189 protein-coding genes, 1 tRNA gene and 6 pseudogenes (1 of these 196 running past the window's edge) are annotated in these 230,686 nt (G+C 61.6%); 115 read left to right on the top strand and 81 right to left on the bottom strand.

The window, feature by feature from the left end:
• Positions 1-13: 13 nt before the first annotated feature.
• Positions 14-760 (bottom strand): 2,3-diphosphoglycerate-dependent phosphoglycerate mutase, encoded by a 747-nt coding sequence (gpmA, locus tag P0D84_RS18480; protein WP_408338682.1) that lies wholly within the window; start codon positions 758-760, stop codon positions 14-16.
• 137 nt (positions 761-897) lie between these two features.
• On the opposite strand from gpmA, the gene P0D84_RS18475 reads away from it, so the two are divergent.
• From P0D84_RS18475 to P0D84_RS18455, 5 genes are all read left to right on the top strand, one after another.
• Positions 898-1,323 carry a rhodanese-like domain-containing protein gene (locus tag P0D84_RS18475; protein WP_011486658.1) on the top strand — a complete coding sequence of 142 codons (426 nt, stop codon included), beginning with the start codon at positions 898-900 and terminating at the stop codon, positions 1,321-1,323.
• Positions 1,320-1,583 carry a glutaredoxin 3 gene (grxC, locus tag P0D84_RS18470; RefSeq protein ID WP_007179466.1) on the top strand — a complete coding sequence of 88 codons (264 nt, stop codon included), beginning with the start codon at positions 1,320-1,322 and terminating at the stop codon, positions 1,581-1,583. The genes P0D84_RS18475 and grxC overlap by 4 nt, the downstream gene beginning before the upstream one ends.
• Positions 1,584-1,734: 151 nt before the next feature.
• Complete coding sequence (gene secB / locus P0D84_RS18465; protein ID WP_054035743.1) at positions 1,735-2,205, top strand: protein-export chaperone SecB; 471 nt, start codon at positions 1,735-1,737, stop codon at positions 2,203-2,205.
• Positions 2,206-2,226: 21 nt separating this feature from the next.
• The gene (locus P0D84_RS18460; protein WP_408338679.1) at positions 2,227-3,225 is read left to right on the top strand and encodes an NAD(P)H-dependent glycerol-3-phosphate dehydrogenase; all 999 of its coding nucleotides are present in this window, start codon (positions 2,227-2,229) and stop codon (positions 3,223-3,225) included.
• Between the two features lie 97 nt (positions 3,226-3,322).
• Positions 3,323-3,871: an O-acetyl-ADP-ribose deacetylase gene (locus P0D84_RS18455; RefSeq protein ID WP_408338677.1), complete on the top strand. Its 549-nt coding sequence runs from the start codon at positions 3,323-3,325 to the stop codon at positions 3,869-3,871.
• Here the strand turns inward: P0D84_RS18455 and trmL are convergent.
• Positions 3,844-4,314, bottom strand: coding sequence for a tRNA (uridine(34)/cytosine(34)/5-carboxymethylaminomethyluridine(34)-2'-O)-methyltransferase TrmL (gene trmL / locus P0D84_RS18450; protein ID WP_154564601.1), 471 nt, complete (start codon positions 4,312-4,314; stop codon positions 3,844-3,846). The genes P0D84_RS18455 and trmL overlap by 28 nt on opposite strands.
• Before the next feature lie 18 nt (positions 4,315-4,332).
• Positions 4,333-5,142, bottom strand: coding sequence for a ComF family protein (locus P0D84_RS18445; RefSeq protein WP_408338675.1), 810 nt, complete (start codon positions 5,140-5,142; stop codon positions 4,333-4,335).
• 84 nt (positions 5,143-5,226) lie between these two features.
• Between P0D84_RS18445 and P0D84_RS18440 the strand changes: the two genes are divergently transcribed.
• The 8 genes from P0D84_RS18440 to P0D84_RS18405 all read left to right on the top strand — a co-directional run bounded on the left by P0D84_RS18440 (position 5,227) and on the right by P0D84_RS18405 (position 12,484).
• Positions 5,227-6,192 carry a methyltransferase domain-containing protein gene (locus P0D84_RS18440; RefSeq protein ID WP_408338673.1) on the top strand — a complete coding sequence of 322 codons (966 nt, stop codon included), beginning with the start codon at positions 5,227-5,229 and terminating at the stop codon, positions 6,190-6,192.
• Between the two features lie 301 nt (positions 6,193-6,493).
• The gene (locus P0D84_RS18435; RefSeq protein ID WP_408338671.1) at positions 6,494-6,967 is read left to right on the top strand and encodes a DUF2244 domain-containing protein; all 474 of its coding nucleotides are present in this window, start codon (positions 6,494-6,496) and stop codon (positions 6,965-6,967) included.
• Positions 6,968-7,044: 77 nt separating this feature from the next.
• Entirely contained in the window at positions 7,045-8,682 is a 1,638-nt protein-coding gene (coxB, locus tag P0D84_RS18430; RefSeq protein ID WP_408338669.1) for a cytochrome c oxidase subunit II, read from the top strand.
• Between the two features lie 44 nt (positions 8,683-8,726).
• Entirely contained in the window at positions 8,727-10,340 is a 1,614-nt protein-coding gene (ctaD, locus tag P0D84_RS18425; protein ID WP_408338667.1) for a cytochrome c oxidase subunit I, read from the top strand.
• A 117-nt stretch (positions 10,341-10,457) separates the two neighbouring features.
• Entirely contained in the window at positions 10,458-10,592 is a 135-nt protein-coding gene (locus P0D84_RS18420) for a cytochrome oxidase small assembly protein (protein WP_211607278.1), read from the top strand.
• Between the two features lie 42 nt (positions 10,593-10,634).
• A complete protein-coding gene (locus tag P0D84_RS18415) occupies positions 10,635-11,249 on the top strand; it encodes a cytochrome c oxidase assembly protein (RefSeq protein WP_408338665.1) in 615 nt (204 codons plus the stop codon).
• A gap of 34 nt (positions 11,250-11,283) precedes the next feature.
• Entirely contained in the window at positions 11,284-11,493 is a 210-nt protein-coding gene (locus P0D84_RS18410; RefSeq protein WP_408338663.1) for a DUF2970 domain-containing protein, read from the top strand.
• 133 nt (positions 11,494-11,626) lie between these two features.
• A complete protein-coding gene (locus P0D84_RS18405; protein ID WP_408338661.1) occupies positions 11,627-12,484 on the top strand; it encodes a cytochrome c oxidase subunit 3 in 858 nt (285 codons plus the stop codon).
• Positions 12,485-12,662: 178 nt separating this feature from the next.
• Here P0D84_RS18405 and P0D84_RS18400 read toward each other — a convergent pair whose 3' ends face one another.
• A complete protein-coding gene (locus P0D84_RS18400) occupies positions 12,663-12,872 on the bottom strand; it encodes a twin transmembrane helix small protein (RefSeq protein ID WP_007179452.1) in 210 nt (69 codons plus the stop codon).
• Between the two features lie 114 nt (positions 12,873-12,986).
• Between P0D84_RS18400 and P0D84_RS18395 the strand changes: the two genes are divergently transcribed.
• The 6 genes from P0D84_RS18395 (at position 12,987) to P0D84_RS18370 (ending at position 18,210) form a co-directional block, all read left to right on the top strand.
• Complete coding sequence (locus tag P0D84_RS18395) at positions 12,987-13,703, top strand: SURF1 family protein (protein WP_408338659.1); 717 nt, start codon at positions 12,987-12,989, stop codon at positions 13,701-13,703.
• A 72-nt stretch (positions 13,704-13,775) separates the two neighbouring features.
• Positions 13,776-14,438 (top strand): SCO family protein, encoded by a 663-nt coding sequence (locus tag P0D84_RS18390; protein ID WP_408338657.1) that lies wholly within the window; start codon positions 13,776-13,778, stop codon positions 14,436-14,438.
• Positions 14,439-14,460: 22 nt separating this feature from the next.
• Positions 14,461-15,570, top strand: a complete 1,110-nt coding sequence (locus P0D84_RS18385; protein ID WP_408338655.1) for a COX15/CtaA family protein — start codon at positions 14,461-14,463, stop codon at positions 15,568-15,570.
• A gap of 6 nt (positions 15,571-15,576) precedes the next feature.
• Positions 15,577-16,482 (top strand): heme o synthase, encoded by a 906-nt coding sequence (gene cyoE / locus P0D84_RS18380; protein WP_408338653.1) that lies wholly within the window; start codon positions 15,577-15,579, stop codon positions 16,480-16,482.
• 5 nt (positions 16,483-16,487) lie between these two features.
• Complete coding sequence (locus tag P0D84_RS18375) at positions 16,488-17,117, top strand: SCO family protein (protein WP_408338651.1); 630 nt, start codon at positions 16,488-16,490, stop codon at positions 17,115-17,117.
• Between the two features lie 280 nt (positions 17,118-17,397).
• Positions 17,398-18,210 (top strand): MetQ/NlpA family ABC transporter substrate-binding protein, encoded by an 813-nt coding sequence (locus P0D84_RS18370; protein WP_408338649.1) that lies wholly within the window; start codon positions 17,398-17,400, stop codon positions 18,208-18,210.
• Between the two features lie 87 nt (positions 18,211-18,297).
• Here the strand turns inward: P0D84_RS18370 and P0D84_RS18365 are convergent, their stop codons facing one another.
• A complete protein-coding gene (locus tag P0D84_RS18365; protein ID WP_408338647.1) occupies positions 18,298-19,227 on the bottom strand; it encodes a GNAT family N-acetyltransferase in 930 nt (309 codons plus the stop codon).
• A 371-nt stretch (positions 19,228-19,598) separates the two neighbouring features.
• Between P0D84_RS18365 and P0D84_RS18360 the strand changes: the two genes are divergently transcribed.
• From P0D84_RS18360 to P0D84_RS18335, 6 genes are all read left to right on the top strand, one after another.
• Positions 19,599-20,333 carry a GntR family transcriptional regulator gene (locus P0D84_RS18360; protein WP_408338645.1) on the top strand — a complete coding sequence of 245 codons (735 nt, stop codon included), beginning with the start codon at positions 19,599-19,601 and terminating at the stop codon, positions 20,331-20,333.
• Positions 20,334-20,440: 107 nt separating this feature from the next.
• Entirely contained in the window at positions 20,441-21,544 is a 1,104-nt protein-coding gene (nagA, locus tag P0D84_RS18355) for an N-acetylglucosamine-6-phosphate deacetylase (RefSeq protein WP_408338643.1), read from the top strand.
• Positions 21,537-22,544: an SIS domain-containing protein gene (locus P0D84_RS18350; RefSeq protein ID WP_408339890.1), complete on the top strand. Its 1,008-nt coding sequence runs from the start codon at positions 21,537-21,539 to the stop codon at positions 22,542-22,544. Before nagA ends, P0D84_RS18350 begins: the two co-directional genes overlap by 8 nt.
• Before the next feature lie 38 nt (positions 22,545-22,582).
• On the top strand, positions 22,583-25,147 hold the full coding sequence (gene ptsP, locus P0D84_RS18345; protein ID WP_408338641.1) for a phosphoenolpyruvate--protein phosphotransferase: 2,565 nt from the start codon (positions 22,583-22,585) through the stop codon (positions 25,145-25,147).
• Positions 25,148-25,244: 97 nt separating this feature from the next.
• Complete coding sequence (gene nagE / locus P0D84_RS18340; RefSeq protein ID WP_408338639.1) at positions 25,245-27,020, top strand: N-acetylglucosamine-specific PTS transporter subunit IIBC; 1,776 nt, start codon at positions 25,245-25,247, stop codon at positions 27,018-27,020.
• 255 nt (positions 27,021-27,275) lie between these two features.
• Positions 27,276-28,598 carry a DUF1996 domain-containing protein gene (locus tag P0D84_RS18335; protein ID WP_408338637.1) on the top strand — a complete coding sequence of 441 codons (1,323 nt, stop codon included), beginning with the start codon at positions 27,276-27,278 and terminating at the stop codon, positions 28,596-28,598.
• 136 nt (positions 28,599-28,734) lie between these two features.
• Here P0D84_RS18335 and cydX read toward each other — a convergent pair whose 3' ends face one another.
• The 5 genes from cydX to rpoH form a co-directional block, all read right to left on the bottom strand.
• Positions 28,735-28,851: a cytochrome bd-I oxidase subunit CydX gene (gene cydX / locus P0D84_RS18330; protein WP_408338635.1), complete on the bottom strand. Its 117-nt coding sequence runs from the start codon at positions 28,849-28,851 to the stop codon at positions 28,735-28,737.
• A 28-nt stretch (positions 28,852-28,879) separates the two neighbouring features.
• Positions 28,880-30,016 carry a cytochrome d ubiquinol oxidase subunit II gene (cydB, locus tag P0D84_RS18325; RefSeq protein WP_408338633.1) on the bottom strand — a complete coding sequence of 379 codons (1,137 nt, stop codon included), beginning with the start codon at positions 30,014-30,016 and terminating at the stop codon, positions 28,880-28,882.
• Positions 30,017-30,050: 34 nt separating this feature from the next.
• A complete protein-coding gene (locus P0D84_RS18320) occupies positions 30,051-31,640 on the bottom strand; it encodes a cytochrome ubiquinol oxidase subunit I (protein WP_408338631.1) in 1,590 nt (529 codons plus the stop codon).
• The gene (gene cydP, locus P0D84_RS18315) at positions 31,630-31,890 is read right to left on the bottom strand and encodes a cytochrome oxidase putative small subunit CydP (RefSeq protein WP_408338629.1); all 261 of its coding nucleotides are present in this window, start codon (positions 31,888-31,890) and stop codon (positions 31,630-31,632) included. Before cydP ends, P0D84_RS18320 begins: the two co-directional genes overlap by 11 nt.
• Before the next feature lie 352 nt (positions 31,891-32,242).
• Positions 32,243-33,178: an RNA polymerase sigma factor RpoH gene (gene rpoH / locus P0D84_RS18310; protein ID WP_007179432.1), complete on the bottom strand. Its 936-nt coding sequence runs from the start codon at positions 33,176-33,178 to the stop codon at positions 32,243-32,245.
• Positions 33,179-33,541: 363 nt separating this feature from the next.
• On the opposite strand from rpoH, the gene P0D84_RS18305 reads away from it, so the two are divergent.
• A complete protein-coding gene (locus P0D84_RS18305) occupies positions 33,542-34,105 on the top strand; it encodes an acyloxyacyl hydrolase (RefSeq protein WP_408338627.1) in 564 nt (187 codons plus the stop codon).
• A 43-nt stretch (positions 34,106-34,148) separates the two neighbouring features.
• Entirely contained in the window at positions 34,149-34,532 is a 384-nt protein-coding gene (locus tag P0D84_RS18300; RefSeq protein WP_074285529.1) for a nuclear transport factor 2 family protein, read from the top strand.
• A 375-nt stretch (positions 34,533-34,907) separates the two neighbouring features.
• Here the strand turns inward: P0D84_RS18300 and P0D84_RS18295 are convergent.
• Together P0D84_RS18295 and ybiB are read right to left on the bottom strand one after the other, a co-directional pair.
• Positions 34,908-35,891 (bottom strand): annotated as a pseudogene (locus tag P0D84_RS18295) (2-isopropylmalate synthase); the annotation flags it as partial.
• Positions 35,892-36,416: 525 nt separating this feature from the next.
• On the bottom strand, positions 36,417-37,388 hold the full coding sequence (gene ybiB / locus P0D84_RS18290) for a DNA-binding protein YbiB (protein ID WP_408338625.1): 972 nt from the start codon (positions 37,386-37,388) through the stop codon (positions 36,417-36,419).
• 383 nt (positions 37,389-37,771) lie between these two features.
• On the opposite strand from ybiB, the gene P0D84_RS18285 reads away from it, so the two are divergent.
• The gene (locus P0D84_RS18285; protein WP_408338623.1) at positions 37,772-38,470 is read left to right on the top strand and encodes a fumarylacetoacetate hydrolase family protein; all 699 of its coding nucleotides are present in this window, start codon (positions 37,772-37,774) and stop codon (positions 38,468-38,470) included.
• Positions 38,471-38,495: 25 nt separating this feature from the next.
• Positions 38,496-39,140, top strand: coding sequence for a maleylacetoacetate isomerase (gene maiA / locus P0D84_RS18280; protein ID WP_408338621.1), 645 nt, complete (start codon positions 38,496-38,498; stop codon positions 39,138-39,140).
• A 131-nt stretch (positions 39,141-39,271) separates the two neighbouring features.
• Here the strand turns inward: maiA and ftsY are convergent, their stop codons facing one another.
• A complete protein-coding gene (gene ftsY, locus P0D84_RS18275; RefSeq protein WP_408338619.1) occupies positions 39,272-40,438 on the bottom strand; it encodes a signal recognition particle-docking protein FtsY in 1,167 nt (388 codons plus the stop codon).
• 240 nt (positions 40,439-40,678) lie between these two features.
• On the opposite strand from ftsY, the gene rsmD reads away from it, so the two are divergent.
• From rsmD to P0D84_RS18260, 3 genes are all read left to right on the top strand, one after another.
• A complete protein-coding gene (rsmD, locus tag P0D84_RS18270; RefSeq protein ID WP_408338617.1) occupies positions 40,679-41,293 on the top strand; it encodes a 16S rRNA (guanine(966)-N(2))-methyltransferase RsmD in 615 nt (204 codons plus the stop codon).
• 111 nt (positions 41,294-41,404) lie between these two features.
• The gene (gene coaD / locus P0D84_RS18265) at positions 41,405-41,920 is read left to right on the top strand and encodes a pantetheine-phosphate adenylyltransferase (protein WP_408338615.1); all 516 of its coding nucleotides are present in this window, start codon (positions 41,405-41,407) and stop codon (positions 41,918-41,920) included.
• Between the two features lie 63 nt (positions 41,921-41,983).
• Complete coding sequence (locus tag P0D84_RS18260; RefSeq protein WP_408338613.1) at positions 41,984-42,241, top strand: YfhL family 4Fe-4S dicluster ferredoxin; 258 nt, start codon at positions 41,984-41,986, stop codon at positions 42,239-42,241.
• 128 nt (positions 42,242-42,369) lie between these two features.
• Here the strand turns inward: P0D84_RS18260 and hisC are convergent, their stop codons facing one another.
• From hisC to P0D84_RS18220, 8 genes are all read right to left on the bottom strand, one after another.
• Entirely contained in the window at positions 42,370-43,449 is a 1,080-nt protein-coding gene (hisC, locus tag P0D84_RS18255; protein WP_408338611.1) for a histidinol-phosphate transaminase, read from the bottom strand.
• A 177-nt stretch (positions 43,450-43,626) separates the two neighbouring features.
• Positions 43,627-44,229 (bottom strand): aminoacyl-tRNA hydrolase, encoded by a 603-nt coding sequence (pth, locus tag P0D84_RS18250; protein WP_408338609.1) that lies wholly within the window; start codon positions 44,227-44,229, stop codon positions 43,627-43,629.
• Between the two features lie 141 nt (positions 44,230-44,370).
• Positions 44,371-44,991, bottom strand: coding sequence for a 50S ribosomal protein L25/general stress protein Ctc (locus tag P0D84_RS18245; RefSeq protein WP_408338607.1), 621 nt, complete (start codon positions 44,989-44,991; stop codon positions 44,371-44,373).
• 164 nt (positions 44,992-45,155) lie between these two features.
• Complete coding sequence (locus P0D84_RS18240) at positions 45,156-46,112, bottom strand: ribose-phosphate pyrophosphokinase (RefSeq protein ID WP_323046202.1); 957 nt, start codon at positions 46,110-46,112, stop codon at positions 45,156-45,158.
• A 47-nt stretch (positions 46,113-46,159) separates the two neighbouring features.
• A tRNA-Gln gene (locus P0D84_RS18235) sits at positions 46,160-46,236 on the bottom strand.
• Positions 46,237-46,286: 50 nt separating this feature from the next.
• Positions 46,287-47,168: a 4-(cytidine 5'-diphospho)-2-C-methyl-D-erythritol kinase gene (gene ispE / locus P0D84_RS18230; RefSeq protein ID WP_408338604.1), complete on the bottom strand. Its 882-nt coding sequence runs from the start codon at positions 47,166-47,168 to the stop codon at positions 46,287-46,289.
• Between the two features lie 92 nt (positions 47,169-47,260).
• A complete protein-coding gene (gene lolB / locus P0D84_RS18225; protein ID WP_408338602.1) occupies positions 47,261-47,893 on the bottom strand; it encodes a lipoprotein insertase outer membrane protein LolB in 633 nt (210 codons plus the stop codon).
• On the bottom strand, positions 47,893-49,734 hold the full coding sequence (locus P0D84_RS18220; RefSeq protein WP_408338600.1) for a tetratricopeptide repeat protein: 1,842 nt from the start codon (positions 49,732-49,734) through the stop codon (positions 47,893-47,895). Before P0D84_RS18220 ends, lolB begins: the two co-directional genes overlap by 1 nt.
• A gap of 87 nt (positions 49,735-49,821) precedes the next feature.
• On the opposite strand from P0D84_RS18220, the gene mutM reads away from it, so the two are divergent.
• Both mutM and mutY read left to right on the top strand, forming a co-directional pair.
• On the top strand, positions 49,822-50,652 hold the full coding sequence (gene mutM / locus P0D84_RS18215; protein ID WP_408338598.1) for a bifunctional DNA-formamidopyrimidine glycosylase/DNA-(apurinic or apyrimidinic site) lyase: 831 nt from the start codon (positions 49,822-49,824) through the stop codon (positions 50,650-50,652).
• A 7-nt stretch (positions 50,653-50,659) separates the two neighbouring features.
• The gene (gene mutY / locus P0D84_RS18210) at positions 50,660-51,775 is read left to right on the top strand and encodes an A/G-specific adenine glycosylase (protein WP_408338596.1); all 1,116 of its coding nucleotides are present in this window, start codon (positions 50,660-50,662) and stop codon (positions 51,773-51,775) included.
• A gap of 27 nt (positions 51,776-51,802) precedes the next feature.
• Here mutY and P0D84_RS18205 read toward each other — a convergent pair whose 3' ends face one another.
• The 11 genes from P0D84_RS18205 to kdsD all read right to left on the bottom strand — a co-directional run bounded on the left by P0D84_RS18205 (position 51,803) and on the right by kdsD (position 61,392).
• Positions 51,803-52,435 (bottom strand): LON peptidase substrate-binding domain-containing protein, encoded by a 633-nt coding sequence (locus tag P0D84_RS18205; RefSeq protein WP_097391236.1) that lies wholly within the window; start codon positions 52,433-52,435, stop codon positions 51,803-51,805.
• Between the two features lie 39 nt (positions 52,436-52,474).
• Positions 52,475-53,368: an RNase adapter RapZ gene (rapZ, locus tag P0D84_RS18200; RefSeq protein ID WP_408338594.1), complete on the bottom strand. Its 894-nt coding sequence runs from the start codon at positions 53,366-53,368 to the stop codon at positions 52,475-52,477.
• Positions 53,369-53,504: 136 nt separating this feature from the next.
• Complete coding sequence (gene hprK, locus P0D84_RS18195) at positions 53,505-54,473, bottom strand: HPr(Ser) kinase/phosphatase (protein WP_007179412.1); 969 nt, start codon at positions 54,471-54,473, stop codon at positions 53,505-53,507.
• Between the two features lie 176 nt (positions 54,474-54,649).
• On the bottom strand, positions 54,650-55,165 hold the full coding sequence (locus P0D84_RS18190) for a PTS sugar transporter subunit IIA (protein WP_012431657.1): 516 nt from the start codon (positions 55,163-55,165) through the stop codon (positions 54,650-54,652).
• Between the two features lie 295 nt (positions 55,166-55,460).
• Positions 55,461-55,817 (bottom strand): ribosome hibernation-promoting factor, HPF/YfiA family, encoded by a 357-nt coding sequence (gene hpf, locus P0D84_RS18185; protein ID WP_179735939.1) that lies wholly within the window; start codon positions 55,815-55,817, stop codon positions 55,461-55,463.
• 249 nt (positions 55,818-56,066) lie between these two features.
• Entirely contained in the window at positions 56,067-57,584 is a 1,518-nt protein-coding gene (locus P0D84_RS18180; protein ID WP_408338592.1) for an RNA polymerase factor sigma-54, read from the bottom strand.
• Between the two features lie 185 nt (positions 57,585-57,769).
• On the bottom strand, positions 57,770-58,555 hold the full coding sequence (gene lptB, locus P0D84_RS18175) for an LPS export ABC transporter ATP-binding protein (RefSeq protein WP_074285507.1): 786 nt from the start codon (positions 58,553-58,555) through the stop codon (positions 57,770-57,772).
• Positions 58,552-59,223, bottom strand: coding sequence for a lipopolysaccharide transport periplasmic protein LptA (gene lptA, locus P0D84_RS18170; protein ID WP_408338589.1), 672 nt, complete (start codon positions 59,221-59,223; stop codon positions 58,552-58,554). Before lptA ends, lptB begins: the two co-directional genes overlap by 4 nt.
• Positions 59,224-59,243: 20 nt before the next feature.
• Complete coding sequence (gene lptC, locus P0D84_RS18165) at positions 59,244-59,852, bottom strand: LPS export ABC transporter periplasmic protein LptC (protein WP_408338587.1); 609 nt, start codon at positions 59,850-59,852, stop codon at positions 59,244-59,246.
• On the bottom strand, positions 59,849-60,409 hold the full coding sequence (locus P0D84_RS18160) for a KdsC family phosphatase (RefSeq protein WP_408338585.1): 561 nt from the start codon (positions 60,407-60,409) through the stop codon (positions 59,849-59,851). The genes lptC and P0D84_RS18160 overlap by 4 nt, the downstream gene beginning before the upstream one ends.
• Positions 60,409-61,392 carry an arabinose 5-phosphate isomerase KdsD gene (kdsD, locus tag P0D84_RS18155; protein WP_408338583.1) on the bottom strand — a complete coding sequence of 328 codons (984 nt, stop codon included), beginning with the start codon at positions 61,390-61,392 and terminating at the stop codon, positions 60,409-60,411. The genes P0D84_RS18160 and kdsD overlap by 1 nt, the downstream gene beginning before the upstream one ends.
• 160 nt (positions 61,393-61,552) lie before the next feature.
• On the opposite strand from kdsD, the gene P0D84_RS18150 reads away from it, so the two are divergent.
• The 5 genes from P0D84_RS18150 (at position 61,553) to purU (ending at position 66,924) form a co-directional block, all read left to right on the top strand.
• Positions 61,553-63,556 (top strand): monovalent cation:proton antiporter family protein, encoded by a 2,004-nt coding sequence (locus P0D84_RS18150; RefSeq protein WP_408339888.1) that lies wholly within the window; start codon positions 61,553-61,555, stop codon positions 63,554-63,556.
• A gap of 141 nt (positions 63,557-63,697) precedes the next feature.
• Entirely contained in the window at positions 63,698-64,264 is a 567-nt protein-coding gene (locus tag P0D84_RS18145) for an adenine phosphoribosyltransferase (protein WP_408338581.1), read from the top strand.
• Between the two features lie 44 nt (positions 64,265-64,308).
• Positions 64,309-64,923: a LysE family translocator gene (locus P0D84_RS18140; RefSeq protein WP_408338579.1), complete on the top strand. Its 615-nt coding sequence runs from the start codon at positions 64,309-64,311 to the stop codon at positions 64,921-64,923.
• Positions 64,924-64,981: 58 nt separating this feature from the next.
• A complete protein-coding gene (locus P0D84_RS18135) occupies positions 64,982-65,860 on the top strand; it encodes an NUDIX hydrolase (protein WP_408338577.1) in 879 nt (292 codons plus the stop codon).
• 194 nt (positions 65,861-66,054) lie between these two features.
• The gene (gene purU, locus P0D84_RS18130; RefSeq protein WP_408338575.1) at positions 66,055-66,924 is read left to right on the top strand and encodes a formyltetrahydrofolate deformylase; all 870 of its coding nucleotides are present in this window, start codon (positions 66,055-66,057) and stop codon (positions 66,922-66,924) included.
• A 219-nt stretch (positions 66,925-67,143) separates the two neighbouring features.
• On the opposite strand, the gene P0D84_RS18125 is transcribed toward purU, so the two are convergent.
• The gene (locus P0D84_RS18125; protein WP_408338573.1) at positions 67,144-68,379 is read right to left on the bottom strand and encodes a PepSY-associated TM helix domain-containing protein; all 1,236 of its coding nucleotides are present in this window, start codon (positions 68,377-68,379) and stop codon (positions 67,144-67,146) included.
• 118 nt (positions 68,380-68,497) lie between these two features.
• Between P0D84_RS18125 and P0D84_RS18120 the strand changes: the two are divergent.
• Positions 68,498-68,878: pseudogene (locus P0D84_RS18120) on the top strand (TonB-dependent siderophore receptor); the annotation flags it as partial.
• Between the two features lie 58 nt (positions 68,879-68,936).
• On the opposite strand, the gene P0D84_RS18115 reads toward P0D84_RS18120, so the two are convergent.
• A complete protein-coding gene (locus tag P0D84_RS18115; RefSeq protein ID WP_408338571.1) occupies positions 68,937-70,022 on the bottom strand; it encodes an AI-2E family transporter in 1,086 nt (361 codons plus the stop codon).
• 34 nt (positions 70,023-70,056) lie between these two features.
• Positions 70,057-72,930, bottom strand: coding sequence for an excinuclease ABC subunit UvrA (gene uvrA, locus P0D84_RS18110; RefSeq protein WP_408338569.1), 2,874 nt, complete (start codon positions 72,928-72,930; stop codon positions 70,057-70,059).
• Positions 72,931-73,299: 369 nt separating this feature from the next.
• Here uvrA and P0D84_RS18105 point away from each other — a divergent pair, with 369 nt between their 5' ends.
• From P0D84_RS18105 to P0D84_RS18045, 13 genes and pseudogenes are all read left to right on the top strand, one after another.
• Positions 73,300-74,493 (top strand): MFS transporter, encoded by a 1,194-nt coding sequence (locus P0D84_RS18105; RefSeq protein WP_408338567.1) that lies wholly within the window; start codon positions 73,300-73,302, stop codon positions 74,491-74,493.
• A gap of 246 nt (positions 74,494-74,739) precedes the next feature.
• Complete coding sequence (locus P0D84_RS18100; protein ID WP_408338565.1) at positions 74,740-75,276, top strand: single-stranded DNA-binding protein; 537 nt, start codon at positions 74,740-74,742, stop codon at positions 75,274-75,276.
• A 133-nt stretch (positions 75,277-75,409) separates the two neighbouring features.
• Entirely contained in the window at positions 75,410-76,666 is a 1,257-nt protein-coding gene (locus P0D84_RS18095; protein ID WP_408338563.1) for a tyrosine-type recombinase/integrase, read from the top strand.
• Positions 76,650-78,191: a tyrosine-type recombinase/integrase gene (locus P0D84_RS18090; protein WP_408338561.1), complete on the top strand. Its 1,542-nt coding sequence runs from the start codon at positions 76,650-76,652 to the stop codon at positions 78,189-78,191. Before P0D84_RS18095 ends, P0D84_RS18090 begins: the two co-directional genes overlap by 17 nt.
• Before the next feature lie 2 nt (positions 78,192-78,193).
• Complete coding sequence (locus P0D84_RS18085; protein WP_408339886.1) at positions 78,194-80,203, top strand: integrase; 2,010 nt, start codon at positions 78,194-78,196, stop codon at positions 80,201-80,203.
• A complete protein-coding gene (locus P0D84_RS18080; RefSeq protein ID WP_408338559.1) occupies positions 80,200-80,634 on the top strand; it encodes a hypothetical protein in 435 nt (144 codons plus the stop codon). Before P0D84_RS18085 ends, P0D84_RS18080 begins: the two co-directional genes overlap by 4 nt.
• A complete protein-coding gene (locus tag P0D84_RS18075) occupies positions 80,634-81,074 on the top strand; it encodes a VPA1267 family protein (RefSeq protein ID WP_408338557.1) in 441 nt (146 codons plus the stop codon). Before P0D84_RS18080 ends, P0D84_RS18075 begins: the two co-directional genes overlap by 1 nt.
• 224 nt (positions 81,075-81,298) lie before the next feature.
• Complete coding sequence (locus P0D84_RS18070) at positions 81,299-83,314, top strand: ATP-dependent DNA helicase (protein ID WP_408338555.1); 2,016 nt, start codon at positions 81,299-81,301, stop codon at positions 83,312-83,314.
• Positions 83,315-84,205: 891 nt separating this feature from the next.
• Positions 84,206-84,913, top strand: a complete 708-nt coding sequence (locus P0D84_RS18065) for an HD domain-containing protein (protein WP_408338553.1) — start codon at positions 84,206-84,208, stop codon at positions 84,911-84,913.
• 40 nt (positions 84,914-84,953) lie between these two features.
• Positions 84,954-86,405 (top strand): catalase, encoded by a 1,452-nt coding sequence (locus tag P0D84_RS18060; RefSeq protein WP_408338551.1) that lies wholly within the window; start codon positions 84,954-84,956, stop codon positions 86,403-86,405.
• A gap of 478 nt (positions 86,406-86,883) precedes the next feature.
• A pseudogene (locus P0D84_RS18055) lies at positions 86,884-87,183 on the top strand (CoA transferase); the annotation flags it as partial.
• A gap of 6 nt (positions 87,184-87,189) precedes the next feature.
• Positions 87,190-87,552 carry a UTRA domain-containing protein gene (locus P0D84_RS18050; RefSeq protein ID WP_408339884.1) on the top strand — a complete coding sequence of 121 codons (363 nt, stop codon included), beginning with the start codon at positions 87,190-87,192 and terminating at the stop codon, positions 87,550-87,552.
• Between the two features lie 36 nt (positions 87,553-87,588).
• A complete protein-coding gene (locus P0D84_RS18045) occupies positions 87,589-88,416 on the top strand; it encodes an HpcH/HpaI aldolase/citrate lyase family protein (RefSeq protein ID WP_408338549.1) in 828 nt (275 codons plus the stop codon).
• Here P0D84_RS18045 and P0D84_RS18040 read toward each other — a convergent pair.
• Entirely contained in the window at positions 88,406-89,206 is an 801-nt protein-coding gene (locus tag P0D84_RS18040) for a bestrophin-like domain (RefSeq protein WP_408338547.1), read from the bottom strand. The genes P0D84_RS18045 and P0D84_RS18040 overlap by 11 nt on opposite strands.
• 308 nt (positions 89,207-89,514) lie before the next feature.
• On the opposite strand from P0D84_RS18040, the gene P0D84_RS18035 reads away from it, so the two are divergent.
• Positions 89,515-91,152, top strand: a complete 1,638-nt coding sequence (locus tag P0D84_RS18035; protein WP_408338545.1) for a methyl-accepting chemotaxis protein — start codon at positions 89,515-89,517, stop codon at positions 91,150-91,152.
• 538 nt (positions 91,153-91,690) lie between these two features.
• Here P0D84_RS18035 and P0D84_RS18030 read toward each other — a convergent pair.
• A protein-coding gene (locus tag P0D84_RS18030) for an IS3 family transposase (protein WP_408338543.1) occupies positions 91,691-92,859 on the bottom strand; the annotation gives its coding sequence in 2 pieces (ribosomal slippage) (positions 91,691-92,595 and positions 92,595-92,859; 1,170 coding nt in all).
• A 557-nt stretch (positions 92,860-93,416) separates the two neighbouring features.
• On the opposite strand from P0D84_RS18030, the gene P0D84_RS18025 reads away from it, so the two are divergent.
• A complete protein-coding gene (locus P0D84_RS18025) occupies positions 93,417-93,878 on the top strand; it encodes a hypothetical protein (RefSeq protein WP_408338541.1) in 462 nt (153 codons plus the stop codon).
• A gap of 98 nt (positions 93,879-93,976) precedes the next feature.
• Here the strand turns inward: P0D84_RS18025 and P0D84_RS18020 are convergent, their stop codons facing one another.
• The 9 genes and pseudogenes from P0D84_RS18020 to P0D84_RS17980 all read right to left on the bottom strand — a co-directional run bounded on the left by P0D84_RS18020 (position 93,977) and on the right by P0D84_RS17980 (position 103,802).
• On the bottom strand, positions 93,977-94,342 hold the full coding sequence (locus tag P0D84_RS18020; protein WP_408338539.1) for a hypothetical protein: 366 nt from the start codon (positions 94,340-94,342) through the stop codon (positions 93,977-93,979).
• 7 nt (positions 94,343-94,349) lie between these two features.
• On the bottom strand, positions 94,350-96,734 hold the full coding sequence (locus P0D84_RS18015; protein ID WP_408338537.1) for a colicin E5-related ribonuclease: 2,385 nt from the start codon (positions 96,732-96,734) through the stop codon (positions 94,350-94,352).
• 369 nt (positions 96,735-97,103) lie between these two features.
• Positions 97,104-97,916: a c-type cytochrome gene (locus P0D84_RS18010; protein ID WP_408338535.1), complete on the bottom strand. Its 813-nt coding sequence runs from the start codon at positions 97,914-97,916 to the stop codon at positions 97,104-97,106.
• Complete coding sequence (locus tag P0D84_RS18005) at positions 97,913-99,538, bottom strand: b(o/a)3-type cytochrome-c oxidase subunit 1 (RefSeq protein ID WP_408338533.1); 1,626 nt, start codon at positions 99,536-99,538, stop codon at positions 97,913-97,915. Before P0D84_RS18005 ends, P0D84_RS18010 begins: the two co-directional genes overlap by 4 nt.
• Complete coding sequence (locus P0D84_RS18000) at positions 99,525-100,097, bottom strand: cupredoxin domain-containing protein (protein WP_408338531.1); 573 nt, start codon at positions 100,095-100,097, stop codon at positions 99,525-99,527. The genes P0D84_RS18005 and P0D84_RS18000 overlap by 14 nt, the downstream gene beginning before the upstream one ends.
• Before the next feature lie 2 nt (positions 100,098-100,099).
• Positions 100,100-100,276, bottom strand: coding sequence for a hypothetical protein (locus tag P0D84_RS17995; RefSeq protein WP_408338529.1), 177 nt, complete (start codon positions 100,274-100,276; stop codon positions 100,100-100,102).
• A 30-nt stretch (positions 100,277-100,306) separates the two neighbouring features.
• Entirely contained in the window at positions 100,307-101,707 is a 1,401-nt protein-coding gene (locus P0D84_RS17990) for a c-type cytochrome (protein WP_408338527.1), read from the bottom strand.
• Entirely contained in the window at positions 101,704-102,420 is a 717-nt protein-coding gene (locus P0D84_RS17985; RefSeq protein WP_408338525.1) for a c-type cytochrome, read from the bottom strand. The genes P0D84_RS17990 and P0D84_RS17985 overlap by 4 nt, the downstream gene beginning before the upstream one ends.
• 493 nt (positions 102,421-102,913) lie before the next feature.
• A pseudogene (locus P0D84_RS17980) lies at positions 102,914-103,802 on the bottom strand (LysR family transcriptional regulator).
• 98 nt (positions 103,803-103,900) lie between these two features.
• Here P0D84_RS17980 and P0D84_RS17975 point away from each other — a divergent pair.
• From P0D84_RS17975 to P0D84_RS17950, 6 genes and pseudogenes are all read left to right on the top strand, one after another.
• The gene (locus P0D84_RS17975; RefSeq protein ID WP_408338523.1) at positions 103,901-105,223 is read left to right on the top strand and encodes an MFS transporter; all 1,323 of its coding nucleotides are present in this window, start codon (positions 103,901-103,903) and stop codon (positions 105,221-105,223) included.
• Positions 105,224-105,587: 364 nt separating this feature from the next.
• Positions 105,588-106,241 (top strand): response regulator, encoded by a 654-nt coding sequence (locus P0D84_RS17970; protein ID WP_408339882.1) that lies wholly within the window; start codon positions 105,588-105,590, stop codon positions 106,239-106,241.
• Positions 106,242-106,391: 150 nt separating this feature from the next.
• A pseudogene (locus P0D84_RS17965) lies at positions 106,392-107,084 on the top strand (response regulator).
• Positions 107,085-107,195: 111 nt separating this feature from the next.
• The gene (locus P0D84_RS17960; RefSeq protein ID WP_408338521.1) at positions 107,196-107,840 is read left to right on the top strand and encodes a response regulator; all 645 of its coding nucleotides are present in this window, start codon (positions 107,196-107,198) and stop codon (positions 107,838-107,840) included.
• Positions 107,841-108,084: 244 nt separating this feature from the next.
• On the top strand, positions 108,085-108,831 hold the full coding sequence (aqpZ, locus tag P0D84_RS17955; RefSeq protein ID WP_408338519.1) for an aquaporin Z: 747 nt from the start codon (positions 108,085-108,087) through the stop codon (positions 108,829-108,831).
• Positions 108,832-108,899: 68 nt separating this feature from the next.
• Positions 108,900-113,346: pseudogene (locus tag P0D84_RS17950) on the top strand (ATP-binding protein).
• Positions 113,347-113,609: 263 nt separating this feature from the next.
• Here P0D84_RS17950 and P0D84_RS17945 read toward each other — a convergent pair.
• On the bottom strand, positions 113,610-114,545 hold the full coding sequence (locus P0D84_RS17945; protein ID WP_408338517.1) for a LysR family transcriptional regulator: 936 nt from the start codon (positions 114,543-114,545) through the stop codon (positions 113,610-113,612).
• Positions 114,546-115,049: 504 nt separating this feature from the next.
• Here P0D84_RS17945 and P0D84_RS17940 point away from each other — a divergent pair.
• The 3 genes from P0D84_RS17940 (at position 115,050) to P0D84_RS17930 (ending at position 117,891) form a co-directional block, all read left to right on the top strand.
• Positions 115,050-116,177, top strand: a complete 1,128-nt coding sequence (locus P0D84_RS17940; RefSeq protein WP_408338515.1) for a porin — start codon at positions 115,050-115,052, stop codon at positions 116,175-116,177.
• Between the two features lie 196 nt (positions 116,178-116,373).
• Positions 116,374-116,808 carry a CHRD domain-containing protein gene (locus P0D84_RS17935; protein WP_408338513.1) on the top strand — a complete coding sequence of 145 codons (435 nt, stop codon included), beginning with the start codon at positions 116,374-116,376 and terminating at the stop codon, positions 116,806-116,808.
• Positions 116,809-116,925: 117 nt separating this feature from the next.
• The gene (locus P0D84_RS17930) at positions 116,926-117,891 is read left to right on the top strand and encodes an alpha/beta hydrolase (RefSeq protein ID WP_408338511.1); all 966 of its coding nucleotides are present in this window, start codon (positions 116,926-116,928) and stop codon (positions 117,889-117,891) included.
• Here the strand turns inward: P0D84_RS17930 and P0D84_RS17925 are convergent.
• Positions 117,861-118,703 (bottom strand): EcsC family protein, encoded by an 843-nt coding sequence (locus P0D84_RS17925; RefSeq protein WP_408338509.1) that lies wholly within the window; start codon positions 118,701-118,703, stop codon positions 117,861-117,863. The genes P0D84_RS17930 and P0D84_RS17925 overlap by 31 nt on opposite strands.
• Before the next feature lie 146 nt (positions 118,704-118,849).
• Here P0D84_RS17925 and P0D84_RS17920 point away from each other — a divergent pair, with 146 nt between their 5' ends.
• Both P0D84_RS17920 and P0D84_RS17915 read left to right on the top strand, forming a co-directional pair.
• Positions 118,850-120,445, top strand: a complete 1,596-nt coding sequence (locus P0D84_RS17920; RefSeq protein WP_408338507.1) for an MDR family MFS transporter — start codon at positions 118,850-118,852, stop codon at positions 120,443-120,445.
• Positions 120,446-120,475: 30 nt separating this feature from the next.
• Positions 120,476-120,976, top strand: a complete 501-nt coding sequence (locus P0D84_RS17915; RefSeq protein WP_408338505.1) for a MarR family winged helix-turn-helix transcriptional regulator — start codon at positions 120,476-120,478, stop codon at positions 120,974-120,976.
• Between the two features lie 192 nt (positions 120,977-121,168).
• On the opposite strand, the gene P0D84_RS17910 is transcribed toward P0D84_RS17915, so the two are convergent.
• Positions 121,169-122,446 (bottom strand): amino acid deaminase, encoded by a 1,278-nt coding sequence (locus P0D84_RS17910; protein WP_408338503.1) that lies wholly within the window; start codon positions 122,444-122,446, stop codon positions 121,169-121,171.
• 146 nt (positions 122,447-122,592) lie between these two features.
• On the opposite strand from P0D84_RS17910, the gene P0D84_RS17905 reads away from it, so the two are divergent.
• From P0D84_RS17905 to P0D84_RS17890, 4 genes are all read left to right on the top strand, one after another.
• On the top strand, positions 122,593-123,483 hold the full coding sequence (locus P0D84_RS17905; protein WP_408338501.1) for a MurR/RpiR family transcriptional regulator: 891 nt from the start codon (positions 122,593-122,595) through the stop codon (positions 123,481-123,483).
• 3 nt (positions 123,484-123,486) lie between these two features.
• Entirely contained in the window at positions 123,487-124,968 is a 1,482-nt protein-coding gene (locus P0D84_RS17900) for an N-acyl-D-amino-acid deacylase family protein (RefSeq protein ID WP_408338499.1), read from the top strand.
• Between the two features lie 79 nt (positions 124,969-125,047).
• Positions 125,048-125,434 carry a RidA family protein gene (locus tag P0D84_RS17895; RefSeq protein ID WP_028200605.1) on the top strand — a complete coding sequence of 129 codons (387 nt, stop codon included), beginning with the start codon at positions 125,048-125,050 and terminating at the stop codon, positions 125,432-125,434.
• 802 nt (positions 125,435-126,236) lie between these two features.
• A protein-coding gene (locus P0D84_RS17890) for an IS3 family transposase (RefSeq protein ID WP_408333544.1) occupies positions 126,237-127,372 on the top strand; the annotation gives its coding sequence in 2 pieces (ribosomal slippage) (positions 126,237-126,495 and positions 126,495-127,372; 1,137 coding nt in all).
• Between the two features lie 250 nt (positions 127,373-127,622).
• On the opposite strand, the gene queF is transcribed toward P0D84_RS17890, so the two are convergent.
• From queF to ilvA, 3 genes are read right to left on the bottom strand one after another with little or no spacing between them, the layout of a single operon-like run.
• Positions 127,623-128,447 carry an NADPH-dependent 7-cyano-7-deazaguanine reductase QueF gene (queF, locus tag P0D84_RS17885; RefSeq protein ID WP_408338497.1) on the bottom strand — a complete coding sequence of 275 codons (825 nt, stop codon included), beginning with the start codon at positions 128,445-128,447 and terminating at the stop codon, positions 127,623-127,625.
• A complete protein-coding gene (locus P0D84_RS17880; protein WP_408338495.1) occupies positions 128,444-129,346 on the bottom strand; it encodes a 5'-nucleotidase in 903 nt (300 codons plus the stop codon). Before P0D84_RS17880 ends, queF begins: the two co-directional genes overlap by 4 nt.
• 24 nt (positions 129,347-129,370) lie before the next feature.
• On the bottom strand, positions 129,371-131,053 hold the full coding sequence (gene ilvA, locus P0D84_RS17875; RefSeq protein ID WP_408338493.1) for a threonine ammonia-lyase, biosynthetic: 1,683 nt from the start codon (positions 131,051-131,053) through the stop codon (positions 129,371-129,373).
• A gap of 365 nt (positions 131,054-131,418) precedes the next feature.
• Between ilvA and P0D84_RS17870 the strand changes: the two genes are divergently transcribed.
• The 18 genes from P0D84_RS17870 to P0D84_RS17785 all read left to right on the top strand — a co-directional run bounded on the left by P0D84_RS17870 (position 131,419) and on the right by P0D84_RS17785 (position 153,999).
• A complete protein-coding gene (locus P0D84_RS17870; RefSeq protein ID WP_408338491.1) occupies positions 131,419-135,528 on the top strand; it encodes a DUF3683 domain-containing protein in 4,110 nt (1,369 codons plus the stop codon).
• Positions 135,529-135,562: 34 nt separating this feature from the next.
• Complete coding sequence (locus P0D84_RS17865) at positions 135,563-135,991, top strand: HIT family protein (RefSeq protein WP_408338489.1); 429 nt, start codon at positions 135,563-135,565, stop codon at positions 135,989-135,991.
• An 87-nt stretch (positions 135,992-136,078) separates the two neighbouring features.
• Complete coding sequence (locus P0D84_RS17860) at positions 136,079-136,492, top strand: gamma-butyrobetaine hydroxylase family protein (RefSeq protein ID WP_408338487.1); 414 nt, start codon at positions 136,079-136,081, stop codon at positions 136,490-136,492.
• 67 nt (positions 136,493-136,559) lie between these two features.
• Positions 136,560-137,291, top strand: coding sequence for a bifunctional demethylmenaquinone methyltransferase/2-methoxy-6-polyprenyl-1,4-benzoquinol methylase UbiE (ubiE, locus tag P0D84_RS17855; RefSeq protein WP_408338485.1), 732 nt, complete (start codon positions 136,560-136,562; stop codon positions 137,289-137,291).
• 38 nt (positions 137,292-137,329) lie between these two features.
• Complete coding sequence (locus tag P0D84_RS17850; protein WP_408338483.1) at positions 137,330-138,322, top strand: Tim44 domain-containing protein; 993 nt, start codon at positions 137,330-137,332, stop codon at positions 138,320-138,322.
• Between the two features lie 153 nt (positions 138,323-138,475).
• Positions 138,476-139,120, top strand: a complete 645-nt coding sequence (locus P0D84_RS17845) for a ubiquinone biosynthesis accessory factor UbiJ (protein ID WP_408338481.1) — start codon at positions 138,476-138,478, stop codon at positions 139,118-139,120.
• A gap of 15 nt (positions 139,121-139,135) precedes the next feature.
• On the top strand, positions 139,136-140,713 hold the full coding sequence (gene ubiB, locus P0D84_RS17840) for a ubiquinone biosynthesis regulatory protein kinase UbiB (protein ID WP_408338479.1): 1,578 nt from the start codon (positions 139,136-139,138) through the stop codon (positions 140,711-140,713).
• 29 nt (positions 140,714-140,742) lie between these two features.
• Complete coding sequence (locus tag P0D84_RS17835; protein ID WP_408338477.1) at positions 140,743-141,366, top strand: methyltransferase domain-containing protein; 624 nt, start codon at positions 140,743-140,745, stop codon at positions 141,364-141,366.
• Positions 141,367-141,628: 262 nt separating this feature from the next.
• Positions 141,629-142,033 (top strand): FmdB family zinc ribbon protein, encoded by a 405-nt coding sequence (locus P0D84_RS17830; RefSeq protein WP_408338475.1) that lies wholly within the window; start codon positions 141,629-141,631, stop codon positions 142,031-142,033.
• A gap of 75 nt (positions 142,034-142,108) precedes the next feature.
• On the top strand, positions 142,109-142,762 hold the full coding sequence (locus tag P0D84_RS17825; protein WP_408338473.1) for a DUF502 domain-containing protein: 654 nt from the start codon (positions 142,109-142,111) through the stop codon (positions 142,760-142,762).
• A gap of 76 nt (positions 142,763-142,838) precedes the next feature.
• Entirely contained in the window at positions 142,839-144,638 is a 1,800-nt protein-coding gene (gene aspS, locus P0D84_RS17820; protein WP_408338471.1) for an aspartate--tRNA ligase, read from the top strand.
• A 202-nt stretch (positions 144,639-144,840) separates the two neighbouring features.
• Positions 144,841-145,344 carry a dihydroneopterin triphosphate diphosphatase gene (nudB, locus tag P0D84_RS17815; RefSeq protein WP_408338469.1) on the top strand — a complete coding sequence of 168 codons (504 nt, stop codon included), beginning with the start codon at positions 144,841-144,843 and terminating at the stop codon, positions 145,342-145,344.
• Positions 145,341-146,600, top strand: a complete 1,260-nt coding sequence (clsB, locus tag P0D84_RS17810) for a cardiolipin synthase ClsB (protein WP_408338467.1) — start codon at positions 145,341-145,343, stop codon at positions 146,598-146,600. The genes nudB and clsB overlap by 4 nt, the downstream gene beginning before the upstream one ends.
• A 227-nt stretch (positions 146,601-146,827) precedes the next feature.
• Positions 146,828-147,427, top strand: a complete 600-nt coding sequence (locus P0D84_RS17805) for a TetR/AcrR family transcriptional regulator (protein ID WP_179736094.1) — start codon at positions 146,828-146,830, stop codon at positions 147,425-147,427.
• Positions 147,428-147,526: 99 nt separating this feature from the next.
• The gene (locus P0D84_RS17800) at positions 147,527-149,314 is read left to right on the top strand and encodes an acyl-CoA dehydrogenase C-terminal domain-containing protein (RefSeq protein WP_408338465.1); all 1,788 of its coding nucleotides are present in this window, start codon (positions 147,527-147,529) and stop codon (positions 149,312-149,314) included.
• A gap of 115 nt (positions 149,315-149,429) precedes the next feature.
• Entirely contained in the window at positions 149,430-151,865 is a 2,436-nt protein-coding gene (locus P0D84_RS17795; RefSeq protein ID WP_408338463.1) for a 3-hydroxyacyl-CoA dehydrogenase/enoyl-CoA hydratase family protein, read from the top strand.
• Positions 151,866-151,879: 14 nt separating this feature from the next.
• Positions 151,880-153,079, top strand: coding sequence for an acetyl-CoA C-acyltransferase (locus P0D84_RS17790; RefSeq protein ID WP_408338461.1), 1,200 nt, complete (start codon positions 151,880-151,882; stop codon positions 153,077-153,079).
• A 149-nt stretch (positions 153,080-153,228) separates the two neighbouring features.
• Positions 153,229-153,999: an enoyl-CoA hydratase gene (locus P0D84_RS17785; protein ID WP_408338459.1), complete on the top strand. Its 771-nt coding sequence runs from the start codon at positions 153,229-153,231 to the stop codon at positions 153,997-153,999.
• Positions 154,000-154,127: 128 nt separating this feature from the next.
• Here the strand turns inward: P0D84_RS17785 and fdhD are convergent, their stop codons facing one another.
• On the bottom strand, positions 154,128-154,967 hold the full coding sequence (gene fdhD / locus P0D84_RS17780) for a formate dehydrogenase accessory sulfurtransferase FdhD (protein WP_408338457.1): 840 nt from the start codon (positions 154,965-154,967) through the stop codon (positions 154,128-154,130).
• 156 nt (positions 154,968-155,123) lie between these two features.
• On the opposite strand from fdhD, the gene P0D84_RS17775 reads away from it, so the two are divergent.
• The 3 genes from P0D84_RS17775 to P0D84_RS17765 all read left to right on the top strand — a co-directional run bounded on the left by P0D84_RS17775 (position 155,124) and on the right by P0D84_RS17765 (position 159,694).
• On the top strand, positions 155,124-155,600 hold the full coding sequence (locus P0D84_RS17775; protein ID WP_408338455.1) for a nitrate reductase associated protein: 477 nt from the start codon (positions 155,124-155,126) through the stop codon (positions 155,598-155,600).
• Between the two features lie 330 nt (positions 155,601-155,930).
• Complete coding sequence (locus P0D84_RS17770) at positions 155,931-159,041, top strand: sensor domain-containing protein (RefSeq protein WP_408338453.1); 3,111 nt, start codon at positions 155,931-155,933, stop codon at positions 159,039-159,041.
• 314 nt (positions 159,042-159,355) lie between these two features.
• Positions 159,356-159,694 carry a DUF4148 domain-containing protein gene (locus tag P0D84_RS17765; RefSeq protein ID WP_408338451.1) on the top strand — a complete coding sequence of 113 codons (339 nt, stop codon included), beginning with the start codon at positions 159,356-159,358 and terminating at the stop codon, positions 159,692-159,694.
• A gap of 208 nt (positions 159,695-159,902) precedes the next feature.
• Here the strand turns inward: P0D84_RS17765 and P0D84_RS17760 are convergent, their stop codons facing one another.
• Positions 159,903-160,298: an acyl-CoA thioesterase gene (locus P0D84_RS17760; RefSeq protein WP_408338449.1), complete on the bottom strand. Its 396-nt coding sequence runs from the start codon at positions 160,296-160,298 to the stop codon at positions 159,903-159,905.
• Positions 160,299-160,863: 565 nt separating this feature from the next.
• Here P0D84_RS17760 and P0D84_RS17755 point away from each other — a divergent pair.
• Both P0D84_RS17755 and P0D84_RS17750 read left to right on the top strand, forming a co-directional pair.
• Positions 160,864-162,621: a cytotoxic necrotizing factor Rho-activating domain-containing protein gene (locus tag P0D84_RS17755; RefSeq protein WP_408338447.1), complete on the top strand. Its 1,758-nt coding sequence runs from the start codon at positions 160,864-160,866 to the stop codon at positions 162,619-162,621.
• A gap of 263 nt (positions 162,622-162,884) precedes the next feature.
• The gene (locus P0D84_RS17750; protein ID WP_408338445.1) at positions 162,885-164,765 is read left to right on the top strand and encodes an ABCB family ABC transporter ATP-binding protein/permease; all 1,881 of its coding nucleotides are present in this window, start codon (positions 162,885-162,887) and stop codon (positions 164,763-164,765) included.
• A 128-nt stretch (positions 164,766-164,893) separates the two neighbouring features.
• On the opposite strand, the gene murU is transcribed toward P0D84_RS17750, so the two are convergent.
• Together murU and P0D84_RS17740 are read right to left on the bottom strand one after the other, a co-directional pair.
• Positions 164,894-165,607, bottom strand: coding sequence for an N-acetylmuramate alpha-1-phosphate uridylyltransferase MurU (gene murU, locus P0D84_RS17745; protein WP_408338443.1), 714 nt, complete (start codon positions 165,605-165,607; stop codon positions 164,894-164,896).
• Between the two features lie 3 nt (positions 165,608-165,610).
• Entirely contained in the window at positions 165,611-166,702 is a 1,092-nt protein-coding gene (locus tag P0D84_RS17740) for an aminoglycoside phosphotransferase family protein (protein WP_408338441.1), read from the bottom strand.
• 222 nt (positions 166,703-166,924) lie between these two features.
• Between P0D84_RS17740 and P0D84_RS17735 the strand changes: the two genes are divergently transcribed.
• The 4 genes from P0D84_RS17735 to rsmA all read left to right on the top strand — a co-directional run bounded on the left by P0D84_RS17735 (position 166,925) and on the right by rsmA (position 172,865).
• Complete coding sequence (locus tag P0D84_RS17735) at positions 166,925-169,291, top strand: LPS-assembly protein LptD (RefSeq protein ID WP_408338439.1); 2,367 nt, start codon at positions 166,925-166,927, stop codon at positions 169,289-169,291.
• 67 nt (positions 169,292-169,358) lie between these two features.
• Positions 169,359-170,723 carry a peptidylprolyl isomerase gene (locus P0D84_RS17730; protein ID WP_408338437.1) on the top strand — a complete coding sequence of 455 codons (1,365 nt, stop codon included), beginning with the start codon at positions 169,359-169,361 and terminating at the stop codon, positions 170,721-170,723.
• Between the two features lie 5 nt (positions 170,724-170,728).
• Positions 170,729-171,739 (top strand): 4-hydroxythreonine-4-phosphate dehydrogenase PdxA, encoded by a 1,011-nt coding sequence (gene pdxA, locus P0D84_RS17725; RefSeq protein WP_408338435.1) that lies wholly within the window; start codon positions 170,729-170,731, stop codon positions 171,737-171,739.
• Between the two features lie 259 nt (positions 171,740-171,998).
• Positions 171,999-172,865 (top strand): 16S rRNA (adenine(1518)-N(6)/adenine(1519)-N(6))-dimethyltransferase RsmA, encoded by an 867-nt coding sequence (gene rsmA / locus P0D84_RS17720; RefSeq protein ID WP_408338433.1) that lies wholly within the window; start codon positions 171,999-172,001, stop codon positions 172,863-172,865.
• A gap of 71 nt (positions 172,866-172,936) precedes the next feature.
• On the opposite strand, the gene P0D84_RS17715 is transcribed toward rsmA, so the two are convergent.
• Positions 172,937-173,872, bottom strand: coding sequence for a DMT family transporter (locus P0D84_RS17715; protein WP_408338431.1), 936 nt, complete (start codon positions 173,870-173,872; stop codon positions 172,937-172,939).
• Between the two features lie 352 nt (positions 173,873-174,224).
• Here P0D84_RS17715 and P0D84_RS17710 point away from each other — a divergent pair, with 352 nt between their 5' ends.
• A complete protein-coding gene (locus tag P0D84_RS17710; protein ID WP_408338429.1) occupies positions 174,225-175,334 on the top strand; it encodes a porin in 1,110 nt (369 codons plus the stop codon).
• A 4-nt stretch (positions 175,335-175,338) separates the two neighbouring features.
• Here the strand turns inward: P0D84_RS17710 and P0D84_RS17705 are convergent, their stop codons facing one another.
• Positions 175,339-178,389 carry an autotransporter family protein gene (locus P0D84_RS17705; RefSeq protein ID WP_408338427.1) on the bottom strand — a complete coding sequence of 1,017 codons (3,051 nt, stop codon included), beginning with the start codon at positions 178,387-178,389 and terminating at the stop codon, positions 175,339-175,341.
• Positions 178,390-178,976: 587 nt separating this feature from the next.
• Positions 178,977-180,335, bottom strand: a complete 1,359-nt coding sequence (locus P0D84_RS17700) for an MFS transporter (RefSeq protein ID WP_408338425.1) — start codon at positions 180,333-180,335, stop codon at positions 178,977-178,979.
• 103 nt (positions 180,336-180,438) lie between these two features.
• Here P0D84_RS17700 and P0D84_RS17695 point away from each other — a divergent pair, with 103 nt between their 5' ends.
• From P0D84_RS17695 to P0D84_RS17670, 6 genes are all read left to right on the top strand, one after another.
• Positions 180,439-181,395: a LysR family transcriptional regulator gene (locus P0D84_RS17695; protein WP_408338423.1), complete on the top strand. Its 957-nt coding sequence runs from the start codon at positions 180,439-180,441 to the stop codon at positions 181,393-181,395.
• A gap of 163 nt (positions 181,396-181,558) precedes the next feature.
• Positions 181,559-182,251: a TetR/AcrR family transcriptional regulator gene (locus P0D84_RS17690; protein ID WP_408338421.1), complete on the top strand. Its 693-nt coding sequence runs from the start codon at positions 181,559-181,561 to the stop codon at positions 182,249-182,251.
• Between the two features lie 111 nt (positions 182,252-182,362).
• Positions 182,363-184,183 (top strand): alkyl sulfatase dimerization domain-containing protein, encoded by a 1,821-nt coding sequence (locus P0D84_RS17685; protein ID WP_408338419.1) that lies wholly within the window; start codon positions 182,363-182,365, stop codon positions 184,181-184,183.
• Positions 184,184-184,339: 156 nt separating this feature from the next.
• Positions 184,340-185,992 (top strand): long-chain-fatty-acid--CoA ligase, encoded by a 1,653-nt coding sequence (locus tag P0D84_RS17680; protein ID WP_408338417.1) that lies wholly within the window; start codon positions 184,340-184,342, stop codon positions 185,990-185,992.
• A gap of 101 nt (positions 185,993-186,093) precedes the next feature.
• Positions 186,094-186,480, top strand: coding sequence for a lactoylglutathione lyase (gloA, locus tag P0D84_RS17675; protein ID WP_408338415.1), 387 nt, complete (start codon positions 186,094-186,096; stop codon positions 186,478-186,480).
• 26 nt (positions 186,481-186,506) lie between these two features.
• Entirely contained in the window at positions 186,507-186,905 is a 399-nt protein-coding gene (locus P0D84_RS17670; protein WP_408338413.1) for a hypothetical protein, read from the top strand.
• Positions 186,906-187,054: 149 nt separating this feature from the next.
• On the opposite strand, the gene P0D84_RS17665 is transcribed toward P0D84_RS17670, so the two are convergent.
• Genes P0D84_RS17665 through glyQ form a run of 5 tightly spaced genes read right to left on the bottom strand, consistent with a single transcriptional unit; the run spans position 187,055 to position 192,524 of the window.
• Complete coding sequence (locus P0D84_RS17665) at positions 187,055-187,942, bottom strand: M48 family metallopeptidase (RefSeq protein ID WP_408338411.1); 888 nt, start codon at positions 187,940-187,942, stop codon at positions 187,055-187,057.
• 44 nt (positions 187,943-187,986) lie between these two features.
• Positions 187,987-188,745, bottom strand: coding sequence for a lysophospholipid acyltransferase family protein (locus P0D84_RS17660; protein ID WP_408338409.1), 759 nt, complete (start codon positions 188,743-188,745; stop codon positions 187,987-187,989).
• Between the two features lie 40 nt (positions 188,746-188,785).
• Entirely contained in the window at positions 188,786-189,340 is a 555-nt protein-coding gene (gene gmhB / locus P0D84_RS17655) for a D-glycero-beta-D-manno-heptose 1,7-bisphosphate 7-phosphatase (protein ID WP_408338407.1), read from the bottom strand.
• Between the two features lie 10 nt (positions 189,341-189,350).
• Complete coding sequence (gene glyS, locus P0D84_RS17650; protein ID WP_408338405.1) at positions 189,351-191,501, bottom strand: glycine--tRNA ligase subunit beta; 2,151 nt, start codon at positions 191,499-191,501, stop codon at positions 189,351-189,353.
• Between the two features lie 15 nt (positions 191,502-191,516).
• On the bottom strand, positions 191,517-192,524 hold the full coding sequence (gene glyQ / locus P0D84_RS17645) for a glycine--tRNA ligase subunit alpha (protein WP_408339880.1): 1,008 nt from the start codon (positions 192,522-192,524) through the stop codon (positions 191,517-191,519).
• 355 nt (positions 192,525-192,879) lie between these two features.
• Between glyQ and P0D84_RS17640 the strand changes: the two genes are divergently transcribed.
• The gene (locus P0D84_RS17640; protein WP_408338403.1) at positions 192,880-193,440 is read left to right on the top strand and encodes a glycosyltransferase family 9 protein; all 561 of its coding nucleotides are present in this window, start codon (positions 192,880-192,882) and stop codon (positions 193,438-193,440) included.
• 289 nt (positions 193,441-193,729) lie between these two features.
• Here P0D84_RS17640 and P0D84_RS17635 read toward each other — a convergent pair whose 3' ends face one another.
• The 5 genes from P0D84_RS17635 to P0D84_RS17615 form a co-directional block, all read right to left on the bottom strand.
• Positions 193,730-194,581, bottom strand: a complete 852-nt coding sequence (locus tag P0D84_RS17635; RefSeq protein ID WP_408338401.1) for an FkbM family methyltransferase — start codon at positions 194,579-194,581, stop codon at positions 193,730-193,732.
• Between the two features lie 139 nt (positions 194,582-194,720).
• On the bottom strand, positions 194,721-195,062 hold the full coding sequence (locus tag P0D84_RS17630; RefSeq protein WP_408338399.1) for a nuclear transport factor 2 family protein: 342 nt from the start codon (positions 195,060-195,062) through the stop codon (positions 194,721-194,723).
• Between the two features lie 45 nt (positions 195,063-195,107).
• Positions 195,108-196,322: a hypothetical protein gene (locus P0D84_RS17625; RefSeq protein WP_408338397.1), complete on the bottom strand. Its 1,215-nt coding sequence runs from the start codon at positions 196,320-196,322 to the stop codon at positions 195,108-195,110.
• Between the two features lie 11 nt (positions 196,323-196,333).
• Positions 196,334-204,295 carry a non-ribosomal peptide synthetase gene (locus P0D84_RS17620; RefSeq protein ID WP_408338395.1) on the bottom strand — a complete coding sequence of 2,654 codons (7,962 nt, stop codon included), beginning with the start codon at positions 204,293-204,295 and terminating at the stop codon, positions 196,334-196,336.
• A 60-nt stretch (positions 204,296-204,355) separates the two neighbouring features.
• Entirely contained in the window at positions 204,356-205,705 is a 1,350-nt protein-coding gene (locus tag P0D84_RS17615; protein WP_459252212.1) for an IS4 family transposase, read from the bottom strand.
• 190 nt (positions 205,706-205,895) lie between these two features.
• Between P0D84_RS17615 and P0D84_RS17610 the strand changes: the two genes are divergently transcribed.
• Positions 205,896-207,041, top strand: coding sequence for an ISAs1 family transposase (locus P0D84_RS17610; RefSeq protein ID WP_408331415.1), 1,146 nt, complete (start codon positions 205,896-205,898; stop codon positions 207,039-207,041).
• A gap of 835 nt (positions 207,042-207,876) precedes the next feature.
• Here the strand turns inward: P0D84_RS17610 and P0D84_RS17605 are convergent.
• From P0D84_RS17605 to P0D84_RS17595, 3 genes are all read right to left on the bottom strand, one after another.
• On the bottom strand, positions 207,877-209,487 hold the full coding sequence (locus P0D84_RS17605; RefSeq protein ID WP_408338393.1) for an FMN-binding glutamate synthase family protein: 1,611 nt from the start codon (positions 209,485-209,487) through the stop codon (positions 207,877-207,879).
• A 265-nt stretch (positions 209,488-209,752) separates the two neighbouring features.
• Positions 209,753-210,934, bottom strand: a complete 1,182-nt coding sequence (mnmA, locus tag P0D84_RS17600; RefSeq protein ID WP_408338391.1) for a tRNA 2-thiouridine(34) synthase MnmA — start codon at positions 210,932-210,934, stop codon at positions 209,753-209,755.
• Positions 210,935-211,083: 149 nt separating this feature from the next.
• Positions 211,084-211,566, bottom strand: coding sequence for an NUDIX hydrolase (locus tag P0D84_RS17595; RefSeq protein WP_408338389.1), 483 nt, complete (start codon positions 211,564-211,566; stop codon positions 211,084-211,086).
• 190 nt (positions 211,567-211,756) lie between these two features.
• Between P0D84_RS17595 and P0D84_RS17590 the strand changes: the two genes are divergently transcribed.
• The 3 genes from P0D84_RS17590 to P0D84_RS17580 are packed head-to-tail and all read left to right on the top strand — an operon-like array spanning position 211,757 to position 214,701.
• On the top strand, positions 211,757-212,899 hold the full coding sequence (locus P0D84_RS17590) for a Re/Si-specific NAD(P)(+) transhydrogenase subunit alpha (RefSeq protein WP_408338387.1): 1,143 nt from the start codon (positions 211,757-211,759) through the stop codon (positions 212,897-212,899).
• A gap of 15 nt (positions 212,900-212,914) precedes the next feature.
• Positions 212,915-213,247, top strand: coding sequence for an NAD(P) transhydrogenase subunit alpha part 2 (locus tag P0D84_RS17585; RefSeq protein ID WP_074763055.1), 333 nt, complete (start codon positions 212,915-212,917; stop codon positions 213,245-213,247).
• Positions 213,247-214,701, top strand: coding sequence for an NAD(P)(+) transhydrogenase (Re/Si-specific) subunit beta (locus P0D84_RS17580; protein ID WP_179736177.1), 1,455 nt, complete (start codon positions 213,247-213,249; stop codon positions 214,699-214,701). Before P0D84_RS17585 ends, P0D84_RS17580 begins: the two co-directional genes overlap by 1 nt.
• Positions 214,702-214,861: 160 nt before the next feature.
• Here the strand turns inward: P0D84_RS17580 and P0D84_RS17575 are convergent, their stop codons facing one another.
• Positions 214,862-215,602 (bottom strand): helix-turn-helix transcriptional regulator, encoded by a 741-nt coding sequence (locus tag P0D84_RS17575; protein ID WP_408338384.1) that lies wholly within the window; start codon positions 215,600-215,602, stop codon positions 214,862-214,864.
• 91 nt (positions 215,603-215,693) lie between these two features.
• Positions 215,694-216,077 carry a VOC family protein gene (locus tag P0D84_RS17570; RefSeq protein ID WP_408338382.1) on the bottom strand — a complete coding sequence of 128 codons (384 nt, stop codon included), beginning with the start codon at positions 216,075-216,077 and terminating at the stop codon, positions 215,694-215,696.
• A 169-nt stretch (positions 216,078-216,246) separates the two neighbouring features.
• On the opposite strand from P0D84_RS17570, the gene P0D84_RS17565 reads away from it, so the two are divergent.
• Positions 216,247-216,648, top strand: a complete 402-nt coding sequence (locus P0D84_RS17565; protein WP_408338380.1) for a hypothetical protein — start codon at positions 216,247-216,249, stop codon at positions 216,646-216,648.
• A gap of 213 nt (positions 216,649-216,861) precedes the next feature.
• Here the strand turns inward: P0D84_RS17565 and P0D84_RS17560 are convergent, their stop codons facing one another.
• The gene (locus tag P0D84_RS17560; protein ID WP_408338378.1) at positions 216,862-218,157 is read right to left on the bottom strand and encodes a THUMP domain-containing class I SAM-dependent RNA methyltransferase; all 1,296 of its coding nucleotides are present in this window, start codon (positions 218,155-218,157) and stop codon (positions 216,862-216,864) included.
• Positions 218,158-218,470: 313 nt separating this feature from the next.
• Here P0D84_RS17560 and P0D84_RS17555 point away from each other — a divergent pair.
• Positions 218,471-219,606, top strand: a protein-coding gene (locus P0D84_RS17555) for an IS3 family transposase (protein ID WP_408333544.1) whose coding sequence is annotated in 2 segments (ribosomal slippage) — positions 218,471-218,729 and positions 218,729-219,606 — 1,137 coding nt in all. Because the reading frame shifts where the segments join, the coding sequence is not laid out codon by codon here.
• Between the two features lie 900 nt (positions 219,607-220,506).
• Here the strand turns inward: P0D84_RS17555 and P0D84_RS17550 are convergent.
• From P0D84_RS17550 to P0D84_RS17535, 4 genes are read right to left on the bottom strand one after another with little or no spacing between them, the layout of a single operon-like run.
• On the bottom strand, positions 220,507-221,250 hold the full coding sequence (locus P0D84_RS17550; protein WP_408338376.1) for a PqiC family protein: 744 nt from the start codon (positions 221,248-221,250) through the stop codon (positions 220,507-220,509).
• Positions 221,247-222,905, bottom strand: coding sequence for a PqiB family protein (locus tag P0D84_RS17545; RefSeq protein ID WP_408338374.1), 1,659 nt, complete (start codon positions 222,903-222,905; stop codon positions 221,247-221,249). Before P0D84_RS17545 ends, P0D84_RS17550 begins: the two co-directional genes overlap by 4 nt.
• Complete coding sequence (locus P0D84_RS17540; protein WP_408338372.1) at positions 222,898-223,548, bottom strand: paraquat-inducible protein A; 651 nt, start codon at positions 223,546-223,548, stop codon at positions 222,898-222,900. The genes P0D84_RS17545 and P0D84_RS17540 overlap by 8 nt, the downstream gene beginning before the upstream one ends.
• A 7-nt stretch (positions 223,549-223,555) precedes the next feature.
• A complete protein-coding gene (locus P0D84_RS17535; protein ID WP_408338370.1) occupies positions 223,556-224,299 on the bottom strand; it encodes a paraquat-inducible protein A in 744 nt (247 codons plus the stop codon).
• 409 nt (positions 224,300-224,708) lie between these two features.
• Here P0D84_RS17535 and P0D84_RS17530 point away from each other — a divergent pair, with 409 nt between their 5' ends.
• From P0D84_RS17530 to P0D84_RS17515, 4 genes are all read left to right on the top strand, one after another.
• Positions 224,709-225,269, top strand: coding sequence for a cytochrome b (locus P0D84_RS17530; RefSeq protein ID WP_408338368.1), 561 nt, complete (start codon positions 224,709-224,711; stop codon positions 225,267-225,269).
• An 8-nt stretch (positions 225,270-225,277) separates the two neighbouring features.
• Entirely contained in the window at positions 225,278-225,841 is a 564-nt protein-coding gene (locus P0D84_RS17525; protein ID WP_408338366.1) for a YceI family protein, read from the top strand.
• Between the two features lie 77 nt (positions 225,842-225,918).
• Positions 225,919-226,488, top strand: a complete 570-nt coding sequence (locus tag P0D84_RS17520; protein WP_408339878.1) for a YceI family protein — start codon at positions 225,919-225,921, stop codon at positions 226,486-226,488.
• Between the two features lie 293 nt (positions 226,489-226,781).
• The gene (locus P0D84_RS17515) at positions 226,782-228,059 is read left to right on the top strand and encodes an MFS transporter (RefSeq protein ID WP_408338364.1); all 1,278 of its coding nucleotides are present in this window, start codon (positions 226,782-226,784) and stop codon (positions 228,057-228,059) included.
• 91 nt (positions 228,060-228,150) lie between these two features.
• Here the strand turns inward: P0D84_RS17515 and secF are convergent, their stop codons facing one another.
• Positions 228,151-229,101 carry a protein translocase subunit SecF gene (gene secF, locus P0D84_RS17510; RefSeq protein ID WP_408338362.1) on the bottom strand — a complete coding sequence of 317 codons (951 nt, stop codon included), beginning with the start codon at positions 229,099-229,101 and terminating at the stop codon, positions 228,151-228,153.
• Positions 229,102-229,119: 18 nt separating this feature from the next.
• Positions 229,120-230,686 carry the 3' portion of a protein translocase subunit SecD gene (secD, locus tag P0D84_RS17505; RefSeq protein WP_408338360.1) on the bottom strand. 482 nt of this gene lie beyond the right edge of the window, so only the last 1,567 of its 2,049 coding nucleotides appear in the window; its start codon lies off the right edge, out of view; the stop codon is at positions 229,120-229,122.

Raw genomic sequence — 230,686 nt, 5'->3', positions numbered from 1 at the left:
GCAAGATGGCAGATCAGCCCGCCTTGCCTTGCCTGGCAACAGCGGCTTGCGCTTTCGCGATCGCTTCCTGGTCGCCGAGATAGTAGTGCTTGATCGGCTTAAGGTTTTCGTCCAGTTCATAGACGAGCGGGACGCCGTTCGGAATATTCAGGCCGACGATGTCGTCGTCCGAAATATTGTCGAGGTACTTCACCATGGCGCGGATCGAGTTGCCGTGCGCGGCGATCACGATCTTGCGGCCCGACTTGATGGCGGGTGCAATCGACTCGTTCCACAAAGGCAGAACGCGCGCGACCGTGTCTTTCAGGCACTCGGTGAGCGGCAGCTGTTGACGCGGCACCTTGGCATAGCGCGGATCGTTGTAGGGCGCGCGTTCGTCCGACGGATCGAGCGCCGGCGGCGGCGTGTCGTAGCTGCGGCGCCAGACCAGCACCTGTTCGTCACCGAACTTGGCGGCGGTTTCCGCCTTGTTCAGGCCCGACAGCGCGCCATAGTGGCGTTCGTTGAGGCGCCACGAGTGCACCACCGGGATATACATCTGGTCCATCTGGTCCTGAACGTGCCACAAGGTGCGGATCGCGCGCTTGAGCACCGAGGTGTAGGCGATATCGAACGTGTAGCCCGATTCCTTCAGCAGCACGCCCGCCTGTTGCGCTTCACGATTGCCTTGCTCGGTCAGGTCGACGTCGACCCAGCCCGTGAAGCGGTTTTCCTTGTTCCACGTCGATTCGCCGTGGCGGATGAGAACGAGTTTGTACATGAGATTGCCGGTCGGTAGTAAGGAAGCGGTAAAGCGCTGCGGGGGTCCTTTAGAGGAGCGCCGCCATCGCGTCAGACGGTTATTTTATAATGGGCGGATTGCCCTTTTCGATTTCTCTCTTTTTCGGCGGATTTTCCGTGAAGTTTTTCACTGATTACACAAACCTTGTACTGATCGCTATCGTCCTCATCTCCGGTGGGTTGCTGCTGTGGCCGACGATCAGCCGGCGCGGCCGCGGCGGCCTGTCGGCCGCTGAAGCCACGCAATTGATCAACCGGCGCAATGCGGCGGTCATCGATCTGCGTCCGTCCGCCGACTTTGCCAAGGGTCATCTGCCCGCGGCACGGCACCTTGAATTTGCAGAGTTGCAGGCGAAAGTCGCGCAACTCGTGAAGAACAAGACCAACCCGGTGCTGCTGGTATGCCAGACCGGCCAGCAGTCGAACAAGGCTGCGCGTATCGTGCAAGATGCAGGGTATGCCGAAGTCCACGTTCTCGAAGGCGGTGTCGACGCCTGGCAGAAAGCCGGTATGCCGGTTGTGAAACAAGGAGTTGCCAAGTGAACAAAGTGATCATGTACAGCACCCAGGTGTGCCCGTATTGCCAGATGGCCGAACGTCTTTTAAAGTCGCGCGGCGTCGAGCATGTTGAAAAGGTACTGATCGACAAAGACCCGGCCCGTCGTGAAGAAATGATGACACGGACCGGCCGCCGCACGGTGCCGCAGGTGTTCATCGGCGAGACGCATGTCGGCGGGTACGATGACCTGTCCGCGCTCGACCGCGCGGGCGGTTTGATGCCTCTGCTCGAAGCAACTGCCTGAATGCGCGCGCCAGACGGCGCGTGAACGAGGCGGACGACATACAAGCCGGCGCGCACTCGCCTTGTCAGGGCGGGCGGTGTGTCGCAACGATCTGGCGGCCCGTGAAGCCATGGGCCGCCGCCATGCATACCTATCAGGGAATCACTCAATCATGTCCGACGAGAATAACCAGCCGTTCTTCAACATCCAGCGCATCTACCTGAAGGACATGTCGCTCGAGCAGCCGAATTCGCCGGGCATCTTCCTCGAGCAGGAAATGCCCTCGGTCGAAGTCGAAGTCGACGTGAAGGCCGAGCGCCTTGCCGACACCGTGTTCGAAATCCTCGTCACGGGCACCGTGACGGCCAAGGTGTCGGACAAGGTTGCGTTCCTGATCGAAGCCAAGCAAGCCGGCATTTTCGATATCCGCAACATTCCGGCTGAGCAGATCGATCCGCTGGTCGGCATTGCCTGCCCGACGATCCTGTTCCCGTACCTGCGCTCGAACATCGCCGACGCGATCACCCGCGCAGGCTTCCCGCCGATCCACCTCGCCGAGATCAACTTCCAGGCGCTGTACGAGCAACGTCTCGCGCAAATGGGCGGCCAGGAAGGCGCGGCGCAAAACGGCGTCACGCATTAACGCGTCCGTTCGGTGCCGGCTATGAAGGTTGCCGTCCTCGGCGCCGGTGCATGGGGCACAGCCCTCGCCGGCCATCTGGCCGCGCGGCACGACACGGTGCTGTGGGCGCGCGAACCCGCGCTCATCGCCGATCTCTGCGCTTCGCGCGAAAACGCCCGCTATCTGGCGGGCGTCGTTTTGCCTGAGGCGCTTCGCTACGAAACCGATCTGAATGCCGCGCTCGAGCACGGGCTCGCCGACGACGCGCTATGCGTCGTGGCGACGCCCGTCGCCGGTCTGCGGGGTTTGTTCCGGGCAATGCGCGACGCGGGCAAAGTACCGGCGCATGTGGTGTGGTTGTGCAAGGGTTTCGAAGCCGACTCGCAGTTGTTGCCGCATCAGGTGGTCGCGGCTGAATTGCCAGGGCATGGCAGCAATGGTGTGCTATCGGGCCCAAGCTTCGCGCGCGAAGTCGGGCAGGGCTTGCCGGTCGCGCTGACGATCGCGAGTACGTCATCAACGTGCCGTGAGCGCACGGTTGCCGCGTTCCATCATGGCGCCATGCGCATTTATACCGGCGACGACATCGTCGGCGTGGAAGTGGGCGGCGCGGTGAAGAACGTGCTGGCGATTGCCACAGGTATCGCCGACGGTCTCGGCCTTGGTCTCAACGCGCGCGCGGCGCTGATCACGCGCGGTCTGGCCGAAATGTCGCGCCTCGGCGTGACGCTCGGCGGACGGGCGGAGACGTTCACCGGTTTGACCGGCCTCGGCGATCTGATCCTGACCGCCACGGGCGATCTGTCACGCAATCGCACGGTCGGCGTGCAGCTCGCGGCGGGCCGTACGCTCGACGATATTCTCGGCGGTCTCGGTCACGTGGCCGAAGGCGTGCGTTGTGCACAAGCCGTACTGGCGATTGCTCGCGCCCATGCGATCGAAATGCCGATCACGCAGGCGGTCTGTGCCGTGCTGTTCGACGGCGTGGCGCCGCGCGACGCCGTCAGCGCCTTGCTGCGGCGCGATTCGAAAGCTGAATGAGTCTTGTCTTTCAGCCGTTTAGCGCGAAAAAGCGCTGAACGGCTGCCTACGATCGCTGTCCACGTTTTATCGAGGCGTCGGATCATCGAGGTTTCCCATGCTCAGTTTCAACAACTGCACGCTAGAAGCGCGCGTGGTCGACATCACGACGCTCGCCGTGGATGCGATCGTCAATGCCGCGAATACTTCGTTGCTAGGCGGAGGCGGTGTGGATGGCGCGATTCACCGCGCGGCCGGCAAGGAGTTGGTGCGTGAGTGCGAGACGCTCGGCGGCTGCGCGACAGGCGATGCGAAAATCACCCGCGGCTACCAATTGCCGGCCAAACACGTGATCCATGCGGTCGGCCCGGTTTGGCAAGGTGGTGCGCGCGGCGAGGCGGACCTGCTTGCCTCGTGCTATCAGCGCTCGCTCGAGGTCGCGCATCAAGCGCATTGCACAAGCGTTGCGTTTCCCGCGATTAGTTGCGGCGTCTACCATTTTCCTGCCAATGAAGCTGTGCAGATCGCCGTGGGCACGGTGCTCGAAACTTTGCCGCGCACCCCGAAGATCGAGCGCGTAGTGTTCGCCTGTTTCGACGACGCCATGCTCGCGCGCTACGAAGCCGAGCTGAAACACCGTCAGGCGCCGCCATCGAAGCCGGTCTGACGCCACGCTTCGAACACCACCACGGCGACCGTATTGGAGAGATTCAGGCTGCGGTTGCCCGGCCGCATCGGCAGACGCACGCGTTGTTCATTGGCGAATTGATCGAGCACCGTGTCAGGCAGGCCGCGGGTTTCCGCGCCGAACACGAACCAGTCGCCGGATTGAAACGCATGCTCGTGAAACCGGCCCGAACCGCGGGTGGTGAAGGCGAACATGCGCGCTGGATCGGGCGCTTCCTTGGCGACGAATGCTGCCCAATCGGCATGCACGTTCATTTGCGCATACTCGTGATAGTCGAGACCGGCGCGGCGCAGCTTGGCGTCGTCGAGCGGAAAGCCGAGCGGCTCGATCAGATGCAGCCGCGCGCCAGTGTTGGCGCACAGGCGGATGACGTTGCCGGTGTTCGGCGGGATTTCCGGTTCGACGAGAACGACATTGAACATGATGGCTTCAGGTGGAGACTAGTTTTTCGGTGTGCGCAGCGCGATAAAGTTGGTGACGCGCCGGGCACCGGCAGCTTTGAGTGTGCGCGCCAGCGCTTCGAGCGTCGCACCGGTCGTCATCACATCGTCGACGATGCCGACGTGCAGACCTTGCACCGGTTTCACGACCCGGAAGGCGCGGCCCACGTTCAAGCGGCGCGCGTCCAGGTCGAGCCGCGATTGCGGCGCGGTGTGGATCACACGATGCAGCAAGGTGGCGTCGCTGCGCACATTCAACGCGCGTGCCAACGGCCTGGCAATCTGCCAGGCCTGGTTGTAGCCGCGCTCGGTAAGGCGTTTATTGGCCAGCGGCACTGGCGCGAGCACGTCGGGTTTGTCGCATGCATCCACCCAGGAGTCCTTCGCGAGACGCGCAAGGCGTCGTGCAAACTCGCGCGCCAGCATCAGCCGGGCGCGGAATTTCAGGCCGAGCGCCAAGGCGTCGAGCGGCTGGCGGTAGTCGGCAAGGGCAAAGGTCGCCTCGAACGGCGGCGGCTCGCCGATGCAATCCGCGCAGCGATATTGCACCTGACTCGCCCAGCGGGTTCTGGACAGAGGAACCGCGCATACCGTGCAACGCAACCGGCCTTCGTTCCAGTACGCCTCATCACAACCGGTGCACAGCGTCTTATGCGACAAATTGCCGCATAGTGCGCACAGGTTCGGCAGCGCGGCATGCAGTACATGCGGCCAAGCTGAATGAAAGCCGCGTGCGAAGCGCGCAAGACCGAAATGCACTAGTCGTGCCGTCGGGCGGCCGGGAGGCGAAGAATTTTTTCGGAATGGCATGATCGGACTGCCCGCGAAGACCTTTCACGCTGAAGGGAAGGAAGCGAGCGAGTATACTTCGTGCTCCACGCCAGCACGACACCCATGCCCTCAACTTCGTCTCAACCTGGCCGTCCGGCCTATGATTCCCGGCGCCTCAGGCAGATTTTCGACCGCCGCGCGGCGACCTTCGACACCGTCGCATTCCTGCCGCGCGAAATCGCGCAGCGCATGCGCGAGCGCCTCGACTACATCAAGGTCACACCGGCAAGCGTGCTCGACGCCGGTTGCGGCGCGGGCGAAGACATCCCTGCATTGCGTGAACGCTTTCCCGAGGCGCCGGTGTTCGGCACGGACCTGTCGCATGGCATGCTCAGCCGCGCGCTGCGTCACGATTCCGGCGACACCAGCTGGCGGCGCTTTCTGCCTGCCACGCTCGGCAAGGCGCTCGGCGCCCGCGGTCCGCGTTTCGCCCAGGCCGATTTCTCGGCACTTCCGTTCGCGGCCGGCGCCTTCGAATTCATCTGGTCCAATCTCGCCCTGCACTGGCACTCACGGCCCGATCTCGTGTTTCCTGAGTGGCAACGCGTGCTGAAAGTGAGCGGCCTGCTGATGTTCAGCACGCTCGGTCCCGATTCGCTGAAGGAATTGCGCGGCGCCTACGCCGAAGTCGAGGCCGCGCACGGCGTTCCTTCGCGCAAGCATGTGATCGACTTTGTCGACATGCATGACTTGGGGGATATGCTGGTCGAGAGCGGCTTCGAGATTCCCGTGATGGACCAGGAAACCCTCACTATTACCTATAAGTCGCCCGAGTCGCTGCTCGCCGACGTGCGCCGCTGGGGCGCTTATCCGTTCGAGCGCGAGGCCGCCTCGAATGCCGTCGTGCGCAGACTGCACAAGGCTTTGCTGGCCGCGCTCGAAGCCCGCCGGCGCGCCGACGGCACGATTGCGCTGACCTTCGAAGTGATCTACGGCCACGCGTGGAAAGCCGTGCCGCGCACCACGGCCGAAGGGCATGGAATCGTGCGGCTCGAGGATATCGGACGAGGTTCGTCGAGGAATCGATGAAGCGGTAAAGAGGACATCTGTTATGTCTGAAATTACCGCTTCAAAAGGCGCGCAAAAGCTGCCTCAAAACGGCGCGAAGGCTTGTCGCGCCTGGCTTGTGAGCCGATTGAGGCTTGCTTGTGGATGCTATGGATCGCGCCTATAATGCGTCAGTTTGTCGCCCAGAGTTCCCACTTTTGGGGCGGCAGGCCCGAGGCACAGGCTACAACATGAAGTGACGCGGCGGCGCTTGAGTGGCCGTTTCAGCGGTCGCGAACAATGGCCGCGGGCGGCGATCGGTGACGGTCGGCAGGAGACAGCGATGGAGGCATCAGATCTGCTCGCGGATTCAGAACCAGTTCTCAAAGACTGGACGATGAAACGCAACTGTTCGATTTCGCCGCGGCAGTTTGTCTGTTTCTACGTATCGCTTGCGATGTTCTCGTTGGCAATTGCTTTCATGCTGGTTCTGGTCGGCGCCTGGCTGGTGTTACCGTTCACGGGTATCGAATTGCTGGCGGTGGGCATCGCGTTTGCCATATATGCGCGTCATGCTGTCGATTACGAGCGCGTCCGGCTGTTTCAGAACCGCCTCGTGATCGAGCAGGTCAGCGCTGAGCGGCTCACGCAGTTCGAATTCAATCCGCGCTGGGTGCGGATCGAGCCGGGCGCAACGCCGCGTGACCAGATCAAACTGGTCTCGCGCGGTCAGACGATCATGATAGGGCAGCATCTCGCGCAGTATCGGCGCGCGCAGTTCGCAGGCGAACTGCGTTTGTGGCTCACACGTTGCTAGCGGGCGCAGCTGACGTGTGAAGACGCGCGGCGTTCACGGGGGCACGAGACAGCCTGCCAGCGGGGTCGAGGGTTTGAATGGAAAATTTGGGTAAGGAAGCTATGAAAACAATCAAGCGAGCCCTCATGGGCGTGCTGGCGACGAGCGGACTGCTTTTCGCCGGTGCGGCCCTGGCAGTGGGCGATGTTCCGGGCGGCCCTGCCGTCAACGAGATCAATCTCCAGCCGCCTGCGACAAAAATCGCTGAGGAGCTCTTCAGCCTCCACATGTTCATGCTGGTTCTTTGCCTGGTGATCTTCGTCGGCGTGTTCGGCGTGATGTTCTATTCGATCTTTGCGCACCGCAAATCGAAAGGTCACAAGGCTTCGAATTTCCACGAAAGCACCACCGTCGAAATCATCTGGACGATCGTGCCGTTCGTCATCGTCGTGCTGATGGCGCTCCCGGCCACCAAGACCGTCGTCGCGATGAAGGACACCACGAACGCCGACCTCACCATCAAGGTCACGGGCTACCAGTGGAAGTGGGGCTACGACTACGTGAAAGGTCCGGGCGAAGGCATCAACTTCCTGTCCACGCTGGCTACGCCGCGTGCGGAAACCGATGGCCGTCAGCCGATTTCCACCACGTATCTGCAGGAAGTCGACAATCCGCTGGTCGTCCCGGTCGACAAGAAAATCCGCATCATCACCACGGCGAACGACGTGGTTCACTCCTGGTACGTGCCGGCTTTCGGCGTGAAGCAGGATGCGATTCCGGGTTTCGTGCGCGACACGTGGTTCAAGGCTGACAAGATCGGCACGTTCCGCGGCTTCTGTACCGAACTGTGCGGCAAGGAACACGCGTTCATGCCGGTGGTGGTCGAAGTGCTGTCGGCAGACGACTATGCGAAGTGGGTCGATACGCAGAAAAAGAAAATGGCTGCAGGCCAGGACGATCCGAACAAGACCTACACGATGGCCGAGTTGATGGAGCGCGGCGGCAAGGTGTACGCGTCGAACTGCGCGGTCTGCCACCAGCCGACCGGCAAGGGCGCGGGCGCATTCCCGGCGCTCGACGGCAGCAAGATCGCCAACGGTCCGATCGCGGAGCACGTGAGTCTGGTGCTGAAGGGCAAGAACGCAATGCCTTCGTGGGCGCCGACGCTGAACGACGTCGAAATCGCTTCGGTCATCACGTACGAGCGTAACTCGTGGGGCAATCACACCGGCGACATTCTCCAGCCGACGCAAGTGCTGGCGGCGCGTAACGGCAAGCTGCCGGAAGGCGGCAACCATCTGGCCGACGCGGGCGCGGCGGCCAGCGGCGCGCAAGCGGCTTCGGGCGCAGCGGCGGCTTCGGGCGCCTCGGGCGCGGAAGCGGCCGCGGGTGGTTCGGACAGCGCGGCAGCATCGCAGGCAGCACTGCCGGCAAGCATCTACTTCGACACTGGCAAGAGCACGCTGCCGGCCGACGCAAAAGCGGCGATCGACGCGGCCGCGGCCTACGCGAAAGCGCATCCGGACGCCAGGTTCACGCTGTCGGGCTTCACCGACGCCACCGGTTCTGCCGAAGTCAACGCGAAGCTCGCGAAGACGCGCGCCGAAGCCGTGCGCGACGCGCTGAAAGCAGCCGGCATCGCCGAAGACCATATTATTTTAAAGAAGCCGGAAACGATCACGGGCGGCAGCGACGCGAAAGAAGCACGGCGTGTTCAGATCAGCCCGGCCGCCTGACGTGTTCATGGTCAGCAGCGCAGTATTCGCATTAGGAGATTGTCATGTCTAGCATCGGACACGATGTAACCGCAGGCCACGAGCACGTGCACGGCGACCATGCCCACGAAACGCCGCATGGCTGGCGTCGTTGGCTGTTCGCAACCAATCACAAGGACATCGGTACGCTGTACCTGATCTTCTCGTTCACCATGTTCCTCTCCGGGGGCGTGATGGCGCTGATGATCCGTGCCGAACTGTTCGAGCCGGGTCTGCAGATCATGCGCCCCGAGTTCTTCAACCAGTTGACCACCATGCACGGCCTGATCATGGTGTTCGGCGCGATCATGCCGGCCTTCGTCGGCTTCGCGAACTGGATGGTGCCGCTGCAGATCGGCGCATCGGACATGGCTTTCGCGCGGATGAACAACTTCAGCTTCTGGCTGCTGCCGGTGGCCGCGGTGTTGCTGGTCGGTTCGTTCTTCGCACCGGGCGGCGCGACCGCCGCGGGCTGGACGCTGTACGCACCGTTGTCGACGCAGATGGGCCCGGGCATGGACTTCGCGATTTTCGCGATCCACCTGATGGGTGCTTCGTCGATCATGGGCGGGATCAACATCGTTGTGACGATCCTGAACATGCGCGCACCTGGCCTCACGCTGATGAAGATGCCGATGTTCGTCTGGACGTGGCTGATCACCGCGTACCTGCTGATCGCCGTGATGCCGGTTCTAGCCGGCGCGATCACCATGGTGCTGTTCGATCGCCACTTCGGCACGTCGTTCTTCAACGCGGCCGGCGGCGGCGACCCGGTGATGTACCAGCACATTTTCTGGTTCTTCGGGCACCCCGAGGTGTACATCATGATCTTGCCGGCGTTCGGGATCGTGTCGCAGGTGATCCCGGCGTTTTCGCGCAAGCCGCTGTTCGGCTATAGCTCGATGGTGTACGCAACGTCGTCGATCGCGATTCTGTCGTTCATGGTCTGGGCGCACCACATGTTCGCGACCGGCATGCCGGTGACAGGCCAGCTGTTCTTCATGTACGCGACGATGCTGATCGCCGTGCCGACGGGCGTGAAGGTGTTCAACTGGGTCGCCACGATGTGGCGCGGTTCGCTGACCTTCGAAACGCCGATGCTGTTCGCGGTCGGCTTCCTGCTGGTGTTCACGTTCGGCGGTCTGTCGGGCCTGATGCTCGCCATGGCGCCGCTCGACATCCAGTATCACGGTACTTATTTCGTGGTGGCTCACTTCCACTACGTGCTGGTGGCGGGTTCGCTCTTCGCGCTGTTCTCCGGGTGGTACTACTGGGCGCCGAAGTGGACCGGCTGGATGTACAACGAAACGCGCGGCAAGATCCACTTCTGGGCGTCGATGTTCTTCTTCAACCTCGCGTTCCTGCCGATGCACTTCGTTGGCCTCGCAGGTATGCCGCGTCGTTATGCCGACTACCCGGCACAGTTCACCGACTGGAACCAGGTCATCTCGATCGGTGCCTTCGGCTTCGGCCTGGCACAGGTCTACTTCCTGTTCGCGGTTGCATTGCCGGCTTACCGCGGCGGCGGCGAACTCGAAAAGGCTGGCGACAAGCCGTGGGACGGCGCAACGGGCCTCGAATGGACCGTGCCGAGCCCGGCTCCGTTCCACACGTTCGAAAACCCGCCGACCGTCGAGTAATCGGCATTCGGTGAGCTTGCCGACTCCGGTAGTGGCGCAGCAACTGGCTGCCGGAGCGGGCAGGAACGAAAGTCGTGGCAGCACCCGTAGTCACGAAAAGTATTCAGAAAGTCGAGCATGACGCGCAATCCTCAAGAAAGACGTACGCCCGAGCAGGTTCGCGCGGGCAACCGGCGGATCGGTATTGTGATGTTTGTCATCGCCGCGGCCTTTTTTGCGAGCGTCATCATTCATCAGAAGTGGTTCACCTGACGCGGTAGTTCGAGTCTGTGTGCAGGAATGTTGAGGATTGAGATGTCGACGCAACCGCCGGCTCAGGCCGACCGCTCCTTTAACCGTTCGATGCTGATCAAGCTGTTCATCGTCGCGTTGATGATGTTCGGGTTTGGTTTTGCACTGATACCGATGTACCGCGCGATCTGCGAAGTCACCGGCATCAACAACCTCGTGCAGCGTGATGCCACGGTGCGCGAAGCGAAGAATACGCAGGTCGACATGAGTCGCACGATTTCGATCGAATTCGATGCGAACGCGCGCGGCCCGCTGGGTTTCAAGCCGGAGCAACGCAGTCTCGACGTGCATCCGGGCGAAGTGACGACGGTGATGTACGAGGTCAGCAACGAACAGGCGCGCACGATTCAGGCGCAAGCCATTCCAAGCTACGCGCCGAAGCAGGCAACCGAGTACTTCAAGAAGATCGAATGTTTTTGCTTTACGCAGCAGACTTTGACGGCGAACCAGACGAAGCGGCTGCCGGTGGTGTTCGTGGTTGACCCGAAGTTGCCGAAGGATGTGAAAACGATCACCTTGTCGTACACGTTCTTTGAGTTGAATACGCCGGCAGCGGCGACGGCCGGGAGCGCCGCACCCACGGTCAATACGGCGGCAAGCAGCGCCAATCCCGCCTGACGGCGTTTGCCGCAGGCGAAGGACGACGAAAAAGATGAGCAATAACGGCGGCAGTCCGCGCAAGAGCAGTTTCGGCCAGTCGATGAAAGCCGTGTTCTGGTCGTTCTTCGGGGTGCGTAAGCGTCGTGATCTGGAAGCGGACGCTGTGCAGTTGAACCCGCTGCATGTGATTGCAGCGGCGTTGATCAGCGCGGCAATTTTCATCGGCGTGCTGATCCTGATCGTGCGCGCGGTGGTGGGCTGAGACGCCTCAGGCATGCGCGGCGTACAGGGCGAAGCAGAGCCCACGAATTAGAGTGAAGCGGTGCGGTATCGACGCGCCGCCGAAGATACAGCCGGAGATTCCGGAACAACTGGACTGAAGTGGAGAATCAAGAATGAGCGGTCAAAACGAGAGCCCGTACTATTTCGTACCGCATCCGTCGCGGCATCCGATCAGCGCCGCTACCGGGTTGCTGGTCATGCTCGGATCGCTTGCGGCCTGGATCAACGACCATGAACTGGCGCCGATCGGCGTCGTCGCCGGTTTGCTGTGGCTGCTCTACACGTTGTGGCACTGGTTCGGCGACGCGATTGCAGAATCCGAAGGCGGCATGTACGGCAAGAACGTCGACAAGTCGTACCGCTGGAGCATGAGCTGGTTCATCTTCTCCGAAGTGATGTTCTTCGGTGCCTTCTTCGGCGCGCTGTTCTATGCACGCGAAATCGCGCTGCATCAACTCGGCAGTCTCGACTACAAACTGATCTGGCCGGATTTCTCGGCGGTATGGCCGAACAACGGTCCGGCAGCGCTGGTCTCGACCTTCAAGTCGATGCAGCCGTGGCCGGTGCCGACTATCAACACGGCGTTGCTGCTGTCCTCGGGCGCTACGTTGACGGTTTCGCACCACGCGCTGCGTGAGGATCATCGCAGGAAGGCGATCATCTGGCTGGCGGCGACGCTGGTGCTCGGCGTCTGCTTCCTGTTCCTGCAAGGCTTCGAGTATTTCCACGCGTATAACGAACTGAACCTGACGCTGTCCTCGGGTGTGTACGGTTCAACGTTCTTCCTGCTAACGGGTTTCCACGGTTTCCACGTGTTCCTCGGCGGCACGATGCTGGCTGTGGTACTGGTGCGGATGATCCGCGGCCACTTCACGGCGGAGCATCACTTTGCATTCGAAGGCGCTGCCTGGTACTGGCACTTCGTGGACGTCGTGTGGCTTGGGCTGTACGTCGTCGTGTACTGGCTGTAACGCAGTCTGGCCTGCGCCCACCGCCGGTTTCCGGAATGTGTGCAGGCCGTTGGCGCATCGCCCGTCATGGGCGCGGCGCACGAGCAGTACGCAAGTTATGCAGCGCCGCCCTCGACCCTGTCAGGGCGGCGTTTTGTTTGGCGAAGTGATCGCCGAGGTGAAGTTTTTTCCGCCGAGCTCAACGCCCGTAAGGAATACCGGTCGACTGAATCCAACCCATCCAGTGAGCGAACAGGATGAACAGGAACAGCGAGATCGACAAGCCCACCCGCGTGGCGAGCGACCAGACCATCCGCTTGGTTTTGCCCTTGTCATGCATCATGAAGTACAGCGCCGACACCATGCTGGCGATGATCAGGACGAAGGCGATGGGAACGAGAATGTGCATGGAATCAACTGAAACCAGAAAGCGCAGAGGCAAGACATTTATTATCGCACCGCGCGCTGGCGCATGCCGTGGGTTCCAGGCGCCGTCGCAAGCGGTGCGGGCGGAGCGTGTTCGATGAAGTTCCGCCTTATTCCCGCGCTGCTGATTTTGCTGGTGATTGCGGTGACCGTGCGGCTCGGTTTCTGGCAGCGCGACCGCGCCCATCAGAAGGAAGCGCTCGAAGCGCAAATTACACAGTTCGAAGACGCGCCCGCGCAGCCTGTGAGCGCCACGCCGGTCGAACTGAAAGACATCGAATTCCATCGCGTGAAGGCGCGCGGCAGTTTCGTCGCGGACAAGGTTGTCTATCTGGATAATCGCCCGTATAACGACCAGCCGGGCTTTTACGTCGTGATGCCTTTTAAACTGGCCGACGGTGGTTATGTGCTGGTCAATCGCGGCTGGTTGCCGCGCAACATGAACAATCGCGAGACGATTGCGCCATACGCGACGCCTCAAGGCGAGATCGAAATCGAGGGCATCGCGCGTGCCGATGCCTCGCGTGCTTTTGAGTTGGGGCAGGGCGGATCGGCCGCGCATCAGAGGATTCGCCAGAATCTGGACACGGCGGCTTACGCCGCGGAAACCGGGCTGCCGTTGCAATCGTTCGTGATCCAGCAATTGAGCGATGACGGCGACAAGCTGGTGCGTGACTGGCCGGCACCGACGAGCGGCGTCGAACGCAACTATGGCTACATGTTCCAGTGGTGGGGCATGGCGGCCGCGGCCCTCGCCTTCGGTTTGTACGCCGCGCGCCGCGCCGCGAAGAAAGAGCACGCCCCAGGCGTGTAACGCATCGCCTGCGGTTTCTCGTACCCCGAACAAGGGCCTCGAAGCCGCGCAATTCTTGAAAGAGGTCCTGTAGTGTCGACGCAATCTCCCCGTTCGCCGCAAGCCGGCAAACCCGCAACGCCGAAAGTGATGCCAGGGCAACCCAATGGCCAGGGATCGTGGCAGCGCGGCCGTTGGATGCTGCTGTTGCTGGCGGTGATCTGCGCTGCGCCGATCGTCGTGTCGTATTTCGTCTATTACGTGGTCAAGCCGACCGGCGGCAGCACGAGCTACGGCACGCTGGTCCAACCACAGCGGCCGATTCCCGATTCGCTCGTCGTCACGGGTGAAGATGGCAAGCCGCTCAAGCTCGCGTCGCTGCGCGGCCGCTGGCTGATGATCTCCGTCGACAACAGCGCGTGCGACAAAGCCTGCGTCACCAAGCTGTACTTCATGCGGCAAATCCGCGCAGCTCAGGGCCCGGAACGCGAACGCGTCGTAGAAGTATGGCTGCGCACCGATGCAGGCAACGTGTCCGACGTGATACAAAAGGCCTACCCCGACACCAACATGCTGATCGCCGACCCGGCGCAGGTGTCCGCATGGCTGCCGACCGACACCGGCACTCAACTTATCGACCACATCTACATGGTCGATCCGAACGGCAATCTGATGATGCGTTTCCCGAAAAACCCAAACCCGAGCAAGATCAAGGGCGACGTGACCAAGCTGCTCAAATGGTCGAGCATCGGCTGATGTCGCAACAAGGGTAAGAAAGATGTTCGTACTGGAACTAGCCCTGATCGGCTTGTGTTTCGCGTTGTTGCCGTTGTCCTATGTGTGGGTCAAGGCTGACGACAACAAATTCCGCAAGCTGGTGTGGCTCACCACCTTCCTGACGCTGGACCTGGTGATGTTCGGCGGCTTTACGCGTCTCACCGATTCCGGTCTCGGCTGCCCGGACTGGCCCGGTTGCTATGGCACGTCGTCGCCGTTCATCGCGCACGCCGCGATTACCGCCGCGCATCAATTGATGCCCACCGGCCCGGTCAGCATGACCAAAGCCTGGATCGAGATGATCCACCGTTACTTCGCGATGGCGATCGGCGTGCTGATCATTGCGCAGACCTTGATTGCGTGGACGGCTCGTATCAAGCGTCGTCCGCTGCATGTGTCGCCGTGGTGGCCGACTTCGCTGCTGCTGCTGATTCTCGTGCAGGGCGCGTTCGGCGCCTGGACCGTGACGATGAAGCTGCAGCCGATCATCGTCACGACGCATTTGCTGCTCGGCCTCACGTTGCTCGGCACGCTCGGCTGGCTGGCTGCGCGTCAAACGCCGTTGCCGGCTTATGAGCCCGAAGCCGCGCGCTGGCGGGCGGCGGCAATCGCCGGGTTGGTGCTGCTGGTCGCGCAGATCGCCTTGGGTGGTTGGGTCAGCACCAATTACGCGGTGCTCGCCTGCACGGACTTCCCGACCTGCAACGGCCAATGGGTCCCGCCGATGGACTTCGCCCACGGCTTCCACCTGTGGCGCGCCCTGGGCATGACCGGTGACGGCGAGATGATCACACAAGATGCGCTGGTCGCGATCCACTGGACACATCGCACGTTCGCGATCGTGGTGGTCGCCTATCTGGTATGGTTCGCGCTGAAACTGCGCCGATTTGAGTCGCTGCGGCGTCCGGCCAACGGCGTGTTGCTGGTGGTGCTGATCCAGTTCATCACCGGCCTGTCGAACATCGTCCTGCAATGGCCGTTGCCCATTGCCGTCGCGCATAACGGGGGGGCCGCGATCCTGCTGCTTCTGCTCGTTATGTTAAACTTTCGGATCGCTTATAGCCGTCCCGGCCGCGCCGTGTTGCCTGCGCGCGATGCCGCGCCAGCGTGACCCCACATGGACAGCACAACTCTCTCCCAAACACCCGGTAGCCGGGTCTCCCAGTACATCGCTCTGACGAAGCCGCGCGTCACGCAGCTCGCTGTGTTCTGCGCAGTCATCGGCATGTTTCTGTCGACGCCCGGCATGGTGCCGTGGACCGTCCTGATCGGCGGCACGGTCGGCATCTGGCTGCTGGCCGGTGCGGCGTTCGCCATCAATTGCCTGATGGAACAGAAAATCGACGCGAAGATGCGTCGCACCTCGTGGCGGCCCTCCGCGCGCGGCGAAATCACTACCCCGCAAATCCTGCTGTTTTCGGCCGTGCTCGGCGGCCTTGGCATGTGGACGCTCTACACGTTCGCCAATCCGCTGACCATGTGGCTCACGCTCGCCACCTTCGTCGGCTATGCGGTCATCTACACGTTGCTGCTCAAACCGGCCACGCCGCAGAACATCGTGATCGGCGGGGCGTCGGGCGCGATGCCGCCGGCGCTCGGTTGGGCCGCCGTCACCGGTCACGTGCCGGGCGACGCGTGGATTCTCGTGCTGATTATTTTCGTGTGGACGCCGCCGCATTTCTGGGCGCTCGCACTGTATCGCCGCAAAGACTACGAAAACGCCGGTCTGCCAATGCTGCCGAATACGCACGGCGAAAAGTACACGCGCCTGCATATTCTGCTGTACACCGTGATCCTGTTCGTGGTCACCATGATGCCGTTCATCTCCGGTATGAGCGGTGTGGTGTACCTCGCGGCGGCTGTGTTGCTCGGTGCGGTGTTCCTCGCGTATGCGTGGAAGATCTATCGCGAATATTCCGACGACCTGGCGCGTAAGACCTTCCGTTACTCGATCGTTTATCTGTCGCTGCTGTTCGCCGCGCTGTTGATCGACCACTATGCGCGCGTCGTGATCGGCGCGTAACACCCATGCTTACACAACGCTTTGTGCGCACGGCGCGTGCCGCCGCGCGTGTCGCCGTGATTGCCTGTGCACTTGGTGGCGCGTTACTGGTGGCGGGCTGCGGCAAGCAGCCGCCGGCGTTCACGAATCTCGACATCACCGGCAACACGCAATTCGGCAGCGACTTTTCGCTGCCCGACACGTCGGGCAAGATTCGCACGTTGGCGGATTACAAGGGCAAGGTGGTGGTCCTGTTCTTCGGCTACACGCACTGCCCGGACGTGTGCCCGACCACGATGGCCGAGCTTTCGCAAGCGCTCCAGCAACTCGGCCCGGAAGACGCGAAGCGTGTGCAGGTGCTGTTCGTCACCGTCGATCCCGACCGCGACACGCCGGCTTTGCTCGCGCAATACGCGCCGGCGTTCAACCCGACATTCGTCGGCTTGCGTCCGGCCGATCAGGCGCAACTCACGAAAATCACGAAAGACTTCCGCGTCTATTACGCGAAAGTGCCAGGCAAGACGCCCGATAGCTACACGATGGACCACACGGCGGCGAGCTATGTGTTCGACACAGACGGCAAGCTGCGTTTGTTCGCGCGCGACGGCCAGGGCGCCACGCCGTGGGTGCACGATTTCAAGCTGCTGCTCGATTGATGTATTGATGTTGATGCATTGATGCATTGACACAGGCGGGCGCGCACATCTGCTGCGTGCCCGTATTCAATTTCCCTCGCTGTATTCCCCAAGCCAGCATCGGCAAATTCATTCCCGGCGCTAGCCGCGTCGCCTTGGGGCATATCCATATGCGATCGTGATATTTCCCATCTCGCCGGGCATATGAGACCATTTGCGGTCCAGTTGGCGGCACATTCACAAGATGCACGCCGCCGGCTTCCACCCGAATCTGACACCGATCAGAGAAAGCGAGAATTACATGCAGCGCAGAAACATCCTCAAAGCCCTCTCGGCAGTGGTCGCCAGCGCGGCGATCGTCACCAGCTTCGGCGCCCACGCCGACAACAAGGTCATCAAGGTCGGCACCATCGGCGGTCCGGACGCGCAAATCTGGGAAGTCGTCACGAAAGTGGCGAAGCGTGAGGGCTTGAATGTGAAGGTGGTCGAATTCAACGACTACGTGCAGCCGAATGCCGCGCTCGACGCCGGCGATCTGGACGCCAACAGCTTCCAGCACCAGCCGTACCTCGACAGCCAGGTCAAGCAACGTGGCTACAAGATCGTCAATGCAGGCCTGACGTACATCTCGCCGCTCGGCATCTATTCGAAGAAACTGAAGTCGCTGAAGGATCTGGCGCAAGGCGCGAAGATCGCGGTGCCGAACGATCCGTCGAACGAGAACCGCGCGCTGCTGCTGTTGCAGGCGCAAGGCGTGATCAAGCTGAAGGCCGGCGCGGGCACGAACGGCAACAACGCCACGCCGCTCGACGTCGCCGGGAATCCGAAGAAGATCAAACTGGTCGAGCTCGACGCAGCGCAACTGCCGCGCTCGCTGTCGGATGTCGACGCTGCCGCGATCAACACGAACTTCGCGCTGGCCGCTGGTCTGCAGCCGACCAGAGACGCGATCGCGCTCGAGGACATCCACAGCCCGTACGCGAACCTGATCGCCGTGCGCACGCAGGACAAGGACAAGCCGTGGGTCAAGAAGCTGGTTGCGGCGTATCAGTCGGAAGACGTGCGCCAGTTCATCAAGACGCAGTTCAAGGGTTCGGTGGTGCCGTCGTTCTAAGCGGCCACGTCTGGGCCGGCCGCAAAATAAAAAACGCCACGGCGACAAACCGTGGCGTTTTTTTCAAGCAGCGCGGCTTCGCTATCGCTAAACCAACGCCAACTCCCATCGCTCGATCGTCAGATCCTTGCCGAAGCGCCGCGCTGCCGTCGCGGAGGCGAGCCTGAAGCCAGTTCGTTCGCACAGCCGTCGCGGCTCTTCAAGCGTGCTGGCCGTGGTGAGTGTGAGCGTGGTGTATCCCGCGCGTCTGGCGAAGCGCACGCATTCGCTCATCAATTGCGTGCCGATACCAAGACGCTGCACGTCCGGCTCGACCCACAACAGCCGTACGCCCGCCACCGTCGTCGATACCCCGACGATGCACACCGAGCCGACCACCATGCCTTCCTGATCGGCGACCCAGCACATCTCGCGCACCGGATCGCTGCGTTGCGAGTAATCGGCGACGATGCGCGCGAGCAAGCCCTCGAACGATTGATCCCAGCCGTATTGCGCGGCGAACCACTGCGCCTGTCGATGTACGAGCCAGCCGCATTCACCGGCCCGCGGTTGCCGAAGGATCACGAGTTCGTGCTGCGGCTTGCCGTCGAGCAGCCGCTCGATCACCTTCATTGCCGTGATCAACTGGTCCTGGGAGAGCACCGTGAGGCCCTTCAGCAGCGCCGATACTTCTTCGATCGCGGCCGTATCGAGCGGTGCGTAGGCCGCGTGACCCTCGTCGGTGAAGGCGATCAGCGACTGGCGCGCGTCCGAGTCGGACGGGTGTCGCGTAATCAGGTTGCGTCGTTCGAAGCTGGTCAGAAGGCGGCTGAGATAGCCACTGTCGAGGCCGAGGTTGCGCCCGAGCCCCGAGGCGGTCTGCGCGCGTCCGAGGGACAGCTCGTGCAGTACGCGCACTTCCGTCAGCGAAAAGGCGCTCTTTGTCAAATGCTCGTGCAGTGCGCCGATGTGCTGGGTATAGAAGCGGTTGAAATGGCGGACGGCCTGAGCGCGCCGTAGCGCCTCGGATTCTGTCAAATGCTGCTCCCCGGGGGAATTTTTTTGGTTTGCTGCCCAACACTATATTGGAAGGCATCTTATTAAAAAAGCCACGCAACCGCAGGGCGGGTCAAACTGGTATCAAAAAGGTATCGTTCCCACGTGCCGATCCTCCAAATGAGGGCCAATGTGCACCGGGCAAACGGCAGCCAGTATGCCGCATAGGGGTAAATCCCGATCGCCGAAACCCACCGTCCGGCACCCCTAAATCACGCTGTGAAGCCTGTCCAGCAAGGCTTTCGGCGGACCCATACCAGCATGAGACCAGTCGATTGACTGGTATTATGTTGGTTATATAATGGGCTCTCATTTTCGTAGGCCGCACTTCTCAAGACGACCGCCGGAGCCCCATGGAAACTCGCTGGTCCGCACTGATGCCTGACGCGCGCAACGTCACGCCGCTCTATCTGCAGCTCGCGCGCAATCTGGCGACGGCGATCCACTGTGGCGTGTGGTCGGCGGGTGAAGCGCTGCCGTCGGAGCGCACGCTCTCGGATGCGATCGGCGTGTCCCGCATCACCGCGCGCAAGGCGATCGCGCTGCTGGTCGAGCAAGGCCTGATCCGGCGGGCGCGGGGCGCGGGCAGCTTCATTACGCCGCGTGTCGAAGACCCTTTGTCGCGGCTCACCGGTTTCACGAAGAAGATGCAGCAACGCGGGTTCCGGCCGGATTCGGTGTGGCTCGAGCGCGATATCCGCGCCGCCAACCGTGATGAGCTGGTGCACCTCGGCCTGTCGCCCGGCGCGGCGGTGGCGAGTCTGCGGCGCCTGCGGCGCGCGGACGGCATTGTGATGGCGGTCGAGCATTCGGCGCTGCCGGCGGCGATCGTCCCTGATCCACAGGCCATCGGCGTATCGCTTTACAGCTATCTCGAACAACGCGGCGCCGCCGTCGTGCGCGCCTTGCAGCACTTTCGCGCGGTCAACGCTTCGAGCGAGATTGCCTCGCTGATGGATATCGAACCGCGCTCGGCGTTGCTGGTCATTACCCGTATCGGTTATAGCGCGGACCAGCGAGCGATCGAACTGACCGACACCTATTGCCGCGACGATTACTACGACTTTGTCGCTGAATTGCGTACCTGACTGGCGCACCTGATTTGCGCACTGAGCGGGCCGCGTGGCCCGCCCGCATGCGGCGTCATCGAACGCGATTCAGTCACACCCTGCATTACGCCTCACCAGAGAGAATCATGCTGACCGGAAACATACTCACCACCGATGGGTGGATTCACGGCACGCTCCAATACGAAAACGGCCGCATCACGGCGCTGACCGGCGAGCGCGCCGATCCGGCGAAGAATGACGCGCCGTACATTCTGCCCGGCTTCATCGATCTGCACGTGCATGGCGGTGGCGGCTCCGACGTGATGGAAGGCAGCGACGCGATCGAAACCATCACCCGTACGCATGCGCGTTACGGTACGACCAGCCTGCTCGCCACCACGATGACCGCGCCGCGTGACGAGCTGATGAGCGTTGTCGCGGGTCTGGGCAACAACGCGCGGGTTCGCACGCCAGGCGGTGCGCGCGTGCTCGGCGTCCATCTGGAAGGTCCGTACATCAATCCCGGCAAGCTTGGCGCGCAGCCGGACGCCGCCGTCTCGGCGGTGATGGACGAAGTGCTGAAGTATCTGTCGATCGCGCCGATTCGTGTAGTTACGCTGGCGCCGGAAATTGCCGGCCACATGGAGATCATCTCCGAGATGGCGGCGCGCGGCGTGCGCGTGCAGCTCGGCCATTCGCTCGGCACCTACGACGACGCCGTTGCCGCGCTCAAGCACGGCGCTTGCGGCTTCACACATCTGTTCAACGCGATGTCGCCATTGCATCACCGCAATCCTGGTCTCGTGGGCGCCGCGCTCGCGCACGCCGAATTCGCCGAAATCATCCCCGACTTGCTGCACGTTCATCCGGGTGCGATCCGCGCCGCGTTGCGCGCGATTCCGCGTCTCTACGTGGTCACGGACAGCACTTCGGCCACCGGCATGCCCGACGGCGAGTACCGCCTCGGCAGCCAACACGTGACGAAGTGCCTCGGCGGCGTGCGTCTCGCTGACGGCACGCTCGCCGGCAGCACCCTGACGATGGATCAGGCGCTGCGCAATCTCGTCTCGATCGGCTTGCCGATCGCCGATGTTTCAAACCGTTTGTCGCGCTACGCCGCCGACTACCTCGGCATCGAAGACCGCGGCCGCATCGCGCGCGGCGCGTGGGCCGATGTCGTCGTGTTCGATCGTGAACTGGCGTTGACCGCGACTTACGTCGAAGGAGAATCAATTGTCGAATATGCTTAAAGAGGCGCTAGCGTCCGCTGAAACGGTCGCCGCGCAACTCACGGATACGTCGCGCGTCGAGGCCCTCGCGGCGAAGCTCGCCGAGCAGCCGCGCCATGTCGCGCTGACCGTCGCGCGCGGCAGCTCGGACCATGCAGCGAGTTACTTCGCAAGCCTGACGATGAGCCGCCTCGGTGTGCCGGTCGCCTCGCTGCCGATGTCGGTCGCGACGTTGCAACAGGCGCCGTTGCAGGTGCGCGGTCAGCTCGCGCTGGCGTTCTCGCAATCGGGTAAGAGCCCGGATCTGGTCGGCACGATGGAAGCGTTGCGCAAGGCCGGCGCATTGACAGTGGCCGCAGTAAATGCGCCCAACTCGCCGCTGGCCGACGCTTGCGAATTTCATCTGCCGCTCATGGCCGGTCCGGAACTGAGCGTCGCGGCCACCAAGAGCTACATCGCGATGTTGTCGATTTCCGCGCAACTGGTCGCACATTGGCAGAAAGACGATGCGCTGCTCGGCGCGTTGAACACGCTGCCCGGCGCGCTGCAAGCCGCAGGCAAGCTCGACTGGTCGAAAGCGGTGGATGAACTGCGTGGCATCGAGCGCATGATCGTGATCGGCCGCGGTCTGGGTCTTGCGATCGCGCAGGAAGCCGCGCTGAAATTGAAGGAAACCTCCGGCATCCAGGCCGAAGCGTTTTCGAGCGCGGAAGTGCGGCACGGTCCGATGGAGCTGATCGACCGCGACTATCCGCTGCTGGTCTTCGCACCGCGCGGCCCGGAGCAGGCCGGCTTGCTGCAACTCGCGCGCGACATGCAGGCGCGCGGCGCCCGCGTGCTGCTCGCCGCACCCGCTGATGTGCCGGAAGCGACGCTGCCGCTCGCCACCACCGCTCATGCGGCGCTCGATCCGATCGCCGCGATCCTGTCCTTTTACGTGATGGCCGCCGGCCTTGCCGCCGCGCGCGGGCGCAATCCTGACGCGCCACGCCATCTCAACAAAGTCACCGAAACTCACTGACGAGAAATCAGATGCGACGTGTCGAGGAGTCCCGCTTGATGAGCCATTCTGAAGGCCATATTGTTTTGCTCGCGCCCATGACCGGACCGGTCGTGCCGCTGGCGAACGTGCCCGACCCTGTGTTTTCGGGCGGCATGTTCGGCGACGGCATCGGCATCGATCCACTCGAGGGGCGCCTCGTCGCGCCGTGCGACGGCACCATCACCCATCTCGCGCGCACCGGTCACGCGGTCACGCTCGCGACGGCCGAAGGTGTGGAGATTCTGCTGCACATCGGCATCGATACCGTCGAGCTGAACGGCAAGGGCTTTGCGCCGATGGTCGCGCAAGGCGCCCATGTGCGTGCCGGCGACGTGCTGATCGAGTTCGATCAGGACCAGGTCGCGCTGAACGCGCCGAGTCTCGTTTCGGTGATCGCGATTGCCAATTCGGATGCGTTCGAGATTGTCGAGCGTGTGCAGGACGGCATGCTGAAGGCAGGCGAAACGCCGTTGCTGGTGCTGCGCGCTCGCGGCGGCGAGGCGGCGCACGCGTCGCGCCAGGCCAGTGCCACCAACGTGACCGAAGAAGCCCGGCAGCAAGTCACGCTGGTCCACGCAGGCGGTTTGCATGCGCGGCCGGCGGCGCGCGCTCGCGAAGCGGCGCGTGGTTTCGATGCGCGAGTCGAGGTGCGTTACGAAGGTCGCAAGGCAGCGATCGAGAGCGTGGTTGGTTTGCTCGGTCTCGGCGCGGGTGTTGGCGCGACTGTCGAGCTGCTTGGCGTCGGTCCGCAAGCCAGGGCCGCGATCGAAGCGATCGCTCATGAATTGACGCGCGAAGCGCACGGCGAAGTCGAAGAAAAGCCGGCGCGCCAAAGCTCGCCGGCGCCGCAAGTGGTTGCGCGGCCGGCAGGTGAAACGCTCGCGCCGAATACGCTGGCGGGTGTCTGCGCGTCGCCGGGCGTCGCGGTCGGCAAGCTGGTGCGCTGGGACGATGCGGACATCGATCCGCCGGAAAAGGCGAATGGCACGTCGGCAGCGGAAAGCCGTCTGCTCGACAAGGCGATTGCCACTGTCGACGCGGACCTCGGCACGACCGTACGCGATGCGTCGCAACGCGGCGCAGTGGGCGAGGCGGGCATCTTCGCTGTGCATCGCGTATTGCTCGAAGACCCGACGCTGGTCGACGCCGCGCGCGATCTGATCAGCCTCGGCAAGAGCGCCGGGTTTGCGTGGCGCGAAGCGATTCGCGCACAGATCGCCATCCTGACGAATATCGAAGACGCGTTGCTCGCCGAACGTGCCGCCGATCTGCGCGACATCGAAAAGCGCGTATTGCGTGCGCTCGGCTATACGAATGCCGCGGCGCGCACGCTGCCGGAAGAAGCCGTGTTGGCGGCGGAGGAGTTCACGCCGTCGGACTTGTCGTCACTGGATCGCTCGCGCGTCACTGCACTCGTGATGGCGCGTGGCGGTGCGACTTCGCATGCGGCGATTCTCGCGCGCCAGGCCGGTATTCCGGCGCTGGTGGCAGTCGGTGATGCCTTGCACGCGATCCCCGAAGGCACGCAAGTGGTGGTGAACGCCACCACCGGCCGCCTCGAATTCGCGCCCACCGAGCTCGATGTCGAACGTGCGCGCGTGGAGCGCAGCCGCCTGGCCGGCGTGCGTGAAGCGAACCGCCGCACGTCGCAACAGGCGGCAGTGACGTCCGATGGCCGCGCGATCGAAGTCGCCGCGAACATCGCCACGCTCGACGACGCCAAAACCGCGGTCGACAACGGCGCCGATTCCGTCGGCCTGTTGCGCACCGAACTGCTGTTTATCCACCGAGCCGCGGCGCCGACCATCGACGAGCATCGGCAGAGCTATCAGGCCATCGTCGATGCATTGAGCGGCCGCACCGCGATCATTCGCACGCTGGACGTCGGCGCGGACAAGGAAGTCGATTACCTGACGCTGCCGCCCGAACCGAATCCGGCGCTCGGCCTGCGCGGCATCCGCCTCGCACAAGTGCGCCCGGATCTGCTCGACGATCAGTTGCGCGGCCTGCTGGCGGTACAGCCGCTCGGCGCCGTACGCATCCTGCTGCCGATGGTCACGGACGTCGGCGAATTGATCCGCATCCGCAAACGCATCGACGAATTCGCCCGCCAATCGGGTCGTACCGAGCCGATCGAAGTCGGTGTGATGATCGAAGTGCCGTCGGCCGCGTTGCTCGCCGATCAGCTGTCACAACACGCGGATTTCCTCTCGATCGGCACGAACGATCTGACGCAATACACGCTCGCCATGGACCGTTGCCAGGCCGACCTCGCGGCGCAAGCGGACGGCTTGCATCCCGCAGTGCTGCGCCTGATCGCAGCGACGGTGCAAGGCGCGGACAAGCATGGCAAATGGGTCGGCGTATGCGGTGCACTGGCGGGTGATCCGCTGGCCGTGCCGCTGCTCGTCGGCCTTGGCGTGACCGAGCTCTCGGTGGATCCGGTGTCGGTGCCGGGCATCAAGGCGCGAGTGCGCAACCTCGATTATCAGCTGTGCCGTCAACGCGCTCAGGACGCCCTGGCGCTCGAATCGGCACAGGCGGTAAGAGCAGCAAGCCGCGAAACCTGGCCTTTGGACTGAACCCCACACGGTCCGCAACCAGCTTCGCTCAATTACTACGTATAGCGATAAAACTCAACGACGACAGTCGACCACGAGACAAGAATTGGAGGTGTCAATGGATGGGAATCCGTTTCTGAAGATTCAGCGCCTGGGACGCGCGCTGATGCTGCCGATTGCAGTGCTGCCGGTTGCCGGCCTGCTGCTCCGCCTGGGCCAGCCCGATGTGTTCAACATCAAGATGATCGCCGACGCCGGCGGCGCGATCTTCGACAACCTGCCGTTGCTGTTCGCCATCGGCGTGGCGGTCGGCTTCGCGAAAGACAACAACGGCGTGGCGGGTCTCGCGGGTGCGATCGGTTATCTGGTCGAAATCGCGGTGATGAAGGACATCAACGACAAGCTCAACATGGGCGTGTTGTCCGGGATCGTGGCGGGTATCGTCGCGGGCTTGCTGTACAACAGGTACAAAGACATCAAGCTGCCCGACTACCTCGCATTCTTCGGAGGGAAACGCTTCGTGCCGATTGCCACCGGGGTGGTCTGTCTGGTGATAGGCATCGTGTTCGGCTACGTATGGCAGCCGGTGCAAGCTGTCATCGATACGGCCGGCCATTGGCTCACCACCGCGGGCGCGCTCGGCGCATTCGTGTTCGGCGTGCTGAACCGCTTGCTGCTCGTCACGGGGCTGCATCACATCCTGAATTCGCTGACGTGGTTCGTGTTCGGCTCCTTCACGCCGCCGGGCGGCGCCGCGGTGACGGGCGACCTGCACCGCTTCTTCGCGGGCGATCCGACCGCGGGCACGTTCATGACGGGCTTCTTCCCGGTCATGATGTTCGGCCTGCCGGCCGCGTGTCTCGCGATGTATCACGAGGCTCCGAAGGAGCGCCGCGCGATGGTGTTCGGCCTGTTGGCGTCGATGGCGCTCACCTCGTTTCTGACGGGCGTGACCGAGCCAATCGAATTCAGCTTCATGTTCCTCGCGCCGGTGCTCTATGCAATCCACGCGGTGCTGACGGGCTTGTCGCTGGCGATCTGCTCGGCGCTTGGGATTCATCTCGGCTTCACCTTCTCGGCTGGCTTCATCGACTACGTGCTGAACTACGGCCTGTCGACCAAAGGCTGGTGGGCGATTCCGATTGGTCTCGTGTACATGGTCGTGTACTACGGTCTGTTCCGCTTCTTCATTCGCAAGTTCAATATGGCGACGCCGGGCCGCGAACCCGCCGCCGAAGAAGAACAGGTCGAGTCGTTCACGGCTGGCGGTTTTGTGTCGCCGGTTGCGGGCGCCGCCGTGCCGCGCGCGCAGCGTTATATCGCGGCGCTGGGTGGCGCGTCGAACCTGTCGGTGGTGGATGCCTGCACGACGCGTCTGCGTCTGTCGGTGGTCGATTCCAGCAAGGTCTCGGAAAGCGAACTGAAGACGATCGGCGCGCGTGGTGTGCTCAAGCGCGGCTCGACCAACGTGCAGGTGATCATCGGACCGGAAGCGGACATCATCGCCGATGAAATCCGTACCGTGATCGCACAAGGTGGTGGAGAGGCCGTGAAGCTGGCTGCCGCCGCACCCGCTGTCGCTGCTGCGCCCGTCACGGTGGCGAGCGGTGCTCAAGCCGGTCCGCTCGACCCGGATCCGTTGCGTTGGCTGGCCGTGTTCGGCGGCACGGGCAACGTCGTGTCGCTGGATGCCGTGGCGGCAACGCGCCTGCGTATCGTGGTTCGCGATCCGTCGGCGGTGGATCGTCAACGTCTCGCCACGCTGGATACGGCGTGGGTCTCGGCGGATACGTTCCACATCGTAGTGGGCGACGCCGCTCAGCGCTACGCCGCACAACTGGCGACGCGTCTGTCGCCGGGTACGGGCGCAGGTACGGTGCCACAGCCTGCGTAATCTCATCGAGACTTCGAGATGCGGGTGACTTCGGTCTTCCGCTCAGTTCGTGAGCCACGCTATTCGAAAGGCCTCCGGGATTCCGGGGGCTTTTTTCATGCACGGTAGATGCATAGCGGTGTGACGCAGCGGCGCGGCGGCGAATGTTATGCGTAACGGTGGTCTGTATTGAAAACGATTGGGTAAGCTAATTAATCAGATACGAGCGCCTTGTCATACCGGCAAGGCGTTTTCGTTCGCGCCCAGGAGTTGCTCATGTCAATGCGATCAGCAATCTGCCTCATGCTCTTGTTGTCGGCTGGCGCCGCCTACGCGGGTGGTCAGTTCAATGTTCAATGTGCGTATTCGCATACGCTGCCGGACGATGCGATCATCTATCCAGGGCAGCCAGGCCGGGCCATGGTGCACGACTTTTTCGGCAACACAGGCGCTGATGCATACAGCACGTACTACTCCCTGAATAACGACAAACTGACGACCTGCAATGTCGCGGCGGATCTTTCATCGTACTGGGTGCCGCAGTTAAAGCGTGCCTCGGGGATCGTCGTGCCGAGCTATCAGAAGACGTACTACAAGAACGATCAGCCGGTTGTTCCGCTGCACACGATTCCCGCAGGGCTGGAAATGCTGGCGGGCGATCACCATTCGTCGGTGCCTAAGCCGCAGATCAACTATCTGTGCCGTGGCGGCACCTACACGCAAATCGCGCCGACCAACTGCCCTGTCGTGACAGACGACAACGGCACGTACGCGCAGCTCAATATCTCGGTCCATTTTCCGGATTGTTGGGATGGCCGGACTCTGGTGCCGAACATGGCAAACCACATCATGAATATGGCCTACCGGCAGTCCGACGGGAAATGTCCGGCCGCTTATCCCGTCAAGATTCCGGAACTGCAACTCAACGTTGCGTACGACCTGGGGCAGGATCCCGATCTCTCCACCGCGCAATTGTCGATGGACCCCCTTCTCGTGAACGGCACGTGGGTACCGCAATGGGGAAGTCTGTACACGGCCCACGGCGATTTCATCAACGCCTGGAAGACAGATTCGCTCCAGTACGCCGTCGACAACTGTTCCAATCAGAATATCGCGTGCAACAACAGCATTCCCACGTATTACTCGAAGGCGAGCGCTGATGGGTGGATGGACGGCGGCGGCGTCGTGCATGCGAGCGATGCGACGCTAACCTCAGATGCGAGCAGCGTCGTCCTGATCAAATTTCCGATGCCCACCGACCTGAAGGCGTATCCGTACACCAACTCGTACTTGCAGACGTTGGCCCAGAACGTTACGGATACCGATGCAGTGATGCTGGATCTCTACGCTGCCACCACCAACTGGGACGATGTCGCGACCCTGCCAACCGCTGCAGCCTGCGACACGAGCAAGCGAATTGGCGGCATCTACCTGGACAACGCGTTGCAACCGCGGATCAACGACATCACGGGATATGTCGCATCGCAAGTGGCCGCGGGCGCGCCGCAAATCGGCGTTTGCATTCGCAACGCGACGGGCCGGACCATTCAGATTTCTTCGCGCGACGGCGCACGAACACCGGCGCTATTTATGAAGTAACGAGCGGCGCTGAGGAGCGGGAAAGCGCCGCATCCGGTCGAGTCTCTCATCAACAAAAAAGCGGCACCTTGATTCAAGGTGCCGCCTTGGCGTTTACCGGCCTCGGCCCAACGCCGGGCGGCCGGCAACGGATGCATCAACGTGCTTTCTGTTTACCTGCTTCAACAGGCCGGCGCGATTCCAGCCACATCACGTTGATAATGCCGAACGCCAACGCCACGCCAATGCCGAGAAGCCAACTGAAATACCACATCACAAACTCCTGTTAATCGTATTGCCGATCAATACATCGAATGATGATTTTCTTTGAGTGCCGCGGCGGTCACCTTGCCTCGCATCACGCGATACACCCAGCTCGTGTAGATCAGAACGATCGGCAGGAAGATGATCACGGCGATCAGCATGATCTGCAGCGTCATGCGGCTCGAGGTCGAATCCCACACGGTCAGGCTGCTGCGGCCATCGAGTGAGGAGGGCATGATGAACGGGAACATCGAGAAGCCCGCCGTCAGAATCACGCCGATGATCATCAGCGAGGTCGACAGGAAGGCGCTCTTTTCAAAACGCGAGCGCGCGAGCAACAACGCGAGTACGCCACCGATCACACCCGCCGCCGGCGCAGCCACCATCCACGGATAGTTTGCGTAGTTGGTGAGCCACAGGCCAGGTGCGCCAATTACGTTCTTGAGCAGCGGGTTGGCAACCGTATCGAGCGGCGGGGCGTCGATGATCTGATAGCCGCCGATCATCGTGGCGATCAGCGCGCCGGCAAGCAGAAACAGCACCACGGCCGCGAGCGAAGCGATCCGCAGCGCCAGCGAGGCACGCTCGGCGACGATGTCGTCCGCTTTCATCTTCACGAAGGCGGCTCCATGCGCGGCCAGCATCGACACGCTCACGAGCCCGCACACCACGGCAAACGGGTTGAGCAGCGCGAAGAAACTACCGTGGTACGTGACGCGCAGATCGGTGTCGAATGAGAACGGCACGCCTTGCAGCAGGTTGCCGAACGCCACGCCGAACACCAGCGCCGGTACGAAGCCGCCGACAAACAGCGCCCAGTCCCATGCGCTGCGCCAGCGCGGGTCTTCACGCTTGCCGCGGTAGTCGAAGCCGACCGGCCGGAAGAATAGCGAGAACAGCACCAGCAGCATCGCAAAGTAGAAGCCGGAGAACGACGCGGCATAGACCAGCGGCCACGCGGCGAACATCGCGCCGCCGGCCGTGATCAGCCACACCTGATTGCCTTCCCACGTCGCGCCGACCGTGTTTACGACGATGCGCCGCTCCCCGTCGGTTTTGGCGATGAACGGCAGCAGGATCGCCGCGCCCATGTCGAAGCCGTCGGTAAGCGCGAAGCCGATCAGCAGTACGCCGATCAACGCCCACCAGATCAGTTTGAGGGTTGCGTAATCCATGATGATCTTTCCCTTGGAACAGAGTGGCGGCGAATCAAGCGGCCGTGTTGGTCGGCAGCGGCTGATTCAGCGGCTGTTCGTGGTGATAGCGCCCGGTGTGCAGCGACGAAGGCCCGAGTCGCGCGTACTTGAACATCAGCATGATTTCGATGATGAACAGCACCGTGTAGAACACGACGAAGCCGGCAATGCTCAGGTACAGATCGCTTGGCTTAAGGCTCGAGGCTGACAATGCGGTCGGCAGAATGCCGGCGATGGTCCACGGTTGACGGCCCACTTCAGCAACGATCCAACCGAATTCAGCCGCGAGCCACGGCAACGGAATCGCCCACACGGCCCAACGCAGGAACCAGCGGCGCTTCTCCAGCAGCAGGGAGCGCTGCGCACAGAACCAGAACGCCAGCACGAAGGTTGCAAGGAACAGGATGCCGAGGCCGACCATCAGGCGGAACGAGAAGAATACGGGTGCCACTGGCGGAATCGTCTTCTTGGCGGCCTGCACGATCTGATCCGGCGTCGCATCCGTGACGTTCGGGGTGAACTGCTTGAGCATCAGGCCGTAGCCGAGGTCCGCCTTGTGGGCGTCGAAGGCGGCTTTGGCTTCGTCCGTGGCGTCGCCTAGCTTCAACTGTTGCAGCGCGGCGTAGGCGAGCATGCCGTTCTTGATGCGCACTTCGTTCTGTGCCATCAGGTCTTTCAAGCCGATCACCGGTTCGTCGATCGAACGCGTGGCAATGAGACCGAGCGCATACGGGATGCGGATCGCATAGTCGGTGCGTTCTTCCTTCTGGTTCGGAATGCCGATGATCGTGAACGGTGCGGGTGCGGGCGCGGTTTCCCATTCGGATTCGATTGCGGCCAGCTTGACCTGCTGAACTTCGCCGGTGCGGTAGCCGGATTCGTCGCCGAGCACAATCACACACAACGTTGATGCGAGACCGAAGCCTGCGGCGATCGCGAACGAGCGCAGGGCGAATTCGGTGTCGCGACGCTTCAGCAGATACCACGACGACACGCCCAGCACGAACATCGAGGCGGTCACATAACCGGCCGATACGGTGTGCACAAACTTCACCTGCGCGACCGGATTGAACAGCACCGAGAAGATGCTGTCGAGTTCCATGCGCATGGTCTGATAGTTGAAAGTGGCGCCAACCGGATTGTTCATCCAGCCGTTGGCCACCAGAATCCACAGCGCCGACAGGTTCGAGCCGAGTGCGACGAGGAACGTGACGATCACGTGCTGCACTCTCGAGAGCCGGTTCCATCCGAAGAAGAACAGGCCGACGAACGTCGACTCGAGGAAGAACGCCATCAGACCTTCCACGGCCAGTGGCACGCCGAAAATGTCGCCGACATAGTGCGAGTAGTACGACCAGTTGGTGCCGAACTGGAATTCCAGCGTGAGACCGGTGGTGACGCCCATCGCAAAGTTGATGCCGAACAGCTTGCCCCAGAACTGGGTCATGTCCTTGTAGATCTGTTTGCCGGTCATCACATAGACGGACTCCATGATGACCAGCAGCCAGGACAAACCGAGCGTGAGCGGCACGAACAGAAAGTGATAAAGCGCCGTGATGGCGAACTGGAGGCGCGACAGTTCTACGACTTCGCTAACGGGCATGTTGATCACCTTGGGACGGATGCGAGGCAGGCGTGGACAGCAACGCCTGCGCGACTTGCTCAGGCGGCAGCGACATATGCTCCGCCTGCGGATGATTGAAGAAGGTGTACTTGAGCGCCATCAGCAGTGCGAATTTGATGGCAAGGACGATGGCGATATCCCGCGCCAGCGTCGGACCGCGCACCCAGACGGCGAGCCGTTTGCGCAGGCTCGGGCGAGGGTTGCTATGGCGATTCAGGGCGATGGTCATGATCGGTCGAAGGCGACTTCACACCGGCGAATCCGGCGGGATCCAGGCCGCCTGAGCGGTCTGGCGAGTGCATCCCGATTCTAGGAGCAGTGACCTTGCGGGCGTGAGCTCGGCGCTGCGGCATTGGGTCGCGAGCCTCGCCCCGTTTGGACAGTATTGCTACGGGGTTTGTGATACGTCAAGAAACGCGTGTTTGGCGAGAATGTTCTTGAGCGGCTGCCGCGTGGGTCTGCGATTGGGCGCATGTGTCGTTCAGTGGACACAAAAAAGCCCTGCCCTCTTGCGAGGGCAGGGCTCTGCGACTAAGCAGCGCGCGCCGGGCGAACGCCGGCGCGACCAAAGCTTTTAAGTGTTACGCATACTCGGTCAATGCGCCGCGCATTTTCTTCATTGCGCTCGCTTCGATCTGGCGAATACGTTCGGCCGACACGCCGAACTCGTCGGCCAGTTCGTGCAGCGTGGAACCGCCCGAACCGTCGTCTTCCACCTTCAGCCAGCGTGCCTCGATGATGCGGCGGCTGCGGGCGTCCAGTGCATCCAGCGCACTCGCGATACCGTCGCTCTGCAGCTTGTCGCGCTGACGCGAAGCCAGCACGGCAGTCGGCTCGCTATGCGAGTCGGCAAGGTAGGCGATTGGTGCGTACGACTCTTCGCCGTCTTCGACCTGACCTTCCAGCGCAATATCGCCGCCGGACAAGCGCGTTTCCATCTCGGAAACTTCCTCGCGCTTCACATTCAGCTCTTTGGCGAGACCTTCGATCTCGTCCGGCGTGAACGCGCCCAAGCCTTGCTTGTGACTGCGCAGGTTGAAAAACAGCTTGCGCTGCGCTTTGGTAGTGGCAACCTTCACCATCCGCCAGTTACGCAGAATGTATTCGTGGATCTCAGCCTTGATCCAGTGCATGGCGTACGACACGAGGCGCACGTTCTGCTCCGGGTCGAAGCGCTTCACGGCCTTCATCAGGCCGATATTGCCTTCCTGGATCAGGTCGGCATGCGGCAGTCCATAACCCAGATAATTGCGCGCGATCGATACGACCAGCCGCAGGTGCGACAGGACGAGACGGCGCGCGGACTCGAGGTTGTCCTGCTCGCGAAATTCGGTGGCGAACTGGCGTTCTTCCGCCGGCGTCAGCATCGGAATCCGATTTACGGCCTGGATGTAGGCGTCGATATTGCCCAGTTGACCGGGCAGCAGCGAGGAATGCGAGAGCGCCAGTGCACCTGCCGAAGCGGCCTTAGCCGACGACGGGCTCAGAGTACTCGGAAGGGTCATTGCATGGCTCACGTAGGAAACTCCTTTGGAATCAGACAAAAGCGTATTCAGGTAAACGACTCCAGCGTTGGATGTTAGCACTCTGATTTGCCGAGTGCTAATACTTAGAGGCCGTAGGGGCATCCAAGTTCCGTAAATTCCTATTGAAAATTAGGTTCTGATAGCCAGCCGATGCCGGTTGTATCTAACGCGCGCGCATCGTAGAAGTTACCTAACAATTTGCTTTCAATCATATAAGTGACCGATTTTTTCAAAAATCGGCGTGACTAATTGCGGAAATTAAGATTTCTTCAGATGATCCACGAATTTCCGAATGTCATTAGAATAGGCGCAACAGTGAGAAGGTAATCAACGTTCGGCTAGCTCGGGTGTTCGATGAACAACAAAAAAAACGCTTTGCGTGGTCTGGCTCTAAAAGGGACCTGCGCGGCTGTGCTGGTTAGCGCTTCCGGGTTGGCCGCGGCCGACCAGTTCGGCGTCCAGTTTGGGGTCGGTACCGGTGACCATCACTTTAAAAAATACGATCTCGGCTTCGTCTGGGATCCGAATCTGACGTGGGGGCAGATCGGCGACTGGCACTTTGCGCTGATCGGCGAGGCGCATGCGGCCTGGTGGCACACCGACGAGGCGAACGTCCACCAAAACATCGGGGAATTCGGCGTGACGCCGATTATCCGCTTCATCAAGGGTACGGGCGCGGTCCGTCCATTTATCGAAGCGGGGGCGGGTGTGCGCCTGTTGACGAGTCCCACGGTCTCGACCGACTACACCTACTCCACGGCGTTCCAGTTCACGCCCATGGCGGGTGTGGGCGTGCAACTCGGCAGCCACCTGCAGTATCAGGCGGGCTATCGCTTCCAGCATATTTCCAACGGCGGTATCAAAGAGCCCAATCCTGGTATAAATTTCCACCAGCTATATTTGCAATATAACTTCTGACGACCGTGGTCACGTTCGGCTCGTCGGTGCGAGGGGCTGAGCAATGGCGGCAAAGATAATCGAAGCGATTCGCGGGCTCGAGCGAGAGCGCTTCCGTGCGATGGTCGACGGCGACGGGCAGTCGCTCGATACGCTGCTCGCGGACAACGTGAGCTATGTCCACACGAACGGCAAGCGTGAAACGAAGCGGCAGTTCATCGACGGTATTACTGCTGGGCGCCGTCGCTATCGGCAGATCGAGGTGCAGTCGCAGGAGGTGCTGCCGGTGGGGCGTGAGACTTGCGTCGTCACCGGGCGCGCGCTGATCGAAATGGAGGCGAACAATGGGGCGCTGCTGTTTCCGATCGCGTACACGGCGATTCATACGCAGGAAGACGGGCAATGGCGTCTGATCGCCTGGCAGGCGACGCGTTGCGCGATCGAGTGAGCCTTTTGAGCTCACTCCGGTTCGCCAGTTGCGCTGGGTAAGCGCCTTATCAGTCCCTTGTGAGCGCTTGGACGGCGCAAGCAGGCGATTGCAGGGCTAATGCTGAAGTTGCCGTCGGCCAGGTTTGGGCCGGGTTTGGCCTGGCGGGCGTCGATGCAGTCGCGCTGGCACGACGAGCGCGGCTCAAACTGCGCGGGGTTGCACCGGCGCCGCCACTTCAAGTCCTCCGCGCAGCTGTGCTGCCAAACTTCTCAAGCAGCCACGCGCAGCTGATCCTCTCCACGCAGCCACGCGCGGCAGAACTTCGCGCTGCAGAACTTCTCAAGCAGCTACGCGCTGCAGATCCTCATCGCTCCACGCGGGTTGCTTTGCCGCCTCGCCCGCATACGGATGCCGCGGATGCACCGGAATCTGGTTGCAGCGCTCGACGACGCGCCGCGCCGCATCGATATTGGAGAAATCGAGGCCCGGATCGACCCCCTGCGTGTGAAGATTCATCGCAACCGTGACGAGGTCCGCATTGCCGGTGCGCTCGCCGTTGCCGAACAGACATCCTTCGACGCGATCCGCGCCCGCCAGCAGCGCCAGTTCCGCTGCGGCCACCGCCGTGCCGCGATCATTATGCGGATGCACCGACAGCACGATGCTGTCGCGATAGCTGAGATTGCGGTCCATCCATTCGATCTGGTCGGCGAACACGTTGGGTGTGGCGGCCTCGACGCTCGCGGGCAAGTTGACGATCATCTTGTGATCGCGCGTGGGCCGCCACGTCTGCGCCACCGCGTCGCATACTTCGCGCGCATACGGAAGCTCGGTCGTGTTGAAGGTTTCGGGCGAGTACTGGAACGTCCAGTGGGTATCGGGCCGTGCCTGAGCGTGCTCCTTGATGATGCGTGTGCCTTCCACGGCCAGCGCCTTGATTTCGTCCTTCGACTGGTTGAAGACGATCTTGCGAAACGACGGGCAGATCGCGTTGTACAAGTGCACGATGGCGCGCGGCGCGCCCTCCAGCGATTCGAACGTCCGCGCAATCAATTCCGCGCGTGAGGGCACGAACACTGCGATCGTCACGTCGTCGGGAATGCGCTTTTCTTCGATCAGTTTGCGGACGAAATCGAAATCGGTTTGCGAGGCCGACGGGAAGCCCACTTCGATTTCCTTGAAGCCGATCGCGACCAGCACCTCGAAGAATTCGAGCTTTTGCACGGCATTCATCGATTCGATGAGTGCCTGATTCCCATCACGCAGATCGGTACTCATCCAGATCGGCGCCTGGCTGATCGTGCGGCTCGGCCATTTGCGGCCGGTCAGACGCACAGCGGGAAAAGGGCGGTATTTTTCAGCGGGATTGCGCAACATGATGAGCCTCGTTCGTTGTGTCGTATGCGAAAGGATGTGGCCTCGAGCGGCTGGCGGGCTGCCACGGATGCACGGCGCGCCAGCCGGTGGCTAGCGGCAACAACGAACGGGCGCGAACGAACAACGTCGTGGTGACGGCGAGAACGAACGTGGATGAAGCCCGTGCAACGTGCATATGATCCCTCGCGCTTCGTCCGAACGGTAAACGGACGAATGCAAACGACTACAGGTTGTGAAGAACTACGGTTGGGGGTGAAACGGGAACTGCGGAACTGCTTTGAGGACCACGCGTTGGGCAACTAATCAGGCTGCCACGCGCAGCGCCACGTCTGACTTACGCCAGGCGTAGCGATAGTGGCCGCGCAAGGCGGCCGGAGGTAATTCGGAGAATGTTCGGAAGGGAACGCATGGGTCGAATGTATGACGGCTGACTGTGGCGTGTCAACCCGCAACCGTCATATTCGGCGCGGGCGTGCATGGCCGCGGGCGCGGTCTTGCACTTACGCCGGGCCGGCCATACGGGCGTCATAGGGGCGTTTTGGCGATGTCGACGATCAACTGTACTTGTCGCTCGATCGCGCTCGGCACGGGCGCTTCGCCGCGTAGCACAGCGCTGATCCACGCGGCCGTGGTGGGGGCGTCGCGTGCTTCGGGCAAGTCGACCTCGGGCGCGTCGGACGACGAGCGCTCGTGCGGCACGCGCGTTTCGCAGATGCCGTCGTGCAGCCAGTCGACTTGCACCTGGCGCCGCGTGTCGGCTACCGCTTCGCCTTCGGTGCCGCGCGCGAGCAGGGCGCCACCTGCTGCGGCGTCCGGGTGCGTGTTGAACAGTTGTGTGAGGCTGTCACGATACGGCGGATGTGTGTAATTCACGAGCCGCAGCCCCGCAGGCGCGAACGGTTGCAGGATTTTCACGAGCGTATGCGTTGAATTGCGCACGCCCATTCGCCGGCGCAGCGAAAGGAGGCGCGCGAGCTTCGGTGCGAGGACCTCGATCGGCGCGAACGCAAGACGCCGCTCGGCGAGACCGTCTTCGATATCGGCGTGCGATTGCGCGTGCGGGATCTGCAAATGGGTGAAGATTTCGGCGCTCGTCACGCGGCCCGGATCTTCAGTGACGCCATGGACCAGCACCGGCACCCCCTCGCGTGCCAGCAGTAGCGCGAGCAGTGGCACCAGGTTCGGCTGTTTGCGCGCGCCGTTGTACGTGGGTATCGACACGGGCCGAAACGCCGCGTGCGGCAAGTGAATCGGTTCGAACGACGCATGCGCGCCGGCCAGCATCGCGGCGAGTTCATTGGCTGTTTCGCCCTTCACGCGATACGCGAGCAGTATCGCGCCGAGTTCGAGATCGGACACGCGGCCCTCGAGCATCGCGGTGTAGAGCGCGCGCGTATCTTCGGCGGTCAGCGCGCGGGCGCCGTTCGGGCCGCGGCCGATTTCCTTGATATAACGGGCGCAGGGGAAAGGATTGGCGGTGTCGGCGGAGTCAGTCATCGGGCGCAGTGGGGACGGGGGTGGCGCGCCGCTTCTGGGGCAGTCGGCCACGGTATTCAAAGGGCTATTCGGTGTGAGTATCGCATCTATGGCGGTCCCCCGGTCCGGCGATCCAGCGGTCCAGCGGTCCGACCCTCCAGCGATCTGGCGATTCGACGCTACAACGTTCCAACGCTCCGAGACGCCGGTGATCCGCTGGTCCAGTGGTCCAGTGGTCCAGCGATCCAGCGATCCAGCGATCCAGCGGTCCAGCGAGACGATGCGCCAGGGCCGCCGGTTCACGCGCTCCTGTACCGATCGGCTGCACCGCGCTTTTCTGCGCGTTACACTCGACGCTTTATCGCCGCGCGAGCGCGGCACAATTGAGAAAAACGGAGAACCGGATGAGTTACGTATTTGCACCCACACCAGTCGTCGCGGTGCCGGTGGTGGGGTCCAGCGAGCAATTCGCGGTGCGTCGCATCTATTGCGTGGGCCGCAACTACGAGGCGCACGCGCGCGAGATGGGGCACGATCCCGACCGTGAACCGCCGTTCTTCTTCACCAAGCCAGCCGACGCCGTGCTGTACGTCGCGCCTGGCGCGACTGGAGAATTTCCTTATCCGTCGCAATCGAAGAACGTCCACTTCGAGATGGAACTGGTAGCGGCGATCGGCAAAGGCGGCAAGAACATTCCGGCGGAAAGCGCGCTTGACCACGTCTACGGCTATGCGCTCGGGCTCGACATGACGCGCCGCGATCTGCAGGCCGAAGCGAAGAAGCTGGGCCGTCCCTGGGACACCGCGAAGGGCTTCGATCACTCGGCGCCGCTCGGCCCGATTCATCCGGTTACGACGATCGGCCACGTCGGCAAGGGCGCGATCTGGTTGTCGGTGAACGGTGAGGAAAAACAGAGCTCGGACGTGTCACAACTGATCTGGTCTGTGGCCGAGACAGTCGCCTATCTGTCGACGCTATTTGAACTGCAACCGGGCGATCTGATTTTCACCGGGACACCGGAGGGCGTTGGCGCTGTGGTGCAGGGCGACCTCATGAAGGGCGGCGTGGACGGGCTTGGTGAGTTCAGCGTACGCGTCGTCTGAAGCGCGCACGGAGGAGACACACAACATGAAGCTTTACAGCTATTTTCGCAGCTCGGCATCCTATCGTGTGCGCATCGCGCTGAACCTGAAGAATCTGCCTTACGACTACGTGCCGGTGCACCTCGTGCGCGACGGCGGCGAGCAACTGAAGCCGGAGTATCGCAAGGTGAACGCGGACGGCATCGTGCCCACGTTGGTCGATGGCAGTGAAGTGATGCCGCAGTCGCTCGCGATCATCGAGTATCTGGAGGAAATGCATCCCGAGCCGCCGCTCTTGCCCGGCTCGCCGGCCGAGCGCGCTTATGTACGCTCGGTAGCGTTGCAGGTGGCGTGCGAGATTCATCCGCTGAACAATCTGCGCGTGCTGAAGTACCTGAAGCACACGCTGCGCGTCGACGACGACGCGAAAGACGCGTGGTACAAGCATTGGGTCGAGATGGGCTTTGCGACGCTCGAGGCGCATCTGGCAGGCGATCACCGTACCGGCAAGCTGTGCTTTGGCGACACGCCGACATTGGCCGACGCCTGTCTGATTCCGCAGGTGTTCAACGCGCAGCGCTTCAAGGTCGACACGGCGAAGTTTCCGACGATTCAGCGCATCTACGATCACGCGATGCAACTCGACGCGTTCGCGCGTGCGGCGCCTGGCGTGCAGCCGGACGCCGAATGACGCGCGTAGCTTAATGAAGCAAGGGCGCTCCGTGAACCGCCCCCCAAAGGTTGGATCGATATCCGACTTTGCAGGGGCAGTTCACCGCGGAGCGCCCTTGTTGCCTGTCTGGCCTGGATACGTTGCTGGGTTCAACCGCCCAGCAACGCGTCCGAAAACTCTTCCGCGCTGAACGGCTGCAAGTCCTCCACTTTTTCGCCGACGCCGATGAAGTACACCGGAATCGGCCGCTGCCGCGCGATCGCCGCGAGAATGCCACCCTTCGCCGTGCCGTCGAGCTTGGTGACGATCAGGCCGGTGAGGCCGAGCGCGTCGTCGAAGGCTTTCACTTGCGCGAGGGCGTTCTGGCCGGTGTTGGCGTCGATCACGAGCAGCACTTCATGCGGTGCGCCGTCCTGCGCCTTGCCGATCACGCGCTTCACCTTGCGCAGCTCTTCCATCAGATGCAGTTGGGTCGGCAGACGGCCGGCGGTATCTGCCATCATCACGTCGATCTTGCGGGCACGCGCGGCGCCCACCGCGTCGAAAATCACGGCTGCCGGGTCGCCGCTTTCCTGCGACACGACCGTCACGTTGTTGCGCTGGCCCCAGATTGCGAGTTGCTCGCGCGCGGCGGCGCGGAACGTATCACCCGCAGCCAGCAACACCGACTGCTCAAAGCTTTGCAGATGCTTGGCGAGCTTACCGATGCTGGTGGTCTTGCCCGCACCGTTGACACCCGCGATCATCATGACCAGCGGTTGCGCGCGGCCAAGCATCAGCGATTTTTCCAGCGGCTTGAGCAGGTCGATCAGCAGCGTGCGCAGCGCCGTCTTCACCTGCTGAGGATCGGTGAGACGCTCGGCGCGCACTTTCTCGCGCAGCGATTCGAGCAGGAATTCGGTGGCTTCGACGCCCGCATCCGACATCAGCAGCGCGGTTTCGAGTTCTTCGTACAGATCCTCGTCGATTTTCGCGCCGACGAAAATTCCGGTCAGGCTCGAACTCGTTTTCGACAGGCCGGTCTTCAGGCGAGTGAGCCAGGAGCGCTTCGCGCTCGCGTCCTGCATAGGCGGTGGGACGATTTCGACGGCTTCGAGCGCGGGTTCTTCGGCTTCGGGTTGGCTTGCGGGCAGCGTGGCTGCCGGCGGCGGCTCGGCGTTCACTGGCGCAACCGGCCGCGGCGCCGACGGCGCGACGGGCGTTACTGGCGCCTCAACGGCCGGTTCTGGCGCCAAGGCTTCTGGCGCGGTCTGCGATTCTTCTGGCGCGTTATCGGACTCTTTCGAACCCTTGAATCGTTTGAAAAAGCTGAACATGATCTGGCATGGTGAGAGCGCGCGCCGATGCGCGCAGCCGGGACAAGCCCGTGGGAGCGGCAGGCAGCGTTGCGATGCGGGATGCAAGGCGCTGGAAGCCGCACATTTTATCAGGCGCGCCGCCGCCCGTCGTATTGGCCGAACGGCCAGGCTGGACGCCGTGCGCCCCTGTGGTAACGTTGGCGCTCCGGCCCGCACGCATTGGCGTCGCGGGCGCACTTATAACGTAATCGAAACCGCATGCCCCGTTCTGCTCCTTCCCGCGCTCACGGCGCTTCGTCCAAAGGCGGCAAGCCGCACGCCATTCGTATCATCGGCGGTGACTGGAAGCGCACGCCGCTGCCTGTACTCGACCTCGACGGCCTGCGCCCCACGCCCGACCGCGTGCGCGAAACGCTGTTCAACTGGCTTGGCCAACGGCTGGACGGGCAGCGCTGCCTCGATCTGTTCGCCGGCAGCGGCGCGCTTGGCTTCGAGGCCGCCTCACGCGGCGCGGCGCGGGTGTTGATGGTCGAGCGCAATGCGCGGGCCGCCGGCCAATTGCGCGCGAACCAGGAACGCCTGTCGGCGCGTACGATCGAAATCGTGGAAGCCGACGGCCTGCGCCTCGCGGCAAGTCTCCCACCAGGATCGTTCGACGTGGTTTTCCTCGATCCGCCGTTTGGCGACGATCTGCTCGACAGGGCGCTCGCGCTGGCCGTGCCGCTGCTGAGCCCGGCAGGTTATTTGTATGTGGAAGCGGGCGCTGCGCTCGCACTGGATGGGAGCGAGACCCTCGCCGGCTGGGAAATCGTGCGGCAAGGCAAGGCGGGTGCTGTCCACTTTCATTTGCTGCAACGCGAAAATAAGGAATAATGCGCGTTCAAAACAAGCAGCGGGCGGGTTGCCGTCACGCGTGCGGTCGGTGCCAAATGCGTCGCGTGGACGCTTTGACGTGCCCCTTTGTCTGAAGAGAGGAGAAGTCTCATGGTAGTCGCCGTGTACCCGGGCACGTTCGACCCGCTGACGCGCGGTCACGAAGACCTCGTTCGACGCGCGTCGAGCATTTTCGACACGCTGGTGGTGGGCGTTGCCGACAGCCGCAACAAGAAGCCGTTCTTCACGCTGGAGGAGCGTCTCGACATCGCTCATGAAGTACTCGGGCACTACCCGAACGTTCAGGTGATGAGCTTTAAAGGGCTATTGAAAGACTTCGTCCGCACCAATAACGCACGAGTGATCGTGCGGGGCCTGCGCGCTGTCTCGGACTTCGAATATGAGTTCCAGATGGCCGGCATGAATCGCTATTTGTTGCCGGACGTCGAAACCATGTTCATGACGCCGTCCGACCAATACCAGTTCATCTCCGGCACCATCGTGCGTGAAATCGCGCAACTGGGTGGCGACGTCAGCAAGTTCGTGTTCCCGTCGGTCGAAAAACGGCTGAAAGAGAAGGTTGCTGCAATGGATTCGAATGACGGTGTTTCGGCGGGGCAACCGTAACCGGCGTAAACTGTCGGTTCGACGGATCAAAGTCGGCCTCGGCCGGCGCGAAGTGAGAGAAGTATGGCCTTGATGATTACCGACGAGTGCATCAATTGCGATGTGTGCGAGCCCGAGTGCCCAAACGACGCGATTTCGATGGGCCCGGAAATCTACGTGATCGATCCAAAGAAATGCACCGAGTGTGTCGGCCATTTCGATGAGCCCCAGTGTATTCAGGTGTGCCCCGTTGAGTGCATTCCGCGTGACCCCGAGTATCTGGAAACGGCGGATGGTTTGATGGCGAAGTACCACGCGCTGCAGGCAGCGAAGAGCGTTTGATCTGGAAGTGCCAGCGCTTCAGACTGCAAAGAGCACGTGGGATTTAACGACGGTGAACGGCGAGACGCGTGCCTCGCCGTTTTCTTTTGGTGCAGCGCTTTTGTGTTGCGCGTGCGATTTTCCGCTCGTTATCCGGCGTAAGCGCTGAAAATGTCGCGCAGCGCATCCAGCAGAAGGTCGCATTCGGCGTCGGTACCGACCGAGATTCGCAGATGCTGGTCGATTCGCGCCGCCTTGAAATGGCGCACGAAGATTTCCTTCTCCCTTAGCCGCGCCACAAGCATCGCTGCATCGTAGCCTTCATGGCGTGCGAACAGCAGATTCGCCGCCGACGGCACCACCTCGAAGCCCATTGCCGTCAAGCCTGCCGCCAGCCGTTCACGGCTCGCCATCACCTTGGCGCAACTGTCGCGGAACCACGCATCGTCCTCGTATGCCGCGACGGCCGCGACTTGCGCCAGACGGTCGAGCGGATATGAGTTGAAGCTGTCCTTGACGCGGGTCAGTGCGTCGATCAATTCCGGATTGCCGAACGCGAAGCCGACGCGCATGCCGGCCAGCGAACGCGACTTTGATACCGTTTGGATCACCAGCAGGTTGGGGTAGCGGTCGATCAGCGCGATCGCCGATTCGGCGCCGAAGTCGACATAGGCCTCATCGATTACCACGACCGATTCGGTGTTTCTAGCCAGCAGACGCTCGATTTCGCCGAGCGGCAGTGGCCGTCCAGTTGGCGCATTCGGGTTGGGGAACAGTACGCCGCCGTTGGGCGCCGTGTAGTCGTCGACATTGATCGCGAAGCTGTCGTCGAGTGCGATGGTCCTATAGTCGACTTCAAAGAGCCGCGCGTAGGTCGGATAGAAGCTGTACGTGATATCCGGGAATAGCAACGGTTTGTCGTGCTTGAGCAATGCCTGGAAGGTGAGCGCGAGCACTTCGTCCGAGCCGTTGCCGGCAAACACCTGCTCCGGGCGAATGCCGTGGTACGCAGCGACCGTTTCGCGCAACTTGCGCGCCGTCGGATCCGGATAGCGTCGCAGCGACTCGCCCGTGGCGCCCAATTCCTGCCTAATCGCTTCGAGCACGCGCGGTGACGGCGGATAGGGATTCTCGTTGGTGTTCAGCTTCACCGGATGCGCGGCCACGGGCTGCTCGCCCGGTACATAAGGCGTCAGACGGTGAATGATGTCACTCCAGTAGCGGCTCAAGCGATTCTCCTGTCGATGGCGAAACGGCGAAACGGCGAAACGGCGAAACGGCGAAACGGCGAAACGGCGAAACGGCGAAACGGCGAAACGGCGAAACGGCGAAACGGCGAAACGGCGAAATGGCGAAATGGCGAAATGGCGAAATGGCGAAATGGCGAAACGGGCGCGTAGGGCCGCTCAGGGATTGCGATGCAGTTGCATCATCGCCCGTTCAAGCTCGCCTTTGATGATCTGCGGCATCACGGCCAAAGCACGTTCGACCGACGCGTCGATCACATCCTGTTCTTCCCGCCGCGGCGGTTTCAGCACGTAATTGGCGACGTCCGGCTTGGCGCCGGCGCGCACGCTTTCGGGAATCAGATCCCGCGGATGGCCGATGCCGATCCGCAGCCGCCAATACTGTTGCGACGACAGATGCGCGGTGATGTCCTTCAGCCCGTTATGGCCGCCGCTGCCGCCACCGAGCTTCAACTTGACGCTGCCGGGCGGCATATCGAGTTCGTCGTGCGCGACCAGAATTTCGTCCGGAAGAATCTTGAAGAACTGCGCGACCGCCACGACCGACTGCCCCGAGCGGTTCATATACGTCTGCGGTTCCAGCAGATGCACTTCTTCGCCGTGAAGCCGGGCCTTCGCGTAGAAGCCGTGAAAGCGCCGCTCATCGCGCAGCGTCGTGGCCGCTTCGCGCGCCAGTTGATCGACTAGCCAGAAGCCGGCATTGTGACGTGTCGCGGTGTATTCGGCGCCCGGATTGCCGAGCCCGACGATCAGCTTGATCATGATTGCGTAGGTCCATCTGGCCCGGGCGCCAAACGCGGCCGAGCCGAAAAAACCGAAAAAAAACCCGCCGGGGCGAACCTCGGCGGGTCACATCGACCGTTTCATTGGAACGGATCGAGAGGATTGCTCGCTCAGTGCAGCTTAGGCAGCCGGCGTTTCGCCTTCGCCTGCAGCAGCAGCGTCGCCTTCAGCGATTGCGCCAGCCGGGATCGTTGCAGCTGCGATGACCGGGTTTTCTGCTTCAACGTGAGCAACCAGTGCAACGCCTGCCGGCAGGACGATGTCCTTAGCGTGCAGCGAGTGACCGGCTTCGATCTTCGCGAGGTCGACTTCGAGGAATTCCGGCAGTGCCGACGGCAGGCACTCGATTTCGATTTCGTTGAGGACGTGCGAGATCACCGCGCTCGACAGCTTCACTGCCGGGTTGGTTTCCTGGTTCATGAAGTGCAGCGGCACCTTGGTGTGCAGCTTCTTCTTCGCGTCGACACGTTGGAAGTCCACGTGCAGGACGAGCTGACGGAACGGATGGTATTGCACGTCGCGCAGCAGAACCTGTTGCGACTTGCCTGCCACTTCCAGTTCGAGGATCGACGAGTGGAAAACTTCTTTCTTCAGCGCGTGCCAAAGTGCGTTGTGGTCCAGTTCGACCAATTGCGTTTCAGCACCAGCGCCATATACGATGCCCGGGGTCTTGCCCGAGATACGCAGGCGGCGGCTCGCACCCGTACCTTGCAAAGAACGCTCGAAAGCGACTACTTTCATGTTGAATCTCCAATGCACTGCCCGCGACCAGGCAGTAAAAACGGGGCCTCCAAGCCGTTACGGCTGAGGCCCCAGAGCGATGGCACGAACCTTCGTTCGTTCATGCCAATTGTGCGAAAGCGCAGCGTGCGGTACTGCAACGCACGCCGCGCTTTCGCAAATACTTAACTATCAGCGAACAGCGACATCACCGAATCGCCGCGGCGAATCCGCGAGAACGTTTCGGCAAGCAGGCCCGCGCTGGTCAACGAACGGATCTTGGCGCACGAGCGGGCTTCTTCGCCGAGCGGGATCGTATCGGTGACAACGAGTTCGTCGAGTGCCGAAGCTGCAATACGTTCGCCCGCACCGCCCGACAGAACCGGGTGGGTAGCATAAGCGAACACCTGCTTCGCACCGCGTTCCTTCAAAACCTGAGCTGCCTTGCAAAGCGTGCCTGCGGTGTCGACCATGTCGTCCATGATCACGCAGGTGCGGCCTTCGACTTCACCAATGATGTTCATCACTTCGGCAACGTTCGCCTTCGGGCGGCGTTTGTCGATGATCGCGAGATCGCAATTCAGTTGCTTGGCCAATGCACGGGCACGCACCACGCCGCCGACGTCCGGCGAAACGACCAGCAGATTCTCGTAGTTTTGCTTGCGCAGATCGCCGAGCAGCACGGGCGTTGCGTAGATATTGTCGACCGGGATGTCGAAGAAGCCTTGAATCTGATCGGCGTGCAGATCCATCGTAATGATCCGCTCGACACCGGCGATTTCCAGCATGTTCGCCACGACCTTCGCCGAGATAGCAACGCGCGCCGAACGCGGGCGCCGATCTTGACGGGCATAGCCGAAGTAGGGAATGGCTGCGGTGATCCGGCCAGCGGATGCGCGCTTGAGCGCATCAACCATGATCATCAATTCCATCAGGGCGTCATTCGCCGGCGCGCAAGTGGACTGCAGGACGAACACATCCTTGCCACGCACGTTTTCCTGAATCTCGACCTGGATTTCACCGTCCGAGAAACGGCTAACCATTGCTTTGCCGAGGGGAATACCGAGAATTTTGACGACTTCCTGTGCAAGCGCGGGATTTGCGTTGCCAGTAAAAACCATCAGGCCGTCATGGCTGCTCATCGTGCACCTACTTCAAGCTGGGGGGGCGAGGGAAATGCGAGAATTTTTGGCAGGGGAGGAAGGAGTCGAACCTTCGAATGCCGGAATCAAAATCCGGTGCCTTAACCAACTTGGCGACTCCCCTACACTAACTTTGAGCTTCACCGAACGAGGGAACGTTCGACGACGCAAAACTTATGACGCGAAAGCAAAGAGTGGATGCTGATCGAGACTTGCAGTCACTGCGCTGTTCCATTCGCCGGGCAGTTTGGCTTGCGCCGCTTCTGCTTCAGCTTTACTACGAAACGCTGCAAATACGCTTGCACCTGATCCAGACATCCGCGCTGGCGCGATGTCTTCAAACCATCGCAGCACTTGCGCTACTTCCGCGTATTTTCCCACGACAACCTGCTGCATGTCATTGCGACCAAAACTTTCTGGCCATCCAGTGTTGCAGCTAAGTTCTGCAGGAAAGTCCGTAATTATGAGGGGTTTCGAATCTCTTGTCAACGTTTTTTCGGAGAAAATCGCTGCAGTCGGAACATGAACCCTCGGCGTCACTACTAGGAAATGGCGCGGCGGCAATTGTACAACGTCTAAAGCTTCCCCAACACCCTGTGCGAACGCATTTTTCCCAAAAATAAAAAACGGCACATCCGCACCGAGCTTCAGTGCCAGCGCCTGCAATTCCAGTCGCGGCAGATCGAGCTTCCATAGACGGTTCAGCGCGAGCAGCGTGGTGGCCGCATCGGAGCTGCCGCCGCCGAGGCCCGCGCCCATCGGCAGGCGCTTCTCGATTTCGATATCGACGCCTTCGGGCGAGCCTGTATGCGCCTTCAGGAGTGTCGCTGCACGCACGGTGAGGTCGTGCTCCGGCGGCACGTCGGCGATCTCGGTGCTGCGCGTGATGAGGCCGTCGTCGCGCCGCTTGAAGTGCAGGGTGTCGCCCCAGTCGAGCAACTGGAAGACGGTTTGCAGCGTGTGATAGCCATCTGGCCGACGGCCGGTGATATGCAGGAAGAGGTTGAGTTTTGCTGGCGCGAGGCAATCGCGCAGCGAATCGGTGGTTTCAATCATGAGTCGGGGCTACATGCGCCATGGTGGCGCCGAAGAAGCGGCAAGGGTTGCGCGAACGGACGCGACTACGGGTCCAGCTACTGAACCAACGACTACTGATCGAGCACGAGCTTGATGTCGAGCGGCGGTTCGGAGCGGCTCAGGTTGACGCGTTTTACGCCGGTGGCCGGCGCGTCGGCATAGGCCAGGTAATCGATCGTCCAGCCGTCCTGCGTGATCTGTTTCAGACGGGAGGGCTGTTCCGGATCCTTCTCGGTTTTGGCGCGCGAAGTGGGCGCCGGCGACGGCTGCAGCCAGTAACGCAACCCCTCGACCGGCAGCGCGAAGCCAAGCGCGTTCTGCATCAGCGTGGAGACATTGTCGGCGGTGAGCGGCTGACGGTTCGGCAATTCGAGCGTGGCCGAAGCCGATGACGAAGTCACGATCGCCAGTGTCTGACCGAGCGGATTGCGCAATTGCAGAGTGACGGTATCACCCGTTTCCTGCCACGTGAAGTTGCCATAGGCATTGCGCTGCTGCCCGTTCTGATCGTTGTACTGGATCGCGAAACGACCTTGATAAGCGCGCGTGGTTTGTGCAGTGACGGCTGTCGCCGCATTCGATGTGGACGGTCCCTGCGGCTTCACCGATGCACAACCGGCCAACGCGACAACCGCTGCCGCTACGAATCCGAGCGCCGCGCCACGCGGCGCCCGGGGATAGGAGATCAAGCGGGAAAGACGCATCAAAGATCGTTCACCTGAAGACGTTGGAGCGTTTTAACAAGCGTGTCGTTGTCGGGTTCGAGCTTGCGCGCGTCGCGGAAAGCGGCGCGCGCCTGATCCTGGGCACCGGTCTTCCACAACACTTCGCCGAGATGCGCGCCGATTTCGGCGTTCGGCTGAATGTCGTACGCTTTGCGCAGCAGCTTGATTGCATCCGTGGTGTCGCCCATCCGGTACTTGACCCAGCCGACGCTGTCCATGATGAACGCGTCGTTCGGCGCCAGCGACGAGGCTTTCTCGACCAGCTTGTCCGCTTCCGGCAGGCGCTGATTGCGATCGGCCAGCGAATAGCCGAGCGCGTTATAAGCCTGCGGGTTGTCCGGCTGCGTCTGGATCAACTTGCGCAGTTGCGCTTCCATGACATCGTAATGGCCGGTCTTCTCGGCCGCCATGGCGTAGTCGTAGGTGAGATCGGGATCGTCGGGGAAAGCCGCCGTTGCTTGTTGCAGGCGTGTTTCCGCCTCGGCGTAGCGCTTTGCGTCGAACAGAATGGCCGCGTCGGTGCGCACGATCAGCGCCTGGTCGCGCGGATCGGGCGCTTGCAAGTTTGCCAGCAGCTTGCGCGCGTCGTCGGTCTTGCCCTGCTTGGCGAGCAATTGGGCGCGCGTAATCTGCGCCGGCAGGAATTGCTGGCTCGAAGGCGTTACCTTGTTCAGCCAGTCGTTAGCCGCCGCTTCGTTCTTCTGTTCGAGTGATAGTTGCGCAAGATAGATATACGCCTGGCCCGGATCGGCGCCCGGCGTTTTCTCGGCTTGCTGCGCGTACTGGGTGAGGTAGGTTTGCGCGTCGTTGAAATTCTTCTGCTGGATCTTGATCAGCGCGAGCGCCATCAGCGGCGTGAGGTCCGCCGCGTTGTTCTTGTGCATGATCTCGAATTGCTTCTGCGCGTCGTCCAGGCGGTCGCTCGCGAGGTACATCTGCGCGAGCGCGAGACGTGCGTCATGCGATTTCGGATTCTGCTGCACGTACTTTTCGAGCGACGCGATGCCTTCCTTGCGCTCCTCCGGGCCCATCTGCGAGAGCATCAGCGCGGCCGGCAGATAGTCAGGCTTGAGCGTAAGCGCCTGTTCGAGCGATTTGCGCGCGCCCGGCGCGTCGTCCGAAACGAGCTGCTGGCGCGCGATGGCCAGTTGCGCTTCCGGGCGGTTCAGGTCGTTCTTCAGCAGGTCTTGCAATACATGCAAGCCGCCGATCCGGTTCGGGCCGCGCGAGAGCAGCAACTGCAGCGCCAGCATCGCGCTGCCGCGATTGTCGGCAGGGACTGTTGCGAGTTCGCGGGCGAGGATCGGCGCGGCGTCGTCGGGCTTGCCGGACAGCACGAGCAGCGAGGCGTCGAGTTGCGCGGCGCGTTCCGAATTCGGCGCATACTGCTGCCACAATTGCGCGGCGGCTAAAGCGTCCGACGGGCTTTGCGCAGCCAGCGCGATTTCCGTGGCGCGTTGCGCCATACGCGGATCGTGCGTGTCGCGCGCGAGCGCAAGGTAGGTCTGGTAGGCAGGCGCCGGCTGGTCGCGTTGCAGGGCGACTTCAGCGGCGAGCACCTGAAATACGATCTGGCTGGACAGCGGCACGCCCGGCAGAGACTTCTGGTCTTCTGCCGACGCTGGGCCGAGCGGGTCCGGCAGGGTGACGGACGTGTCATCCGAGTCCGGCGATGGGTCCTGCGCGTGCGCGGGCATGGCAGCCAGCGCCCAGACGGCGAGTGCGGCGGCACCGAGCAGGCGACGAGCGGACACGGCGCGTGGCACGCGGGATGCGCTAGCCGGGCGCTTCGAAAACAGCTTCACGAAGGACAAGTTCATGGAAATCCGTTCAATGTTTCGGACGATTGTAACGCGCTCGCTACAATAAGCGCACAACCACTCACGCAAGTTGCAGACCAGTTAGACATGCCAGAGTTGCCAGAAGTTGAGGTTACCCGAAGAGGGATCGAACCGTATGTGTCCGGCCGCAAGGTTGAACGCGTCGATGTGCGTACGCCCGCGTTACGTTGGCCAATTCCAGCGGACCTTGCGAAAACCTTGCGCGGCAGCGTGGTACGTAAGGTTGAGCGGCGGGGCAAGTACCTGCTGTTCGAAATCGACGCCGGCTGGTTCATCGTGCATCTCGGCATGACCGGCACGCTGCGTGTGCTGCGCCACGTGCCGCATCCGCCGGCCGCGGCGAAACACGATCACGTCGACTGGATCTTCGACGAATTCATTTTGCGCTATCGCGATCCGCGGCGCTTTGGCGCGGTGCTGTGGCACCCCCGTGAAGCCGGCGACGTGCTCGAGCATCCGCTGCTCGCGGGCCTCGGTGTCGAGCCGTTTTCGCCGGCATTTTCCGGTGCATTGATGCACCGGCTCACGCGCGGTCGCAAGGTGTCGGTGAAACAGGCCCTCCTGGCGGGGGAAATCGTGGTCGGCGTGGGCAATATCTACGCCTCCGAAAGCCTGTTTCGCGCCGGGATCCGTCCTGCCACCGCGGCGGGCCGGGTCTCGCTCGTGCGTTACGATTTGCTGGCGGACGCGGTGCGCGTCACGCTCGCCGCAGCGATCGAGAAGGGCGGCAGCACGCTGCGCGATTTCGTCGGCAGTGATGGCGAAAGCGGTTATTTCCAGCTCGACTATTTCGTCTATGATCGCGCGGGGCTGCCATGCCGCGTGTGTGGAACGCCGATCAAACAGATCGTGCAGGGGCAGCGTTCTACTTATTTCTGTCCCACCTGTCAGCGCTAAATCTTCAATGCCTTCTCGTTTAAGCCCGTCGGCCCCGTCCGTTACGCCTGCTTTCCCAGTCATGTCTGATTTTTCCGCGCGGCTGATTGCGTGGCAGCGCCAGCATGGCCGTCATGACCTGCCGTGGCAGAACACGCGCGATCCCTATCGCATCTGGCTGTCGGAAATCATGCTGCAGCAGACCCAGGTGTCGACGGTGATTCCGTACTACGCAAAGTTTCTTGCGCGTTGTCCGGATGTTGCGTCGCTCGCCGCCGCGCCCGCGGACGATGTGATGGCGTTGTGGGCCGGCCTCGGCTATTACTCGCGCGCCCGCAATCTGCACCGCTGCGCGCAGGTGGTGGTCGAGCAGCATGGCGGCGCGTTTCCCGCGTCGGCCGAAGCGCTCGCGGAATTGCCGGGCATTGGCCGCTCGACGGCGGCGGCGATCGCCTCTTTCGCGTTCGGCGCGCGCGCGACGATTCTTGACGGCAACGTGAAGCGCGTATTGGCGCGGGTATTCGGCGTCGAAGGTTTTCCAGGCGAAAAGAAAGTCGAGAATGCGATGTGGACGCTGGCGGAATCGCTGCTGCCGTCCAACGCATCGGACGACGATGTCAGCGCCTACACGCAAGGCCTGATGGACCTTGGCGCAACGTTATGCGTGCGCGGCAAGCCGGACTGTCTGCGCTGCCCGTTCGCCGCCGACTGCGTGGCCAACGTCACCGGACGTCAGCGCGAACTGCCCACGGCACGGCCAAAGAAAGCGGTGCCGACGCGCCGCACGTGGATGCTGGTGCTGCGCGACGGTAACGCCGTGATGCTGGAAAAGCGTCCGCCGTCGGGCATCTGGGGCGGCTTGTGGAGCCTGCCCGAAGCCGCCGACGAAGCCGCGCTCGCCGAGCGTGCGCGCGCCTTCGGCGGCGACGGAGCGGTCTCGCCGCTCGCGCCGCTTACGCACGTGTTCACGCATTTCAAGCTGGATATCGAACCGCGGCTCGCTGAACTGGATCGCGGGGTGGGCGCATTGGCCGCATTGGGCGACGCGGACACCGCATGGGTCGCGCTAAGCGATCTTGACTCGTTCGGCGTGCCCGCGCCGGTGCGCAAACTGCTGGATGGTCTGCACGGCTCGCTGCTCTAGCAAACCTCGAGCAAAAAGCACATCAAATCAAAGCAATTGATGCTGCTGCATATAGTGATGAACCACGTCGATCCGCGCGCCGGCGTCCTGCAATTCCATCAGCTTTTGCCTTGCACGAAGGGCGATTGGCAGCACTTCCGCAAGACGGTTCGACACCCATGACGGATCTTCCAGCCTGAACGGCTCGGCGAACGGCAAACTGTCCGGATCGCGCTCGCGAATCGTTGCGATAATCCGCTCCAGCACTTCCGCACACGCGCCGAATTTGGCCAATTGCTCGTTGCCCTCGAGGGGGATGTCTTCTCCGAGCGGCTCCGCCATGCCGACCAGCAAACCGCTGCTCTCCACGCGATGCGACAGCAGGCGAAACCGCCGCGTGCCGCGCGCCCGGATTAGCAGCATGCCGAAGGCTTCAACATCACACTCTTCGATTTCGGCGAGGCATCCAATTGCCTCCGGCACCGAAGGCTCCTCTTCGCGCGCTACTTCCGCACCGCTTTTCAGCAGACACACACCGAACGGCGTTTTTTCACGCAGACAGTCGCGCGCCATGTCGAGGTAGCGCGCTTCGAAGATTTTCAGCGGCAGCAGCCCATCGGGAAACAGCACCGTATGTAGCGGAAACAGCGGTACATCGGCAAGCACAGTAGAAGAAGACATGGCGCAACGCTTCGAGTTGAGGCCGCGCAATGCAGCCGGTTAAGCCACTAACTTCGATGATTCGCCGGCATGAACCGGCGCATCGCGGTGCCGCACAATGACATTTGCCGAAGTTGCGAGACGCGCGGCGAGCGTCTCCGCAATGAACACCGAGCGGTGCTGGCCGCCCGTGCAGCCGATCGCGACCGTCAGATAACTACGGTTGTCGTCGCGGAAATGCGGCAGCCATTTGACGAGAAACTTTTCGATGTCGTCGATCATTTCATGCACGACCGGCTGCGCATCGAGAAAATCCATCACCGGTTTGTCGAGGCCCGTGAGCGGCCGCAATTCATGATCGTAGTACGGGTTCGGCAGCGTGCGTACGTCGAAAACAAAATCGGCGTCGAGCGGCACGCCGCGTTTGAAGCCGAAGGACTCGAACATCAGCACGAGACCCGAATCTTCCTGCTCGATGAAGCGTTTGACCCATGCACGCAGCACGTTTGCGCGGAGATTGCTGGTGTCGATCTGATGGCCGAATTCAGCGAGACCCGCCACGAGTTCGCGTTCGCGCTCGATCGCCTCGGCAAGCGACGTCAACAGGCCGACGTCCGCGTCATGCGCGGTCGAACCGGATAGCGGATGGCGACGGCGCGTTTCGGAGAAGCGTTGAATCAGCGACTGCGTGCTTGCATTCAGGAAAAGGACGCGCACGTCGTGGGCGCGCGAGAGGTCACGGATCATCGCGGGCATTTCGTCGAGCGAGGCGCTCGAGCGCGCGTCGATCGCGACCGCGAGGCGTTCCTGGCCGTCGTCGGCGAGATAGTTGGCGAGTTGCGGCAGAAAACGCGGCGGCAGATTGTCGACGCAGTAATAGCCTGCGTCTTCAAGCGAGTTCAGGGCAACTGACTTGCCGGAGCCGGAAATACCGGTGATCAGGATTATGCGCATGGAGTCGTGAAATCCGTACAGTTCATCATAGCATCTGGTCCACGTACGCGTGGCGCCGCAGCCTGCCGTTGGCTGCGGACCTCATGTGCCGTGGAGTACTGCGGAGTGCCGCGGCGTGTTGCCGAATGCCGCGGATTCAGATCAATTTGCCGGGAAACTGGCTGTCCGGGTCCTGCATGGCCAGGCGCTGGCGATCCATGAAGTCGCGCAGCGTATCGATACCGCGCAGTTGCAGGATCGTGTTGCGCACGGCCGCTTCGACCAGCACCGCGAGGTTGCGGCCGGCCGCAACCTGAATCGTGACCTTGCTGATCGGCAGGCCGAGCACGTCGACGGTTTGGCTTTCCAGCGGCAACCGCTGGAATTCGCCGTCGGGACGGCGCACCAGTTGCACGATCAGTTTCAGCTTCATTTTGCGGCGCACCGCGGTTTCGCCGAAGATCGTCTTGATGTCGAGCAGGCCGAGACCGCGCACTTCGAGCAGATTTTGCAGCAGCGGCGGGCAGCGTCCTTCGACGAAATCCGGACCGAGGCGCACGAAATCCACTGCGTCGTCAGCGACGAGGCCGTGGCCGCGGCTGATCAGCTCCAGCCCGAGTTCGCTCTTGCCGAGGCCGGAATCGCCGGTGAGCAGCACGCCCATGCCGAGAATGTCGAGAAACACGCCGTGCAGCGTGGCGCGCGGCGCCAGAATGCGCGACATGTAGAGGCGCAAGCTGTCGATCACCGCGGCGGCGGACATTGGCGTGGTGAAGAGCGGGGTGGACGAGCGCGTGCAGCGCAGCACCAGTTCCGGCGGCGCGGCAACACCGCCCGCCACCACCAGAAACGGCGGTTCCAACGCGATCAGCTCGGCCATGTGGCGTGAGCGGTCCTCGTCGGTTTGGCGCTTGTAGTAGTCGATTTCGGCATCGCCGAGCACCTGGATCCGGTTCGGGTGGATCAGGTTCAAGTGGCCGACAAGGTCGGCGCTCGACGTGGCATTGGCGACCGATTCCGATGAAAAGCCGCGCTCCCAGCCTTCATGCCCCGTCAGCCAGCTTAGCTTCAGCGTGGCGGCGTTGTCGTCGAAAATGCTCTGGGCGTTGATGCTGGACGTATCCATGAGTCAGTGACTCCAGTGTGGGCCGCTTGCTCGGCAAAGGGTGCGGCCGCGCTAACGCGGGCCGCGAACCATGCCGGGCTGTACTCGCGCGTACGTGGATAACCGGACAAATGAGCGGGCGGTTAACCAGGCGAACGAGCGGGCAAACGATCGGCGTGCGGATAACCGCCGATGCATCAAGGTTGCCACTGAGTGAGCAGCCGATGCAACGATTCGCGGTCTTCTTCCGTGTGCAGGCGCTCGCGGGCCTCGCGATCGGACAGCAACTGGGCGATTTCCGAAAGGATTTCGAGGTGCTGCTGGGTGGCCTGCTCAGGCACGAGCAGGAAGATCAGCAGCGAGACCGGCTGGCCGTCGGGCGATTCGAAGGGAATGGGTTCGGCGAGGCGGACGAATGCGGCGAGCGGCTGCTTCAAGCCTTTGATCCGGCCATGCGGAATCGCGACGCCTTCGCCGAGCCCAGTCGATCCGAGGCGCTCACGCGCAAACAGATTGTCAGTGACCGTGCTACGGGCGATGCCGTTCTGGTTCTCGAAGATCAGGCCCGCTTGCTCGAATACGCGCTTCTTGCTGGTGACCGATAGTCCGACGACGACGTTCTCGAGGGGAAGAAATTTGGCTAAACGATTCATGTTGACAGGCGAAAACGTGGCCTGGGTTCTCCTCGCTGGGGCGTTTGAGTGGCGTTCCATTCGTTTGATGCTCACGGCGCCGTGCATTGGAGTCCGAAAGCGCAGGACTCTGGCCAACCGACTTCCGAGTGAGCTAGCTTGACCCCGATGGTAACCGGAACATTATAGAACAGGGTAGACACGGATGGTGCGGCGCGCCATCAATGCATTATGGGTTTATTTGAAGAGTCGGTCTGTGCGGCGTTGAGCGCAAGAAGGGGCCGGGAAGTAGGACCAGAAACGAAAAACCGCCCGGTTGGGCGGTTTGGCTGGGGTAAGGAAATCAAGGAAAACCAGGAAACCCTTCTAATTTTCCTTATTGCGGCGGCACGTCGAGTTGCGGCGCCGGTTGATACTTGATCGCATCGTGCTGATGGCCTTGCAGCCGATCCTTGTGACGTATGACTTGTCGGTCAAGCTTGTCGATCATCAGATCGATCGCAGCGTAAAGGTCGCTGTCACAGCTCTCGACAAAGATGTCCTTGCCTTTCAGATGGAGGTTGATTTCCACCTTTTGCCGCTTTTCCTTTTCCTTATGGTTGTCGACCGAGAGGACCACACTGCCGTCGATGACCTGATCAAAATGTCTTAGCACCCTATCCAGTTTGGTGATCACGTATTCGCGCAACGCAGGCGTTACTTCGAGGTGGTGTCCACTGATCTGCAGATTCATAGTGCTTCTCCAAGCTAGAGGCCGCTTGTTCCGCACGATGAGGAAGGTCCGGTCGATCTGTCGGCTTGCCTGAGTCGTCCCCCGGTGACTGACTTCTGGCAGGTCGCATCGGCCGGCCTGTCCGCCAACTTGCGGAGCGGCCGGTAAATGCCCGCCGCGGGAGACGACGGGCTCAATAAAACGCCGGGCCGCCCCAAGTTTTCTTCCCCCTTCGGGGGACCTGGCGCGAAGCGACAGGTTGGGGGCGCGCTATAGAGACTTGCGCAGGTTGACCGCCGGAATCTTGAGCGCTTCGCGATACTTCGCCACGGTGCGCCGCGCGACCACGAAGCCCTGTTCCGCCAGCAGTTCGGCTATGCGGCTGTCTGAAAGAGGAGATTTCGGGTTTTCCGCTCCTATCAGTTGCTTGATGAGTGCGCGAATGGCCGTGGAAGAGGCCGCGCCACCTGTATCAGTCGAAACGTGTGATCCGAAGAAGTACTTAAATTCAAGCGTCCCGAATGGGGTCAGCATGTATTTACCGGTTGTCACACGCGAGACAGTCGACTCGTGTAGGCCCAGCGTATCAGCAATTTCCCGCAAAACCAAGGGGCGCATGGCAATTTCGCCATGCACAAAAAAGCTCTTCTGACGCTCCACAATAGCCTGCGCAACCCGGAGGATGGTCTCGAAACGTTGCTGGATATTCTTGATCAGCCAGCGTGCTTCCTGCAGTTGCTGGCGCAACGATCCGCTGCCCGGATCGCCCCGGTTATTGCGCAGAATATTCGCGTACAGATGGTTGATGCGCAGCTTCGGCACCACTTCCGGGTTCAGTTCGGCCTGCCAGCCCTGTGCCGTTTTGCGCACCATGATGTCCGGCACGACATAGTCCGCTTCCGCCTTGCCGTAAGCGGCGCCGGGAAACGGCTCGAGCGAGCGGATCAGCACATGCGCATCGCGTAAATCGTCGTCGTTCGCCTTCAGATGCTTGCGCAGACGCGTGAAATCGCGTGCGGCGAGCAATTCCAGATGATGGGCGACGATGTCGAGCGCAAGCGTGCGCGTAGGTGATGGTTCGAGCCGCAGCAATTGCAGCTTGAGGCATTCGGACGCGGAGCGCGCGCCGACTCCCGCCGGGTCGAAGCTATGCAGCAGCGCAAGCGCGGCATTCATTTCGTCGAGATCGACTTCGAGCTCTTCTGGCAGGTCGGTCAGTACCTCGTCGAGCGTGGCCGCAAGATAGCCGTCGTCGTCGAGCGATTCGATCAGGAAGGTGATCAGCGCGCGGTCGCGCTGGCTCGCCTGGGTGACGCGAAGTTGCGCCATCAGGTGATCGCGCAGCGAGGTGCTCGATTCGTGGATTTGCAGTGGCGGCAGATCGTCGTCGTCCGAGGCATTGCCGGAGCGGCCGTAGTCGCCGAGATCCCATTGCGACGCGTCGCCGTTGCCGTCGCTTGCGAGCCCGTTGTATTCGTCGACACCCTGCGGCTCGCCGTTCTCGGCGCGCTCGCTGCTGCTGGTGGACGAAGAGGACGTATTGCCGCCCATCTGGTCGGGCGGTGCGGAAGAATTGGGCGCCTGCGCGATCAACGAACCGTCGGCCGCCACGCGCAGAGGACTCGCGATCCAGTCGTCCTCATTCTCGAGGAGCGGATTCTGCGAGATCGCCATTGCGACTTCCTGCTGCAGTTCGAGCGTGGACAGCTGAAGCAGCCGGATGGACTGCTGCAGTTGCGGGGTCAGCGCAAGATGCTGCGAGAGGCGGAGTTGGAGGCTGGCTTTCATGGCAGGTTCAGATTCATTGTAGAGAGTTTGCCACGACCGCGATACATTGCGACATTCACAATTACGCGTGCGCCCGTTTTCGGCGGCGCTGGGCGCGGGACGGCCCAGGTCAAAAATGCTGATGTGCGGATGCCGCAAAGGGGCTGGCGGGTGCGCGCTCGCACCGCCGGCAATCCCTTGTGCACTTACATGCGGAAGTGCTCGCCCAGATAGACGCGTCGCACGCTTTCGTTTTCGATGATGTCGCTCGGCGCACCGGCGGCCAGCACGCTGCCGTCGCTGATGATGTAGGCGTGGTCACAGATGCCGAGGGTCTCGCGCACGTTGTGGTCGGTGATCAGTACGCCGATATTGCGCTGCTTCAGAAATTTAACGATCTTCTGGATTTCCAGCACGGCGATCGGATCGACGCCCGCGAACGGTTCGTCGAGCAGAATGAAGCTCGGATTGGTGGCGAGCGCGCGGGCAATTTCAACCCGCCGACGCTCGCCGCCCGACAGCGACAGCGCCGGATTCTCGCGCAAGTGAGCGATCTGCAGTTCGTCGAGCAAGGCTTCGGTGCGGCTCGTGATGGTGTCCTTGCTGAGCCGCTTGCCGTTGTCTTCGTGCTGCAATTCCAGCACTGCGCGAATGTTTTCCTCGACGCTGAGCTTGCGGAACACCGAAGCTTCCTGCGGCAGATACGACAGGCCCAGCGACGCACGCTTGTGAATCGGCAGCAAGCTGATCGACTTGCCGTCCAGATCGATTTCACCTGCATCGAGCGGCACGAGGCCGACGATCATATAGAACGAGGTGGTCTTGCCGGCGCCGTTGGGGCCGAGCAGGCCGACCACTTCGCCGCTTTTGACGTCGAGCGAGACGTCTTTGACGACCGTGCGCGAGCCGTAACGCTTCTTCAGATTGCGGACCACCAGCGAACTGCTGGTGCCGGCCGGTTTGCGATTGGGGAGGGACGCGGATGAACTCACTGGTTCGGGGCTCCCTGGATCGTGGTGGACGGCGCGAGCGTGGCCGACCCGCCGTTCAGCGGCGCAGCGCCGCCATTGCGCGGCGCCAGCATCGCGCGCACGCGGCCGGTCGGGTTGCCCGGGCCGGCAACGTCCTTACCCGCTTTCGCAGTGTAGAAGTCGTTCTGCCCGTCATACGTGATAACGCTGCCGCGCACCTGGTCCATTACCGTCGAGAGGCCTTGCAGGCGCTTCACGGTGGCGTTGGTGGTGAGCGTGGTCAGATCCTGCTTGCCGTCGTAGTCGATACGAATGGCCGTACCTTCGATGTATTCATCGAGGCCTTCGCGCTTCTGGCGGAAATACGACAGATTGCCGCCACTCGAGGTGCCGGTGGCGTACTGATAGCCCTGCGGGTCTTGCGTCACTTCGACCCGATCGGCCTTGATCACGATCGTGCCTTTGGTGGCGACCACGTGGCCGGTGAAGATGTTGACCTGTTTGAGGTCGTCGTAAGTCATGTTGTCCGCTTCGATGTTCAGCGGCTTGTCCTTGTCGGCGCGGTCGGCGTGCGCGAGCGGCGCGAAGCCGGCGAGCGGCAACGCGACAATCAGCGCAGCGAGTCCGGCGCGGCACGCGGACAGGGTGCGCGTGCGGCCGGTATCAAAACGGGGGAACGATTCGTTCATGCAGTCACGCCTGGAATGGATTACCCGGGTTGCTTGGGCGAGCTGCCGCCGGCCTCGGACGCGGCGATCGCGCCCTTCACATTGCCGAACAGCTGCATCACCCGGGTGACGTTGTTGTAGTTCATGCCGCTGGCAGTCATCACAGACATGCCGCGCTGAAGTTTAACCGGCTTTTCAGTCTCGATGACATCGTCGTTGACCAGCACCCTAAAATGCTGCGAATCCGCTTGCATCTGCGGATCGCCGTTACCGGCGGCCCGCAGGATGCGCGCGTTGTCGTACAGATCGACGATCGAGGCGTCGCCGTTCACCTTGCCGGTGTCGCCGGTCGCGGTGACGATCGGCTTGCCGGGCTGAAAGGCGCGGATGGCCGGCTTGACCAGGTCGCTCAGCTCGTCGTCCTCGTAATGGATTAGAGACTGGGCGGTCAGGCGATATTGTGTCGAGCCCGATTGATCGAGTTCGGAAACCGAGAAGTTGTCCGCGAAGTAGTCGGGCGTGTGCTCCTTGGGGCGCACCACGCTTTCGTTCTGCCGCGGCAGCGTGGCTTGCAGCAGCCACCAGGTGATGCCCGCGAGCGCCGCCATCGCGACGAGCGGAATCAGTGACGTCCAGCGAAACTGATTCATCCGACGAGGCCCCGCTGTTCGCCGCTACAGGCCGCCGCGAGCAGTGCTTCATATTTGTGCTGCGCGCGCAGCAGGGTGTCGCAGACTTCACGCGCCGCGCCGTGGCCGCCGCGTGCCTCACTGACCCAGTGGGCGCGTGCGATCACTTCAGGATGCGAATTGGCCGGCGCGGCCGCGAAGCCGACCTTCAGCATCACGCCGAGATCGACCCAGTCGTCGCCCATATAGCCGCATTCTTCCGCCGTCATGCCGGTTTGTTTCAGCAGGTCCGCGAACGCCTGGGGTTTGTCTTGCACGCCCTGATAGACGTGCGCGATGTTCATTTCCTTGACCCGCGCCGCGACGATGCCCGACTTGCGCCCGGTGATGATCGCGGTTTCGATGCCGGCCTGGCGCAGCAGCTTCATGCCGTGGCCGTCCATCGAATTGAACGCCTTCATCGTGTCGCCTTCCGCCGTGAACAGCAGACCGCCGTCGGTCAGCACGCCGTCGACATCGAAAATCATCAGCTTGACGCGGCTTGCGCGTTCAGTGGCGGTAAGCGGGGAGACAGCCATCAGATCACCTTCTTCGAGAACAGATCGTGCATGTTGAGTGCGCCGATCAGCTTGCCTGCTTCGTCGACGACCAGCATCTGATTGATGCGGTGGCGCTCCATCAGTTCCACGGCTTCGACAGCCAGGTGGTCCGGACCGATGCTGCGCGGGCCGGGGGTCATGACCGAGGCGATCGGCAAATTGCGGAAGTCGCCGTCGCGTTCGAGCACACGGCGCAAGTCGCCGTCGGTGAAAATGCCGGTCACGTGATCGTTGTGGTCGACGATCGCGGTCATGCCCATGCGCTTGGCGGTCAACTGGAACAAGGCGTCGCGTACGGTGGCGTCAGGCGTCACCTTCGGCACCTGGTCGCCGGTACGCATCACGTCGCGCACATAAGTCAGCAGGCGCCGGCCGAGCGCGCCGCCCGGATGCGAGCGGGCGAAATCGTCCCGGCCGAAGCCGCGCGCGTCCAGCACCGCGACCGCGAGCGCATCGCCGAGCGCGAGCGCGGCGGTGGTGCTGGCGGTCGGCGCCAGATTCATCGGACAGGCTTCTTTCGACACGGCAGAATTCAGATGCACGTCGGCCAGTTGTGCGAGACTCGACGATGGACGTCCCGTCATCGCAATCAGCTTCGCGCCGAGCCGCTTGATGAGCGGCAGGATCGCCACGAGTTCTTCGGTTTCACCGGAATTGGAGAGTGCGAGGAACACGTCGTCTGCCGTGACCATGCCGAGGTCGCCATGACTGGCTTCCGCCGGGTGAACGAAGAACGCCGGTGTGCCGGTGCTGGCGAGCGTGGCCGCGAGCTTGCGGGCCACGTGGCCGGATTTGCCGATGCCGGAAACGACCACGCGTCCACGGCAACCCAGGATGAAGTCGACCGCCCCGACGAAACCATCGTCGAGTTGATCGCGAAGCGCGCGTACAGCGTCCGCTTCGATGTCGAGCACGTCACGAGCGAGCGCGAGTGCCCGGTCGCCATTGATTTTCGCTATCATTCGCGGAGTATAACAAAGGCGCTTGTTCGCCGCGCCGGGCCTGCTGTGCCAAGCCACTGCCTTTATTGCTGTTTTTAACGGCCCCACAACCTTGCCGCACGGTGTTAGCGTGCGCGGTTCCGCTGACGAACGAGGACGCTTTACCGATGCGTTTTTGCCGATGATTTCCCCGCTCGAAATGACGCTATTCTTGCTGCTGGCTTCAGTAGCGGGTGTGGTGGTTTTTCGCTTTCTGAATCTGCCGCCGATGCTCGGCTATCTGACGGTCGGCATCGTCGTCGGGCCGCACGCATTCGGTTTGATTCCCGACTCGGCGGGCGCGCAGAACCTTGCGGAATTCGGCGTCGTGTTCCTGATGTTTTCCATCGGGCTGGAGTTTTCGCTTTCCAAACTGCGCTCGATGCGCCGGCTCGTATTCGGCCTCGGCTTATTGCAGGTGATCGGCACGATCGCCGTGGCGGTCACGCTCGGCTTCGTGCTGGAACGCTGGGTGCATATCACGTGGCAGGCGAGCGTGGCACTGGGCGGTGCGCTGGCGATGTCGTCCACGGCGATCGTCAGCAAGATGTTGGCGGAACGGCTCGAGATCGAAACCGAGCACGGCCGCAATATCTTCGGCGTGCTGCTGTTCCAGGATCTGGCGGTGGTGCCGCTCCTGATCGTGATCGCCGCGTTGGGCGGCGACTCGAAAGATCTCGTCAGTTCGCTCGGCGTGGCGGCCATCAAGATCGTCGTGGCGTTGGCGCTATTGTTAATAGTGGGGCAGCGCTTCATGACGCGCTGGTTCAACGTCGTGGCGCGGCGCCGCTCGCAGGAACTGTTCATTCTCAATCTGCTGCTGGTGACGCTCGGTGCAGCGTTCATCACCGACAAATTCGGGCTGTCGCTTGCGCTCGGCGCGTTCATCGCCGGCATGTTGATCGCCGAGACGCCGTACCGGCATCAGGTGGAAGAGGACATCAAGCCGTTTCGCGACGTGCTGCTGGGCCTCTTCTTCGTCACGACCGGCATGCTGTTGAATCCGCGGGTGATCTGGGAACATCCGTTCATCGTGCTCGGCTTCCTGGTCGGCCCGATTCTGCTGAAGGCGGTCATGGTCACGGGGCTCTCGCGCCTGTTCGGTGCGTCGCCGGGGGTCGCGATGCGCACCGGTATCGGCCTCGCGCAAGCCGGCGAGTTCGGCTTCGTGCTGCTGAACCTGATTCTCGACAAGCATCTCGTCGACGCCACCCTGTTGCAGGCGATTCTCGCGGCGATGCTGCTGTCGATGCTGGCCGCGCCGTTCATGATCCAGAACGCGGATCGAATCGTGCTGCGGTTGTCGTCGACTGAATGGATGATGCAGTCCTTGCAGATGACGCGTATTGCCACGCAGAGCCTGAAGCAAAGCGGCCACGTGATCATTTGCGGGTACGGCCGGGCCGGGCAGAATCTGGCGCGCATGCTGGAGCACGAAGGTTTGTCGTACGTCGCGTTGGACCTCGACCCCGATCGTGTGCAGGCCGCGGCGACCGCGGGTGAGTCGGTGGTGTTCGGCGATGCGGGGCGGCGCGAATCGTTGCTTGCCGCCGGTATCCACCGCGCGGCGGCGATCGCGATTACCTACGCGAACACGCCGTCAGCATTGCGCGTGCTGCACAACATTCACGAGCTGGAACCCACGCTGCCGGTGATCGTTCGTACCGTCGACGACGCCGATCTGGAAAAGCTGCTGGCCGCCGGCGCGACCGAGGTGATTCCTGAAATCGTCGAAGGCAGTCTGATGCTGGCTTCGCATACGCTGGTGCTGATGGGTGTGCCGATGCGCCGGGTGGTGCGGCGGGTCGAGGAAATGCGCGACGAGCGCTATGCGCTGTTGCGCGGCTATTTCCACGGCGCGGACGACATGGAAGATGACGACGGCCACGAACAGGTGCGGCTACAATCGGTGCCGGTCGACGAAAACTCGGACGCGGTAGGCCGAACGCTGGCGGAACTGGGCCTGTTCGATCTGGGCGTTGAAGTGACGGCCATTCGACGCCACGGCATTCGCGGCGTCGAGCCGGACCCGTCCACCAAGCTGCGCGCGAGCGATATCGTGGTGTTGCGCGGTCTGCCCGAACAGTTGGCCGAAGCTGAAGAGCGGCTTTCGAAGCATCGTCGCGCGGGCGCCGCCGCAGCCTGACGTGAATGGCCGGCGTGGTGTGATTTTTCGCGGGCCGGCGTTGCCGCATATGCCTGAGCCGGCGGAGTGGCCGGCCACACCTGGCCGTCCGCCCCTGATTTAGCATTTCATCGGACCTGTCGAGGTCCATCCGGAGACACCATGTCCAACGCGCTCGCGAGCGCGCCGCTCGATGCGGCCGACTACATCAAAAGCCACATCCGCACGGTGCCCGACTGGCCGCAGTCGGGCGTGCAGTTCCGCGACATCACGCCGCTCCTGCAGGAGCCGAAGTCGCTGCGCGTGCTGATCGATCTGTTCGTGCAACGCTACATCGACGCGAAGCTCGACTACGTCGCGGGGCTGGACGCGCGCGGCTTCATCATCGGCCCGATTCTGGCTTACGAACTGAACCTCGGCTTCATTCCGATCCGCAAGCAGGGCAAGCTGCCGTACAAGCGGGTCGCGCAATCCTATGAGCTGGAATACGGCACCGCCACTGTCGAGATTCACGAGGACGCCTGCAAGCCGGGCGATCGCGTCGTGATCATCGACGACCTGATCGCCACCGGCGGCACGATGATGGCCGGCAAGATTCTGCTCGAGCGGCTCGGCGCGGTAGTGGTTGAAGGTGCGGCGATTATCGATCTGCCTGAACTCGGCGGCTCGAAGCTGCTACGCGACGGCGGCCTGCCGCTCTATACGGTGACTGAATTCGGCGGCCATTGATCGCTGGATACGAACTTCTTCCTGCGCCTAAGAAGGTAAGAAAGATGCCCAACTTCCTGTTGTTCCTCGCGACCTCGATCGCCATCACGATGGCGCCCGGCCCGGACAATCTGCAGGTTCTTGCGCGCGGTATTTCGCAAGGCCGTGCGGCGGGTCTCGTCGCCGCGCTCGGATTTGCCGCCGGCATCACCTTTCACACCACGTTGGCTGCGCTTGGCGTGGCCGCCTTGCTGCGTTCGTCGCCAGTTGCGTTCGAAGTGATCAAGCTGGCCGGTGCCGCGTATCTGATCTGGATCGGCATCAAGGCGCTGCGCAGCCAGGGGCTCGCCACGGCGCACGCGCGCGCGCCGCAACCGTTGATGGCGGTGTTTCGTCAGAGTGTGCTCGGCAATCTGCTGAATCCGAAGGTGACGCTGTTCTTCGTCGTGTTCCTGCCGCAATTCGTGCAGCCGCATGGCACGCAGAGCGTCACGGTGCAGATGCTCGAACTCGGCGTGTTGTTCATGTTGCAAACCGTGGTGGTGTTCTCGCTCTTCGGCGTGTGCGCGGGGATGATCGGCGGCTGGCTGAAGCGCCGGCCGCGCGTGGGCGTGTGGCTCGACCGGCTGGCCGGCGCGACGTTCATCGCGATTGGGATTCGGGTTGCCTTGCGTGATTGAGGCGGCCGACACGGCCGACAACGATTCAGCGCGACCGAAGAACAGTTTGGAGTTTTAAATGACTTTGCCTTGCATTACCGCCGCACGTCGTTTCGACGTCCGCGCGCATCTGCCGTTATGGATCGAAGCCGAACAGGTCGGCTGGATTCGCTCGACCGATGTGCCGTTGCTGACGCGCTGGCCCGATGTATTCGAAATCGACGGCACGCGCGTGACGCTCGCGCCCGCGTTCAACACGGTCGATCTGCGCAGCACGGCGCTCGGTTCTGTGATCGGTGCGCTTGCCGCCGAAGGCCGCATTCCCGGCTGGCGCAACGAGACCTACGCGATCCGCAATGCCTTCGATGCGCCGCCGCTCGCCTTCATTGAACGCGCGGCGTCGCGCTTCTTCGGCACGCTGACCTACGCGGTGCATCTGAACGGCGTCGTAGAATACGCGGATAGCGCCCCGCGGGAGGCCGCCCCGCGGATGGCCGCCCCGCAACTATGGATCGCGCGCCGCAGCGACACCAAGGCGACCGACCCGGGTATGCTCGACAACGTCGTGGCAGGCGGGATTGGCTGGGGCTTCGGCATCGAGGCAACGATGGTCAAGGAGTGCTGGGAAGAAGCCGGCATTCCCGAGGAGATCGCCGCGCGCGCTGTGGCTGGCCGCACTGCGCATGTGCTGCAATCGTTGCCGGAAGGCACGCAGGCCGAGCAGATTTTTATTTACGATCTCGCGCTGCCGACCGATTTCGCGCCGCGCAATCAGGATGGCGAAGTGGGCGAACACCGGCTCGCGCGCATCGACGACGTGGCGCGCTGGATTGAGGAAGGCGCGATGACCGTGGATGCGAGTCTAGCTACGCTGGATTGCCTGCTGCGCCGTCGCTGGATCGATGAGGACGCGTGTGCGGGCATCGAGACGCTGTTCGCGCCGCCGGTGTTTGCGTAGGCGCACAAGCGCTAATGACGCGCTAGTAGGCGCATAAGCGTAGTGAGGCGCTAGTAGTCGCAGAAACGCATAAGCGCAATGAGCCGCTAATAGCGCGCTGCGCGACGAAAAGCTTGAGTTACGCATGCAGCACGCTGCATCGAACAAGACACACCGAACAAACCACGCATTGAAGAAAGGGAGTCACCCAGGTCATGTCGACCGATCACAGCTTTATCCTCAAACTGTCGTGCGCCGACCGGCCCGGCATCGTCCACGCGGTTTCGGGCTTTCTGTTCGAGCGTGGCAGCAATATTCTCGACTCAGCGCAGTTCGGCGATAGCCGCACCGGCGAGTTCTTCATGCGCGTGCATTTCCAGCAGGTGGGTGGCGATCCGGGCCTGGAGGCGTTGCGTACGTCGTTCACGACGCTCGCCGAGCAGTTCGGCATGCGCTGGGAATTGCATGATGCGTCGGTGAAGCCGCGCGTGGTCATCATGGTGTCGAAGATCGGCCATTGCCTGAACGACCTGCTGTTCCGCTATCGCACCGGTCAATTGGGTATCGAGATTCCGGCGATCATCTCGAACCACAAGGAGTTCTATCAGCTCGCGGCCAGCTACGACATTCCGTTCCATCACTTCCCGCTAATGGGCGGCACGCCCGACGCGAAGGCCGCGCAGGAAGCACGCGTGCTCGAAGTGATCGACGAACATCAAGCGGATCTGGTGGTGCTCGCGCGCTACATGCAGATTCTGTCGCCGCAGTTGTGCGAATCGCTCGCCGGCCGCGCGATCAATATTCACCATTCGTTCCTGCCGAGCTTCAAGGGCGCGAAGCCGTATTACCAGGCGTTCGATCGCGGCGTCAAGCTGATTGGTGCCACCGCGCACTACGTGACGACGGATCTTGATGAAGGCCCGATCATCGAGCAGGAAGTGGAGCGCGTCGACCACAGCATGACGCCGGAGCAACTGACGGCGATTGGCCGTGACGTCGAATGCGTGACGCTCGCACGCGCGGTGAAGTGGCACGTCGAGCATCGCGTCGTGTTGAACGGCAGCAAGACGGTGGTGTTTCGTTAAGAGAAGTTGACGCGCTGGCGGTGGGGGCGGTGGCCAAACCATGGCCGCATGACCTCGCTGCAAGCGTGCGCCGAATCAGTTCGGCAGCGCAGTCTCTCTCCATGGCCGCGCAAGCTGCTGTAAGCGCGTTTCGAGTGAATGCGGCGCGCTCGTCTTGGATCAGGGCCGCGCAAGCTGTTGCAAGCGCGTTTCGAATGAATGCGGCGCGCTCGTCTCAGATCAGGACCGCATCGCGGTTCTGCCCACATCCCGCGTGTTCTGTGCGAGCCGTGCGTTTTGCGCCGAACGGCGGCGTGCATTCAGTTTCTTCAGCCAGATCAGCAATCCCGTTGCGCTCAGCACGGCGACCGCAATCCCCACCGCGCTAATCAGAATCCGCCCGCCGAGACCGAGGATGCGTCCCGAATGCAGCGGAAATTGCACCTGCATGAAGATATCGCCCGCCGTGCCCTTGCCGGGGATCTGCGCGCCGAGCTGCTTGCCGGTGGCGGCGTCCCAATACATCCAGGGGTTGCCGAGCCCCACATCGCCGTGATCGTTACCGGTTGCGTAGAAGCCGACGCCGTAGGCGTGCAGGAATTCCGCGTAGTAGAGGCCGCCCGGTGCCACCTTGAGGTTTTGCGCTTTGCCGGCTTGCTCGGCCAGTTGCACGATGCGCTCGCGGCTCAATACCTGATCGCCTGGCTCAGGCTTACGCAGAATCTCGGGATTGTTGATCGGATCAGGCGTGAGCGTCGAGAACATCGACACGATTGGCCGAACGACCGGCGCCGAAAGATTCATCGACACCGACGTCAGCGCGACGATCACCAGCAAGCCCCAGATCCACACGCCGCCCGAGCGATGCAGATCGAAGGTGAGTGCATAGCCGCCGCGCGTGAGGCGAAACGCGAACGACTTGCGCCATGCCTTGAAGCTCGGAAACGACAGCCATAGCGCGATGACGCTATCGAACAGCCACACGATCCCGACAATACCCATCAGCCACGTGCCGATATCGACACCGCCGGTAAACGGTAATTGCAGCGTGTAGTGCAGCTTGTAGATGAACGGAATCAGATTGAGCCGCGCGAGCGAAACGGCGCCCCATTCGCGCCGCCCCTGAACCTCGCCAGTGGCAGGGTCGACGGCAATCTGGTTGAAGTCGAGTGAGTAGGGCTGTTTCGTGGCGGGGTTGGTGCGCGGCAGCACCATCATCTGCAGTGTGTGGCCGGGTTCGGCGTCGAGCGGCAAATACGTCACCTGCAGGCGCGGATCAGCCGCTTCGACGCGACGTGCCAACTCGAGTCCCGACAGCGCCGGGCCGGCAGTGCGCGCTTTGAAGAACGACGGGTTCAGCGCCGCATCGAGTTCATGATCCCACGCGATGATCGCGCCGGTCAGGCCGGCGACGAACAGAAACAGCGCGATGGCGACACCGAACCAGCGGTGCAGCCGGACGAGTTGCTGCCTCATGAGCGAGCCGGCGAAATGCGGCGGGAATGCTGATGGCGTGTCACGACCAAGACATAAGTGCAAATGGGAATTGTTCGCATCTTACGGAATCATGCCAGCGGCTGCAAGTTTCTTGTAAGTCGGCGGCGACCTCATGTGGATCAACACGAAGTACGAGAAGGGCGCGGCCAACAACGGCAATTGCGTGGCTGGCGCGCCGCAATTCGTCGTGGCGGGTCATGACGTACGCGATGCCGTATATGCCGGGGCGGCGCATCGGCGCCGACGCGAAGTTCACCGGCAATACCAACGTGCGCCCAACGCGAATCTAAATGCGCCGGGCTCCATGCTGGTCAACCTCGGTGCGAGCTACGCCACGCGCATAGGCGGCTACGACGTGACGTTCCGCGCGGCGATCGACAACCTGCTCAATCGCCGTTACTGGGAGTATCAGTATGCGGACTACGTGACACCAGGCGATCCGCGTACGCTGTCGTTGAACGCGCGCGTCGACTTCTGAGCATGAAAAAAGCGGCAGTTAAATGCCGCTTCAGACTGCCGATCAACCCGGCCCTCGCTCACACCAGTCGCAGATAGATCAATTCCCGCTTGATGTACGCATAGAAGATCGGCGCCGCGACCACGCCGGGGATGCCGAACGCGGCTTCCATCACGAGCATCGCGACTAGCAGTTCCCACGCGCGTGCCTCGATCTGACCACCGACGATGCGTGCGTTCAGGAAGTACTCCAGCTTGTGAATCAGGATCAGGAAGACGAGCGACATGATCGCCGCCGGAAAGGTCACCGAAAGCGCCACCGCGACAATGATCGTGTTCGAGATCAGATTGCCGATCACAGGCAGCAAGCCGACGATGAACGTCACCAGCACGAGCGTTTTGGAGAGTGGCAGCGTGTCGTGAAAGATCGGCAGGATCACCAGCAGGAAGATGCCGGTGAAGACCGCGTTGATCGCGGAAATCTTGACCTGAGCGAATACGATGCGGCGAAAGGCGTCGGCAAAACGGGTCACACGCGTGACGAACGCAGTGGACAAAGGCAGCCGCTGCATATGCTTCTGGGCCCCGACGGCGATGATCGCGCCGATGATCATGCCGATCAGGATGTGCGTGAAAGCGCGCGCAACAGACTTGCCGCTTTGCTGCAGCATGTTCGCGTGCGTCTGCATCAGCTCGGCCGCCTTCGTCTTCATCTGCTCGGTATCGACCGGCAGATAGTTGGCGACGAATTGCGGAATCCGGCCGCGCGCCTGGTCGATCAACTGCATTGCCTGGTCGAGCAGCTTCTGGACGCTCGGCACGTCGTTTTCGAAATGTTCGATGATGCCGAGCGTCAGCCCCGTCAGCGCCCCGACAATCACCGCCGAGAGGATCACCACCGCGAGCCAGCGCGCGCGCTGACTCGACATATGCCGTTCGATGCGCGGCGCAATGGTGTGCACGAGTTGAAACACGAGCAGCCCGGCCAGCAAGGCGCCGAGCAACCTCAGTTCGATGACCGCCCACATGCCGAACAGCATCAGCACGTAGCTGCCGATTTCGACCGCCGACAGCTTCGGCAGGCTCATGTCGCTAGTCAGCCTGACCGGGCGTGGGCGTAGGTCCTGCACTTGCCCGTCGTCGCGCGCCTGATTCCGCTTGGCCATGGCTTATCCCGTTTCCAACTCGTGTTGTGCAGCGTTACTTTCTGCTGGCGGTGCGTTTCAGCAGCGGCGCCAGATATTTTCCGGTAAAACTTGCCTTTGACTTGGCGACCTGCTCAGGCGTGCCTTGCGCGATGATCTGACCGCCGCCGGCACCGCCTTCCGGACCAAGATCGATCACCCAGTCGGCGGTCTTTATTACATCGAGATTATGCTCGATGATCACGACGGTATTACCCTGGTCTCGCAAACGATGAATGACTTCCAGCAGCAAGGCGATGTCGTGAAAGTGCAGACCGGTGGTTGGCTCGTCGAGGATGTATAGAGTGCGACCGGTGTCGCGCTTGCTCAGTTCCAAAGATAGTTTGACGCGCTGCGCCTCGCCACCGGAGAGGGTGGTGGCCGACTGGCCCAGCCGGATATAGCCCAGACCCACGTCCAGCAAGGTTTTCAGCTTGCGCGCGACGACCGGCACAGGCTTGAAAAACTCGTAGGCGTTCTCCACCGTCATATCGAGCACTTCGCTGATGTTCTTGCCTTTGTACTGCACGTCGAGCGTTTCGCGGTTGTAGCGCTTGCCGTGGCAGACATCGCAGGGAACGTAGACGTCCGGCAAAAAGTGCATCTCCACCTTCAGCACGCCGTCGCCCTGGCAGGATTCGCAGCGGCCGCCCTTCACGTTGAACGAGAAGCGGCCCGCTTCGTAGCCGCGCTCCTTCGCCGCGGGCACGCCCGCGAACAATTCGCGGATCGGCGTGAACAGCCCGGTGTAAGTGGCCGGATTCGAGCGCGGCGTGCGGCCGATCGGTGATTGGTCTACGTTGATGACCTTGTCGAAGTGCTCCAGACCTTCGATCGACTCGTACGGCGCCGGCTCGGTGGATGATCCATACAGGTGATGCGCGACCGCGTGATACAGCGTGTCGTTGATCAGCGTGGACTTGCCCGAACCGGACACGCCGGTCACGCAGGTCAGCAGGCCGACCGGCAGATCGAGCGAGACGTGCTGCAGATTGTTGCCGAACGCCTCGACGATCCGCAGACGCCGTTCGTCCGGCTCCTTGCGCTCGTCGGGGAATTCGATGTTGCGGGCGCCGGACATATACTGCCCGGTCATCGACGCCGGATTCGCCTGCACCTGTTTGGGCGTGCCCTCGGCGATCACCATGCCGCCGTGCTCGCCCGCGCCAGGTCCCATGTCGACCACGTAGTCGGCCATGCGGATCATGTCCTCGTCGTGTTCGACGACGATCACCGAGTTGCCCAGGTCGCGCAGATGCTTGAGCGTGGCGATCAGCCGGTCGTTGTCGCGCTGATGCAGACCGATCGACGGCTCGTCCAGCACGTACATCACGCCGGTCAAACCGGAACCGATCTGCGAGGCGAGGCGAATCCGCTGCGCTTCACCACCCGAGAGCGTTTCCGCGCTGCGTTCGAGCGACAGATAGTCGAGTCCGACGTTATTCAGGAACATCAGCCGCGCGACGATTTCCTTGACCACCTTGTCGGCGATCTCGCGCTTCGAGCCTTCGAGCCGAAGCGTCTGGAAATAGCCAAGCGCATCGCGCAACGGCCAGCCGCTGATTTCGAAGATGCCGCGCGCGTCGCCGTCCGAGCCGATCCGCACGAAACGGGCTTCCCGACGCAGCCGCGTGCCGGCGCAAGCGGGGCAGGGCTGGTTGTTCTGATACTTGGCGAGTTCTTCGCGCACCGCGACCGAATCGGTCTCGCGGTAACGCCGCTCCAGGTTCGGGATGATTCCTTCGAACACATGCTCGCGCACGGAAGTGCGGCCGCGCTCGTTCATGTACGAAAACGGAATTTCCTGCTTGCCCGAACCGAACAGAAGAATCTTGCGGACTTTCTCCGGCAAGTCTTCGACGGCCGTGTCGATGTCGAACTCGTAGAATGCCGCGAGACTTTGCAGCATCTGGAAGTAGAACTGGTTGCGCCGGTCCCAGCCCTTCACCGCGCCTGCCGCCAGGGACAGCGACGGATGCGCCACCACCCGCTTCGGATCGAAGAAGGTGATTTGCCCCAGGCCGTCGCATTCCGGGCACGCGCCCATCGGGTTGTTGAACGAGAACAGGCGCGGCTCCAACTCCTGCAGCGAATACGAGCAGATCGGGCAGGCGAACTTCGAGCTGAACAGATGCTCCTTGTCCGTATCCATTTCCAGCGCAATGGCGCGGCCGTCGGCGAGACGCAGTGCCGTTTCGAACGATTCGGCCAGACGCTGCTTCATATCGCCGCGGACCTTCAGACGATCCACGACCACGTCGATCGTGTGTTTGTCGTTCTTTTTCAGCTTTGGCAGTGAATCGACTTCATAGATCTTCGCGACGCCTTCATTGGCGGTGCCGCCGCCCGAGCGCACGCGGAAGCGGATGAAGCCCTGCGCCTGCATCTCCTCGAACAGCTCGACGTGCTCGCCCTTGCGGTTCGCCACCACCGGCGCGAGGATCATCAGTTTCGTTTCTTCCGGCAACGCGAGCGCCGCGTCGACCATCTGCGAGACGCTTTGGGCTTCCAGCGGAATTTCGTGGTCCGGGCAGTACGGCGTGCCGACACGCGCGAACAGCAGCCGCAGATAGTCGTGAATTTCGGTGACGGTGCCGACCGTGGAACGCGGATTGTGCGAAGTCGCTTTCTGTTCGATCGAGATCGCCGGCGACAAGCCTTCGATCAGATCGACGTCCGGCTTTTCCATTAATTGCAGGAATTGCCGGGCATAAGCGGAAAGACTTTCGACGTAGCGACGCTGTCCTTCCGCATAGAGCGTGTCGAACGCCAGCGACGATTTACCCGAGCCGGACAGGCCCGTAATCACCACGAGCTTGTGACGTGGGAGGTCGAGATTGACGTTCTTCAGGTTGTGGGTGCGAGCCCCACGGATACGGATTTGTTCCACGCGTTATTCCATCACCTGGCCATTAGCTGGCGGAAAGAGGAAGAGGCTAAACCTGCTACTATAACGACTTTTCAAGACCGCCGTTACGGCTTCCTGACAGCCGAAAGAAGGCACAAGGCAAGCTGAAAGGCAGCGGTCCAGCGCCGTGGGGAAGAGGCCTAACTGGGGCCGTTTCCCGCGAGTGCAAGGCGCCGCGGAGTTCCAGGCGAGTGCGCAGCAAGACCGCCGGGCCGCACGCCGCGCCATGTGTTTCACGCTATCCAGCCGTCCCGTGGTAAACCGCCTGGTTTTGGCCGTCCTGTGGGGAAGGTCCGCCCGTGGTGTGCCGCCCAGCGGTAGGCCGCCCCGCTCATTCAAAGAACGCTCCTGATGTCCAATCCGTCCGCTACCTCCTCACGCATGAGCGCGCCTGAAATGCGCGCGACCGTGTCGCTTGCCGCCATCTTCGCGCTGCGCATGCTCGGCCTCTTCATGATCATGCCGGTGTTCTCGATCTACGCGAAGACCATTCCCGGCGGCGACAACGTGCTGCTGGTGGGTATCGCGCTCGGTGCGTACGGTGTGACGCAGTCCATGCTGTACATCTTCTACGGCTGGGTCTCCGACAAGGTCGGCCGTAAGCCGGTCATTGCGACCGGCCTCCTGATCTTCGCGCTCGGCAGCTTCGTTGCGGCGGGCGCGCACGACATGACGTGGATCATCGTCGGCCGGGTGATTCAGGGCATGGGCGCGGTGTCGTCCGCGGTGATCGCGTTTATCGCCGACCTGACGTCCGAAGAGCATCGCACCAAGGCGATGGCGATGGTCGGCGGCAGCATCGGCATTTCGTTCGCGGTGGCGATCGTCGGTGCGCCAATCGTGTTCCAGTGGGTCGGCATGAGCGGCTTGTTCACGCTGGTCGGCATCTTCTCGATTCTGGCGGTCGGCCTGGTGCTGTGGGTCGTGCCTGATGCGCCCAAGCCCGTGCACGTGCGCGCGCCGTTCGCCGAGGTGCTGCATAACGTCGAACTGCTGCGTCTGAACTTCGGCGTGCTCGTGCTGCATGCCACGCAAACGGCGTTGTTCCTCGTGGTGCCGCGCATTCTCGAAGCCGGCGGCCTGCCGGTCGCGTCGCACTGGAAGGTGTATTTGCCGGTCATGGGCCTCTCGTTCGTGATGATGGTCCCGGCGATCATCGCTGCTGAGAAACGCGGAAAAATGAAAATCGTGCTGCTGTCGGCGATCGGTCTTATCCTGATCGGACAGTTGTTGTTGGGCGTCGCACCGCATACGATTCTGAGTGTGGCGGCGATTCTTTTTGTCTACTTTCTCGGCTTCAATATTCTTGAGGCATCGCAGCCTTCACTGGTGTCGAAACTGGCGCCCGGCACTCGCAAGGGTGCGGCGGCCGGCGTGTACAACACCACGCAGTCGATCGGTCTTGCGCTGGGTGGCGTGGTCGGCGGCTGGTTGCTGAAAGTGGATGGTCAGAGCGCGGTCTTCTTCACTTGCTCGGGGCTGGTGTTTTGCTGGCTTATAATCGCGGCAAATATGAAACAGCCGCCGCCGCGCAAGAAGGCGTAACAGCCGCTCCCAACCCTGGCGCTTCGCGCCAAGCCCCGCGAGGGGGCAGTCCCCCAATCCCGAAGGTGACTTCCTTCGGGGCGGGGGACTTTCCTTCGGGGCGGAAAGTTTGGGACGGCCCGGCGTGCTTTTGATAGAACTCACCCGGCGGCGGGCTGAGGCGCTGTTCCGGTCTCCGGCCCGCCGGCTTGAGACGTGAATTGTGCATTGTCGTGCCGCCCGCAACGGAATCAACAGGAGAAACTCATGGCATCCGTGAACAAGGTCATTCTCGTCGGCAATCTCGGAGCCGATCCGGAAGTCCGTTATCTTCCGAGCGGCGACGCAGTGGCGAACATCCGCCTTGCGACGACGGATCGGTACAAGGACAAAGCGTCCGGCGAAATGAAGGAAGCAACCGAATGGCACCGCGTGTCGTTCTTCGGCCGGCTTGCTGAAATCGTGTCGGAATATCTGAAGAAAGGCTCGTCGGTGTACCTGGAAGGGCGCATCCGTACCCGCAAGTGGCAGGCTCAGGACGGCACCGACCGTTACTCGACCGAAATCGTCGCCGAGCAGATGCAAATGCTGGGTGGCCGTGGCGGCTCGATGGGCGGCGGTGGCGATGAAGGCGGTTACAGCCGCGGTGAACCGTCAGAGCGTAGCGGCGGCGGTGGTGGCGGCCGTGCGGTTTCGGGCGGCGGCGCTTCGCGTGGCGGCAGCGGCGGCGGTGGTGGTTCGAGCCGCCCGAGCGCACCGGCCGGCGGTGGCTTTGATGAGATGGATGACGATATTCCGTTCTAGAAGCTACTTTGTTGTTTTTTGTTGGTAAAGAGCCTGTCTGCCCTGCGTAGACGGGCTTTTTCTTTACCCACACATCTATTTGTGCTTTACTGCGATTTCGACGCAACTACTACTTAGTGAAAACGGTGGGTAGATGACAGAATTCGTTGCTAGGCGCATCAGGTTTCGGAACGGGGAACACTACTCCGTATTGGCGAGGCCCGGCGGTTTGCCGGTCCACGAAGTCACTCTTTTCCTGTCGAAATATCGTACAAAGGGCCGTGCCGCGAACACGATTCACTCCGTTTGTGTGGCGCAGGCGCTGCTCTATCGTGAGTTAGCCAAAGCTAGAATCGAGCTGCTTGAACGATTGCGAAAGGGTGAATTTTTAACCGTACCTGAACTCCACCGGCTAGTTTATGCCTCTCAGTATTGGGCAGATGACCTGTCTGAAGATGAGCCGGGCACCGGGAACGGCACAAACGTCATTGACATCAAAAGAATTCAGTTGCGTCGCAAAGCGCAAGTCAAGAACGTCAAGGCAGTCAGTGCCAAAACCCAAGGTGACCGCATCAGATACATGGCGGACTTCCTGAAGTTCTTGGCGACGTATGTCGGCGCGACGTTGCCGGCGTCTCTGAAGCACAAGTTAGCGGTCGAAAGCGATGATGCTCTCGAGGCGTTTCGCGGTCATATTCCACCGGTCCCTAAGCGAGCCAAGCTCGGTGCCAGAGAAGGTCTATCAGAGGAGGACCAGGCAAGGCTCGTTGCACTTGTCAACCCGGACTCACCGGACAATCCCTGGAAGCATGGCTTCGTCCGCTACCGTAACTGGCTGATTGTCGTGTTATTGCTCGCGACCGGTATGCGTCGCGGCGAGTTGCTCGGTATCCAGATTGCAGACCTGCATCAACGTCTGCCGAAGCTGAGAATCATCCGTCGGGCGGACGCTAGCGAGGACCCTCGTCCAATTCAACCCAATACGAAGACCAACGACCGAGAGGTGGAGTTGCGGCCAGCCATTATGCGGGCCGTTTGGACCTACATCGAGAAACACAGAAGGCAAATCAAGGCCGCTCGCAAACACCCTCAGCTCATCGTCGCCGATGACGGCAAGCCATTGTCTTTGAAGAGCATCGACAAGATGTTCAGAGAGCTACGCGTGGCTTGCCCAGGTTTGCCCGTGACATTGACGAGCCACGTAATGCGCCACACCTGGAACGAACGCTTCTCAGAGCAAGCCGACTTGATGGGGCTGTCAGATGCAAAGGAGGAGAAGGCTCGCAACGAGCAACAAGGGTGGACCGACAACTCAAAGACTGCTGCGACCTACACTCGCCGTCACACGAGCCGCAAAGGACGGGAACTTAGCCTAAAACTACAGGAGAAACTCGATGTCCCTGAAAAGTGAACTTCGCCCGTCCACCTCTGTCACCCTCACCTTGCCCGTGCGCGTATTCACGCGCGACAGGAAGAGCAGCTTCGACCCAAGGGAAGACATCTGGGAGTGGACCGATGGTCCCTATAACGCACGCATCGACTTTCGTCGATACAAAGGCGGTTTCGAAGTCTTTGTTCCGTGGTTGAAGCACGCACTGCTTCCTTTCGTCAGTGGGCACTCGTCGGCTCACGTCGAAAACCTCAATGCAGCGTTCGCCCATTTCTTGGATTCGATGGATGCGTGCCCTGAGGGGGACATTAGCCCACAGCATATTTCTAACTATGCCGCCACGCTGGGTGCTAATCAGGTGGGGCGAGTCGGAACGCTCAACGGCCTGCTACAGAAGTGGGTCGCTCTCGGGCTGCCACTTGTCGAGAAGGAGTGCGCCGAATACTTGGCGGACAGGAAAAAGCCAGGTAACAAGAAAGGTGAGCCGGTCACGACGCGAAATCCGGTTATAGGGCCTTTGAGCGAAGAAGAGTACACCGCCTTGTACTCGGCGGCTAACACGGAGTATGGACGTGGAGCGCTTCCATTGTGGACGCTCCTGCTTTTTAGATTGCTCCTGGCCTGTGGCGGTCGCATTTCCCAATATGCTTCGCTTAAGCTTTGCGACTTCAATTCATCCACATTCGTCCTGAGTCTTCCGCAGGCAAAGACACGTGAAGAACACATCCGAAGCAGCTTTCTCCCATTCAATATCAGCCCACAAACCGCACGACTCATTACGGAATACATCGCCGGGATGACAGCGAACGGCTACAGCGCCAATTCTGCGTTCTTCTCCCAAGAGCTCGTTATGCTGGAAGGCCCACGCAAACGCATACGGGCCGAGGACGACCTGTTTTACGGTCACTGCACTCCCGGTGCCTTATCGACCAGCTTCTCGAGCTTGATGGGAGAGCTAGCGCCGCCTACCTCTCGTCTCGACTTCTTGCCGATACCCGTGACCCCTCAGCGGTTTCGTTACACCTTCGGCACTCGGCTCGCCGAAGAGGGAGCGAGCGAAGTGGTTATCGCTGACCGGATGGGCCATGCCGACTTACAGCAAGTCCGGGTTTACGTTTCGGCGTCTCCCAAAATTGTTAATAGCATCGATGAGAAGATGGGCGACCTGCTCATCCCCATTGCTGAAGCATTTAAGGGGCAACTTGTTGAGAATGAACAGGCGACTACCCAAAAAGGTGCTCCAGGCAGCCGCATCATTGACTTCCGGGTATCAAAAGACCCTTTAGGTAGCTGTGCGGGTTGCGGACAGGGCTGCGCATTCGATAAGCCGGTCGCATGCTATGGCTGCTTCCGGTTTGAACCCTGGCTCGACGCTCCACATGAAAAGGTATTGAGCCGCCTGGAAGCCGAGCAGGAAAAATGGCCGGACGATGAACGGATGGCCGCAGTGAACGATGAGCCAATCCGGGCAGTGAAGGAAGTCATCGCGCTTTGCTCAAGGGTCTGGCGGCAACGTAAAGAACAGCAAGAGGAGACTGTATCGTGAATATGCCTGTTCTTAGCTTTACGCCGCGCGCTGAACTGGAGCCTTCAGCCAATCTCGGACTGTTTATCGAACTTTGTAAGAGTTCGGCCGTTCTCAATGCCCGAAACCAGTTCGACAAAAACACGTGGGATATTGGATACCACAAAGGCCACAACAAGACGCACCGGGCGATATTCAGCACGATGGAGGCTGCCCGAAAGAGGCAGCCTGAGCCAAGCCTCCTGCCGCCATTTCTGGACTTCGCCAAAGCGATTCTCGTGTTCCTCCAGGATTCGCGCCCAGTGGAATCCCAGGGCCCACGCCTCGCGGCGCTTCGATGCCTGGAAGCGGCACTACGGGAATCGGGCAAAGGTTCGCGACCAACCGCTGTTGACGCGACGATACTGGACCGCGCGGTCGAATTGGAAAGGGAGAAAGTTTCGCCCGGCGTGGCCTATCGGACTGCCGGTCAGCTTGAGGAAATCGCTGACGTTATGCGCACCAAGGGATTCATTCCCTTGCGCCAACGCTGGGTCCACGGACTTAAGAAGCCTGAAGAACGTAATTCACGCATCTCCGAAGAGGCGTTGAAGGGACGTCAGGAGAAGCTCCCCTCCGCTGCTACGTTGCGCGCACTCGGTGCAATCTTCCAGGACGCCATAGAGCCACCTGATGTCCTGGTTTCGAGCAACACTGCGCTGATGCTTTGTGCGCCAGAGCGTATCAATGAAGTGCTTCGACTTCAGCGGAACTGTCTCGTTGAAGGGGACGGTGAATTCGCCGGCAAATTGGGTCTTAGGTGGGCGGGGTCGAAAGGCTTCGAAAATACGACAAAGTGGCTCCCTACTCAAATGACGCCAATCGCCCGTGAGGCAGTCGCAAACATCACCAGGGTGACGACACCCGCACAGGAGTTGGCCGCCTGGTACACGAAAAACCCGGGCAAGCTCTATCTGCACGAGGCCGCTGAGGAGCTTAGAGATAAAGCCCTTCTCTCAACAAACGAAATCGCACTCATCCTGTGGAACGACGCGTCGGCGTTTGCTACAGCCAACTACTGGGCGACACTGACCGCGAAACTGCCTCAGCATAAGCTTGGCATAGGGAGGCGTGTCGGGTATCGCTTCGAAGACGTCGAGCGTGCCGTCATTGCAATGTTACCAGAGACCTTCCCGTATGTTCCCGGTGCGCCCGAACTCTTATGCCGTGACTCGATGGCCCTCATGCGCACCAACGAAATGCATTCGGCGAAGGTGACCTGGGCGTGCATGTTCAGCTGTGTGGACTACGGCGTAATAACAAACCACTTCGGAGCTCGTGAGGGTCGGCTTTCTATCTTTGAGCGTTTCAACTATACCGAAGATGACGGTTCTCCCATTGAGCTCCAAAGCCATAACCTGCGTCATTACCTGAATATGTTGGCGCAGACGGGCGGTTTGAGTAGTACAGAAATCGCCATCTTCTCTGGTCGGAAGGACACCAGGCAAAACCGTGCCTACGACCACATGACTTCCGATGAGGTTCAGGCGCCCATTAGTGAAGCCTTGCAGAACGGGTTCACTTCCGAACTGGAACTGCTCCTGACTGGTGGCCGCGAATTGTTCACCCGGAGTGAGTTTGAACAACTGAGGCTGGCTGCGGCGCATACCACGGCATATGGTTGGTGCAGACACGACTTCGCCAGTGAACCGTGCCAGATGCATCGCGACTGCATTAACTGCGAGGAGCAGGAATGCATCAAGGGCGATGCGCACAAAGAAGCGAACCTCCGCATGTCAAAGAGTGAGACGGAGTACCTCCTGAAAAAGGCACAGGAAGCGCTGAGCGAGGAAGAGTACGGCGCAGATACGTGGGTCAAACATCAAAAAACGACCCTCGAACGAATCAATGCACTACTGTCAATCCTGGAGGACCCTGCGGTTCCTATCGGCGCGCGGATTCGACTGGACGTGAACAATGCGCCGCTCATCACCGTCGGAAACGTTCATCCAATCAGGTTCACGCCGCCTAAACGGCGAAAGGAGCTTGCATGAGGAAGACGCGCGCTCCCGATTTAACGAGCGAACGCATCGCCGGGGTCCTTGAAACCTTGGATGCGTGGAAAGGGAAGCTCACCTGGGAACTGTTGCTGGATGCGGTTCAAAGCTCCACCGGAATCCGCTATTCGAGATTTACGTTTGCCGAGTATCCCGAAATCGCCAACGCGTTCTCCTTCAAGAAGGACGCGCTGCGAGGTACGTTGCCTCGTGAGCGAGGTGAGCCTCGCGACGAACGGGTTCGTGCGGCCCTCGCACAGGTGGAGCGTTACAAGGCGAAAGCAGAGCGACTCGAGAAAGAGAAAGACCTTCTCCTCGAGCAGTTTGTGACATGGGCCACCAATGCCGAACGAAAAGGCGTCACGATGGATATGCTCAATGCCCCCTTGCCGAAACCGCCTCGAGACCGCTCTAAAGGGAGCAAGTGATGGCAAACGGACAGCAGGTTGCCGAGGAGAATGTGCGTCGGTTCACGACCTGGGCGGCATCCAGGACGGACGATGACTTCCGGAACATGGCGACACGTGGTGTCTTGTCGCGTCAGGATATTGCAGCGGAATGTGGCTTCAGCAAGTCGGCGTTGACGCAGAATCCCCGCATAAAGAAGGCGCTGAAGGATTTGGAGGATTTGCTACGAGAACGCAACGTGCTTCCGCCTCTCGCGTCGGATAATCAATCGGACGCCGTTGCCGCAACCCCCGTCCGGCAGCCAGACTCCTCGCGCCAGGCCCGGGACGCGGAACGTCTCTCTCACCTGGAACGGGCGTACGCGGCCGTGAAGGCGGAAAACGAGGAGTTGAAGCGGCAGCTTGCTCGCTTCACGGTACTGCGGGAGGCATTGGCCGAGACCGGGAGATTGCTTCGATGACAGCAGTTGCGACCGTCACGGTGCGAGTCACGGGAGTGCGTTCGCAGAATCCTCGTGGATTTGGAGGCGCGATATTCACGGGTGTGCCTATTGACGCTCGCGGCTCTGTGTTGGACGCCTGCGTGTACTTGGTCGTCAAGGCAACGCGTGCTGTGCTCGGTGATACACGTGTCGAACGAGGTCAGTGGTGGCGTGTGAGCGGGCGACCAATGGAGAGGCGTTCCGTGGTCGACGGGTTCGAATTGGTCGAGCAGCAGGTTGAGGCAGACGCCGCGCAGCTAGCCATGCCTTCCGGCGAGCACATCGTGACGTTCATCGCCGAGAATCCGGCGTTCGAGGGCATAGGCTCGGTGAAGGCGCGTCGTCTCTGGGAGCGATTTGGTGAAAGCCTGTACGCCCTTCTGGATACGCGGGACGCGTCGGCGTTTGGCGATGCGCTGACCGAGCAGGCCGCGCAGCGGCTGGTCGACGCCTGGGCTGAACACGGCCAGTCTCGCACGCTGCAATGGTTGCAGGTGCAGGGATTCGACCTGCGCATCGGTCGCAAGGTATTGCGGTTCTTCGGCGAAGACGCTCAGGCTCGCATCGAAGAAGACCCATATCGTCTTCTCTCCTTCACTGGTAAATGGGCGGATGTCGACCGGTTGGCACGAACCCGGTTTGGTGTCGGGGCCGATGACCCTCGCCGATTGCGCGGCGCCGTTGAGGAGGTGTGCTATCGCATGTTCGCCAACGGCCACACGGTCATGGCAACCGCTGACCTCGAGGGTCAGGTAGCTCCCCTGCTGGGGACCGCACCTGTGGGCGTTCGATGGCGAGACCTTCTCGCCGCTGCCGTGTCCGAGGGGCTGAGCAATGGCAGCGTCGTGCAGACTGCACAGGGCTTGCAGCCGCTTGGTGCATTGGTGATGGAGCGTCAGGTTGCCAAAGCCATACAGGAACGTTTGATAGGCGGCGGTCAGCAGTTGGTTGAGCCTGCCGTGGCCGATAAAATAATCGCTGCGGTTCAGGCAGAGTCCGGTATCGAGCTGAATCCGGAGCAGCAAAACGCCATCCGGCTTGCGGCTGCCCGTTCATTTGTTTGTGTGACTGGCGGTGCGGGCGTCGGCAAGACAACAGTCCTCAAGTCGCTATATTGCGTCTACGACGAAGCCGGAGTGCGAATCCTGCAAGTTGCGCTCGCAGGGCGAGCGGCCAAACGGATGCAGGAAGCAACCGGTCGTCCGGCCGCTACCATTGCCAGCTTCCTGAACGCTATCACTGATATATCGTTCGACGGTTCAACTGTGCTCGTCATCGACGAAGCCAGTATGGTCGATATCATTTCCATGAGTCGGCTCTGCGACGCACTACCCTCGCACGTGCGTCTGTTACTCGCAGGCGACCCTCATCAGTTGATGCCTGTGGGGCCCGGTCTGGTTCTTCATTGCATCATGCAAGTCCCGGAAGTCCCAACGGTCGAACTCAAAACCGTGAAACGCTACGGTGGGCAGATTGCCGCTGTCGCCGCAGCTGTGCGGGCTGGAGAGTGGCCCACGGTCACGGCTGACGAGACTGAGCCGGTAGCGTTCATTCCGTGCGACGAAAGACTCTTGGCCGACATGGTCGTTGAGCTCTATGCACTCGACCCCGAGCATACCCAGGTACTCGCGCCTGTACGTAATGGGCCTGCGGGAACCAAGGCTCTGAATCAACTGTGTCAGGCTCGGTTCACGAAAGACAAACCGACCGTCACCAGCTGGAACGAAGAATTCGAGCAGCCAGAATATTGTGGATTGAACCTTGGCGATATCGTGCTCTGCACACGCAATCTGTGGGACAAAGGATTGCAGAACGGCTCACTCGGTAGAGTCGTCCAAGTTGAGGCGCCCAACGAGTCGTCGGTGGAATTAGAAAGCGTTCTGGCCTGGGTCGAATGGGATGACGACCTTCGCCGCCCATTGACCAGAGATATGCTCGACGACATCGAGCTTGGCTACGCGGTCACCGTGCACAAAGCGCAAGGCTCTCAGTGGGCCCGAATCATCATCCCTGTCACCGCGTCAAAGCTCTTGGACAGAACGATGCTGTACACCGCTATCACGCGCGCACAGACACAGGTCATCCTGGTTGGGGATATGGAAGCTGCGCGACGGGCTGTACTCGCGCCTCCGAAATCGCGCAGCCGGCGGGTGGCGTTGGACCGCGCGCTTGCAATGTATCTCGCGCGAGAGGAAGCAAGCGTTCTCGAATCGGCATGACCAATCCGACGACGTAAATCGAGTCAAGGGCGGGCGATAGCCCGGCGCAGCGTACCCTTGACGCGCTGACGGGGCTATACGCTCGAGCGTGGTTGGAAGCTCGGCATTCTCGGGCTTCCAACCATGCGATACTGATGCGGCGTTGGGCAACAAATGCGCTGGACAGAGGACAGAATTGCTACCCACAAACCTACCTTTGGACGCGGTTTGTGGGGTTTAAAAAGGACAGAATGGCGTTCTACCAACGTTTGTGAGCACCTGTGTTGGCTGAAAGCCCTTCACTCACTCACATCGAGGGCGGTACCAACAGTTTCTAGTGGGCATAACCGTTCTGAGGTTTTGTAACCACAGAATGTAAAGATCAGCCCCGCCCCCGTGCGGGGCTTTTTTTATCTCTGGGATTCGGGGCGCCCTTTAGCCGCAACATTTCAAGCGCGCGTTCGCCCATACGACGCCCGCTGCTGCCGAAAATCGCGCGGACTCACCCGCTCCAGCCGCCGGAAGAAGCGCGAAAAAATACCCTACGCCGGAAAAGCCCAGCAAATCGGCAATCTGGGCGACCGCCGTGCGGTAAGTGAATGGCCGTGTCGGCCACAGGCCCTGACGGAGTTCATCCGAAGGGCACGGCAGCATACCCCGCACGCTTGGCAGAATTCAGCGCTTCGTTCCGGTTGTCGGACACCGGCTGTCTGCCCAATACTGGTCTCGTTGACCCGCCGCTCGTACGCACTGATCGGATGCATCGCACTCCGTAGATTATGTTTCGCGGACGAGAAGTTGAGCGGATGTCTACATCAATCGCTTCGAAAAGGTGTCAGGAATTCAGCGACGCTTGTCGAAGCATGGAAGCACACCTATGCGCCACCCACTTGCCAACTGAGGAACCGGAAAATGAGCACCACGATTGCAGGCATCAAGATACCCGACAGCGCAATTGCGCGCGCGGCCACCCAACTGGTACGCGATACCGAAACCGACCTGCTGTACAACCACTCGCGGCGGGTTTTCCTGTTCGGCGCCCTCAGCGGCGAACGCAAGGGCCTTAAGTACGACCCGGAACTGCTGTACCTCGGCGCCATGTTCCATGACATGGGCCTGATGCCCGCGTACAGCAGCGAAGGCTACCGTTTCGAAGTGGATGGCGCCAATGCCGCGCGTGATTTCATGACACAGCACGGCATGAACGACTACGACATCGAACAGGTGTGGTTGTCGATTGCGCTGCATACCACTCCGGGCGTGCCTGAACATCTGAAGCCGGTCGTCGCGCTCGTGACCGCTGGGGTCGAGATGGACGTGCTCGGCATGGCCTATCACGAGTTCAGCGACGAACAGCGGATTCAGGTGGTGGCGGCGCATCCGCGCGAAGAGACGTTCAAGAACGGCATCATCGATGCCTTCGCGCAAGGAACGATCAAGAAACCCGAGACGACCTTCGGCAACGTCAAGGCGGACGTGCTCGAACTGCGCGATCCGTCATACAGGCGCCTGAATTTCTGCCAGATCATTCTGGGTTCCGCGTGGGACGACAGCAAGGCCGGTCACGCTCACCACCAGGGCTGCGGCTGCGGCACTGATTCGGCGGCTAAGGGCAACTGAACGACTGCCGCTGCCCAATTGCGTAGATAGAGGATCTTTCATGAAAAAGTTGACTACCGTTTTCGGCGCACCTGTCGTCGACAACCAGAACATCAAGACCGCCGGTCCGCGTGGTCCGGCATTGCTCGAAGACGTATGGTTTCTGGAGAAACTGGCCCACTTCGATCGTGAAGTGATCCCTGAACGTCGCATGCACGCGAAAGGTTCTGGCGCATTCGGCACTTTCACGGTCACGAACGACATCACCCAATACACGCGCGCCGCTCTCTTTTCCGAGGTCGGCAAAAAGACCGAGATGTTCGCGCGCTTTTCGACCGTGGCGGGCGAGCGCGGCGCGGCGGACGCCGAGCGGGACATTCGCGGTTTCGCGTTGAAGTTCTATACCGAGGAAGGCAACTGGGATCTGGTGGGCAACAACACGCCGGTGTTCTTCCTGCGTGATCCACTCAAGTTCCCGGACCTGAACCACGCGATCAAGCGCGATCCGCGCACGGGCTTGCGCAGCGCGGAGAGCAACTGGGATTTCTGGACACAGCTGCCGGAAGCGTTGCATCAAATCACAATCGTCATGAGCGATCGTGGTATTCCGAAGACGTTCCGCCATATGCACGGGTTCGGCAGCCACACGTTCAGCTTCATCAATGCCGCACATGAACGCTTCTGGGTGAAATTCCATTTCCGCTCGCAACAGGGCATCGAAAACCTGACGGACGCAGAAGCGGAAGCGCTCGTCGGCCGTGATCGCGAGACGCATCATCGCGACCTGTACGAAGCGATTGAACGCCAGGAGTTTCCGCGCTGGACCCTGTATGTGCAGGTCATGCCGGAGAGGGAGGCGGGCAGCTATCCGATCAATCCGTTCGATCTGACGAAAGTCTGGCCGAAGCGCGACTACCCGTTGATCGAAGTCGGCGTCATGGAACTGAACCGCAACGCAGACAATCATTTCGCCGACGTCGAGCAGGCCGCTTTTGCCCCCGCCAACGTGGTGCCAGGCATCAGTTTCTCGCCCGACAAGATGTTGCAAGGCCGGTTGTTCTCATATGGAGATGCGCAACGCTACCGCCTGAGCGTCAACTACCACCAGATTCCGGTGAATGCGCCGCGTGGTGCGAAGTACGTGCATAGCTACCATCGAGACGGTCTGATGCGCGTCAATGCCAATGCAGGCGGCGCCACGCCCTATGAGCCGAATACGCGGGGCGAGTGGCAGGAGCAACCTGACTTCCGCGAACCACCGCTGTCGATTGATGGCTCGGCGGATCACTGGAACCACCGTGTCGACGACGACTATTATTCGCAACCAGGGGCGTTGTTCCGCCAGATGACGGCAGCGCAGCAGCAGACGCTGTTCGAAAACACGGCGCGAGCGCTGAACGGCGTGTCGAAGCCGGTCCAGCAATTGCATATCGAACACTGCACGATGGCGGATCCGGCATACGGCGCGGGTGTGGCGCAGGCAATCGCTGCGCTAGAAGAAGCGTCGGCATAGTTGTTCTGCCTTTGCAGGGAGACGGGAGGCATCATCTGCAGCGCTACGCCCCAATCTTTCTGGAATTACAGGTTAGAACCGTTCTGACGCTGGCGTTAGACGTGTCAATGCAAAAAACCCCGCTTTCGAGCGGGGTTTTTTATTGGCCACGGGCGAGTCGCCCGCCTGGTTGACGGCGCGAGGCGAGGCCGTTCACGCCGCGCTTCCTTCGATATTTTGCCTATTGGTACGCTACCGGACAGCGTTCTGCTGCCACCGAGGGTAGACCTTCCAGCATGGTCTGGCGTGCCTCGGCACCAGGTTGCGACGGATTGCGGCCCAGCTTCCACAAACCTGCCTTGACAAAACCGACCGCGATGGTCGCGATCGCGAAGACCACGAGACCACGCGCACATCGGATCGGAATGCGTGTCGAGGCTCGGCGAGATTTGTTCGATTTATCCTTGTTGTGTAGCAGGCGTCGCAATGGCGCGGCGGTATCGGCCTGACGGAGCCCGACTGCGGCACGGATTTGCAGGCGATTCGCACCACCGCCAAACGTGTCGGCGACGTGGGCCGCGCGGTCGGCCCATATTTTTTCGGCGAAGGCGATAGTCACTTTTTCGAAGCGTTCAATCGCAACAGGTCCAGCTTGACGCTCGATCTGAAGAAGCCCGAAGCGCGTGCTGTCCTGCTGGACCTCGTCAAGAAGAGCGACGCCGTGTTCAACAATCTGCGCGGTGATCTGCCGGTGAAGCCGGGCGTCACGTACGACCAGCTGTGTGAGGCGAATCCGAAGAGACTGTTGGCCGAAGGTATTCGCCGAACGCCAGGCAGCGTCGAGCCGATCTGCCACACCGAGGTGTACATCCACCCGGCGTTCCGATCGCTGACGGGGCTAAGCGGCCGGTCTCACGTGCCGATCTACACGCTGATCGAAAGACAGTTCGGCGAGCAGATCACTGAAGTGCAGCAGGAAATCCGCGCGATCGCGATGCCGGCGAAGCTCGCGCAACGTTTGAACGCAAAGGCGCGTTCGCCGGCGCTGTGGTTGTGCCGCCATTATCTGAACCGTCGTGGGCAACTGGTGGAACTGACGATCAGCGTGCATCCGGCGGATCGCTACAGTTATTCCGAAACGTTTCAACTCGACTGGCACGCGAACTAGGCAGGACCTGGCAGCGTGCTTCTGAAGGAGAGCAACATGGACGCACGCAGCTACCTGTTCGTTCCGGGCGACCGGCCCGAGCGCTTTATGAAGGCGCTCGACTCGGGCGCCGACGCGGTGGTGATCGATCTGGAAGACGCGGTCGCGCCGGCTGCCAAGGAACATGCGCGTGAGGGCTTGCAGCGTTGGCTCATGACGGCGGACCGTTCGCGTCTGCTTGTTCGCGTGAACGCGGTGGGCACGCCGTGGCATGCCGAAGACGTGAGGATGGTTAGCCGCTCTGGCGCTTCGGTCGTGATGCTGCCGAAATCGGATAGCGCACAGCAACTTGCCGACGTTGCTGCACGGTTGCCGTCGCAGGTAAAAATCGTGGCGCTGATCGAGACCGTCGCGGGTGTGGTGGCGATGCGCGAGATTGCCGCCGTGCCATCGGTGGCGCGGCTTGCATTTGGGACGGTCGATTTTTGCGGCGACGCCGGAATTGAAGGGCTGGGCGTTGAGCTGGATTACGTGCGCTCGCAAATGGTGATCGAATCGCGGTATGCCGGCCTGGCTGCGCCAGTCGACGGCGTGACGTTGGAGTTCGACAATCCCGAGCGGTTGACGGAGCAGGTTGCTACCGCGCGGCGCTTTGGGTTCACCGGAAAGCTTTGTATTCACCCTAAGCAGGTGGACGCGGTGAATCGCGGGTTCGCGCCAAGCGACGAAGAGCGCCGTTGGGCGGCGCGAGTGTTGACCGCTTGCAACGAGCATCCCGAAGGGGCATTTGCAGTGGATGGCAAACTGGTCGATAAGCCGATCGTCGATCGCGCCAGGAGAATTTTTGAGTTTGATGCCAGGCAGAACGTAGGCTTCACCGCCTGAGATGCTCCAGCGCATCTCGCATCGGCGAACTGGAAACGACGATTGGCCCGGAAAACGGCGTATCCAGATCGACGATCACATAAATGGCGGAAGCAATCGACACTGCTCCGAGAGAGATCGTCACCCACGCCAACGCATTGCGCGGTGCGATCAACCCGAAGCTGAGAAAAATCACGCACAACCAGAATGTCAGCGTCATCAGAAAAGGCATGGAAATCGAACTGTGCGCTTCCTCGATGATCTTCCATCGAGCATCCACAGTTCGCCGGTATTGCTTCAACGCGTCATCGAGCGTGCGCTGTTGTAACGGATCATGCGTCTGCAATTGCCGCAACTGATTTCCCACCGCAGTCAGCATGTCGCCGAGCCGCACGCTCTCCAACCGCTGCGAGTTATCCTGCGACCCGATGTTTCTCGGGTAGTCCCCGGCCGGAGCCGGCTCGGTGGGCCATGTCGATGCAATCGCCGCCGCGGTGTACTCGGCCAGCAGGTGCCGAGCCTCGTCCGTACTGCCGCCGTATTCCCGCAAAGTCGTGTCGAACTCGATCAGGTCGGCCGCAAAGCTGCGCAAATCATTCGACTCGGTATCGAAGCCGGCTTTCGCGGACGCCGTCATCAACCCAAGCACCAAAGCGGCAAACGTCACCAGCATGCCGATAACCAATTGAATGAGTTGTACGGTCTCGTGAGCCTTATGCTCCTCAGGCAGCAGCGGTCGCACCCACACGCCCAGACCGGCGCTAATAAGCAATAAAGCGAAAACCAGCAGAGCCGAGCCTATTTCCGACATGGAGATGCTCCGTAGACGTGTGCCTCGTCACTTTCTACTGACCGCCGGCCGCCGACCACCCGGGTAGTCCCGCAAAAACGCTTGCATGGTTGGCCGCCGGCTGCCGCTCGTATGTTGAGGTATCGCAAACGTATGCGCTATCAACCATAAAGTTTTCTTTAATCCCGCCGTAGACCATTTGTGCGGCATGCGCTTAATTTTAAATAAACAAAGGTTGCGAACCTGGTCGTATGGGCTTGGGCGCAGCACGCGTGGCCGAGGCTAATTTTCTGAATATTCGGTCAGGCAGCCCAATGGAGACAAGCCCGATGCTGAAAAATCTGTCGATTCGAACCTGCCTTACCTTGATGATTGCGTTCTTCGGTGTGGTGCTGCTGTTCGGCGCCGCCGCCGGGCTGCTGTCGTTGCGCGCGAGCAACGCGTCGCTGCAGCAGATGTACACCGTTGATACGCCCGCAGTCGCCGACCTTGAAGGCAGCGCCGGACAGCTGCTGCGCTTGCGGCTGGCGCTGGCGACCTACGCATCGTTGGTCGACCTGAATGATCAGGATGGCGCGAACGCGGTGCTTAAGCGCCTGGATCAATACCAGAAAATATCGAACGATCGGCTTGCCCACTATGTGAGCCGCGCGGGCGCGGATGCCGATGAACAGCGCCTGATCAAGGACATGCAGGACAAGCGCGACAATTTCCTGCACGAGGGCGTTGAGCCGGCGCTGGCCGCGCTTAAATCCGGCGACAAGACCGCATTTGAACAGTTGCAGGCGCACAAGCTGCCGTCGCTTTATAGCGCGTACGAAAAGGCGATGCTCACGCTCGAGAAATTGCAACTCGATCATGGGCAACAGCGGTATCAGGATGCGCAGGACCTGTTCTACGCGATCTGCGTTGCGGTGGCGGTCGGCATGGGGGTGTCGCTGCTGGGGGCGTTGGTCGGGCGGGCGGTGATGGTGCGTGCGATTGTTACGCCGGTTGATGCCACCATCGCGCAGTTTCAACGGATTGCCAACGGTGATCTGACTAGCCAGATCGATGTGACGAGCAATAACGAAATGGGTCGTCTCGCGGCGGCGTTGCGCAAGATGCAGGATTCGTTGATTGAGACGGTGAATGCGGTGCGGCATGGCACGGAGTCGATTGATACTGGTGTGAGCGAGATTGCGGCGGGTAATAGCGATCTGTCGCAGCGTACTGAGGAGCAGGCTGCTTCGCTTGAGGAAACGGCGGCTAGCATCGAAGAGCTGACCTCGACGGTCAAGCAGACTGCCGACAATGCGAAGCAGGCGAGTTCGCTGGCACAGGGGGCGTCGAGCCTGGCGGCGCAGGGTGGCGAGCTGACCGAACAGGTGGTGGGTACGATGCATGGGATCGTCGACGACTCGCGGCGGATTGCCGATATTGTCGGCGTGATCGAAGGGATTGCTTTTCAGACCAATATTCTGGCGCTGAATGCGGCGGTCGAGGCGGCGCGCGCGGGCGAGCAGGGGCGTGGGTTTGCTGTGGTGGCTAGCGAAGTGCGGTCGTTGGCACAGCGAAGCGCTGCGGCGGCCAAGGAGATTAAAGGGTTGATCGATGCGTCGACGGCGCGGGTGCAGGCGGGTTCGCAGTTGGTCGAACGGTCGGGGTCGACGATGACCGAGATTGTGGAGGCGATTTCTCGGGTGAGTTCGATTATGGGGGAGATCGCGGCTGCGGCGATTGAGCAGAGTACGGGGATTGATCAGGTGAATCTTGCTGTGGCGCAGATGGATGAGGTGACTCAGCAGAATGCTGCTCTGGTGGAGGAGGCCGCTGCCGCGGCTAGTTCGCTGGAGGATCAGGCTAGGAGGTTGACTACTGCTGTGGCGGTGTTTCAGACGGGAAGTGGGGGTGGGTTTGCCGGGCGGCGTGGAGGTTTTATGGCCGCGCCGGGGAAGGTTGAGGTGGGTGGGTTTGTGGCGGTTTGATGCTGGTTTTTTGCCCGTGCGGCGCGGGTTTGTCTGTGCTTCTAGGGTGTTGGCCTTTCCTTGATCTGGCTTTTTGGCCTTTCCTTGATTTGTTATTGGTTTATTAGCGTCGCCCCTGTGCGGGGCAGGCACTTACTTCTCTTTGCCGCCGCAAAGAGAAGTAAGCAAGAGAAAGCGGCTCAAACCGCTAATTCTTAAGCGGGTCCCCCGCACAGCCGCGGTAGTGGTGCATCTGGAATCCGTGTTCCCGCACATTCGGCGTGAGTGACACAGCAGTCATACTTCCGGCGGCGCTGCGCGCGCCGTAGCGGTACTTCTCAACGCCGTCGCACTTTCCGCTCGCTCGAACGATAGACGCCCCCCAAATGCTTTGCAAAGCTATCGCGCCAAACGCCAAACGCCAAACGCCAAACGCCAAACGCCAAACGCTACACGTGCGAAATGCGAAATGCGAAATGCGAAATGCGAAATGCGAAATGCGAAATGCGAAATGCGAGATGCGAGATGGGGTGTACTGTCAACAGAAGACACTCTTTTCTTAAGCCGCCTGTTGTTGTTTGCTGAACGCTTCGGCAAACAACGCTGGCGGAACATTGCCTAGGCGTGAGTGGCGCCGTTGGCGGTTATAAAAGCTTTCGATGTACTCCTGAATTGCCGCCTTCGCGTCGGCGCGCGTGGCGTAGCGATGGTGATGTATCAGTTCGTTTTTCAGACTGCCCCAGAAGCTTTCCATCGGAGCATTGTCAAAGCAATTGCCCTTACGCGACATTGAGGCCTGCATGCCGAATTGTTCAACCAGCTTCCGATAGTCATGAGCACAGTATTGACTCCCACGGTCCGAATGATGAATCAAGCCTTTCTCGGGGCGTTTGTTGCGCACAGCACGCCACAGAGCTTGCGCCGTGAGTCCTTGTGTCATGCGCTCACCCATGGCGTATCCAACCAACTCACAGGTGAAGACGTCCTTAATACCGGCGACGTAGAGCCATCCCTCGTCGGTGGCACAATAGGTGATGTCTGTCACCCAGGCTTCGTTTGGCCGCGTTGGCGCGAACGTCTGGTTCAGCAGATTGTCGGCGACAGGCAAGTTGTGATTCGAATTCGTCGTGGCTTTGAATTTGCGCTTCTGCTTACACCGCAGATTGAGCTCTCGGCGCAGGCGAGCGATGCGGTCGCGGCCGGCTATAAAGCCTTGTGCCTCAAGCTCAGGCTTCACGCGTCGCGTGCCATAGGTCTCGCGGCTCTGCTTGTGCACAGCCTTGATGGCGACTTTCAGGCGTTCATCAACCTGCGCACGTGGAGACAGCTTACCTTTAGACCAGGCATAGAAGCCGCTGCGCGAAACCTCAAAGGCACGGCACAGGACAGCAATTGGATAATCGAGTCGCATCGTATTCATGACCGCGTATTTGGCAGCGACTCCTGCGCAAAATACGCTGCCGCTTTTTTTACGATATCTCGCTCCATCTTGGTCTCCGCCAGTTCCCTACGTAGTCTGGCTACCTCGGCTTCTAATTCGGCAACCGTACGACTGCCTGGCGCCGTCACGGCGCCATTGCCACGCTTGGCTGCTTTGACCCACGTGGCCAAAGTCCCCATCGGAATGGCAATTCGCTTCGCCGCTTCATCCAGCGTCAGGCCCTGTGCAAGCACAAGCTTTACAGCTTCTTCACGAAGCTCTGGTGTGTATGTTCTTGGTTTCGTCATCTGTGCTCCCATTGATAAAGTTTATCAAAAAGGAGTGTCTTAAAAAGTCAGGCTACCTCAAGATGCGAGATGCGAGATGCGAGATGCGAGATGCGAGATGCGAGATGCGAGATGCGAGATGCGAGATGCGAGATGCGAGATGCGAGATGCGAGATGCGAGATGCGAGATGCGAGATGCGAGATGCGCTGAAGTTTGTCGTGTCTTTGCTCATGACGTAGTAATGGGTTGAGAGTGTGTACGTCGGGCCAAATGTAAAGATTAGTTATAATTCGCGCGTTTAGCCTGATTGGTTGATCGTCCCAAAAAATAGATGGTTTAAATTGTTCCTGCCGTTAGACAAAACGGCGCGGGTTTGACAGCCCGTAGTGATGTACCGCACTGCCCGCGAAAGTGGGTAGTGCTCACCTATGCATGCCTCTTCTATGGGCGGGTCGTAGTGAGGGAGCCGCGAGGCTCGCCGGTTTGGTACATCACCCGGTCTGTCAACCTTGCTACGTGCCCGCTCACCCCATTTAGCGAGTGTCGGGCGATTCAGGAACCAACCGGAAATCGCACCATGAGCCAATCCACCAAGAAACCCCAGGCATCCTCACGCGCACCCGTCGATGCGCTCCAGTACGAGAAACTCGCGCTTTCAGCTTTCGATTTGTGCAACCGTCAGTTGGATCAACTTAAGAGACTGGTCACGCTTGCGGCCTCAATACGCAGGGCGCCTTGCATGACAAGGGACGAACGGCAAAGCCAACAGGCGCTGCTGGAACTGCTCGTCGAAACCGGCGAGGCATACGAGCGCGAGATTGAATGCGACCGCGAACTGTACCAGGTGATCGCGCTCGATGCGAAGGATGTGCCTCATAGCCGAATCACCGCGAAGCGTGCTGCGAGTCTTTTGTCCGAGGCGGTACAGGGTAAAGTAGGCACCGCGGAGCCTGCGGATATCGAACGGTCCAAGCCGGTGCTTTCAAACATTGCATCGCGAGCAGAAGTGAGTGCGCAAGCCGCAGCCGTTGCACACTAACCACCACTAGCAATTCCAAGTCGGAGCGGTCTTGATTCAACGAATGAGGCACGGTTACGCGTGCCTCTTCGTACGCTGACTATACGGTGTCGCGACGGCTAACGAAGTGAACGCAGCGAACTCTCATATTCGTCGGCGTCCATCATGACGAAAGAAAAGTAGGTGTTGGCTCCTTTCTCCGCAAGCATTTCCTGCATGAGTTTCAGTGCGTCTCTATTACACGTACGCCGAAAGTCGTCCCAAGGTTTCCGGACCCTTGGCGAATAGTCCATGATTCCATCGAGATGAGGATATGTCGCTCCCGGAATGATGGTAAAGGTATCAAAGCCATATAGTGCAACGTCAGCGTTTTCGCAGTCGGCGGGGATGCCCAGCGCGGCCTTGCCCTCAACATAGATCTCCGTGCCGGGCTCGCCGATCGACGCCGAACGATACTTTTCAAAAATTTTGTCCTGGATAGTCATGGTGGCCTCAAAAGGGTGATTTCCAATTGGGATCGCTACGCTTCGATATTTGCACAATCGTTCCGTCGACGTCATTCCTGACAACATAGTGCCCGTCCTCACGTATGTACGCCGTAGCAGGATCGTCACGCCTTGTAACTCCACCATCATCATTGCGCCTTGTGTCACGTGCTGGTGCGGTTCTGTATGGATTCGCGATTGTTGATTCAATGTCTTCCTTTGTCCAACCGCGACCCTTCATCGTATCGAGTATCTTGTTCTCGTAAACCGTCGGGACCTTGTTTGCGGTGGGTTTGCACAGCTTCGTAACGGCATCAAGACCATTCCGTACTGCCCCAACGACGCCAATAATCCCGAACGGATCGTCGTTTTCCGGGGAGATAGCCCACGCCCAACCCAACGCGGGATTGAACATGCATTCGATACATATTGACACCAAGCCCGGCTCAGCCGACGCCCCGAGCATCGCACGAACCCATCCCAGCCGATTCGCCGGTGGGCCGGCCGGGTTGACGCCTTCCTCGAGATTGGCGATCCACTGACTAAGCTCATCGCCACTGAGCACATAAGGCGTACCTAGTGACGTCGATCCGCCCTCGTTCTGTTTGACCGTGCCGGTGCGCGACGCCACTCGGCCATCAGGCGAGTAAATATAGTTCACTGTCAGTACCCTATACAGGCCGCCGTTCAGCACCGTGGGATACTCGTTATAAATGAACTGCGTTACCCGCCCTCTCGCGTTATAGGTGACGATTGCTTCGCGGTTGTCACCCGCCAGATAGGTAGGGCGATGTGCTGCATCCCTGCTCATCGTGCCGAGTGTCCAGCTGGACACTCTGTCATTCGCAACGCGCAGATTACCTGTCTCGTCATATACGTAAAGCCAGTCTGCAGTTTTGCTCCCGTTGGAATATTCGAGAGCGGCCACGACACGATTTGAGTTGTTGTATCCGATACCTACGGTACGTTGATGTCCTGACGCCTTGGCATCGAACCCGCGCTGGCCAGTCGGATCGTCAGTGGCGAACTCGCTGAACCCGGTTATATTGCCTTTCACGTCGTAGACAAACGCACGCACTTTGCCGGGGGACGCGATCATCGATGGACTCAAACCCGTCGCATCGGCATATCGAACAGACGTGACGGTCGTACTGGATGCGTTGCGCACGACCAACCGAATGACGCGGCCTGCCGCGTCATAACTGAATTCGGTAGTACCGCCGGTCGAATTTGTATCGCTCAGCACGTTGCCCGACACGTCCCAGGACGTGCTGGTCGTGCGTGACGGGGAGTTCGTTTCGGTGGGGCGCAGCATGCCCGCCACAGAGGCAAACTTCACCGTTGTCGCACGCTGACTATCTGTGATCGTGGTCTGGCTGCTGCTGTACGCAAACTGCACGTTGCGCGTTGTATCCGGATGACTGACGGCATTCGCCCGCCCTTGCGCGTCGTAAGTCCATGTGGCGATGCGCGTACTGGTTTCGTCGATCTCACCGGTGATGGCGTTCTTGAACCGCGCATCTCCGTAGACGTACCGTCGAACATTGCCGTCAGGCCAGATAACGGAAACAAGATTGCTGTTGTCGTCGTAACCGTACTGCGTTATGCCGCCGACCGGATCGAGCAACCGTGAGACGCGACGCTTGCCGTCGTATTCCAGTCGTACAGTCAGGTCGCTGCTTACACTGGTTCCTGACGAGTGCTGAACAATGGCAGTCAGCAATCCACTGGCGTCATAGTTCAGCGTTCTAACGAATCCGCTCTTCGTGTTTTCTGAGAGCAGGACACCCTGCGACGAGTATGTTTCCGTTGTGCCGGTTGCTTGGTTAGTCAGGCTCCATCCCGAGCCGTCCTGTACCAGACTCAACCCGGCGTTTCCGCTCCCGTGCCACATTCCCGATGACCAGTTGAAGGTGACCGGTTCGCCGTTCTCGCGATACGCCAGAACTTTGGATGAACTACCGCTGCTCGCATTTGCTAGTCCAAGTTGACGCTGCCAGTTGTGAAACCAGGCAGGTCCCATTACTGCCGTTGAAGCGCCGAGTGATTTGGAACGGTAAGTGCGCGTGAAGCGCATGGGGCCATCGTCACCGCTGACGAAATCGCCCATCGTAAGCGTCACAGCTCCGTTGCCCGGATACACCGGATCAGCGACCGGACAACTTGACTCCGGCAATTCGACAGTTGGAATGGAACACCACTGGTCAATCAGGGCAAGGTCGTTAACGCACGCGTAATTGCCCATGCCACCAGGTGTATTGCTGGTTACGTCGAGACGGCAGGTCTTTGTGCCCGGCGTTGCACCGGACTTCGAGTAAAGCGTGAAACAGTCGTCTGCGTTGGCTCCGAACGCGATCATCAATAAAACGAACATGGCCAGTAGACGAATCAAGTTGTTCCTCGGCACATGAGAAGAACCATTTATTCTCATGCATCTCCCTTATTTGTAATGCGTCGTTGGAAATTCGTAATAACAAGACGACACTAAATCAATGGGGGGTGATAGCCGGAATAGGAGCTTTCTGAAAAGGGTGGTTCCTCTACACACCTTTACAAACTTGCTGAATCAATGGCCTCGGCGAAGCGAAGGCGCCGTGGTCTGCCGACAAAAAATATGGCCCGCCGATTGGCGAGCCGTGGAGCGCTACTCTTAATGCACCGTTCGCAAGAACGTAGCTTTTTCAGGCACGGTCTTGTACGCCGTAGCAAATCCTATTGTTCAAGGTGAGCGTGCGCATCACGATAGCTATCGCTGCTCATCTCACCGTATCCCCGCATAATACCTGGCAACACTATCAATCTCAGCCGGAGTCATCTGCCTCGCCACATTCCGCATCTGCTCATTGATATCGTTATGCCGGGCACCAGAAGCAAACGCCCGCATCTGCGCAGCGAGATAAATAGAAGACTGCCCACCAAGCCAAGGTGCGGCCCCCTTACGATCCAACTGTCCATGACAAGCCGCACAAGGCGCAATATTCCGCTGCGGATCACCCTGCATCGCAAGTTTCACAGCGTTAGCGTCCGGCCCCGCGCCAGTCGGCAAAACCTCAGCCGCCGGCGCCCTCGGCAGCGAAGCATAATAAGCCGCCAGATCATGCAGATCCTGATCACTACGAGCCGCAATGATCGGCTGCATGATCGCGTTCTGCCGCACGCCGTTCTGATAGTCGCGCAACTCTTTATAGACCACGTCGGCATACTGCCCGGCCAACGCAGGCGCTGTCACCTGCACCGTGCCCAGCACGCCATGACACATCGAACAATTCTGCGTCGCGATCGTCGCGCCACGGCCAATCGAATTCGCGTCGGCCTGCGCGCGCCGCAAAGGCGGCAAAACCACGACCTCACTCGGCGCCGGGCCAGCGATATTGGCACCGCCGCCGTACCAACTCGACGGCACGCCCGCGGCGCTGCAAATCGTCGCCCATAAACCACGCTCGCTGAACGAACTATTCGCCGATGGCAACCAGATGAACCCAATCAATATCGCCACAACAGCAATCGCAATCGTGCCGCCCAAGCTCACCGTGAACCACGGGTTGCGCAAGCTAAAGACGCGTTCCTGACTCATCGCTGCGCTCCGACGACAACTGCCGGCACCGACGTCTGCGGCAATCTGAGCAGCTGAACGATCGGCACACTGTAGTTGACGACCGTCAGCCCGATCATCAACGCCACCCACAAGCCAAAACTATTGAGCGCGGCGGGCACACGCTCCACCGGCTGCACCGCGCTCGCAAAGCGGAAACTCTGTTGCTGGACCTCAGGCCCGAACTGCGACTTCGCGAGGATGTAAATGAACAGCACGCCGGACACCACCAGAATCAATCCACCCACCGCCGACATGCCCACCCAGAACGCCTGCGATTCCATCCCTGGCGTGTTGTAGTCGTAATACGCCATACGGCGCGGCGCACCGAGCAAGCCGACGTAGTGCCACGGCAGCGTCACCACCATCATGCCGATGAACCACAGCCACAGTTGCGTCCGCACCAGCTTCACCGACGCAATCGCGCGGCCGGTCAATTGCGGCCACAGCTCGTACGCAATCGCGAAGTACATGATGACGATCGCCCCGCCGAAAATCAGATGGAAGTGCCCCGTCACCCACTGCGTATTGTGAATAGTCGAGTTCAACTGGTAGCTCATGTTGATCAGGCCGCCCGCACCGCCAAGACCGAGCATCACGAACGAAAACGCGATCACCAGCATCATCGGGTTCTGCCAGGGCAATGCAGTTAGCCACCCGAACGCGCCTTTGCCGCCCCGCAGCCTGCCTGCGATCTCCACCGACGCGCAAATCGTGAACACCGTCAGCAGCGTCGGCACCGACACCATGCCGGTGAACACCGCATGCAGGAACTTGAAGCCCGAACCGACCTGCGGATCGGCGAACAGATGGTGAATGCCGATCGGCATCGCGAACACGAGGAACAGAATGAACGACACGCGCGCCATCGAATCGCTATAGAGTCGTCCGCCGATCGCACGCGGCACCAACGTGTAGTACGCGATATAAGCCGGAATCAGCCAGAAGTAGACAATCGCATGCAGCGTCCACGAGAACAGAATGCGCGAGAGACCTGCGTCGATCGTGTTGGTCAGACCGAAGGCAACCGGCAAGATCTGGAACAGGATTTCGAGCGCCGCGCCGATCGCGGTCCACGCCCACAGATATGCGCCCGCCACGTTGGCGAACATCGCGAGCGGGATGGGCTTGCCGGGATTGGCGCGCTTCCACACACGCAGATTCACATGCATCAGCGCGACCCAGATCCACGAGCCGACCACCACCAGCACCACACCGAGGTAATAGAACGGGCTGCCGATCATCGGTGGATAGAACGTGTAGAGCACCGAGGCCTTGCCGAGCGCGACCGGAACCATCGCCATCACCGCGCCCACCGCCAGCATGATGAACGCGGCCCACGCCCATTTCAGACCGACGAGCCGCTGCGCGAGCGCAAGTTCGACGATCGCGTAGCCGAAGCCCATCGAAACCAGTGTGGGCAACACATAAGCCATCACCGAGCCATGCGCGGTCACGGATCGATAGTAGAGCTCGGGGTCGCCGACCCACGGCACCAATGGGCTACGCACCAACATCTGCCAGGCACCGAGCAGCAGTGCGATCAGAAACGCGATGAAGGCGAGCCAGAAATGCGCGAGAACGAGTCGCTTAGCGTGAAACACAGCTGAGTCTCCGTGATTGTCGGGCTTGCTCGAAGAACGTGGCTTTGTCGATGACCTTGACGTGAGCCCACATGGTCTGGTGACCGAAGCCGCAGAACTCGTGACACGGCATGGTGTGATCGGCGGGTTTGTCGAAGCGTGTGTTCAACGTCGCGACGTAGCCCGGCACGACCATCGTGTTGATGTTGGTGTCGGTCACGAGCAGGCCGTGCACGACATCGGCGCTGGTGGTGCGGATCGTGATCGGCGTGTCGGCGGGCACCAGCAGACATTGCGGCGTAAACGAATACTGCTGCGCAATGAAGCGCACGACCACCGAGCCATCCGGCTCCACGGCGCTGCCCAGATTGTCTTCGACAAATTCGCCGGACAGTTGCAGGCGCGAAGGATCGATTGTCTCGACGCGCGACGGCGGCATCATCGCCCAGTGCAGTCCCGAGAACACGATGACGGCGAGCATCAGCACGATCAGCGCTGTGGAGAAAATCGCCCAGCGGCGCTCGGCGCGTAAGGCGACTTGGTGGCCGCTGCCCGGTTGGTGATTGGAATCAGTCGACATAGTCAGTGGATGACGCCGCGCGGCAGAAAGACAAGAAAGTAGAAGCCGAACCAGATCGCCATGACGATCAGCGTGGCGACGCCGGCCACGGCGATCGCGCCATGCGGGCCGGCCGCGACGACGCGTTCCACTTCTTCATCCGTGGGCGGGGCCGCTCTGCGGGTATCGTTCGCTTCCATCTAGAGATTCTCCAGTGCAGCGGTTCAGGTTCAATGCAGTGGTGCTTTGCGCAACTCGTTGACCTCGCGGGACGTCACCGGTTGGCCGTGGTTGCCCCACGCAGTGCGGATATACGTGACGACGGCGGCGGCATCGGTATCGTTCAACTCTTGCCCGAAGGGCGGCATGCCGTACGGCTCGGGATTGCGCATGGTGCCGGGCGGGAAGCCGCCATTGAGCACGATGCGAATCGGGTTGACCGCGGAGTCCATTTCGATCGACTGGTTGCCGGCGAGCGGAGGGTAGTGCTGTAACTGGCCTTCGCCCTTGGCGCCGTGGCATAGCGCGCACTTGTCGGCGTAGATCTTTTCGCCGAGCGCGAACACGTTGGTGTTGGTCGGCGCGGACGGCCCCGACTTGCGGCCGCGATTGTCCGGCAGTGTCTTCAGATAGAGGGCCATCGCCTTGACGTCCGCTTCCGTCATGTATTGAAGGCTGTGGTAGGTGACTTCGGCCATCGGCCCGTACACGGCACCGCGATCGGAAATGCCCGCTTGCAGCAGGTCGACGATGTCCTTGATGCTCCAGTCGCCGAGACCGCCGTCCTTGTCGGACGTGAGCGACGGCGCGTACCAGTTCTGCACCGGAATCAGACCGCCGGCGAACTGCTCGCTTTGCGACGAGCCGCCGAGCATGTTGATCTTGGTGTGGCACATCGTGCAGTGCCCGAGTCCATCGACGAGATACGCGCCGCGATTCCATTCGACGGATTTGGTCGGGTCGGGCTGGAACTCGCCTTCGCGGAAATACAGGGTGCGCCAACCGTACAGCAGCTTGCGCTGGTTGAACGGGAAGCGCAGCGTGTGTTTGTGGTTCGGCTCGCGCACCGGTGTCACGGACTTCAGATACGCGAAGATCGCGTCCGAGTCTTCACGCGTGACTTTGGTGTACTGGGCGATCGGCATCGCGGGGTAGAGTAGGGTGCCGTCCGGCGTGCGGCCGGTGCGCATCATTTTGAAGAATGCGTCCTCGCTCCACGTGCCGATGCCGTATTGCGCATCCGGTGTGATGTTCGGCGAATATAGCGTGCCGAACGGCGTATCCATCGCGAGGCCGCCGGCGAACAGCTTGCCGCGCGGCGCGGTATGGCAGGCGACGCAGTCGCCGGCGCGCGCCAGATACTCGCCGCGCTTGACGATGTCGGGGCGGGTGTCGGCTTTGTCGCCAGTGGCCGCTGCGGTCTTTGTCGGCGCCGTTGTCGTGGCGGCAGGCACGGCTTCAGCGGCGCGTGCTTCCGTGATCAGCAACGCGCGCGATGCGCCGGGAACCGCGGCGCTGCCGGCGACGATCAGGCTCGCAACCAGCAAGCCGCAGACGAGCGATGCAGCGGTGCGACGGCGCTTCGTCATCGCATAAGAAACTGAACGGATCGGGCGAAGGGTCGGCTTCATTGCGGTTGGCTCCCGCATGCGAGAGGCAGCCGTTCAGCGGATGCCGGCGCGGGCCGCGGATCGGCGGGGCGCGGCTGGCGCGCGAGCCAGCTCGATACCGCGGTGATGTCCTTATCGGTTAGCTTGACGGCGATCGAATGCATGCAGTCCGGCGCAAGCGCGTGACGTGTGCCCGAGCGCCATGTGCCCATCTGCCCGGCGATGTAGCTCGCATGCAGACCGAGCAGGCCCGGAATGCCAGGTTGCGTACCCGTCATGCGCGCTCCGTGACATGCGATGCACGCGGGGATCTTGCGTGCCGGGTCGCCTTGGGTGACGAGCCGTTGTCCGGCTGCAAGCACCGCCGGCGCGACGTCGCTGTGATCGGCATTGGGGTAGGGCGGTTGCAGGTCGGCGAAGTACTGGCTGATCTTGCGCAGATAGTCGTCGGGGAGAAAGGCGAGCAGATAACCCATCGGCGGATAGGTGCGGCCACCGTCACGGAACGCGGTCAACTGATTGAACAGATAGTCGGCCGGTTTGCCGGCGATGCGGGGGAAGTAGTCGTTGTTCAGGCCTTGGCCTTGCACGCCATGACACGAGGTGCAGGCGCGCACGCGCTCGTCCATGGCCGAGGGCATCGCGCCCGATGCGTCAGTGGCGGCGAACGCCGCGCCACGCCACACGACGTAAAACATCAACAGGATCGAAAATCCGATAGTTCTACGATGCACGCCAGGCCTCGTCGGGGGAACGGTTCTTTTCGCTATTTATTTATCACGCATTCGCGCATGAATTCGCTTATGAATTCGATGAGCGATGCACGACACGCCTGTTACTTTTTCTTTTATAACGACTGCATGAACAGCAAATCGAAACGGACTTATTAAGGAGGCGCAGTGTTGAATCGATACGGCGACGCGATTGCTCTATAAAACAATGATCTGCCTGAATGCGCGGTGGGCGGCGCGTTTCGGGCTGCATTAATGATGGTGATACGTCTGTCTAATGAGTATCAGGTTGCAGGAATTTATCCCATGAGTCAATCAAAATTGGTAGGCCAAGCGGGCGCCTTACTCGATCAGCATAGGCGTCGATTAGAGCGCTTTCAATATTTATTCTGAATGTGGTTTAAGTGCTCGGCGGATCGGCGAATGCGATCGACGCGCCGCTCTCCGTTTCTATTGCGATTCGCGGCTCGCTGTGCGTACATCGACGCGCCGCACGCTAACTGAAAAGACGCATCAACGCGATGCGTGCGTTGCTGACGCGTTCGCTTTCGCCGGCCCGTCCCGGCAATAGATGAAACTCGACGGCAGGCAGTGCGGGCAAGCCGACGCTCGGCGGACAGGCCACCACGCCTCCGCCAATCGACGATTCGTTCAGACATGAAATCCCCAACCCGGCCTTCAATGCGAGTTGCAGCCCGGCTACCCCGGAGGCCGAATGCGATACTAGATACGGCACCTTGTGCTCGTCCAGAAGCTTCACGACGAAGCGCTGCAACTGGCAACTCGAAGGCAGTAAAACCAGCGGATAGGGCGTGGCCGGCCGCGGACTGGCATCGGCTGCACAGACCCACAGCAGTCTCTCGCGCCGCACCACCGTGCTCTGTGCACCGGCGCGGCGGCCAGGGGCGCGCGTGTTCCCGGTAACGAGTCGCAATGAGAGGCCGATGTCGTACGACGCATCGTCGCCGGCGCTGCTGTCGATCACGGCGCTTGGCAGCACGGTGACGTGCAGCTTCAGGCGCGGGTGTTGTTCCGAAAACGTCTTGAGAATGCGTGCGATGTCGAGCGGACGGTAGTAGTCCGTGATGGCGATACGCAGTTCACCGTCGAGCGAACGGCCTTGCAGGTCTTCGAACGCCGCTTCGCTCATGGCGATGATGCGCCGCGCGTGATCGAGCAGGCGGCCTACCGGCCGGCGTGGCCGACACGCCTTGCTTGCTGCGTACGAAGAGCGGCTGGCCGGCGCGTTCCTCGAGTTTCTTCAACTGCTCGCTCACCGACGACTGCGATAGAAACACCCGCTCCGCGCCCGCCGAGACGCTGCCCGATTCGGCGACGGCGACAAAGGTGCGCAACTGTGTCAGGTCGAATCCACGTTGGCTCATGATTCGGTATTTCCGATGGAAGTCATCTGAATTTCCGGCTTTTCCGATGGTTGGTCCAGCCGTGGGATACCTCCAATTCATTCATTGCAGAGACTGTCATGGGAAACGAATCGATTGCCGCCGGCCCAGTGCCGGGAGGGCGTGCGGCAAATCATCGGTGGAAAGTGCTGGGCGTCGGCTTCGCGGCGAACGCAAGTTTTTCGGCAGCTTTCTCGGGGATTCCGACTACGGCCGTGTTTTTGCGTTCGGGCTATCACCTCGGCAACGATGGACTGGGGTTGGTGCTGGGCATGCTCGGTTTGGGCATTGCGGTCAGCGAGTTGCCATGGGGACTCCTGACCGACCGGTGGGGCGACCGCCGCGTGCTGCTGATCGGACTTCTTTCGACTGCCGCCGCGCTGGCCGGGCTGGCATTGTTCGTGGTGCCGTCCGGCGCGCATGTGCCGAACATGGCCACGCTCGCGTTCGGCCTGTTGCTGGTTGGTCTGCTCGGCGGCAGCGTCAATGGTTCGAGTGGCCGCGCGGTGATGGCCTGGTTTCGCGAAGGTGAGCGCGGCCTCGCGATGAGCATTCGTCAGACCGCAGTGCCGGCCGGCGGTGGCCTGGGGGCGTTGATCTTGCCGGTGCTCGCCTCGAGATTCGGGTTTGCCAGCGTGTACACCGTGCTGGCCCTTGCGTGCGCGATTACCGCGGGGTTCGCCTGGTGCTGGCTGCACGAACCGTCGCATGCCGAAGGGAGCGGCGCGGGTACGGCTCGCCATACGGCGACTGCGGCTGGGGCTGCCATGCCGCCGAAGGTTTCGCCGTTACGCGATATGGGCATCTGGCGAGTGGCGCTCGGCGCCGGCGCATTGTGCGTGCCGCAGATTGCGGTCGTGACGTTCGGAACTGTGTTTCTTCACGACTTCGGCGCTGCCGGCGTGCTCGCGATCAGTGTGACGATGGCAGCGGTGCAAACGGGCGCTGCGATTGCGCGGGTCTGGAGCGGGGCGTGGACCGACCGGCGCGGCAATCGACGCGCGTACATGCGCGCCTGCAGCGTGCTGACGGCAGTGTTGTTCGCATTGCTCGCCTTGGTGACGGGCCTCGCCGGTATGCACCACGCGGCGCTGACGGCGGTATTCGCACTGGTGATCGTGCTGGGCGGTATCAGCGGGTCCGCGTGGCACGGCGTTGCCTTCACGGAACTCGCGACGCTTGCAGGAACGAGTCGCGCGGGTACCGCACTCGCGATGGGTAACACCTGCGTCTTTCTCACGCTGTTTCTGACGCCGCTCACGATTCCGCCGTTGTTGTCGGTGGGCTCGTGGCCGATGGTGTGGGCGGTAGCCAGTGTGTGCGCATTGATCGCACTACCGGTATTGCCGCGCGCGGCTCGCGCTAGCAAGCTGACAGCGGCACGCGCGTGCGATGCCGCATGACGGGGCAACTAAAGCGGGTGGCCTGACGCTACCGGCTTCATTCGTTGTTTTCCATGCGATGGGAGCGGCAGTACGCGCTCGCGTCGCTGCATTGCTTTTCAGCCGGGAATTAACCGCGAGATAAAACGCTCTCGCGTATTCGATTCGCATAATCATGGGTTCCCATTTTGATAGCGCCGCGATGAGCTATCAAATTCTGTGCGGGTTTAGGAACCCTCCGATTTCCGCATCGTTGTAGCGGTGTTTTTATGGCCGCCCCTGGCACGTTATTCCAAGTCAGGAGGCCGTCAAAGCAGGTGTAATCCGAGTGGTATTTCTCCTGCGCATTCGCCGAATAATCCTACAACATCAGAGAGAAATCATAGTGAACCTTCGAGTCATTCTGGCGGACGATCATCCTTTCGTTCTGCTTGGCGTTCGCGCCGCGCTGGAAATGCATGCCGGTGTCACCATTGTCGGCGAAGCGGCGACGCCGACTTCGTTGATCCAATTGTTGCAAAGCACACCATGCGACGTGCTCGTCACCGACCTGACGATGCCGGAGGCATCGGGTGCGGTTGAAGATGGCCTGGACCTTGTCAGGCGAATCCGGTGTGCCTGGCCATTGTTGCGCATCGTCGTGATGACAGCTCTGACGAACACGGCGATTCTGCGTGCCATCGTGTCGGATGGTGTGGTCAGTACGCTCAGCAAAATGGAAACCATGGACGAACTGTGGCAAGCGATCGAGGCGAGTGGAAAGGGAGAAATTTACGTTGGCCGTTCCATCATTGAAGCGCTCGCCCGGCCTCAGGACGAAGCGTGCGATCCGCCGCCGGTTTCACGTTTGTCCCGCAGACAGGTGGAAGTCGTCAGAATGTCCGTACGTGGTCAATCGATCTCGGAGATCGCGGTAACGCTCGGATGTCATCGCCGAACCGTTAGCCGTCAAAAGCGCGAAGCCATGGCGAAACTGGGCGTTACCAACGATCCCGGTCTCTTTGCTTATGTCCGTGCATATGGAGTTTGTGAAGGTTAAATCGTATACCTAATCATTATCGGCATGAGCGCATTGAGCTATTTCAGAGCGATCTTATGTCTATTCTCCAAAATATGTTTAATGATCGCGACAGGGCCAGTTGTTCCGGAGAGAGCGACGGGTAATTCAGGTACGGGGGAGAAAAAGACGATGAACGACAACGCCGACTTAAGCACACCAGTTCGAACCATCATCGCGGACGATCATCCATTGGTTCTGTTGGCGATCGAGAATTTGATGGCGGGCTATCCGAATATGCAAATCGTCGGTCGCGCTGCCGACGCCACAGAGCTTTTCAAGGAAGTCGATCGTATTCCATGTGACCTCGTTCTCATGGACCTCTACATGCCGGGAGGCTTCTAAGGCGACGGACTGGAAACCATCAGGCGATTCAAGACACGCTATCCCCACATCGCACTTGTCGTGCTCACCATGGAAACCGAAGCTGCCGCGCTGAAAAAGGTCATCGCGCTAGGTGTCGATGGGCTGATCAGCAAGCGTGACCGGATCGATCTGATTCATGTGGCAGTCGTCACGGCACTGGCACGTGAATGCTACATGGGGCCGGCGGTGCGATCACTGATTACCGAAGCAACGGTCGCGCAGCGGCTCGATTTTGTCCGGAACATGTTGTCACGCCGCGAATTGGAAGTGTTCACGCAATATGCTTCCGGGCTTGGTGTAACCGAGATCGCCGCGCGCCTTGGGCGCAGTGTCAAGACAATCAGTGCGCAGAAATGTACCGCGATGCGCAAGCTTGCCTTGCACAGCGACGCGGAACTGTTCCGCTTCGCCGTCGAGCACGGCGTGATCTCCGAAGATTGCGTGCAAAACCGGCGCTGAGCCGACAAGACGTCGCGCCGGTCCGGTGGCGTGGCGAATAGAAGAAGCACTTGGCACCCCTGGGGATGCACGTCGCGTGCGGGGAGTGCCAGTCAATAAGACAACAAAAAAATGCCACAAAAAATCCGCGTCATCGTGGCCGACGACCACGACTGCGTCCGCGTTGGCGTGATGCGCCTGCTGCAAGCGGCACCCCACATCGAGATAGTCGGTGAGGCGCCCGATACCCGAACGCTTGCCGAACTGCTAGACACTCATGCGTGCGACGTTGTCGTATCGGATATCGGCATGCCGGGCATTGACGGAGCCAGCAACGTCGTGTCTTTCCTGCGCCGCCTGTTCCGGGCTCGGCCGCATCCCTATGTCGTCGTCCTGACGATGATCTGTCATGCGCACATGCTTTCTGGATTGTTGCACCTCGGTGTGGCCGCAATCGTCGACAAGCGCGATACCGCCACGGCGTTGATCGAAGCGATCGAGGCTGCGGTTGCCGGCGGTGTTTACCTATCGGATCAGGCACGCGTCGCTATAGACACCTCCGACGCGCCGCCGCAGCCGCGCGCGGGCGTGCTGAGCGCGCGCGAATGGGAGGTCTTCCAGCTCTACGTGCGAGGTCTGGCAGTCCACGAAATCGCTGCGCGTCTGCAACGCAGCGGCAAGACCATCAGCACGCAAAAGCGAAGCGCGATGCGCAAACTCGGTCTCGAGACAGAAAACGACCTCATCGACTACGCGAGACAGATAGGGTTGGCCTGACAGGCGTGTGAGAGAACCAGATCTCGACAGCCGATGGTTCTTAGGACTTTAGGAGTCTTCTGATTGGTTGGGGGACGTTCCCGTTTCATAGTTCTGAATTAGCTGAGGCTCGACTTCCAACACCCGCATGAAGAAAGCAGTCATTTCGCCATGCTGTGCACTGCCGAGCCTGGGAAATTCAGGCAGATGTCTCGCGGCTGGAGCGCGGCGCCGTCTGCCATTTGCACAAGTACTGGGAGGCGGAATGGTAGCGCTGGGCAAGCGGTTATTAGTCGAGGGGGTCGGGACGGCGTGGGTGGTGTTCATCGGCTGCGGCAGCATTGTATTGAACACTGGCGCGGCTCAGCAGGGCTACGGCGTGCTCGAGGTATCACTCGCGTTCGGTCTTGCGCTCGTCACGGCGAGCTACGCATTCGGCGCTATCTCCGGCGCGCACTTCAATCCGGCTGTGACAATCGGGTTTACGGTCGCGCAAGGTTTCCCGGTTCGGGATCTGCTGCCCTACATTGCCGCCCAGATCCTCGGGGCCATCGCAGCCGCGGCGCTGCTCGCTTACGTGGCGAGCGGCCGCCCGAGCTTCGAGCTGGGCGCGAGCGAATTTGCGGCGAACGGTTTTGGCGACCATTCTCCGGCCGACTATCAACTTCACTCTGCGCTGGTCGTCGAACTTGCGCTGTCGTTCGCTTTCGTCATGGCGAGTCTCATGATGACCCGCCAGCGGAGGTTGCGGCCGCTCGCGCCGCTGGTCGCGGGCGCGTGTCTGACGATCGCGTACATGGTGTCGATTCCGGTGACCAACGGCTCGATCAATCCCGCTCGCTCCACCGGTCAGGCATTGTTCGTCGGCGACTGGGCGCTCGATCAGCTCTGGTTGTTCTGGGCGGCGCCGTTGCTGGGTGGCGTCGTCGCCGGTGCGCTGTTTTCATTTCTGTGCGGCAAGTCCGGTCCGCATGCCACGGCGGTCGCTCACGGGCAGGGCGAGGTCGCGTGAGCGCCGCCCGGTGTCATGTCATGATGCTCTCTAGCAAACTCCGGCGCGGTGGCGTGCGCAGTGTCATGATGAGGCAGGTGCTGCGACGCGTATCGCAGTGCCTGCTTGCAGTCTTCCTGTTTGCCGTCACGCAGATGCAGGCGGCAGTCGCCCAGCCGTTCACCGGTCAATCGCATCTGTCGGTCGGCGGCGCCTTTCCTGCCACGTTGACCGTTGGCGTTCTGGCTAACGGTTGGATGCCTTTTGACGGGCTTCAGGACGGTCAACTAACCGGCTTGAGCGGAGACTATCTGCGTGCACTGGTTGGGCCGAACGTCGTGATCGAGTCGAAGGCGTATCCGGACATGCCGCAATTGCTGGCCGCGGCGTGCGCCGGCCATGTCGATCTGGTCATGAGCCTCGCGCGTACGATAGAGCGGGAGCGCTGCTTGAGCTTCACCTCGCCGTATTTTCGTGCGTCGTCGTCGGTGGCGGTCCGCCGGGACGGCGATGTCTACGCCAGCGCCGCTCAGCTTGTCGGCGCGCGCCTCGCGGTGGAGAAAGGGTTTGCGCTGGAGCGCTCGTTGCGCGAGCGCTTTCCTCGCACTCAGCTCGAAACCTTCGCAAGTACGCATGCGGCGCTCGATGCGGTTGCGCGCGGCGATGCCGACGCCTATGTCGGTTTTACGCCTGCCGTTCAATACGCGCTCGCCACCGAGGAATTCCGTGGACTGCGAGTCGCTTTCGAGGAAAGCGGCAGGATCGCTGACTTGCGTTTTGCCGTACCGCGCAACAGGGTGGCGTTGCGCGACCAGCTCGATCGCGCGCTCGCCTCGATGAATCCGGCCGACGACACGGCGATCCGCGTGCGTTGGCTATCCGGCAGCTTCGACGCACAAGCTGCGTCCGCTGCACGACGCCTCGTGCTGACTCCGGAAGAGCAGGCCTGGCTTCGTTCGCTACCGCCGTTGCAGGTGGGTTTCGATACCGGCTGGCCGCCTTTCAGTTATGTCGACGATTCCGGCCATCCCGCGGGCATTGCCGCCGAATATCTGAACTATTTGAGTCGTGCGCTGGGCGTCGTATTCGACCGGGCCCACACCGCAGACTGGCCCGCGACCCTTGAAGCTTTCCAGCGCGGCGATCTGGCGATTCTGGCCACCTCCTCCAGTAACGACCCACGTCTGAAGAACGCGTTGCACAGCCGTGCATACGAAAGCTATCCGCTTGTGATCGTCGGACGCGAAAACGAACCTGCCGCGCGCGCGCTCAATGATTTCGCCTCGCGCCGCATTGTGGTCTCGTCGCATATCGCCGGCTCGATTCCGTTTGCGATCGACAAGATTCCGACTGCCAACATCACTGTCGCGCCCAGTCTGGACGACGCGCTCAAGATGGTCGAGAACGGCCAGGCAGACGTACTGGTTGGCAACGTAGCCGCCGTCGATATCCTGCTGAAGCAACGTTACGCCGGTGTGCTCAAGATCCTCGGTACGGTCGGCGAATCCGACTCGCTCGGCTTCGCGGTGCGCCCTGATCTGGCGCCGCTCGCCGGTTTGATCGACCGTGCGTTGCTGGCTATGCCGCCCGCCGAGAAGCAGCGCATCCGCCAGAAGTGGGTGACCGGCAGTGCGGGAGATCCGGGCACATGGAGCGTGACCGCACTGCGCCTTCTGCCATTGCTGATCGGTATCGGTCTCGTATTGCTGGTCACGCTGCGCGCCTATGTGCTGTTGCAGCGCGAGGTGAGGCTGCGCAAACAGACCGAACGCGAGCTGGCGTCACAGCTGAATTTCCAGGAAACCATGATGGAGATGGTCCCCTATCCGCTCGTCGCCAAGGATCTGGATGGACGCTACATCGCGATCAACCGGGCGTATGAAGAAGCGTGTGGGTTGCTCCGCGAATCGGTGATCGGACGCACGGCCATGGACATTCAGACATGGGGCGAAACCAACAGCCGCGTTCTGGACGAACTCACACGCAAGATGCTGATAGACGGCGAACCCGCTCAGGCGGAACTCCAGTTTGAACGTGGCACGGGCGACCCGCGGCACGGGCGACCCGCGGCACGGCTTGTTCTGGACACGGATCTGTCATGGCAGTGACGGCAAGCCGAGCTGTGTGCTGGGAACGATGGTCGACATTACCAATATCCGGCGTGCTGAAATGCTCGCACGCGAAACCGAGCGGCGCCTTTTCGACGTAACACGCTCACTGCCAGCCGTCGTATTTCAATTGCGCCGCACTGCGGACGGTGCGTATTCGTTTCCGTATATCGGCGGCGACACGCGGCATCTGCTGGGTGGCGACGGCGCTTCGTCGATGAGTCGCGAAGAGATCGATTTCAGACGCGTGTGGGAAGAGGACCGACCTTTCGTGCTGGCCGAACTGGAGCAATCAGCGCGTTGCGAAACACCGGTGAACATGGAGTTTCGCTTCGACGTCGAGCGTGAACTGAAGTGGGCGCGCGCGGAGTTGGTGCCGCGCCGCGAGGAGGATGGCAGCGTAGTGTGGAGCGGCTATTGGGTGGACGCGAGTGTAGAGCACGCGCGGTCCGAAGAACTCGCGCGAGCGCGCGACGTAGCCGAAGCCGCCTCGCGTGCGAAAGATGAATTTGTCGCGATGATGAGTCACGAAATCCGTACGCCGATGAACGGCGTGCTCGGCCTCGTCGAAGTGCTGGAACGCACGCCGCTCAATGCAGATCAAGGGGAAATGCTGAGCATGATCCACGAATCGGCGGGTGCATTGCTGCAGATTCTGGACGACCTCCTCGATTACTCGAAGATCGAAGCGGGGCGGCTGACGATCGAAGCCGAACCAATCGACATGCGCGAACTGGTCGACAATGCCGTCGGTTTGCTCGCGGGCCGCGCGCACGAAAAAGGGCTGAAGGTACGCGTGGATATCGCGCCGGATGTTGCGGCTACGCTGCGTGGTGACAGCGTGCGATTGCGGCAGATTCTGTTTAATCTGCTTGGTAACGCCATCAAATTCACGCCGGAGGGCGAGGTCGACGTGCAAGTTGCAGTCGTCGATCAGACCGGCGACGCTCAGACTCTCGAGATGACCGTCAAAGACACCGGCATCGGCATAGCGCCGGACGTGCAGGCGCGGCTGTTCGAGCCGTTCGTGCAGGCGGAGTCGTCTACCACCCGCCGCTTCGGCGGTACGGGTCTGGGGCTGACGATCTGCCGTAAGTTGATCGACCTGATGAACGGCTCCCTCGAATTGCAAAGCGAACCTGGGGTCGGTACGCGCATGACGGTATGTCTCACCATGCCTGTGGAATCCCAGCAGTATTCGATGAGCGGCTTGCGCGGCAAGCGCGGCGTCGTGGCCACCGGGGACGCGCGGATCGCGCAGGCGCTGATGCATTTCGGTCAGGCCCTCGGGCTCGAGTTGCGCCGCATGTCGCCAGACGCAACCGAACTCGACGATCCCGCTGCCCTGGCAGGCATGGATATGGTTTTCGTGAGCGAGGACGTGGTGCTGCCCGCTAGCGTCGGGTCCGGTTCGCGGATCCTCTGCCTGACCGAGAAACCGAAGCCGACCGGCTATCGCATCCTCGACAACAACGTGCGCGTCAGTGTCAATCCGATCTCGTGGCGCGGTCTCGGCGCCGCCTGCGCCGCGGCGATGACGGGGCTGCCTTCGGTGGCGCCGCGTTCCGCCGGCATGCCGCGCATGACTGAAGGCGCCAACGTGCCGCCGGACCGCGAACGGGCCATTGCCAGCGGACGGCTGATCCTGGTTGCGGAAGACCATCCGGTGAATCAGGAGTTGATCCGTCATCAACTGGCCTTGCTCGGTTTTGCCTGCGACGTGACGAACGACGGCGTCGAGGCACTGGCCGCGCTAGAACAAACCAGCTACGGATGTCTGATCACAGACTGCCACATGCCCAACCTCTCCGGCTACGAACTGGCGCGGCGCATCCGGGAGCAGGAGCAAGGTGGCACGCACCATCTGCCGATCCTGGGAATTACCGCGAACACCGCGCCGGAGGATCTGAAGCTATGTCGTGACGCAGGTATGGATGACTGCCTCGTCAAGCCGACCCGGCTCGCCACGTTGCGTGACTACCTGAGCCGTTGGTTCGGCACTGACAGTGCATGGCAAGCCGCACCGGCAGAAGCGGTCAGCGCGCCGCTGGCTTCCGGGCTCGATGCACGCGGCGTTCCCGAGCCATTCGTCCCGGTCGACTTGAGTCACATGACGCAGTTGTGGGGGAGCGAATCGACCGTTAAAGCATTGCTCGATTCGTTCGTCTCGTCGGTGCGCGAAGACGTGCAGGCATTGTCGCCGCTACTCGAGCGTGTCGAGGTCGAGCGTTTGCGCGAGTGGCATCATCGTGTGGCAGGGGCGGCGAGCGTGTTGCAGTACCCGCCGCTGCTCAACGCGTTGGAAGACTATCGTCGGGACATCACCCTCAAGACGCCGGAGCGCTTGCGCAGTGACGGATTGTCGCTGGCGCGCAAGTGCAATGCGATGCTGGACGGAATCGAGGAGCAGGCTGCATTGCTCGCGTGACGCTGCTTTGCACAGTGGCGAGGCGCGACCGTAGCGCCTCGCCAGGCTGATCGCATCGGCGCGCTCGATTGGTATCCAGGCGGCGACCATGCGGCGCATTAGCAGGACGAAATAGGCGGCGCCGTGCTGCACATTAGCGGGACGAAAAAAAACGCGGCCGAAGCCGCGTTAAAGATTTGGAGACATCCCTCGATGAAGGAGTCACTTCTCGCAGGCGGAAGCATAACCGCGTCTGCGCAAAAGATTTATCACGAAATGCGCAATTAACTGTTTGGAAATATCGATGAAAGCGTCGATCCGGCTCTGTTTCGGAAGTAGTCGACGGTGAATTCGACAAACGATCGTGTCTTGGCGGACACGTGCCGGCGCCCGGGATACACCAACGAGACTTCCTTGTCCGCGCCTTTGATTCGATAGCCCGGCAGCACCTGCACGAGCGCACCGCTCAACAGGTCCGCCGAAACCTGATTCTCCGGCAGGATGGTAATGCCCATGTCGGCGAGCGCCGCCTGGCGCAACATCACGGCGTTGTTGACCGCGTAGGCGGCCTCCATATTGACGGTGACTTCTGTTTCGCTGGCGTCGACGAAACACCACTCCGCGCTATGAACATTGGCTGATGGCGCCAGAAATGGGTGTGCAGCAAGCTGGACCGGGGCGCACGGCGTACCCCGAGCAGCGAGGTAGGCGGGAGAGGCAACCGCCACCGAGCGGACCTTGAATAGGGCTCGCTTGATCAACGTGCCGCCGCTCACCTGTCCAGGCACCACGATGCCGACGTCAAACCCCTCTTCAATCAGATCCACCGGCCGATGCAGCAGGGTGACCGAGAGTTTGACGCGGGGGCACTGCAAACGATAACGCTGCAGCAGCGGCGTGAGCCCAAATAATGAGAATGACGCGACAGCCACGAGTTTCAGCGTGCCGGACGGATCGTTCGCACTTTGAGAGACGCTGGACTCTATCGCTTCCAGTTGATCGAGCAGTTGCCGGCAGCCCTCGGCATAGGCGAGTCCGGCTTCGGTCAGCGACAGGCTGCGCGTGGTGCGGTTGACGAGCCGCGTATCGAGGTGCGTTTCGAGTAGGGCGACATAGCGTGTCACCACCGCATTGGAGAGATCCAGACTCGCCGCTGCCCGCCCGAAAGAACCGTTATCGGCGACTTTCAGAAAGACGCGCATGGCTTGCAACTGATTCATTGTGGTGATGGGGCTTGAGCGGAAGCGCCTGAGTGCGCGGAGTTGCCGGGTTCGGTTGAACGTCGGGTGGTCGCGCGCAGGTTGCGAAAAGGGGCTCACGACGCGAAGCGCTAACGCGCCTCACGCAAGAAACGAGCGATGGTATTCGCAGCAAGAGCTAACCGCCACAAGAACCAGCCGAAAAGGCATTGAGAGGCTTCCTAATGCGTGATGTGGTGAGCTTGCAACGCTTTAATTAGATAAGTATCGCTAAATATAAAAGGAGATAAATAGATGGCCTTGCGGCTCAAGGCTTGCCGATCTTGTCACGGCGATTTTTCGAATAATTCAAAAAATATTTTGTGCGATTGCGCGTGGTGCCCCCAAAAGTTGGACACCTAAACTCCGGCCTGCATATCGAGCCGGTTTGCTGAACGCTTGGGATGCAGTTCGTCCTCAGCGTGCCATCGCGCTGTGCAAATAAATCGAGTCGAAGACTCAGTAATCACACGTTATTGGAACAACATGAAAAAGATCCTGATTCTCGCGGCGGTCTCCGCAACGTTCGCTGGCGCCGCCAATGCGCAAAGCAGCGTGACACTCTATGGCGTCGTCGATGCCGGCTTCACCTACGTGAACAATGAAGTAACGGCTAGCGATGCGTCGAAGCACGGCGCTTCGTATGGCCTGACGAGCGGCAATCTGTCTGGCAGCCGTTGGGGCATGCGCGGTCGTGAAGATCTCGGCGGCGGTTACGCGGCAGTCTTCACGTTGGAAAACGGCTTCAGTCTGGCCAACGGCACGACCGCACAAAGTGGCCGCAGCTTCGGCCGCCAGGCGTTTGCGGGTATCTCGAGCGACTACGGCACGGTGACGCTGGGTCGTCAGTATGACGCCGTGGTCGACTATCTGGGCCCGCTGACGGCGACCGGCACGTGGGGTGGCACGTACTTCGCCCATCGCGGCGATAACGACAACGCCAATGCGTCGATGCGCATCAACAACTCGGTGAAGTTCCAGAGCGCGAACTATGACGGCTTCTCGTTCAGCGGCTTGTACGCCTTCTCGAACCAGGCAGGCGCATTCGCCAACGATCGCGCTTACAGCGCAGGCATGGGCTATTCGAACGGTGGCCTGAAGTTGGCGGCCGGTTACCTCCAGGCGCAAGGTCTCGGCGGCAACGCGAATGGCGCGATCCAGGACGGCGCACCGAACCTCGGTGTGGCGGGTGAACGTCAGCGGCAGCGTACGTGGGGCGCGGGCGGCAGCTACGCGTTCGGTCCGGCAACGGTCGGTCTGGTGTACACGCAAAGCCGCTTTAACTTTGCATACGACGACGCCTCCGTGCGTTACAGCAACTACGAAGTCAACGCGCATTACAACCTGACGCCGGCGTTCTCGCTCGGCGCGGCGTACACGTACACGCAGGCGGTGCAGAACACGCCGGGCGTGCAGAACGGTTCGAGCCACTGGAACCAGTTCGGTCTGCAGGCGGACTACGCGCTGTCGCGCCGCACCGATCTGTATGCCGAAGGCGTGGCGCATATCGGCGCGAACGGCAACACGGTCGGCGCGCAAGTGTTCGGCACCGACGCACCGTCGTCGAACAAGAACCAGGTGGTCGTGACGACGGGTATCCGTCACCGCTTCTAAAGCGGCTTCTGAAGCATCAATGGTGGAAGGAAAAGCACCGCTCGCGGTGCTTTTTTTATTGGCGTGCGCGCGGCGAAGGCGACCTTGTCGCATCGCCCCTTGCGCAAACAGGCTCGACGGATTTGCACTAGTATGTGGTTGCTTCGCGCGTGTCCGAAATGTCGGGGCGGCGATGCATCAAAGTCCGGAGAAGACCATGATTTCGCTTCGAAAACTGAATTTTGCGGTGGTGGTGTGGGCGTTGGCGTCGGGCGTCGCCTTCGCGGACACGGTGGCGTTGAAGGCCGATCTCGAGCCGTCGAGCGAAGTGCCGCCGCGCGTGAGTCACGGGCACGGCATGGTGAACGCCACGTTCGATACGTCGACCAAGTCCCTGCAATGGACCGTCACCTATGAAGGGCTGAGCGGCCCGGCAACCGCCGCGCATTTCCACGGTCCCGCGCCGGTCGGGCAGAACGCCAAGATCCAGGTGCCGATTGGGAAGGACGTGCTCGCGAGCCCGATCAAAGGATCGGCGGCGCTCACCGAACAGCAGGTGACGGATCTCATGGCGGGGCAGTGGTACTTCAACGTGCATACCGCACAGAATCCAATGGGCGAGATTCGCGGGCAGGTCTTGCCGGCTAACTAGGCACAAAGAAAGCCTTACCCGGTGGCGCGCGCTTTTTCAGGATTAGAAGCCGTCGTTCACCGGCGCTGCGGCGAACGCACGTACCATGACGGGACACTATCGAAGGAGCGTGTCCCGATGAGCTGGCAAAGTGCACTCGCATGCTGGTATCTGCGTAGGCAGTTTCGACCGGAAACCTTGAAACCAGGCGTCAACGTGGAGAAAGCGCGTGCGCTGACGGCCAAACGCGCCTGGTCGCCGCGCGTGCCGGCCGGTTGGCGTCTGCGCGAAGCGTACGGGCTACACGATTGGCCGCTGCACGGTGAGTGGATCGAGCGCGCTGACGGCGTATCGGTTGCCGCGAACGGTCCGACCGTACTGTATTGCCACGGCGGCGGCTACTACTTCTGTTCGCCGCGTACGCATCGCTCGCTCGTATATGGTCTGGCGACGCGCGCCAACACCTCGATTTTTTCACTCGACTATCGTCTCGCCCCCGAGCATCGCTTTCCGGCCGCGCTCGACGATGCGAGCGCCGCCTACCGCCAACTGGTCGCAGACGGTACGCCGCCCGAGTCGATCGTCATATCGGGCGATTCAGCGGGCGGCGGCCTTGCGCTCGCCACGCTGGTCGCGCTGCGCGACGCCGGCGATCCTTTGCCGGCAGGCTGTCTGCTGTTCTCGCCGTGGACCGACCTGGCCGCAGCCGGCGCCACCATCCGCAGCAACGACGGTCTCGATCCCATGTTCAGCGGCCCGGCCATCGCGCGCGCGGCAAAGGTTTATCTGGGCGACACGTCCGCCACGCATCCGTTCGCTTCGCCGGTCTATGCAGACCTGAGCGGTTTACCGCCGCTCTTCATCATGGCGGGCAGCACCGAGGTATTGCTCGATGACTCGCAACGCGTCGCCGACAAGGCGCGCGCGGCAGGCGTCGACTGCGAACTCGAAGTGTGGAAGAAGATGCCGCACGTCTGGCCGCTGTTCTCTCCGTTCATTCCCGAGGCGAACCGCGCGCTCGACCGCGCCGCGACTTTCGTGCGGCGTGTAACGAGCGGCACGACGAGGGCCGCTCAGCCGTCCAGCGTCACATCAATTGCCTGATAGGCGGCTTCGACCGTTTCCTGGCCGTATTGCCGTTCCAGCCGACGCACGGTGAAGTGGCCGTGCGCAACCTGCTGGAAGTGGTCGATGAACACCGTATTGACCATCGCGCCGAGCACCGCGCCGATCGCCGGAATCGACTTGGCGGCGATCTGCTCGCTAACCTGCACCGAAAAGCGCGCGGCAATCGTGTTGAGCAGGCGCAGCAATGCTGCGGATCCATGCGCGGTGAAGCCTTTGGTCGCGATTTCGGATGAAGCTTTCGATACCGCCTGCGCCAGTGCGCCGCGCATGATGAAGTAGCCGAAGTCGGCGTCGTCGTCGGTTTTCGAGGTGCCGCCCATGCCGAGCACCGTCAGGCACTGCAACTGCGTGTCGATCGAGGTCAGATCCTCGCCCTCGCTGCGCGCGACGTCGCAGATCGAGCGGAACATCAGCGTGGTCGTGACCGGTAACTCGACGGGTAGCGCGAACAGGCCGAATGCGCCGCCGGCCGCCCCGGTGGTAGCCACGGCGAACTTGTGCAACAGGTTGCTCGGCTTGTCGGGCACGATCAGCGGCGAGGCGCCGGCCTGCCGCCCAAGTGTGCGCAGCGCAATCGAGAGACACTTGCGCAAGGCTAGCTCCGTTGCATCCGTGACCTTTTCATTAGCAAAAGCCGGCATGCGCGAGAGCAGCTTCTCAAGTGGCGAACCGACAATGCTGGCCAGTTTCATCGCCAGCGCGGGGCTCTCCAGTTCGTGTTTCGCACGTCGCAGCGCGCGCAGGTCTTCATCCGATAACGATCGCGTTGCGAGCGAACTGGGCTCCATATGCCTCCCTGGCGTCATGTGTGTTGTGTTCTTTCTTCAGTCGATTACCGACGCGATGAATCCGCATCGGCGGGCTCCAGCTTAGAGCCTTGTCTCATGGTATGATTCCCCGATCGATTGACCAGTCAACTGTTGCACTATCAAAAATGGCTGTCCACACCGCGGCCCACCATTCGAGTGGGCAAGTTTTACCTTTCCGTGAATCGCTGCTGGCAATGCTCGGCATTTCGTTCGTCACGATGCTGGTCGCCCTCGACCAGACCGTGGTCGGCACTGCGTTGCCCACGATCGTTGCGGAACTGAAGGGTTTCGAGCTTTACGCGTGGGTCGCCACGTCGTATCTGCTGACCTCGGTCATCACCGTGCCGATCTTTGGCCGGCTCGGCGATTACTACGGGCGCAAGCCGTTCGTGATCGCCTCGATCGTCGTGTTCACGGGGGCTTCGGTGCTGTGCGGTGCCGCCAACAACATGCTGTTCCTCGTTCTCGCGCGCGGCTTGCAGGGCATTGGCGGCGGCATGCTGGTGGGCACCGCCTTCGCGTGCATTCCTGATCTCTTTCCCGACTCGGTCGTGCGGCTGCGCTGGCAGGTGCTGATGAGTTCGGCGTTCGGTATCGCCAATGCGGTGGGACCGTCGCTCGGCGGTTTTCTCACGCAGTACTACGGCTGGCGCTCGGTGTTCTATGTGAATCTGCCGGTCGGCTTGTTGTCGCTGTTTTTCGTCTGGCGCTTTCTGCCGCATCTGCGGCATGTCGAGCACGAAGGCAAGATGCGGCTCGACTGGCCGGGCGCGCTGCTGATCGCGGTGGCGCTCGGCTCGCTGCAACTGTTCGTCGAGTTGCTGCCGAAGCACGGCGTCACGTTGAGCGCCTTCGCGCTGCTTGCACTGAGCATTGCCTCGGCATACGGCGTGTGGCAGTGGGAAAAGCGTTGCCCCACGGCGATCCTGCCGGTCGACATGTTCCGCAACCGCAGTCTGGCAGCGCTCTTCACGCTCGCCGTGCTGGGCGGCTTCACGATGTTCTCACTGTTGTTCTACGCACCGTTGCTGTTCCAGGGCGGTTTCGGGATGTCGCCGAAAGAAGCGGGGCTCGTCATTACACCGCTGGTCGTGTTCATCACGATCGGCAGTATCGCCAACGGCCGCATCGTCTCGCGTGTGCGTAACCCCAATCTGATGCTGTACATCGGTTTCGTGCTGCTTGCGCTGGCGTGCCTCGGCGTGGTCGTCGCGACGCGCTCCATGCCGCAATGGCTGTTGATGTCGTTCATGATGCTCGGCGGTCTCGGTCTCGGCTTCGTGATGCCGAATCTGACGATCTTCGCGCAGCAGACAGCCGGCCGCGAACATCTCGGTATCGCCACCGCGCTGATGCAGTCGCTGCGGATGATCGGCGGGATGGTCGGCACGGCACTGACCGGCACGCTGGTCAGCCATATGTACGCGAGCGGCGTGCGCAGCATGCTGGAGAACGACCACGCGTCGCAGTGGTTCCCCGATCTCGGCGACCCGCAAATCCTGATCAATCGCGACGCGCAAGACACCTTGCTCGGCCAACTGACGCATGCGGGCCATAACGGCGCGATGCTACTCGAGGGTGCGCGCGAGACACTCGTCGCGGCGATTCATCTGGGTCTCGCGCTCGCGGCGATCATCGCCGTGGTGTCCGTGTGGCAAAGCCGCCGTGTGCCGCCGATCAAGCTTCAGCGCAAGATCGAGCCGGTGATTCACGCGGATTGATTTTTAGCCTTACCGTTTCACTGATAGATCATGGAAGAACAGGACCGCGTCGCCGTGATGCAACAATTCGGCCGCACTTATCGGACGTTCATGTCGGCGTTCGAAGCCCAGGTTGGCCAGCCATTGCCGCGCTGGCGCATTCTGCTCGCGCTGCACGAGCAAGCCGGCGAGTCGTCGCAGAAGCGCCTGGTCGAACGCTTGCGCGTCGATCCGGGTGCGCTCACGCGGCAGCTGAAAACGCTGGAGGGGTTAGGCTGGATTGCGCGCAGCATGGATACGCGCGATAACCGCGTGACCAATGTGCGTTTGACCGAAGCGGGGAGGTCGGCGACCGAAGCCAGCCTGCCGCGCCGCAACGCATTTCTGCACGACACGATGGCCGCGCTGCCGGACGACGCGCTGAGCGCGCTGTCGGGCGCGCTGAAGATGCTGGAGGCGCGAATCGGTGAAGTGGCGGCCACGGCTAACGCTTCGCCCGCTGCCGCTGCTGCGCAACCGCCTGCCGCCGGCGGCGGTGACCCGGCGCTTTAGCAAGCGCCCGACTCGGCTGCCAATGATTCGGCGCTCTAGCGCGTGACGGAGGAAGGCGCGGCCGATCAAACGCCGCGGCCGCCGCAAACCGCACGACCCGGCACCACGACTCACGCCAATCTCATAGACGTCATGAGAAGCGCGCCACCTTGCGAAGAAGCGCGCCGGGGTGCGTCACGGTTTGCACCAAGTTCAGAAGAACGTTTCGATCACTTCCGTAACGCGATACGACGGATCGACCACCAGCACCTGACGCCACTTGTCGAACGTCAGGCACGGGTGCGAGATGTCGAACGCGATCATGTCGCCCACCTTCAGATCGGCACCGGCGGGAATCCGCAGATACGCGTGCTGGTCCATCAAACCGAAAATCTCCCAGCCTTCGCTCGCCGCGATATCGCGCGGCGCTTCGGTGCCCGGACGATAATGGCGCGACGGTTCAGGCATGCCCGCGTCGAAAGCGGAATCGCGTTTGCCGAGGCCGATGATCGCGCGATCCGGTTCCGGGATCGACTGCACATACGCCCATAGTTGCAGTGCCGGCAACAGGCCTTCGCCCATTTTCTTCGCGACCGGATTGCGGGCGAAAATGTCCGTCTGCGCTTTGCGGTAGATGCCGACGTCATGCGTCAGATAGCAGCCTGGCCGCAGCACCACTTCCACCTTGCCGCTCTCCGAGGCCTTCGCGAATTCTTCGGCGACGACGTCGTACCAGGCGGAGCCAGCGCCTGACAAGACGGCCGGCGTGCGGGCAAAACGTCCTTCCTCGACAAGCGCGCGCGTTACCGCGACGGCGCTCTGCAAGAACTCGCGCACTTCGTGCTCTTCCTTGAGCACGCCCTCATACAACTCGACGCCCGCCAGCTTCAACACATTCGGGTAGCGCGCGATCGCCTCGAGCACCGCGTTGCGCTGCGCTTCGTCACGTACACCCGTGCGGCCGCCCGGCACGCCGAGTTCGAGCAGCACTTGCAGTTGCTTGTTCACCGACTTGAAAAACTCGCCCAACTGCTCGACGCCTTCGACCGAATCGACGAGGCAGAAGAACTCGAAATCGGGGTCGCTTAGCAACTCGGCGACCATCATCATGTTGCGGCGGCCAACCAGCTGATTGGCCATCAGGACTCGCGATACGCCGCCGTGATAGGCCGCGCGCACCTGATGCGCGGTGGCGAGCGTGATCCCCCACGCGCCGGTTTCCAGCTGGCGGCGGAACAACTGCGGCGCCATGGTGGTTTTGCCGTGCGGCGCGAGCTTGACGCCGTATTCCGCGACGAATGCCTGCATCCATTTCAGGTTGTGTTCCACACGATCCGCGTACAGCACGGCGGCGGGCAGGCTCACGTCTTCGTTCAGCAGATTCCACTCGAGACGCGGGGCATCCGTGAGCTGGATACTGGCGCCGGGAACCATGCCCAAGCCCTTGCTATAAGGATCAATCGCTGCGCCCTGATAGTTTGTAACTTTCATGTTTCCCTGCTCCATCGTCCAGTTAAATTGAATCAAAGTTGACTTTCGTATGTTACCGAAAGTACGATGCTTGAAGAAATGTTATTTAGTACCACAGTTTGCCGGAGGCTGTTTGTAAGCGTCCGCGCGGCCTCCCACAGTCTGCAATGAACTCAACCGCCGAACCGCTGACCTTCGACATCGTCGCGCGCATCGCCGAGTGTGCGCCGGAACTGCGTTCTGCCGAACGCAAGGTCGCGGCGCTGATTCTCGACGATCTGACCGGCGCGTCGCGCGCCAGCATCGGCGCGCTTGCGCAGCAGGCGGAGGTGAGCGTTGCGACCGTGACGCGCTTTGCCAAGGCGGTGGGTTGCCGTGATGTGCGGGAATTGAAGTTGCGGCTCGCGCAGGCGGCCGCCGTCGGCCAGCGCTTCCTGCAAGCGGGCGCAGCTACCGACGCGCCCGAGCCGATTGCGACTCGCGTGTTCGACGAAGTGCAGACCGCGCTTGCCCATAACCACCAGTTGCTACGCCAGGCGCCTTTCGATGAAGCGGCGACCGCGTTACGCGCCGCGCGGATGATCTACGTATTCGGCATGGGCGGCGGTTCGACCGCATTGGCCGACGAGATGCGCTTCAGGCTCGTGCGTCTCGGCCGGCCAGTCGCGACCTATCAGGACGGCTTGCTGCAGCGCATGGTGGCGAGCACCGTGTCGCGCGAGTGCGTGGTGCTGGCGCTATCCACTACCGGGCGCGTGCCCGAGATGGTCGAGAACTGCAAGATCGCGCGCAGCTACGGCGCGACCGTGATCGCGCTGACCGCACCGGCGTCGCCGCTTGCCAAACTGGCCGATTGGGTGATCCCGATCGTCGCCTTTGAAACCGATTTCATTTACAAGCCGTCGTCGTCGCGCTACGCGATGATGATGGCGCTCGATGTGCTCGTCACCGAACTCGCCGTCAGTCAGGGTGACGAGAGCCGCGAATTGCTGCGCCGCATGAAGCACGCGCTCGACGCGCACCGTGGCGGCGGCGATCGACAACCGTTAGGAGACTGATTCATGCATTCGCATCCCGAAGCCGCCGACACGCTGATTGTCGGCGCGCAACTGTACGACGGCACGGGCGCGCCGCCGGTCGAACGCGACGTGGCGATCCGTGACGGCCGCATTGCCGCGATCGGCAATCTGTCGAACTGGCTCGCCGAAGAGGTAATCGAGGCCAATGGCCGCGCGCTGGCGCCGGGCTTCATCGACGTTCATACGCACGACGACACGCACGTGATCCGTTCGCCGCAAATGCTGCCGAAGATTACTCAGGGCGTGACGACGGTGATCGTCGGCAATTGCGGGATCAGCGCGTCGCCGGTTTTGTTGAAGGGCGATCCGCCTGATCCGATGAACCTTCTTGGCGAGCGCGACGCGTTTCAATACCCGACTTTCGCTGCGTACGTTGAAGCGGTGAACGCCGCGCGCCCAGCGGTGAATGTCGGCGCGCTGATTGGGCACACGGCGTTGCGCAGCAATCAGATGGACCGGCTCGATCGCGCGGCGAGCGCGGAAGAAATCGACGGGATGCGCGCGCAGCTCGAAGAAGCGTTGTCGAACGGTGCGCTGGGCCTGAGCTCTGGACTCGCATATGGCTCCGCTTTCTCCGCGCCGACCGAGGAAGTGATGGCGTTGGCCGAGCCGCTCGCCGCTGCCGGCGCGTTGTACACCACGCACATGCGCACCGAATTCGACGCGATTCTCGATGCGATGGACGAGGCTTACCGCGTGGGCCGTCACGCGCATGTGCCGGTGGTGATTTCGCATTTGAAGTGCGCGGGGCCATCTAACTGGGGGCGCAGCGAGGAGGTGCTGAACTCGCTCGAAGGCGCGCGTCGTCTGCAGCCGATCGGTTGCGACTGCTATCCGTATAACCGCAGTTCGTCGACGCTCGACGTGAAGCAGGTGACCGGCGACATCGACATTACGATCACCTGGTCAGAGCCGCATCCCGAGATGGCGGGCAAGCTGATCAAGGAGATTGCCGCCGAGTGGGGCGTCACGCAGCAGGAGGCGGGCAAGCGCTTGCAGCCGGCTGGCGCGGTGTATCACAACATGTCCGAGGATGACGTGCGCCGCATCCTTTCGCATCCCGCGACGATGGTCGGCTCAGATGGTCTGCCGAACGATCCATTGCCGCATCCGCGCTTGTGGGGCGCGTTTCCGCGCGTGCTTGGGCATTACGCGCGCGATGCGAAGTTGCTGCCGCTCGAAGAGGCGGTGCGCAAGATGACCAGCTTGTCGGCGCGCCGCTTTGGTCTGGCGCAGCGGGGCGAGGTGCATATTGGTTATCACGCGGATCTGGTGTTGTTCGATCCGGCCAGGGTGCGCGACGCGGCGACGTTTGAAAAGCCGCAGCAGGCGGCGGATGGCATCGACGCGGTGTGGGTGAATGGCGTGCTGACTTACCGCGATGGAGCTGTGACTGGCGAGCGGGCAGGGCATTTTGTGGCGCGCGGCGCGGCGTCGAAGGGTGATGCACACGGCGCGTTTTGATTGTTTGTTTTCTGATTGATGTGGCACGCGGTTGTGGCGTGGCTTGCGCCGCCTGCCGGACTTTTTAAGGAGCTGAATGATGAAGCGATATGGCGTTGAAGGTGGCAAGGGGACGGGTGGGCAACATATGCCCTTTGCTCGGGCAGTCGAAGCGGATGGCTGGCTGTTCGTGTCCGGGCAGACGCCGATGGAAAACGGTGAGGTGATCAACGGTGGCATCGTTGAGCAATCGCACAAGGCGATTCAGAACGTGTTCGCTATTTTGAAGGAAGCCGGGTATGGGGCGGAGCATGTTGTCCGCTGCGGCGTGTGGCTTGATGATCCGCGGGATTTCGCTTCTTTCAATAAGGTGTTTCGGGAGTATTTTGGGGAGAATCCGCCTGCGCGGGCTTGTGTGGTTTCTTCGATGGTGATTGATTGTCGGGTGGAGGTTGATTGCGTTGCCTATAAGAAGCCTTCGGCTTAGGGCGGTTCTTTTGCCGTTGGCGGTGGATAGGATTTTGGCCTTTTGCGGGGTTTATGTCTGTGCTTTTATGGTGTTGGCCTTTCCTTGAATTGTTATTGGTCTATTAGTGTCGCCCCTGTACGGGGCGGGCACCTACTTTTCTTTGCCTGCCGCAAAGAAAAGTAGGCAAAAGAAAGCGGCTCACACCGCTAGCTCATAAGCGGGTCCCCCGCACAGTTGCGGTAGTGGTGCATCTGGAATCTGTGTTCTCGCACATTCAGCGCGAGTGACAAAGCAGTCATACTTCCCGCCTCGCACTACGTGCTCGCCGGAAGGGTCTATCAAAAACCCCCGGCTTCGTTTGGGCACGGTGGGGGCCGTCGGCTTCGCCTCGGCGATGCGCACAAGCTACTGCGCCGAAGAAGCAAATGAGAAGAAGAATGAGTGTGCAAGCGCAGAGACGCAGAGATGCAGAGATGCAGAGATGCAGAGATGCAGAGGCGTAAAAAAGGATACAGGTCGCTTTAGTACGCCGAATGAAGTGTGAGTGCGAAAACGTAGCGGGCGGTTTTAAGAAATGCGCTACGGCGCGCGCAGCGCCGCCGGAAGTATGACGGCTGTGTCACTGATGCCGAATGTGCGAGAACACAGATTCCAGATGCACCACTACCGCGACTGTGCGGGGGACCCGCTTATGAGCTAGCGGTGTGAGCCGCTTTCTTTTGCCTACTTTTCTTTGCGGCAGGCAAAGAAAAGTAGGTGTGTAGTGGTTCAATGATCCTGGACACCTCTAAAGGGGATAATTCTCCAACTGAGGTGAGAAATGAGCAGACGGAACATTCCCGACGAATTGAAGGCAGAAGCGGTCCAGCTGGTGGTCAGCAGGGGCTATTCCTATGCGCAGGCGTGTGAGGCGCTGGGCGTGGGCGACACGGCGTTGCGCCGCTGGGTGACGCTGTGGCGCGCTGAGCAGGTCAGAGCGCCGCGTACACAACTGGAGATAGAGGCCGATGCGCGCCGCATCCGCGAACTCGAAGCCCGGGTCGCCGATCTGGAACGGGAGCGCGACATACTAAAAAAGTCCACGGCCTTCTTCGTCAAGGAAATGGATCGCTTCCCGAAGTGATCCAGTCACTGAAGAAGGTCTGGCCTGTGAGGGCGATGTGCCGGGTGATGAATGTTGCGCCTAGCAGCTATTACGCGTTTGCCGGGCGCACGTCGAAGAGTGCGGCGCCTTGCCAGCAGATAGCGGCCGCACGGGAAATTCATCGCGAAACCCGCGGCAGTTATGGGAGCCGCAGGATGTCGCAGGAGTTGCGAAAACGTGGTCACGCGGTAGGTCGTTATCGTGCCGGCACGCTGATGCGGCAGGCACAACTGGTGGTCACCAGAAAGCGCACACATCGCTATCCGAAGAGCAATGAGCAGGCGCAGGTGGTGCCTAATCTGCTGGACCGTAACTTCGAGCCGCCGGCCATCAATCAGGTATGGGCAGGCGACATTACGTATGTGAGGACGCTTCAGGGTTGGTCTTATCTTGCCATCGTGATGGACCTGTATTCGCGCCGTATCGTCGGCTGGTCGTTGGGGCTGATGCCTGATACAGCGCTGGTGATCAGGGCGTTGCAGCAGGCCCTGGAGCGGCGCAGTCCGTCGCCAGGCCTGATGTTCCACTCGGATCAGGGATGCCAGTACACCAGCGCGCACTTCACGAACGAACTGAAGGCAAACGGCATCGTCCAGAGTATGAGTAGAAAGGGGAACTGCTGGGATAACGCGCCGGTGGAGCGTTTCTTTAGAAGCCTGAAAGGCGAATGGATCGACGACAAAGGGTACCGTGATCACGCGCATGCCGAACGCGACATTGAGGCTTACATCGACGACTTTTATAACCACCGTCGCATCCATTCTGCAGCAGGCGGACAACCGCCGGCACGATGTGAAGCGTCACTTTTTTAGAAATGCCCCTTTCCGGGTGTCCAATTTTACTTGACCACTACAGTGCCCGCCCCGCACAGGGGCGACGCTAATAGCCCAATAACAATTCAAGGAAAGGCCAACGCCATAAAAGCACAGACAAACAAGGCCCGAGCAGGCAACCAGATCAAGGAAAGGCCAACGCCGTAGGCAACCAGCCGAACAGGCAACTAGCCCAAGAAAAGGCCAACAACCAAAAAATCGCCGCAGGCAACCCCCCCTACTCAACCCCTTATTGCCGCGCCAACCGCATATTATCCGGCATCGGCAAATTATAATTCGTCCGGAACGGATTAATATCAAGCCCCCCGCGCCGCGTGTAGCGCGCATAAACCGCAAGCTTAACCGGCCGGCAGGCCTTAAGCACATCAAGAAATATCTTCTCAACACACTGTTCATGAAACCCAGTGTGATTCCGATAGGAAATGATATACCTCAGCAAACCCGCATGATCGATCTGCGGCCCAACGTAATGAATCTGCACGGTACCCCAGTCAGGCTGCCCGGTCACCGGACAATTCGACTTCAGCAAGTTGGAAAACAAAGTCTCCTCAACCGGCGCTTCATCGAGCGCGGCCTTCAGCAATGAAGCGTCAGGCTGATAAACATCCGTATCCAGATCCAACCGATCCAGCGACAAGCCTTCAAACTCTTCCATCTGCAACTTGCCGAACTCATACGGCGCAGTCAGATGGACAGAAACAGTCGCGCCGCAAGAAGCGGAAACATCCCGCTTGATCGTGTCACGCACCATTTCCATCGATTCAAAAGCCGTCTGCGCAAATGACCCCAGATATAGCTTGAACGACTTCGACTCGACAATGTTCGGCGAATCAGCCGGTACAAAAAAAGTCGCCACTGCAATCTGCGGTTTGCCACGTGCATTCAGCCAGGAAAGCTCGTAAGCATTCCAGATGTCCGTGCCGAAGAACGGCAACTGCGCGCCAATTCCAATCGCCTCGCGTGCATGCTTCCTGGCAATCGGAAAGAGCAGCGCAGCGTCGTATTGTTCAGTGTAAGTAGAAGCCTTACCCAGCGGTGATTGTTCGGGTGTCATGATGCGTTCACGATGCCACTCAGCACGTGCCCCGTCGCCGTCACGACGCGGGCCGATTCGCAATGGCGAATTTGGTCGTCGAAGAAAAAGTCCGGCTCGAACTCGCGCAAAAATGCGCTCTTGTCGAGGCCGCCGAGGAACATCGCTTCGTCGATTTCAATGTTCCACGCCATCAATGTGCGGATCGCGCGCTCATGCGCCGGGGCCGAGCGCGCCGTCACCAATGCCGTACGAATATGCATCGGTGCGGCTTCGTCCGCGAGTTTCTGCAACCGGTGCAGCGCTTCGAGCAGCGGCTTCAAAGGGCCATCCGCGAGCGGTAAATCCTTGTTGTGAATCTCATGGCCAACAAACGCTCGCAGGCCATCCTTCTGAAACACGCGCTCGGCTTCGTCGGAAAACAGCACGGCGTCGCCGTCGAAAGCAATCCGGATCTCGTCCGGATACTTGCTTGCCATTTTGGCCGATTCGGGCAAGACCCGTGCGGCCGGAAAGCCAGCAGCCAAAGCGTCGCGCACGTCGTCCTGATTCGCGGACAAAAACAGCGAGGCGTTCAACGGCTTCAGATAGCCGAAGGGCGCGCGTCCACGGGTGAACACCCCGCGCTCGATCGCCAGTCCATATTCCCTGCACGAATGAAATGCGCGTAGTCCGCTGATCGGATCGCTGCGCGACAGAATCACCACTTCGACGCGATGGCCGCCGGCATTCAATGCCAGCAGTTTGCGGATCAGCGGAAACGCCACGCCCGGTTTGGCGGGCACGGCCAGCCGCTCGCGCTGCAGCGCTTCATACGCCTGCAGGTTGCCCGCCTCGTACACGCAGTTCTCTTCCTCGAAGTCGAACAGCGCGCGCGACGAGATTGCCACCACCAGTTTGTCGACGAGCGAAAGAGCCATCTGCGCGTTTTCAGTCCAAAAAGATCAAGCGAGGAACAAACGGTACACGGGATTCTGCGTCTCTTCCCAATGCGGATAACCAAGCGTCGTCAGAAAGCGTTCGAATTCGCTGTTCTCGCTCTCCGGCACCTGGATGCCGACCAGAATCGAACTGTAGTCCGCGCCCTGGTTGCGGTAGTGGAACAGGCTGATATTCCAGTTCGGCGCCATCGACGATAAAAACTTCATCAGTGCGCCCGGACGTTCGGGAAATTCGAAGCGGAACAGACGTTCGTCGTGAGCCAAGGGCGAGCGGCCGCCGACCATATAACGGATGTGCTGCTTCGACAGTTCATCGAACGTGAGATCAACGGTGGCAAAACCGTGCGCTTCAAACGCGCCCGCAATCTGCGCCGATTCGCTGCGGTTCCTGATCTGCACGCCCACAAAGATATGCGCTGAATTCGCGTCCGCAATGCGGTAGTTGAATTCAGTGACGCTGCGCGTGCCCACCAGTTCGCAGAAACGGCGGAAGCTGCCGCGCTCTTCGGGGATCGTCACCGCGAACACCGCCTCACGTGCTTCACCGACTTCCGCGCGCTCGGCCACGAAACGCATGCGGTCGAAATTCATGTTTGCGCCGGACGTGATCGCGATCAGCGTCTGGTCCTCGAGACCTTCGCGCTCGGCATACTGCTTGGCGCCTGCCACCGCCAGCGCGCCGGCCGGTTCAAGCACGCTGCGGGTGTCCTGAAACACGTCCTTGATCGCCGCGCATAAAGCATCGGTATTCACGAGCAGCACGTCGTCGAGATATTCGCTGCACAGGCGGAAGGTTTCTTCACCGACGAGCTTCACCGCCGTGCCGTCCGAGAACAGGCCGACTTCATTTAACGTCACCCGTTCGCCGGCTTTCAGCGAGGCGGCCATCGCACACGAGTCATCGGTCTGCACGCCGATCACCTTGATCTCCGGGCGCACCGATTTCACATACGCGGCCACACCCGCGGCCAGGCCACCACCGCCGATCGGCACGAAGATCGCGTGGATCGGGCCTTGATGCTGGCTCAGAATCTCCATCGCGACCGTGCCCTGGCCGGCGATCACGTAGGGATCGTCGAACGGATGGACGAAGGTCAGCCCACGCTCTTCCTGCAGCTTGACCGCGTGCCCGTACGCATCGCTGTATGACTCGCCGAACTGCACGACTTCGACCGTCGCGCCGCCATGTGCGCGCACCGCGTCGACTTTTACCTGCGGCGTGGTGACCGGCACAACGATGATCGCCTTCACGCCCATGCGTGCCGCCGAGAGCGCCACGCCCTGCGCATGATTGCCCGCGGACGCGGTAATGACACCGCGTTCCAGCGCATCCGCCGGAATATGCGCCATCTTGTTGTACGCGCCGCGCACCTTGAACGAGAACACCGGCTGGTTGTCCTCGCGCTTCAGATAAACCGGATTGCGCAGCCGTGCCGACAGATTCGGCGCGCGTTCGAGTTCGGTCTCGCGGGCCACGTCGTAGACGCGCGCGGTCAGGGTTTTCTTTAGATAGTCGTGGGAAGCCATGCGGGTGGCGCGGTGCGCTTTGTGAGACGGGAAAGGGTCAATGATAGCGCCAACGGTGTGCGCTCTGGCCTTCGGCACACCGGCAACGAACCTTCCACGTGCGCCCGAGGGCCGCCGGCAAAGGGTCGCCCGACCGTTCGGTCGGGTAATTATTCGCATGCGCAGTCGGGCCTCGTTCAGCGCAAAAACGCTCGAATTCCCGCCACAGACCCGATTTCAGGCGTCAACGCGCGGCTGGATCATGGGGTAGAATTCCATTTTGGAATAAGGATCGGAAGATGCACTGGCAGCCTCGGATCGCCCATTTGATGCCCGTCCCGCGTGAGTCTTGTCCCGCGGCGGAGCGTCACGTCCGTCAGGCACGATCGTGTAGCTGTCTCTGAGCGCCGTGAAGCGATCGATGTGGGTAGACCGTCGGTTGCGCTTCGCTCCCCTAGAAGATTTCCAGCATTGCGCGCCACGCGCACCGTCAGCCGGCGCCTCACCGATGAGCGCGCCTGGTTGACCCACCGAGTCGTCCGAACATGAACGCACCTCAAGTTTTCGATCCGCACGGGGCCGCCACTGCGGTGGCCGCCGATCCCGAAGCGCGTCTGCGCGAAATTCCCTATAACTACACGTCATTTTCCGACCGCGAGATCGTCATCCGTCTGCTCGGCGACGAGGCCTGGGCGGCTTTGGCCGAATTGCGCGCGGAACGCCGCACCGGCCGCTCGGCGCGCATGCTGTACGAAGTGCTCGGCGACATTTGGGTCGTGCGCCGCAATCCTTACCTGCAAGACGACCTGCTCGACAATCCAAAGCGCCGCGCGCTGCTGATCGAGGCGCTGCACCACCGTCTGAGCGAGATCGAAAAGCGCCGCCGCGCCGATCTGGTCGAGCATGGCGATGAAGCTGGCGTCGATCGGGCCGCGCGCGTTGAAACGCTGGTCGCCGCTGCGCGTCGTGCCGTCGACGATTTCGAAAGCGAGTTCCAGAAGACCTTCGATTTGCGCCGCCGCGCGAACAAGGTGCTGGGCAAGGTTACGGAAAAGGACAACATCAAGTTCGACGGCTTGTCCCGCGTCTCGCACGTGACCGACGCGACCGACTGGCGCGTCGAGTACCCGTTCGTCGTGCTGACGCCGGATACCGAAGCCGAGATCGCCGGCATGATCAAGGCGTGTTTCGAGCTCGGTCTGACCGTAATCCCGCGCGGAGGCGGCACGGGCTACACGGGCGGCGCAGTGCCGCTCACGCCGTTCTCGGCCGTCATCAACACCGAAAAGCTCGAGCAACTTGGTGCGGTCGAAATGACCGAACTGCCGGGTGTTGACCGCAAGGTGGCAACGATTTTCTCCGGTGCGGGCGTGGTCACACGCCGCGTGACCGAAGCGGCCGAGCAGGCCGGCTTCGTGTTCGCGGTCGATCCGACCTCGCTGGATGCATCCTGCGTAGGCGGTAACGTCGCGATGAACGCGGGCGGCAAGAAAGCGGTGTTGTGGGGCACGGCGCTCGACAACCTCGCCTGGTGGCGCATGGTCGACCCGGAAGGGAACTGGCTCGAGGTCACGCGCCTCGACCACAACATGGGCAAGATCCACGACATCGAAGTCGCGCGTTTCGAGCTGAAGTGGTTCGACGGCAGCCACGCGCCGGGCGAAAAGCTGCTGCGCACGGAAGCGCTCGACATCAAGGGCCGCGTGTTCCGTAAGGAAGGGCTGGGCAAGGACGTTACCGATAAATTCCTCGCCGGCCTGCCGGGCGTGCAGAAGGAAGGTTGCGACGGCCTGATCACGTCGGCACGCTGGGTGCTGCACAAGATGCCGGCGCATACGCGCACCGTCTGCCTCGAATTCTTCGGCCAGGCGCGCGAAGCGATTCCGAGCATCGTCGAAATCAAAGACTATCTGTTCGAAACGTCAAGGCAGGGCGGTGCGATTCTCGCCGGCCTCGAGCATCTGGATGAGCGTTATCTGCGCGCGGTCGGTTATGCGACCAAGTCCAAGCGCAACGCGTTTCCGAAGATGGTGCTGATCGGTGACATCGTCGGCGACGATGCGGACGCGGTGGCGCAAGCCACCTCGGAAGTGGTACGCATGGCCAACGGCAAGAGCGGCGAAGGCTTCGTCGCGGTCAACGCCGAAGCGCGCAAGCGTTTCTGGCTCGACCGCAGCCGTACCGCCGCGATCGCGAAGCACACCAACGCGTTCAAGATCAACGAAGACGTGGTGATCCCGCTCGACCGCATGGGCGAGTACACCGACGGGATCGAGCGCATCAACATCGAACTGTCGATCAAGAACAAGCTGCAACTGGTCGACGCGCTTGAGGCGTTCTTCAAGGGCGGCAAGCTGCCGCTCGGCAAGAGCGACGACGCCAATGAAATCCCGAGCGCCGAGTTGCTCGAAGATCGCGTGCAACAGGCGCTCGATCTGCTGAAGAAGGTGCGCATTCGCTGGGAATTCCTGCGCGACAAGCTCGATCTGTCCTTGCGCGAGGCGCAGCACTATCTGGTCGGCCTCGGCTACGAAGGGCTGGCGGAGAAGTTCGCCGATCGCGTCGACGCGCAGCCGGATGCGACCGTGTTCCATATCACGCAAGACCGTACGGTGCGCGTGTCGTGGAAGGCGGAGATCCGCGCCGAACTGCGGCAGATCTTCAACGGCGGCGAATTCAAGCCGATCCTCGAAGAAGCGCAGGCGATCCACAAGAAGGTGCTGCGTGGCCGCGTGTTTGTCGCGCTGCACATGCACGCGGGCGACGGCAACGTCCATACGAACCTGCCGGTCAACTCCGACAACTACGAGATGCTGCAGGACGCCCACACGGCGGTCGCGCGCATCATGAAGCTGGCGCGTTCGCTAGACGGCGTGATTTCCGGCGAGCACGGCATCGGCATTACCAAGCTCGAGTTCCTGACCGACGAGGAAATCGGCGAATTCCGCGCCTACAAGCAGCGCGTCGATCCGCATGGCCGCTTCAATGCGGGCAAACTGCTCGAAGGCGCCGACCTGCGCAACGCCTACACGCCGAGCTTCGGCCTGATGGGCTACGAATCGCTGATCATGCAGCAGTCCGACATCGGCGCGATTTCGGAATCGATCAAGGACTGCCTGCGTTGCGGCAAGTGCAAGCCGGTGTGCGCGACCCACGTGCCGCGCGCCAACCTGCTGTACAGCCCGCGCAACAAGATTCTCGCCACCTCGTTGCTGGTCGAGGCGTTCCTGTACGAAGAGCAGACCCGCCGCGGTGTGTCGATCAAGCACTGGGACGAGTTCAACGACGTCGCCGATCACTGCACCGTCTGTCACAAATGCGTGACGCCGTGCCCGGTGAAGATCGACTTCGGCGACGTGACGATGAACATGCGCAACCTGCTGCGCAAGATGGGCAAGAAGAAGTTCAATCCGGGCAACGCGGCCGGCATGTTCTTCCTGAACGCCACCAATCCGCAGACCATCAATCTCGCGCGCACCGCGATGATGGGCATCGGCTATAAAGCCCAGCGCCTCGGCAACGACGTGCTGAAGAAGTTCGCGAAGAAGCAGACGGCGCACCCGCCGGCCACGGTCGGCAAGCCGAAGGTCACGCAGCAGGTGATCCACTTCATGAACAAGAAGATGCCGGGCAACCTGCCGAAGAAAACCGCGCGTGCGCTGCTGGACATCGAGGACAACAAGATCGTCCCGATCATCCGCAATCCGAAGACGACCACCGCCGATACGGAAGCGGTCTTCTACTTCCCGGGCTGCGGCTCGGAGCGGCTGTTCTCGCAAGTCGGTCTGGCGACGCAAGCCATGCTGTGGGAGGCGGGCGTGCAAACCGTGTTGCCGCCGGGCTATCTGTGCTGCGGCTATCCGCAGCGCGGCTCAGGCCAGTTCGACAAGGCCGAGCAGATCGTCACGGATAACCGCGTGCTGTTCCACCGCGTCGCCAATACGCTGAACTATCTCGACATCAAGACGGTGGTGGTGTCGTGCGGCACGTGTTACGACCAGCTCGCCGGTTACGAATTCGAGAAGATCTTCCCGGGCTGCCGGATCATCGACATCCACGAGTTTCTGCTGGAGAAAGGTATCAAGCTCGAAGGCGTGAACGGCGTGCGTTACATGTACCACGACCCGTGCCACTCGCCGATCAAGACGATGGATCCGGTCAAGCTCGTCAATCAGCTGATGGGCTCGGAGAACGACGGCTACAAGATCGAGAAGAATGACCGTTGCTGTGGTGAATCCGGCACGCTCGCGGTGACGCGCCCGGATATTTCGACGCAAGTCCGCTTCCGCAAGGAAGAGGAAATGCGCAAGGGCGCGGCCAAGCTGCGCGGTATTCCGCCGGGCGGCGCTCCGCTGGCGGCCGAAGCCGGCGCCAACGCGATCAATCCGGCCAATGCATCGGCCGGCGCGGCGGGCGCGCCGAACGGTTCCGTGCTCAAGGCCGGCGACGGGCCGCAACCCAACGGCGCCACCGACGTGAAAATCCTGACCAGCTGCCCGTCCTGCCTGCAAGGCTTGTCGCGCTACAACGAGGACACGGGCACCGAGGCGGACTACATCGTCGTGGAAATGGCGCGTCACGTGCTGGGCGAAGACTGGATGGCGGATTACGTCCAACGGGCGAACAATGGCGGAATCGAGCGCGTGCTGGTTTAATGGCACCACTGACGATTTTTGCCTGAGGACGACGATGGAATGCGTTTTTTGCCGTGAAGATGGCGGTGATGTGCTGTGGCAGGACGACACCTTGCGTGTCGTCCTCGCCGACGAACACGATTACCCGGGCTTCTGCCGAGTGATCTGGAACAAGCATATCGCCGAGTTTTCCGATCTCGCCGGAAGCGACCGCGATCGCGTGATGAACGCCGTGTACGCGGTCGAACATGCGATGCGGCGCATCATGCAACCGGTCAAGGTCAATCTGGCGAGCCTGGGTAACCAGGTGCCGCACGTGCATTGGCATGTGATTCCGCGTTATTCGAACGACGCGCATTTTCCCCTGCCCATCTGGGCGCCGCGCCAGCGCACGGTGTCCGAGGCCATGCTGTCGGCGCGCCGCGCGCAAGCTACGCTGTTGCGCGAAGCGGTGAGACAGGAAATCGAACGGGCTCTTGGCTGAGCGCCGCTGAATCTCTCGCCTGGCGCCGGGGGCCTTCGAGCGGGGCGGCAAACCCGGGGCAGCCTGGCGTGTTCTTATGAGGTCAATATGAGTGGACTGACTCCCGATACCCCGGTGCCGACCGGCGTGGTCGTGCATTCCAAATCGCGCGTGCTCGAATTGCAGTACGCAAACGGCGAATCGTATCGCCTGCCGTTCGAACTGCTGCGCGTGTACTCGCCGTCGGCGGAAGTGATGGGCCACGGGCCCGGCCAGGAAACCCTGCAAACGGGCAAGCGTGACGTCACGATCACGATGATCGAAGGCGTCGGCAACTACGCGTTGCAGCCGACTTTCTCCGACGGGCATGCCACCGGCATCTATTCCTGGGACCTGTTGCACGACATGGCCGTTCGTCAGGATGAACTCTGGCGCGACTATCTCGCCAAACTGGCAGCGGCCGGTGTCGACCGCGACGCGCCGATGGCCGTAGCGGGCGCTGCGCACGGGCACTGTCACTGATACGATTCGCCCTGGTCGCCGCACTGATGCGGCGCAACATTTCAGAATACGCGAAAGGACGAGCGCGATGAGTAAAACCCACTTCGGCTTTCAATCGGTCGACGAGCAGGAAAAAGCGCAGAAGGTGGCGGGCGTGTTCCACTCGGTCGCCTCCAACTACGACTTGATGAACGACCTGATGTCGGGCGGGTTGCACCGGGCGTGGAAGATGTTCACGATCGCGCAGGCCAACGTCCGGCTGGGCTTCAAGGTGCTCGATATCGCGGGGGGCACGGGCGATCTGTCGAAGGCATTTGCGAAACAGGCGGGCGAAACCGGTGAAGTCTGGCATACCGACATCAACGAATCGATGCTGCGCGTCGGCCGCGACCGCCTGCTGGACAAGGGCGTCATTACCCCGGCGCTGCTCTGCGACGCTGAGAAAATCCCCTTTCCGGACAATTACTTCGACGTGGTGACCGTGGCATTCGGCTTGCGCAACATGACGCACAAGGATGTCGCGTTGGCGGAAATGCGCCGCGTGCTAAAGCCGGCAGGCCGTCTGCTGGTGCTGGAATTTTCGAAGGTGTGGGATCCGCTCAAAAAGGTCTACGACGTCTATTCTTTCAAGGTATTGCCGTGGCTTGGCGACCGTTTTGCGAAAGACGCCGATAGCTACCGCTACCTGGCGGAATCGATCCGGATGCATCCGGACCAGGAAACTTTGAAAACAATGATGGAACAAGCGGGCCTGGACGGCGTCAAATATTACAATTTGTCAGCTGGCGTGGTAGCTTTACATGTGGGGACCAAATACTAGGGTTCCTAACCCATAGATTTTTAAAGGAAAGTACGAAAATGTCCGATTCAGGTGTGTTATCTCTCCGTAAGGTTAAGCGGTCGTTGGTGAGAAGAATCGGACTGATCGCGATGGTCGGTCTGATCATGGCCGGCTCTCTCGCCTCGCTCGATGCGGAAGCTCGCCGCATGGGCGGTGGCCGTAGTCTTGGCCGTCAGTCGAATACGGTTCAGCAGCAATCCGCCCCGTCGCAACCTTCCCAAAGCAATCAGGCCATGCAGCAGCGCGCCCAGCCGGCCCCGGCGCCCGCGCCGACTCCGGCCGCCGCGCCTAACCGCTCGCGCTGGCTTGGCCCGATCGCCGGTCTCGCGGCCGGTCTGGGTATCGCTGCGTTGTTGTCGCACTTCGGGCTGGGCGGCGCGTTTGCCGGCGCCATGGCCAACATCATCGTGATTGCGATCATCGCCATGATCGGCATCTGGTTGATCCGCCGCTTCATGGGCCGCAAGCGCGACACATCGCAACCGGCGTACGCGGGCAGCTCGCCGTCGCTGAATGCGGGCAACACCGGCTATTCGCAGGAACCGCGCTACAGCGCGCCGCCCTCCGGCTCGTATCTCGAACCGCAAGGCAACCCGCTGACCACGCCGTCCGTCAATGCTGTTCCGGCAGTGCCGGCCGGCTTCGATTCGGAAGCGTTCCTGCGCAACGCCAAGGTGTACTTCGTGCGGCTGCAAGCTGCATGGGACGTCGGCAACACGGAAGACATCCGCGAATTCACCACGCCGGAAATGTTCGCCGAAGTGAAGGTCGATCTGACCTCGCGCGGTGCCGAGTCCAATCAGACCGACGTGGTGCAACTGAACGCGGAGTTGCTGGGTGTTGAAGAGCGCGCGACCGAATACTTCGCCAGCGTGCGCTTCTCCGGCTTGATCCGCGAATCGGCGGGTGCGGCGGCTGAGCCTTTCGTCGAGGTCTGGAACCTGACCAAGTCGAACCGGCCGGGCGAAGGCTGGCTACTGGCCGGTATTCAGCAGGTGGCGCAGCACTGAAGCAGTAGCAGGGCGGAGACAGAGCAGTCCTGCCCGCCTTGATTCTGCGCACAGGATTGGCCGTTCGGCGTAGCAAGCCGCGAAGCGAACGGACGTTACAATGGGAACCCGCGCGGGCACCTCGCCTGCGCGGGTTTTTTCTTGCCACTTTCAATGACCCTCGCCGCCAAGCCCTTCGCTGCTGCTGTCAATCATCTGCTCGCCCGCGAATCGTGGGCTCGCGAGCGTCTCGCCCCTTACGCGGGCAAGACCGCCAGCCTGTCTTGTCCGCCCGTCGTGCTGATGCTGCTGGTGCAGCCGGACGGCTACCTGAGCGCGGTCGAGGCAACCGAGGCGCAACAGTTCGATGTGACCATCTCAGTGCCGTCCGACGCGCTGCCGGCTTTCGTGCAAGGCGGCCAGGCCGCCGTGATGAAGCATGTCAAGATCGACGGTGACGCGGAGTTCGCGACGGTGATCGCCAAGCTCGCCGAACATCTGCGCTGGGAGCCGGAAGAGGATCTGGCCAGGCTGATCGGCGACGGTCCGGCGTGGCGGGTCGCGTCGGTCGTGCGCACGGTCGGCGAACACGCGCGGCGCACCGGGCGCAATCTGCTCGACACCGTCGCCGAATATCTGCTCGACGAAAATCCGCAACTGGTGCGGCGCACCGCGCTGGAGGATTTCAACGTCGAACTGGCCCGCGCCCGCGACGCCCTGGCGCGCGTGGAGAAGCGCATCGAGCGTCTTGAACAGAAGGTCGAAGCCCGCGGCGCCAATGCGCCGGGCGGCGCCGCCACGTTGCGCGGCACGCGCTAGTCACCGGGCACAACTATGCGTTTTCTGCGTTTCCTCAAGATTTTCTTCACGGTCATCCGCTTCGGTCTCGATGAGATGATGCTCAGCCGCGTCAACGACCGGCGTGTGCGTCTGCTGCTGCGTATCACGACGATCGGTCGCAAGTTCGACGCACCGCCGGGCGTGCGCTTGCGGCTCGCGCTCGAAAGCCTCGGGCCGATCTTCGTCAAGTTCGGCCAGGTGCTGTCCACGCGGCGCGATCTGCTGCCGGTGGACATCGCCAATGAACTGGCCAAGCTGCAGGATCAGGTGCCGCCGTTCGATTCGGCGGTGGCGATCGGATTGGTCGAGAAGTCGCTCGGGGCGCCGGTCGACGTGCTGTTCGACGATTTCGAGCGGGTGCCGGTCGCAAGCGCGTCGATCGCGCAGGTTCACTTCGCGAGGGTGAAAGCAGGGCAGCACGCGGGTAAAGCGGTCGCTGTGAAAGTGTTGCGGCCGAACATGCTGCCGGTGATCGACTCCGACCTGGCCTTGCTGCGCGACATCGCCGTATGGGCCGAGCGGCTGTGGGCCGACGGTAAGCGTTTGAAGCCGCGCGAGGTGGTCGCCGAATTCGACAAGTATCTGCACGACGAACTCGATCTGATGCGCGAAGCGGCCAACGGCAGCCAGTTGCGCCGCAACTTCGCCGGGCTCGATCTGCTGCTCGTGCCGGAAATGTACTGGGAGTTCTGCACGCCCACGGTGCTGGTGATGGAGCGCATGGTCGGCGTGCCGATCAGCCAGGTGGAGACGCTGCGCGCGGCGGGTGTCGACATTCCGAAGCTGGCGCGTGAAGGCGTTGAGATTTTCTTCACCCAGGTGTTCCGCGATGGTTTTTTCCACGCCGACATGCACCCGGGCAACATCCAGGTGAGCCTCGATCCGGCGCACTTCGGCCGCTATATCGCGCTGGATTTCGGCATCATCGGCGCGCTGTCGGACTTCGATAAAAATTACCTCGCGCAGAACTTCCTCGCTTTCTTCAAGCGGGACTACCATCGCGTCGCCACGCTGCATCTGGAGTCAGGCTGGGTGCCGCCCACTACCCGCGTCGAAGAACTGGAAAGCGCCATCCGCGCGGTGTGCGAGCCGTATTTCGACCGCGCGTTGAAGGATATTTCGCTCGGTCAGGTACTGATGCGGCTGTTCTCGACCTCGCGCCGTTTTAACGTCGAGATCCAGCCGCAACTGGTGCTGCTGCAAAAAACCATGCTGAATGTGGAAGGGCTCGGCCGCTCGCTCGATCCTGAACTGGACCTGTGGAAGACCGCCAAGCCCTATCTGGAACGTTGGATGAACGAGCAGATCGGTCTGCGCGGCTGGTACGAACGGCTGAAGATCGAGGCGCCGCAGTGGAGCAAGACGCTGCCGCAGTTGCCGCGCCTGATCCATCACGTGCTGGCTGCGCGTCACGACAACACGCGCGGCGCGAACGACGACATGATTCGCCAGATTCTGCTCGAACAGAAGCGCACCAACCGGTTGCTGCAAGGGCTGCTGCTGTTCGGCGCGGCGGTCGGTGTGGGCGCGGTGCTGGCGCGGGCGTTTTTGGCGTTCGTTTACGGCGGGTGAACCCGATCCTGATCCACATGAGGCATGTCATGAGCGACCCGACCCAGCCTTCCGCGCCAGATTTTGCGACGCGCGACCCCAACTCGCCTGAGTTCTGGGACGAACGCTTCGAGCGCCGTTTCATGCCATGGGATCAGGCTGGCGTGCCGGCGGCGTTCCAGTCGTTCGTCAGCCGGCACAGCGGCGCTGCCGTGTTGATTCCTGGTTGTGGGAGTGCCTACGAGGCGCGGTGGCTGGCCGGGCAAGGCAATCCAGTTCGGGCGATCGATTTCTCACCGGCCGCCGTGGCGGCCGCGCGCGAGCAATTGGGCGCGCAGCATGCGCAACTGGTCGAGCAGGCTGACTTCTTCACTTACGAGCCGCCATTCACGCCGGTCTGGATTTATGAGCGCGCGTTCCTTTGCGCGCTGCCGTTGGCGCGCCGTGCGGACTACGCGCAACGGATGGCCGAGTTGTTGCCCGGCGGCGCGTTGCTGGCGGGGTTCTATTTCATCGGCGCGACGCCGAAAGGGCCGCCGTTTGGCATCGAGCGCGCTGAACTCGAGGCGTTGCTCACGCCGCACTTCGATCTGATCGAAGATGAAGCCGTGAACGATTCGATTGCCGTCTTCGCCGGACGCGAGCGTTGGATGACCTGGCGCCGTCGCGATTGATCGCGCCGCCGCCGCGTGCGCCGGTGGCCGCGATGTTCTGCCAGCTGATCGGGTTCGAGGCGCGAGCCATGACGAGGACGAATCAGCGTCAACATCTAGTGGCGGCGGCTTAAGGCGCACTTGATTCGAGATCGGCCGCCCCAATCTAGGCAAATGGCGGCTGCGCCTGGCGCTGGTCCCCGAAATTCGCGGGTGATGAGCCATATGCGGCTATAATTCAAGGCTTTGCAAGCGTTTACAAGATTTCAGTAGGGAAAAGTTCATGCCGATCTACGCTTATCGTTGCGAGTCATGCGGCTTCGGGAAGGACGTGCTTCAGAAGATGAGCGACCCCCAGTTGACGCAGTGTCCCGAGTGCGCGAAAGACACCTTTCGCAAGCAGGTGACTGCAGCCGGTTTCCAGTTGAAGGGCTCCGGCTGGTATGTGACCGATTTTCGCGGCGGCAATAGCGGCGCGAGCGCGCCGGCCAAGCCCGACGCGAATGGCGGCTCGAATGCGAATTCGGGTGAGAACGCCGCAGCCGGGAACAACGGCGCAGCGAAATCCGACACGGCTTCGGCCAACGGCACGGCCGCCGCCGCTTCATCGGGCGCCGCCGCAACGCCCGCCGCGCCTGCTGCCGCGCCCGCCGCATCGGCGAGTTCGAGCGGTTCCGGCAGCGCCTAGTGGGACTGCCGCCCTCAGGGGCGGCGCACACGCCGCGCGTCGAGTATCGGTTCGCGCGGCTTTCTGGCGGTACACATGACGACGAAAAAAACGACGCTCAAATCGGTGTTCCTGACGGGCCTGCTGGTGCTGGTGCCTCTGGCTATCACACTGTGGGTGCTCGGCCTGATCATCGGCACGATGGACCAGACGCTGTTGCTGCTGCCGAGCGCATGGCAACCGGAACGCCTGTTCGGCTTCCGTTTGCCAGGACTTGGCGCGGTGCTGACGCTGGCGTTCATCTTTGTCGTCGGGCTGTTGACGCAAAACTTCATCGGGCAGAAGCTCGTGAAGTGGTGGGAAGTCGTGGTTGCTCACATTCCGGTGGTCGGCCCGATCTACACCAGCGTGAAGCAGGTGTCGGACACCTTGTTGTCGAGCAGCGGCAATGCGTTTCGCAAGGCACTCCTGATCGAGTACCCGCGCCGCGGTTCCTATACGATTGCGTTTCTGACCGGCATTCCGGGCGGCGACGTGATCAACCACCTGAAAGAAGATCACGTCAGCGTGTATGTGCCGACTACGCCGAACCCAACGTCCGGCTTCTTCCTGATGGTGCCTCGGAGCGAAGTGATCGAACTCGACATGACGGTCGACGCTGCGCTCAAGTACATCGTCTCGATGGGCGTCGTGGCGCCGTCCGCGCCGCCGGCGCCGGTGCGCCGCACGACAGTCGAGCCTCCGCTGTAATGCCGGTGCGCAGCGTTTCACGCAGTGTTTGATTGCTGCGCGCCGTTCAACCAATGCAAAACGAAAGACAAACATCATGTCGATGAGATCTGAATACTGCGGTCTGGTGACCGAAGAACTGCTGGGCCAATCCGTCTCGCTGTGCGGCTGGGTAAGCCGCCGTCGCGACCATGGCGGCGTCATCTTCATCGACTTGCGCGACCGCGAAGGCCTCGTTCAGGTCGTCTGCGATCCGGATCGCGCGGAGATGTTCAAGACTGCCGAAGGCGTGCGCAACGAGTTCTGCCTGCAGATCAAGGGCGTGGTTCGCGCCCGTCCGGAAGGCACGACCAACGCCTCGCTGAAAAGCGGCAAGATCGAAGTGCTGTGCCACGAGCTGATCGTGCTGAACCCGTCGATCACGCCGCCGTTCCAGCTCGACGACGACAACCTGTCGGAAACCACGCGTCTCACGCACCGCGTGCTGGACCTGCGCCGTCCGCAGATGCAGCACAACCTGCGTCTGCGCTACCGCGTCGCGATCGAAGTGCGCAAGTACCTGGACTCGCTGGGCTTCATCGACATCGAAACGCCGATGCTCACCAAGAGCACGCCGGAAGGCGCGCGCGACTACCTCGTGCCGTCGCGTACCAACCCGGGCCAGTTCTTCGCGCTGCCGCAATCGCCGCAGTTGTTCAAGCAACTGCTGATGGTCGCTAACTTCGACCGTTACTACCAGATCGTCAAGTGCTTCCGCGACGAAGACCTGCGCGCCGACCGTCAGCCGGAATTCACGCAGATCGACTGCGAAACCTCGTTCCTGTCGGAACAGGAAATCCGCGATCTGTTCGAAGCGATGATCCGTCACGTGTTCAAGGAAACGATCGGCGTCGAACTGGCCGAGAAATTCCCGGTCATGGAGTACTCGGAAGCGATGCGCCGTTTCGGTTCGGACAAGCCGGACCTGCGCGTGAAGCTCGAATTCACGGACCTGACCGACGCCGTCAAGGACGTCGACTTCAAGGTATTCAGCACGCCGGCCAACACGAAAGACGGCCGCGTCGCGGCGATCCGCGTGCCGAAGGGCGGCGAGCTCTCGCGTGGCGACATCGACAGCTACACGGAATTCGTGCGTATCTATGGCGCGAAGGGCCTGGCATGGATCAAGGTCAACGAAGTGGCGAAGGGCCGTGACGGTCTGCAAAGCCCGATCGTCAAGAACCTGCACGACGAAGCGGTCAAGGCGATCATCGAGCGCACCGGCGCACAAGACGGCGACATCATTTTCTTCGCGGCGGATCGCGCGAAGGTGGTGAACGACAGCCTGGGCGCACTGCGTCTGAAGATCGGTCATTCGGAATTCGGCAAGGCCAACGGTCTGGTCGAAAGCGGCTGGAAGCCGCTGTGGGTGATCGACTTCCCGATGTTCGAGTACGACGAGGAAGACAACCGCTACGTCGCCGCGCATCACCCGTTCACGAGCCCGAAGGACGAGCACCTCGAGTATCTGGAAACGGATCCGGCGCGCTGCCTCGCGAAGGCCTACGACATGGTGCTGAACGGTTGGGAAATCGGCGGCGGTTCGGTGCGTATTCACCGTGAAGAAGTGCAGAGCAAGGTGTTCCGCGCGCTGAAGATCAACGCGGAAGAAGCGCAAGCCAAGTTCGGCTTCCTGCTCGACGCGCTGCAATACGGCGCGCCACCGCACGGCGGTATCGCATTCGGTCTGGACCGCATCATCACGATGATGGCCGGCGCCGATTCGATCCGCGACGTGATCGCGTTCCCGAAGACGCAACGCGCGCAGTGTCTGCTCACGCAGGCGCCGAGCGAAGTGGACGAGCGCCAGCTGCGCGAGTTGCACATCCGTCTGCGTCAGCCGGAACCGAAGGTCTAAGGTACCAACCTAGGGCACCGGCCGGGGTAAGAAGGGTCGAGCAGGTCAAAGCTGCCGGAACATCGGCAGTTTCAAGCAAACGAAAAAGGCGCGATGCGCCTTTTTCGTTTTTTGCGTTACAGTCGCAGCAACCGGTCTCGACCGCTCATTGGACCACTCGCCGACATGTAGCGCGCCAAGCGTTGCGCCCAGTTTTCAAGCCATGCCGAAACCGCCGAAGATCCCGCAATCCGTACTCGTCGTCATCCATACGCCCGCGCTGGACGTGCTGTTGATCGAGCGTGCCGACCATGCAGGTTTCTGGCAGTCGGTGACGGGCTCGAAAGACCAGCTCGACGAACCCTTCATCGAGACGGCCGCGCGAGAGGTGGTCGAGGAAACCGGCATCGTGGTCGGCAGTGCGCTGGTGCCACACAGCGCGCTGTTCGATTGGCGGTACTCGATCGAATATGAGATCTACCCGCAGTTCCGGCATCGCTATGCCGAAGGCGTGATCCACAACACCGAGCATTGGTTCAGCCTGGAAGTGCCCGAACAGCTCGAAGTGACGCTCGCGCCGCGCGAACACACCGCGTTCCTGTGGTTGCCGTATGAAGAGGCGGCGTCGCGCTGCTTTTCATCGTCGAATGCGGATGCGATCCTGCAATTGCCGAAGCGGCTCGCCGGGCGCCCGGATGGCGGGCAGTCCAGGGAGCGTGCCCGGTGAGCGTCGGCGGCGCGCGCCGTTTCGCGCGACTCCGGCAATCGCTGCTCGGCCGCCGCTACTGGCAGCGCTACCGCTTCACCAGCGGCAACGACGTCAAGCTGTTGCGCTCCGGCGACGAGTTCTTCGCCGCGCTCGTCGAACGCATCGACGCGGCGCAGAGCGACGTGGTTCTCGAAACCTATATCTTCTGTAACGATAGTGCCGGCCAGGCCGTCGGCGCCGCGCTGATGCGCGCCGCGTCGCGCGGCGTGAAGGTGCGCGTGATCACCGACGGCATCGGCACGGCTCGCCTCCAGATGTTCGACGAATGGCCGCTTGCGGGCATCGACCATCGCATCTACAACCCGCACCTGTTCGGCCGCTTCGGCTTTTCGCGGACGCACCGCAAGATCGCGGTGGTGGACGATCAGTTCGCGTATTGCGGCGGTATCAACATCGTTGACGAATACGAGAACAACGGCGAGAAGCTGCCGTACCGGCGCTGGGATTTCGCGGTGGAGCTGCATGGGCCGGTGGTCGCCGATGTCCGCCAGGCGTTCGAGGTGCAATGGCGGCGGATCCGCCTCGGGCATCGGCCGCCCGAGGCCCTCGAGCCCGATCTCGGGCCGAAGGTCATGGCGTCGCTCGGCACCTTGCGCCGCCGGCGCCGCAACCGCAACGAGGCGCTCTGGGCCGGCGGACAGCCGTGCGTGGCCTTCGTCGCACGCGACAACCTGATCAACCGCCGCGCCATCGAAAAAGCGTATCTGACCGCGATCGGCCAGGCGCGCAGCGAAGTGCTGCTGGCCAACCCGTACTTCATGCCGGGCCGCAAGCTGCGACGGGCGCTGGTGTTCGCGGCGCGGCGCGGCGTCGAGGTGAAGCTGATCATCGGGCGCAAGGAGTTCAAGGCGCTCGATTACGCGGTGCCGTTTCTGTATCGCGCCCTGCTCAAAGCAGGCGTGCAGATCGCCGAGTACGAGAAAACCCTGCTCCACGGCAAAGTCGCGGTGGTGGATTCGAACTGGGGGACCGTTGGCTCCTCGAACCTCGATGCGTTGAGCCTGATGCTCAACAACGAAGCCAACGTCGTGCTGGTGAACGACCCCTCGATCGACGCGCTGCGTGAAGCGATCCTCGTCGCGTTCAAGGATTCACGCCGGATCGATGAGGCGCGCTACGACGCCCGTCCGGCGGGCGAGCGCGCCCTCAACTGGCTGGCCTACACGACCTACCGGACCGTGATGAAGCTGTTGACGGTGGGTGGCTATGACTAGCGCCCGCTCCACTCTCACATAAGCGCAAAGGTGTGGCGTCCATGAAAGGAAGCAAAAGAAGGCAAACGCCTCTAAAAAATCTCCTTCCTCTGATTGACGGATGCAGCAGAATTGGAACCGGGTTAGAAACCGGTTTCTAATAAAGTCCTTGTTTCGCGGACGGCGGCACTCAATAATAGTACGGCCGTTCGATTTTTCTTTCGGTCACATTAGAACGGTAAAAAGCTATGCGAAAAGGCGAACAAACACGAGCCGCGATTCTCGAAGCAGCACTCGATCTGGCAAGCCGCGACGGACTGGAAGGTCTGACGATTGGGCTCCTCGCCGAGCGCATGCAGATGAGCAAAAGCGGGGTGTTCGCGCATTTCGGGTCGCGCGAGGATTTGCAGGTCGAGGTCGTGCGCGAATATCACCGTCGTTTCGAAGACGAGGTGTTTTTCCCGAGCTTGCGCGAGCCTCGTGGGTTGCCGCGCTTGCGCGCGATGATCTCCCGCTGGATCGAGAAACGCATTCAGGAAGTCACCACTGGGTGCATCTACATCAGCGGTGCCGTCGAGTACGACGACCGTGCGGACAATCCGGTGCGCGAGCAACTGGTGTCGAGCGTGACGATCTGGCGCGCGGCGCTCACCCGGGCGATTTCGCAGGCAATGGAAGAAGGGCATCTGCGCGCCGATACCGATCCGCAGCTGATGCTGTTCGAACTGTACAGCTTCACGCTCGGCCTGCATCACGACGCGCGCTTCCTGCACTTGCCGGATGCAGTGCGTCTGACGTGGGCCGCGCTGGAAAAACTGATTATTTCGTATCAGAGCGAAAGCCGTTAGCAGGGCCGCCTAACCTGAACAGATTGAGCGGCGCCGATCGATCCGATTCACGGACTCAGCTAACAGCCTGGCTCCTTGTCAAACTTGGGAGAGAGAGTCATGGGACAGTACGCCGCGCCGCTGCGCGACATGCAATTCGTGTTGCACGAGCTGCTTAACGTCGAAGCCGAAATCAAGCAGATGCCGAAGCACGCGGATCTCGACGCGGACACGATCAACGCCGTGCTCGAAGAGGCTGGCAAGTTCTGCTCCGAAGTGCTGTTCCCGCTCAATCACAGCGGTGACCAGGAAGGCTGCACGTACGTCGGCGACGGCGTCGTGACCACGCCGAAGGGCTTCAAGGAAGCCTATAAGCAGTACGTGGAAGCCGGCTGGCCGGCGCTCGGTTGCGATCCGGACTACGGTGGCCAGGGCCTGCCCGCGTTCGTCAACAACGCGTTGTATGAGATGCTGAACTCGGCGAACCAGGCGTGGACGATGTACCCGGGCCTGTCGCATGGCGCGTATGAATGCCTGCACGCGCACGGCACGCCGGAGCTGCAACAACGTTATCTGCCGAAGCTGGTCGCGGGCGTCTGGACCGGCACGATGTGTCTGACCGAACCGCATTGCGGCACCGACCTCGGCATTCTGCGCAGCAAGGCCGAACCGAACAGCGACGGCTCCTACGCGATCAGCGGCACGAAGATTTTCATCTCCAGCGGCGAACACGATCTCGCGGAGAACATCGTTCACCTGGTGCTTGCGCGTCTGCCGGATGCGCCGAAGGGCACCAAGGGCATTTCTCTCTTCATCGTGCCGAAGTTCATTCCGAACGAAGCGGGCGAACCGGGCGAGCGCAACGGCGTGAAGTGCGGCTCCATCGAACACAAGATGGGCATTCACGGCAACGCCACCTGCGTGATCAATCTCGACAACGCGAAGGGCTGGCTGGTCGGCGAGCCGAACAAGGGCTTGAACGCCATGTTCGTGATGATGAACGCCGCGCGCCTGGGTGTTGGCATGCAGAGCCTGGGCCTGACTGAAATCGGCTATCAGAACTCGCTGGTGTATGCGAAAGAGCGTCTGCAAATGCGTTCGCTGAGCGGCCCGAAGGCGCCGGAAAAAGCCGCTGACCCGATCATCGTTCACCCGGACGTGCGCCGCATGCTGCTCACGCAAAAGGCCTACGCAGAAGGCGCGCGTGCGTTCTCGTACTGGTCCGCGCTACACATCGACAAGGAACTGTCCCACGCCGACGAATCGGTGCGTAAAGAAGCCGCGGATCTGGTCGCGCTGCTCACGCCGATCCTGAAAGCATTCCTCTCGGACAACGCGTTCGAGAGCACCAACCACGCAATGCAGATTTACGGCGGCCACGGTTTCATCGCCGAGTGGGGCATGGAGCAATACGTGCGCGACGCGCGTATCAACATGATCTACGAAGGCACCAACGCAATTCAGGCGCTCGATCTGCTGGGCCGCAAGATCCTCGGCGACATGGGCGCCAAGATGAAGAAGTTCGGCAAACTGGTGGCGGATTTCGTCGAAGCCGAAGGCGTGAAGCCGGAGATGCAGGAGTTCATCAACCCGCTCGCCGACATCGGCGAAAAGGTGCAGAAGCTGACGATGGAAATCGGCATGAAGGCCATGCAGAACCCGGACGAAGTCGGTGCTGCGGCCGTGCCGTACCTGCGCACCGTCGGCCACCTGGTGTTCTCGTACTTCTGGGCGCGCATGGCACGTATCGCGCTGGACAACGAAGCATCGGGCGATCCGTTCTACAAGGCGAAGCTCGCTACCGCACGCTTCTACTTCGCGAAGCTGCTGCCGGAAACGGCGATGACGATCCGTCAGGCGCGCGCGGGTTCGAAGTCGATGATGGAAGTCGACGAAGCGCTGTTCTAAGCGCACATCAAGACAAGCGCCGCGCGTTTCACCACGCGCGGTGCGCCGCCTGGTCACACATCGCGAAGCATAAGAGACATCTTCGCGACACCGCATAACTCCCCGGAGGAACGACGTGAGCAATCTGATCATTCGCAAGGTAGCCGTGCTCGGCGCCGGCGTGATGGGCGCGCAGATAGCCGCGCACCTGATCAACGCCAAGGTGCCCGTGCTGCTGTTCGACCTGCCCGCCAGGGAAGGCCCGAAGAACGCCATCGCCCTGAAGGCGATCGAGAATCTGAAGAAGCTGTCGCCCGCGCCGTTTGGCGTGAAGGACGACGCGCAGTACATCCAGCCCGCCAATTACGACGACGACATCGAGAAGCTCGCCGAGTGCGACCTCGTGATCGAAGCGATCGCCGAACGCATGGACTGGAAGCACGACCTGTACAAGAAAGTGTCGCCGCACATCGCAGCGAATGCGATCTTCGCGACCAACACATCGGGTCTGTCGATCACCGAACTGTCGAACGGTTTTTCGGATGAACTGAAGGCGCGCTTCTGCGGCGTGCACTTCTTCAATCCGCCGCGCTACATGCATCTGGTCGAACTGATCCCGACCGCGACCACGCGTCCGGAAATTCTCGATCAACTCGAATCGTTCCTGACGAGCGTGGTCGGCAAGGGCGTCGTGCGGGCGAAAGACACGCCGAACTTCATCGCCAACCGCGTGGGTATTTTCTCGATCCTCGCCGTGATTACCGAAGCCGCGAAGTTCGGCCTGCGTTTCGATGAAGTGGACGACCTGACGGGCTCGCGTCTGGGCCGCGCGAAGTCGGCAACGTTCCGCACGGCGGATGTAGTCGGTCTCGATACGATGGCGCACGTCATCAAGACGATGCAGGACACGCTGAAGAACGATCCGTTCTTCCCGGTCTACGAAACGCCGGCTGTGCTCGCCGAACTGGTGAAGAAGGGCGCGCTCGGTCAGAAGACCGGCGGCGGCTTCTACAAGAAGGAAGGCAAAGCGATCAAGGTGCTCGACCCGAAGACGGGCGGGTACGTCGACGGCGGCGCGAAAGCGGACGAACTGGTTGGCCGCATTCTGAAGCGCCCGCCGGCGGAACGTCTGAAGCTCTTGCGCGAATCGGAGCATCCGCAAGCGCAGTTCTTGTGGTCGATCTTCCGCGACGTGTATCACTACATCGGCGTGCATCTCGAATCGATCGCGGACAACGCGCGCGACGTCGATCTGGCCATCCGTTGGGGCTTCGGCTGGAACGAAGGTCCGTTCGAAGGCTGGCAAACGGCCGGCTGGAAGCAGGTCGCCGAATGGGTGCAGGAAGATATCGCGGCAGGCAAGGCGCTCTCGAACGTGCCACTGCCGTCGTGGGTGCTGGAAGGTCCGGTTGCCGAGAAGGGCGGCGTGCATACGAACGAAGGTTCGTGGTCGCCGGCTTCGAAGACTTTTGTGCCGCGCTCGTCGCTGTCCGTCTACGACAAGCAGGTGTTCCGTGCACCGCTCGAAGGCGAAACCTTGGCTGACCCGAAGACCTACGGCAAGACGCTGTTCGAAACCGATGCCGTGCGCGCCTGGGTCGACGACCGTGCAGGCGAGAACGACGTCCTGATCGTGTCGTTCAAGAGCAAGATGAACACGATCGGGCCGTCGGTGATCGACGGGTTGACGCAAGCCATCGAACTCGCCGAGAAAGAATACAAGGGTCTGGTCGTGTGGCAGCCTACGTCGCTGAAACTCGGCACGCCGGGCGGCCCGTTCTCCGCGGGCGCGAACCTGGAAGAGGCCATGCCTGCCTTCATGATGGGCGGCGCGAAGGGTATCGAGCCGTTCGTGCAGAAATTCCAGCAAGGCATGCTGCGCGTGAAGTACGCGAGCGTGCCGGTCATCTCGGCGGTGTCGGGCATCGCGCTCGGCGGCGGCTGTGAACTGGCGCTGCACAGCGCCAAGCGTGTCGCGCACATCGAAAGCTATATCGGTCTGGTCGAAGTCGGCGTGGGTCTCGTGCCCGCGGGCGGCGGTCTGAAAGAAGCGGCATTGCGCGCGGCGGAAGCGGCAACGCAAGTCGGCGCGACCAACGATCTGCTGAAGTTCGTGCAGAAGTCGTTCGAAAACGCGGCGATGGCGAAAGTCTCGGCGTCCGCACTCGACGCCCGCGCAATGGGCTACCTGAAGCCGTCGGACACGATCGTGTTCAACGTGTTCGAACTGCTCGACGTCGCGAAGAAGGAAGCGCGTGCGTTGTCGGCAGCGGGCTACCGTCCGCCGCTGCGTGTCACGCAAGTGCCGGTGGCGGGCCGCTCGGCGATTGCGACCATCAAGGCATCGCTCGTCAACATGCGCGACGGCCGTTTCATTAGCGAGCACGATTTTCTGATCGCCAGCCGCATCGCGGAAGCGGTGTGCGGCGGTGACGTGGAAGCCGGCAGTCTGGTCGACGAAGAATGGCTGCTGAAACTCGAGCGTCGTGCGTTCGTCGATCTGCTCGGCACGCAAAAGACGCAGGAACGGATCATGGGCATGCTGCAAACCGGCAAGCCGGTGCGGAACTAAGCGAGGAGCTTCAAATGGCAAAGCAATTGCAAGACGCATACATCGTCGCCGCGAGCCGCACGCCGATCGGTAAGGCGCCGCGCGGGATGTTCAAGAACACGCGCCCGGACGAACTGCTGGTGCATGCGATCAAGTCGGCCGTGGCGCAAGTGCCCGGCCTCGATACGAAGGTGATCGAAGACGCCATCATCGGCTGCGCGATTCCGGAAGCGGAACAAGGCCTGAACGTCGCGCGCATGGGCGCGCTGCTGGCAGGCCTGCCGAACTCGGTCGGCGGCGTGACGGTGAACCGCTTCTGCGCGTCAGGCCTCACCGCGCTGGCGATGGCGGCGGACCGAATCCGCGTCGGCGAATCGGACGCGATGATCGCCGGCGGCTGCGAATCGATGAGCATGGTGCCGATGATGGGCAACAAGCCGTCGATGTCGCCGCACATCTTCGATCGCAATGAAGACATCGGCATCGCCTACGGCATGGGCCTGACGGCAGAGAAGGTCGCGAATCGCTGGAAGATCAGCCGCGAAGCGCAAGACGCGTTCTCGGTCGAATCGCATCGCCGCGCGATCGCCGCGCAGCAAGCCGGCGAGTTCAACGACGAAATCGCCGCCTACACGATCACCGAGCGTTTCCCCGATCTCGCCACCGGCGAAGTGAAGGTGAAGACGCGCGAAGTCTCGCTGGACGAAGGTCCGCGTGGCGACACCTCGATGGAAGGCCTCGCCAAACTGCGCACCGTGTTCGCCAACAAGGGTTCGGTGACCGCCGGCAACAGCTCGCAAACGTCGGACGGCGCGGGCGCGCTGATCGTCGTGTCGGAAAAAATGCTGAAGGAATTCAACCTGACGCCGCTCGCCCGTTTCGTCAGCTTCGCCGTGCGCGGCGTGCCGCCGGAAATCATGGGTATCGGTCCGAAGGAAGCGATTCCGGCCGCGTTGAAGGCCGCCGGCCTGAAGATCGAAGACATGGACTGGATCGAGCTGAACGAAGCGTTCGCCGCGCAATCGCTGGCGGTGATTCAGGACCTCGGTCTCGATCCGTCGAAGATCAACCCGCTGGGCGGCGCGATCGCTCTTGGCCATCCGCTCGGTGCGACGGGCGCGATTCGTGCGTCGACGGTGGTGCACGGCCTGCGCCGCCGCAACTTCAAGTACGGCATGGTGACGATGTGCGTCGGCACCGGCATGGGCGCGGCGGGCATCATCGAGCGTTTGTGATCGTGGTTGCCCTGGTCCCCGCGGCAGTCGCTGGAGCGATCCTCGCCGTGATTGCCGCAATGGTCAGCTAAGGACCGCGGAAACGGTTCGCAGGCCGCCTGGCTTGCGAACCGTTTTGTCCATTCAGCAGCAAAGAGGAGTACGAGGAGATGACAATGGATATTCTGGTCGAGCGCGCCGACGGCGTGCTGACGATTGCCTTCAACCGGCCCGACAGGAAAAACGCGATCACGGCCGCGATGTATCAGACGATGGCTGACGCGCTGGTCGAAGCACAGGGCGACACGTCGATCCGGGCGATTCTGATTCGCGGCACTGCCGGCATCTTCAGCGCCGGCAACGATCTCGAAGATTTCATGAAGACCCCGCCGATGGGCGAAATCGCGCCGGTGTTCCAGTTCCTGCGTGCGATCAGCTCGGCGGAGAAGCCGGTGGTGGTGGCGGTGGCGGGGCCGGCGGTCGGCATCGGCACGACGCTGCTGCTGCATTGCGATCTGGTTTATGCGGCGGATACGGCGAGTTTTTCGCTGCCGTTTACGCAACTCGGGCTGTGTCCGGAAGCGGCGTCGAGTTTGCTGTTGCAACGTGTGGCGGGCTATCAGGCGGCAGCGGAAAAGCTGCTGCTAGGCGAAGCCTTCGATGCCGCCGAAGCACACCGCATGGGCTTCGTGAATCGTGTACTGCCCGCCGCCGAAGTCGATGCGTTCGCGGCAGCGCAAGCGGCGAAGCTGGCGGCGTTGCCGGCCTCGTCGTTGCGCGTGACGAAGAGTCTGATGAAGCGCGCGAGCCACCAGGAACTGCACACGCAAATGACAGAGGAAGCGGTGCACTTCGGCAAGATGCTGCTCGCGCCGGAAGCGCGCGAGGCGTTCAAGGCGTTCTTCGAGAAGCGCAAGCCGGATTTCCGGCAGTTCGACTGAGCGGCAGCGCGGAGGCGCCTGAGGGTGCGTCAAGCGCGTGAGGGTGCGTCAAGCGCGTGAGGGCGCGTCAGACGCCTGAGGGTAAATCAGACGCTTGAACGCACCCCAGACGCCCCGGACGCAGCGCCTCAAAGCTGCGTCGACTGCAAGGTGTCGTAGTCGACGTAGCTGGTTTCGCGGCAGAAGCTGACCAGCCGGACGCCGGCCTTGCGGGCAATCGCAATCGCCAGCGACGACGGTGCCGAAATCGTCGCGACCATCGGCACGTCGACACGCGCCGCCTTGCGCACCAGCTCGTAGCTGGCGCGGCTCGACAGAAACACAAAACCTTCCTTGGTATCCGCGCGATCGAGCACTAGCTGGCCGATCAGCTTGTCGAGCGCGTTGTGACGGCCGACATCCTCGAACGCGTAGCGAATCGCGCCTGCCGCATCGCACCATGCGGCGGCGTGCAGGCCGCCGGTCAGACGCGTCAGCGCCTGGTGTTCCGGCAGTTCGCGCGCCGCACGAGCGATCGCATCCGGCGCGAGCCGTTGCAGAAAGCCGGTGTCGGGCACGCGCTCCGGTTTCAGATCCAGCAGATCGATGCTTTCGATTCCGCATACGCCACAGCCGGTGCGCCCGGCGAGCGCGCGGCGCTTTTCCTTCAGCGCGACGAAAGCCTGCTGCACCACCTTCAATTGCACCTCGGCGTGCGGCAATTCGTCATCGTTGTGCAGCTCGACTTCAATGTCCTGAATGTCGCTGCCGCGTTCCACGATCCCTTCCGAAATCGCAAAACCGACCGCGAACGCTTCCAGATCGCGCGGCGTGCACATCATCACCGCGTGCGAGATGCCGTTGAAGACGAGCGCCACCGGCCACTCCTGACCGACGTGATCGGTGACGGATTCGACCACCGCGCCGCGATGTCGGTGTACGTGGCGCTCCACGGTGCCCGGCTGCCCGGTTGTGTCCAGTTCGTTCAAGCTGTTTCACTCCTGTCATGCTGCGCGTTTGAGCGGCTTGCAGCGTTGCCCGGCGCTGCGAAGCGGTGCCAGATCACGCCGCTATTACGCGAATAAGGTTCTAAAATACCTCAAGCTGGGTTGGTGCGCTGCCCGCTACCAAAGAGGAATACTGTCATGGGACTCAACGAAGCACCGCTTCTGTTCAACTTCGAAGTCGCGTCTTCGGAGAATTTCACCTACATCCCGATGTCGGTGCGCTTCAATCTTGATCGCTTCGGGCTGCGCATCACGCTCGCGCAGTGGCAATTGCTACCGCTCGAGGATCGCAAGCTGCTGGCGCGTTTTCCGGTCGAAGAGGACGCGGAAATCGAACCGAATTTCGACCATGCGCTGTTCGAAATGCTGCGCACGCACGCCAACGTCGAGCCGGAGTGGTTTACGCCTGAGGAAGCGCCCGCCTGGCGCCGCACGGATAGCGTGCCGGATGGCGTCGCGCATCAGGCGGGGCTGGCCGGCCTGCCGACGCCGGACGTTGCTCAGTGGGCCGAACTCGACCCGTTCAAGCGCTACGTCCTCGCCAAATTGTCGCGCAAGCCGGACAGCAACCACGACTTCGTCCCCGCGATGAAGGAATTTGGTGCGGCCGGCTAGGTGCGGCCGGCTAGGCGCGGCCAGCTCGGTGCGGCCGCCTGGGCGCTGCCGCTAGACGTGGCCGGTTAGATGCGGCCGGCCAGGTCCGGCCGGTTATACCTTGCCGCCCGAAACTACGAACCCGCCGCCATCAGCCCCAAAACGGCCGCCGAACATTCACGCGCGGTGAGAAGCCGCGCAGGCACCCTGCGATTTTTTCATCCCTCGCCCTCAATCTGTTCCGAATCCTGCCGTTATCCATGGGTTGGCGCGTAAAAAGACTCGATGCGACCCGACGCACCGCAAGCGACCCCGCGCTCCCGCCCTCGGAACGATTGACGTTCGGAACCCATGACTCCTTTTTTATCGAAGCGGCTGCTGATCAATCTGGCGGTCGTCGCCGCGGCGGTCGGCGCGAACGCGTGCGTCGCCTATACGCAGATTTGCGGCCAGCGCGACGCTGACGCGCGCATGCTGCGTTCGACGAGCGTGCGTCAGCATCTCGACGCCTACCATACGGCGCTCGACGGCGGGCTGGCGGCGCTCGGCCATTTCGAAGCGACGGGTCAGGCCGTGCCGGTGAACGAGGTCGCCGCCATGGCGCCCGTGCTGGCGGGTCTTGAGCGGGATTTGCGCAACGAAATCACCGACGAACCCGCCATGCTCGACACGCTCGCCAGGCTAAGCGCGGACAGTCACGCGCTGCAGCACGATATCGCCGATGCGCTGTTGAAGAGCGCCAACGCCGCGCCGGACGAATCGCGCGTGTGGGCGGCGTCGACCTATACGCAACTCGGGCTGGGTCTCGGCCGTGTGGAAGCCGGTCTCGCGGCGTTGCGCCAGCAGGAGGACCAGGCGTTGCAGGCGTCGGTCGCGGCTTCTACCAGCGAGACCCAACGCGCCATGTTTCTGCTGCTCGTGACGATGCTGGGCGGCGCTACGCTCCTGATCTTCACGTTCGGCGCCCGCGAAAGCAGCGCGCGCGAGAAGCTGCGTACCGTCCACGCGCTCGGCCGCAACGACGAGCGTTTTCGCGGCCTGTTCGATGATCATCCGGTGCCGATGTACATTTTCGACAGCGAGACGCTGCGCTTTCTCGCGGTCAACGCGGCCGCGATCCAGCAATACGGCTACTCGGAAAGCGAATTTCTCGGCATGACGATTCGGGCGATCCGGCCGAATGGCGAAATTGCGCGGCTCGAATCGCACCTGCAGCGCAGCGATGTCTTGCAACAGGGCCGCACGATGGCGGGTATCTGGCATCACCGGCGCAAGGACGGTTCAATGATCAGCGCCGACATTTCGTATCACTCGCTCAGCTTCATGGGCCGCGCCGCTTTCTTCGTGCTGGCCGATGACGTCACCGAGCAGATCAACGCCGAAGCCGAAGCGCAGCGTTCGAACCAGATGCTCGAAACGGTGATCGACAACATTCCGCAGCGGATTTTCTGGAAGGATCAGGAGTCGCGCTATCTCGGCTGCAACATGGCGTTCGCGCGCGATGCGGGACTCTCTTACTCTGAGCAGGTAGTCGGCAAGAGCGACAGCGAGATGCCGTGGCGCGCTTACGCCGAGCTGCTGAACGAGCACGATAGGGAGGTGGTGACGACCGGCGTGCCGAAGATGAACTTCGAGGTCGATGTGCTGATCGACGGCGTGCACCGCACCATGGTCACGAGCAAGCTGCCGTTCACCGACAGCGACGGCCGCGTGATCGGCGTGCTCGGATCCTATACGGACATCACCGAGCGCAAGCGCTCCGATCTGGCTTTGCGTCTGCAAAGCCGCGCGCTCGATGCCAGCGTCAACGCGATTCTGATTACCGCGCCGTCGCCGGCGGGCAATCTGATCGAATACGTGAACCCCGCGTTCATGCGCATCACCGGTTACGACCCCGCCGAAGTGATCGGCCACGATTGCCGCGTACTGCAGCGCGATGACCGCGACCAGGAAGGCGTCGCGTTGATCCGTCAGGCGCTCTCTGCGAACCGTGAGGTGAGCGCCGTGCTGCGCAACTATCGCAAGGACGGCGCGCTGTTCTGGAATCAACTGTTCATCGCTCCGGTGCCGAACGCGGAAGGCGTGATCACGCACCACATCGGCGTGATCAACGACGTGACCGATCTGATCCGCTATCAGGAACAGCTCGAGTATCAGGCCAATTACGACAGTCTCACGCGGCTGCCGAATCGCAATCTGCTGCGCGATCGCCTGCAGCATGCGTTGATTGTGGCGCAGCGGCATCACAAGGGCGTCGCGGTTGTGTTCATCGATCTGGACGGCTTCAAGAACGTCAACGATACCCTCGGTCATAGTGTCGGCGACCGCTTGCTGAGTGTGGTGGCCGAGCGGCTCGCGCGCTGCTCGCGAACCAGCGACACGGTCGCGCGGCACGGCGGCGACGAGTTCGTGGTCGTGATGACCGATACCGTCGACGAGCAATCGCTGATCGCGTGGATGGAGCGCGTGCGTGCGTCGATTTCCGAGCCGGTATGGCTCGACGGCACCGAGTTGTATGTCGGCTGCAGCATGGGCGCGAGCCTCTTTCCGCAGGACGGCGAAGACGCGGAAACGCTGATGAAAAAAGCCGACCTCGCGATGTATCGCGCGAAGGACATGGGCCGCAATACTTTCCAGTTCTACCAGCCGGAGATGAATGCGAGCGCGGGCGCGCGCCTGAATCTCGAGCGGCGTTTGCGCCGCGCCTTGCGCGACAACGAGTTCCTGCTGTACTACCAGCCGCAGGTGGATATCGAGAGCGGACAGATCGTCGGCACCGAGGCGCTGGTGCGCTGGCGCGATCCGGAAGCCGGGTTGGTGCTGCCGTCGTTATTCATTCCGGTTGCCGAGGAGAGCGGCTTGATCGGGCCGTTGTCGGAATGGGTGTTGCGCGAGGCGTGCCGCCAGAACAAGGCGTGGCAGGACGAAGGCTTGCCGCCGACGCGGGTCTCGGTGAATCTGTCTGCGCGCGTATTTCAGCAGCGCGATATCGCGAAGCTCGTCAAACAGGTGCTGGCCGAGACGGGTCTCGAACCGCAGTATCTCGAACTCGAGCTTACCGAAAGCACCATCATGCGCAATGCCGAGGAGGCGGTGTCGATGCTCAACGAGCTACACGCGCTCGGCATCGGCCTTGCCATCGACGACTTCGGCACCGGCTATTCGAGCCTTAGCTATCTGAAGCGCTTTCCGGTGGACCGGCTGAAGATCGACCGCTCATTCGTGTCGGATATCGGCATATCGGGCGACGATGAAACGATTACCTCGGCGATCATCGCGCTCGCGCATTCGCTGGAGTTGCAGGTGATCGCGGAAGGCGTGGAGACCTCGGCGCAACTCGACTTTCTGAAAGAGCGTGCATGCGACGAGATGCAGGGCTTCTACTTCGCGAGGCCGCTGTCGACGGATGCGATCTCCGAGTTGTTCCAGGGGGGCGTGGGCAGGGAAGCGGTGACGGTGTAACCCGTGGCGATGCAACGCTACGCGAGACTCGCGAAGCGCTGCGGCAACCGATCAGACGGGGTTTGTGCAGTATTAAGCCAGTAAGGCGTTCGCCAGGTCAAAACGGCGACATTAATCGACGATTTGTCCGGTCTTTCGCCGTGTAAAGCGGTTTCCGCGTGAGTGTCGGTCGTATATATTCGAGTTTCCCATCTCAGACTTCGCTGGGAACCACGAAGCACCGATTCACGTAGCGTTGCGCCCGCTTTTTGCTGCTCGCACGCTGTCATGGGCGTTTCGCCGTCGACTATCCGCCAATCCGACTGGAGAGAAAAATGACATCTTCACCTGCAAGGAAATGGGCTGTGCTGCTGGCATCGGTTGTACTGAGCGTGGCTTCGGTCGCACCGGCGTTCGCGCAAAGCGGCGGTGGTGGTGGCGGTGGTCCGGCAGGGGATGACGCCGATGCTGCCAAACCCGTGCCCGCTTCAAAGACGGCCACCACGAAGGCCGAGCGCAGTGCCGCGGCCAAGCAGAGACGGGCGAAGAAGAACGCCGAGTTGAAGCAGTTGGAGAGTAACGGGTATAACCCGTCGCGCAACGATCCGAACTACCCGACTGATCTCCAGAACGCGCAGAAGAAGGCGGGGATAGGCGCAGCGGCAAGCCAATAAACGGCTGCGGGCCGGACGGAGGTTGCCGGCTCAGTCGTGTTTGCGCTGGGAGATTCCGGCAAAACGCAACGTGGCAACCGCCGCCTCGCGACCGCAATCCGGCACGCACGGCCTGGCAGTGCACCCTGCGCAAACGCAGTCCGCCAAGCACAACGTATGAAGATAAACGAGGCGCGCAGGCGCCTCGTTTTCATTCATTGTCCGCCGCTCAATCCAGCACCGGCAGCGCACGCGGGCGCCGGTCGCTATCGGTCGCGACATAGGTCAGGGTCGCTTCGGTGACCTTCACGAGGTCTTCGGTCAGGCTCATGCGCTGCGCGTAGACCTCGACCGCCACCGTCACCGACGTGTTGCCCGTCTTGACGATATCGGCGTAAAAACTCAGCAGATCGCCGACAAACACCGGCTGCTTGAAGACGAACGAATTGACCGCAATGGTCGCCACGCGCCCGTTGGCGCGGCGGCTTGCCGGAATCGAACCGGCGATATCCACTTGCGCCATGATCCAGCCGCCGAACACGTCGCCGTGGACATTCGCGTCCGACGGTTGCGGCATGACGCGCAGCGCGCAAGGTTTTTGCGGCAGTTGAAGAGGATCGGTCATCGGGGCACCCTTGAAATTCGTAATGGCTCGGCCGGCTCGACCAGCAAGCGGGGGATTTCACGAAGACTGCACGACACAGCGGTACGACACAGCGGTACGACACAGCAGTGCGACACAGCAGTACGGCATGGCTGCGGAGCACAGCCGCGCGGCACAGCGGCACGGCCCGCATGAAACCACGGCCGGCCATCCCATGAAAGCGGCGCCAGCCGGCTTCTGCGACAGTAAAAGATCAGGAATTGTACGGGAAAGCGCCTAGGCAGGGCGCGTACCGGTAAGCAGTGAGTCAGGCCGGTTCACTACCAGTCGGCGTGCCGCTGGTAACACATGATCCGCCGGGAATCGGCGGCGCGCGTTCCTGTTGCTTCTGTTTCGACGATCTCGTTGTGAAGTGGCGCTGCGAAGTACGGGGGTAACACCCTCCGCAAAAACATCAGCGCACGATGGCGGTTCCTGTGCGGATTGCCTCGTTCCGGATATCCGGGGCGCTGCCGCGGATGGCGATCTCGAGCCAGACAAAACGAGCAGTGCGCACGTTCCGAAATCTGACGACGCGAGATTATCGATGAGAATCACCAGCAGTGTTGCAGCTTCCCATTGGCAAGAGCCGCAGCCGAACAATCTGGCGCGCGCCGGCGATGAACGAAGCGCGCGCTCCGCTGGCGCACGCGTGAAGCGCTCTATACCTGAAGACGACCCGACAGCTTCGCCGCCAAAGAAGCAGCCGCCCCGTAACGGCCCGGATGAGGTCCGATATGTGGGGGGCATTCGCGTCAGAACCGATTACACGCTGGAAGGTGTGCTGGAAACCGTCAAGGATGCACTTAAACACCCGATCGGCGCGTTCGCCGCGAGTGTCAGTGATGTGCACCACGTCGTGATGCATGGCAGGAATATCACCACTCAGGAAAGGAAGGCGATCGCGGAAGATACCGCGCAGATCGATTCGGTTCTCGTGGCTATTCGCGGGTTGACGCCGGGCGGCGGCGTGATGAATGTCATTACTGTTTCCGCTGACGTGCTCACCGCCATGTCCGAAAACAAGCCGTTGACGCTGGACCAGGTGCACGATCTGGTCTTCAGTATCAACGATTTGCCTTCCGGAGAGAGCGCTGAAATACCCATCAGGCGAGAGGACGGCGCACCCGCGAAAGCGCCGTCGAACCGTCCGGATTTCAATCCGCCGAAGCGACTGCCGGATGGCCGTACGGGCTATCCGCTGAGTCCAACCGAGCCCCCGAAATTACCAGGCGAGTCGAGGGGATCCGGCGCAAGCGGGCATGGGGCGCGGCCAAAAAAGACGCCCCCTGCCGGGGAGCCGCAAGCCGGAACAAGCGAGCCGCAACCAGGCACGAGCCGGAAAGGACCACCCTCTACGATCAAGTCGAAAATCCAGGGGGCGTTCTATAGCGATGCCAACCGGGTCAGGAAAGGCGATATTGCGCCCCTTGAAGGGAGAGGCGCCATTTACCTCAAGGCGCCGGGCAAGAACAACACCAGGTTTAGTTTTTATCGTTACGACAAGGATATGAAAATGTCCAGGCCGGCTAGTTCGTCGGATATCCCACCCGCTGCGGCGCAAGAAGTTCTGCGAACGGGCAATGGGCGGGACGTCACTTCTTTTGCTTCAAACTCGAACAGTTATTTCGGTCAATGGGGACGAGGCACGCGCAAGCTGAGTGAGCAGATCGATGTGATCGAACTTGAAAACGGCCGGGAAGGCGTGGGTGCTGTACAAATCTCCTTTGCGGATATACCGCCCAAGGGGGCGGTTCTGGTGACGACAGGGAGTCTCAGCGGATGTACCGCGATGTTCGCTGCGGATAACCAGAAATTTTATGCTTACCATACCGGGACATCGACTCCAAACGCCAACTGGAAAACCGCTCGGGAAGGCGTGAGCAGTCTGCGCGAGGCGCACGAACATTTAAAGCCAGATGCGCAAAAGAAGGCACTGGAGCAACCCAGTAATAACGATCTGGTCGATATGGCAAATGACTATCCCTTTTCCGTGATTACCTATAACGGAAAATTCAATAAGGCCCGTCCGCAGGACGACACGCGTATTAATCGTCCGGAATGGGAGTGGTCGAAAGGAACCCACGTTAACAATTATTTTGAACCCGATGAAAAAATACCGTCGATAGGAACGAGTGTTGCTTTGATTCGAAAAGATGCACGAGGACGCGTCTCTGTCAGCGTGCTTTATGAAAAAGGTGCACTGAAAAGAGCCGCCACCAAGGGGCGCGTCGGCGATCCCCTCACATACGACTACAAAGCAATAGAGACGGAAAAATATAAGTTCACCCCGCAAGGCAGTTGACGGGGGCCGGGCAAACGGTTGGGGGCGAAGTACTGCTGTTGCCGAGGTCTTTCTGGAAATGGTCCGGCAGCGGGCACGGCAAGACCGCGACCGGCACAAGCCGGACATTCCGGGATACGGTAGACTGATCCGCAATGACAGGGCGCTTAAGCCATCCGCAGTGAAGGCGGGCGCCGCGGACATCGCTGGAGCGCGTCTGACCTGTGCCTGTCTGACCTGTATATGGCGGTTCCGTCGCTTTCACACTCTCCCCAGCCGATCCCATGCGCCGTACGCCCTCATCCGAACCTTCACCGATCTCGACCCAGCCGCGCAACGACTGGCAAACGATCCTGTCGCTGCTGCCTTACCTCGCCACCTATAAATGGCGCGTCGGCTTCGCGCTGAGCTGCCTGATCGGCGCGAAGGTCGCCAACCTCGGCGTGCCGATCGTAATGAAGCGGATCGTCGACAGCCTCGCGTCGGTTCAGCATCTCACTGCGCTCGGCCGCGCGCACGATTCGCCCGGCATCGTGCTGCTGGGCGGCATCGGTCTACTGGTGGTCGCCTATGCGGTGGTGCGGCTGTCCACCTCGCTTTTCACCGAGCTGCGCGAAATTCTGTTTTCGAAGGTGACCGAAAGCGCGGTGCGGCAGCTCGCGCTGAAAGTGTTCCGCCATTTGCATGCACTGTCATTGCGGTTCCATCTCGACCGCCAGACGGGTGGCATGTCGCGCGATATCGAGCGAGGCACGCGCGGCATTACCCAGCTGATTTCGTATTCGCTGTACAGCATCCTGCCGACGCTGGTCGAAGTCGGTCTCGTGCTCGGCTTTTTTGTCGTCAAATACGAGGCGTATTACGCGATCGTCACGTTTATTGCGCTCGCCACGTACATCACGTTCACGGTGAAAGTCACCGAGTGGCGCACGCATTTCCGCCGCACGATGAACGATCTCGATTCAAAGGCGAATTCGCGCGCAATCGATTCACTGCTCAACTACGAAACGGTCAAATACTTCGGCAACGAAGAGTGGGAGGCGACGCGTTACGACGAAAACCTCAAACGCTATCGCACGGCCGCGATCAAATCGCAGCGCTCGCTGTCGGCGTTGAACTTCGGGCAGCAGGCGATCATCGGCACGGGGCTCGTCTTCATTCTGTGGCGCGCGACCGAAGGCGTGATGGCCGGCCGCCTCACGCTCGGCGATCTGGTGTTGATCAACACCTTCATGTTGCAGCTCTATATTCCGCTGAATTTTCTCGGTGTCGTGTATCGGGAACTGAAGCAAAGCCTCACCGATATGGACCGCATGTTCACGCTGCTCGGCGCGGCCCAGGAAGTGCCCGATGTGCCTGACGCGCCCGAGTTGCGGGTGAGCGGTGCGCAGGTCCGCTTCGAGCATGTGAACTTTTCGTATGAGCCGGCGCGGCAGATTCTGCACGACGTGAGCTTCACGATTCCGGCGGGCAGCACCACGGCGGTGGTCGGCCATAGCGGTTCGGGCAAATCGACGCTCGCGCGGCTGATGTTCCGCTTCTACGATCTGGACCGCGCCACGGGCGGTGCGATCACCGTCGACGGTCAGGATATTCGCGACGTCACGCAGGATTCGCTGCGGGCTTCGATCGGTATCGTGCCGCAGGATACGGTGCTATTCAACGATTCGATCTATTACAACATTGCTTATGGCCGTCCATCGGCCACGCGCGACGAAGTGATCGCGGCGGCGCGCGCGGCGCATATTCACGACTTCATCGAAGGCTTGCCGAAGGGTTACGAGACGCCGGTCGGCGAGCGCGGTCTGAAGTTGTCCGGCGGTGAAAAGCAGCGTGTGGCGATTGCGCGGACCATCCTCAAGAACCCGCCGATCCTGCTGTTCGACGAGGCTACGTCGGCGCTCGATTCGCGTTCGGAGCGCGCGATCCAGTATGAGCTCGACCAGATCGCCCGCGAGCGCACGACGCTGATCATCGCGCACCGATTGTCGACGGTGGTGCACGCGCAGCAGATCATCGTGATGGACAAGGGGCGCATTGTCGAGCGCGGGACGCACGCCGAGTTGCTGCTCGCAGACGGTCTGTTCGCGCAGATGTGGGCGTTGCAGCAGCAGCGTGCCGCAGAGGCGCCGGAGTCGGCTGAAACGGTGCATAGCGAGCACTGAGCAAACACTGAGCGAGCGGCGGCGGGACGCACTGCTGGGCGATCGGCGTTGACCGCCCAGTTTTGACCATGACACGCTGCGCCGCGCGTGTTATTCCGGTGCGTCGTTCAGCGCTATGCGGCCCGCAATCAGCGTGCGCTCAAACGCTGATCCAAAGCCTGCAGTTGCGCCGGCGTACCGACGTTCTCCCACAGGCCTTCGTACAACTCGCCGCTCGCGAGGCCGCGTGCAATCGTCTCGCGGTAGTGCGGCGAGAGCGCGCGCCGCGTACCGCGCGGCAGACCGCGCACCATGCGCGTGTCGTAGAGGCCGATGTTGCCGAACGTGAAGCGCGGTTGTGCATCGAGCGACAGCACGCCGTCGATCAAACCGAAGTCGCCGCCAGGATGGAAGGCCGGGTTCGGCACCATCACCAGATGCATGCCGGGCTCGGTCAGCGCTTTCAGCGCTTCGGCGCGCGTGTTTAGCGTTGCGTAATCGAAATCCGCGTAGACGTCGCCGCTCACGGCGACGAACACTTCGCTGTTGCCCTCGTCTTCGAGCAGCGGCAACGCCTGCACGATACCGCCCGCGGTTTCCAGCGCTTCATGCTCGGCCGAGTAGCGCAATTCGACGTTCCAGCGCGAACCGTCGCCGAGCGCGGCTTCGATCCGCTCGCCGAGCCACGCGTGGTTGATCACAATGGTTTGAAAACCGGCGCGTGCGAGGCGTTCGATCTGCCACACGATCAACGGCTTGCCGCCCACTTCGAGCAAAGGCTTCGGGCACGTGTCGGTCAACGGACGCATGCGCTCGCCGCGGCCCGCCGCGAAAATCATCGCTTTCTTCAGAGACATCGTCATCGGTCAGAACGTGTAGCCGACTTCATTGGCGCGGCCTTCGAGTTCGTCGAGCAGCTTCGCGAACGGGCGCAGCGGCGCATAGCGTTCCGCCACCTTGCGCGCATAGCCGATGAAACGCGGCAGATCCTTCATGTAGTGCGGTTTGCTGTCGCGGTAGTTGATCCGGCAGAAGAGCCCGAGCACCTTGATGTGCCGTTGCAGGCCCATCCATTCGAGCTGGCGGTAGAACTCGCCGAAATCCGGGTCGACCGGCAGGCCCGCTTTTTTCGCGCGCTCCCAGTAGTACACAAAGCAATCCAGTTCGAACTCTTCGTCCCAGCCGAGGAACGCGTCGCGCAACAACGAGGCGACGTCGTAAGTGATCGGGCCGACCACCGCGTCCTGGAAGTCCAGCACGCCGGGATTCACTGGATTCGGTGCGCCGGCGATCATCAGATTGCGCGGCATGAAATCGCGCAGCATGAACACTTGCGGCTGCGCCCGGGCGCTCGCGATCAGCAGCGCGAAGGTGCGATCGAGCAGCCCGCGGGTCTTGTCGTCGATCTCACGGCCCAGATGGCGGCCGATGAACCACTCCGGCATCAACTCCATCTCGCGGCGCAGGAAGGCTTCGTCGAACGGCGGCAGCACGCCTTCGCGCGACGTGAGCTGCCAGCGGATCAGCGCGTCGAGCGCGTCGCGCATCAGCGTGCGGGCGCGGCGCGGGTCATCGCCGCTTTGCGCTTCAGTCAGCGCGCCGAGGTACGAATCGGTACCCAGATCGGTGACGAGCATGAACCCGGCGTCGACGTCGACCTCGAGCACACGCGGCACATGCACGTTGGCGGCGTCGAGTAATTGCGCGATTTGCACGAATTCGCGGCACTTTTCGGGCGGCGGCGCATCGACGGCGATCAGGGTGCCGGCGCTTTCGCCTTCCGCCGCCTTACCGGCAAGCCGGAAATAGCGGCGAAAACTGGCGTCGGACGAAGCCGGCGCAAGCGTGTCCAGTTCGAGCGCATAGCGCGCTGCATGGGCGTTCAGCCAGGCCTTGAGCAGGTCGAGGCGGCTGTCGGAGGAAGCTGGGGTAGGGTCTTTGGCAGGGGGCAGCGTCATGAAAACCGGCGGCAAATTCTGAGGGGCAACGTCTTGCCATATAATACCCCACGACTTTTTTGACGCGACTCACGCCAGCTTTCGCGTGTTCCGCTTTACCGCCCGCCTCATCGTTCTACAGATTGTAAATATTGATGTGCAGCCGACTGTCACGGTCGGGGTGTGCAGGCGGTGGATCGTGACTGCAGAAGCTGACGGACGGGCCGATTCGCCAATCGATACATGCCGCCTAGACAGCTTTCCCAAACGACTCCCTCTTGTGCCGTAGTGCCGCGCAAAAGGCGGCTCGTCGCGGCGTTGATCGCCGTTCCGGGCCTGATGCCCGCGCTTGCGCACGCCCAGCTGGTGGGGGAAGCCGCGCAGCCGCAACCTATCGACGCGCCATGGGGCATGCAGCTCGCCCCGCAGCTTGAAGAACATCCGTTGCAGTCGGGCCAGAAGGCGGCCACCTTCGTGCTTGGCGACACGACGAGCGGCACCACCGACCAGGACATGGCCGCCAGGGGCTCGGCCGAAGTGCGGCGCAATACCTTCGTGATCAAGGCCGACGCGCTGCACTACGATCAGGACACGGACATGGCCGACGCATATGGCCAGGTTCACCTGAACAACAACGGCGCCACGTTTGCCGGCCCGGAAGCGCATATGCGGGTGGACTCGAGCGAAGGCTTCATGTCCTCGCCGAAGTATCAGTTCAACGTGACGGGTGGCTCGGGCAGCGCGGAACGCGTCGATCTGCTCGACAACGAGCGCTCGGTGTTCACGAAGGGCACGTACACGGCGTGCTCGTGCACGGACAATCCGGCCTGGTACATCAAGGGCAGCGAGTTCGATTTCGACACCGGCGCGGACGAAGGCGTCGCGTACAACAGCGTGTTGTTCTTCCAGGGCGTGCCGATATTCGCGTCGCCGTGGATGTCGTTCCCGTTGTCGGGCGAACGGCGCAGCGGGATCTTGCCGCCCACGTTCTCGCTCAGTTCGTCGAATGGTTTCGAACTGTCGGTGCCGTATTACTTCAACATCGCGCCGAATCGCGATCTGACGGTCACGCCGCGTCTGATCTCGAAGCGCGGTGTGCAGCTGCAGTCGACCTTCCGTTATCTGTCGCCCACGTATTCGGGCTCGATCACCGGCGAGTTCCTGCCGGACGACCACCTGACGCATACCAACCGCTACGCGCTGTACATCCAGCACAACCAGAACTTCGGCAACGGGTTCGGCGGTTACATCTATTACAACAAGGTTTCGGACAACACGTATCCGGAAGACCTGTCGTCGTCGGTCAATCAGTTCATGAACGGCACCCAGCTCCTGTATCAACAGGAAGCCGGGTTGACCTATAACAACGGCCCGTGGTCGGTGCTCGCGCGCGAGCAGCACTGGCAGACGCTGACGCCCTCCGTCGCGCCGTACGGCCGCGAGCCGCAGTTGAATGTGAAGTACGCGAAGTACAACGTCGGTGGCTTCGACTACGGCGCGGAAGCCGATTACTCGAATTTTCGCATCACCACCGCAGACATGACCCAGGGTCAGCGGGTGATGTTCAACCCGTACCTGTCGTATTCGGTGGTCGGGCCGGGTTACTTCGTGACGCCGAAGGTGCAGTGGCACTTCGCGTCGTACAACCTGAGCAACATCGGTGATGACGTACCGGTCGGCACGCCGAAGAATTTCACCGAATCGATCCCGACGCTCAGCTTCGACACCGGGCTGATTTTCGACCGCTCGGTGCGGATCTTCGGCCAGGATTACATCCAGACGCTGGAACCGCGGCTTTACTACGTCTACACGCCGTACCGCAACCAGGCGTCCGCGCCGCTGTTCGATACGGCCGAGTCCGATTTCGGCCTCGCGGAAATCTTCACGCCGAACACGTTCGTCGGCAATGACCGGATCGCCGACGCGAATCGTCTGACCGCGGCCATCACCACGCGCTTCCTCAACCCGGCCACCGGCGACGAACGTGCGCGCTTCGTGATCGCGCAGCAGTACTACTTCCAGGACCAGCGCGTCACGCTGGATTCGAGTCAGACCAGCACGCAGGCCACGCATTCGGATCTGATCCTGGGGGCGTCGCTCAAGCTCGGCGCCGGTTTCGCTTCGGAAACGGCGTTCCAATATAATGCCGACAACAACCAGTTGGTGCAGACGAGCGTGGGCTTCGGGTTCAGTCCGGCCACCGGCAAGGTGATCAATGTCGGGTATCGCTACACCCGCGCGAACACCACGCTGGGCAATCAGCCGATCAATCAGGTGCTGATCTCGGGGCAATGGCCGCTGACACACCGGGTGTACGGGGTCGGCCGTTTCAACTACGACCTGGACGGGCATCGGATCGTCGATGGTCTGATCGGCCTGCAATACGACGCCGACTGCTGGACGCTCGGCGCCGGGATTCAGCGCTACGCGAACGGGGTGAACACGTCGGCCCAGCAGCAGACGGGCACGCGGTTTCTCGCGCAGTTGACGCTCAAGGGCTTGTCGAGCGTCGACAACGGGCTGATTTCCGCCTTCCGCTCCAGCGTGGCGGGCTATACGCCGTTGCCGCCACCGCCGCCGCCGGAAGCGCGTTTCACCAATTACGAATGACCCTCGCACGCTCATTCATAGAATGCGAAAAGACGGGCCAGGCGCGCCCGACATCATTGGAGTATCTGTGGCAATCATGAAAAAGCTTCGCTTGGCAACGCTTGCGGCCGGTCTTGTCGCCGTGGCGTCTTTCCTGTCGGTTGCGCCGGTTCAGGCGCAGGCGCTGTCGTCCGGCAATGGTGGCCAGACGGTCGACACCATTGCCGCGGTGGTCAACAACGGTGTCATCACGCGGCGCGAGCTCGACGAGCGGATCGGCCTGATCACGCGCCGGCTGAACCAGCAGAACGCGCCAGTCCCGCCGATGGACCAGTTGCGTCAGCAGGTGCTCAACCAGATGGTGCTGGAACGCATCCAGTTGCAGAAGGCGAAAGAAGACGGCATCACCATCGACGACGCCGCCGTGCAAAAAACCCTCGAGCGGCTCGCGCAGGCGAACAACATGACGCTCGAGATTTACCGCGCGCGTATCGAGGCGCAAGGGGTGCCCTGGACCACCTTCACGAGCGACGCGCGGACCGAGCTCACGCTCTCGCGTCTGCGTGAGAAGGAAGTGGACAGCAAGGTCACCGTGTCGGACGCCGAGGTGGCGAACTATATCGCCAGCCAGCGTGGCCCGAATGCCGGCCTGACGAGCGATCTGCACCTGCAGCATATTTTGGTGAAGGCGCCGTTGAATGCTTCGGAAACCGACATCGAAGCCGCGCAGCAAAAAGCTCAGGCCCTGCTCACCGAAGCCAAGGGCGGCGCCAATTTCGAAAAGCTGGCGAAGTCGAATTCGCAAGCACCGGATGCGTCCAAAGGCGGCGATACGGGTTTTCTGCCGCCGTCAAAGCTGCCGCCTGAGTTCGTCAAGGCCGCTTCGGCGCTGCGCCCGGGCGAGGTCAATCCGGATCTGATCCGCACCAACGACGGCTTCGAAATCGTGCGCCTCGTCGATCGTCGCGCGGGCCAGGGCACCAGTTCCGATGCACCGAAGCTCGTGCAGACGCACGTTCGCCACATTCTGCTGCGCGTCGGCGACGGCATGTCCGAGCCGCAAGCGCGTGAGAGACTGCTCGACATCAAGAGCCAGATCGCCGCGGGCGGCGACTTCGCGAAGTTCGCGCACACCTACTCGCAAGACGGTTCGTCGTCGCAAGGCGGTGACCTCGGCTGGATCAGCCCCGGCGAGACGGTGCCGGAATTCGAGCGCGCCATGAACAGCCTGCAGGACGGTCAGATCAGCGACCCGGTGCGCAGCGAATACGGCTATCACCTGATTCAGGTGCTGGGCCGCCGCGAATCGGAAGGCTCGGTTTCGCAGCAGATGGATCTGGCGCGTCAGGCGATCGGTCAGCGCAAGGCGGAACAGGCCTACGCCGACTGGCTGCGCGAATTGCGCGACACCGCCTACGTGGAAGTGAAGCCCACGCTGACCACCACGCAATAACCATCATGACAAGCGCCGCGCAGTCCACCAGCCTTCCGTTGCAGATCGCGATCACGACCGGCGAGCCTGCCGGCGTCGGCCCAGAGCTGACCGCGCAGGCGCTGGCGGGCGCGGCGGCGCATTGGCCCGGCGCGCAGTTCACCGTGCTGGGCGATGCGGATCTGCTGACGGAACGCGCGCGCGCGGTCGGCGTCGATTGGGCTGCGCTGGTGGCCGACGGCAAGCGCGTGCGGGTACAGCATCGGCCGCTCGGCGCGCCCTCGCTGGCTGGCAAGCTGGACGCCGCCAACGGTCGCTACGTGCTCGATCTGCTCGACAGCGCGATCGACGGCGCCGTGGCCGGCACGTTCGACGCGATCGTTACCGCGCCGCTGCAAAAAAGCACCATCAACGATGCCGGCGTACCGTTCACCGGCCACACGGAATATCTCGCCGAGCGCACGCACACACCGCGCGTGGTGATGATGCTGGCCGGCACCGGCAAGCGTCCGTTGCGCGTTGCACTTGCTACCACGCATCTGCCGCTCAAAGACGTCTCCGCCGCGCTGACGGTCGAAGGGATCGTCGAGACGTTGCGCATCATCGATCACGATCTACGCCACCATTTTGGTTTGCCCGCGCCGCGCATTCTCGTCACGGGCTTGAACCCGCATGCGGGCGAAAACGGTTATCTGGGCCGCGAGGAGATCGACGTGATTGCACCGGCGCTGAAGCTCGCGAACGCGCAAGGCATCGACGCGCCCGGCCCCTATCCGGCCGACACCTTGTTCCAGCCGCGTTATCTGGAACAGGCCGACTGCGTGCTGGCCATGTTCCACGACCAGGGCTTGCCGGTCTTGAAATACGCGACGTTCGGCGAAGGCATCAACGTCACGCTCGGCTTGCCGATCATCCGCACCTCGGTCGATCATGGCACCGCGCTCGATCTGGCCGGCACCGGCCGTGCCGACGCGGGCAGTCTGATCGCCGCGATCGATACTGCGGTTTCGATGGCGCAGCACCGCCGCGCGGGTTGATACGGCGGTGTCGATGGCCTAGCACGGCCGCGCGGGTTGATACTGTCGAGTCGATGGAGCAGCACCACCGAACGGGCTGATACTGCCGTGTCGATCGCCTATCACCGCCGAACGGGCTGATCCAGCGGCCTCGATGGCGTAGCATTGCCGGGCAGGCCGCAACAGCCGCCAGGGCGTACGGCTTCGTCAGCGTTTCCCATGATTGCGAGCTGTTCCGCTTGCTCCTTTTTAAGCAGTTTTCTTTCTTAGCGTTTCTTCGATGTCCACCAGCAGACAGCAACAGGGCCGGCACCAAGGCCATATCGCGCGCAAGCGTTTCGGACAGAATTTTCTGGTCGATATGGGCGTGATCGATTCGATCGTCGACGTGATCCGGCCGCAGCGCGGCGAGCGCATGGTCGAGATCGGGCCGGGCCTCGGCGCGCTCACCGAACCGCTGATCGAGCGTCTGGCGACGCCGGAGGCGCCGTTGCACGCGGTGGAACTGGATCGCGATCTGATCGGCCGCCTCAAGACAAAATTCGGCGACCTGCTCGAGTTGCATGCGGGCGATGCGCTCGCGTTCGACTTCGGCACGCTGGCGGCACCTGGCGAGAAGGCGTCGCTGCGCATTGTCGGCAATCTGCCGTACAACATTTCGAGCCCATTGCTGTTTCATCTGACCGCGTTCGCGCATCGCGTGATCGATCAGCACTTCATGCTGCAGAACGAAGTTGTCGAGCGCATGGTGGCCGAGCCGGGCACCAAGGCGTTCAGCCGCCTCTCGGTGATGCTGCAATACCGCTACGTGATCGACAAGCAACTCGACGTGCCGCCCGAGGCATTCAACCCGCCGCCGAAGGTCGATTCGGCGATCGTGCGGATGATTCCCTACGAGCTGCATGAATTGCCGGCCGTCGACGAACGCGTGCTCGGCGAAGTGGTGACGGCAGCCTTCTCGCAGCGGCGCAAGATGCTGCGCAACACGTTGGCCGCGTATCGTGACTCGGTGGATTTCGAGGCGCTGGGCTTCGATCTGCAACGCCGCGCCGAGGATGTGCCGGTAGCCGAATATGTGCAAGTGGCGCAGATCGTGGCGGCTTCGCCGGCGCGCGGCGCCGCGGCCGCCGGCAACGGCGAGAGCTGAACGGCGCAGCACAAGCTTGAAAGAGGCGCGCCACCATCCGTGGTGGCATGCCTCGACATGCCACCACGTTGCTAACGTGCCCGAGGTTTCCCGGGCGCATTGACCAGCGCGATGCCGGTCAGTACCAGCACGGCCGCCATCAGAAAGCGCAGGCTGAACGATTCGCCGAGCAGCAATACGCCGAAGGTCACGCCGAACAACGGCGTCAAGAACGAGAACACCGACAGGCGCGACGCGATGTAGCGCGTCAACAGCCAGAACCACACCAGATAGCTGACGAACGCCACGATCACCGCCTGATACGCGAGGCTCACTAGCGCCAGCGGCGTGACGGTGTCCACGCGTGTCTGGCCTAGCCCCACTGCGAGCGCGATCAGCACCACCGCCGACACCGTCAATTGATAGAAGAGCGTCTTGCTGGCGCTCGAATGGGCGAGGCGCGTGGCGCGCACCACCACGGTGGTCGCGGCCCACGCGATGCCGGCCAGCACCCCGAGCGCGTCGCCGGCGGCGCCCTTCAGCGTCGCACCCTGTGCGCCTTGGCCGTGCAGGAAGCCGTCCGCGAATGCCAGCGCCATACCTGCAAACGCCACCAGGATGCCGAGCCAATGAATGCGCCGCATCCGCTCGCCGTCGACGAACCAGTGCAGCCCGAGCGCCGTGAAGCAGGGCGCGGTGTACAGAAAGACCGCCATGCGCGAAGCGCTGGTCAGCGTCAGGCCGAGAAAAATGCAGACAAACTCCCCCGCGAACAACACACCCGCGAGCAAGCCCGCAGCCAACGTGCCGTCGTCGCGAAAGAGCGGGGTGCCGCGCGAGCGCGCCCAGCCCCATACCAGCACGGCTGCGATTGCCGAGCGCAAGCCGGCCTGGAATACCGGCGGCAGCGCCGCGTTGGTGCTCTTGATCGCGACTTGCTGGAGTCCCCAGATCGCGCACAAGCCGATCATCAGCAGGATGGCAAAGCTATCTGGCGCGCGGCGCACGGGCAGGGCAGTGGTGCTCATGAGGGGTGTCGAGTCGCGATCATAGGTCATACGATATCAAAACCGTTCGAGCCGCAATGCGATGACCCCACGGCCTACGCGTGCTTCTTACAAGCTGCAAGCACTTCGATGACTTAACAACACTTACGTCAGTCTATTTTCTTGCGGCTTCAGATTCGCGCTAAGGTTCAGCCAAACGCATTTTGTCAGCTTATTCGCGCAGCCGGCAGGGCCGCCATACAAGGCTCCGAGGCGGACTCTGCTCCGTACCTGCCGATTTGTGCGGTCCAGATGAGCAGCGTGCCGGTACTTTGCATCAAGCGCGGCGGTGTCGAAATATCCGCGAAAAACGGGAATCTGTACAGGAAACGATATGAAGAACGCAAGCCGGTGGGGGATTGCAGTGGTGCCCGCAGCGTTGGCATGTCAGATGGCGCACGCGCAATCCAGCGTGACGCTCTACGGTGTGGTCGACGAAAGCGTGCGGTATCTCACCCACGTAAACAGCGCCGGAGATTCGAAGCTCGCGCTCGGCAACGGCGGCACGACCGAAAGCCGCTGGGGCATAAGAGGCGTCGAGGACCTGGGCGGTGGCTGGTCTACTTTCTTCAAGCTCGAAAACCGTTTCTACATAAATAGCGGTCAAAGCGATCCCAACATGCCGTTCTTCAATGAGGCGCAAGTGGGCGTGCGCTCAGACGCGTATGGTCAGGTGATCCTCGGCCGTCAGTACAACGTGATGATCGAGGGCATCACCATCGGCGGATACGGCAGCAATCTTTGGATTCCGTACGATTTCAGCTTCCAGCCGGAAGTGACCATGACCGGTGGTATCTGGACCAGCAATCAGGTGCAGTATCAGGCGAAATACAACGGCTTCTATTTTGCCGCTGGCTATGCGTTCGGCGGCAACGCGGGCAATTCGTACGGCAGCCAGGTCGGCGCGACGCTTGCCTACGCACCGGGCGGACCGTTCACGCTCGGCGCCGCGTATGAAAAGTCGAAAGATTCGGTCAACGGCTCAGCCGCGACGGACTGGACCTTCGGTGGGTCGTACACGTGGAACATGACCCGGTTCTCCGTCGGCTATATCGTCAATCAGAACGACGCCGGCTTTTCGAGCTTCGCCAATGGGCCGTTCACCGCCCCCGCCTTGGCCGCGCTCAAGTACACCGACTTTTCGCGGCGCCGCATGATCATGGGCGGCATCACGCAGCAGGTCGGCACCGCGTGGCACTTCGCCGCGAACGTCTGGCGCACGCTGCAGGACGGCAAGACTGCCGCGCAGGACGGTTCGGCATGGCAGTACCAACTGATCGCCGACTACAACCTCTCGAGGCGCACCGATGTCTATGTTGAAGGCGATTACTCGCTGTACCGGGGCGACCTGATCGGCGCGCAGTTGCAGGGCGTCAACGGGGTCGGGCTCGCGCAGAAGGGCAGCCAGATCGGCCTGATGGCCGGTCTGCGGCATCAATTCTGACCCCTTACCAACTCCAGCGCGCGCCCAGATTGCCCTCCACCGTGCTGCGATGCTCGCCGTTCACGTTCGTGGTGTAACTCGCCGTGATGAACACGCTGCCGCGCGCGCTCAAATGCGCGACCATGCCGATGCCGAACTGGGCGGCCGTGGCGGCGACATCGGTGGGAATCACGGTCGTGCCGGCGAAGGTCGCGCTATCGGTGCCGTTGAAATAGCGCCACAGATTCGCGCGCAGATACGGTTGCCATTGCGCGCCCGCGCCTTCGAAGCTGCCTTGCAGGCGCACGCCGAGCCGGCCCACCAGGCCGTTCGCCGCGTGAAACGATACGTTCGAAATGCCGTCGTTCAGATCGTTGATCGATGCGTGCTGCCAGATCAGTTGCGCTTGTGGTTCGAGACTGAGATTGGCGCGTAGCGGAATCGGCAAGCCGGCTTCCAGTGAGGTGGTGACCGAGTGGCCGTGCGTACTCGCGCCAATGCCCTGATTCGACGAAGGATCGAGCGTGAGTGAGCTGCCCATCGCAACCGCATCGGTGTACCAGCCGCCGGGGCCGATATGAGTCCAATAAACGCCTGCGCTGTATGCATTGATTGACAGCCGCCCGGCTGAGAGATCGGGGAAACCGAGCGCGAAGCCGTTCACGTCGCCTTGGGCGCGGGCAAAGCCGATGAAGAAGCCATAGTGATTGCGATGGCCGCTTGCGCTGCGATCCGCGTAGATATCCTGGCCCACTTGCACGCCGGTCATCGTGCCGCTGAATTCAGGGTTGGCACCGCCGCTGTTGCTTTGCGAGCTGTGCTCGCCCCAGACACGAGACCATGTGGCGGCAAGCGGGCCGCTGTCGTTCAGCAGCGCCTGCTCGCCCTGGCGGTCATGGAAGGTGCCGATCTGCGCGATACCGAGTTCGCGCGTGAGAACCGGGACCTCGGCATAGACGGGCACTTCCATGCGGTAGAGCGGCGTTGGGGCGACGCCTGCGGACGGAGGGGCGGGCAGGGCCGGCGTGCCGGGCGCGGGGATCGGAGCGGCCGAGGCGACCGGTGTCGGTGTGGGCGTTGGTGTTGGTGTTGGTGTTGGAGTAGGTGTCGGTGTCGGAGCCGGTGTCGGAGTCGGAGTCGGAGTCGGAGTCGGAGTCGGAGTCGGAGTCGGAGTCGGAGCCACGGCCACACTCGAGCGCAAATACCAGTTGTCTGCCGTCCCCGCGCTCACACCGCCCTTGAACAGATAGTACGTATAGGCGCCCACGGACAGCGGCCTTGGCAGCGTGAAGGCGTTCGCCGTCGTGGTCGCGCCGTTCGCCGCCTGCACGACAAGAATGCCGTCCGTGAGCGTGGCGCCGCCCGAGCCGCCGACATTGGTGACGCCAAGCGAAGTATTGCCCGAGCCGACGCCTTGCGCGATCACCAGCTTGTCGCTCGGCGAGCCGTCTGCGCCCAGCACCGTCTGTAGCAGCAAGCGGCCGTTGAGCCCGGTGTAGTTGCCGTTGATCAGCAGCGTATTGCGCGTCGCCGTCGCGCCGTTGGTCAGATCGAGGATGCCCGCATTGTTGACGTTCACGCGTTGGCCCGCGACTGCTGGCGCGATCGCCGCCGTGCCGCCAAAGCCGCCCGCAAACACCGTGCTGCTCGCATCGACGTTGAGCGAGCCGGTCAGTGTGCCGCTGTCGCCGAGCACGAGGCCGTTGGCGTCGAGCGTCAACTGGCCGCCGTTGGTCACGTTGACGGTCTCCCAGTTGACGAAGCGGCCGAGGCCGCTCGCCGACGTCCGGTTGAAATTGAGCACGTCGTTGCCGGTACCGCCGTCGAAGCTCGGCACGCCGGCGAGATTGGCGTCGGTGAGGCCAGTGAGGTTGGCGGTGTCGTTGCCTGCATCGAGACGCACGAAGCCGGTGACAGTGCCGCCGCTCCAGTTGAAGGTGTCGTTGCCGCCGTTGGTCCAGATCGCGGCGCCGTTGCCACCGGCGATCATGCCAGTGTTGTTGATGGCGATGTCGAATGTGCCGGTGGCGCTGATCGCCTGGCTCGACGTCGAAGTGAGCGAGCCGCTGTTCGTCACGGTCGCCGCACCGTTGGCGATGGCGATTGCGTTGCCGGCGCCCGAAATTGTGCCGGCGTTGTTGAAGATGCCGCCGCCGTTCGCGACGATGCCGTTGGCCTGCTGGCTGACGATGCTGGCACCCGACAGATTGTTTAGCGTGACCTTGCCGGAAAAGAATGCGCCGAGGCCGCCGGCTCCGTGCGCGGTGACCGAGCCGGTATTCGTCACGACGCCGGGCACGGTGTCCAACGAAACGAGGCCGTGTGCATTCACACCTGAGACGTCGATCGTGCCGTGATTCGTCAGCACGTTGTTGCCGGTTCCGCCGACGGCGTTACCGTTGGCCACCATGCCGTCCGAACCGGCGCCCGTCGTCGTGATCGAGCCATTGTTGACGAGCGTGTCGTTGTTCGTCAACGCGGCCATGCCGTGCGACCCGTCGCCGCTCGTCGAGAGCGTGCCATTGTTGGTCAGCGTGCCGCCGCCTGGGCTCGCGAAGTCATGCATCGCGACTGAGTCATTGCCCGTGGTAGTGATCACGCCGGCGGTGTCGTTGAGCATCGTGACTGCGGCAGCGCTGTTGAACATGCCTTCCGATTCGACGCCGCTGGTGACGATCGTGCCGCGGTTGATCAATACGTTGTGGCCAGTACCGTCGCTCGCGCCGTGCGCCGAGATGGCGTCGAAGGTATCGCCGGCGCCGTGCAAGATGCCGAGGTTGGTGACGGTGCTGCCGTCGCGCACGAGGATGACGTTGTTGCCGGTGACGTCGAGTTCCGCACCCGTTTCCACGTTCACCGTGACGTTGGCGCTGCCGGCAACCGCGGCGACCGGCGTAGCGGCCGGATTGGGCACGCTGCTATCGCAGGTGACGGTCTGGCCGCTGAGCGGCGCAGAGTTGTCGCAAGCTGCGAATGCAGGCTCGCATGGCAGAAGGATCGCTAACCCGAGTGCGGACGAAAGGGCTTCGAAGAGACGCGAACGAACAGACACATGCAGCGGGCATGCACGACGCATACGGTAGTTCTCCAGTAGAACAGGTCTGGTCAGTTCCTGCTGGGTTTGTTATGTGCGCTGCGCCGTCTCTTGGGATACCGCGTCTGGACGATGTGCAAGAGAATGTACTGTCGGATGAATTTAGTCAACAGTACGAATGACGCGGAACGCGAGTGGTATGCGGCATGACTGCACACGAAGGAACTGTTCGAGTAGGGCGGAAAGGAACTGTTCGAACGGGGCGTAAAAAGGGTGCTGCAAAAGTCGCATTGAAGCCGAGTGAAAGCAATGCGATGGCCGAGAAAGAAGGCGACGCGAAGGGCCATGCAACAGCCATGCAAGAACCACCTGCAAGCCCTTGCGAAAGCTAATCCGAAGGCCCCAGCAAAAGCCTATGCAAAAAGCCTATGCAAATGCCCCTGCAAATGCCCCTGCAAATGCCCCTGCAAAACCCCCTGCAAAACCCCCTGCAAAACCCCCTGCAAAACCCCCTGCAAAACCCCCTGCAAAACCCCCCGCAAAACCCCCCGCAAAACCCCCCGCAAAACCCCCCGCAAAACCCCCCGCAAAACCCCCGCAAAACCCCCGCAAAAGCGGCCCCAAAAGCATCATCCCGCAATGCCCTCCATGCGCCGCTTCGACCGTTGTGGATCGATCAACGCGAAACCCGCCGCGCCGACGATCAGCAGCAACACGCCGGTCACCGCGAAGCCGATTTCATAGCCACGCGCGTCGCCTGTCGCGCCGAGCAGCTTGCCCATCGCAACGGGGCCGATCAGTCCCGCAGTGGTGACGATCGAGTTGGTGATCGCGAGCAGGGCTCCGCGCCGCGCTGCCGGCGCGACTTCGGCGACCAGCATCGGACCGAAGGTGAAAGTCTGGATCGCCAACGCGCTGGCGAGTCCCATCAACGCGACCTTGATGAACGGCGGCGCGCCGAACAACAATGAGCAGTACGCAAAGCCACTCACCACGCATGCCGCACTGATCAGCTTGCCGCGCGCCACCTTCGACGGCACGCCGCGCTTGAGCATTCGGTGCGATGCCATCGCCAGTGCGATGCCAAGCGGGATCTGCGCCGCGACTTGAAGTGCGAACAACCAACCGGCCTGGGTTGCGGCAAAGCCGAGGCCGAGCCGGAAATACGCGGGCACCCAGGTGAAGCCGATCGCGATCACCGCATAGCCGACAAAGCATTGCAGCATCACGCCGAGCACGGTGCGGTCGCTCAGCATGCGCCGCAAGCGCAATGACGCAGCATGAGGCCCGGCTGCGGCCACCGGCGCAAACGCGGGCGATGCGTTGTGCTGACGATCGCCCGTCTTGCCCAGGCACAGCCACAAAATGGTCCAGCCGATGCCGACCGCACCGAGCGTGAGAAACGTCGCGTGCCAGTGCCACCGCTGCGAGATGTAGGTGAGTAACGGTCCCGCGAGGATGACACCTGAGGTCGCCCCCTGCTGAACGATGGCGGTGGGAAGATTGCGCTCGCGGTCGTCGAACCAGGTGTAGACCACATGCAGTGCGAGCGGCGAGGCCGGCCCTTCGCCCGCCCCCAACAGCACGCGGCACAGCAGCAGCACGGCGAAGCTGGCCGGCCACGCGAGCGGCAGCTGCGCGACCGCCCAGATCAGCGCGAGCGCGGCGAGCAGCCATTTCATGTTGACACGATCGGCGATCAGGCCCACGGCGATGCCCGAGATCGAGAACAGCACAAAAAACGCGCTGCCGACGAGGCCGAACTGAGCGTGCGTCAATTGCATGTCATGCATCAGCGGGATCGCGACGAGACCGAGCACTGCCTTGTCGGCGAAATTGATCAGCATGAACAGGAACAGCGCGGCGACGATTACCCAGCGGCGGCCTTGCGCGATCTCGCGCACGTGAATGGGTTGGGTTGGGTGAGCCGACGCCGCGTCGGCGGCAAGCGCGGTGCAGCGCTTCGTGCTGCTGAGGAAAGTGGGCAAAGCGTGTCTCCGTTTCTGGCGCGGGGGCGCTGGGTTTTCGCCCATTTGAGGTGGTATAACTGAATTGTTCAAGTGCATTCTCGTTATCGGGAGCTTGCAAATCATGCATGAGGTCAATTCTCGCCGTCTTACCCATTTGATCGCGCTCGCGGAGGAGGGCAGTTTCGCGCGTGCGGCGGAGCGGGTTCATCTGAGCCAGCCGGCATTGAGCCGCAGCATTCAGGCGCTCGAAGAGGAAGTCGGCATGAAACTGTTCGACCGCGCCGCGCGCGGCGTCGCGATGACGGCGGCCGGGCGGATGCTGGTCGAGCGCGCCCGCCGCGTGCTGTTCGAAACGCGCTGCCTGTTTCGCGACGTCGAACTGCTGAAAGCGCATGAGCTCGGCGAGGTGCGCATCGGCCTCGGGCCCTACGCGGCTGTCGTGCTGCTGCCGGACCTGCTGGTGCAGTTCGCGCGGCGCTTTCCGAAGATCAAGGTGTCGATCGAGCTTGGCGAAGGCGATGCGCTGCTGGCCAAGCTGCGCGCCGAACAGATCGACTTTCTGGTCACTGATCGCCGTGTGCCGCCCGTGACGCCTGATGTCACGATGCAGCGTCTGCCGCGTCACGAGGGCGGCTGGTTCGCGCGCCCGGACCATCCGCTGTTTGCGCGCGACCCGGTGCAGCTCGCGGCGTTGCGCGAGTTTCCGCTGGTCTCGGTGAGCTTGCCGGCATTCATGAAGGACGCGCTGCATCGCCTGCTCAAATACCGCGCGCACGAGCAGATTCCGTTGCAGATCGAATGCAACGACGTGGCGGTGCTGAAGGACGTCGTTGCGCAGACCGATGCGGTGCTGTTCGCCACGGCGTCCGCGGTGCGGCGCGATCTGGAGATGCGGCGGCTCGCGCGCATTCCGCTCGTCAATCCGCCGCGTCTCGCGTTGGAATTCGCGCTGGTGTACCTCGCCGAGCGCACGCCGTCACCTGCCGCGTCTTCCGCGCTGGGACTCGCCGAGCAGGTGATGGAGGGCGCCAACCGCGCTGCCCAGGGCTTGCTGCATCCCGACTCAATGTCGACATGAATGGACCGCTGCACGCCCGCCTGGGTGATCCTATAATCGGCCCCCGTGATTACCCTGGATGCGATTGACACAGCGATCCCAATCGCGGACGATCCGGAATCCAGATTCCGGTTTGCCGTGAGTCTTCATTTTCTCAGAGCAGCGAACCGAAGCTGAAACCGGCATGACGACGACTTCACCACGCAGCCGCGAAGCCCGGCAGCCCAGCGCCATCGCGGCGCCGCGCCAAACGCGCAGTCAGCAAGGGCTCGTGCGCATGCTGCAAGCCGGGCGCGAGTTGCTCGAGGCGAGCGGCAATCTCGACGATCTGTCGATCAACGACATCGTCGAGCGTGCCGGCACGTCTATCGGCGCGTTCTACCGGCGCTTTGATAACAAGGACAGCTTCTTCGAAGTCGTCCAGGACGCGGTGATGCAAGAGGGGCTCGAGCATGTGCGCCAGACCGTCGAGCGTGACCCGGCCTGGTGCTCGAACGATGCAGGCACGCTTGCCGACGCGGTCATTTCGTTTTACGTGATGACATTCCGGCGCAATCGCGGTCTATATCACGCGTCGTTGCTGCGAGCTTCGCAGCGCAAAGCGAGCTGGGACGCCGTGAAATCGACCAATCACGAGGTTCTGGCGTTGATCGTGCCGCGCCTCGTCAGTGCGTTGGCACAGTCACGCGGCATCAAGGCCCATGACAACGCTACTCAGTCGCTCGAATTCGAAGTGCGCGCCACGTTGCAAATGATCCTCGGCATGCTGGTCAATAGCGTATTGAACGACCCCGGTCCGTTGTCGCTCTCCAGCCGGCAACTGCGGTCGTGGCTGAAAATCCGGGTGCGGCGCTGCCTCGGTTTGCCGGACGGTTGATTTTTTTACCCAGGAATCGGAATAAGAATGCCGGTTCCATTAATCGAAAGCCCATCCTCAAGTGCAGCGCGATGGCCGCTGCGCGCAGCCGAATATCCAAGGAGACACTGCATGAGCTCATGTTGCCCTGAACAGGTCCGCAATCCCACCTTCGACGCGCCGCATATCGGCGAACCGCTCGATGTCGCGTTCGACGCCGGCGTGAATCTCGCTTTCGCCATTGCCGCGCCGACCGTGCCGCCGCGTCTCACCGAACACTCGCGCCGCATGGCGCAGCGCATCTATCGCGTCGCCGAGCGCGTGTATTGCGCGGTCGGCTACGCAATCGCAAACATCATCTTCGTGGTGGGCGACGACGGTATCGTGGTGATCGACGCGACCGAGGCGGTGTCCGCCGCGAAACGCATCTACGAGGACTTCTGCGCGATCGATCCGCGGCATGCCGAACTGCCGGTCAAGGCCGTGGTCTACACGCACAATCACACGGACCATACCGGCGGCGTGCGCGCCTTTGTCGATGAAGCCGCGCTCGAGGCACGCAGCGTCGAGATCATTGCGCACCGCACGTTGATGGACACCGTGATCAACAACGCGAACCTCGTCGCGCCGATTCTCGCCACGCGTTCGGCCTACAGCTTCGGCACGCTGCTGCCGCCCGGCGCGACCGGCAAGGTCAACGCGGGCATCGGACCGGTGCTGATCGCCGAGCCGGCGAGCTTCTTCGCGCCGACCCGCGTGTTCGACGACAAGCTCGACATCGTGCTGGCGGGCGTGCGCTTCGAGTTCCGCTACGCCCCCTCGGAAGCCGACGACGAAATCATCATGTGGCTGCCGGACCTCGGCGTGCTGCTGTCGGCGGAAGTGATCCAGGGCGAGTGCCTCGCGAACGTGCATACGCTGCGCGGCACGCGTTATCGCGATCCGGTGCGCTGGTATCAGACCATCGACATGATGCGCGGCTTCAACGCGGCGCATATGGTGCCGGCGCATGGCCGGCCGGTATCGGGTGCGCAGTATGTCGCCGAGGTGCTGTGCGTGTATCGCGACGCCATCCAGTTCATCCACGATCAGACCATCCGTCACATGAACTTCGGACTGAGCCCGGACGAACTCGCCGAAGCGATTCCCGCGCTGCCGCCGCATCTCTCGGAACATGCGTGGCTCGGCGAATACTATGGCACGGTCAAGCATTCGGTGCGCCAGGTGTATAGCGGTCAGCTCGGCTGGTTCGATGGCGATGCGGCGTCGCTCGATCCGCTGCCGCGCGCCGAACGTTCGCAACGCATGGTCAGGATGATGGGCGGTGTGGAAGCGGTGCGCGCGGCCGCGCGTATCGCGCTGGGCGACTCGGACTGGCGCTGGGCCGCGGAATTGGCGACGCTGCTGGTGCGCTTCGATACAACCGACACTGACGCGCGCAATATCAAGGCGAGCGCGCTACGCGAGTTGGGCTACCGCACGGTGAACACCAACTGGCGCAACTGGTATCTGAGCGCGGCACGCGAACTCGAACACGCTTACGACGATTTGCCGTTCGCGGGCAGCGCGGGTCTCGCCTCGACGGATGTGTTGCGCGCCCAACCGTTGCGCAATGTGTTCCAGCGCTTCAGCGTGAACGTCGATCCGAGACGTTGCGCGGATTTGCAGATGACGTTGGCATTGCGCGTGACGGATCGCGATGAAACACATGCGCTCGAACTACGGCGTGGCGTGTTGCAGGTTCACGAGCGTATCCCTTCGGCGATCGACGTTCAGGTCGCGATGGAAACCGGCACCTTGTACGGCCTGCTGCGCGACATGGCGACGCGATTGCCGAAGTGCCTCGAGAGCGGCACTGTGGTGCTGGAGCGCGGCACGGTTGAGCAATTGCATAGGTTCTTCGATTGCTTCGATCGCCCAGTGCGGCGTATGCCCGCGCTTACTGCGCGATAGACGCAGCGTACCTTGCCAGCGGCACAGCGCAGCAGCGGCACAGCGGCACAGCGGCACAGCGGCACAGCGGCACAGCGGCACAGCGGTACAGCGGCGCAGCGCAACGACACTTCGTGCATTGACGCATCGCGAAGCGAAACCAACAAGGAAGGAGACATGGAAAAAATCTGGTTGAAGTCCTATCCGCCGGGCGTGCCGGCCGAGATCGACGCTACGCAGTTCAGCTCCGTTGCGGACTTGCTGGAGCAAAGCTTCCAGAAGCATGCGGCAGAGCGCGCATTCGTCTGCATGGGCTGCGAGTTGACCTACGGTGAACTCGATGCGAAGTCGCGTCATCTTGCAGCGTGGTTTCAACGGCTAGGTCTCGCACGCGGCGCGCGCATCGCTGTGATGCTGCCAAACGTGTTGCAGTATCCGGTGGCCATGGCGGCGATTCTGCGTGCAGGTTACGTGCTGGTGAACGTCAACCCGCTGTACACGCCGCGCGAACTGGGGCATCAGTTGAACGACAGCGGCGCGCAAGCGATCGTGCTGCTCGATACGTTTTCTCAAACACTGGAGGCTGTAGAGGCGCAAACATCGGTCAAGCATGTCGTGCTGACCTCGATCAGCGAGATGCTTGGCGTGGGCAGCCCTGAGATCGCGGCCGCTGTGCCGCCCACTTCACGCATTGCATTGAACGATGCGATCGCACGTGGCGCGGAGGCGGGCTTTACACCGGTCACGCTCACGCGTGGCGACGTGGCGGTGCTGCAGTATACGGGTGGCACCACGGGCGTTTCGAAAGGCGCCACGCTGTTGCATGGCAATCTGATCGCCAACGTCTTGCAATCGGAGTTGTGGCGCGAGCCGGTCTATCGCGGACGCACCGACATCAAGCAAGCCATCACTGTGGCGGCGCTGCCGCTGTATCACATCTTCGGACTGACGGTCTCCGGCTTGCTGACGATACGTTGCGGCGGCATGGGCATTCTGATTCCGAATCCGCGCGACCTGGCTGGCCTGATCAAAGCCTTGCGAGGCTACGCGATCAATTCGTTCCCCGGCGTGAACACGATGTACAACGCGCTGCTGAACGAACCCGACTTCAAAACGCTCGACTTCTCCAAGCTGTTGCAATCGAACGGCGGCGGCATGGCGGTTCAGCAAGCCGTCGCGCAACGCTGGCAAGCGCTCACCGGTGTGCCGATCGTCGAAGGTTATGGGTTGTCGGAAACCTCGCCGTGCGCCACCACCAATCTGCCGACGTCCACCGCGTTCACCGGGACGGTCGGCTTGCCGTTGCCGTCCACGGATATCTCGATTCGCGACGACGCCGGCAACGAAGTGCCGCTCGGAGAACGCGGCGAAATCTGCATTCGCGGGCCGCAGGTGATGGCTGGCTACTGGAACCGTCCCGACGAAACCGCGCGGGTGATGACGCCGGACGGCTTCTTCAAATCCGGCGACATCGGCGTGATGACGGAAGAAGGCTTCGTGAAGATTGTCGATCGCAAGAAAGACATGATTCTGGTGTCGGGCTTCAACGTCTATCCGAATGAAATCGAGGATGTGGTGGCGAAGCACCCGGGTGTGTTCGAAGTGGTGGCGGTCGGTGTGCCGGACGCGGAGGCGGGCGAAGCGGTGAAGCTTTACGTCGTGAAGAAAGACCCTGCGCTCACCGAGGCGGATATTCTTGCATTCTGCAAGGAACAACTGACGGGCTACAAGCGTCCCAAGCTCATCGAATTTCGCAGCGAACTGCCGAAGACCAACGTCGGCAAGATCCTGCGACGCGCATTGCGCGACGAATTGAAGCACTCTGGGTGAAGCGGGCGTACCCTGCGCTTGGCGGCGTGGGGCACGCCCTGCAGCGTTGCGCGATTCCGGGTACATTTACGTCCTCGACATCACGCACTAGGGAGTACACAATGCGCCTGCTTCACACCATGCTCCGGGTCGGCGACCTGGACCGTTCAATTGCGTTCTACAACGACTTGCTCGGCATGAAATTGCTGCGCCGCCAGGACTATCCGGAAGGCAAGTTCACCCTCGCCTTTGTCGGTTATGAAGACGAACGCGACGGCGCCGTCCTCGAATTGACCCACAACTGGGACACGCCGTCGTACGATCTCGGCAACGGCTTCGGGCACCTCGCCGTCGAAGTCGACGACGCGTATGCCGCTTGCGACAAGATCAAGGCACAAGGCGGCAAGGTCGTGCGCGAAGCCGGCCCGATGAAACACGGCACCACCGTGATCGCCTTCGTCGAAGATCCGGACGGCTACAAGATCGAGTTCATCCAGAAGAAAGCGTGACGTAAGCGGCGGGGCGAAGACAAGCAATGAATAACAGCAATCCCTACTTCAAAGAACTTGGCGACATCCACGTCGAAATCCAGGCTTTGTTCGACGGCGCCGCGGATCACGGCGTGCTGGATCGCATCATGGCGCGCTTCGCTCCGCAATTCACGCTGGTCATGCCGTCCGGTATCGCACTGGACCACGCGAGCGTGCGCGAGACTTTCGCGAAGCTGAATGGCGCGCGTCCGGGCTCGCAAATCTCGATCCGCGATATGGAGATCGTGTCCGAGTATTCATCGGGCGCGGTAGTGAAATATCGTGAGTATCAGCGCGACAAGGCGGGCAATGCGAACGTGCGGCGCTCGACAGCGGTGATGGATCTGGATGCGCACGGCAACGTGACGTGGCGCCATCTGCAGGAAACCTTCTGCACGGCATGAGCCTTCTCGGGGCTCGGAAGGTCGGCGCTTCGGGTCGAAGCGCCGCCTTCAAATCTTCATGCATGGTCTTCGGTCCGGGCTATTGACCGAAAGTCTCAAAGACCGGTTGCAACGGCCGGAAAACGCCAAGGCCGCAGGATCCGATGGCTCTAAAGCGTCGGCAGCAATTCCGGCGGATGCGACTTCAACGTCTGGCGCGCTTCGCGGAATTCCGGAAAAATCGATTCGACCGTCTGCCAGAAGCGCGGGCTGTGATTCATCTCGCGCAGATGCGCGAGTTCGTGCGCGACGACGTAATCGATAATCGACAGTGGGAAGTGGATCAGCCGCCAGTTCAGACGAATTTTGCCGTCGCTCGAACAACTGCCCCAACGCGTGGCCGCCGAAGAAAGTGCATACGCGCGATAGTTGACGCCCAGCTTCTCCGCGTAGATCGCGAGGCGCTCGCCGAACAGGCGTTTCGCTTCGCCTTGCAGCCAGCCTTGCACGCGATCCTTGATCTGCTGAGGGTCGGCTTGCAAGGGCAGCGGCACTTGCAATGCGGCTTCATCCGCATTGAACGCGAGCATGCCTTGCGGTGAACCGAGCTTCACGCGCACCGGCTGGCCGAGATACGGCACTTCCGCACCATCTTTCCAGTCGACCTTGGGCAACGCGCGCTGTTCGACACGCGTTTGCCATTCGATCAGCTTCGTAAAAATCCAGCGCTGCTTTTCGGTGATCGCGGTTTCGATATCGGCGAGCGTGACCCAACGTGGTGCGGTAATCATCAGGCCGGTGCTGTCGATCGCAAAGCCGATCGAGCGGCGTGCCGAGCGCTTGAGCGCATAGTGCAGCGTGCGCGAACCGATGGTGAGGCTGCGCAGCCTGGTACCGTCCGGGGCGAGCGGCACGGCGGGCTGCTGCCCGCTCTGCGAGCCCGAAGGCGCGGAGGGTGTTGGGGACGACGACGTCGACCCCGGCTCGGCGAAGAGCGGGAGATCGAGCTGCCGGTTATCGAGCGCCACAGCGGGCTGCGACGTAGGAGACTTCTGCATCGGATTCGGCTTCGCGCAAATGCGCCTTCGAGGGCGCGGGCGCGTCAGATTGGTGCGGCGGCGGAGCTGCTATCCGCCGCGCGGTACGCGGTAGGATCGATGCGACGCATTTCAGCTTCGATCCACTGTTCGACGCGCGTGTTCACTTCATCGGGCGTGAGCCCCGTGGTCTCGATCGGCTTGCCGATCGACACTGTGACTATACCCGCATATTTGAGAAACGAGTTACGAGGCCACACACGTCCGGCGTTGTGCGCGATCGGCACGACAGGCGCGCCGGTGGCAATCGCGAAACGCGCGCCGCCGGTTTTGTACTTGCCTTGCTTGCCGGTCGGCGTACGCGTGCCTTCCGGAAACATGATCACCCAGGCGCCTTCCGCCATGCGCGCCTTGCCTTGTCTGATGACCGATTCGAACGCGTACTTGCCTTCCTTGCGGTCGATGTGAACCATCTTCAGCATGCCGAGCGCCCAGCCGAAGAACGGCACATACAGCAGCTCGCGCTTGAACACGTAGCACAGCGGCCGCGGCATCAGCGCCGGAAAGGCCAGCGTTTCCCACGCCGATTGATGCTTGGACAGCAGCACGGCCGGACCGTCGGGCAAATTCTCGAAGCCGTCGATCCTGTAGCGGATGCCGTTCAGCCAGCGCACCGTGTGGAGCGTGGCGCGGCACCAGCCGGCCGCCATCCAGTAGCGATTATCGGCGCGCATGAACGGAAACGCGATGAAGCACGCGGTCGCATACGGCACCGTGAACAGCACGAAGTAGATCAGCAGCAGCAAAGAACGAATGAAGCGCATCGGTGTGGTTTGTGAGGGGTGGGGACGCGCTCGACGCGCATCACTCGTGATCGTCGGAGAGAAAGTCGAGCGCGAACGCGCGCAGGTCATCGTGCACCTGGGTGCCTTCGGGCAGGCCGCCAGCTGCGAGCGTTTTGCGACCCTTGCCGGTCAATACCAGATGCGTCGGAAAACCGAGTGCCGCGCCCGCTTGCAGATCGCGCATCGCGTCGCCGACTACCGGCGTATGCTCCGGATCGACTTCGAAACGTTCGGTGATCATCTTCAGCATGCCGGGCTTCGGCTTGCGGCATTCGCAGTGGTCTTGCGCCGTATGCGGGCAGAAGAACACCGCGTCGATACGTCCACCGACCGCCGCCGCCATGCGATGCATTTTCAGATGCATCGCATTGAGCGCGTTCATGTCGAAGAGGCCGCGGCCGATGCCCGACTGGTTCGTCGCGATCGCCACGCGATAACCCGCCTGGTTCAGCCGCGCGATCGCTTCGAGCGCGCCCGGCAAGGCAACCCATTCGTCCGGCGACTTGATGAACGCGTCGGAATCGACGTTGATCACGCCGTCGCGGTCGAGGATCACCACTTTTTTGGTCGGCATGGGGCGGCGCTCAGGCGGCGAGTCGGGAAATGTCGGCGACGCAATTCATCTGCTGATGCAGTGCGCCGAGCAAGGCCAGACGGTTGGCACGCAACGCCGGATCTTCGGCGTTGACCATCACGTCGTTGAAAAACGTGTCGACCGGTTCGCGCAACGCGGCGAGCGCGGTCAGCGCGCCCGTGTAGTCGCGTGCAGCGAGTTGCGTTTGCACACGCGGCGCGACTTGTTCCAATTGCGCGTGCAGGGCCTTTTCCGCCGCTTCGGTCAGCAGCGTGACCTGCACACCGCCGCTTGTGGCGCTTTCCGACTTCTTCAGGATGTTCGAGATGCGCTTGTTGGCCGCGGCGAGCGAAGCCGCTTCCGGCAGCGCTGCGAATTCGCGCACCGCATCCAGACGCGCGACGATGTCGTCGAGGCGCGACGGGTTCAGGGCCAGCACCGCGTCGATTTCGCCCGGCGCGTAGCCACGTTCGCGCAGCAGGCCGCGCAGACGGTCCATGCTGAAGTCGTAGATCGCTTGCGTGGAATCGGCGACGCCCGGCACGGCGGCGAATGTCGCGTAAGCCGCGCGCAGCAGTTCGATCAGGTCGAGCGGCAATTGCTTCTCGACCAGGATCCGCAGCACGCCAAGCGCATGACGGCGCAGCGCGAACGGGTCTTTCTCGCCGGTCGGTTGCAGGCCGATGCCCCAGATGCCGACCAGCGTTTCGAGCTTGTCGGCGAGCGCGACGATAGTGCCGGTTGCCGTGGTGGGCAGTGCATCGCCGGAGAAACGCGGCTGATAGTGTTCCGAGCACGCGAGCGCGACCTCTTCCGGCTCGCCGTCGTGGCGCGCGTAGTACGTGCCCATCGTGCCTTGCAGCTCGGGGAATTCGCCAACCATGTCGGTGATCAGATCGGCTTTCGCCAGACGTGCAGCGCGCCTGGCCAGCGCCACGTCCCCGGCAAACTGCGCGTGAATCTCGCCGGCCGCCTGATGACCCTGTTGACCCGCTTCGATCAGCGAAGCAATCGCGCCGGACAGTGCTTCCAGCCGCTCGACGCGTTGCAGCGCCGAACCCAGCTTGTTGTGATACACGACGTTCGCGAGCAACGGCACACGGTCGGCGAGCGGCTTTTTCTTGTCCTGCTCGAAGAAGAATTTCGCATCCGCCAGACGCGGACGCACCACGCGCTCGTTACCTTCGACGATATCGCCCGGCGTTCTGGTTTCGATGTTCGACACGATCAGGAAGCGCGAGCGCAGCTTGCCGTTCGCATCCGTCAACGCGAAGTATTTCTGGTTCGTCTGCATCGTCAGGATCAGGCATTCCTGCGGCACTTGCAGGAATTCGTCCTCGAAACGGCAGGCGTAGACCACTGGCCATTCGACCAGCGACGTCACTTCGTCGAGCAGCGATTCCGGCATCACCACCTGATCGCCTTCGGCTTGCGCGAGCAGATGCGTGCGGATGGTTTCCTTGCGGTCGGCGAAATTAGCGACCACGCGGCCCTTGTGCATCAGCGTGTCCGCGTACGAATCCGCATGCTGGATCTGCACGAAGCCTTCGGACAGGAAGCGATGGCCGAGCGTGGTGTCGTCGGCATCGACGCCTAGCGCGCTGACCGGCACGACCTGTTCGCCATGCAACGTGGTCAGACGATGCACCGGACGCACGAACTGCACATTGGTGCCGTCCGGGCGCTGATAGGTCATCACCTTCGGGATCGGCAGCTTGGCGAGCGTTTCGTCGAGCGCGGCTTGCAGGCCTTCGGCGAGCGTGGCGCCCGGCGCGGCGTAGCGCAGGAAGAACGCTTCGGCCTTGCCGTCTTGCGCGCGTTCCAGATCGTTCACCGAGAAGTCGGGGAAGCCGAGCGCGGCCAGTTTCTTGGCGAGCGGCGCGGTGGGCTGACCGTCTTTATCCAGCGCAACGGAAACCGGCAGCACTTTTTCGCGCACGTGTTTTTCCGGCGCAACCGAACGCACGTTCCTGATCGTGACGGCGAGGCGGCGCGGCGTTGCGTAACGTTCGAACGACAGTTCGCCTTCGATCAGATCGCGCGCCGCGAGGCGCTGCGCAATGCCTTCGGCGAAGGCGTCGCCGAGACGCGCGAGCGCTTTCGGCGGCAGTTCTTCGGTCAGCAGCTCGACGAGCAGGGTAGCTTGATGGGGTTGAGTCATTTCTTGATGTTCTCGTCAGTCCTGGTCGATCTTGCGTTCGACTTTGAGCGGCGGAGCCCAGGCGGGCATTGCGGCATCTTGCTCGTCGGTCATTAGGCCGGGCACGCCGTGCACCGGGTTGCCGAGCATCGGGAAGCCGAGCTTTTCGCGTGAGTCGTAGTAAGCCTGTGCGACCAGACGGGACAGCGCGCGAATCCGGCCGATATACGCCGCACGTTCCGTGACGGAGATCGCACCGCGTGCGTCGAGCAGGTTGAACGTGTGGCCGGCCTTCAGCACCAGTTCGTAAGCGGGCAGCGCGATCTGCGCTTCGATCATGCGCCTGGCTTCCGCTTCGTAGCTGTTGAAGAACGTGAACAGCAGATCGACGTTCGCGTGCTCGAAGTTGTAGGTGGATTGTTCGACTTCGTTCTGGTGGTACACGTCGCCGTAGGTCAGGCGACGGAGTTCCGGGCCGTTCGGGCCTTGCTCTTCCCACTCGGTCCAGACCAGGTCGTAGACGTTCTCGACCTTCTGCAGATACATCGCGAGACGTTCGAGACCGTAGGTGATTTCGCCCAGCACCGGCTTGCAATCCAGGCCGCCGACCTGCTGGAAGTAGGTGAACTGGGTGACTTCCATGCCGTTCAGCCACACTTCCCAGCCGAGGCCCCAGGCGCCGAGCGTGGGGTTTTCCCAGTCGTCTTCGACAAAGCGCACGTCGTTCTGCTTCAGGTCGAAGCCGAGGGCTTCCAACGAGCCGAGATACAGATCGAGGATGTTTTCCGGCGCCGGCTTCAGCACCACCTGGTACTGGTAGTAATGCTGCAGGCGGTTCGGGTTCTCGCCGTAGCGGCCGTCTTTCGGGCGGCGCGACGGCTGCACATACGCGGCGCGCCACGGTTCCGGACCGATTGCGCGCAGGAAGGTGTGGACGTGGGACGTGCCCGCGCCGACTTCCATGTCGATCGGCTGGAGCAACGCGCAACCCTGTTTGTCCCAGTAGGACTGCAGTGTCAGGATGATTTGCTGAAACGTGAGCATGAAGTGCCTTTCGGGCATGGGGCCGCGCCGTAAGCGCCGAAGCGCGCAGGCTGGCCGTGGAGCGAAGTGCTAAACCGTAGATTTTAACGGAAAGGGAGGGGGGTGTCCGTTTTGGCCGCTGCGGCGGGGGCTGAGGTGTTCCGCTAACAAAAAAAAGCCGCTTTGGACGGCCCGTTGTTGTTGTTGTTGTTGTTGGGTGCGTCAACAAAAGCTCGGCCCTAGTGGTCTCCTTAACAGCATGCCAACATCCGTACCTGCCCCGCTGATTTTTCCCTGTGGATTGGCGCGTGGGGCGAGCGGCGTTCATGCCGCGTGGACAGAAGAGCCACCCAACGCTTACGATTTCTGGTGCCGCATGCTGCGGGTTCCAGAACACATAAAACTCGATTTACCGATGCTCCCCGTCGCCATGCCGTACCTCACATCGACCGAGGACCGAGTTCGACATTGGCAGAGCTATCTCGACAGCGTTTCACCCGTCAAAGTGTCTAAGAGGATGCGCGTCGGACTGGTGTGGGCGGGAAATCCTGAATACAGCTTTGACCGATATCGGTCAATCAAGTTAGACGCGTTGCGACCTTTGCTGCGATATGCCGGTGTGACCTGGTTTGCACTTCAAAAAGGCGAGCTGGAGCGTGAAGGCGAAGCGCTCGAGGGTGAGTTCGATTTCCATACGCTCGGGCCAGCCATCTCCAGTTTTTCCGATACGCTTGCTATCGTACAAACGCTTGATCTGGTCATCACCATTGACACCTCAGTTGCACACCTGGCGGGTGCGGCGGGCCGGCCAGTATGGGTACTCCTGCCTACTTGTACAGATTGGCGATGGCTGGCTGATAGAACCGATAGCCCTTGGTATCCGTCGATGCGGCTGTTCCGTCAACAGCAGTTAGGCGATTGGGGGCCGGGTGGTTGAGGACGTACTGAGGGCGTTGGGCGAATGGTGCAATGCCCCTTCCCATCGGCAGATTGGCGCGGGTGCGGACGAGGCGCAAGAGTCGTAATCAATGGACAAAAAATGGCCCGCTGCATGGCGGGGCCTGGAAAGTCATTCGCGATCTGAGGGCCGCGCGAGCGCAGTTCTATGCGATGCGAGATTATTTCCATGCTCGCAGTCCTGTAGAGGCACATGCCTTCGCCTATACCTGTGCTGTACAGCGCGCACCACAGCCTAAACGCGTATTCACGCGTCGCTTCGCGCTCCGCTAACTACCCAAACTCATCAACGCATGAGTTGCCGAATCTGCCTCCGTCACCTCCACAAACCCCTCAATCTCCATCTCCAACTCCCGTGGCAGCGCGAGCATATTGCACGACAGCAACCTGCCGTAGATATTCTCCGCGCGCCCAAAGAAATTCCCCGGATTGAACAGCGGCGGCAAATGCCACCACATCCGATACTCCTTCGACCACAACCACTCGATCAACGCCTGCGACCGATCGAGCCGGTCGTTCTCCACGTAAATCACCGGCCGCGAGCGCGCGATGGTTTCCTCCGCGCCTTGCAGCGCGCTCAACTCGAAGCCTTCCACGTCGAGTTTCAGCAGCCCGACGGTATGCGAGCGCAGCACGTCATCCAGCCGCACGCACGGCACGGCGATCGTGTTCGCCCCAGCCTCCGTCTGCATCGACACGCCGCCGAAGTTACCCGGTGCGTCATAGTCGGGCCGCGCGAAATGCAGCGTCCCCGCACCCGCCCCACACGCATACGGCCATGCCAGCACGTTATGCAACTCATTGGCCGCGAGATTCGCGCAGAGGTTTTGAAAGATCACCGGCTGTGGCTCGAACGCGACCAGCACCTGGCGGCGCGCCTGCGCCTCACGCGCCAACGGAATGGTATGCACGCCGATATTCGCGCCGACTTCCACGACGATCCCCGGCCGCACCAGCAACTGTCGCAACACAGCAGATTCGAGTTCGTTGCATTCACCGTATTCGATGAGGGCGCGGCCGAGATAGAAGTCGTTTGGATTGGCGAGCATCCAGCCATGGCGGGTCTGGACGAGTTGCGTGCGCTCGCCGAGCGGCAGCGGAACAGAAGAGGGCGTAACCATGACCATTGAGCGGAAGAAAGACCACGCAAATGTACGGCCAGCCGCTGCCCTTGTATATAAGACGGAGTCTTAAGTATTCTTATTTTTCCGCAAGAACTCGTCGTCAAAACCTAAGACTCCGCGAGGACTTCATGATTTCTTAGCCAACGAACCAAACCTTCTCGATCTTCGTGGCACCCACTTGATAGATGGCAATCGCGTGGCGGACTGAGTCGTCGTTCAGAAATCCCGAAACACGCTCGCTGTCGATCACAATGTTGCCGTGAACAGCACGACTTACAAGCTCGGCCTTGAGCGATGGGCTCGACTGGAACAAGTGGTGATACCGGGGGCGAAATGCCGGACCGGAACGATCTGTCATCTCGGCACCTGACGGGAACGCATAGACCCTCACCTCATCGACATAGAAACCCAAAAACGCTTCCAGATCGCGTCGATTGTACGCAGCCAGTTGTCCCGCGACGATTTCTTCAACTACCATTCGAGCACCTCGTCCATAACGTTTCAATGATCCACTGGTTTTTCATCACGGCGCCTCCCGCGGGTGTCTTGATGCAGACGAAGCCATCGTGTCAGGCTGATCGCTCCATAGGGCGACGGCTATCAGCAATATCAATCCGACAAGCAGGCGAACCACGCCGAGTGATGCCGTTTTGGCCGCATCGGCCAGCGCGATTCCAGCTATCTGTTCACCGAAGCCGAACACGACGCCAAGGTAAAGCAACATGCTGGCGCGTATTTGCCCTACCGCGTGCGACGGGGCACGCCGCAGGATCTGCGCGTTGGTGTAATGAAGCCAGAACGCATTGACCAGGGTCAGTACGACGTAGATCATCGCGTGGACCGTGACGTGCGAAAGGTCAACCAGAGAGCCCAACAAACCGCATGCGATAAGTGCTACGGAAAATAGGACCGCCGATAGCCTTGCGACGCCGGCACTGCGCAAAAGCGGTGCGGTGAGCCAGAAAGCCAACCCGTAAAAAAACCACGATGCCGCGAAGCCCATTTGCACAGGAACGACGGCTTGCCTCTCGGCGATCGCGTAACCATAGACCATCATTCCAGAAAGGCCGATTAAAAAGCAGATCTGCACAAGGGACCATGGGCGCAACGCCGGTAGCCAAAAACTTCTGACAGCGCTCAGGACAGAGTCACCCATGTATCTCCATCGAAACGCCATCGAACCGGATTGGTCCTCTTTTGCGTATGCGCTGCCAGAAAGGAAAATCACCAGGCCGCCAGCGGTCAACGCGTCGATGACCAGGGCAACGACCATGGAATGCGCAGTCCAAACCGGAATGAGCACGCAGATGATCGACGCGAAAACCATTGCGCCTTGGGGCGAAGTGACCATGTGTGCGACAGCACCGCGCGAACCCGAGCCGCTGAGGTCTGCGAGTAGTCTGTAAGCCAGTGCCGTGATAGCGCCCACGATGACGAATCGCAGGCCGGTCCAGACCAGAACGAACGCCGGGGAGACACTGGCGGAAAAAAGCATTTTCGCGAGGAGTACGAGCGCAAGCCCCAACTGCGCCGCCTCCAGCAGAGCAAATTTCTGGATGACCCGCCCCCTGTCGGCCCAGGTCCCTGCCAGCAGCGATCCGGCGACCATGGCGATCTGCCGCTCCATCCCGAGCAACCCGACAAGGCGGCTGGACTGGGCAACCTGATCGAAATACGGCACCAGCAACAGCCACATGATCGTCGAGCCTAGCGAGGCAGCCAAAATCGATACGAACATCGAGCGCACGATCAGCCCCTTGCTGCAGCGGCAGACAACTGATCGAGCAGGCGCAACGTGGCCCGAACCGGGTCGTCCCCAAGCAGCACGTGCAAGGGGATATTGACGCCGCATCGTGCGCGCAGGGCACTGACGATCCGCAGCGCCTCAAGCGAGTCCGGCTGGAAGTCCAGCAATGCTGATCCGTCTGGAGCCTCGCCCGCCCTTTCCCGATATATTTCCACGAACACGTTCCAGACGGCCGTCAGATCCACCGCTGCCTTGGTGCGCGGAAGTCTGTAGGGGACCGCGCTGTCGCGATCATAGTTGTCCGGCATACGGTCTTCGACCTTGGGTAAGTCCGCAAGCAGGACTTCCAGCGGTCGGACTGCGCTACGCGAGTCGACTGCGTCGCCTTGCTGCTCCGTGTTCGCCAGGTCGCGCACCACGGTCCGATATATGTCGGCGATTGTCTCCAATGCATCCTGGCTCAGTACATGCGCGGCCGCGTTGAAGGACAACCGGAGTTGATCGGTAAATGGATCGACTTCGAAGGTGGTGAGCAGCGCGAAATCCGCGTGTTCGAACCAACGGATGTCGCTGATCAACGCCGCGCCGGCGGAACCTAACCGGTCGCGATATGAACTGAATTCGACGAAGTTGAATCCCGTTTCGACTAGCCGCCGTCCGCCCTGGTCCCGTTGTATCGATGCATATGAATATCGACGGTGAGGAAGCTGCTCGTGGTCGAAGTGCTGAACATCCGCAATCAGTTCGTTCCAGTCGGAATTCACCGACACGCGCATCGGCAGGATGTTCAGGAACAACCCGATCATGCGGTCCGCGTCGACATGCTCGGGACGACCATGTGCGAAGACCCCTGTGGTGACATCCTTCTGCTGCGTGATTAGCGCCAGCACTCGCAGATGCGCGGCCAGACACAGTTGGCGAACCGTTACGTTGCGTCGAGTCGCGGATCGCGACAGGCGAGCGTGCAGTCCTTCATCGAGACACAACGACAACTCCGACCAGCGGTGATAGGGGTCCTTCTCAGGAACCCGCGGTAGCTTGGTGTAGGGCGCGCCTTGCAGCCTGTGCATCCAGTAGCTTCGCGCCTGCTCGTCGTGCTGCGCATCAAGTTCGAGACGAACGTAATCCCGATAGGCCAACGTGCTCTGCTCCGCCGGTACCGGCGGCAGGCCAAGGGTGGCACGACGATAGTTATCGAGCAGTCCGGCCATCAGGCGGGAGAAGCTCCAGCCGTCGATGATGGCGTGATGGAAGCTCACCGAGAAGTTGAATCTCTCGTCGCTCAGGCGGTGTACAAAAAAGCGCATGAGAGGTGCCGCGTTCCACTGGAATGCACTGGCCTTCTCAGCTTCAAACCATTGGTCGATCAGCACCTCCTGATAGGCTTCGTTGAGGTGGGACATGTCGTGCACCGCAAGCGCAAGCGCTGCATTCTCGTGTACGAGTTGGAGGGGGCGCGAATAACCCGTCAGAGCGAACGACGTCCGCAGCACGTCGTGCTGGCGGACCATCTGCTCAAGCAAGCCAGCAAGCGCGAGCTGGTCGAACGGCAGTTCGATCCTGTAGCTGATCAGGTCGTGAAAGGTGGCCTGCGCAGAGTCTAGCTTGGTGTGAAACACCATACCGAGCTGTAGTTGTGTAGCGGGATAAGCGTCGACAACGCCGGCAGGAATGCGTTGCCGGTCCGCGGTGGAGAGCAGCCCGAAGCGCTCGATACCCTGAAGAGACCCGTCCACGAGCTGCGCTGCGCCGCTCCGAGGCGCGACGTTGTGATCGAAAAGCTGGCGGATGGTCTGCAGTTGGAACAGATCGGCGAGTGCCACGTCGAACCCGTGCCGGCGCAGTGCGCCGACAAGACGAATTCCCTGGATGGAGTCGCCGCCCAGCGCGTAGTACGTATCGTCAATGCCGACCTCCTGCGTGCCGAGAACCTGTTGCCACACCCGAGCCATTTCCGCTTCGGCCGCTGTGCGAGGTGTGGCATGACTACGCGGTGAGCCGGCAGCTTCGGTTTCGGGATGGGGTAGCGCCTTGAGGTCCGTCTTCCCATTGATGGTCAGAGGCCAGCGTTCCATCGGCAGGAAGAACGAAGGCACCATGTAGCTGGGAAGCATGGCCTGCACATGTTCGCGTAGCGCTTGCACCGCCACGGAACGCTCCTGTTTGACCACGTAGTAGCTTGCCAGGGCCATATCGCCGTTGCTGCGTTTAAATGCAATCACCAGCGCGGAAGCGACCGCCGGGTGGCTCACCAAGGCGGCCTCAATGTCGCCGGTTTCAATCCGATAGCCATGGATCTTCACCTGAGCGTCCGCGCGCCCGATATATTCGATATCGCCGCCTGGAAGCCGTCGAGCCATGTCTCCCGACCTGTAAAGGCGCATGCGCCGCCCACTTCCGCGCAAGTCGCGTTCGACGAAACGTTGTCGGGACTGATCGGGGGTGTTGACGTAACCCCATGCGACGCCGGCGCCAGCGATCACCAGCTCACCCACGGTGCCGACAGGCAGCGGTTGCAGATGTTCGTCCAGAACGTAAAGCGCCAGGTCAGGAATCGGCGTGCCAATCAGGCTGCGTGAAGACAGAACGTCCTCACGACGCACGGGGCGGTACGTCACGTGGACCGTGGTCTCCGTGATGCCGTACATGTTCACCAGGCGCGGCTTCTCGTCGCCGAAGTGGCCGATCCAGTCAGCCAGCGCGGCGAAATCCAGCGCCTCGCCCCCGAAGATCACATAGCGCAGCGGGAGTTCGGCAGTGTTTGGACCACAACGCCGGATCAATTCCCGCTGGTTATTGCGGAAGGCCGATGGCGTCTGGTTAAGAACCGTGACCTTTTTGGTCAACACCAGACTGACGAAGTCTTCCACGGAGCGGCTGGCCCAATATGGCACTACGACAAGCTCGCCGCCGTGGAGCAATGCGCCCCACATTTCCCAGACGGAAAAGTCGAAAGCGAAGGAATGGAATAAGGTCCAACGGTCATATTCATTGAATTTGAACCACTGATCCGTCGCGCCGAACAGGCGCAATACGTTGCCGTGATTGACCAGCACGCCTTTGGGCCGGCCAGTCGAGCCCGAGGTGAAGATCACATAGGCGCTGCTTTGTGCGCCAAGCTCCGTGGCGGGGCGGGCATCGGCGCCGATCCCCGCGATTGCCTCCAGTGCCGCCTGCGTGCCGAGAATGCAGGGGCGCTGCGGCAGTTCGGAAAGCACGGACTCGGTGCCGATCAACAACCGTGCCCCGGAGTCCGCAACGATCGTGGCGATCCGCTGGCTCGGATTGGCCGGGTCGATTGGAACATAGGCTGCGCCTGCTTTGATGACAGCCACAATGGAAAGCACCATCTCCAGATCGCGCTCCAATGCGATTGCGACCAGATCGCCAGGCCGCACGCCACATTGGACGATGTGGGTGGCCAAAGCATTGGCGCGCCTGTCGAGCTCACGATAGGTCCATTCGCGCTCGCCGTACGAAACGGCAATTCGATCACTATGAGCGATGACGATCGCTTCGAAACGGTCCCTGATGTTGTCGTGACCCCCGAGCTCCAGAAGGGCTTCCTGAGCCGGGCCGGCCAAGGCGGCATCCTGCTCTTTCGCGGACAGCAGCATGTCGTCGATCCATTTGCCGTCGCCATGGACGGCAAGGGCGGCGAGAGCGCGTCCGTAGTAGTCAAGATAGCGACTGATCTGCTCGGCACTGAATCGATTGGGGTTATAGCCCATGCGATATTCCCAGCTCTCCGAGAACGCGTTCCATCCCACATACACGACAAGCGGGACATTGGTCTGCTCGAAATAGTCGACGGACTCGATCCTCGGCTCGTTCACCGCGGCGTCACGGTTGTGCACATGGAAGTTGGTAAAGTTAAAAATGACGTCAGAGATTGCCGCGCTTCCCGCGACGCGTTGAATGGCGGCCAACGGGTACCAGCGATGCCGCTGCAGTCGTTGTTCGAGCGTAAAACATCTTTCGGCCAGTGCTTTCCAATTGTCATCGACATTCAACTCGACACGGAAAGGCAGCGTATTGAGGAACATTCCGAGCGCCCGTTCGGCGCCGTCGGTTTCCGGACGTCCATTCGTCACGAGCCCGGTCACGACATCGCGCCGGTTCCCGACAAAGCCTAGCAGTCGAACGTGGGCGGCGAGGAACACGCTCTTGAGCGGCATGGCCCAGTCGCGTGCGCGTTGCCGCAGCGTGTCGATCAACCGCGGATCGAGCGGGCGGCCCATGACAGCGACTTCCGCCGACGTGCCCGGCTTACCGGATACGTCCGCCAGGGGAGGAAGTTCGAACGTCTCGGCGGCACCTAACAGGCCGCGCCAGAATTCAGCTTGTTCAGCGTCGCCGATAGCGCGTTGCTCCAACTCCGCATAACGCTTCTGAGCCATCCGGGTCGCGTCTGTTGTGCTGCGCACGATATCGCGGCCGGCGAGTATGTCGCTGTAGCAATTGATCCATTCCTCGAGTACGGATGCAACGCTCCACCCATCCAGAATGGCATGGTGAAATGCAAAGCCGACCACGACCTGGTCGGGCCCGGTGACAAAAAAACGCAGCCGGTAGGCGGGACTTTTTGCCGGGTCGATCGGCGTGCGCTTTTCGTGTTTCACCCATTGACCGATGAGATCCTGCCCCGGGGGACATTCGACGACCTCCACCGGCAATGCGGGAGCGCTCTCGATCACCATGCGCGGCTCGTCCCAGGTCTCTGTATCGAACCGTGCGCGCAGGGTGGGATGCTGCTCAGCAAGCATTCTCCAGGCGCTCACCAGCGCGGCTTTATCGACTCGGGGCACCTCGACCCGGTAGCGGAAAATATCGTGGTAGACAGGTATCTCCGGGTTAAGCCGGCTGTGATAGATCATGCCAATCTGGAGTTGGGAGGCCGGCCACGAATCCAGATCGCAATTGTCAGCGGCCGCTGTCCCGGCCGCCTCATGTGGTTCGTTTGGACGACGCGCAACGGCGGCCAGGTCGGCCAATCGGTGATGTGAGAACAAATCGGCAATCGTGACCTCGTACCCGGCGTCGCGCATGACTGCGATCAGGCGGATACCGAGGATGGAGTCGCCACCCAGCGAAAAGAAGCTGCTGTTTCGACCCACGTCGCGGACATTGAGAATGTCCTGCCAGCAGCGAGCAATGCATTGCTCGTGCGGCCCCTCTGGCGCTTCCGGCAAACTGGCGTCCGCGGCGGCACGCCCATGTATCGGCGGATTGGGAAGTGCTTTGCGGTTCAGCTTTCCATTGGGAGTCAACGGCATGTGGTCCACCCGCATGAACGCCGATGGGACCATGTACTCCGGTAACTTCCGGGCGAGTCTGGCTGTCAGTTCCGTCGCGTCGCATTCCGTCCCGGAGCGGTAATAGCCCACGAGTATGGTGGCTCCGCTTGGTGCGATGAAAGGACGCACGGCGGCTTCTGCGCATTCAGTCGCTTCACGTAAGCAGGCTTCGATTTCTCCTAACTCGATACGGAGTCCGCGCAGCTTGATCTGATCGTCGATACGTCCGAGATATTCAATTGCACCGTCGGCCCGAAAACGCGCGAGATCGCCGATCTTGTACAGGCGGGCATTTTTCTCGCCGCTGAATGGATCGCTCACGAACATTTCAGCAGTCAGCTCGGGGCGGCCGTGATAACCACGTGCGAGACAAATGCCGCCGATGTGGAGCTCGCCGGGCAAGCCCGCCGGTTGCGGATTGCCTGCCTCGTCGAGTACATAGAGCCGAACATTGGAGATCGGCTTGCCGATCGGCACAGCACCGTGGACGTCGTCCCGCGTGCAGTGCCAGTGCGATACATCGATAGCGGCTTCGGTCGGCCCGTAAAGGTTGTGCAACTCCGCCGTGAACTTTTCGTAGAAAGCGCCGACGGTGGTGGCCGATAGTGCTTCGCCGCTGCTGAAAACAAAGCGAAGCTTGGGTAGCGGGCCAACTTCGCTATCCAGGAAGAGTTCGAGCATGGAAGGCACGAAGTGCGCGACCGTCACATCGTGCCTGCGGATCGTGTTTGCCAGCGCGGCGGGGTTTCTGTGCACGCCCGGCTCAGCCATGACAATTGCCGCGCCGTACATCAGCGGCCAAAAGAACTCCCACACGGAGACGTCGAAGCTGAACGGTGTCTTTTGAATGACGCGGTCAGTCGAGCCGAGCGGGAACGCTGCCTGCATCCATGCCAACCGATTGGCTAGCGGACCATGTTCGAGCAATACGCCTTTCGGCCGCCCGGTGGAGCCCGAGGTATAGATCATGTAGGCCAGCGAGTCTACTTCGATCGGCAGGGCCAATGGCGTAACCGGCATGTCGGCGTTTGCCAGTACGCTGGTTACGTCGACGATCATCATGCGGGTACTGAGCGCGTTCACCAATTGAGTCTGTGTCAGGATCACGGCCATTCCGGCGTCTTCGATCATGTAGTCGACACGGTCCGGCGGGTAGTCTGGGTCTAGCGGAACATAAGCCGCCTGTGCCTTGTGTATCGCCAATAACGACACTACCATTTCCACGGAGCGATGCATGAAGACACCTACGAGGTCTTGCTGTCCGACGCCTGCACGCCGCAAATGGTGCGCGAGTTTATTCGCGCGAGACATCAATTCCTCGTAAGTCAGCTTTTCATCCCCGAACTGCAGTGCGATCGCATGAGGCGTCTCTTTCGCCTGACGATCGATCTCAGCCGTTACGGTTCGCTCCGAATAATTCCGGCGGGTTGCGTTCCAATCGTTATCGAGTTGCGCGCGTTCGGTCTGAGTGAGTATCGGAAGTGTGTGGATTGGCAGATCAGCGTGCTTCGGCAACCGGCCGCACAGCCGTTTGAAGTGTCCGATCATGCGGCTGATCGTGGTGGCGTTCAGCAGATCCGTATCGTATTCGAGTTCGAAGAAAAGGCCGCCGTCTTTGGATTCCAGAGTGAGCTGCAGATCGACGCGCGCACCGGAGACCGCAAACGGGACAGTTCGCGCGACCAGTTCCGGACCGAAATCCGAGGAGACGGGCTCTCGGGCGACTACGATTGAGCGAAGCCAATCGTCGCGATTCCTGTGCTCAGCGCCATCGGTCCTGGCGGAGACTGATTCAATGATATGGTTGAAATCGAGTCGCTGGTTCTCCAATCCACCAACGACCGAATGTCGAACTCGCTCCAACACCATTGGAAAGTTGGGATTTCCACGCAGGTCGATGTGCATCGGCAGCGTATTGGCGAAGAAGCCTATGGCCGCCTGTTCGTTCTCGTGAATGCGCCGGGAGAAAGGTGCGCCGACAACAACTTCGGACTGCCCGGAGTATCGACCAAGCAATACACCCCAAACGGAAAGGATGGCGACGAACTGCTGGCCGCCTGCAAGCCGGAACAACGGGGCAAGCTCATGCTGCGACAATTCGAAGAAGGCCGTTTCGCCGCGGAAATTCCGCTTCGCCTGTACGTCGCCGTCGTAAGGAAAGGGAAATTCCTTTGATATACCGGTCAACCGTTCTTTCCAGTAGGAGCTCTCTTTTCGACCCGGTGTGGTGTCGGCGTACTCTCTATCACTCTCTGCGAATTGACGAATCGCTACGGCGCGGGCAGATGCAAGCGGTACCGACTCACCGCGCTGAACAAGTGAAACGTATCGCGCCGCCAACTCGCGGACGAGGACCAATTGAGAGCGACCGTCCGAGACGATATGGTGGCAGACAATCAGTAGCTTCCATTGGGCGTCCGCGACTTGAGCTAGTACCGTGCGCATAAGCGACGGCTTGGCCAGATCAAAGGGTTCGTCAGCCAATGCTCGCAAGCGCTGATCGACTGCACTGCAACCGTCAGTCTTCTGCAGTTCGCGTAGATCCAGGCGATGCAGCCGTGCGGATACTTCCGCATACACCTGCCGAACGAGCCCCGAGGGCACGGACGTAAAGCCGGTACGCAATATTTCGTGTTGCACGACGAGTTCGCTGAGCGCGCGTTCCAATGCCGCCTCGTCAAGCCGACCTTCAAGGGAGAGCAGCGTGACAACCTTATAGGCATCGGCTTATACACAATTTCCAGCGTGACCGCCGGCACGTAACTTCTGCAATGTCTTGGCAGCGACATGAACCTCTTTGAGTCCCAGCCAAATAGCTTTCGTGCCGGGTTCGCCATCGCCCTTGCGGCCGAGGAATCCGCCCAGGCGCGCGATCAGGCGCAGCACCTCGTTGAGCTTGGGCTTGTCCGGCTGCTTGACGTCGGTCAGCAAATACGCGCCACGAATTTCATCGACATCGAAGAACAGTTCGGCATCCAGATCGGGGCAACTGCGACCCATGTGCATCAGACGGACGATTCGCCAAGCCACGACCAGAAACAGCGCCAGCGCGCGTTCGAGCCGTTCGATCGCGCCCAGTTGCAGCGCCTCGACCCGGCAACCGTTCTTCAGCACGTTGAACAAGATCTCGATTTCCCAGCGCGCCCGATACCAGTCGATCAGTTCAATCGCTTCCTGCAACGTCGTGGCTTCGCGGTTGGTCAGCAAGCGCCATTCGATCGGCTTGACGCCGCCTGGTGCATCAAACTCACGCGCCACCAGACACGTGGCCGCAACGCTCTGACCAACGCCTGCCGGCAGTTCGATGCGCCGCAACCATACGTGCTGACGCACCTGGCGCGCCTTCACGCCGTGACGCGAGCCCATCGTGAAGGCAATCTCGCCCAGCGGTGTGCCTTCTGTCGTCGCTGTCCATAGCTTGGCTCCCTCGGGCAGCGCGCGGTCGTGGGTCGAGCGAATCAGCCAATCCGCCGGCGTGCCCAACTCCTGCGCCCGCACCATCAGCGCGAGCATGTCTGCCTCGCGATCAGCGACGTACACCAGTCGCGTGTGTGGCAGGCTCGATGCCGTTTCCGCTACGCGCTCGTAACCCTCGATCCAGCGCAGGCTTTCCTTGAGGCCGCCGCGCTGGCCCTGCGCGTCCTTGGGCTCACGCGCCCACATCCATGCGTCGAGTACACCCAGCGGCACCCGCTCAGGCGTCACCGCATAGGTCGGATGCAAATACATCCCGCGCTGCATCTCATAAGACAGTGGCCCAAGGCCCGCGGCCTGCCGGCCGTTGAAATCCAGTTCCGTGGTGTCCTGCAGGCACAACACGACCGACTGAGCGGCCATTCGTTGCTCGGTCTGCCGCCAGTGCGGTTCCAGAATCGCACTCCACTCGACCTCGCCGTTGTCGAAGAAGCGGTACGCCGCCATCGTCTCGCCCCAGCCCCGACACGCCTGCGGCACGCCAGCCGTCGGCTTGGCCGCCAATCGTTCCATCAATGTCCTCGCTCGCTTGTTCAAGCGCGCGTCGCCAAGGTCGAGGTCAGCAAATTCGGTTTGCGTCCAGCACGGTGCTTCCAGGGCCAAGGCGTTCACGCAAAAAGCGAGAGTAAACGCGATGCGCCGAAAGTTTACAAGCCCCCGTCGATCTCATTGCCCGACGACGGTTTGTTCCAGGGCCGGAGCGCCAAAACCCGTTTACAAGCAATGAGTTACAGCAACGAGTTGTAAGCTTGGCGGAAAAAGCGTTTACTTCTGGTTTTTCAGAGTAGCGCAAATGAGCCCGGGAAAACATCTGATCAGTCTGCTGTCGGCAATAGAAGATCCCCGCGTCGTTGGACGAACGTGGCACAAGTTGATCGACGTTCTGTCGATTGCGCTGTTCTCTGTGCTGGCCGGCGCACAAGGGTGGGACGAGATGGAAGAATGGGGGCTTGCCAACGAAGCGAGGCTTCGGCAATACCTCGAATTGCCCCATGGCATCCCGGGGCACGACACCATCCGACGGATCTTCGAGGTGCTCGATCCGAAGCAACTGGATGCGTGCCTGCTGAATTGGGTAGGCGAGGTGTGTCCGGATCTTCATTCGGTCATCGCAATCGACGGCAAGAGTGTGCGTGGTTCGGGCACGCACGCCAGGGGTGTGCGTGCCTTGCATAGCGTGACGGCCTACGCGAGTCTAAGTGGGCTGGTGCTGGCGCAGCAGCGCTGCGAGGAGAAGTCAAACGAGATCACTGCCATTGAAGCTCTGCTGCCCGTCCTGTCGCTCAAGGGCAGCCTGGTAACCATAGACGCCATCGGCACTCAGGTGGCCATCGCCCAGAAGATCACTGAGCGTGGTGGCGACTATCTGCTGGTTGCGAAGGATAACCAGCCCGGTCTGGCTCAGGCCGTTGAAGACTATATGCGAATCGGCAAAGCCCACGATTGGGCGCACATGAATCCATCGATCTTTGAGACGCTGGATAAAGGGCATGGTCGCCTTGAAACCCGTCACTGTGTCGCAGTGGCAGCGCCGGACTATCTCAGCGAACTGGACCGCTGGCCCAGGCTTAAGAGCCTGGTGCGCATTGAGCGGACACGCGAGATCGCGGGCCAGGTCAGCTCGCAGACGCAGTACCTGATCAGCTCCGCAGCACCCGACGCCAAATACCTACTTGAGGCGAGCCGCATGCACTGGGCCATCGAGAATGGTTTGCATCATTGCCTTGACGTGACCTTCCGCGAGGACGCCAGCACCGTGCGCTTGCGCAATGCGACGGCCAATTTCGCCACCTTGCGCCGCATCACTTTGAATTTGCTGCGCATGCGGCCCGAATCCGGTAAGAAAAAGCGCAGCGTGGCCGCACGTCGCAAGGTCGCCGGCTGGAATCCCGACTACTTATTCGAGTTACTCCAGCTCACGCGACTTCCCAGAATTTGATGCTCCGGCCCTGCGGTTTGTTCCGGCCTACGGTTGCGGAGGGCTGACTTGTGTATAAGACGATGCCTTATAGGGCGCCCGGCCGCAGGACAACTGCTCAATAAAGTGCAAACGTTCTTCCGCATGCGAAGCCACACCGGTCAGCAACATTTCACCTGTTAAATTCGACGCGCTCATAAATTAAATAAACTCCAAAGCAGTTAACGTAGATTCCGGCGTATTCAAGTGAGCATAAAAGGGCTATCTAGCAGCCTTTTATCTAAGGTAGGAATACTAAGATGTGTTTGTTCGACTTGAGAATGCGTCGAATTTAATCGGTATAGCGTATCAGCGACTTTCCTGATTTAGGTCAGGACATTTCGGATGAGTTGTTGATCACCCGCTCGGGCACATCCGGGTTGCAAGATTCAAGACACTGGAATATTTCATTTAGTGTCCAACGTGATAGCGGTTGCAGGCAGTTATTCCATAGTGAATATTCGCGCCGACGTTTGATGGTCCTCGTCTGCGCCTGAAATTGCCACAACACAGAGGATTCCAGTTAGCCTCGCCATATTCGGCCAGAGCGTGGCCGGGATAAAGTCTTGAATTGGCGTGCACCCAGCTGCAGCAGATCCGGACGAGTTGCGCATGAGCGCTGAGCGACTGCCAAGCGAGGTTGGACATAACCATGAACATTAAGCGGGGGAAAAGACATCCGCTAATGTACGGTCCAGAACAGTACTTTGTATATAAGACGAGTTCTCAAGGATTCTTATCTTTCTACCTGAACTCGTAATCCACGTCTAAAACGTTGCGACGATCGGCACGCCAGCCGATCGCCACCATAACCAAGTTAAGTCGCCGCCAGTTCAACTTTCGGCGCAAACGAATCGCTTTGCGCCAAAGGCCAATACTTCTCGTACAGCGTATAGCGATAGTTGCCCTTCAGCAGATCATTCGGATCGAGATACTTCAACAGTTCGGACATCAACTGCACCTCATGCGACGACACGCGCCGCACGATGTGATGCGCGCGTAGTTCAGCAGGATGCTTGAGCCCCGCAGCCTGAATGATTTCCTTCAGCGCATGCAAGGTGTTGTGATGGAAGTTGAACACGCGGTCGGCCTTGTCCGGCACTACCAAGGCATGCTGACGCACCGGGTCCTGGGTGGCGACGCCCGTCGGGCAGCGGCCGGTGTGGCAGGTCTGCGCCTGAATGCAGCCGACCGCGAACATGAAGCCGCGCGCCGCGTTGACCCAGTCGGCGCCGATCGCCAGCGTCTTCGTGATGTCGAACGCGGTAATCATCTTGCCGCTCGCGCCAATCCGGATGCGCTGACGCAAGCCGGTGCCGACCAGCGTGTTGTGCACCAGCAGCAGGCCTTCCTGCAAAGGCACGCCGACGTGATCGGTGAACTCCAATGGCGCTGCGCCCGTGCCGCCTTCCGCACCGTCGACCACGATGAAGTCCGGCAGAATCCCCGTCTCCAGCATCGCCTTTGCGATGCCGAAGAATTCCCACGGATGCCCGATGCACAGCTTGAACCCGGTCGGCTTCCCGCCGGACAGCGTGCGCAAACGGTCGACGAATTCGAGCAGGCCGCGCGGCGACGAGAATTCGGAGTGGGTGGCGGGCGAGATGCAGTCGCGGCCCATCGGCACGCCGCGCGTCTCGGCAATCTCTGGCGTGATCTTGGCGGCCGGCAGCACGCCGCCGTGACCGGGCTTCGCGCCTTGCGAGAGCTTCACTTCGATCATCTTCACTTGCGGTTCGGCGGCCTGCTTCGCGAACTTCTCGGCGCTGAAAGTGCCGTCGTCGTTGCGGCAGCCGAAGTAGCCCGAGGCGATTTCCCAGATGATGTCGCCACCGTGCTCGCGGTGGTATTTCGACATCGAACCTTCGCCCGTGTCGTGTGCGAAATTGCCTTTCTTCGCGCCGAGGTTCAGCGCCATGATCGCGTTCGCCGACAACGAGCCGAAGCTCATTGCGGAGACGTTGAAGATCGACATCGAATAGGGCTGCTTGCGCTCGGGCCCGACGACGATACGGAAGTCGTGGTTATCGAGCGTGGTCGGCGCGAGCGAGTGGCTGATCCATTCATGCGCGACGGCTTTGACGTCGAGCTCGGTGCCGTACGGGCGGCTGTCCACGTCGTTCTTCGCGCGCTGATAGACGATGCTGCGTTGCGCGCGCGAGAACGGTTTCTCGTCGGTATCGTTCTCGACGAAATACTGGCGGATTTCCGGGCGGATGAACTCGAACAGGAAGCGGAAGTGGCCCCACAGCGGATAGTTGCGCAGAATCGCGTGGCGTTCCTGCGTCAGGTCGAACAGGCCGAGCGCGACCAGCGCCACCGGCACGATGATCCAGAACCACGAAAGGTGATGCGTCGCGGCGAGCGCCGCACAGACGGCGAGCAGCACGGTTGCGCACCACATCGCCAGATAACGTCGAGAGAACATGGGGACTCCAGTGCAGTGAAGATCGTCACGGCGGGATCGTCGACGCTGTCGGCGCAGACGGAATCCGCCGCGAAGGGAAACGCACAACTGCTTGTTATGGTGAAGCTAGCTGCGGCTCGAAGATGAAACGCGTGGTGAAGCGTGAAGTGCGTGAAGCCTGAAGTTTGAAGCCTGAAGCCTGAAGCCTGAAGATAAGCCAGGAAAATGAAGCGCGTGCGGTGACGTCGAGCGATGCTAAACGTTGCCGCACGATAAAACTCCTGGCTCAACGGGCGGTTAGCAACGCGGCCGTTTGCGCCTGGCGCGCCGTGGGCTGCCCGGTCACCGCGTGTTCGATGATGCCGCCGCCGAGACACACGTCGCCATCGTAGAGCACTGCGGATTGCCCAGGTGTGACAGCCCATTGGGCGGCGTCGAAATTCAGTTCGAACAGACCCTCGCCGGCCCCCGCCGCGCTTGCAGTCGCACGTGCAACCGAGCTTGCAGCCGCACCGAACGTGCACGGCGCGTCCGCTTGCCGGTAACGCGTTTTCGCGCCGCACGCGAAACCGTCGACCGGCGGCTCGCCCGCAACCCAGCTCGTATTGCCCGCGCTCAACGTATGGCTTAGCAGCCACGGATGATCGTGGCCTTGCGCGACATACAGCGTGTTCGACGCAATATCCTTGCCGGCGACGAACCATGGCTCGCCGCTGCCGTCCTTGCTGCCACCGAGGCCAATGCCCTTGCGCTGTCCGAATGTGTAGAACGCGAGGCCGATATGTTCGCCGACCACTTTGCCTTCGGTGGTTTTCATCGGACCGGGTTTGGTCGGCAGATAGCGGTTCAGGAAGTCGCGGAACGGCCGTTCGCCGATGAAGCAGATACCGGTGGAATCTTTCTTCTTCGCATTCGGCAGCGCGATCTGTTCCGCGATCTCGCGAACTTTGGTTTTCGGAATCTCGCCCAGAGGAAACAGCGTCTTCGACAACTGCGCCTGGTTCAGCCGGTGCAGGAAGTACGACTGATCCTTCGTATGATCGAAGGCCTTCAGCAGTTCGAAGCGGCCGTTGTTCTCACGCACACGCGCATAGTGGCCGGTCGCGATGGTTTCCGCGCCGAGCGACATCGCGTGGTCGAGGAAGGCCTTGAACTTGATCTCGGCGTTGCACAGCACGTCCGGGTTCGGCGTGCGGCCTGCCGAGTATTCGCGCAGGAATTCGGCGAACACGCGGTCTTTGTATTCGGCGGCGAAGTTGACCGCTTCGACGTCGATGCCGATCAGGTCCGCCACCGAGACGACGTCGATCCAGTCCTGCCGCGTCGAGCAGTACTCGCTATCGTCGTCGTCTTCCCAGTTTTTCATGAACAGGCCGACCACGTCGTAGCCCTGTTCCTTCAGCAGCCACGCGGTGACCGACGAATCGACGCCGCCCGACATGCCTACTACGACTTTCTGCTTGCTCATAACGTACTCACTGGGTACTGCGTGACTTCATTGATCGTGGGTTGACCGTGGTTTGGTCGCCTGGTTGGCCGCTTGTGACGGCTCAGGCCCGTTTGTGACGGGTTAGGCCGGGCTATGTCTGGCTATCCCTAACTACAGCCTACAGCCGCTTACGTCTGCTTATGCCCGACCGAATGCGTGTGCACGAAGTCGAGCGGGATACGCCGTCCCGCGAGGTAATCGTCGAGACATTGCATGACGAGCGGCGTGCGATGCCGTTCGGGGCAGGCGCGCAATTCGTCGGCGCTCATCCACAGCGTGCGGACGATGTCGGGATCGAGCGCGTGTGCCGCGTCCGGTTCGCCGCTCGCGCCGCAATAGGTGAAGCGCAGATAGGTCACGCCCTCACTGCCGGGCCGCTCGAAATGCGTCATATAGATGCCGACCAGCGCCTCGGGCGTGAACGGATGCGCGGTTTCCTCGAGCGTTTCGCGGATGACCGCTTCCAGAAGCGTTTCGCCCGCTTCCAGATGGCCGGCGGGCTGATTCAGGCGCAGGCCGTCGGCGGTATGTTCCTCGACGAGGAGAAAGCGTCCGTCACGCTCGACGATGGCCGCAACGGTGACGTGCGGCACCCAGGTTTCTGGTTTCATGGCTGCGCATTTTACCGTTTATGGGCCTGGGCTGCCGGGAAGCGGACGAGCGGCCAGGACACCCGGATTGTCCCCGATTTCTTTGCACCCCCCTGTTTCGGTTAAAGTGAGGCGTTAGCCGTTGCAATCGCAAGCCGGCGTGCCTCGTCGGCGCATCTGTCGTAAAACAGGAAGTCGAGGAGGAACAACGATGCACATCGGAGTGCCAGCTGAGACGCGCGCGCACGAAACCCGCGTCGCCGCGACGCCCGAAACGGTCAAGAAGTATGTGACCCAGGGCCATCGGGTCACGATCCAGAACGGCGCCGGCACCGGCGCGAGCTTTCCGGACGAAGCCTTTACATCCGCCGGCGCGGAAATCGTCGATGGGGCTACCGCATTCGGCGCGGATCTCGTCCTTAAAGTCCAGTCCCCGACCGATGCCGAGTTGCCGCTGCTCAAGCGCGGCGCGACGCTGGTCGGCATGCTCGATCCATTTAATACCGAAAACTCATCAAAGCTGGCGGCCGCGGGCGTCACCGCGTTCGCTTTGGAGGCCGCGCCACGCACCACGCGTGCGCAGAGTCTGGATGTTTTGAGCTCGCAGGCGAACATCGCCGGCTACAAGGCGGTGCTGCTGGCGGCCACGCTCTATCCGCGTTTTATGCCGATGCTGATGACCGCCGCCGGCACCGTGAAAGCGGCCCGTGTGCTGATTCTCGGCGCGGGGGTGGCGGGGTTGCAGGCGATTGCGACCGCCAAGCGCCTGGGCGCTGTGATTGAAGCGTCCGACGTGCGTCCGGCGGTGAAGGAGCAGATCGAATCGCTTGGCGCCAAGTTTCTCGACGTGCCGTACGAAACCGATGAAGAGCGTGAAGCCGCGCAGGGCGTCGGCGGCTACGCGCGGCCAATGCCGCCTTCGTGGCTGACGCGTCAGTCTGCATTGGTGCATGAACGGGCCAAACAGGCCGACATCGTGATCTCGACCGCATTGATTCCAGGCCGGGCCGCGCCAACGCTGATTTCGGTGGAAACCGTGCAGGCGATGAAACCCGGTTCCGTGCTGGTGGACCTCGCGGCTGGCCGAGGCGCGGAGTACGAAGGCCGGCGCGGCGGCAACTGTCCGCTCAGCGAAACGGACCAGGTGGTGATCAAACATGGCGTGACGATCGTCGGCTATACGAATCTGGCCTCGATGGTGCCCGCCGACGCGTCGTCGCTCTACGCACGCAACCTGCTCGACTTCCTCAAGCTGATCATCACGAAGGAAGGCGCCCTGAACATCGATCTCGCGGACGACATCGTCGCGGCCACGCTGCTGGCCCGCGATGGAGAAGTCACGCGCAAGGCATAAGTGGAGAGTGCGGAAATGGAAGTCATCAACCACACCGTCATCAATCTGATCATCTTCGTGCTGGCGATTTACGTCGGCTACCACGTCGTCTGGAACGTCACGCCCGCGCTGCATACGCCGCTGATGGCGGTGACCAACGCAATCTCGGCGATCGTGATCGTCGGCGCCATGCTCGCCGCCGGCCTCACGCTGGGCACGCCCGGCAAGTTCTTCGGCACGCTCGCCGTCGCGCTCGCCGCAGTGAATGTGTTCGGCGGCTTTCTCGTCACGAGGCGAATGCTGGAGATGTTCAGGAAGAAAGAGCCCAAGAAGCTCATCGCTGACAAGACGGCCAAGGAGAACGCGTAATGAGTCTGAACGTCGTCACGTTGCTTTATCTGGTCGCGTCGGTCTGCTTCATCCAGGCGCTCAAGGGGCTGTCGAATCCGAAGACGGCGCGCATCGGCAATACGTTCGGCATGGCCGGGATGGCGATTGCGATCCTCACGACAATCGCGCTGATCATCAAACAGGCCAATGGGCTCGGCTCGAATCTCGGTTTGGGTCTCGGCCTGCTGCTGGTCGCCCTGGTGATCGGCGGCGCGATCGGAGCGTTTGTCGCCGCGCGCGTCGAGATGACCAAGATGCCGGAACTGGTCGCGGCGATGCACTCGCTGATCGGTCTGGCAGCCGTGTGTATCGCGTATGCGGTGGTGTCGGAGCCGTCCGCGTTCGGTCTGGTCGATCCGGAGAACACAACACCGGGTTTCCTGCCTTATGGCAATCGCGTCGAGCTGTTCATCGGCACGTTCGTCGGCGCGATTACGTTCTCCGGTTCGGTGATCGCGTTCGGCAAGCTGTCGGGCAAGTACAAGTTCCGGCTGTTCCAGGGCGCGCCGGTCGTTTATGCAGGGCAGCACCTGATCAACCTGCTGCTCGCGCTCGGGATGCTCGGCTTCGGCGTGATCTTCTTCCTCACGCAGGCGTGGTTGCCGTTCATCATCATGACGATCATCGCCTTCGTGCTCGGGGTGCTGATCATCATTCCGATCGGCGGCGCGGATATGCCGGTGGTCGTGTCGATGCTCAACTCGTACTCGGGTTGGGCGGCGGCGGGGATCGGCTTCTCGCTGAACAATCCGATGCTGATCATCGCGGGCTCGCTGGTCGGGTCGTCGGGTGCGATCCTGTCGTACATCATGTGCCGGGCGATGAACCGTTCGTTCTTCAACGTGATTCTGGGCGGCTTCGGTAACGAAGCGGGTGCGGCGGCTGCGGGTGGTTCGGCGGAGCAGCGTCCGGTGAAATCGGGTTCCGCCGACGACGCGTCGTTCATGCTCGGCAATGCTGAAACCGTGGTGATCGTGCCGGGTTACGGGCTTGCCGTGGCGCGCGCGCAGCATGCGTTGAAGGAGTTGACCGACAAGCTGGTCGAGAAGGGCATCGAGGTGAAGTACGCAATTCACCCGGTGGCCGGCCGCATGCCGGGGCACATGAACGTGCTGCTCGCCGAAGCCGAAGTACCGTACGACATGGTCTACGAAATGGACGACATCAACGGTGAGTTCGGCCAGGTCGACGTGGTGCTGGTGCTCGGCGCGAACGACGTGGTGAACCCGGCGGCGAAGAACGATCCGAAGTCGCCGATCGCGGGCATGCCGATCATCGAGGCATATAAGGCTCGCACGGTCATCGTGAACAAGCGTTCGATGGCAGCGGGTTATGCGGGCCTCGACAACGACCTGTTCTACATGGACAAGACGATGATGGTGTTCGGCGACGCGAAGAAGGTGATTGAGGATATGGTGAAGGCGGTGGAGTAGCCGCGTTCCACTATGCTACGCGGCCTGCCCTGCGGCGGGCCGCAGCCTTAATGTGCGCGCGACGTCTGGTGAGGCAGGGCGCTTCCTGATTCACAGCCCCGACACGTACTACCGGATCTCACAACGCAAACGTGCCCGCGTCGCAAAATCGCGTCGCTCTTCACCTCGGCTTCGCATTCACATGCCGCAGCAAGTCGGCCAAACGCCTGCCTTCCTGATCCGGATACTGTTCGAGCACCTGAAGAGTCTGAATCTTCTCCAGCCCGAAGTTGCGGAAGTCTTCGCGCAATTCACACCACGCGCCGAGCGTCCAGCGCGCACCCCAATACGCTAGCGCCAGTGGCCATACGCGCCGTTCGGTCGCCGCGCCGTTTGCATCGGTATAGGCAAAGCTCACTACGTGCCGCGCGTCGATCGCTCGATGCAGGACGTCCACCTTCGTCGAGAAATCCGCTTTGATGTGAAACGACGGCGCGAAGATCGCCAGACGTTCGAGCGTCACGCGCTTGTCGGCGGGCATCGCCGAGGCGATCTTTGCCAACGCGCCGCGCGCGCCGCTCGCGAAGCCGGCGCCACCCCACGATTCGAGCATCCGCGCGCCTGCTGCGAGCGCGGCCAGTTCATCGGCGGTGAAAGTGAGCGGCGGCAGGCTCGCCGCGCGGCTCAACCGATAGCCGATGCCCGCTTCGCCTTCGATCGGCACGCCTGACAATTGCAGATCGCGCACGTCGCGATAGACGGTGCGCAGCGAAATATTCAGCCAGTCGGCAAGTTGTTGCGCGGTGGTCAGACGCCGTCCGCGCAGCAGTTCGGCGATCTGGAACAGGCGGTCGGCGCGGCGCGTCATCGTGGGCGTCTTGTAGAAAAGGACGGGGACAGTCCCGCGATGATAGCGCCGCATGCCGCGCTCCGGTCGTCGTTCGGCGCGGTGCCGTTGGGCCGCCGTGCTGGTGCGCCGCGTTGCGTGGCGAAGTGTTGTGTGGCGTCGCGTGTTATCCGTTGGTCCGCGAATGCAGGCCGAGACGATTGCCTTCCGTGTCGGTGAAGAACGCGATGTAGCCGATGTCCTGTGGCAGCTTGATCACCGGACCATCCGTCTTGCCGCCGGCCTGCTCGACGCGGGCGAGGGTGGCGTCGACCGTCGGCTGTGCGTTCAGATAGACGAGCACGCCGTCGGCGGTTGGTTTCATCGACGGGTTATGGACGATCGCGCCGCCGGTAGCCGGTTCCTCGTAGCCGAAGATGGCGATCGGCTGGCCGCCGACTTCCTGACGATTCAGTTTGAGGTCGAGCGCGGCTTCGTAAAAGCGAACCGCGCGCTCGAAATCGACGGACGGAATCTCGAACCATGCAACAACTTTGGATGATGCGGACATGACACTCTCCTGTGGATGGCGGTAAGCCGTGCAAAGCGCCGGATGGCGTGAGAGGGAGTGTGCGGGGGTGCTACTGACAGCGTAGTGTCAGTAGGGCTTGGCGGGGGAGCAAAAGGACGTGGCGGGCGATGAGCGCGTGGGGCGCCGGTAGTGATGGCGGGGTGGGGAGGTGGCGGAGGTGGCGGAGGTGGCGGAGACGGCGGAGACGGCGGAGGTGGCGGAGGTGGCGGAGACGGCGGAGACGGCGGAGATGGCGGAGATGGCGGAGATCGCGGAGATGGCGGAGATGGCGGAGACGGCGGAGACGGCAGAGAAGGCAGAGAAGGCAGAGAATGCAGAGAAGGCAGAGAAGGCAGAGAAGGCAGAGAAGGCAGAGAAGGCAGAGAAGGCAGAGAAGGCAGAGAAGGCAGAGAAGGTAGAGAAGGCAGAGAAGGCAGAGAAGGCAGAGAAGGCAGAGACGGCGGAGACGGCAGAGACGGCAGAGACGGTAGAGACGGCGGAGATGGCAGAGATGGCAGAGACGGCGGAGACGGCAGAGATGGCAAAGACGGTGTGGCGGGCGCGAACATAGGGGCGCAGAAGCCGGGGTGGCAGCCGGCGGGGCCCTACGTCGGTCGATCGCCGACGTACTGGTGAAAAAAACCGCGAACCTGGATGCGCGGTTTTTTTCGATGCTGCTTTGCTTTGCTTTGCTTTGCTTTGCTTTGCTTTGCTTTGCTTTGCTTTGCTTTGCTTTGCTTTGCTTTGCTTTGCTTTGCTTTGCTTTGCTTTGCTTTGCGCCTGCTTAGGCCGCTGGCGTGTCGTTGTTCTGCGGCCGCTGGCGCACACTGCCGGCGATCAGATCAAAGCGGAACAGCCGGCATTCGAGCGCGCCATTGAAGAGCGGCGTTTTGGTCGATTCACGCAGACGTAACTGGCCAGGCAACTTGCGATCCGACGTCAGGATGAACGCGTGCCAGCCGGTGAAGCGCTGCTTCAGTGCATCGCCAAGCGATTGGAAAAATTCGCTATCCGGCGTTTCTTCCTGAGCGCGGCGGAAGCCGTCGTCTTCGCGGCCTTCACGCGTGGCGCGTCCTTCGCGGATTTCGCCGCGTGCGTTGCGGCCGCGCACTTCGATCCGTTCGCCATACGGCGGATTTGCGACGAGGATGCCGGGCTCAGCCGACGGCGCCGCCATACCGCGCGCATCGACTTGCTTGAGCGGAATCGACGGCAGACCGGCGCGCTGGAAGTTCGCGCGCGCCTTGTCCAGCATGTCGCCGGAAATATCGCTGCCGAAGATTTGCAGATCGGCGCGCGAGTTGCGGGCGGCGTGCTTGGCGTCGAGCGCGGCGGCCTTCAGCGTTTGCCAGGTCTTGGCATCGAATTGCTTGAGCTTTTCGAAGCCGAAGCGGCGTTCCGCGCCCGGCGCGATATTCAGCGCCACTTGCGCGGCTTCCGCGAGGAAGGTGCCGCTGCCGCACATCGGGTCGTACAGCGGCGTGCCGGCGGTCCAGCCGGTCAGACGCAGGATGCCGGCCGCGAGATTCTCGCGCAGCGGCGCCGCGCCCTTGTCCAGGCGCCAGCCGCGCTTGAAGAGCGGATCGCCGGAGGTGTCGAGGTAGAGCGTGCAATCGGTGGCGGTGAGGAACGCGAACACGCGCACGTCGGGCATGGCGGTGTCGATGTTCGGACGCGCGCCGCTCACTTCACGCAAACGGTCGCAGATCGCGTCCTTGACGCGCAGCGTTGTGAATTCGAGGCTGCGCAGCGGCGACTTGATCGCGGTGACGTCGACTCGCAGCGTTTCATTCGCTGAGAACCACTGCTCCCAGCGCTGTTCGACTGCGAGCGCGTAGACGTCCTGTTCGCTGCGGTACGGCCGATGTGCGATTTTCAGCAGCACGCGGCTCGCGAGGCGCGAGTGCAGGTTGGCGGCCATGCCGGCGGCCCAGCCGCCGCGGAAATGCACGCCGCCGGGGACTTGTGCGCCGGCTGTGAACGGCGCGCCGTTCAGGTGCTTCGCGGCAATTTCGGCGAGCTCGGTGGCGAGCGAGGCTTCAAGGCCGCGCGGACAGGGGAGGAAGAAATCGAAGGACATTGGGGTTGCCGGAAGGCGTTGGATAAGGGCGTATTGTACGCGGTCAGGGTGGGGGGGCTCGGGCGTTTGCCTACGGCGTTGGTCTTTGCTTGAATTGCTGGCCTGCTCGGCGCGGTTTGGTTGTTCGCCTGCGGCGTTGGCCTTTACTTGAATTGTTTGTCTGCCCGGCGCTTTATGGCTGTGTCTTTATGGCGTTGGCCTTTCCTTGAATTGTTATTGGTCTATTAGCGTTGCCCCTGTGCGGGGCGGCACTGTAGTGGTTCAATGATCCTGGACACCTCTAAAGGGGATAATTCTCCAACTGAGGTGAGAAATGAGCAGACGGAACATTCCCGACGAATTGAAGGCAGAAGCGGTCCAGCTGGTGGTCAGCAGGGGCTATTCCTATGCGCAGGCGTGTGAGGCGCTGGGCGTGGGCGACACGGCGTTGCGCCGCTGGGTGACGCTGTGGCGCGCTGAGCAGGTCAGAGCGCCGCGTACACAACTGGAGATAGAGGCCGATGCGCGCCGCATCCGCGAACTCGAAGCCCGGGTCGCCGATCTGGAACGGGAGCGCGACATACTAAAAAAGTCCACGGCCTTCTTCGTCAAGGAAATGGATCGCTTCCCGAAGTGATCCAGTCACTGAAGAAGGTCTGGCCTGTGAGGGCGATGTGCCGGGTGATGAATGTTGCGCCTAGCAGCTATTACGCGTTTGCCGGGCGCACGTCGAAGAGTGCGGCGCCTTGCCAGCAGATAGCGGCCGCACGGGAAATTCATCGCGAAACCCGCGGCAGTTATGGGAGCCGCAGGATGTCGCAGGAGTTGCGAAAACGTGGTCACGCGGTAGGTCGTTATCGTGCCGGCACGCTGATGCGGCAGGCACAACTGGTGGTCACCAGAAAGCGCACACATCGCTATCCGAAGAGCAATGAGCAGGCGCAGGTGGTGCCTAATCTGCTGGACCGTAACTTCGAGCCGCCGGCCATCAATCAGGTATGGGCAGGCGACATTACGTATGTGAGGACGCTTCAGGGTTGGTCTTATCTTGCCATCGTGATGGACCTGTATTCGCGCCGTATCGTCGGCTGGTCGTTGGGGCTGATGCCTGATACAGCGCTGGTGATCAGGGCGTTGCAGCAGGCCCTGGAGCGGCGCAGTCCGTCGCCAGGCCTGATGTTCCACTCGGATCAGGGATGCCAGTACACCAGCGCGCACTTCACGAACGAACTGAAGGCAAACGGCATCGTCCAGAGTATGAGTAGAAAGGGGAACTGCTGGGATAACGCGCCGGTGGAGCGTTTCTTTAGAAGCCTGAAAGGCGAATGGATCGACGACAAAGGGTACCGTGATCACGCGCATGCCGAACGCGACATTGAGGCTTACATCGACGACTTTTATAACCACCGTCGCATCCATTCTGCAGCAGGCGGACAACCGCCGGCACGATGTGAAGCGTCACTTTTTTAGAAATGCCCCTTTCCGGGTGTCCAATTTTACTTGACCACTACACACTTACTTTCTTTGCCGCCGCAAAGAAAGATAAGCAAAGAAAGCGGCTCACACCGCCAGCGCTTAAGCGGGGACCTCGCACAGTCGCGGTAGTGGTGCATCTGGAATCCGTGCCATCGCACATTCGGCGTGAGTGACAAAGCATTCATACTTCCCGCCTCGCACTGCGTGCTCGCCGGAAGGGTTCATCATGCAAACCAGCGGCTTCGTTTGGGAGCAGGTGGGCGCCATCGGCTTCGCCTCGGCGAAGCGCCCGAGCGACAGCACCAGAGAGGCAAACTCGAAGAGACAATATATGCCGAGCCACCGCACGAAATGAAATGAGCGACCGCACGAAATGAGCCACGGCGCGAAATGAGCCGTGAGCGCGAAACCGCAGCGATCGGCTTTATGAACTACGCTACGGCGCGCGCAGCGTCGCCGGAAGTATGACGGCTGTGTCACTGATGCCGAATGTGCGAGAACACAGATTCCAGATGCACCACTACCGCGACTGTGCGGGGGACCCGCTTAAGAGTTGGCGGTTTGAGCTGCTTTCTCTTGCCTACTTCTCTTTGCAGCCGGCAAAGAGAAGTAGGTGCCGCCCCGCACAGGGGCGACGCTAATAGACCAATAACAAATCAAGGAAAGGCCAACACCGTAGGCAAACAGCCAAACAAGCGCGAGCAGACAAACAAATCAAGGAAAGCCCAACACCGTAGGCAAACAGCCAAACAAGCGCGAGCAGACAAACAAATCAAGGAAAGCCCAACGCCGTAGGCAAACAGCCAAACAAGCGCGAGCAGGCAAACAAATCAAGGAAAGCCCAACGCCGCAGGCAAACACCTAACCAAGCGCCCCGCGGGCAAAAAAAAGCCATCAACTACCGGCAGACGTAGCCCCACTCACATCACCAGAAGGACACGCCGGCACGGCAAAACCAGCTCCACCGGAGCCCCTCCTGGTAGAACCAGAAACAGCCGCCATCCCCTTCACAGCAACAGCAACCTGCATAGCAACCTGCTGCAACGCAGCCCTATGCCCACGGACAAGCGCGTCATACCCGCCGCTAACCGGCTCACTCACCACACTCCGACAGGTCATCACCGCAGTACTCCGTACAGCCCTCACACTCCAAACCGCATCGATCAACGCATGTGACCCCGGCCATGACTCGAACCGCTGCACATTCATGCTGACCCGATACACCGGCGTCGTATCCGGATAAGCGGTGCCATACACATCGATCGTGCCGAGCTGCTGCGTAAGGCTAGTCGACAAAGCGCGCCGAATCTCATCACCCGGTAACGAAGCCCAACGCTCCTGCTCGAGCACCTGAACCTGCGTCGGTCCCGTCTGCACCACCAACTGATTCTTCGCCACCTGCGGCGGCACATCGATCGGCGCGACTTCGATCAGCCACGCCGGCGCAGCCGCAGTACGCGCACTGACCGTGGCCGCAGAACCAGCAGCACCGGAACCCGCGCTGTCGGCGCCGAGCGTATAAAACCGGCTCGATGGCGACGAACACGCCGCCATCGCCATCAATCCGGCCAGAGCGCCGACATACACAGCGCCGCGCACAAGCCCGCGCGGCGGGCGGGGGAGCCGGGCAAACATCATGGTTTATCTCCTGTTTTACCGCGCAACAGCGATTCCGGATGACGCTCCAGATAATCCGACAGCGCATTCAGCGACTGCAACGTGCGCGTCAATTCCTGCAACGCCTGATGAACATCCGACTGCAACGGCGAATCCTGCTGCAACGTCGCCTCGGCCGAGCCGAAGGTCTGCTTCGCCGCGGCGAGCGTGTCGCGTGCCTCCGGCACGACTTCCTTGTCGAGTCGCGTGAATAGCTGGTCGGCATTCTTCAACGCGCTGTTCAGGTTCGAACCGATCTGGTCGAACGGCACCTTGTCGAGCTTCTTCGCAATGTCGGCAACCTGCACCTGCAGTTCGTCGAGCGAGTTCGGAATGGTCGGCAACTCGAGCGGATCGCCCGCTACGTCGACTGTGGCCGGGGGCGCCTTCGGGAAGATATCGAGCGCCACGTACAACTGGCTCGTGATCAGATTGCCGGTGCGCAACTGGCCCCGCAGACCGTGCTTGACAAGCTGTTGCAGCATGGTTTGACCCGCGATGCTGCCCGGCACCGGCGCGGTTTCGCGGAAGCGCTTGCCGAGACGATCCGGGTAGATGTTCATCGTCACCGGCATGGTGAAGCTGCGCGTCTTCGGATCGTAGTCGATGCCGATGTTGGTCACCTGACCCAGCACGATGCCGCGGAAATCGACTGTCGCGCCGACCGACAGCCCACGCAGCGACTGGTTGAAGTTCATCACCACGCGCAGCGGTACGCCGTCCGGTTCGCGCATCGCGTCCGCTTCATCCGAACCGAGGCGGAACGTCATATTGTTCGGCGCCTGCGCGCCCACGCCCTGGCCCGGTGGCGACTGGAACGACAGGCCGCCGACGATCACCGTCGCGAGCGATTGCGTGTTCAGCTTGAAGCCGCTCGAGTCGAGCCGCAGATCGACGCCGCTCGCATGCCACCAGCGCGAATTGGTGCCGACGTACTGGTCGAACGGCGCCGACACGAAGACCTGCATCGTCACGCCGGTGCCGTCCTTGTCGAGCGAGAAGCCGACCACCTGGCCGACCTGCACGCGCCGGTAGAAAATCGGCGAGCCGATGTCGATCGAGCCGAGCGAATCGCCGTGCAGGATGAACTGGTGGCCTTTCTGGTCGCCGGTAATGGGCGGTGGCGTTTCAAGGCCCACGAAGTTCTTCTCGGTATCCGGCGAGTGCCCGGCGTCCGCGCCGATGTAAGCACCCGAAAGCAGCGTGGTCAGTCCGGACACGCCGCTCGCGCCGACGCGCGGGCGCACCACCCAGAAGCGCGAATCCTTGACCGCGAAATTTTCGCCTTCCTTGGTGAGCTGCACCTGAACCAGCACGTGCGACAGATCCTTCGACAGCGTGATGGTCTTCACCGAGCCGACGTCGACGTCCTTGTACTTGACCTTGGTCTTGCCGGGCTCGAGGCCTTCGGCGCTGGTGAACGTGATCGTGATGGTCGGGCCTTTTTCGGTCACCGACTTGATCACGAGCGCAAGGCCGATCAGCGCGGCGATCAGCGGAATCACCCAGACCAGCGAGGGCAGCCAGCGGCTGCGCGGCTCGATATCGGGGTCTGGCAGTTGCGGCGGCAGCTTCGGTCCGTTCGAATCGTTGCGCGGCGCGTCGGAGGTGGGCGTCGGTCCTGGCGGGCTAGTCATGGTCGAGGTCCTGAGGTTTTGGAGTACTGCCTTCCACGTTGTCCCAGATGAGCCGTGGATCGAATTGCATGGATGCCATCATCGTCAGAATCACCACCGAGCCGAAGGCGATCGCGCCCGGTCCGGCCGTGATCACAGCAAGCGACTTGAAACGGACCAGCGCGACGGTCAACGTAACGACGAACACGTCGAGCATCGACCAGCGCCCGATCCGTTCGACCATGCGGTAGAGCGTGGTGCGCTGTTCCGGCCGCCAGCGCGAGCGCCGCTGGCAAGTGGCGGTGAGCAGTACCAGCACGCTGAGCTTGAGCATCGGCACCATGATGCTGGCGATGAACACGATCACGGCCAACGGCCAGTCGCCCGAGGTCCAGAAGTACACGACGCCGCTCATGATGGTGTCGTCTTCCGAACCGAGCAGCGACGTCGTATGCATCACCGGCAGCAGGTTCGCGGGAATATACAGCAAGGCCGCGGCGATCAGCAGCGCCCAGGTGCGCATCAGGCTATCGGGGTTGCGCGAGTGGAGGTGTGCGCCGCAGCGTCCGCAGTGCTGCGGTGTGACGGAGCGGATACGTGGCTCGACGCGTCCGCACGAGTGGCAAGCAACCAGACCCGCGCGTTTCGCGGTCGTGTATTTCATCGTGTGCTCATCCCTGATGCGGCGCCGGCGGCAATGTGGATTGCGCCGCGCCTTGCACGTCAGGCGGCGCGGGCGGCCCGGCCAGCGAACCGACAGCCGCGGCCGCACTGTCCGCGGAGGTGCGCGGCAGCGGTCGCCGGCCGCGTTCGCCCATTTCGTCGGCGAGATCCCACAGCACGCGCGGATCGAATGTGAGGACTACCGCAATCATCAGCGTCAGCACGCCGAAGGCGAATAGCGCGGCTTCGGGAATCACGCGCGCGAGACTCACCATCTTCACGATGGTGATCAGCACGCCGAGCATGAACACTTCGATCATGCCCCACGGCCGCACGAACTGAATCGCGCGCAACACGCGGTTGAAGGCGGGCGGCACGTAGCCGGCGCGCAACGGGATCAGCACGTAGAGCAGCGCGACCAGCTCGGTCAGCGGAAACAGGATGGTCGAACAGAACACCATGACCGCGACGATCTGCATGTCCTCGCCCCACAGCGCGACGAGCGCGCCGAACAGCGTGGTCTGCGAGGTAATGCCGTTGGTCTCGAGTTCGACGATCGGGAAGGCCTGCGCGATGATGAAGGTGATCAGCGCGGCCAGCGTCATCGCACAGATACTGTCGAGCTTGCGCGAGATGCCTCGATAGAGCGTCGCGCCGCAGCGCGAACAGCGCGCGGACGCCCGCCCGACAAGCCGGGGCTTGCGGAACAGCGTATCGCATTCATGGCACGCGATCAGGTTGTCTTGTTCCATACGGCTGCGGGCTAACGACGTGAGAGAGGCGTGCAATGCCGGTTTCAGGGCAACGCTGGACAAAACGTGGAGCAATAGTACCAAACGCGCTTTGACACCGGGCCGGCCATTCCCCTCGTTGCCGTTGAGGCTCGGGTGTCGCCGGCATTCAGACTAGTCTTACATAAAATCGCTTCGGTTCTGACAGTCTCCGTCCCCAATTGTTCAATACCGTTTGCGTGCGGGAAAACTTTCCGTCTGACCCCCATGTCGCGCCGCCAGCGTGTTCCGCTTGCGGTAGCATGGCGGCCTGGCGTGTGCCGCAGCCGCCGTGCTTTCTTTCGAGTCGCACCATGCAGCATGCATGGGGCAGCGTGGAATAGCAGGACCGGTTGCGCCGTTAACCTCTCTTAGCTTGCGTTCACCTGTCATGGCACTCAATCCTTCTTTCGGCGGCCGGGAGTCGTACACGCGGACTGCCATCGCCTTTCACTGGCTGATCGCGCTGTTGATCGTATGCGGCTTCTCGCTCGGTTGGGTGATGACCGACATCCCCGGCTTCACGCCCACCAAGCTGCGCTACTTCTCCTGGCATAAATGGATCGGCGTGACGGTGTTCGCGCTCGCGGTGCTGCGCATTCTGTGGCGTGCCACCCACGCGGCCCCGCCGCTGCCGCGCCGCATGCCGGCCTGGCAGCGCGGCGCCGCGCATCTGACGCATCTGCTGCTCTACGTGCTGATGATCGTGATTCCCGCCTCCGGCTATCTGTATAGCTCGGCGGCCAATGTGCCGGTGGTGTACCTCGGTTTGATTCCGCTGCCGCGCCTGATCGCACCGGACCCGCACCTCAAGGAGCTGTTGAAGAACGTGCACATCACGTTGAATTACACATTGCTCGTGCTGGTCGCGCTGCATGTCGGGGCGGCGCTCAAACATCAATGGCTCGACCGCGACGGCTTGCTGTCGCGCATGCTCCCTTTCATCAAATAAGGACAACCATGAAAGTTTCGTTTTATCGCTACATGCTCGCCGCGTTCGCGGCGGCCTCGCTGGCCGCGGCGGGCAGTGCGCTCGCGCAGGTCGACGTCGCCAAAAGTTCGGTGACGGCAACCTCGAAGCAGATGAACGTGCCGGTGGAGGGCAAATTCGGTAAATTCACCGCGCAAGTGAAGTTCGATCCGGCAAAACCGGTTGAGGGTACCGCGCAGTTCAGCATCGACGTCGGCAGCTACGATCTGGGCGACGAGAGCTACAACGACCAGGTGCGCGGCAAGGACTGGTTCGACGCGAAGACCTTTCCGACTGCAACCTTCGTATCGAGCGCGATTGCGCCGGCCGGCGGCAATCAGTTCAAGGTCACCGGCAAGCTGACCATCAAGGGTAAATCGCAGACTGTGGTGGTGCCGGTCACGGTCACCCAGCAGGGCGCGACGCAAACGTTCGACGGCTCGTTGCCGATCAAGCGTTCGCAGTTCGACATCGGCACGGGCGAATGGAAAGACACCTCGGTGGTCGCCGATGACGTGGTGATCAAGTTTCATATCGTCGCAGCACGCAAGTGACGTTCGCGGCGCGCTTCGGGCGCAACCGTATCCTTCAAGCATTCCGGAAACACAAGGAGCATGAATTGAAAACATCCCTGTTGATCGCCGTCGGCGCACTGGTTTCTTCTTTCTCGCTCGGCGCGTTTGCTGCTGCCGACACCTATCAGCTCGACCCGACTCACACGTATCCGAGCTTCGAGGCGGATCACTTCGGCGGCCTCTCGGTGTGGCGTGGCAAGTTCACCAAGAGCTCGGGCACGGTCACGCTCGACCGCGCAGCGAAAACCGGCACGGTGGACGTCACGGTTGACCCGGCTTCGATCGATACCGGCAACAGCAAGCTCGACGAGCATCTGAAGACGGACGCATTCTTCGACGTCGCCAAGTATCCGTCGGTGACCTACAAAGGCACCGATATCAAGTTCGACGGCGACAAGCCGGTTGAAGTGATCGGTAACCTGACGATCCGTGGCGTGACCAAACCGCTGAATCTGAAGATCGAATCGTTCAAGTGCATGCAGCACCCGGTGCTCAAGCGCGAAGTGTGCGGCGTGGAAGCGAGCGCTCATTTCAGCCGCGCTGATTACGGCATGGATTTCGGCGCCAAGTACGGCTTCAGTATGGATACCAAGCTGCACATTCAGTCCGAAGGCATCAAGCAATAAGGGCCCTAGAGAGCCTTTGCGCATCCGCGTTTAAGGGCCGCTTGCGAGCGCGGCGCGTTGCGCCGCAACAAAAAAACCGCTGCGTTCGCTTTTGCGACGCAGCGGTTTTTTATTGCCCCACTTCAAACGCGCGAAGCCTTGTGCAGTGGCCACCGGCTATTTGCCGCTCGCGTCGTTTTAATTTTTCAGGTACATAGAGCGCTGGCATCGTATTGGTTGTGCGCGCATCCAGTTCGGGCAATAGTCAGGGTAGAACCCACGTAAATAATATTTCGCGCGCATTGGAGATCTGCATGAATACAACGACAGCGGCAAGCCTGGCGGGGAGCCGGCAGAATTCGTGGCGCGCGGTGGTCGCCGCCTCGATCGGCAACGCGCTGGAATGGTTCGATCTGGTGGTGTACGGTTTTTTCGCGGTCATCATCGCCAAGCTGTTTTTTCCGGCGGGTAATGACACCGTCTCGCTGCTGCTGACACTCGGCACCTTCGGGGTGTCGTTTTTCATGCGACCGCTCGGCGCGATCGTGATCGGCGCTTACGCCGACCGCGCCGGACGCAAGGCGGCGCTCACGCTGTCTATCCTGCTGATGATGTGCGGCACACTGATTATCGCGGTGCTGCCGACGTATCAGAGCATCGGCCTCGCCGCACCCGTGATCCTCGTGCTGGCGCGCCTGATGCAAGGCTTTTCGGCGGGCGGCGAGTTCGGCAGTGCCACGGCTTTTCTCGCGGAGCACGTGCCGGGGCGGCGGGGTTTCTTCGCGAGCTGGCAGGTCGCGAGCCAGGGGCTTACTACGCTGCTCGCAGCGGGCTTTGGCGTGCTGCTGACCGGCAAGCTCTCGCCGGAGCAGATGGGCTCGTGGGGCTGGCGCGTGCCGTTCTTCTTCGGCCTGCTGATCGGACCGGTTGCGTGGTACATCCGTACCAAGCTCGACGAAACGCCCGAGTTTCTCGCGGCGGAAACCACCACGACGCCGCTGCGCGATACCTTCACCAGCCAGAAGCTGCGCCTCGTGATTGCGATCGGCGTGGTGGTGCTCGGTACCGTGTCGACCTATCTGGTGCTGTTCATGCCGACGTACGGCGTGAAGCAGTTGGGGTTGGCGCCGTCGGTCGCGTTCGCGGCGATTGCGCTGACCGGTCTGATCCAGATGGTGTTCTCGCCGCTGGTCGGCCATCTGTCGGACCGCCACGGGCGCACCACGATCATGCTGATCTCGGCGCTGCTGCTTCTCGTGCTGATCTACCCGGCCTTCGTGTATCTGGTCGCGCATCCGACCTTCGGCACGCTGATCGCGCTGCAGATCGTGTTCGGCTTTCTGATGACAGGTTACTTCGCGGCGCTGCCGGGTTTGCTCTCGGAGATGTTCCCGGTGCAGACACGTACGACCGGCATGTCGCTCGCGTATAACATTGCCGTGACGATCTTCGGTGGCTTCGGGCCGTTCATCATCGCGTGGCTGATCAGCTTCACGGGTTCGAAGGCCGCGCCGAGCTACTACATGATTTTTGCCGCGGCGATCAGTCTGGTGGCGCTGATGGCGGCGCGGCGTAAGCTTGGGTTCAGATAAAACCCAGCAAAAGCGGTAAACGTAAAAGGCCGGTTCGAGAGAACCGGCCTTTCTTTGTTGCGCTCGAGTCAAATGTCCGCCTACGGCAGGATCAGACTTGTGCGCCTGCGTTTGGATCGTCCGGATCGACGCGTTCCTTCTTGTCCTTGATCAGATCTTCGCGCCTCACGCCGAACCACATGGCGAGCGCCGCGGCGACGAACACCGACGAGTAGATACCGAACAGAATACCCACCGTCAGCGCCAGGGCGAAGTAGTGCAGCGTAGGGCCGCCGAACAGGAACATCGACAGCACCATCATCTGCGTACAGCCGTGGGTGATGATCGTGCGCGACATCGTGCTGGTGATCGCGTGGTTGATCACCTCGATCACGGTCATCTTGCGTTCGCGGCGGAAGGTTTCACGAATCCGGTCGAAGATAACGACCGATTCGTTTACCGAGTAGCCGAGCACCGCAAGCACCGCAGCCAGCACCGACAGTGAGAACTCCCACTGAAAGAACGCAAAGAAGCCGAGAATGATGATCACGTCGTGCAAGTTCGCGATCACGCCGGCCACCGCGTACTTCCATTCGAAGCGGAACGACAGGTAGATCACGATGCCGACCACCACGCAGGCCAGCGCGAGCAGGCCGTCGGTAGCGAGTTCCTTGCCAACCTGCGGGCCGACGAACTCGACGCGCTGCAACTGCACCTGCGCGTCCTGGCCCTTCAGCGCGGCCATCACCTGATCGCTCTGTTGCGCCGAGGTGTAACCCTGTTTGAGCGGCAGACGGATCAGCACGTCGCGCGAGGTGCCGAAGTTCTGCACTTGCGCGTCAGGATAGCCGAGCTTGTTGAGCGTGCCGCGCACCGGTTCGAGCGGTGCGGCGCCAGGATACTGCACTTCGATGACCGTACCGCCGGTGAATTCCACCGACAGATGCAGCCCGCGATGTACCAGGAAGAACACAGCGGCAAGGAACGTCAGGAGCGAGATTGCGTTGAAGATCAACGCACGCTGCATGAACGGAATGTCTTTGCGAAAACGGAAAAATTCCATGGTCTTGTTCTCCGGGGTTCAGCGGGATGAACCCGGTTTCTGCGGCGTATTCGACGCATTGGACGCGTCGCGGCGGCGCACGGTCGGCTTGGCGCGCGCCTGGGCCGCAGCCTTGGCCTTGGGCTTGGCGCTTGCCGCGGCGACGGCTCGTGCTGTGTCGGTCGCGGCATCTTCGTTACCGAGGTAGGCGGCGGCGCCGTCGATACCTTCCGGCTGCGGACGCCACACCTGACCGATGGCCAGCGACTTGAGCTTCTTCTTGCCGCCGTACCAGAGATTGACGATGCCGCGCGAGAAGAACACCGCCGAGAACATCGACGTCAAGATGCCGATACAGTGGACCATCGCGAAGCCGCGCACCGGGCCGGACCCGAAGGCGAGCAGGGCGAGACCGGCGATCAGCGTGGTGACGTTCGAGTCGAGAATCGTCGCCCATGCATGCGCGTAGCCGTTCTGGATCGCCAGTTGCGGCGGCGCGCCGTGGCGCAGTTCTTCACGCACTCGTTCGTTGATCAGCACGTTGGCGTCGATCGCCATACCGAGCGCGAGCGCGATAGCCGCGATACCCGGCAGGGTGAGCGTGGCTTGCAACATGGACAGCACGGCGATCAGAAGCAACAGGTTGACCGACAGGCCGATCATCGAGATCACGCCGAACAGCATGTAGTACGCGATCATGAAGACGGCGATCGCCACGAAGCCCCACACCACCGAGTGGAAGCCCTTCTTGATGTTGTCCGCGCCGAGGCTCGGGCCGATCGTGCGTTCTTCGATGATGTCCATCGGCGCAGCCAGCGAACCGGCGCGCAGCAGCAGCGCGAGGTCGGCGGCGCCTTGCGGCGAGGCCTGGCCGGTGATCTGGAAGCGGTCACCCAGTTCCGACTGGATGGTCGCCACCGTCAGCACTTCGCCCTTGCCCTTCTCGAACAGCACCATGGCCATCGGCTTGCCGATGTTGTCGCGCGATACGCTGCGCACCGCGCGGCCACCGGCCGAGTCGAGGCGGATGTTGACCGACGGACGCTGATGTTCGTCGAAGCCTGCCGACGCGTCGATGATGCGGTCACCCGTAAAGATGATCTGCTTGCGCAGCAGCACCGGCGTCTGGTTGCCCTGGGTGAACAGCTCGTCGCCCGGCGGCACTGGGTCGGACGGATTCGGATGCGTGTTGACCGGATCGGCGAGGCGCGCTTCGAGCGTTGCCGTGCGGCCGATGATGTCCTTCGCCTTCGCCGTGTCCTGCACACCCGGCAGTTCGACGACGATACGGTCGGAGCCTTGCTGCTGGATCACCGGCTCGGCCACGCCGAGTTCGTTCACGCGGTTATGCAGCGTGGTGATGTTCTGCTTGAGCGCGGCGTTCTGCACGGTTTTCTGCACCGCCGGCGTGAATGTGCCGACCAGTTGCACGCCGCCGTCAGGGCCTGCCTGGGAGGTCCACTGGAGTTCGCTGATGCCGCGGCCCAGTTGTTTGAGCGCCGCGTCCGCCGTGGCCTGGTCGGCGAAATTGATCACCACCGTCTGGTTGACGCGATTCACGCCGCCGTCGCGGATGTTGTTGTCACGCAGCATGGTGCGCGCATCC

The sequence above is a fragment of the Paraburkholderia sp. RL17-337-BIB-A genome (genome assembly GCF_046025895.1).
GTDB classification, from domain to species: Bacteria; Pseudomonadota; Gammaproteobacteria; order Burkholderiales; family Burkholderiaceae; genus Paraburkholderia; species Paraburkholderia fungorum_C.
Note: the sequence above shows the minus strand (reverse complement) of the source record. Positions and strands in the feature narration are given on the sequence as shown.

Excerpts from the sequence above, each read along its gene's own strand:
- P0D84_RS17975 (WP_408338523.1), top strand. The coding sequence starts at position 103,901 with ATGGGAAACGAATCGATTGCCGCCGGCCCAGTGCCGGGAGGGCGTGCG.
- lolB (WP_408338602.1), bottom strand. The coding sequence starts at position 47,893 with ATGCGTCTTTCCCGCTTGATCTCCTATCCCCGGGCGCCGCGTGGCGCG.
- P0D84_RS17995 (WP_408338529.1), bottom strand. The coding sequence starts at position 100,276 with ATGGAAGCGAACGATACCCGCAGAGCGGCCCCGCCCACGGATGAAGAA.
- P0D84_RS18320 (WP_408338631.1), bottom strand. The coding sequence starts at position 31,640 with ATGCCCGTTAGCGAAGTCGTAGAACTGTCGCGCCTCCAGTTCGCCATC.
- P0D84_RS17550 (WP_408338376.1), bottom strand. The coding sequence starts at position 221,250 with ATGATGTTTGCCCGGCTCCCCCGCCCGCCGCGCGGGCTTGTGCGCGGC.
- P0D84_RS17870 (WP_408338491.1), top strand. The coding sequence starts at position 131,419 with ATGAACGCACCTCAAGTTTTCGATCCGCACGGGGCCGCCACTGCGGTG.
- P0D84_RS17960 (WP_408338521.1), top strand. The coding sequence starts at position 107,196 with ATGCCACAAAAAATCCGCGTCATCGTGGCCGACGACCACGACTGCGTC.
- pdxA (WP_408338435.1), top strand. The coding sequence starts at position 170,729 with ATGACAAGCGCCGCGCAGTCCACCAGCCTTCCGTTGCAGATCGCGATC.
- P0D84_RS18105 (WP_408338567.1), top strand. The coding sequence starts at position 73,300 with ATGTCCAATCCGTCCGCTACCTCCTCACGCATGAGCGCGCCTGAAATG.
- P0D84_RS18095 (WP_408338563.1), top strand. The coding sequence starts at position 75,410 with ATGACAGAATTCGTTGCTAGGCGCATCAGGTTTCGGAACGGGGAACAC.
- hprK (WP_007179412.1), bottom strand. The coding sequence starts at position 54,473 with ATGGATACGTCCAGCATCAACGCCCAGAGCATTTTCGACGACAACGCC.
- P0D84_RS17880 (WP_408338495.1), bottom strand. The coding sequence starts at position 129,346 with ATGGCTCTTTCGCTCGTCGACAAACTGGTGGTGGCAATCTCGTCGCGC.
- P0D84_RS18125 (WP_408338573.1), bottom strand. The coding sequence starts at position 68,379 with ATGAGGCAGCAACTCGTCCGGCTGCACCGCTGGTTCGGTGTCGCCATC.
- glyS (WP_408338405.1), bottom strand. The coding sequence starts at position 191,501 with ATGACTCAACCCCATCAAGCTACCCTGCTCGTCGAGCTGCTGACCGAA.
- P0D84_RS18435 (WP_408338671.1), top strand. The coding sequence starts at position 6,494 with ATGGAGGCATCAGATCTGCTCGCGGATTCAGAACCAGTTCTCAAAGAC.
- ubiE (WP_408338485.1), top strand. The coding sequence starts at position 136,560 with ATGAGTAAAACCCACTTCGGCTTTCAATCGGTCGACGAGCAGGAAAAA.
- P0D84_RS17610 (WP_408331415.1), top strand. The coding sequence starts at position 205,896 with ATGAGCCCGGGAAAACATCTGATCAGTCTGCTGTCGGCAATAGAAGAT.
- P0D84_RS18115 (WP_408338571.1), bottom strand. The coding sequence starts at position 70,022 with ATGGCCAAGCGGAATCAGGCGCGCGACGACGGGCAAGTGCAGGACCTA.
- P0D84_RS17905 (WP_408338501.1), top strand. The coding sequence starts at position 122,593 with ATGAACTCAACCGCCGAACCGCTGACCTTCGACATCGTCGCGCGCATC.
- cydB (WP_408338633.1), bottom strand. The coding sequence starts at position 30,016 with ATGGATTACGCAACCCTCAAACTGATCTGGTGGGCGTTGATCGGCGTA.
- P0D84_RS18190 (WP_012431657.1), bottom strand. The coding sequence starts at position 55,165 with ATGGAACGCCACTCAAACGCCCCAGCGAGGAGAACCCAGGCCACGTTT.
- P0D84_RS17785 (WP_408338459.1), top strand. The coding sequence starts at position 153,229 with ATGACAATGGATATTCTGGTCGAGCGCGCCGACGGCGTGCTGACGATT.
- P0D84_RS17915 (WP_408338505.1), top strand. The coding sequence starts at position 120,476 with ATGGAAGAACAGGACCGCGTCGCCGTGATGCAACAATTCGGCCGCACT.
- P0D84_RS18440 (WP_408338673.1), top strand. The coding sequence starts at position 5,227 with ATGCCCTCAACTTCGTCTCAACCTGGCCGTCCGGCCTATGATTCCCGG.
- secB (WP_054035743.1), top strand. The coding sequence starts at position 1,735 with ATGTCCGACGAGAATAACCAGCCGTTCTTCAACATCCAGCGCATCTAC.
- P0D84_RS17865 (WP_408338489.1), top strand. The coding sequence starts at position 135,563 with ATGGAATGCGTTTTTTGCCGTGAAGATGGCGGTGATGTGCTGTGGCAG.
- P0D84_RS18040 (WP_408338547.1), bottom strand. The coding sequence starts at position 89,206 with ATGTCGGAAATAGGCTCGGCTCTGCTGGTTTTCGCTTTATTGCTTATT.
- P0D84_RS18065 (WP_408338553.1), top strand. The coding sequence starts at position 84,206 with ATGAGCACCACGATTGCAGGCATCAAGATACCCGACAGCGCAATTGCG.
- nagA (WP_408338643.1), top strand. The coding sequence starts at position 20,441 with ATGCTGACCGGAAACATACTCACCACCGATGGGTGGATTCACGGCACG.
- P0D84_RS18205 (WP_097391236.1), bottom strand. The coding sequence starts at position 52,435 with ATGTCTTCTTCTACTGTGCTTGCCGATGTACCGCTGTTTCCGCTACAT.
- queF (WP_408338497.1), bottom strand. The coding sequence starts at position 128,447 with ATGACACCCGAACAATCACCGCTGGGTAAGGCTTCTACTTACACTGAA.
- secF (WP_408338362.1), bottom strand. The coding sequence starts at position 229,101 with ATGGAATTTTTCCGTTTTCGCAAAGACATTCCGTTCATGCAGCGTGCG.
- P0D84_RS17525 (WP_408338366.1), top strand. The coding sequence starts at position 225,278 with ATGAAAGTTTCGTTTTATCGCTACATGCTCGCCGCGTTCGCGGCGGCC.
- P0D84_RS18035 (WP_408338545.1), top strand. The coding sequence starts at position 89,515 with ATGCTGAAAAATCTGTCGATTCGAACCTGCCTTACCTTGATGATTGCG.
- gloA (WP_408338415.1), top strand. The coding sequence starts at position 186,094 with ATGCGCCTGCTTCACACCATGCTCCGGGTCGGCGACCTGGACCGTTCA.
- P0D84_RS17715 (WP_408338431.1), bottom strand. The coding sequence starts at position 173,872 with ATGAGCACCACTGCCCTGCCCGTGCGCCGCGCGCCAGATAGCTTTGCC.
- lptC (WP_408338587.1), bottom strand. The coding sequence starts at position 59,852 with ATGAATCAGTTTCGCTGGACGTCACTGATTCCGCTCGTCGCGATGGCG.
- mnmA (WP_408338391.1), bottom strand. The coding sequence starts at position 210,934 with ATGAGCAAGCAGAAAGTCGTAGTAGGCATGTCGGGCGGCGTCGATTCG.
- P0D84_RS17530 (WP_408338368.1), top strand. The coding sequence starts at position 224,709 with ATGGCACTCAATCCTTCTTTCGGCGGCCGGGAGTCGTACACGCGGACT.
- rapZ (WP_408338594.1), bottom strand. The coding sequence starts at position 53,368 with ATGCGCATAATCCTGATCACCGGTATTTCCGGCTCCGGCAAGTCAGTT.
- coxB (WP_408338669.1), top strand. The coding sequence starts at position 7,045 with ATGGAAAATTTGGGTAAGGAAGCTATGAAAACAATCAAGCGAGCCCTC.
- nagE (WP_408338639.1), top strand. The coding sequence starts at position 25,245 with ATGGATGGGAATCCGTTTCTGAAGATTCAGCGCCTGGGACGCGCGCTG.
- cydP (WP_408338629.1), bottom strand. The coding sequence starts at position 31,890 with ATGACCATCGCCCTGAATCGCCATAGCAACCCTCGCCCGAGCCTGCGC.
- P0D84_RS17665 (WP_408338411.1), bottom strand. The coding sequence starts at position 187,942 with ATGCAGAAGTCTCCTACGTCGCAGCCCGCTGTGGCGCTCGATAACCGG.
- P0D84_RS18370 (WP_408338649.1), top strand. The coding sequence starts at position 17,398 with ATGCAGCGCAGAAACATCCTCAAAGCCCTCTCGGCAGTGGTCGCCAGC.
- P0D84_RS17930 (WP_408338511.1), top strand. The coding sequence starts at position 116,926 with ATGAGCTGGCAAAGTGCACTCGCATGCTGGTATCTGCGTAGGCAGTTT.
- P0D84_RS17605 (WP_408338393.1), bottom strand. The coding sequence starts at position 209,487 with ATGTTCTCTCGACGTTATCTGGCGATGTGGTGCGCAACCGTGCTGCTC.
- P0D84_RS18360 (WP_408338645.1), top strand. The coding sequence starts at position 19,599 with ATGGAAACTCGCTGGTCCGCACTGATGCCTGACGCGCGCAACGTCACG.
- hpf (WP_179735939.1), bottom strand. The coding sequence starts at position 55,817 with ATGAATCTGCAGATCAGTGGACACCACCTCGAAGTAACGCCTGCGTTG.
- ctaD (WP_408338667.1), top strand. The coding sequence starts at position 8,727 with ATGTCTAGCATCGGACACGATGTAACCGCAGGCCACGAGCACGTGCAC.
- P0D84_RS18220 (WP_408338600.1), bottom strand. The coding sequence starts at position 49,734 with ATGAACTTGTCCTTCGTGAAGCTGTTTTCGAAGCGCCCGGCTAGCGCA.
- P0D84_RS18025 (WP_408338541.1), top strand. The coding sequence starts at position 93,417 with ATGAGCCAATCCACCAAGAAACCCCAGGCATCCTCACGCGCACCCGTC.
- P0D84_RS17710 (WP_408338429.1), top strand. The coding sequence starts at position 174,225 with ATGAAGAACGCAAGCCGGTGGGGGATTGCAGTGGTGCCCGCAGCGTTG.
- P0D84_RS17515 (WP_408338364.1), top strand. The coding sequence starts at position 226,782 with ATGAATACAACGACAGCGGCAAGCCTGGCGGGGAGCCGGCAGAATTCG.
- rsmA (WP_408338433.1), top strand. The coding sequence starts at position 171,999 with ATGTCCACCAGCAGACAGCAACAGGGCCGGCACCAAGGCCATATCGCG.
- ybiB (WP_408338625.1), bottom strand. The coding sequence starts at position 37,388 with ATGACTGACTCCGCCGACACCGCCAATCCTTTCCCCTGCGCCCGTTAT.
- P0D84_RS18140 (WP_408338579.1), top strand. The coding sequence starts at position 64,309 with ATGCCCAACTTCCTGTTGTTCCTCGCGACCTCGATCGCCATCACGATG.
- P0D84_RS18460 (WP_408338679.1), top strand. The coding sequence starts at position 2,227 with ATGAAGGTTGCCGTCCTCGGCGCCGGTGCATGGGGCACAGCCCTCGCC.
- P0D84_RS18100 (WP_408338565.1), top strand. The coding sequence starts at position 74,740 with ATGGCATCCGTGAACAAGGTCATTCTCGTCGGCAATCTCGGAGCCGAT.
- P0D84_RS17750 (WP_408338445.1), top strand. The coding sequence starts at position 162,885 with ATGCGCCGTACGCCCTCATCCGAACCTTCACCGATCTCGACCCAGCCG.
- P0D84_RS17925 (WP_408338509.1), bottom strand. The coding sequence starts at position 118,703 with ATGGAGCCCAGTTCGCTCGCAACGCGATCGTTATCGGATGAAGACCTG.
- P0D84_RS17910 (WP_408338503.1), bottom strand. The coding sequence starts at position 122,446 with ATGAAAGTTACAAACTATCAGGGCGCAGCGATTGATCCTTATAGCAAG.
- P0D84_RS18045 (WP_408338549.1), top strand. The coding sequence starts at position 87,589 with ATGGACGCACGCAGCTACCTGTTCGTTCCGGGCGACCGGCCCGAGCGC.
- P0D84_RS17940 (WP_408338515.1), top strand. The coding sequence starts at position 115,050 with ATGAAAAAGATCCTGATTCTCGCGGCGGTCTCCGCAACGTTCGCTGGC.
- P0D84_RS17545 (WP_408338374.1), bottom strand. The coding sequence starts at position 222,905 with ATGACTAGCCCGCCAGGACCGACGCCCACCTCCGACGCGCCGCGCAAC.
- P0D84_RS17575 (WP_408338384.1), bottom strand. The coding sequence starts at position 215,602 with ATGCGGCGCTATCATCGCGGGACTGTCCCCGTCCTTTTCTACAAGACG.
- P0D84_RS17990 (WP_408338527.1), bottom strand. The coding sequence starts at position 101,707 with ATGAAGCCGACCCTTCGCCCGATCCGTTCAGTTTCTTATGCGATGACG.
- cyoE (WP_408338653.1), top strand. The coding sequence starts at position 15,577 with ATGGACAGCACAACTCTCTCCCAAACACCCGGTAGCCGGGTCTCCCAG.
- P0D84_RS18075 (WP_408338557.1), top strand. The coding sequence starts at position 80,634 with ATGGCAAACGGACAGCAGGTTGCCGAGGAGAATGTGCGTCGGTTCACG.
- nudB (WP_408338469.1), top strand. The coding sequence starts at position 144,841 with ATGCCGAAACCGCCGAAGATCCCGCAATCCGTACTCGTCGTCATCCAT.
- P0D84_RS18400 (WP_007179452.1), bottom strand. The coding sequence starts at position 12,872 with ATGCACATTCTCGTTCCCATCGCCTTCGTCCTGATCATCGCCAGCATG.
- P0D84_RS17805 (WP_179736094.1), top strand. The coding sequence starts at position 146,828 with ATGCGAAAAGGCGAACAAACACGAGCCGCGATTCTCGAAGCAGCACTC.
- P0D84_RS17945 (WP_408338517.1), bottom strand. The coding sequence starts at position 114,545 with ATGAATCAGTTGCAAGCCATGCGCGTCTTTCTGAAAGTCGCCGATAAC.
- P0D84_RS17835 (WP_408338477.1), top strand. The coding sequence starts at position 140,743 with ATGAGCGACCCGACCCAGCCTTCCGCGCCAGATTTTGCGACGCGCGAC.
- ubiB (WP_408338479.1), top strand. The coding sequence starts at position 139,136 with ATGCGTTTTCTGCGTTTCCTCAAGATTTTCTTCACGGTCATCCGCTTC.
- pth (WP_408338609.1), bottom strand. The coding sequence starts at position 44,229 with ATGATCAAGCTGATCGTCGGGCTCGGCAATCCGGGCGCCGAATACACC.
- P0D84_RS18000 (WP_408338531.1), bottom strand. The coding sequence starts at position 100,097 with ATGTCGACTGATTCCAATCACCAACCGGGCAGCGGCCACCAAGTCGCC.
- ispE (WP_408338604.1), bottom strand. The coding sequence starts at position 47,168 with ATGATTGAAACCACCGATTCGCTGCGCGATTGCCTCGCGCCAGCAAAA.
- P0D84_RS18375 (WP_408338651.1), top strand. The coding sequence starts at position 16,488 with ATGCTTACACAACGCTTTGTGCGCACGGCGCGTGCCGCCGCGCGTGTC.
- P0D84_RS17860 (WP_408338487.1), top strand. The coding sequence starts at position 136,079 with ATGAGTGGACTGACTCCCGATACCCCGGTGCCGACCGGCGTGGTCGTG.
- P0D84_RS18080 (WP_408338559.1), top strand. The coding sequence starts at position 80,200 with ATGAGGAAGACGCGCGCTCCCGATTTAACGAGCGAACGCATCGCCGGG.
- P0D84_RS18305 (WP_408338627.1), top strand. The coding sequence starts at position 33,542 with ATGAACAACAAAAAAAACGCTTTGCGTGGTCTGGCTCTAAAAGGGACC.
- P0D84_RS18160 (WP_408338585.1), bottom strand. The coding sequence starts at position 60,409 with ATGGCTGTCTCCCCGCTTACCGCCACTGAACGCGCAAGCCGCGTCAAG.
- maiA (WP_408338621.1), top strand. The coding sequence starts at position 38,496 with ATGAAGCTTTACAGCTATTTTCGCAGCTCGGCATCCTATCGTGTGCGC.
- P0D84_RS17825 (WP_408338473.1), top strand. The coding sequence starts at position 142,109 with ATGACGACGAAAAAAACGACGCTCAAATCGGTGTTCCTGACGGGCCTG.
- P0D84_RS18300 (WP_074285529.1), top strand. The coding sequence starts at position 34,149 with ATGGCGGCAAAGATAATCGAAGCGATTCGCGGGCTCGAGCGAGAGCGC.
- P0D84_RS17740 (WP_408338441.1), bottom strand. The coding sequence starts at position 166,702 with ATGACGCTGCCCCCTGCCAAAGACCCTACCCCAGCTTCCTCCGACAGC.
- P0D84_RS17705 (WP_408338427.1), bottom strand. The coding sequence starts at position 178,389 with ATGCGTCGTGCATGCCCGCTGCATGTGTCTGTTCGTTCGCGTCTCTTC.
- P0D84_RS18180 (WP_408338592.1), bottom strand. The coding sequence starts at position 57,584 with ATGAAAGCCAGCCTCCAACTCCGCCTCTCGCAGCATCTTGCGCTGACC.
- P0D84_RS17800 (WP_408338465.1), top strand. The coding sequence starts at position 147,527 with ATGGGACAGTACGCCGCGCCGCTGCGCGACATGCAATTCGTGTTGCAC.
- P0D84_RS18150 (WP_408339888.1), top strand. The coding sequence starts at position 61,553 with ATGATTTCCCCGCTCGAAATGACGCTATTCTTGCTGCTGGCTTCAGTA.
- P0D84_RS17685 (WP_408338419.1), top strand. The coding sequence starts at position 182,363 with ATGAGCTCATGTTGCCCTGAACAGGTCCGCAATCCCACCTTCGACGCG.
- gmhB (WP_408338407.1), bottom strand. The coding sequence starts at position 189,340 with ATGCCGACCAAAAAAGTGGTGATCCTCGACCGCGACGGCGTGATCAAC.
- P0D84_RS17560 (WP_408338378.1), bottom strand. The coding sequence starts at position 218,157 with ATGTCCTTCGATTTCTTCCTCCCCTGTCCGCGCGGCCTTGAAGCCTCG.
- P0D84_RS18010 (WP_408338535.1), bottom strand. The coding sequence starts at position 97,916 with ATGAGTCAGGAACGCGTCTTTAGCTTGCGCAACCCGTGGTTCACGGTG.
- mutY (WP_408338596.1), top strand. The coding sequence starts at position 50,660 with ATGCCTTCTCGTTTAAGCCCGTCGGCCCCGTCCGTTACGCCTGCTTTC.
- P0D84_RS17595 (WP_408338389.1), bottom strand. The coding sequence starts at position 211,566 with ATGAAACCAGAAACCTGGGTGCCGCACGTCACCGTTGCGGCCATCGTC.
- P0D84_RS17680 (WP_408338417.1), top strand. The coding sequence starts at position 184,340 with ATGGAAAAAATCTGGTTGAAGTCCTATCCGCCGGGCGTGCCGGCCGAG.
- kdsD (WP_408338583.1), bottom strand. The coding sequence starts at position 61,392 with ATGATAGCGAAAATCAATGGCGACCGGGCACTCGCGCTCGCTCGTGAC.
- P0D84_RS18085 (WP_408339886.1), top strand. The coding sequence starts at position 78,194 with ATGCCTGTTCTTAGCTTTACGCCGCGCGCTGAACTGGAGCCTTCAGCC.
- P0D84_RS17535 (WP_408338370.1), bottom strand. The coding sequence starts at position 224,299 with ATGGAACAAGACAACCTGATCGCGTGCCATGAATGCGATACGCTGTTC.
- aspS (WP_408338471.1), top strand. The coding sequence starts at position 142,839 with ATGTCGATGAGATCTGAATACTGCGGTCTGGTGACCGAAGAACTGCTG.
- P0D84_RS18335 (WP_408338637.1), top strand. The coding sequence starts at position 27,276 with ATGTCAATGCGATCAGCAATCTGCCTCATGCTCTTGTTGTCGGCTGGC.
- ptsP (WP_408338641.1), top strand. The coding sequence starts at position 22,583 with ATGAGCCATTCTGAAGGCCATATTGTTTTGCTCGCGCCCATGACCGGA.
- P0D84_RS18395 (WP_408338659.1), top strand. The coding sequence starts at position 12,987 with ATGAAGTTCCGCCTTATTCCCGCGCTGCTGATTTTGCTGGTGATTGCG.
- P0D84_RS17540 (WP_408338372.1), bottom strand. The coding sequence starts at position 223,548 with ATGAAATACACGACCGCGAAACGCGCGGGTCTGGTTGCTTGCCACTCG.
- P0D84_RS18420 (WP_211607278.1), top strand. The coding sequence starts at position 10,458 with ATGACGCGCAATCCTCAAGAAAGACGTACGCCCGAGCAGGTTCGCGCG.
- P0D84_RS18260 (WP_408338613.1), top strand. The coding sequence starts at position 41,984 with ATGGCCTTGATGATTACCGACGAGTGCATCAATTGCGATGTGTGCGAG.
- P0D84_RS18020 (WP_408338539.1), bottom strand. The coding sequence starts at position 94,342 with ATGACTATCCAGGACAAAATTTTTGAAAAGTATCGTTCGGCGTCGATC.
- P0D84_RS18090 (WP_408338561.1), top strand. The coding sequence starts at position 76,650 with ATGTCCCTGAAAAGTGAACTTCGCCCGTCCACCTCTGTCACCCTCACC.
- P0D84_RS18240 (WP_323046202.1), bottom strand. The coding sequence starts at position 46,112 with ATGAGCAGCCATGACGGCCTGATGGTTTTTACTGGCAACGCAAATCCC.
- P0D84_RS17900 (WP_408338499.1), top strand. The coding sequence starts at position 123,487 with ATGCATTCGCATCCCGAAGCCGCCGACACGCTGATTGTCGGCGCGCAA.
- P0D84_RS18455 (WP_408338677.1), top strand. The coding sequence starts at position 3,323 with ATGCTCAGTTTCAACAACTGCACGCTAGAAGCGCGCGTGGTCGACATC.
- P0D84_RS17690 (WP_408338421.1), top strand. The coding sequence starts at position 181,559 with ATGACGACGACTTCACCACGCAGCCGCGAAGCCCGGCAGCCCAGCGCC.
- P0D84_RS17770 (WP_408338453.1), top strand. The coding sequence starts at position 155,931 with ATGACTCCTTTTTTATCGAAGCGGCTGCTGATCAATCTGGCGGTCGTC.
- P0D84_RS17845 (WP_408338481.1), top strand. The coding sequence starts at position 138,476 with ATGACCCTCGCCGCCAAGCCCTTCGCTGCTGCTGTCAATCATCTGCTC.
- trmL (WP_154564601.1), bottom strand. The coding sequence starts at position 4,314 with ATGTTCAATGTCGTTCTCGTCGAACCGGAAATCCCGCCGAACACCGGC.
- P0D84_RS17755 (WP_408338447.1), top strand. The coding sequence starts at position 160,864 with ATGAGAATCACCAGCAGTGTTGCAGCTTCCCATTGGCAAGAGCCGCAG.
- P0D84_RS18060 (WP_408338551.1), top strand. The coding sequence starts at position 84,954 with ATGAAAAAGTTGACTACCGTTTTCGGCGCACCTGTCGTCGACAACCAG.
- lptA (WP_408338589.1), bottom strand. The coding sequence starts at position 59,223 with ATGAACGAATCGTTCCCCCGTTTTGATACCGGCCGCACGCGCACCCTG.
- cydX (WP_408338635.1), bottom strand. The coding sequence starts at position 28,851 with ATGTGGTATTTCAGTTGGCTTCTCGGCATTGGCGTGGCGTTGGCGTTC.
- P0D84_RS18135 (WP_408338577.1), top strand. The coding sequence starts at position 64,982 with ATGACTTTGCCTTGCATTACCGCCGCACGTCGTTTCGACGTCCGCGCG.
- P0D84_RS17590 (WP_408338387.1), top strand. The coding sequence starts at position 211,757 with ATGCACATCGGAGTGCCAGCTGAGACGCGCGCGCACGAAACCCGCGTC.
- P0D84_RS17775 (WP_408338455.1), top strand. The coding sequence starts at position 155,124 with ATGGGACTCAACGAAGCACCGCTTCTGTTCAACTTCGAAGTCGCGTCT.
- P0D84_RS17640 (WP_408338403.1), top strand. The coding sequence starts at position 192,880 with ATGCTGCGGGTTCCAGAACACATAAAACTCGATTTACCGATGCTCCCC.
- P0D84_RS18245 (WP_408338607.1), bottom strand. The coding sequence starts at position 44,991 with ATGAAAGTAGTCGCTTTCGAGCGTTCTTTGCAAGGTACGGGTGCGAGC.
- P0D84_RS17850 (WP_408338483.1), top strand. The coding sequence starts at position 137,330 with ATGTCCGATTCAGGTGTGTTATCTCTCCGTAAGGTTAAGCGGTCGTTG.
- rsmD (WP_408338617.1), top strand. The coding sequence starts at position 40,679 with ATGCCCCGTTCTGCTCCTTCCCGCGCTCACGGCGCTTCGTCCAAAGGC.
- P0D84_RS17920 (WP_408338507.1), top strand. The coding sequence starts at position 118,850 with ATGGCTGTCCACACCGCGGCCCACCATTCGAGTGGGCAAGTTTTACCT.
- P0D84_RS17660 (WP_408338409.1), bottom strand. The coding sequence starts at position 188,745 with ATGCGCTTCATTCGTTCTTTGCTGCTGCTGATCTACTTCGTGCTGTTC.
- ftsY (WP_408338619.1), bottom strand. The coding sequence starts at position 40,438 with ATGTTCAGCTTTTTCAAACGATTCAAGGGTTCGAAAGAGTCCGATAAC.
- P0D84_RS18285 (WP_408338623.1), top strand. The coding sequence starts at position 37,772 with ATGAGTTACGTATTTGCACCCACACCAGTCGTCGCGGTGCCGGTGGTG.
- P0D84_RS17580 (WP_179736177.1), top strand. The coding sequence starts at position 213,247 with ATGAGTCTGAACGTCGTCACGTTGCTTTATCTGGTCGCGTCGGTCTGC.
- P0D84_RS17695 (WP_408338423.1), top strand. The coding sequence starts at position 180,439 with ATGCATGAGGTCAATTCTCGCCGTCTTACCCATTTGATCGCGCTCGCG.
- P0D84_RS17585 (WP_074763055.1), top strand. The coding sequence starts at position 212,915 with ATGGAAGTCATCAACCACACCGTCATCAATCTGATCATCTTCGTGCTG.
- P0D84_RS17760 (WP_408338449.1), bottom strand. The coding sequence starts at position 160,298 with ATGACCGATCCTCTTCAACTGCCGCAAAAACCTTGCGCGCTGCGCGTC.
- murU (WP_408338443.1), bottom strand. The coding sequence starts at position 165,607 with ATGACGATGTCTCTGAAGAAAGCGATGATTTTCGCGGCGGGCCGCGGC.
- P0D84_RS17570 (WP_408338382.1), bottom strand. The coding sequence starts at position 216,077 with ATGTCCGCATCATCCAAAGTTGTTGCATGGTTCGAGATTCCGTCCGTC.
- aqpZ (WP_408338519.1), top strand. The coding sequence starts at position 108,085 with ATGGTAGCGCTGGGCAAGCGGTTATTAGTCGAGGGGGTCGGGACGGCG.
- gpmA (WP_408338682.1), bottom strand. The coding sequence starts at position 760 with ATGTACAAACTCGTTCTCATCCGCCACGGCGAATCGACGTGGAACAAG.
- P0D84_RS18410 (WP_408338663.1), top strand. The coding sequence starts at position 11,284 with ATGAGCAATAACGGCGGCAGTCCGCGCAAGAGCAGTTTCGGCCAGTCG.
- P0D84_RS17630 (WP_408338399.1), bottom strand. The coding sequence starts at position 195,062 with ATGGTAGTTGAAGAAATCGTCGCGGGACAACTGGCTGCGTACAATCGA.
- P0D84_RS17735 (WP_408338439.1), top strand. The coding sequence starts at position 166,925 with ATGCCGCCTAGACAGCTTTCCCAAACGACTCCCTCTTGTGCCGTAGTG.
- purU (WP_408338575.1), top strand. The coding sequence starts at position 66,055 with ATGTCGACCGATCACAGCTTTATCCTCAAACTGTCGTGCGCCGACCGG.
- ilvA (WP_408338493.1), bottom strand. The coding sequence starts at position 131,053 with ATGCGAATAATTACCCGACCGAACGGTCGGGCGACCCTTTGCCGGCGG.
- P0D84_RS17765 (WP_408338451.1), top strand. The coding sequence starts at position 159,356 with ATGACATCTTCACCTGCAAGGAAATGGGCTGTGCTGCTGGCATCGGTT.
- coaD (WP_408338615.1), top strand. The coding sequence starts at position 41,405 with ATGGTAGTCGCCGTGTACCCGGGCACGTTCGACCCGCTGACGCGCGGT.
- P0D84_RS17635 (WP_408338401.1), bottom strand. The coding sequence starts at position 194,581 with ATGGTTACGCCCTCTTCTGTTCCGCTGCCGCTCGGCGAGCGCACGCAA.
- P0D84_RS18385 (WP_408338655.1), top strand. The coding sequence starts at position 14,461 with ATGTTCGTACTGGAACTAGCCCTGATCGGCTTGTGTTTCGCGTTGTTG.
- P0D84_RS17895 (WP_028200605.1), top strand. The coding sequence starts at position 125,048 with ATGAAGCGATATGGCGTTGAAGGTGGCAAGGGGACGGGTGGGCAACAT.
- P0D84_RS17935 (WP_408338513.1), top strand. The coding sequence starts at position 116,374 with ATGATTTCGCTTCGAAAACTGAATTTTGCGGTGGTGGTGTGGGCGTTG.
- P0D84_RS18350 (WP_408339890.1), top strand. The coding sequence starts at position 21,537 with ATGCTTAAAGAGGCGCTAGCGTCCGCTGAAACGGTCGCCGCGCAACTC.
- P0D84_RS18415 (WP_408338665.1), top strand. The coding sequence starts at position 10,635 with ATGTCGACGCAACCGCCGGCTCAGGCCGACCGCTCCTTTAACCGTTCG.
- P0D84_RS18405 (WP_408338661.1), top strand. The coding sequence starts at position 11,627 with ATGAGCGGTCAAAACGAGAGCCCGTACTATTTCGTACCGCATCCGTCG.
- P0D84_RS18145 (WP_408338581.1), top strand. The coding sequence starts at position 63,698 with ATGTCCAACGCGCTCGCGAGCGCGCCGCTCGATGCGGCCGACTACATC.
- glyQ (WP_408339880.1), bottom strand. The coding sequence starts at position 192,524 with ATGCTCACGTTTCAGCAAATCATCCTGACACTGCAGTCCTACTGGGAC.
- P0D84_RS17830 (WP_408338475.1), top strand. The coding sequence starts at position 141,629 with ATGCCGATCTACGCTTATCGTTGCGAGTCATGCGGCTTCGGGAAGGAC.
- mutM (WP_408338598.1), top strand. The coding sequence starts at position 49,822 with ATGCCAGAGTTGCCAGAAGTTGAGGTTACCCGAAGAGGGATCGAACCG.
- P0D84_RS17670 (WP_408338413.1), top strand. The coding sequence starts at position 186,507 with ATGAATAACAGCAATCCCTACTTCAAAGAACTTGGCGACATCCACGTC.
- P0D84_RS17625 (WP_408338397.1), bottom strand. The coding sequence starts at position 196,322 with ATGTTCGTATCGATTTTGGCTGCCTCGCTAGGCTCGACGATCATGTGG.
- P0D84_RS17790 (WP_408338461.1), top strand. The coding sequence starts at position 151,880 with ATGGCAAAGCAATTGCAAGACGCATACATCGTCGCCGCGAGCCGCACG.
- P0D84_RS18445 (WP_408338675.1), bottom strand. The coding sequence starts at position 5,142 with ATGCCATTCCGAAAAAATTCTTCGCCTCCCGGCCGCCCGACGGCACGA.